The 230686-nt window shown below is 61.9% G+C and carries 201 protein-coding genes, 1 tRNA gene, 1 other RNA gene, 2 pseudogenes and 1 CRISPR repeat array (1 of these 206 running past the window's edge); of the genes and pseudogenes, 138 read left to right on the top strand and 67 right to left on the bottom strand.

Features of this window, described 5'->3' with window-relative positions; translation table 11 throughout:
- The first annotated feature begins 165 nt into the window (after positions 1-165).
- The 5 genes from pdhA (at position 166) to ACYQ8E_RS01555 (ending at position 7279) form a co-directional block, all read left to right on the top strand.
- Positions 166-1149 (top strand): pyruvate dehydrogenase (acetyl-transferring) E1 component subunit alpha, encoded by a 984-nt coding sequence (gene pdhA, locus ACYQ8E_RS01575; RefSeq protein WP_066725780.1) that lies wholly within the window; start codon positions 166-168, stop codon positions 1147-1149.
- A 70-nt stretch (positions 1150-1219) separates the two neighbouring features.
- A complete protein-coding gene (locus ACYQ8E_RS01570) occupies positions 1220-2191 on the top strand; it encodes an alpha-ketoacid dehydrogenase subunit beta (RefSeq protein WP_066725783.1) in 972 nt (323 codons plus the stop codon).
- A 97-nt stretch (positions 2192-2288) separates the two neighbouring features.
- Complete coding sequence (locus ACYQ8E_RS01565) at positions 2289-3614, top strand: dihydrolipoamide acetyltransferase family protein (RefSeq protein WP_066725786.1); 1326 nt, start codon at positions 2289-2291, stop codon at positions 3612-3614.
- 1 nt (position 3615) lies between these two features.
- Positions 3616-6015 (top strand): Lon protease family protein, encoded by a 2400-nt coding sequence (locus ACYQ8E_RS01560; protein ID WP_066725789.1) that lies wholly within the window; start codon positions 3616-3618, stop codon positions 6013-6015.
- Positions 6016-6139: 124 nt separating this feature from the next.
- Positions 6140-7279, top strand: coding sequence for a PAS domain-containing sensor histidine kinase (locus ACYQ8E_RS01555; RefSeq protein ID WP_066725792.1), 1140 nt, complete (start codon positions 6140-6142; stop codon positions 7277-7279).
- A gap of 121 nt (positions 7280-7400) precedes the next feature.
- Here ACYQ8E_RS01555 and ACYQ8E_RS01550 read toward each other — a convergent pair whose 3' ends face one another.
- On the bottom strand, positions 7401-8993 hold the full coding sequence (locus ACYQ8E_RS01550; RefSeq protein ID WP_082820212.1) for a phosphotransferase: 1593 nt from the start codon (positions 8991-8993) through the stop codon (positions 7401-7403).
- Positions 8994-9154: 161 nt separating this feature from the next.
- On the opposite strand from ACYQ8E_RS01550, the gene ACYQ8E_RS01545 reads away from it, so the two are divergent.
- On the top strand, positions 9155-9331 hold the full coding sequence (locus tag ACYQ8E_RS01545) for a hypothetical protein (protein WP_157471799.1): 177 nt from the start codon (positions 9155-9157) through the stop codon (positions 9329-9331).
- 92 nt (positions 9332-9423) lie between these two features.
- On the opposite strand, the gene ACYQ8E_RS01540 is transcribed toward ACYQ8E_RS01545, so the two are convergent.
- The 6 genes from ACYQ8E_RS01540 to ACYQ8E_RS01515 all read right to left on the bottom strand — a co-directional run bounded on the left by ACYQ8E_RS01540 (position 9424) and on the right by ACYQ8E_RS01515 (position 16654).
- Positions 9424-11865: a TRAP transporter fused permease subunit gene (locus ACYQ8E_RS01540; RefSeq protein WP_066725795.1), complete on the bottom strand. Its 2442-nt coding sequence runs from the start codon at positions 11863-11865 to the stop codon at positions 9424-9426.
- Between the two features lie 103 nt (positions 11866-11968).
- Complete coding sequence (locus ACYQ8E_RS01535) at positions 11969-12964, bottom strand: TAXI family TRAP transporter solute-binding subunit (protein WP_066725798.1); 996 nt, start codon at positions 12962-12964, stop codon at positions 11969-11971.
- A gap of 188 nt (positions 12965-13152) precedes the next feature.
- Complete coding sequence (locus tag ACYQ8E_RS01530; protein ID WP_066725801.1) at positions 13153-13638, bottom strand: universal stress protein; 486 nt, start codon at positions 13636-13638, stop codon at positions 13153-13155.
- 128 nt (positions 13639-13766) lie between these two features.
- Positions 13767-14750, bottom strand: a complete 984-nt coding sequence (locus tag ACYQ8E_RS01525) for a TRAP transporter substrate-binding protein (protein ID WP_066725804.1) — start codon at positions 14748-14750, stop codon at positions 13767-13769.
- A 102-nt stretch (positions 14751-14852) separates the two neighbouring features.
- Positions 14853-16136, bottom strand: coding sequence for a TRAP transporter large permease (locus ACYQ8E_RS01520; RefSeq protein ID WP_066725807.1), 1284 nt, complete (start codon positions 16134-16136; stop codon positions 14853-14855).
- Between the two features lie 5 nt (positions 16137-16141).
- Positions 16142-16654: a TRAP transporter small permease gene (locus ACYQ8E_RS01515; protein WP_066725810.1), complete on the bottom strand. Its 513-nt coding sequence runs from the start codon at positions 16652-16654 to the stop codon at positions 16142-16144.
- Positions 16655-17193: 539 nt separating this feature from the next.
- Here ACYQ8E_RS01515 and ispE point away from each other — a divergent pair.
- The 13 genes from ispE to dnaB all read left to right on the top strand — a co-directional run bounded on the left by ispE (position 17194) and on the right by dnaB (position 28569).
- Positions 17194-18054: a 4-(cytidine 5'-diphospho)-2-C-methyl-D-erythritol kinase gene (gene ispE / locus ACYQ8E_RS01510; RefSeq protein WP_066725813.1), complete on the top strand. Its 861-nt coding sequence runs from the start codon at positions 17194-17196 to the stop codon at positions 18052-18054.
- A 14-nt stretch (positions 18055-18068) separates the two neighbouring features.
- Positions 18069-18143, top strand: a tRNA-Gln gene (locus ACYQ8E_RS01505).
- 143 nt (positions 18144-18286) lie between these two features.
- A complete protein-coding gene (locus tag ACYQ8E_RS01500) occupies positions 18287-19228 on the top strand; it encodes a ribose-phosphate pyrophosphokinase (RefSeq protein ID WP_066725817.1) in 942 nt (313 codons plus the stop codon).
- 78 nt (positions 19229-19306) lie between these two features.
- Positions 19307-19915, top strand: coding sequence for a 50S ribosomal protein L25 (locus ACYQ8E_RS01495; RefSeq protein ID WP_066725820.1), 609 nt, complete (start codon positions 19307-19309; stop codon positions 19913-19915).
- 10 nt (positions 19916-19925) lie between these two features.
- On the top strand, positions 19926-20507 hold the full coding sequence (pth, locus tag ACYQ8E_RS01490; protein WP_066725824.1) for an aminoacyl-tRNA hydrolase: 582 nt from the start codon (positions 19926-19928) through the stop codon (positions 20505-20507).
- A gap of 38 nt (positions 20508-20545) precedes the next feature.
- Positions 20546-22588 (top strand): sodium-translocating pyrophosphatase, encoded by a 2043-nt coding sequence (locus tag ACYQ8E_RS01485; protein ID WP_066725827.1) that lies wholly within the window; start codon positions 20546-20548, stop codon positions 22586-22588.
- 126 nt (positions 22589-22714) lie between these two features.
- A complete protein-coding gene (gene ychF / locus ACYQ8E_RS01480) occupies positions 22715-23809 on the top strand; it encodes a redox-regulated ATPase YchF (protein WP_066725830.1) in 1095 nt (364 codons plus the stop codon).
- Between the two features lie 151 nt (positions 23810-23960).
- On the top strand, positions 23961-24917 hold the full coding sequence (locus tag ACYQ8E_RS01475; RefSeq protein ID WP_066723977.1) for an IS1595 family transposase: 957 nt from the start codon (positions 23961-23963) through the stop codon (positions 24915-24917).
- An 88-nt stretch (positions 24918-25005) separates the two neighbouring features.
- On the top strand, positions 25006-25380 hold the full coding sequence (gene rpsF / locus ACYQ8E_RS01470; protein WP_066725833.1) for a 30S ribosomal protein S6: 375 nt from the start codon (positions 25006-25008) through the stop codon (positions 25378-25380).
- A gap of 35 nt (positions 25381-25415) precedes the next feature.
- Positions 25416-25688, top strand: a complete 273-nt coding sequence (rpsR, locus tag ACYQ8E_RS01465; RefSeq protein ID WP_066725836.1) for a 30S ribosomal protein S18 — start codon at positions 25416-25418, stop codon at positions 25686-25688.
- Positions 25689-25711: 23 nt separating this feature from the next.
- Positions 25712-26644, top strand: coding sequence for a YybS family protein (locus ACYQ8E_RS01460; protein ID WP_066725839.1), 933 nt, complete (start codon positions 25712-25714; stop codon positions 26642-26644).
- 21 nt (positions 26645-26665) lie between these two features.
- Complete coding sequence (rplI, locus tag ACYQ8E_RS01455; RefSeq protein ID WP_066725843.1) at positions 26666-27112, top strand: 50S ribosomal protein L9; 447 nt, start codon at positions 26666-26668, stop codon at positions 27110-27112.
- 89 nt (positions 27113-27201) lie between these two features.
- Entirely contained in the window at positions 27202-28569 is a 1368-nt protein-coding gene (gene dnaB, locus ACYQ8E_RS01450; protein ID WP_066725845.1) for a replicative DNA helicase, read from the top strand.
- Between the two features lie 22 nt (positions 28570-28591).
- Here dnaB and ACYQ8E_RS01445 read toward each other — a convergent pair whose 3' ends face one another.
- Positions 28592-29074 (bottom strand): dihydrofolate reductase, encoded by a 483-nt coding sequence (locus tag ACYQ8E_RS01445; RefSeq protein ID WP_066725848.1) that lies wholly within the window; start codon positions 29072-29074, stop codon positions 28592-28594.
- Between the two features lie 27 nt (positions 29075-29101).
- Here ACYQ8E_RS01445 and ACYQ8E_RS01440 point away from each other — a divergent pair, with 27 nt between their 5' ends.
- Positions 29102-29503 carry an NINE protein gene (locus ACYQ8E_RS01440; RefSeq protein WP_066725851.1) on the top strand — a complete coding sequence of 134 codons (402 nt, stop codon included), beginning with the start codon at positions 29102-29104 and terminating at the stop codon, positions 29501-29503.
- Between the two features lie 19 nt (positions 29504-29522).
- On the opposite strand, the gene ACYQ8E_RS01435 is transcribed toward ACYQ8E_RS01440, so the two are convergent.
- Entirely contained in the window at positions 29523-30239 is a 717-nt protein-coding gene (locus tag ACYQ8E_RS01435) for an energy transducer TonB (RefSeq protein WP_197463740.1), read from the bottom strand.
- Between the two features lie 430 nt (positions 30240-30669).
- On the opposite strand from ACYQ8E_RS01435, the gene tnpA (ACYQ8E_RS01430) reads away from it, so the two are divergent.
- The 3 genes from tnpA (ACYQ8E_RS01430) to ACYQ8E_RS01420 all read left to right on the top strand — a co-directional run bounded on the left by tnpA (ACYQ8E_RS01430) (position 30670) and on the right by ACYQ8E_RS01420 (position 34815).
- The gene (tnpA, locus tag ACYQ8E_RS01430) at positions 30670-31104 is read left to right on the top strand and encodes an IS200/IS605 family transposase (RefSeq protein ID WP_066724805.1); all 435 of its coding nucleotides are present in this window, start codon (positions 30670-30672) and stop codon (positions 31102-31104) included.
- A 97-nt stretch (positions 31105-31201) separates the two neighbouring features.
- Complete coding sequence (locus ACYQ8E_RS01425; protein WP_066723977.1) at positions 31202-32158, top strand: IS1595 family transposase; 957 nt, start codon at positions 31202-31204, stop codon at positions 32156-32158.
- 167 nt (positions 32159-32325) lie between these two features.
- Complete coding sequence (locus ACYQ8E_RS01420; RefSeq protein WP_066725857.1) at positions 32326-34815, top strand: TonB-dependent receptor; 2490 nt, start codon at positions 32326-32328, stop codon at positions 34813-34815.
- 32 nt (positions 34816-34847) lie between these two features.
- Here the strand turns inward: ACYQ8E_RS01420 and ACYQ8E_RS01415 are convergent, their stop codons facing one another.
- The 5 genes from ACYQ8E_RS01415 to dusB form a co-directional block, all read right to left on the bottom strand.
- Positions 34848-37064: an LVIVD repeat-containing protein gene (locus ACYQ8E_RS01415; RefSeq protein WP_066725860.1), complete on the bottom strand. Its 2217-nt coding sequence runs from the start codon at positions 37062-37064 to the stop codon at positions 34848-34850.
- The gene (locus ACYQ8E_RS01410) at positions 37049-39445 is read right to left on the bottom strand and encodes a response regulator (protein ID WP_066725863.1); all 2397 of its coding nucleotides are present in this window, start codon (positions 39443-39445) and stop codon (positions 37049-37051) included. Before ACYQ8E_RS01410 ends, ACYQ8E_RS01415 begins: the two co-directional genes overlap by 16 nt.
- A 32-nt stretch (positions 39446-39477) precedes the next feature.
- The gene (ntrC, locus tag ACYQ8E_RS01405; protein WP_066725866.1) at positions 39478-40911 is read right to left on the bottom strand and encodes a nitrogen regulation protein NR(I); all 1434 of its coding nucleotides are present in this window, start codon (positions 40909-40911) and stop codon (positions 39478-39480) included.
- 61 nt (positions 40912-40972) lie between these two features.
- Positions 40973-42073, bottom strand: a complete 1101-nt coding sequence (locus tag ACYQ8E_RS01400; protein ID WP_066725869.1) for a two-component system sensor histidine kinase NtrB — start codon at positions 42071-42073, stop codon at positions 40973-40975.
- Entirely contained in the window at positions 42070-43044 is a 975-nt protein-coding gene (dusB, locus tag ACYQ8E_RS01395) for a tRNA dihydrouridine synthase DusB (RefSeq protein ID WP_066725872.1), read from the bottom strand. Before dusB ends, ACYQ8E_RS01400 begins: the two co-directional genes overlap by 4 nt.
- 362 nt (positions 43045-43406) lie before the next feature.
- On the opposite strand from dusB, the gene ACYQ8E_RS01390 reads away from it, so the two are divergent.
- Positions 43407-44720 (top strand): citrate (Si)-synthase, encoded by a 1314-nt coding sequence (locus ACYQ8E_RS01390; protein WP_066725875.1) that lies wholly within the window; start codon positions 43407-43409, stop codon positions 44718-44720.
- A 137-nt stretch (positions 44721-44857) separates the two neighbouring features.
- On the opposite strand, the gene ACYQ8E_RS01385 is transcribed toward ACYQ8E_RS01390, so the two are convergent.
- On the bottom strand, positions 44858-45649 hold the full coding sequence (locus tag ACYQ8E_RS01385) for a class I SAM-dependent methyltransferase (protein ID WP_066725876.1): 792 nt from the start codon (positions 45647-45649) through the stop codon (positions 44858-44860).
- 258 nt (positions 45650-45907) lie between these two features.
- Between ACYQ8E_RS01385 and ACYQ8E_RS01380 the strand changes: the two genes are divergently transcribed.
- Positions 45908-46903: a permease gene (locus ACYQ8E_RS01380; RefSeq protein WP_066725878.1), complete on the top strand. Its 996-nt coding sequence runs from the start codon at positions 45908-45910 to the stop codon at positions 46901-46903.
- 88 nt (positions 46904-46991) lie between these two features.
- Here ACYQ8E_RS01380 and ACYQ8E_RS01375 read toward each other — a convergent pair whose 3' ends face one another.
- Positions 46992-47630 (bottom strand): hypothetical protein, encoded by a 639-nt coding sequence (locus ACYQ8E_RS01375; RefSeq protein ID WP_066725880.1) that lies wholly within the window; start codon positions 47628-47630, stop codon positions 46992-46994.
- Positions 47631-47749: 119 nt separating this feature from the next.
- Here ACYQ8E_RS01375 and ACYQ8E_RS01370 point away from each other — a divergent pair, with 119 nt between their 5' ends.
- On the top strand, positions 47750-48949 hold the full coding sequence (locus ACYQ8E_RS01370; protein WP_066725882.1) for a class I SAM-dependent rRNA methyltransferase: 1200 nt from the start codon (positions 47750-47752) through the stop codon (positions 48947-48949).
- Here the strand turns inward: ACYQ8E_RS01370 and ACYQ8E_RS01365 are convergent.
- The 3 genes from ACYQ8E_RS01365 to ACYQ8E_RS01355 all read right to left on the bottom strand — a co-directional run bounded on the left by ACYQ8E_RS01365 (position 48939) and on the right by ACYQ8E_RS01355 (position 52282).
- Entirely contained in the window at positions 48939-50642 is a 1704-nt protein-coding gene (locus tag ACYQ8E_RS01365; RefSeq protein WP_066725885.1) for an alkaline phosphatase family protein, read from the bottom strand. The two genes, ACYQ8E_RS01370 and ACYQ8E_RS01365, sit on opposite strands and share 11 nt — an antisense overlap.
- Before the next feature lie 129 nt (positions 50643-50771).
- Positions 50772-51287: a peptidylprolyl isomerase gene (locus ACYQ8E_RS01360; RefSeq protein WP_066725888.1), complete on the bottom strand. Its 516-nt coding sequence runs from the start codon at positions 51285-51287 to the stop codon at positions 50772-50774.
- Positions 51288-51379: 92 nt separating this feature from the next.
- A complete protein-coding gene (locus ACYQ8E_RS01355; RefSeq protein ID WP_066725891.1) occupies positions 51380-52282 on the bottom strand; it encodes an OmpA/MotB family protein in 903 nt (300 codons plus the stop codon).
- Positions 52283-52465: 183 nt separating this feature from the next.
- Between ACYQ8E_RS01355 and nadC the strand changes: the two genes are divergently transcribed.
- The 30 genes from nadC (at position 52466) to ACYQ8E_RS01205 (ending at position 86764) form a co-directional block, all read left to right on the top strand.
- Positions 52466-53290, top strand: a complete 825-nt coding sequence (gene nadC, locus ACYQ8E_RS01350; protein WP_066725893.1) for a carboxylating nicotinate-nucleotide diphosphorylase — start codon at positions 52466-52468, stop codon at positions 53288-53290.
- 14 nt (positions 53291-53304) lie between these two features.
- A complete protein-coding gene (locus tag ACYQ8E_RS01345) occupies positions 53305-54294 on the top strand; it encodes a biotin--[acetyl-CoA-carboxylase] ligase (protein ID WP_157471801.1) in 990 nt (329 codons plus the stop codon).
- Positions 54295-54325: 31 nt separating this feature from the next.
- Positions 54326-55099 (top strand): type III pantothenate kinase, encoded by a 774-nt coding sequence (locus ACYQ8E_RS01340; RefSeq protein WP_066729703.1) that lies wholly within the window; start codon positions 54326-54328, stop codon positions 55097-55099.
- Positions 55100-55283: 184 nt separating this feature from the next.
- Positions 55284-57362: an elongation factor G gene (gene fusA / locus ACYQ8E_RS01335; RefSeq protein ID WP_066725898.1), complete on the top strand. Its 2079-nt coding sequence runs from the start codon at positions 55284-55286 to the stop codon at positions 57360-57362.
- Between the two features lie 32 nt (positions 57363-57394).
- Positions 57395-58330, top strand: a complete 936-nt coding sequence (locus ACYQ8E_RS01330; RefSeq protein ID WP_459859919.1) for a hypothetical protein — start codon at positions 57395-57397, stop codon at positions 58328-58330.
- Positions 58331-58341: 11 nt separating this feature from the next.
- A complete protein-coding gene (locus ACYQ8E_RS01325; RefSeq protein WP_459859917.1) occupies positions 58342-59397 on the top strand; it encodes a hypothetical protein in 1056 nt (351 codons plus the stop codon).
- A complete protein-coding gene (locus ACYQ8E_RS01320; protein WP_459859915.1) occupies positions 59394-59861 on the top strand; it encodes an MOSC domain-containing protein in 468 nt (155 codons plus the stop codon). Before ACYQ8E_RS01325 ends, ACYQ8E_RS01320 begins: the two co-directional genes overlap by 4 nt.
- The gene (locus tag ACYQ8E_RS01315) at positions 59858-60397 is read left to right on the top strand and encodes a MogA/MoaB family molybdenum cofactor biosynthesis protein (RefSeq protein WP_459859914.1); all 540 of its coding nucleotides are present in this window, start codon (positions 59858-59860) and stop codon (positions 60395-60397) included. The genes ACYQ8E_RS01320 and ACYQ8E_RS01315 overlap by 4 nt, the downstream gene beginning before the upstream one ends.
- Positions 60385-61101 (top strand): TIGR02266 family protein, encoded by a 717-nt coding sequence (locus tag ACYQ8E_RS01310; protein ID WP_459859913.1) that lies wholly within the window; start codon positions 60385-60387, stop codon positions 61099-61101. The genes ACYQ8E_RS01315 and ACYQ8E_RS01310 overlap by 13 nt, the downstream gene beginning before the upstream one ends.
- Positions 61102-61338: 237 nt before the next feature.
- Positions 61339-62679, top strand: a complete 1341-nt coding sequence (locus ACYQ8E_RS01305) for a multiheme c-type cytochrome (protein ID WP_066725918.1) — start codon at positions 61339-61341, stop codon at positions 62677-62679.
- Positions 62680-62850: 171 nt separating this feature from the next.
- The gene (locus ACYQ8E_RS01300) at positions 62851-63513 is read left to right on the top strand and encodes a DUF502 domain-containing protein (protein ID WP_231875394.1); all 663 of its coding nucleotides are present in this window, start codon (positions 62851-62853) and stop codon (positions 63511-63513) included.
- 361 nt (positions 63514-63874) lie between these two features.
- Positions 63875-65539, top strand: coding sequence for an AMP-binding protein (locus tag ACYQ8E_RS01295; protein ID WP_459859911.1), 1665 nt, complete (start codon positions 63875-63877; stop codon positions 65537-65539).
- 32 nt (positions 65540-65571) lie between these two features.
- Positions 65572-66762 carry a M24 family metallopeptidase gene (locus ACYQ8E_RS01290; protein WP_066725924.1) on the top strand — a complete coding sequence of 397 codons (1191 nt, stop codon included), beginning with the start codon at positions 65572-65574 and terminating at the stop codon, positions 66760-66762.
- Positions 66763-66787: 25 nt separating this feature from the next.
- Positions 66788-67690, top strand: a complete 903-nt coding sequence (locus ACYQ8E_RS01285) for a sensor domain-containing diguanylate cyclase (RefSeq protein WP_157471803.1) — start codon at positions 66788-66790, stop codon at positions 67688-67690.
- A gap of 176 nt (positions 67691-67866) precedes the next feature.
- Positions 67867-68067 (top strand): hypothetical protein, encoded by a 201-nt coding sequence (locus ACYQ8E_RS01280; protein WP_157471805.1) that lies wholly within the window; start codon positions 67867-67869, stop codon positions 68065-68067.
- Complete coding sequence (locus tag ACYQ8E_RS01275) at positions 68048-69268, top strand: CRISPR-associated endonuclease Cas3'' (RefSeq protein WP_459859909.1); 1221 nt, start codon at positions 68048-68050, stop codon at positions 69266-69268. The genes ACYQ8E_RS01280 and ACYQ8E_RS01275 overlap by 20 nt, the downstream gene beginning before the upstream one ends.
- A gap of 9 nt (positions 69269-69277) precedes the next feature.
- On the top strand, positions 69278-70492 hold the full coding sequence (locus ACYQ8E_RS01270; RefSeq protein ID WP_066722594.1) for an IS256 family transposase: 1215 nt from the start codon (positions 69278-69280) through the stop codon (positions 70490-70492).
- A gap of 59 nt (positions 70493-70551) precedes the next feature.
- Positions 70552-71769, top strand: coding sequence for a CRISPR-associated helicase/endonuclease Cas3 (locus tag ACYQ8E_RS01265; RefSeq protein WP_459859907.1), 1218 nt, complete (start codon positions 70552-70554; stop codon positions 71767-71769).
- Positions 71770-71781: 12 nt separating this feature from the next.
- Positions 71782-72486 carry a type I-C CRISPR-associated protein Cas5c gene (cas5c, locus tag ACYQ8E_RS01260; RefSeq protein ID WP_066725934.1) on the top strand — a complete coding sequence of 235 codons (705 nt, stop codon included), beginning with the start codon at positions 71782-71784 and terminating at the stop codon, positions 72484-72486.
- On the top strand, positions 72483-74480 hold the full coding sequence (gene cas8c / locus ACYQ8E_RS01255; protein WP_066725937.1) for a type I-C CRISPR-associated protein Cas8c/Csd1: 1998 nt from the start codon (positions 72483-72485) through the stop codon (positions 74478-74480). The genes cas5c and cas8c overlap by 4 nt, the downstream gene beginning before the upstream one ends.
- Positions 74481-74483: 3 nt before the next feature.
- Positions 74484-75326 carry a type I-C CRISPR-associated protein Cas7/Csd2 gene (cas7c, locus tag ACYQ8E_RS01250; protein WP_066725940.1) on the top strand — a complete coding sequence of 281 codons (843 nt, stop codon included), beginning with the start codon at positions 74484-74486 and terminating at the stop codon, positions 75324-75326.
- A 182-nt stretch (positions 75327-75508) separates the two neighbouring features.
- Complete coding sequence (locus tag ACYQ8E_RS01245) at positions 75509-76375, top strand: HEAT repeat domain-containing protein (protein WP_157471809.1); 867 nt, start codon at positions 75509-75511, stop codon at positions 76373-76375.
- Between the two features lie 255 nt (positions 76376-76630).
- On the top strand, positions 76631-78157 hold the full coding sequence (gene istA / locus ACYQ8E_RS01240; protein ID WP_066723643.1) for an IS21 family transposase: 1527 nt from the start codon (positions 76631-76633) through the stop codon (positions 78155-78157).
- Between the two features lie 14 nt (positions 78158-78171).
- On the top strand, positions 78172-78927 hold the full coding sequence (istB, locus tag ACYQ8E_RS01235) for an IS21-like element helper ATPase IstB (RefSeq protein ID WP_066723645.1): 756 nt from the start codon (positions 78172-78174) through the stop codon (positions 78925-78927).
- A gap of 156 nt (positions 78928-79083) precedes the next feature.
- Entirely contained in the window at positions 79084-79758 is a 675-nt protein-coding gene (gene cas4 / locus ACYQ8E_RS01230) for a CRISPR-associated protein Cas4 (protein WP_066725945.1), read from the top strand.
- A complete protein-coding gene (cas1c, locus tag ACYQ8E_RS01225; protein WP_066725947.1) occupies positions 79703-80734 on the top strand; it encodes a type I-C CRISPR-associated endonuclease Cas1c in 1032 nt (343 codons plus the stop codon). The genes cas4 and cas1c overlap by 56 nt, the downstream gene beginning before the upstream one ends.
- Positions 80735-80738: 4 nt before the next feature.
- On the top strand, positions 80739-81029 hold the full coding sequence (cas2, locus tag ACYQ8E_RS01220) for a CRISPR-associated endonuclease Cas2 (RefSeq protein WP_066725949.1): 291 nt from the start codon (positions 80739-80741) through the stop codon (positions 81027-81029).
- 173 nt (positions 81030-81202) lie between these two features.
- A CRISPR array of direct repeats spans positions 81203-85081; the repeat unit is 32 nt; unit sequence GTCGCCCCCCATGCGGGGGCGTGGATTGAAAC.
- A 91-nt stretch (positions 85082-85172) separates the two neighbouring features.
- A complete protein-coding gene (tnpA, locus tag ACYQ8E_RS01215; RefSeq protein ID WP_082820217.1) occupies positions 85173-85628 on the top strand; it encodes an IS200/IS605 family transposase in 456 nt (151 codons plus the stop codon).
- 114 nt (positions 85629-85742) lie between these two features.
- Positions 85743-85949: a 2-hydroxymuconate tautomerase family protein gene (locus ACYQ8E_RS01210; protein ID WP_066725952.1), complete on the top strand. Its 207-nt coding sequence runs from the start codon at positions 85743-85745 to the stop codon at positions 85947-85949.
- Positions 85950-86074: 125 nt separating this feature from the next.
- A complete protein-coding gene (locus tag ACYQ8E_RS01205) occupies positions 86075-86764 on the top strand; it encodes a phosphoribosyltransferase (protein ID WP_066725956.1) in 690 nt (229 codons plus the stop codon).
- Between the two features lie 85 nt (positions 86765-86849).
- On the opposite strand, the gene ACYQ8E_RS01200 is transcribed toward ACYQ8E_RS01205, so the two are convergent.
- From ACYQ8E_RS01200 to ACYQ8E_RS01185, 4 genes are read right to left on the bottom strand one after another with little or no spacing between them, the layout of a single operon-like run.
- Positions 86850-88268 carry a nicotinate phosphoribosyltransferase gene (locus ACYQ8E_RS01200; protein WP_066725959.1) on the bottom strand — a complete coding sequence of 473 codons (1419 nt, stop codon included), beginning with the start codon at positions 88266-88268 and terminating at the stop codon, positions 86850-86852.
- Between the two features lie 44 nt (positions 88269-88312).
- Entirely contained in the window at positions 88313-89146 is an 834-nt protein-coding gene (locus ACYQ8E_RS01195; RefSeq protein ID WP_066725962.1) for an SIR2 family NAD-dependent protein deacylase, read from the bottom strand.
- Between the two features lie 42 nt (positions 89147-89188).
- Positions 89189-89671: a Cys-tRNA(Pro) deacylase gene (ybaK, locus tag ACYQ8E_RS01190; protein WP_066725965.1), complete on the bottom strand. Its 483-nt coding sequence runs from the start codon at positions 89669-89671 to the stop codon at positions 89189-89191.
- On the bottom strand, positions 89671-90468 hold the full coding sequence (locus ACYQ8E_RS01185; protein WP_066725968.1) for a rhomboid family intramembrane serine protease: 798 nt from the start codon (positions 90466-90468) through the stop codon (positions 89671-89673). The genes ybaK and ACYQ8E_RS01185 overlap by 1 nt, the downstream gene beginning before the upstream one ends.
- 243 nt (positions 90469-90711) lie before the next feature.
- On the opposite strand from ACYQ8E_RS01185, the gene ACYQ8E_RS01180 reads away from it, so the two are divergent.
- On the top strand, positions 90712-92076 hold the full coding sequence (locus tag ACYQ8E_RS01180; RefSeq protein WP_459859901.1) for an NAD-dependent succinate-semialdehyde dehydrogenase: 1365 nt from the start codon (positions 90712-90714) through the stop codon (positions 92074-92076).
- Positions 92077-92161: 85 nt separating this feature from the next.
- The gene (locus tag ACYQ8E_RS01175) at positions 92162-92929 is read left to right on the top strand and encodes an SDR family NAD(P)-dependent oxidoreductase (protein ID WP_066729707.1); all 768 of its coding nucleotides are present in this window, start codon (positions 92162-92164) and stop codon (positions 92927-92929) included.
- Positions 92930-93007: 78 nt separating this feature from the next.
- Here ACYQ8E_RS01175 and ACYQ8E_RS01170 read toward each other — a convergent pair whose 3' ends face one another.
- Together ACYQ8E_RS01170 and ssrS are read right to left on the bottom strand one after the other, a co-directional pair.
- Entirely contained in the window at positions 93008-94183 is a 1176-nt protein-coding gene (locus ACYQ8E_RS01170) for a TraB/GumN family protein (protein WP_066725974.1), read from the bottom strand.
- A gap of 86 nt (positions 94184-94269) precedes the next feature.
- Positions 94270-94450, bottom strand: a non-coding RNA gene (gene ssrS, locus ACYQ8E_RS01165) — 6S RNA.
- 239 nt (positions 94451-94689) lie between these two features.
- On the opposite strand from ssrS, the gene ACYQ8E_RS01160 reads away from it, so the two are divergent.
- From ACYQ8E_RS01160 to ACYQ8E_RS01125, 8 genes are all read left to right on the top strand, one after another.
- Positions 94690-96258 carry an ATP-binding protein gene (locus ACYQ8E_RS01160; RefSeq protein ID WP_459859899.1) on the top strand — a complete coding sequence of 523 codons (1569 nt, stop codon included), beginning with the start codon at positions 94690-94692 and terminating at the stop codon, positions 96256-96258.
- A 302-nt stretch (positions 96259-96560) separates the two neighbouring features.
- Positions 96561-96899 carry a P-II family nitrogen regulator gene (locus ACYQ8E_RS01155; RefSeq protein WP_066725981.1) on the top strand — a complete coding sequence of 113 codons (339 nt, stop codon included), beginning with the start codon at positions 96561-96563 and terminating at the stop codon, positions 96897-96899.
- Between the two features lie 49 nt (positions 96900-96948).
- Entirely contained in the window at positions 96949-98268 is a 1320-nt protein-coding gene (locus tag ACYQ8E_RS01150) for an ammonium transporter (RefSeq protein ID WP_459859897.1), read from the top strand.
- A gap of 80 nt (positions 98269-98348) precedes the next feature.
- Positions 98349-99080: a TorF family putative porin gene (locus tag ACYQ8E_RS01145; RefSeq protein WP_082820219.1), complete on the top strand. Its 732-nt coding sequence runs from the start codon at positions 98349-98351 to the stop codon at positions 99078-99080.
- 106 nt (positions 99081-99186) lie between these two features.
- Complete coding sequence (locus tag ACYQ8E_RS01140) at positions 99187-100005, top strand: radical SAM protein (protein ID WP_066725989.1); 819 nt, start codon at positions 99187-99189, stop codon at positions 100003-100005.
- A complete protein-coding gene (locus tag ACYQ8E_RS01135; RefSeq protein WP_066725992.1) occupies positions 100005-100787 on the top strand; it encodes an EI24 domain-containing protein in 783 nt (260 codons plus the stop codon). The genes ACYQ8E_RS01140 and ACYQ8E_RS01135 overlap by 1 nt, the downstream gene beginning before the upstream one ends.
- Complete coding sequence (locus ACYQ8E_RS01130) at positions 100787-101563, top strand: inositol monophosphatase family protein (RefSeq protein WP_066725995.1); 777 nt, start codon at positions 100787-100789, stop codon at positions 101561-101563. The genes ACYQ8E_RS01135 and ACYQ8E_RS01130 overlap by 1 nt, the downstream gene beginning before the upstream one ends.
- Positions 101564-101743: 180 nt before the next feature.
- Entirely contained in the window at positions 101744-101962 is a 219-nt protein-coding gene (locus tag ACYQ8E_RS01125) for a hypothetical protein (protein WP_066725997.1), read from the top strand.
- A 63-nt stretch (positions 101963-102025) separates the two neighbouring features.
- Here ACYQ8E_RS01125 and ACYQ8E_RS01120 read toward each other — a convergent pair whose 3' ends face one another.
- A complete protein-coding gene (locus ACYQ8E_RS01120; protein WP_066726000.1) occupies positions 102026-102376 on the bottom strand; it encodes a hypothetical protein in 351 nt (116 codons plus the stop codon).
- A gap of 168 nt (positions 102377-102544) precedes the next feature.
- Between ACYQ8E_RS01120 and ACYQ8E_RS01115 the strand changes: the two genes are divergently transcribed.
- Positions 102545-103483, top strand: a complete 939-nt coding sequence (locus ACYQ8E_RS01115) for a class 1 fructose-bisphosphatase (RefSeq protein WP_066726003.1) — start codon at positions 102545-102547, stop codon at positions 103481-103483.
- Positions 103484-103557: 74 nt separating this feature from the next.
- Here ACYQ8E_RS01115 and ACYQ8E_RS01110 read toward each other — a convergent pair whose 3' ends face one another.
- The 14 genes from ACYQ8E_RS01110 to ACYQ8E_RS01045 form a co-directional block, all read right to left on the bottom strand.
- Complete coding sequence (locus ACYQ8E_RS01110; RefSeq protein WP_459859894.1) at positions 103558-104106, bottom strand: 2-oxoacid:acceptor oxidoreductase family protein; 549 nt, start codon at positions 104104-104106, stop codon at positions 103558-103560.
- A gap of 28 nt (positions 104107-104134) precedes the next feature.
- Positions 104135-104950, bottom strand: a complete 816-nt coding sequence (locus ACYQ8E_RS01105) for a 2-oxoacid:ferredoxin oxidoreductase subunit beta (RefSeq protein WP_066726009.1) — start codon at positions 104948-104950, stop codon at positions 104135-104137.
- 2 nt (positions 104951-104952) lie between these two features.
- Entirely contained in the window at positions 104953-106092 is a 1140-nt protein-coding gene (locus ACYQ8E_RS01100) for a 2-oxoacid:acceptor oxidoreductase subunit alpha (protein ID WP_459859892.1), read from the bottom strand.
- Positions 106093-106118: 26 nt separating this feature from the next.
- Positions 106119-106310 (bottom strand): 4Fe-4S binding protein, encoded by a 192-nt coding sequence (locus ACYQ8E_RS01095; protein ID WP_459859890.1) that lies wholly within the window; start codon positions 106308-106310, stop codon positions 106119-106121.
- A 276-nt stretch (positions 106311-106586) separates the two neighbouring features.
- The gene (mdh, locus tag ACYQ8E_RS01090) at positions 106587-107540 is read right to left on the bottom strand and encodes a malate dehydrogenase (RefSeq protein WP_459859888.1); all 954 of its coding nucleotides are present in this window, start codon (positions 107538-107540) and stop codon (positions 106587-106589) included.
- 76 nt (positions 107541-107616) lie between these two features.
- Complete coding sequence (locus ACYQ8E_RS01085) at positions 107617-109848, bottom strand: NADP-dependent isocitrate dehydrogenase (RefSeq protein ID WP_459859886.1); 2232 nt, start codon at positions 109846-109848, stop codon at positions 107617-107619.
- Positions 109849-110202: 354 nt separating this feature from the next.
- The gene (locus ACYQ8E_RS01080) at positions 110203-110892 is read right to left on the bottom strand and encodes a LysM peptidoglycan-binding domain-containing protein (RefSeq protein WP_459859885.1); all 690 of its coding nucleotides are present in this window, start codon (positions 110890-110892) and stop codon (positions 110203-110205) included.
- Positions 110893-110941: 49 nt separating this feature from the next.
- Positions 110942-112729: an aspartate--tRNA ligase gene (gene aspS, locus ACYQ8E_RS01075; RefSeq protein ID WP_459859883.1), complete on the bottom strand. Its 1788-nt coding sequence runs from the start codon at positions 112727-112729 to the stop codon at positions 110942-110944.
- Positions 112730-112823: 94 nt separating this feature from the next.
- Positions 112824-114062, bottom strand: coding sequence for a histidine--tRNA ligase (gene hisS, locus ACYQ8E_RS01070; RefSeq protein WP_459859881.1), 1239 nt, complete (start codon positions 114060-114062; stop codon positions 112824-112826).
- An 89-nt stretch (positions 114063-114151) separates the two neighbouring features.
- Complete coding sequence (locus ACYQ8E_RS01065) at positions 114152-115549, bottom strand: adenylate/guanylate cyclase domain-containing protein (protein ID WP_459859880.1); 1398 nt, start codon at positions 115547-115549, stop codon at positions 114152-114154.
- Positions 115542-118019 carry a tetratricopeptide repeat protein gene (locus ACYQ8E_RS01060; protein ID WP_066726042.1) on the bottom strand — a complete coding sequence of 826 codons (2478 nt, stop codon included), beginning with the start codon at positions 118017-118019 and terminating at the stop codon, positions 115542-115544. The genes ACYQ8E_RS01065 and ACYQ8E_RS01060 overlap by 8 nt, the downstream gene beginning before the upstream one ends.
- Positions 118016-119380: a GGDEF domain-containing response regulator gene (locus tag ACYQ8E_RS01055; RefSeq protein WP_066726045.1), complete on the bottom strand. Its 1365-nt coding sequence runs from the start codon at positions 119378-119380 to the stop codon at positions 118016-118018. Before ACYQ8E_RS01055 ends, ACYQ8E_RS01060 begins: the two co-directional genes overlap by 4 nt.
- Positions 119381-119433: 53 nt before the next feature.
- Complete coding sequence (locus ACYQ8E_RS01050) at positions 119434-121800, bottom strand: DNA internalization-related competence protein ComEC/Rec2 (protein WP_066726047.1); 2367 nt, start codon at positions 121798-121800, stop codon at positions 119434-119436.
- Positions 121801-122934, bottom strand: a complete 1134-nt coding sequence (locus tag ACYQ8E_RS01045; protein ID WP_157471810.1) for a hypothetical protein — start codon at positions 122932-122934, stop codon at positions 121801-121803. It lies immediately after the preceding gene.
- A 220-nt stretch (positions 122935-123154) separates the two neighbouring features.
- Here ACYQ8E_RS01045 and ACYQ8E_RS01040 point away from each other — a divergent pair, with 220 nt between their 5' ends.
- The 14 genes from ACYQ8E_RS01040 to ACYQ8E_RS00975 all read left to right on the top strand — a co-directional run bounded on the left by ACYQ8E_RS01040 (position 123155) and on the right by ACYQ8E_RS00975 (position 143385).
- Positions 123155-124360, top strand: coding sequence for an ABC transporter substrate-binding protein (locus ACYQ8E_RS01040; protein WP_197463741.1), 1206 nt, complete (start codon positions 123155-123157; stop codon positions 124358-124360).
- Positions 124361-124383: 23 nt separating this feature from the next.
- The gene (locus ACYQ8E_RS01035; RefSeq protein ID WP_066726053.1) at positions 124384-128286 is read left to right on the top strand and encodes a PAS domain S-box protein; all 3903 of its coding nucleotides are present in this window, start codon (positions 124384-124386) and stop codon (positions 128284-128286) included.
- Between the two features lie 12 nt (positions 128287-128298).
- Positions 128299-129993, top strand: a complete 1695-nt coding sequence (locus ACYQ8E_RS01030; RefSeq protein ID WP_066726056.1) for a sigma-54 dependent transcriptional regulator — start codon at positions 128299-128301, stop codon at positions 129991-129993.
- 397 nt (positions 129994-130390) lie between these two features.
- Positions 130391-132103 carry a methyl-accepting chemotaxis protein gene (locus ACYQ8E_RS01025; RefSeq protein ID WP_066726059.1) on the top strand — a complete coding sequence of 571 codons (1713 nt, stop codon included), beginning with the start codon at positions 130391-130393 and terminating at the stop codon, positions 132101-132103.
- Positions 132104-132121: 18 nt separating this feature from the next.
- Positions 132122-132469 carry an STAS domain-containing protein gene (locus ACYQ8E_RS01020; protein ID WP_157471812.1) on the top strand — a complete coding sequence of 116 codons (348 nt, stop codon included), beginning with the start codon at positions 132122-132124 and terminating at the stop codon, positions 132467-132469.
- A gap of 208 nt (positions 132470-132677) precedes the next feature.
- Positions 132678-133049, top strand: a complete 372-nt coding sequence (locus ACYQ8E_RS01015) for a response regulator (protein WP_066726065.1) — start codon at positions 132678-132680, stop codon at positions 133047-133049.
- Entirely contained in the window at positions 133046-135151 is a 2106-nt protein-coding gene (locus ACYQ8E_RS01010; protein WP_066726068.1) for a chemotaxis protein CheA, read from the top strand. Before ACYQ8E_RS01015 ends, ACYQ8E_RS01010 begins: the two co-directional genes overlap by 4 nt.
- Positions 135152-135230: 79 nt before the next feature.
- Positions 135231-137318, top strand: a complete 2088-nt coding sequence (locus ACYQ8E_RS01005; RefSeq protein WP_082820470.1) for a methyl-accepting chemotaxis protein — start codon at positions 135231-135233, stop codon at positions 137316-137318.
- Between the two features lie 38 nt (positions 137319-137356).
- Positions 137357-137857, top strand: coding sequence for a chemotaxis protein CheW (locus ACYQ8E_RS01000; RefSeq protein WP_066726074.1), 501 nt, complete (start codon positions 137357-137359; stop codon positions 137855-137857).
- A gap of 3 nt (positions 137858-137860) precedes the next feature.
- Complete coding sequence (locus ACYQ8E_RS00995; protein ID WP_157471814.1) at positions 137861-138748, top strand: CheR family methyltransferase; 888 nt, start codon at positions 137861-137863, stop codon at positions 138746-138748.
- A 10-nt stretch (positions 138749-138758) separates the two neighbouring features.
- Positions 138759-139868, top strand: coding sequence for a protein-glutamate methylesterase/protein-glutamine glutaminase (locus ACYQ8E_RS00990; protein ID WP_066726077.1), 1110 nt, complete (start codon positions 138759-138761; stop codon positions 139866-139868).
- Between the two features lie 25 nt (positions 139869-139893).
- Positions 139894-140772: a sensor histidine kinase gene (locus ACYQ8E_RS00985; RefSeq protein ID WP_066726080.1), complete on the top strand. Its 879-nt coding sequence runs from the start codon at positions 139894-139896 to the stop codon at positions 140770-140772.
- Between the two features lie 35 nt (positions 140773-140807).
- A complete protein-coding gene (locus tag ACYQ8E_RS00980) occupies positions 140808-141284 on the top strand; it encodes a chemotaxis protein CheD (protein WP_066726083.1) in 477 nt (158 codons plus the stop codon).
- A gap of 46 nt (positions 141285-141330) precedes the next feature.
- The gene (locus ACYQ8E_RS00975; RefSeq protein ID WP_066726091.1) at positions 141331-143385 is read left to right on the top strand and encodes a putative bifunctional diguanylate cyclase/phosphodiesterase; all 2055 of its coding nucleotides are present in this window, start codon (positions 141331-141333) and stop codon (positions 143383-143385) included.
- Positions 143386-143402: 17 nt separating this feature from the next.
- Here the strand turns inward: ACYQ8E_RS00975 and ACYQ8E_RS00970 are convergent, their stop codons facing one another.
- Positions 143403-143543, bottom strand: coding sequence for a hypothetical protein (locus tag ACYQ8E_RS00970; protein WP_157471816.1), 141 nt, complete (start codon positions 143541-143543; stop codon positions 143403-143405).
- Between the two features lie 160 nt (positions 143544-143703).
- Here ACYQ8E_RS00970 and ACYQ8E_RS00965 point away from each other — a divergent pair, with 160 nt between their 5' ends.
- The 3 genes from ACYQ8E_RS00965 to ACYQ8E_RS00955 all read left to right on the top strand — a co-directional run bounded on the left by ACYQ8E_RS00965 (position 143704) and on the right by ACYQ8E_RS00955 (position 149151).
- Positions 143704-145611, top strand: coding sequence for an ABC-F family ATP-binding cassette domain-containing protein (locus tag ACYQ8E_RS00965; RefSeq protein WP_066726094.1), 1908 nt, complete (start codon positions 143704-143706; stop codon positions 145609-145611).
- Positions 145612-145813: 202 nt separating this feature from the next.
- Complete coding sequence (locus ACYQ8E_RS00960; RefSeq protein ID WP_066726097.1) at positions 145814-148354, top strand: bifunctional aconitate hydratase 2/2-methylisocitrate dehydratase; 2541 nt, start codon at positions 145814-145816, stop codon at positions 148352-148354.
- Positions 148355-148629: 275 nt separating this feature from the next.
- Positions 148630-149151 (top strand): RNA methyltransferase, encoded by a 522-nt coding sequence (locus tag ACYQ8E_RS00955; protein WP_066726099.1) that lies wholly within the window; start codon positions 148630-148632, stop codon positions 149149-149151.
- A 14-nt stretch (positions 149152-149165) separates the two neighbouring features.
- Here the strand turns inward: ACYQ8E_RS00955 and ACYQ8E_RS00950 are convergent, their stop codons facing one another.
- Positions 149166-149597, bottom strand: a complete 432-nt coding sequence (locus ACYQ8E_RS00950) for a CBS domain-containing protein (RefSeq protein WP_066726102.1) — start codon at positions 149595-149597, stop codon at positions 149166-149168.
- 338 nt (positions 149598-149935) lie between these two features.
- Between ACYQ8E_RS00950 and ACYQ8E_RS00945 the strand changes: the two genes are divergently transcribed.
- The 15 genes from ACYQ8E_RS00945 (at position 149936) to murB (ending at position 164919) form a co-directional block, all read left to right on the top strand.
- Positions 149936-150403 carry a c-type cytochrome gene (locus ACYQ8E_RS00945; protein WP_197463743.1) on the top strand — a complete coding sequence of 156 codons (468 nt, stop codon included), beginning with the start codon at positions 149936-149938 and terminating at the stop codon, positions 150401-150403.
- 147 nt (positions 150404-150550) lie between these two features.
- Positions 150551-151444 (top strand): ATP-binding protein, encoded by an 894-nt coding sequence (locus ACYQ8E_RS00940; RefSeq protein WP_066726108.1) that lies wholly within the window; start codon positions 150551-150553, stop codon positions 151442-151444.
- A 216-nt stretch (positions 151445-151660) separates the two neighbouring features.
- The gene (locus ACYQ8E_RS00935; RefSeq protein WP_459859872.1) at positions 151661-152680 is read left to right on the top strand and encodes an amino acid ABC transporter substrate-binding protein; all 1020 of its coding nucleotides are present in this window, start codon (positions 151661-151663) and stop codon (positions 152678-152680) included.
- A 122-nt stretch (positions 152681-152802) separates the two neighbouring features.
- Positions 152803-153984 (top strand): amino acid ABC transporter permease, encoded by a 1182-nt coding sequence (locus ACYQ8E_RS00930; protein WP_066729716.1) that lies wholly within the window; start codon positions 152803-152805, stop codon positions 153982-153984.
- A 31-nt stretch (positions 153985-154015) separates the two neighbouring features.
- Positions 154016-155077, top strand: a complete 1062-nt coding sequence (locus tag ACYQ8E_RS00925; RefSeq protein WP_066726114.1) for an amino acid ABC transporter permease — start codon at positions 154016-154018, stop codon at positions 155075-155077.
- 29 nt (positions 155078-155106) lie between these two features.
- Positions 155107-155886: an amino acid ABC transporter ATP-binding protein gene (locus tag ACYQ8E_RS00920; RefSeq protein WP_066726117.1), complete on the top strand. Its 780-nt coding sequence runs from the start codon at positions 155107-155109 to the stop codon at positions 155884-155886.
- A gap of 77 nt (positions 155887-155963) precedes the next feature.
- The gene (locus ACYQ8E_RS00915; RefSeq protein WP_066726120.1) at positions 155964-157403 is read left to right on the top strand and encodes a putative nucleotidyltransferase substrate binding domain-containing protein; all 1440 of its coding nucleotides are present in this window, start codon (positions 155964-155966) and stop codon (positions 157401-157403) included.
- 151 nt (positions 157404-157554) lie between these two features.
- The gene (locus ACYQ8E_RS00910) at positions 157555-158967 is read left to right on the top strand and encodes a radical SAM protein (protein ID WP_066726124.1); all 1413 of its coding nucleotides are present in this window, start codon (positions 157555-157557) and stop codon (positions 158965-158967) included.
- Between the two features lie 104 nt (positions 158968-159071).
- Positions 159072-161162 carry a monovalent cation:proton antiporter family protein gene (locus tag ACYQ8E_RS00905; RefSeq protein WP_459859869.1) on the top strand — a complete coding sequence of 697 codons (2091 nt, stop codon included), beginning with the start codon at positions 159072-159074 and terminating at the stop codon, positions 161160-161162.
- Between the two features lie 24 nt (positions 161163-161186).
- Positions 161187-161894, top strand: a complete 708-nt coding sequence (locus ACYQ8E_RS00900) for a spermidine synthase (RefSeq protein WP_459859867.1) — start codon at positions 161187-161189, stop codon at positions 161892-161894.
- Between the two features lie 8 nt (positions 161895-161902).
- A complete protein-coding gene (locus ACYQ8E_RS00895) occupies positions 161903-162133 on the top strand; it encodes a DUF3820 family protein (protein WP_459859865.1) in 231 nt (76 codons plus the stop codon).
- An 18-nt stretch (positions 162134-162151) separates the two neighbouring features.
- Positions 162152-162364, top strand: a complete 213-nt coding sequence (locus ACYQ8E_RS00890) for an RNA-binding S4 domain-containing protein (protein WP_459859863.1) — start codon at positions 162152-162154, stop codon at positions 162362-162364.
- Entirely contained in the window at positions 162361-162852 is a 492-nt protein-coding gene (locus ACYQ8E_RS00885) for an RNA methyltransferase (protein ID WP_459859861.1), read from the top strand. The genes ACYQ8E_RS00890 and ACYQ8E_RS00885 overlap by 4 nt, the downstream gene beginning before the upstream one ends.
- Positions 162853-162984: 132 nt before the next feature.
- Positions 162985-163932 carry a Gfo/Idh/MocA family protein gene (locus ACYQ8E_RS00880; RefSeq protein WP_459859859.1) on the top strand — a complete coding sequence of 316 codons (948 nt, stop codon included), beginning with the start codon at positions 162985-162987 and terminating at the stop codon, positions 163930-163932.
- Positions 163933-163947: 15 nt separating this feature from the next.
- Positions 163948-164919 (top strand): UDP-N-acetylmuramate dehydrogenase, encoded by a 972-nt coding sequence (murB, locus tag ACYQ8E_RS00875; protein WP_459859857.1) that lies wholly within the window; start codon positions 163948-163950, stop codon positions 164917-164919.
- A 73-nt stretch (positions 164920-164992) separates the two neighbouring features.
- Here the strand turns inward: murB and ACYQ8E_RS00870 are convergent, their stop codons facing one another.
- From ACYQ8E_RS00870 to ACYQ8E_RS00815, 12 genes are all read right to left on the bottom strand, one after another.
- The gene (locus ACYQ8E_RS00870) at positions 164993-165412 is read right to left on the bottom strand and encodes a thioesterase family protein (protein WP_459859855.1); all 420 of its coding nucleotides are present in this window, start codon (positions 165410-165412) and stop codon (positions 164993-164995) included.
- 90 nt (positions 165413-165502) lie between these two features.
- Positions 165503-166309 (bottom strand): NlpC/P60 family protein, encoded by an 807-nt coding sequence (locus ACYQ8E_RS00865; protein ID WP_459859853.1) that lies wholly within the window; start codon positions 166307-166309, stop codon positions 165503-165505.
- 17 nt (positions 166310-166326) lie between these two features.
- Complete coding sequence (locus tag ACYQ8E_RS00860; protein ID WP_066726146.1) at positions 166327-167922, bottom strand: aspartate:alanine exchanger family transporter; 1596 nt, start codon at positions 167920-167922, stop codon at positions 166327-166329.
- 29 nt (positions 167923-167951) lie between these two features.
- The gene (locus ACYQ8E_RS00855; RefSeq protein ID WP_459859851.1) at positions 167952-168617 is read right to left on the bottom strand and encodes a hypothetical protein; all 666 of its coding nucleotides are present in this window, start codon (positions 168615-168617) and stop codon (positions 167952-167954) included.
- Between the two features lie 89 nt (positions 168618-168706).
- Positions 168707-169921, bottom strand: a complete 1215-nt coding sequence (locus ACYQ8E_RS00850; protein WP_066726159.1) for an MFS transporter — start codon at positions 169919-169921, stop codon at positions 168707-168709.
- Positions 169922-169987: 66 nt separating this feature from the next.
- Positions 169988-170251 (bottom strand): hypothetical protein, encoded by a 264-nt coding sequence (locus ACYQ8E_RS00845; RefSeq protein WP_066726161.1) that lies wholly within the window; start codon positions 170249-170251, stop codon positions 169988-169990.
- Between the two features lie 83 nt (positions 170252-170334).
- Positions 170335-170991, bottom strand: a complete 657-nt coding sequence (locus tag ACYQ8E_RS00840; protein WP_459859848.1) for a YceH family protein — start codon at positions 170989-170991, stop codon at positions 170335-170337.
- Positions 170992-171015: 24 nt separating this feature from the next.
- Positions 171016-171612: a lysophospholipid acyltransferase family protein gene (locus ACYQ8E_RS00835; protein ID WP_459859846.1), complete on the bottom strand. Its 597-nt coding sequence runs from the start codon at positions 171610-171612 to the stop codon at positions 171016-171018.
- Positions 171605-172492 carry a carbon-nitrogen hydrolase gene (locus ACYQ8E_RS00830; protein WP_459859844.1) on the bottom strand — a complete coding sequence of 296 codons (888 nt, stop codon included), beginning with the start codon at positions 172490-172492 and terminating at the stop codon, positions 171605-171607. The genes ACYQ8E_RS00835 and ACYQ8E_RS00830 overlap by 8 nt, the downstream gene beginning before the upstream one ends.
- A gap of 62 nt (positions 172493-172554) precedes the next feature.
- The gene (locus ACYQ8E_RS00825) at positions 172555-173586 is read right to left on the bottom strand and encodes an agmatine deiminase family protein (protein WP_066726184.1); all 1032 of its coding nucleotides are present in this window, start codon (positions 173584-173586) and stop codon (positions 172555-172557) included.
- Complete coding sequence (locus tag ACYQ8E_RS00820) at positions 173586-174281, bottom strand: DedA family protein (RefSeq protein WP_066726187.1); 696 nt, start codon at positions 174279-174281, stop codon at positions 173586-173588. Before ACYQ8E_RS00820 ends, ACYQ8E_RS00825 begins: the two co-directional genes overlap by 1 nt.
- A 74-nt stretch (positions 174282-174355) precedes the next feature.
- Entirely contained in the window at positions 174356-174904 is a 549-nt protein-coding gene (locus ACYQ8E_RS00815; protein ID WP_066726189.1) for an HD domain-containing protein, read from the bottom strand.
- 118 nt (positions 174905-175022) lie between these two features.
- Between ACYQ8E_RS00815 and ACYQ8E_RS00810 the strand changes: the two genes are divergently transcribed.
- Genes ACYQ8E_RS00810 through ACYQ8E_RS00800 form a run of 3 tightly spaced genes read left to right on the top strand, consistent with a single transcriptional unit; the run spans position 175023 to position 179848 of the window.
- The gene (locus ACYQ8E_RS00810; protein ID WP_459859840.1) at positions 175023-175664 is read left to right on the top strand and encodes a TetR/AcrR family transcriptional regulator; all 642 of its coding nucleotides are present in this window, start codon (positions 175023-175025) and stop codon (positions 175662-175664) included.
- A complete protein-coding gene (locus tag ACYQ8E_RS00805; protein WP_066726192.1) occupies positions 175661-176728 on the top strand; it encodes an efflux RND transporter periplasmic adaptor subunit in 1068 nt (355 codons plus the stop codon). Before ACYQ8E_RS00810 ends, ACYQ8E_RS00805 begins: the two co-directional genes overlap by 4 nt.
- A 6-nt stretch (positions 176729-176734) precedes the next feature.
- On the top strand, positions 176735-179848 hold the full coding sequence (locus ACYQ8E_RS00800) for an efflux RND transporter permease subunit (protein WP_459859838.1): 3114 nt from the start codon (positions 176735-176737) through the stop codon (positions 179846-179848).
- Here ACYQ8E_RS00800 and ACYQ8E_RS00795 read toward each other — a convergent pair.
- From ACYQ8E_RS00795 to ACYQ8E_RS00785, 3 genes are all read right to left on the bottom strand, one after another.
- Positions 179832-180362: a hypothetical protein gene (locus ACYQ8E_RS00795; RefSeq protein ID WP_459859836.1), complete on the bottom strand. Its 531-nt coding sequence runs from the start codon at positions 180360-180362 to the stop codon at positions 179832-179834. The two genes, ACYQ8E_RS00800 and ACYQ8E_RS00795, sit on opposite strands and share 17 nt — an antisense overlap.
- Before the next feature lie 141 nt (positions 180363-180503).
- A complete protein-coding gene (locus ACYQ8E_RS00790) occupies positions 180504-181685 on the bottom strand; it encodes an MFS transporter (protein WP_459859834.1) in 1182 nt (393 codons plus the stop codon).
- A 39-nt stretch (positions 181686-181724) separates the two neighbouring features.
- Positions 181725-181943, bottom strand: coding sequence for a ferredoxin (locus ACYQ8E_RS00785; protein WP_459859832.1), 219 nt, complete (start codon positions 181941-181943; stop codon positions 181725-181727).
- 208 nt (positions 181944-182151) lie between these two features.
- Between ACYQ8E_RS00785 and ACYQ8E_RS00780 the strand changes: the two genes are divergently transcribed.
- A complete protein-coding gene (locus ACYQ8E_RS00780) occupies positions 182152-183669 on the top strand; it encodes a sensor histidine kinase (protein WP_459859830.1) in 1518 nt (505 codons plus the stop codon).
- Entirely contained in the window at positions 183666-185030 is a 1365-nt protein-coding gene (locus tag ACYQ8E_RS00775; RefSeq protein WP_197463745.1) for a sigma-54-dependent transcriptional regulator, read from the top strand. The genes ACYQ8E_RS00780 and ACYQ8E_RS00775 overlap by 4 nt, the downstream gene beginning before the upstream one ends.
- Before the next feature lie 4 nt (positions 185031-185034).
- Here ACYQ8E_RS00775 and ACYQ8E_RS00770 read toward each other — a convergent pair whose 3' ends face one another.
- Genes ACYQ8E_RS00770 through ACYQ8E_RS00755 form a run of 4 tightly spaced genes read right to left on the bottom strand, consistent with a single transcriptional unit; the run spans position 185035 to position 190392 of the window.
- Positions 185035-186054, bottom strand: coding sequence for a S1C family serine protease (locus tag ACYQ8E_RS00770; RefSeq protein WP_066726209.1), 1020 nt, complete (start codon positions 186052-186054; stop codon positions 185035-185037).
- On the bottom strand, positions 186041-186565 hold the full coding sequence (locus ACYQ8E_RS00765) for a pilus assembly FimT family protein (RefSeq protein WP_066726214.1): 525 nt from the start codon (positions 186563-186565) through the stop codon (positions 186041-186043). The genes ACYQ8E_RS00770 and ACYQ8E_RS00765 overlap by 14 nt, the downstream gene beginning before the upstream one ends.
- 4 nt (positions 186566-186569) lie before the next feature.
- Positions 186570-187520, bottom strand: a complete 951-nt coding sequence (locus ACYQ8E_RS00760; protein ID WP_157471817.1) for a putative Ig domain-containing protein — start codon at positions 187518-187520, stop codon at positions 186570-186572.
- Positions 187521-187524: 4 nt separating this feature from the next.
- Positions 187525-190392 (bottom strand): pilus assembly protein, encoded by a 2868-nt coding sequence (locus tag ACYQ8E_RS00755; RefSeq protein WP_231875399.1) that lies wholly within the window; start codon positions 190390-190392, stop codon positions 187525-187527.
- On the opposite strand from ACYQ8E_RS00755, the gene ACYQ8E_RS00750 reads away from it, so the two are divergent.
- Positions 190391-190783: a hypothetical protein gene (locus ACYQ8E_RS00750; protein WP_231875400.1), complete on the top strand. Its 393-nt coding sequence runs from the start codon at positions 190391-190393 to the stop codon at positions 190781-190783. The genes ACYQ8E_RS00755 and ACYQ8E_RS00750 overlap by 2 nt on opposite strands.
- A gap of 425 nt (positions 190784-191208) precedes the next feature.
- On the opposite strand, the pseudogene ACYQ8E_RS00745 reads toward ACYQ8E_RS00750, so the two are convergent.
- The 5 genes and pseudogenes from ACYQ8E_RS00745 to pilV form a co-directional block, all read right to left on the bottom strand.
- Positions 191209-191511: pseudogene (locus ACYQ8E_RS00745) on the bottom strand (thrombospondin type 3 repeat-containing protein); the annotation flags it as partial.
- A gap of 186 nt (positions 191512-191697) precedes the next feature.
- Positions 191698-192054 carry a hypothetical protein gene (locus ACYQ8E_RS00740; protein ID WP_066726227.1) on the bottom strand — a complete coding sequence of 119 codons (357 nt, stop codon included), beginning with the start codon at positions 192052-192054 and terminating at the stop codon, positions 191698-191700.
- 31 nt (positions 192055-192085) lie between these two features.
- The gene (locus ACYQ8E_RS00735; RefSeq protein ID WP_066726230.1) at positions 192086-192622 is read right to left on the bottom strand and encodes a pilus assembly PilX family protein; all 537 of its coding nucleotides are present in this window, start codon (positions 192620-192622) and stop codon (positions 192086-192088) included.
- A gap of 29 nt (positions 192623-192651) precedes the next feature.
- Positions 192652-193584, bottom strand: a complete 933-nt coding sequence (locus tag ACYQ8E_RS00730) for a PilW family protein (RefSeq protein WP_459859825.1) — start codon at positions 193582-193584, stop codon at positions 192652-192654.
- Entirely contained in the window at positions 193584-193988 is a 405-nt protein-coding gene (gene pilV, locus ACYQ8E_RS00725; RefSeq protein ID WP_066726236.1) for a type IV pilus modification protein PilV, read from the bottom strand. Before pilV ends, ACYQ8E_RS00730 begins: the two co-directional genes overlap by 1 nt.
- Before the next feature lie 298 nt (positions 193989-194286).
- Here pilV and ACYQ8E_RS00720 point away from each other — a divergent pair, with 298 nt between their 5' ends.
- From ACYQ8E_RS00720 to ACYQ8E_RS00645, 16 genes are all read left to right on the top strand, one after another.
- Complete coding sequence (locus ACYQ8E_RS00720) at positions 194287-195633, top strand: DUF1015 domain-containing protein (protein ID WP_459859824.1); 1347 nt, start codon at positions 194287-194289, stop codon at positions 195631-195633.
- 87 nt (positions 195634-195720) lie between these two features.
- Positions 195721-196755 carry a ParM/StbA family protein gene (locus ACYQ8E_RS00715; protein ID WP_459859822.1) on the top strand — a complete coding sequence of 345 codons (1035 nt, stop codon included), beginning with the start codon at positions 195721-195723 and terminating at the stop codon, positions 196753-196755.
- Positions 196756-196847: 92 nt separating this feature from the next.
- A complete protein-coding gene (gene rnr / locus ACYQ8E_RS00710; protein ID WP_459859820.1) occupies positions 196848-199022 on the top strand; it encodes a ribonuclease R in 2175 nt (724 codons plus the stop codon).
- Positions 199023-199025: 3 nt separating this feature from the next.
- Positions 199026-200012 carry a bifunctional riboflavin kinase/FAD synthetase gene (locus ACYQ8E_RS00705; RefSeq protein ID WP_459859818.1) on the top strand — a complete coding sequence of 329 codons (987 nt, stop codon included), beginning with the start codon at positions 199026-199028 and terminating at the stop codon, positions 200010-200012.
- A complete protein-coding gene (aroE, locus tag ACYQ8E_RS00700; RefSeq protein ID WP_459859816.1) occupies positions 200009-200890 on the top strand; it encodes a shikimate dehydrogenase in 882 nt (293 codons plus the stop codon). Before ACYQ8E_RS00705 ends, aroE begins: the two co-directional genes overlap by 4 nt.
- A gap of 75 nt (positions 200891-200965) precedes the next feature.
- On the top strand, positions 200966-202666 hold the full coding sequence (gene pilB, locus ACYQ8E_RS00695) for a type IV-A pilus assembly ATPase PilB (RefSeq protein WP_459859814.1): 1701 nt from the start codon (positions 200966-200968) through the stop codon (positions 202664-202666).
- A gap of 77 nt (positions 202667-202743) precedes the next feature.
- Positions 202744-203853 carry a type IV pilus twitching motility protein PilT gene (locus tag ACYQ8E_RS00690; protein ID WP_459859812.1) on the top strand — a complete coding sequence of 370 codons (1110 nt, stop codon included), beginning with the start codon at positions 202744-202746 and terminating at the stop codon, positions 203851-203853.
- Between the two features lie 50 nt (positions 203854-203903).
- Positions 203904-205121 (top strand): type II secretion system F family protein, encoded by a 1218-nt coding sequence (locus ACYQ8E_RS00685; protein WP_066726268.1) that lies wholly within the window; start codon positions 203904-203906, stop codon positions 205119-205121.
- A 9-nt stretch (positions 205122-205130) separates the two neighbouring features.
- Complete coding sequence (locus ACYQ8E_RS00680) at positions 205131-206834, top strand: two-component system sensor histidine kinase NtrB (RefSeq protein ID WP_066726271.1); 1704 nt, start codon at positions 205131-205133, stop codon at positions 206832-206834.
- On the top strand, positions 206824-208218 hold the full coding sequence (locus tag ACYQ8E_RS00675; RefSeq protein ID WP_066726275.1) for a sigma-54-dependent transcriptional regulator: 1395 nt from the start codon (positions 206824-206826) through the stop codon (positions 208216-208218). The genes ACYQ8E_RS00680 and ACYQ8E_RS00675 overlap by 11 nt, the downstream gene beginning before the upstream one ends.
- A gap of 309 nt (positions 208219-208527) precedes the next feature.
- Positions 208528-208740, top strand: a complete 213-nt coding sequence (locus tag ACYQ8E_RS00670) for a type IV pilin protein (RefSeq protein WP_066726278.1) — start codon at positions 208528-208530, stop codon at positions 208738-208740.
- Between the two features lie 50 nt (positions 208741-208790).
- Positions 208791-209177 (top strand): hypothetical protein, encoded by a 387-nt coding sequence (locus ACYQ8E_RS00665; RefSeq protein WP_157471819.1) that lies wholly within the window; start codon positions 208791-208793, stop codon positions 209175-209177.
- Positions 209178-209289: 112 nt separating this feature from the next.
- Positions 209290-211284, top strand: coding sequence for an O-antigen ligase family protein (locus tag ACYQ8E_RS00660; RefSeq protein WP_082820227.1), 1995 nt, complete (start codon positions 209290-209292; stop codon positions 211282-211284).
- A complete protein-coding gene (locus tag ACYQ8E_RS00655; RefSeq protein WP_066726284.1) occupies positions 211277-212197 on the top strand; it encodes an ABC transporter ATP-binding protein in 921 nt (306 codons plus the stop codon). Before ACYQ8E_RS00660 ends, ACYQ8E_RS00655 begins: the two co-directional genes overlap by 8 nt.
- Positions 212194-213012 (top strand): ABC transporter permease, encoded by an 819-nt coding sequence (locus tag ACYQ8E_RS00650; protein ID WP_066726287.1) that lies wholly within the window; start codon positions 212194-212196, stop codon positions 213010-213012. The genes ACYQ8E_RS00655 and ACYQ8E_RS00650 overlap by 4 nt, the downstream gene beginning before the upstream one ends.
- Positions 213012-213869 (top strand): hypothetical protein, encoded by an 858-nt coding sequence (locus ACYQ8E_RS00645; protein ID WP_066726290.1) that lies wholly within the window; start codon positions 213012-213014, stop codon positions 213867-213869. The genes ACYQ8E_RS00650 and ACYQ8E_RS00645 overlap by 1 nt, the downstream gene beginning before the upstream one ends.
- A 96-nt stretch (positions 213870-213965) precedes the next feature.
- Here ACYQ8E_RS00645 and ACYQ8E_RS00640 read toward each other — a convergent pair.
- Positions 213966-215066 (bottom strand): annotated as a pseudogene (locus tag ACYQ8E_RS00640) (IS4 family transposase); the annotation flags it as partial.
- Between the two features lie 301 nt (positions 215067-215367).
- On the opposite strand from ACYQ8E_RS00640, the gene ACYQ8E_RS00635 reads away from it, so the two are divergent.
- The 17 genes from ACYQ8E_RS00635 to ACYQ8E_RS00555 form a co-directional block, all read left to right on the top strand.
- Positions 215368-216138, top strand: a complete 771-nt coding sequence (locus ACYQ8E_RS00635) for a prepilin peptidase (protein WP_082820228.1) — start codon at positions 215368-215370, stop codon at positions 216136-216138.
- Positions 216139-216532: 394 nt separating this feature from the next.
- On the top strand, positions 216533-216739 hold the full coding sequence (locus ACYQ8E_RS00630) for a helix-turn-helix transcriptional regulator (protein WP_066726293.1): 207 nt from the start codon (positions 216533-216535) through the stop codon (positions 216737-216739).
- 68 nt (positions 216740-216807) lie between these two features.
- Entirely contained in the window at positions 216808-217866 is a 1059-nt protein-coding gene (pilM, locus tag ACYQ8E_RS00625; protein WP_066726297.1) for a type IV pilus biogenesis protein PilM, read from the top strand.
- Positions 217863-218423, top strand: coding sequence for a PilN domain-containing protein (locus ACYQ8E_RS00620; protein WP_066726300.1), 561 nt, complete (start codon positions 217863-217865; stop codon positions 218421-218423). Before pilM ends, ACYQ8E_RS00620 begins: the two co-directional genes overlap by 4 nt.
- An 18-nt stretch (positions 218424-218441) precedes the next feature.
- Positions 218442-219053 (top strand): type IV pilus inner membrane component PilO, encoded by a 612-nt coding sequence (locus tag ACYQ8E_RS00615; protein WP_082820229.1) that lies wholly within the window; start codon positions 218442-218444, stop codon positions 219051-219053.
- Between the two features lie 30 nt (positions 219054-219083).
- On the top strand, positions 219084-219587 hold the full coding sequence (locus tag ACYQ8E_RS00610) for a pilus assembly protein PilP (protein WP_197463747.1): 504 nt from the start codon (positions 219084-219086) through the stop codon (positions 219585-219587).
- A gap of 37 nt (positions 219588-219624) precedes the next feature.
- A complete protein-coding gene (locus ACYQ8E_RS00605; RefSeq protein ID WP_197463748.1) occupies positions 219625-222426 on the top strand; it encodes a type IV pilus secretin PilQ in 2802 nt (933 codons plus the stop codon).
- A gap of 155 nt (positions 222427-222581) precedes the next feature.
- Positions 222582-223076: a shikimate kinase gene (locus ACYQ8E_RS00600; RefSeq protein WP_197463749.1), complete on the top strand. Its 495-nt coding sequence runs from the start codon at positions 222582-222584 to the stop codon at positions 223074-223076.
- A 6-nt stretch (positions 223077-223082) separates the two neighbouring features.
- Positions 223083-224180 (top strand): 3-dehydroquinate synthase, encoded by a 1098-nt coding sequence (aroB, locus tag ACYQ8E_RS00595; protein ID WP_066726314.1) that lies wholly within the window; start codon positions 223083-223085, stop codon positions 224178-224180.
- A 9-nt stretch (positions 224181-224189) separates the two neighbouring features.
- On the top strand, positions 224190-224978 hold the full coding sequence (locus ACYQ8E_RS00590; protein ID WP_066726317.1) for a tetratricopeptide repeat protein: 789 nt from the start codon (positions 224190-224192) through the stop codon (positions 224976-224978).
- Entirely contained in the window at positions 224968-225327 is a 360-nt protein-coding gene (locus tag ACYQ8E_RS00585) for a roadblock/LC7 domain-containing protein (protein ID WP_066726320.1), read from the top strand. The genes ACYQ8E_RS00590 and ACYQ8E_RS00585 overlap by 11 nt, the downstream gene beginning before the upstream one ends.
- Before the next feature lie 11 nt (positions 225328-225338).
- Positions 225339-225776: a type II 3-dehydroquinate dehydratase gene (gene aroQ / locus ACYQ8E_RS00580; protein WP_066726323.1), complete on the top strand. Its 438-nt coding sequence runs from the start codon at positions 225339-225341 to the stop codon at positions 225774-225776.
- Positions 225777-225799: 23 nt separating this feature from the next.
- A complete protein-coding gene (locus ACYQ8E_RS00575) occupies positions 225800-226873 on the top strand; it encodes an aminopeptidase P family protein (RefSeq protein WP_066726326.1) in 1074 nt (357 codons plus the stop codon).
- Between the two features lie 61 nt (positions 226874-226934).
- Complete coding sequence (gene accB, locus ACYQ8E_RS00570; RefSeq protein WP_066726329.1) at positions 226935-227411, top strand: acetyl-CoA carboxylase biotin carboxyl carrier protein; 477 nt, start codon at positions 226935-226937, stop codon at positions 227409-227411.
- Positions 227412-227484: 73 nt separating this feature from the next.
- The gene (accC, locus tag ACYQ8E_RS00565; RefSeq protein WP_066726332.1) at positions 227485-228822 is read left to right on the top strand and encodes an acetyl-CoA carboxylase biotin carboxylase subunit; all 1338 of its coding nucleotides are present in this window, start codon (positions 227485-227487) and stop codon (positions 228820-228822) included.
- Positions 228823-228880: 58 nt separating this feature from the next.
- Positions 228881-229720, top strand: a complete 840-nt coding sequence (locus ACYQ8E_RS00560; RefSeq protein ID WP_082820231.1) for a lipoate--protein ligase family protein — start codon at positions 228881-228883, stop codon at positions 229718-229720.
- 71 nt (positions 229721-229791) lie between these two features.
- Positions 229792-230686, top strand: the 5' portion of a protein-coding gene (locus tag ACYQ8E_RS00555; RefSeq protein ID WP_459859805.1) for a TolC family protein. Its footprint extends 1226 nt past the window's final position; the window shows 895 of its 2121 coding nt (coding positions 1-895); the start codon lies at positions 229792-229794; its stop codon lies beyond the right edge, outside the window.

Below are 230686 nucleotides of genomic sequence, written 5' to 3'. Positions count from 1 at the left end.
CTTTTCCGCCTGAGTTTACCGAAGCCGGCTGCGATTGCCAATAAATAAATGCTAATAAATCCGGGAACTCATTGCCGGAAGGCCGGCAGAGAGTTCCTTGCCAAGCCCGGCGGGGTTGCTAAGCTTTAACCGAAGACGCAGTGAGCGTTCCGGAAGGAGTTGCCGATGAAAGAGAAATCTCCGCGGGAGCTGCTTGAACCCCGTGACCTGCTGGCCATCTATCGCGACATGGTGCGCATTCGCGAGTTCGAGGAGTCCTGTCCGAAACTTTACAGCCAGGGGAAGATGGGCGGTTTTCTCCATCTTTACAGCGGCCAGGAAGCGGTCGGCGTCGGCGTCGCCCATGCCATGCACCGCGAGGATTACATGGTCAGCGCCTACCGGGAACATGGCCTGATCATGGCCAAGGGGGCCGAGCCCAAGTACGTGATGGCCGAGCTCTTCGGCAAGGCGACCGGGGTGAGCAGGGGAAAGGGGGGGTCGATGCACATGTTCGACGCCGACCTGCGCTTCATGGGGGGGTACGGCATCGTCGGCGGTCACCTGCCGCTGGCGGTCGGGGTCGGTTACGCCATCCTCTACCGGGAATCGGACGAGGTGGTGGTCTGCCTCTTCGGCGACGGCGCCACCAACCAGGGGGTTTTTCACGAGGCGATGAACATGGCCGCCCTCTACCGGGTGCCGGTGGTCTTCGTCTGCGAAAACAACGGCTACGGCATCGGTACCAGCGTGGTCCGGGCGAGTTCCCTCGACCAGCTCTACAAGAAGAGCTGCGCCTACGAGACTCCCGGGCTCAAGGTCGACGGCATGGACGTGCTGGCAGTCTACGAGGCGGTGCGCCAGGCGGTGCACAAGGCCCGCTCCGGCGAGGGGCCGACCTATATCGAGGCGATCACCTACCGCTTCCGCGGCCATTCGATCTCCGACCCGGGGACCTACCGCAGCGAGCAGGAGAAGAAGATCTGGCAGGAACGGGACCCGATTCCCAACTTTGCCGCTTTCCTGGTCCAGGCCGGACACTTCACGAAGCAGGAGCTTGCGGCGGTCGACGGGGAGGAGCAGGAGCTGATCAAGGCGGCGATCCGCTTCGCCGAGGAGAGCCCCGATCCCGATCCGGAGGAGTTGTGGACCGATCTCTATGTCGAATAGGTCGCAACCTGCGGATGACAGAGTACCTGAAGACCTGTAACCGGCAAGCCTGACTTGCCTGGAGTTTGCCATGGCTGAAATCACCTGTCGCGAGGCCCTGAACCAGGCCCTGCGGGAAGAGATGGAACGGGACAGCTCGATCTTTATCCTCGGCGAGGATGTCGGCCTTTATGAAGGGTCCTTCAAGGTGACCAAGGGGCTGCTCGCCAAGTTCGGCGAAAAACGGGTCCTTGACACTCCGATCGCCGAGGCCGGCATTGTCGGCCTCGCCTGCGGGGCGGCGATGGCCGGGCTGCGGCCGATTGCCGAGCTGATGACCGTCAACTTCGCCATCGTCGCCATGGACCAGATCTTCAACCACGTGGCGGTGGCGAGCTACATGTTCGGCGGCCAGGTGCGGGTTCCCCTGACCATCCGCGCCCCCGGAGGCGCCGGTCACCAGCTCGGCGCCCAGCACAGCCATTCCCTGGAAGCGCTCTTTGCCCACTGCCCCGGGTTGCGGGTGGTGGTCCCCTCGGTTCCTGCCGATGCCAAGGGGCTGCTGAAGAGCGCCATCCGCAGCGACGACCCGGTCCTCTTTCTCGAACACGAGGGGCTCTACGGCGTCAAGGGCGAGGTGCCGGAAGGAGAACATCTGGTCCCCCTCGGCCGGGCCGATATCAAGCGCTCCGGCCGCGACGTCACCCTGGTGACCCTGTCGCGCATGGTCTATGTCTGCCTCGAGGCGGCCGAACAACTGGCCAAGGAGGGGATCGATGCCGAGGTCGTCGATCTGCGCGGCCTCAATCCCCTCGACATGACCACGGTGCTCGCTTCGCTGCGCAAGACCCGGCGCGCGGTCACCGTCGAGGAATCCTGGCTCTCCTTCGGTTGGGGCGGGGAGATCGTCGCCCGCATCATGGAGCAGGGGTTCGACGATCTCGATGCCCCGGTGCTGCGGGTCGGCGGGGCCGATGTGCCGATGCCCTACAACAAACACCTCGAAAAATCAGCCATCCCCGATGCCGCCCGAGTGGCGGCGCGGGTCATGGAGCTCTTCTGAGCCCCTTAAGCGAAGGAATCACGCCAGTTTTCAAATAACCGTTGGCGCCGGCGGCCGGTCCGCCGGTTCATTGCGACCACAAGGAGAGGGCAAGTTAATGGCAACCGAAATCACCATGCCGAAGTTGAGCGACACCATGGAAGAGGGGACGATCCTTAAATGGCACGTGGCCGAAGGGGATAGAATCGCCCGCGGCGATATCATCGCCGAGGTCGAGACCGACAAGGCGGCGATGGAGATGGAGGCCTTCGAGGATGGCACCGTTGCCGCCATCAAGGTGGCCGAGGGGGAGACGGTACCGGTGGGTACCCTGATCGCCATTCTCGATGTCGCGGCGGCGAAGCAGGAGAAGAAGGATAAGGAGGAAAAGCAGGAGAAGAAAGATAAGGAAGAAAAGCAGGAGACAGAAAAGGAGGAAAAGGAAGAGAAAAAGGGGACAGCGCGGGCGCCGGCGGCGGCCAAAACGCCCGTCAAGCCGGAGGCTGCCGAAGAAGAGCCGCAACCGGCGGCGCAGGGAGTAGCGCCGGCGTCCCGAAAAGAGGAGGCGATGACAGGGGCGCGGCCCGGCGGTCAAACGCCGCCCGCCTCGCCGGCAGCACGGCGTCTCGCCCGGGAGAAGAATGTCGATCTCGCCAGGGTCCGCGGGAGCGGGCCGGGGGGGCGAATCCTGGTGGCCGATATCGAACAGGCGGAAGCCGGCGCAGTGAAGGGGCCGGCAACTGCCTCCTCTGCGGCCGCGCCGACCTCGGGCAAATCGGTCAAGATCCGCCGCATCGTCGCCCGCAAGATGGTCGAGGCCTGGGAGACGATCCCCCATTTCTACGTCACCGTCGCCGTCGACATGACCGACGTCATTCGTTTCCGCAAGGATCTCAAGGTCAGCATCAACGATTTCATCGTTGCTGCCACCATCCGTTCCCTGCAGGAGCATTCCTGGGTCAACAGTCATCACCTTGACGGCGAAGCGGTGGAGCAGGCCCGGATCAATATCGCCATGGCGGTCGCCACCGACCGCGGCCTTTACAACCCGGTGCTGAAGGACTGCGCCGCTTTCTCCCTGCGCGACATCAGCCGGAAAAGCCAGTCGTTGGCCGAGAAGGCGCACCTGGGAAAGCTCACCCCGGAAGAGATGCAGGACGGGACTTTCACCATTTCGAACATGGGAATGCTCGGGGTCGAATCCTTCAGCGCCATCATCACCCCGCCGCAGGTGGCGGCCCTGGCGGTCGGTACCGCCCGCGGTGAGCTGGTGGTCGATGAACATGGCGAATCGACGATCGCGCCGATCCTGCGCCTGACGCTTTCCGCCGACCACCGGGCCCTGGATGGCGCCGACGCCGCGGAGTTCCTTGCCACCCTGAAGAGCTACCTCGAAGCGCCGGTGGTCCTGATTGCCTGCGGCAGCGCGGAGGAAGAGGCCTGAAATGAAAGAAGCCTGCCGTATTCCCGTCGAGGAGCTGACCTGGCGCTGCGATCCCGCGCAGTTCGAGTTCGAGACCACCGCCGAGCTCAAATGCCTGGAAGGGACGATCGGCCAGGACCGGGCGGTAACGGCGATCGAGTTCGGACTCTCCTTCAAGGACGACAATTTCAACATCTTTGTCCTTGGCGATCCTGGTACCGGGCGCTCCTCGACCATTCGCAAGCTGGTGCGGGGGCGGGCCGGCGACGAGCCGGTGCCGAGCGACTGGTGCTACGTCCTCTCCTTTGCCGATGCCAGCCGGCCGCGGGCCCTGCAGCTGCCGGCCGGGCGTGGTCGCGAACTGCAGAAAAAAGTGGAACAGCTGGTCGCGCGACTCGCCGAAGAGATCCCCAAGGTCTTCGAGAGCAAGGAATACGAAGAGCAGAAAGGGCGTATTACCGGCGAATACCAGGAGAAGCATCGGCAGCTCTTTCAGCGCCTCGAGCAGCACGCCAACAGCGAAGGATTCCTGCTGCAGCGCAGCGTCAGCGGCCTGGTCCTGGTGCCGACGCAGAATGGCGAACCCCTGTCGCAACAGGAATTCGAGGCGCTGGCGGAAGCAGAGCGCAAGCGGCTGGACCAGAAGGGGGAGGCGCTGCAGGAGAGGCTCAACGAGGTGCTGCGCAAGGTGCGGGACGGCGAAAAGGAGATGCGCGAAGCGATCGCCACCATGGAGAAGAAGGTCATGCTCTTCGCCATCGGCCATCTCTTTGATGAGCTCGAGGAGGAATTTTCCGGTTTTGCTCCGGTCCTCGACCATTTCGCCGCCTGCAAAAAGGACCTGGTCGAGCGCATCGACGAATTCCGGCCCAGCCAGGGGCCGCAAATTTCCATTCCCGGATTACAGGGGAACCAGGAACCCTCCTTCGAACGCTACCTGGTCAACCTCTTTGTCGATAACAGCGAACTGGACGGCGCTCCGGTGATCTACGAGGCGAACCCGACCTACTTCAACCTCTTCGGTCGCATTGAGCACACCATCCAGATGGGGAACGCTACCACCAACTTCACCATGATCAAACCCGGCGCCCTGCACCGGGCCATCGGCGGCTACCTGATCCTCGATTGCCGCGAGGTCCTGCTCAACCCCTTCTCCTACGAGGCCCTCAAACGCTGCATCCGCAACCACGAGATCAAGATCGAGGATATGGCTGAGCAGTTCCGGCTGCTGGCGACGGTCTCCCTCAAGCCCGAGCCGATCCCCCTCGACTGCAAGATCATCCTGATCGGGACGCCACTCCTCTACTATCTCCTCTACCAGTACGACCAGGATTTCCGCAAGTATTTCAAGGTCAAGGCCGATTTCGACCGGATGATGAAGAATACCTGGGAGAACGTTCAGCAATACGCCCGCTTCATCGCTTCCAAGTGCGAAGAGGAGAAGATTCTCCCTTTCGACCGCGGCGGCGTGGCGCGGGTCGTCGAATACTCGGCGCGCCTGATCGAGGACAAGGGGAAGCTCTCCTCGCGTTTTCTAGATATCGCCGACCTGTTGCGGGAGGCGGCCTTCTATGCCCGGCGCAAGGCGCTCGATCGGGTCGGCGCCGAGCATGTCGACCTCGCGGTCGAAGCCCGGATCTATCGTTCCAACAAGGCCGAGGAACGCATCCAGGAGCTCCTCGAAGAAGGGACGCTGCTGGTCGATACCGACGGCGCCGTGGTCGGCCAGGTTAACGGCCTCTCCGTCTACCTGCTCGGCGATTACTCCTTTGGCAAGCCGTCCCGGGTGACGGTGCGGACCTATCTCGGCAAGGGCGGAGTGGTCAATATCGAGCGGGAGGCCAAACTCTCCGGCCCCATTCACGACAAGGGGGTCCTGATTCTTACCGGCTTTCTCGGCGACCGCTTTGCCCAGGACAAACCGTTGGCGTTGGCGGCTTCCATCTGTTTCGAGCAGTCCTACGGCGGGATCGAAGGGGACAGCGCCTCCTCGGCCGAACTCTACGCCCTCCTGTCGTCCCTTTCCGGGGCGCCGCTGAACCAGGGAATCGCCGTCACCGGTTCGGTCAACCAGCGCGGCCAGGTTCAGCCGATCGGCGGTGTCAACGAAAAGATCGAAGGATTTTTTTCTCTCTGCAAGGTGCGTGGCCTGACCGGCGACCAGGGGGTGATGATTCCGATTCAGAACGTCCGCAACCTCCTCCTCAAGACCGAGGTGCGGGAGGCAGTGGCCGCCGGCCGCTTCCACCTCTGGGCGGTGGGGACAATTGACGAGGGGATCGAAATTCTCACCGGAGTGCCGGCCGGGCGGCGGCAGGAAGATGGTTCCTGGCCCGAGGGGACGATCAACGCCCGGGTGGATAGCCGCTTGCGGCAACTGGCGGATGCTGTCGCCCGCTTTTCCAGTGGCAAAGAGGGCTGAATGTAGATCGCTGCTGCAGAATGGGAAAGATTGGCCCGCCCCCCTCTTGCCTTTCTTCCACAGATTGTGGTCAAATGAATCCGGCGCATCTTCGCGCCGGATTCATTTCGGGGAGGGTCCTGTCATGCCGGGCGTTTTATCTGTCAGCGAGGAGCGGCTCGACGATGTTGAACTGCAACGTCAGGCCGAGTACTTCGCCGATGGCTTTATCACCCGCCACCTGCTCGACGCCGTTCCGACCCTCCTGCTGATTCTCAATCGCCAACGGCAGATCGTCTATGCCAACCGGACCCTGTTTGAACTGACCGGTGGCAGCGACATGGCCGCTCTGCGCGGTCTGCGCCCCGGCGAGGCCCTGCGCTGCCTGCATGCCCAGGTCACGCCGGACGGCTGTGGCAGCGGCCAACATTGCCAGGCCTGCGGGATGCTGGCGACGATCCTCGCCAGCCTCGACGGCAACTCCGCCCGCCAGGAGTGTCGGGTCACCCGCCACCGCGAAGGGAAATGCGAGGCCCTCGACCTGCGGGTCTCGACCACCCCGATCGAATACGGGGGAGAAACCTTCACCATTTTTTCCATTGTCGACATCAGCCACGAGAAGCGCCGCCAGGCGCTGGAACGGATCTTTTTCCACGATATTCTCAACCTCGCCGGGGGGATCCGCGGCTTTGCCGAGGTTCTCCTCGAACCGGAGGAAGAAAACCCCGCCCGCGTTGTGGATCATATTCGCGGCGCGGCCGAGCGGATCATCGATGAAATTCTCGCCCAGCGCACCCTGGCGGCGGCCGAGAGCCAGGACCTTGAGCCCCAGCCGAGTCCGGTCGCCGCCGACAGCCTGCTCGGCCAGGTGCTGAATATCTATCGTTTCCACGAGGTCAGCCAGGGCCGGGACCTGATGCATGCAAAGAATGGCGCGGTCGGGTTGCTGGTCAGCGACCCAACCCTCCTCGGCCGGGTCCTTGGCAATATGGTGAAAAATGCGCTGGAGGCCACCCCCCGTGGCGGGGTGGTCAGCGCCGGCTGTGCTGACGTCGACGGCGAGATCGAATTCTGGGTTCACAATCCCGGGGTCATTCCCGATCCGGTGCGTCTGCAGATTTTCCAGCGTTCCTTTTCGACCCGGGATGCCGGACGCGGTCTCGGAACCTACAGCATGCGCCTGCTCAGCGAGGACTACCTCGGTGGCCGGGTCGGTTTTTCCTCCAGCGTGAAGGAGGGGACCCGTTTTTTTGCCAGGTTCCCGCGTCAGTGGCGCGGGCGCTGACTACTTCTGTCCCTTCTCCTTTCCCGCGGTCTTCTCCTTGATCTTCTTCGGTTTGCAGGCGTGCTTTTTGTCCGCCGTGACCCCGCCGCATTTCTCGCAGCGGTAACTCCCCGGCCTCGCCTCACTCTCCGCTTTTCCTTTGAGACAACTCCCCATTTTTATTCTCCGCTGGCTGAGGTTTATTGGCTCTGGTGAATCCCGCCGCGCTGGCGTGGGTGAGAATCTGCTCGGCTTCGACCAGGACCCGGTAAATATCTTCACTGCCGCCAAGGCCGAGCTTGATCAGGTAGGCCGCGATGCCGAGGTTGGTGCGGGCCCGAAAGAGCTCAACCTGGGTGTCGAAATCCCGGGGCAGGCTGGTCCGTTCTTGTCGGTAGGTGGTCAGGAAAATTTCGTCGGGGTAGCGCTCAAGCAGCTCCGGCCGGGTAAAGAACTGGTTGCGAAACTGGGCGAGGAAACAGCCGACATCAAAGGCCGGAGGGAGGCAGAGGGAACTTTCGAAGTCGACCGCGGCGACAAACAGGGTATTGCGGTCCTCCTGGAGGTCCTGGCCGATAATGATGTTTTTCGGGTGGTAGTCGCCGTGCCCCTGGACCAGGTCATCTTCGCTGCCGCGGAGCAGTCCTTCCTCCCGGTGGAGAAGCAGGTCGTGGAGTCCTTTGGCGCGGGTGCTGAAGGGATGGCCGATGCTTTGAAAGCGGTCGAGATAGCGGGCGAGCCGCTGCGCCTCGCGCTGCAGGAATTCCCCCGGCGGCGTCAGCACCAGGCGGCAGTTGTGCAGGCGTGCCAGCCACTTTGCCGCCATCTGCAGATAATGGCGTCCGTCTTCGGCGGGAGCGGCCTTGAGGCGATCGAAGAGAAGCTTTCCCCGTAACCCTTCCTGGATCAGGGTGTGATCCTCCCGGTCGGCATCGATGGCTGCCGGGACCCGATAGGTTCCGCCGGAAAATCCGTGGCTCGCGAGCGCCTCCATGATGCGATGGGCCCGTTCCGCCGATTGCCACTTGAAGGGGGTGTCGAGATTGCGGATGATGATCCGTTCCCGGATTTCATCCTCTCCTTTGGCGCCGAAGGTGACTTCGGTCACCCGGTTTTTGCTGCCGGCCCGGGGGATTTCCTTGTAGAAGGGGCGACAGCGGCCGGCTCGCAGTTCCCGGGTCAGCTCGGTAATGGTCGTTACCGGATGGTCGAAGAGGGTTGGGTAGAGACCGGCATAGCTGCCGCCATGGGTGTCGGTACCGGCGATGGCGGTAAAGCGCAGGCGGTGCCAGTCGCGCAGGCCGCGGCTGTTGCCGCGCACCGAGTGGTTGGAGTTGAAGATCTCAATACCGTTCCAGGCGGCATGGCACAGATTTTCATCGGTCGGCTGCTCTCCCTTGCGATAGGGATGGGCCCAGACCAGGGCCGCCTGCGCTGCTGCCTGACGTAACCCGGCGAGAGGGAGGTCACGGGGGAGGGTCGACTCGGCGCCGTAGACCAGGACATCGCCGAAATCTGCGGTCCGTGTCTCCTGGGCGGAGAAGATCAGAAAATGGTCCGGAACCCGGGCGGCCCGGCGCAAGTCCCGCAGTTCGGCCTCCGGCCAGAGGTAGTGGTGGTCAGTGAGAACCATCCCCTGCAGGCCCTTGGCAAAACAGCGCCTGACCAACTCGGTGGCACTGACATGACTGCAGGGAGAATGTTCAAGGCTGTGACAATGCATTTCCAGCAGCATCTGAGCGCTCCGGGGGCGAAGAGATTGCACCTATTCTAACGCAGATTGTCAACGGCTGCCTGGCCGAATCCAGGCTATTTGCTGGAGATTAAAAATGAATAATTTTGTGCTATACTGATCACAACGGGGCTTTTGAACTCATGAGGGATAAGGAGGCAGTCATGGCGCAGAGCTATCAGCAGGGGCGGACAGGTGGAAAGTTTTTCGATTTGGCATCCGGGGCCTGGGTGATCATGTTGCTGGTTGCGGCCGGGTTCGTGGCGCTGGTTACGGCGATACTGGTCGCCTGGCCGGCCATTGCCTATATAGCAAGTCATCACTTCGGTCTGGGCGGCTGAGACGCCGCTTGCATCGGAATCTCCATCCCGGGAATGGAAAAGGCAGCCTTTCGAGGCTGCCTTTTCCATTTGTGTTTCCGCCGACCAGCAGATCAGGCCGCAGCGGCCGGCAGCAAGGCATCGCGCTTGTTCTTGGTGCGTTGCAGGAACCAGACGATGGCGACCAGGGCGATGCCGCTCAGGTCGGTGACCAGGCCCGGTGTATAGAGGAGGATGGTGGCGACGGCGAGGATGAGCCACTCCGGGAGCGTGGTCTTGCGGATCCAGTAGAACATGGTCAGGGCCGAGAAGGCGATGGTGCCGAGGATCGCCGAGACAAAGGACGAGATAATCAGGTGAGGGGTGGCCATTTGCTCGCCGGCGACAATCACCTCGCCGGAATTGACCATGCCACCATTGGGAATGGCGATGTGCTTGACGTCCCCTTCCCGTTTGGCGTGGACTTCGATGGGCTGGTCGCCACTCAGAACGGTGACGATCTTGTCGCCGGCAACGAAATGGTCGCCGGGCTTGACATGGATTTTCATGACCGTGGCGAAGGGAATCTCGTCGTCGATGGCGGGCATGGTGATATTGACCGTCTTCGCCTGGAACAGGATGCTCGGGGTGAAGGCCATGAGGATAGGGACGACATAGAGGAGCTTGGCGTACTTGAAGCTGGTCCAGCCGGTCTTCCAAGGGTCGGAGCCGGCGATGGCGGCACCGGCATAGGCCGCGACGCAGACCGGGGGGGTGATGTTGGAATCCTGGCTGAACCAGTAGACGATCATGTGGGCGCAGATAATCGGCACCCCCATGTCTCCCAGCGGTGGTACGGCAAGGACCGCCGTGATCAGGTAGGCCGCGGTGACCGGTACCCCCATGCCGAGAACCAGGGAGGCAAGGCCGACCAGGCCGAGGGCGGCAAGCAGGTTGCCGTGAGCAAGGGAGATGATGATATCGGAGAATTTCAGCCCGACCCCGGTGAGGGAGATGGTGCCGACGATGATGCCGATGACGCCGAGGGTGGCGCCAATCACCAGGGTGTTGCGGGCCCCAGTCTGGATGGCATCCCAGATTTTGGCGATACCCATGCGGGTCTCGGCCTGGAACCAGCTGATCACGATGCAGGAGATGGTCGCCCAGAAGGCGGAAAACCCCGGGGAGCGTCCCAGAATCATGAGGACGGTGATAATGATCAGGGGCAGGGAAAAATACCAGTCTTTTTTCAGAACTTCCTTCCAGTGGGGGAACTCTTCGCCGACAAGCCCCTGGATTTTCAGTTTCTTCGCCTCGAAATGGATCATGCAGAAGACCGAGAAGAAGTAGAGCAGGGCCGGGAAGACCGAGATCATCATGATGTAGCTATAAGGAGTCTCGGTCAGTTCCGCCATCAAAAAGCCGCCGGCGCCCATGACCGGGGGGAGGAACATGCCGCCGATGGAGGCTGCCGGCTCGATCGCCCCGGCGACATGGGGGCGGAAACCGGCCCGCTTCATCAGGGGAATGGTGAAGGCACCGGTGGAGACCGTGTTGGCGATGGCGCTCCCCGATACCGAGCCGAACATGGCCGAGGCAATGACCGCGACCTTGGCCGGTCCGCCGGTGGTGCGGCCGGCGACCGCCAGCGGCAGGTCGATAAAAAATTTGCCGGCGCCCGATTTCTGCAGGAAGGCGCCGAAAAAGATGAAAAGGATGACATAGGTGGCGAGGACGCTTGCCATCACCCCGAAGACGCCGTTGGTCGTCAGGTAGAGGGAGGTGCAGAGGCGTTCGATGCCGAAGCCGCGGTGGGCGATGATCTCGGGGAAGTGCGGACCGAAGTAGCCGTAGCTCAAAAAGGCGAGACCGATGATGGTCATTGACCAGCCGAGAACGCGGCGGGCGACCTCCAGGGAGAGGAAGATGCCGACGACGCTGACCAGAGCATCCATTTCGTTCTCGGCCCCGGCCCGGTAATTAAGCGCTTCGAATTCGTGAATCCAGTAGTAGACCACGAGGGCCGAGGCCACGGCGAAGAGGATGTCAGAAAGTGCCGGCAACTGCGGCCAGCGCCGGGTCATCAGGGTGTCGACCGGCAACAGCGCTGCCGTGATGGCGAGGGTGGCCAGCCCCAGGCCGATCACCGCCCCGCCGTCGCTGAACGCGGCCACCACCCCCTGGCTGCTCCAGCGCTCGCCGAAGCCCATCAGCGTGGCGTGAAAGGTCGCCACGTCGGGAAAAAAGAGGAGGGCGGCGATGCTGCCGGAGATTATGGCGCCGAGGGCGAGTCCGAGCAGGAGGCGGATGCGCACTTTGCCGGCCGGGTAGAGCAGGAAGACCAGCACGTAGGTGACAAAGACGTAAACCCCGCGGTGGTACTGGGTGGCGACGGCCCGAAGGCCGGCCGAGTAGAAATAGAAGAGAACCATGACGGCGCCGAGAATTGCGACCAGCCACTTCCAGAAGCCGGTCGGAACCCGAAAGGACCGGGCCTCCTTTTCCATCAGCTTCTTGAGCTTGGCCTTCTCTGCGGCGGAGAGGTCCTTGATTTCTTCGCTGAGGTCTTCGCTCATCACGTATTTCGGCGCTCCTGGCTGGATAGGCGGGCTGGCGGGATATGTAGAAGCGGGGTCCGGCTGGACCCCGCTTCTACAGTCATTCAAGGCCGGACTCTGCTTACCGCGCTTTCTGGGCGGCGCTGACTGTCAAGCCCTGTTCGGTCCAGAACTTCTCGGCCCCTTCGTGGATCGGGGTGACGATCCCTTTGAGTCCCCCCGCAACGCTCATTTCCTTGGCGGTACTCTTGACTTTTACCATGTAGGCAAGCCCTTCCGGTGAGTAGATATCCGCAAGGGAATCACGGACCAGGGCGGTACCGACATGCTTGCCGGAGACCCAGAGGGCGCTGTCCTGGAAAGTTTTTACCGGATAGTCGACGCCGCTGTAGGTGCCGGCCGGAATGGTAATCTCGGCATAGAAGGGGTATTCGTCGAAGAAGCCACCTTTGACGCCAGCCTCATAGGTGTCGAGAATCTTGATTTTGTTGCTTGCCGCGGCCTGGATGACCGAGGAGTTGGGGAAGCCGGCAAAGACCCAGACCGCGTCGAGCAGTTTGTCGCCCATGGCGGAGACGGCATCGTTGTAGCCGATGAACTGGGGCTGCATCTTGTCCCAGAGCCCGAGGGCGCTGAAATAGCGCTGGGCGCTGGCGGCGGCTCCGGAACCGGCGCCACCGACGCCGACCTTTTTCCCTGCCAGGTCAGCCACCGCGTTGATGCCGCTTCCGTCGAGGACAATGAGGTGGGCCGGAGCGCCGTAAAGATAGGAGATGGCCTGGACGTTCACGTACTTCTTCGCGTCCTGGGGGAGCTTGCCGTTGCGGGCCAGGTAGAGGTCCCCCGAATAGGAGATGCCAAAGTCGGCTTCTCCGGAATCGACGCGGCGCAGATTTTCCACCGATCCGGCCGAGGCCATGTTCGAGACTTCAACTGTCGGCATGTCCTTGGAGAGGCGTGAAGCGATGCCGTTGGAAAAATACTGAAAGGTTCCCCCTTCCGGACCGCCGGAGAATGCCAGGCGGGTCTTGGCCGCCTGGCCTGGAGTTGGGGCCAGAACCAGGGCGAGGGCCAGCATAAGACAGCCAGAAAGTGTTATAAACCGCATACTTTTCATCTTCACTTCTCCTTTTCTTCTTCCTTGGGATGGTTGGCGGACTATAGAAAGAACGACGTTCTATTTATATCAGAAAAAATCCGCCAGGCAAGCAGGCCAACCCCGGGGCGGTTGCGCCCATCCGGTCGGACGACACCCCTGGAAAGGGAAGCGTCCGGGGAGGGGAGGAGCGAAGTGCGATCGGGCGATCAGGGGATCGGAATTATGAAGACCGGACGCCGGGTTTTCCGGAGAACCTTTTCCGCAACGCTGCCGAGAAAGGTGTACTCCATGGCCCCCTTGCCGTGGGTCCCCATGACGATGACGTCGACATTGAGACGGTCGGCCGTCAGCAGGATATTGGTGACCGGGTCGCCGTGGCAGACATCGACCGAGGTCACCCGCTCCAGATCTTCGGGATGATCGGCGAGTTCGTCGGCAGCAAACTGCTTCAGGCGGCGGGCGATCTCCGCGCGCGCTTCGGTTTCGTGTTCGGCATCGAAGCGGTCGAGGCTCCCCTTGACCATCATCGCCGAAATGTAGGCGCGCATCGAGGCGTCGATTTCGGGGACGACGTGGAGGAGGTGAATGCTTGCCTTGTTGCGCCGCGCCATCATCACGGCGTGCTTGAAGGCCTGGAGAGAGTTCGGGCTCAGGTCAGTGGCAACGAGGATGTCCGTATAGTTGGGCAGCATGGCATGGCTCCTTCTGCGGAAGAGCGGCTTTGGCTGAAGTTTAGCACCGGACGGGCGGGAGGGCATCCCCTGCCGCTAAAAGAAAGGGGAGGCGCAAAGGCCTCCCCTTTGTCAACTGCTCGCTAGCCTTATTTGCCGGCCGCGAGGGCGGCGTCGATCAGGTCTTTGCCGATGACGTCGTAGAACTCGGGGTAGATGGCCATCATCGCCTCCTGCCACGCTTTGCGCTGGGCCGGGGTGAGCTCGTGAACGGTGGTCTTGCCCGATTCCTTGACTTTGGCCAGATAATCGAGGTCCATCTTCAGGGCGAGGTCGTTGCCGTACTGGGTCGCTTCCTTCATCGCCTGGGTGATCAGAGTCTTCTGCTGGTCGTTGAGTTTGCTCCAGAAGATCTTGTTGGTCACCACCAGGTAGCCGAGGTAGCCATGGTTCGACATGGTGAGATCGGACTGCACCTCGTAGAACTTCTTGGTGTAGAAGTTGGACAGCGGATTTTCGCAGGCATCGACGACCCCCTGCTGCAGGGCGCTGTAGACCTCGGAGAAGGGGAGGACCTGGGGGTTGGCGTTGACCGCCTTGAACTGGGCTTCGAGGACCTTGGAGGACATGATACGGAATTTCAGCCCGGCCGCGTCGGCTGGCATGAGGAGCGGTTTGTTGGCGGAGAGCTGTTTGAAACCGCTGTCCCAGAAGGAGAGGCCGACCAGCCCTTTTTTGCCGACGGTATCCAGAATTTTCTGGCCGACTTCGCCGGCAAGAACCTTGTGCAGATGGTCGGCGTCGTTGAAGAGGAAGGGCAGGTCGACCAGCTGCAGGTTGGGGGCGAAGGAGGTGAACTTGGAGAAGCTCGGCGCCGCCATCTGCACGGCGTTGGTCATCAGCGGGGTCATGATATCCTTGTCGTCGAAGAGCGACGAGTTGGGATAGACTTCGACCTTGATCTCGCCGTTGGAGCGCTCCTCGACCAACTTCTTGAAGTACTCGGCCGCCTGCCCTTTGGGGGTGTCGACAGCGACTACGTGACTGAACTTGATGGTGATGGGGCCGGCGAAGGCCGGGGCGGCGGCCAGCAGGAGAACCAGCAGGCCGGCAAGGATTCCAAACTTACGCATAGACTTTTTCCTCCTAAGGGTTGGGGGGGCTGGCCAGATCGCGTACCAATGGCGAATCTGGGGCCAGTAGCCCGTTCTTGGTGCGATTGAATAACTTCGCGATCAGCCGCCGTACATCAGGTTCGGCAGCCAGAGGGAGATGGCCGGGATATAGGTCAATATCAGCAGGCCGACCAGCAACACGAAGAACCAGGGGAGCGAAGCCTTGACCACTTCGCCCAGACTCAGGCCCGAAATGCCGCTGGCAACAAAGAGGTTGAGCCCGACCGGCGGCGTGAGCATGCCGATCTCCATGTTGACGGTAACGATGACACCGAGATGGATCGGGTCGATGCCGAGCTGCATCGCCACCGGGAAGATGAGCGGGGCGATGATCATGATCAGGCTCGACGGCTCCATGAAGTTGCCGGCGAGCAGGAGCAGCAGGTTGACGAAGACCAGGAACATGTATTTGCTCAGGTTCATGCCGATGATCCAGGCCGCCAGCTCCTGGGGGATCTGCTGGATGGTGAGCAGGTAGGCAAAGACCATGGCGTTGGCGATGATGAACATGATCATCGCCGCCGTCGAGGCGGAAGCCTTGATCACCTCGGGAATCTGCTTCCAGGAGAGATCCCGGTAGATGAACTTGACGACGAAGAAACCGTAGACGGCCGAGACCGCGGCCGCCTCGGTCGGGGTGAAGAGCCCGCCGTAGATGCCGCCGATGATGATGACCACCACCGCGAGGCCCCAGGAGGCGTCCTTGAAGGAGACCCAGATCTCCTTGCCGGAGGCGCGTTCGGTCTTCTTGAAGCCGGCGCGCCGCGCCGCAAGGTAGGTGACCAGCATCAGGCCGCCGCCGAGAAAAATGCCGGGGACCACTCCGGCCATGAAGAGGCGGCCGATCGACTGGTCGACGGTGACACCGTAGACGATCAGGACGATGGACGGTGGAATGAGGATGCCGAGCGAGCCGGAGCAGACGATGGAGCCGACGGAAAAGGCGCTGCCGTAACCGTCGTCCTTGATGGCGCCCATCATGATCGAACCGATCGCCGCCACGGTGGCCGGCGAGGAGCCGCTGACTGCCGCAAAGATGATGCAGGCAAAGATCGCCGACATCGGCAGGCCGCCGGGGAGATGCCCGACCAGGGAGCGGGCAAAGCGGATGATGCGCTTCGCCGCCCCGCCCTGGGAGAGGAAGTTGCCGGCGAGAACGAAGAGCGGGATCGCCATCAGCGCGAATTTGTCGAGCGAGGTAAACATCTGCTGGGCGATGACCAGCGTCGGCTGGTCAGTGAAGAGGAGAATCACCGCCGTCGTGGACAGGCCGAGGGCGACCGCGATCGGTACGCCGATCAGGAGCAGGCTGAAGAGGAGGACAAAGAGAAGTAAGGTTGCCATAGCGGTTAATGCTCCTTCATGACCATGTCATAGCTGAATTGATCGCCCGGGACCCGCAGGGTCTTGATCAGCTTGAGCAGGACCTGGTAGGAGGCGATCGACATCGCAATCGGTACGCAGATGTAGATAATCCAGTAGGAGATCTCGAGGTCGACCGAGGTCATTCCCATCATGTGGTTGAAGACAACGAAGTCGTAGCCCCAGAAGATCAGGCAGATCAGGTAGCCGAGGACGATGGTCAGGCTGCAGGAGAGGACCCACTTGGCCACGCGTGGCGGCAAGGCCTGGATCAGGATGGTGACGCCGAGATGCATGCCGATCTTGAAGCCGTAGGCGGCGCCGAACAGGGCCGACCAGATAAAGAGGTAGGAGGTCGCCTCTCCGGCCCAGGTCAGGGACATGTTGAAGCAGTAACGCAGCACCACGTTGACGAATGCCACCAGGGTGGCCGCCGACATGGTGACGGTCATCACCAGTGTGCTGAAGATCTCCAGGTAGCGGTCAAGTTTTTCAAACATGATTTGCTTCCCATTCTAGAATTAGGGGGGCGCCGGACTCGATATGATGTTCTGCCGACTTTCGTGGGTTAGTTTCCTTTTTTCAGGCCTTTGGCATCAGGGCCGGATCGGACGCTGCTGTATTCCGCGCAAAATGGAACGCCATTCTAAAGTGCCTGGCGGGGGGTGCTATACGCAAAGAGGATGCCAGGGGTAAAAAACCTTTTCATCCTCTGGGGGTGCATTGAAAAAGTAAACGATGTCGGTCTGTTCCGGTTGCGACCCGGGGTGGTCTCCGGGATGAGGAAGGGTGGAAATCGGCCCAATCTGGCCAAAATTGGCCAGCGGCCGCCTTGTCTCGCCGTTGCCCCCTTTTAATCAAAAGTTGGGTTCAATTCCCCGCAGCTTGCTGGGCGATTTTTACTAAGGGTGTAGGCTGTTGATACCCCGTAGCTTGCTGCGGGGTAGTTCATTCCTGGAGATGTGTTAACTGCTTGACAATCTGGATGGGGTTTTTGAAGATGACCGCTGGTGGCGGTTGTGCACTTCAGGAGAATTCAATGCGGCAAACCTTTCTGGCTCCGGCCAAAGTCAACCTCTGTCTCCATGTTCTCGGCAAGCGTGCGGACGGCTACCACGACCTGTTGATGCTGATGCAGCGCATCACCCTCTTCGACCGCGTGGAGATCGCGGTCGCTCCCGCCCCGGATCTCGCCGTCGACTGCGTCGGGGTTCCCCTGGCTGCGGGGGAGGAGAACCTTGCCGCCCGTGCCGCGCGGCTCTTGCTCAGCCATGTCGGATTAAAGGGGCGAGTGACGATTGCCATCGACAAGCAGATCCCGGTCGCTGCGGGACTTGGCGGCGGTTCTTCCGACGCGGCCGCCGTGCTGCTCGGGCTTAACCGGATGCTCGGTCTTGGCGTTTCGAACGAAGCGCTACGGGTGTTGGGGCGTCAGCTCGGTGCGGACGTGCCGTTCTTTGTACTGGAACGCCAGGCCTGGGCCGAGGGGGTCGGCGACCTCCTGGAGCCGACCCCGGGGTTGCCGCCGGTTTCCTACCTGCTGGTCAACCCCAGAATCGCGGTTTCTACGGCCTGGGTCTACGGAAATTTGGGGTTGACACGTCCTGGCGATGTGGCTAAACTGCGCAAGTTTCCCAAGACGCCGGCAGAACTGGTGCGTCTGCTGCACAACGATCTGGAGCAGGTCACCGTTGGGCGCTATCCGGAGCTGGCCACCATCAAGGCGCAGCTGGTCGGGCTCGGTGCCGATGGCGCCCTGATGAGCGGTAGCGGCCCGACCCTGTTCGGCCTTTTTACCGACCCGACTGCGGCCCGACGGGCCAAGGAAATTCTGCAGGCGACACCGGGGTGGCGGGTCTTCCTGGTGGAGCCGTTGGCGGACGGGCCGGCGCAAGTTTAGCAGGCAGGTTTATTTGGGGCGTCGCCAAGCGGTAAGGCACCGGATTTTGATTCCGGCATTCCCAGGTTCGAATCCTGGCGCCCCAGCCATTCACGCCGGGCGGCCTCTTCGTAACGCTGACTTCCGGCCGTCTGCAATTAAGATTCAGCAAACTCCAGAACCGCCCCCCTTCCGGTTAGGTCATGGGTGTTCCATGGCCTACTGGTTTTTCGTGTGAAACAGACCAGGAGACGTGGTGGAAAAGATCAGGATTTTTTCGGGTAATTCGAACGTCCCGCTGGCCAGCGAGATTTGCGCCTGTCTGGGGGTGCCCCTGGCCAAGGCCAAGGTGCGCAACTTTTCCGATGGCGAAATCATGGTCGAGATCGGCGAAAACGTTCGCGGCCGTGACGTCTATGTGATCCAGTCGACCTGCGAGCCCTCCAACAACAACCTGATGGAGCTGCTGGTCATGGTGGACGCGCTGAAGCGTGCCTCGGCGGCGCGCATCACTGCAGTCATGCCTTATTTCGGTTATGCGCGCCAGGACCGCAAGGTGGCGCCACGAACTCCGATTACCAGTAAACTGGTCGCCGACCTGATCGCTACGGCCGGCACTGACCGTGTGCTGACCATGGATCTCCACGCCGGCCAGATCCAGGGCTTTTTCAATATCCCGGTCGATCACCTCTATGCCGCTCCGGTCATGCTTGCCGACATCAAGGAGAACAACAGCAGCCGCCTGGTTGTTGTCTCCCCCGATGCCGGCGGTACCGAACGGGCGCGGGCTTTTGCCAAGCGCCTCGACGCCGGTCTGGCGATCATCGACAAACGACGCAGCGGGCCCAACGTTTCCGAGGTCATGCATATCATCGGGGATGTCGAAGGGGAGGTCTGCCTGATCGTCGATGATATGATCGACACGGCCGGAACCCTCTGCCAGGCGGCCAAGGCCCTCAAGGAGAAGGGGGCGAAGGAGGTTTTCGCCTGTGCAACCCACGCGGTCCTGTCGGGGCCGGCGCTGGAGCGGATCAACGAGAGCTGTCTGCGGGAGGTGGTGATCACCAACACCATCCCGACCACGGAGAAGATCGCGATCTGCCCCAAGCTGCGCTCTTTGTCGGTTGCCGGCCTGCTGGCCGAGGCGATCAAGCGCATCAATAGCGACGAGTCGGTCAGCTCGCTCTTTGTTTAGCGACCGATAAGGTCACCTGGATTTTCAAACACCGATCGCCGACCGGAACGCCGGTCGCAAGTTGAATGGAGGATAGCTATGGCCCAATCGAATCTCAACGTCACCCTGCGCGCCGATCTCGGCAAGGGCGGGGCGCGCGCTGCCCGCCGCCAGGGGCTGGTCCCGGCCGTTGTTTATGGCAAGGGGCTGGAGCCCTGCGCCGTCAACGTCGAACCGAAAGCCCTGAAGCAGGCGATTGCCACCGAGGCAGGCTGGAACACGCTGATCACCCTGTCCGGGGAGGGCCCCTTCAATGGCCGCGTGGTGATCCTCAAGGATCTCCAGGTCAGCGCCATTCGCCGCGAAGCGCAGCATGCCGACTTCCAGGTCATCGACCTGACCAAGAAGGTTCACGTCATGGTACCGGTCCACCCGATCGGCAAATCCGCCGGGGAAAAAGCCGGTGGCAACCTGCAGGTGATCCGGCATGAGCTCGAGGTGGTCTGTCTGCCGACCGCGATTCCGGCTTCCATCGATGTCGATGTGGCCCATCTCGCCATCGGCGACGTGCTGCATGTCGCCGACCTGGTGGTGCCGGCGGGGGTCGAAATCCCCCACGAAGTCAACTTCACGGTAATCACCGTCACTGGTCACAAGGAAGAGGCCGAAGAAGTGACGGAGGGTGCCGAGGAAGTCGCGGCGGAGTGAGTCGTCACCGATGATGCTGGTCGCCGGCCTCGGTAATCCTGGGGAACGCTACGCGGCGACGCGTCACAATGTCGGTTTCATGGTCGTCCAGCGGCTCGCTGCCGCCCACGGCTTGGCCCTGAAAAAGAAGGGGCACCAGGGAGTGTATGGCACCGGCCGGATCGCCGGGATTGAAGCGACCCTGCTGCTCCCCCTGACCTTCATGAATCTCAGCGGTGCCAGCGTCGGCTCGGCATGCAAATCCCTCGGCGTCGAACCGGGGGATTTGATTGTGGTCCACGACGAGATCGATCTCCCCTTTGGCGCCTTGCGTATCAAGGCCGGTGGCGGGCATGGCGGTCACAACGGGCTGCGCTCGATCTGCGGCAATCTTGGCAGTGGCGAGTTTTTGCGCCTGCGCATCGGCGTCGGCCGGCCGCCGCAGGGCGGGGATGTCGCCGGCTACGTACTCAACCCCTTTTCCGCCCGGGAGCGGGGTGAGCTCGACCAGGTGCTGGCGGCGGGAGTCGCAGCTCTGGAAACGCTGCTGGTCCGCGGAGCGGCGGCGGCCATGAACGAATTCAATAACCGGGCTTTTGCCAGCCCGGACTAATTCAAACCGAGACGGAACAGAGAGGGAAGGAACTGACCATGGAACTGCAGATGTTTGCACCAATCCTGGGGGTGATCGGCTTTGCCATCGCGCTGGTGATCTACACGGTGATCAAGGCCCAGCCGATCGGCAACGACAAGATGAAGGAAATTTCCGAGGCGATTCATGCCGGTGCCATGGCGTTTTTACGCCGCGAGTACACCGTGCTGGCCGGGTTCATCGTCCTGGTCTTCTTCCTCATCCTGCTGGCGATGGGCTTCCAGACCGCGATCGCCTTCGTCGGCGGCGCGCTCTGCTCGATGCTCTGCGGTTTCATCGGCATGAAGGCCGCGACCCGCGCCAATGTCCGCACCGCCGAGGCGGCGCGGACCTCCGGCCAGGGTTCGGCCCTGATGGTTGCTTTCAACGGCGGCGCGGTCATGGGCCTGGCGGTCGCCTCCATGGGCCTGATCGGCGTCGGTATCGCCTATATCGTTTTCGGTGGTGATCCGGCCACTGCCCAGTACATCAACGGCTTCGCCATGGGCGCCTCCTCCATCGCCCTCTTCGCCCGCGTCGGTGGCGGCATCTATACCAAGGCCGCGGACGTCGGCGCCGACCTCGTCGGCAAGGTCGAGGCCGGAATCCCCGAGGACGATCCCCGCAACCCCGGCGTCATCGCCGACAACGTCGGTGACTGCGTCGGCGACACCGCCGGCATGGGCGCCGATATCTTCGAGTCCTACGTCGGTTCGATCATCGCCACTATCGCCATCGGCGCTACCGCCGGCGCCGGCCTGATGAGCACCCTCGCCGGAGCTCCGGTCGAGGTCGGCTCCGACCTGTTCAAGCTGACCCAGGCCAACGCCATGCTGCTGCCGCTGGTGCTGGCCATGGCCGGTCTGATCTTCTCCCTGATCGGCGTCGGTTCGATGAAGTTTCTCAAGGGGATCGATCCGGCGGCCGCCCTGCGCTACACCACCTTCGTTGCCGCCGGCCTCTTCCTGGTCGCGACCTTCTTCATCACCCGCGCCATGCACATCAGCAACGGGGTCTTCTGGGCGGTCCTCGCCGGTACCCTGGCCGGCATCGCCATTGGCCTGGTGACCGAGTATTACACCGCCGCCGCCCCGGTCTCCCGCATTGCCGAGGCGAGCAAGACCGGGCCGGCGACCAACATCATCCACGGTCTCGCGGTCGGTCTTGAAAGCACCGCCGGTCCGATCCTGATTATCTGCGTCGGTATCTTCGTCGCCAACCACTTCGCCGGTCTCTACGGCATCGGTATCGCTGCGGTCGGCATGCTCGCCACCGTTGGCGTCACCATGACCGTCGATGCCTACGGGCCGATCGCCGACAACGCCGGCGGGATCTCGGAGATGGCCGGTCTCGGACCGGAAGTCCGCAAGATCACCGACGGCCTCGACGCCATCGGCAACACCACCGCCGCTGTCGGCAAGGGTTTCGCCATCGGTTCCGCCGCCCTCACCGCCCTGGCGCTCTTTTCGGCCTATGCAACGGCGGTCAAGCTGGAGACCATCAACCTCATCAACCCCCGCGTCGTCATCGGCCTCTTCATCGGCGGCGCCCTGCCGTTCTTCATCGGCGCTTTGACCATGACCAGCGTCGGTCGTGCCGCCGGCAAGATGGTCGATGAAATCCGTCGCCAGTTCCGGGAAATCCCGGGCCTGCTCGAAGGGAAGGAAGGGGTCAAGCCGGAGCCGGAAAAATGTGTCGACATTTCGGCCCGCGCCGCGCTGCGCGAAATGGTCCTGCCTGGCATGGTCGCGGTCATCGCGCCGGTGCTGGTCGGCTTCCTGCTGCAGAAAGAAGCCCTCGGCGGCATGCTCGCCGGTGCGACCCTGGCCGGCGTGCTGCTGGCGCTGATGATGTCCAACGGTGGCGGCGCCTGGGACAACGCCAAGAAATATATCGAGAAGGGCGAACTGGCCGGCGAGAAGAAGGGGGGCGAGGCCCACAAGGCGGCCGTGGTCGGAGATACCGTCGGCGACCCCTTCAAGGACACTTCGGGCCCGGCGATGAACATCCTCATCAAGCTGATGAGCGTCGTCTCCCTGGTTATCGCGCCGCTGCTGGTCTGATCGGCAGCAGCTAATGCTGTGACATCGATAGCCGGGGCTTGCCCCGGCTATCGATGTTCTGGCCTCCAGCCCACTCGGCACAGGGGGGCGGGTTCCCCCTCACTCCAGACGGATCACGGTCTTCCCATGGGATTCAAATGCGGTATCGTCGGCCTGCCCAACGTCGGCAAGTCGACCATCTTCAACGCCATCACCAGCGCCGGTGCGGAATCGGCCAATTACCCCTTTTGCACCATCGAGCCGAACGTCGGCGTCGTGGCGGTGCCCGACCGGCGCCTCGATGCGCTGGCGAAGATCGTCAAGCCGCAGCGGATTCTGCCGACGAGCATGGAGTTTGTCGACATTGCCGGCCTGGTCAAGGGAGCCAGCAAGGGGGAGGGGCTCGGCAACCAGTTCCTCGGCCATATCCGCCAGGTCGAGGCGATTGCCCATATCGTGCGCTGTTTTGACGACGAGAACGTCGTCCACGTCGATGGCAGCGTCGACCCGTTGCGGGATGCCGAGGTGATCCAGACCGAGCTCAACCTCTCCGACCTGGAGACCGTCGAAAAACGGATCGCCCGCACCGAAAAGCAGGCCAAGAGCGGAGACAAGAAGCTGCAGGCCGAGCTGGCGGTGCTGGTCAAGGTGCGGGAAGTCCTCAATGCCGGCCGGCCGGCCCGGACCACCCCTCTCGACAGCGATGAGCGCCTGGTGCTGCGCGATCTGCAGCTGATCACGGCCCGCCCGGTTCTCTATGTCGCCAACGTCGCCGAGGACGACCTCGCCGGCGACCACCCTTACGTGGCGCGGTTGCGTGAGCATGCCGCCCGGGAAGGGGCCGAGCTGGTGGTGATCTGCGGCAAGATCGAGGCCGAGATCGCCGAACTTCCGGAAGAGGAGAAGGCGGAATTCCTTCACGAACTCGGGGTCGCCGAACCGGGGCTCGACCGGATGATCCATGCCGGCTACAAGCTCCTCGGCCTGATTACCTATTTCACCGCCGGGGTCAAGGAGGTCCGCGCCTGGACCATCCCCGATGGCGCCCGGGCGCCGCAGGCGGCAGGCGTGATTCATACCGATTTCGAAAAAGGCTTTATCCGTGCCGAAGTCATCGCCTATGACGATTTTCTCCGCGCCGGCGGGGAGGCGGGCGCCAAGGAGAAGGGCTTGATGCGGCTGGAGGGGAAGGATTACGTGGTCAAGGATGGCGACGTCATGCACTTTCGCTTCAACGTGTGAGAAGGAAAGTCATTGAATAAATGAAAAAAGTGTGGTAACAACAGCATTCCCTTTCCTGATTAGGTCTGATTCTCAGCTATGACACATTCTGTCGCACAGGGAGCATAGAGTTTGGCCATGGAACTCATGAATAACAAGGAGGTTAGCATCCATGGCCATCAATCGTATCCAGTTCCAACCGGGGCTGAGCTTGGCTGATTTTCTCAAAGACTATGGTACGGAGGCCCAATGCGAGGCGATCCTTGAGCACTCGCGCTGGCCCCAAGGATTTGTCTGTCCAGCATGCGGTGCAAGCCGCGCGGTCCAGTTTCGGCGAGGACGGTCGAACATCTTCCAGTGCTGTCGCTGCCGCAAACAGATCTCGCTGATCTCCGGAACGATTTTCCATGGGAGCAATCTGCCGCTGACCCAGTGGTTTCTGGCCCTCTACTTCATGACACAAGGCAAGTCCGGCCTGTCGATGCTGGAGTTGAGACGAATGCTGGGTTTGAGCTACAAAGCGGCTTGGCGGCTCAAGCACAAGCTCATGCAGGCGATGTTCGAGCGCGAAGAGACAACGGTTCTGGCCCAGCGGGTCGAGATCGACGACGCCTACTTGGGCGGGGAACGCTCCGGCGGTAAGGTTGGTCGCGGTTCGGAGAACAAAGTTCCCTTCATTGCGGCAGTGGAGACCAGTCACGAGGGCCATCCGCTGCGAGCTGTTTTTAGCCGGGTGACGACCTTCAGCAGCCATGACGTTGATCAATGGGCCAAGAATCACTTGGCACCGACGGCGCTGGTCGTTTCTGATGGCCTGAATTGCTTCCGCGCCGTCACCAAGACTGGGTGCTACCATCAGCGAGAGGTGGTTGGTGATCAACGCAGAAGTACCGACATGGGCTGCTTCCACTGGATCAACACCATCCTGGGCAATCTTAAGACGGCCATGGCCGGAACGTATCATGCGTTTGACTTCGACAAATATGCGCATCGCTATCTGGCCGAGTTTCAGTACCGGTTCAACCGGCGGTTCGATCTGCGCAGCATGCTGCCAAGACTGCTGTTCGCCTGTGTCTCAATCGGCAAGCGGCCCGAGGCCTGGCTTCGCCGAGCTGAGAATTGGACCTAATCAGGTTCCCTTTTGACCGGGCGATTCTCCGCCCGCTCTCCTTGCTCCGGCCGGTGCCGGGGCTCACAACCCGTGAGGAGGTTTATTGATGCGTACCTACGAAACGATTTTCATTGTCCACCCGGACGTCGCCGGCGAGGCCTACACCGCTGCCGTCGACAAGTTCAAGGGGATTCTCACCGATCAGGGGGCCGAGATTCTCAAGGCCGATGAGTGGGGGACCCGCAAGCTCGCCTATCCGGTGAAAAAGCAGACCCGCGGCAGCTACGTCCTGGTCGCCTACGAAGCCGGTCCCAAGGTGGTCGCCGAGCTCGAGCGCCGCATGCGTATTGATGATGCGATCATCAAGTTCCAGACCGTCTACCTGGAGAACGGTCTGCAGATCGAAGCCGCTCCGGTGGCCGAAGCGCCGGCACCGGCTGCTGAAGACGCCGATGCGACGTCTGACGAGGCCGCTGAGTAACCCTGACCGACAACCAGTTTACGGAGGATTGACATATGGCTGCACCGACTCGTCCCGCCCGTTCCGGCGCTGCCCCGCGGCGGCGTTTCTCCCGCCGCAAGGGCTGCCGCTTCTGTGGTGACAAGACGCTCAAGATCGATTACAAGGAAACCCGTACCCTGCGCTATTTTGTTTCCGAACGGGGCAAGATCGTGCCGCGGCGGATCTCCGGCAACTGCGCCGAGCATCAGCGCAAGGTGACCGAGGCGATCAAGCGGGCCCGCAACATTGCCCTGCTTCCTTTCACCGCCGGTCATTCCATCGACTAGCCGGATTTGTTAACGGCGAAGTCATGAACCCCGGTCAACGCCTGCTATACCTGGTCGCAGCCGCGATTGTCACCTTGCTGCTGATGATTGCTGCCGGTACCGCAGGACCTGCAGGCCTCTTTCTCAACCTGCTCCTCTCCCTGCCGGTCGCCTACCTGGTGATGCGCTGCGGCCCTGCCGCCGGTTGTGTTGCCGTCGTCCTGGTCGGACTCGGGCTCTGGTGGGGAGGCGATCCGACGACGCTTGGCAGTTACCTGCTGCAGTTTGGAATCGGTTCGCTGCTGTTGCCCACCCTGTTGCGGCGCGGAATCGGCTGGGACCGGGCGGTGGCCCTGACCGTGCTGGTGACGGTCGCCGCCAGCGCCCTGGCCCTGGCCGGTTATGCGGCCTGGAGTGGGACGACCCTGCACGGGCTGGTTGAGGGGTACGTCAGTTCCGAACTCGACAAGGCGCTGGCCATTTACCAGGGCGCCGACCTGCCGGCGGACCAACTCGGCGAATTCCGTAAGCTTGCCGAGGGAACCGGGGCCTTCATGCTCCGCGCCTACCCGGCTCTGGCCGCTGTTGTCAGCGGCCTGGTACAGATGCTGACCCTGTTCCTGCTCGCCGCCTTGTCCCGGGGGAACTACCTGGTCCCAGAGCCCCTGTTCGGTCAATGGCGCGCCAGCGAGCTGCTTATCTGGCCCCTGATTGCCGGTGGCTTCGGGGTCGCCTTTGCCAGGGGAATTCCCCAGGATGTGGCTCTCAACCTGCTGACGGTCCTGTTGCCCGTCTATTTCTTGCAGGGCCTGGCCGTCGTCAGTTATTTTTTCGTCCGCAAGGGGATTTCACCCCTCTTTCGGGGGATTGGCTACCTGCTGGTTACGGTCCTCAATCCGCTGCCGTTGATCGTTACCGGCATCGGCGTATTCGACCTGTGGGCAGATTTCAGAAAACCGCGAATTAAAAAGACCTAGCGCTTTTTTCGGAGGAGATCGATGAAAGTAATTCTGACAGAAAATGTAGACGGCCTCGGCAAGATCGGGGACATGGTCAAGGTGAAGCCGGGTTTTGCCCGCAACTACCTGGTGCCGCGCAGCCTCGCCGTTGAGGCGAGCCTGCGTAACGTCAAGGAACTCGAGCACCAGAAGCGGCAGATGGCCCGCAAACTCGAGAAGGTGACCCAGGAATCGGAAGTCCTCAAGCAGCGGATCGAGAAGGTCTCCTGCGTCCTGGCCCACCGCGCCGGTGAAGAAGGGAAGCTCTTCGGTTCCGTCACCAGCATGGAACTGGAGGCAAAACTGGCTGAAGCCGGGATCGAGATCGACCGCAAGAAGATCCAGCTCGATGAACCGATCAAGGCCCTGGGCAGCTACCAGGTTCCGGTCAAGCTCCCGGCCGGGGTGGTTGCCGAGATCAAGGTCACGGTCGTCGCCGCCGAGTAGTTCCGGCACCCTGCAGCGCGCCATCTTCGTTATCCCAGCGACCGGGGTCTCAAGGCCCCGGTCGCTCACCTGTTTGCCAGGATCAGTTCATGGCCGAGAGCGCCCATCGCCTCCCCCCACAGAGCCTGGAAGCCGAGATGTCGGTCCTCGGCGGGGTGTTGCTGGAAAACGAGGCCCTCAACAAGGCCCTCGAGATCCTGCGTCCTGAAGACTTCTACCGCGAAGCCCACCGAAAAATTTTCAACGCCATCATCGATCTCAGTGACAAGGGTGAGCCGGCCGACCTGGTCACCCTGACCGCCCTTTTGCAGCAGCGGGGGGAGATCGATGAGATCGGCGGCAACGCCTACCTCGCCACCCTGGTCGATTACGTGCCGACCGCCGCCAATATCGCCTACTACTGTCGGCTGGTCAAAGAGAAGGCGATCGGGCGCCACCTGATCCATGTCGCCACCGAGATCGCCACTCGCGGCTACGATGGCGGCGAGGTCGAACAGACCCTCGACTGGGCGGAGAAGTCGATCTTCGAGATCACCGGGATGAAGACCCGCCCCTCCTACTTCTCCACCCGCGAAATCATGAAGGACACTTTCAAGGCGATCGAGAAGCTCTACGATCGCAAGGAGGCGGTGACCGGCGTGCCGACCGGCTTCACCGACCTCGACACCATGACCGCCGGTCTGCAGCCCGGAGACCTCGTTATTGTCGCCGGTCGGCCGTCGATGGGGAAGACCGCTTTTGCGCTGAACATGATCGAGCATGCCGCGGTCCATGCCGCCGAGCCGGTGCCGACGATCATCTTCTCGCTGGAGATGAGCAAGGAGCAGCTGGTGCAGCGTCTGCTCTGCTCGGTCTCCAAGGTCGACGCCTCGCGCCTGCGCACCGGGCATCTCGGGGATTCCGACTGGCCCAAGCTGACCAGCGGCGCCGGGTTGCTGACCGAGGCGCCGATCTATATCGACGATACCCCGGCGATCTCGGTCCTCGAACTGCGCGCCAAGGCGCGGCGGCTCAAGGCCGAGCGCAATCTCGGCATGATTGTCGTCGACTACCTGCAGTTGATGACCGGGCACAACGCGGAAAGCCGCCAGCAGGAGATTTCGGAAATCTCCCGCTCGCTCAAGGCCCTCGCCAAAGAGCTGAGCGTTCCGGTCATCGCCCTCTCCCAGCTCAACCGCTCCCTCGAGAACCGTACCGACAAGCGCCCGATCATGGCCGACCTGCGTGAATCGGGCGCCATCGAACAGGACGCCGACGTCATCATGTTCGTCTACCGCGAGGCGGTCTACTGCGAGGCCTGCAAGAGCAAGGAGAAGACCTGTGACAAGGGGCATGAGCGGAATGCGGAGATCGTCATCGGCAAGCAGCGTAACGGGCCGATCGGCACCGTCAATCTGACCTTCCTCGGCGCCTTCACCCGCTTCGAGAACCAGACCCGGCGCGTCGACGGCTTCTGATCCGCGGGGTGAGCTGCCGTGGTCAGGGACGGCGCCGGTAGATGACGTGGCGAAAGTGGCGATGCTCGGTCACCTGGACCACCTGCCAGACGCCGCGCTCAAAGTCGGGAAAATAGGTATCGCCGGGATAGTCGGCGCGGACCCAGGAGATGTGGAGGGTATCGACCCGGGAGAGGGCCTGGCGGTAGAGGTCGGCGCCGCCGATGAAAAAGAGGCGCCGCATTCCCTCTGCGGCAAGCGCCACGGCTTCCTCCATGCGGTGGCAGACCAGGACCCCCGGCGTCGACGTCAGGCTGCGGCTGAGGACGACGTTGCGGCGGCCGGGGAGCGGCCGGCCGATCGCTTCGAAGGTTTTCCGGCCCATGATCAGGCTGTGCCCCCAGGTGAGGGTGCGGAAGAGGTCCAGCTCTTCGGGAAGATGCCAGGGCAGCCGACCGCAGTCGCCGATCACCCGGCGGCGAGTCATTGCCGCGCAGAGAACCTTCTCAACGCCGTCGTCCTTCATCCACCCCCCGTCCGCAGGAGCCGGCCAATGAGCTCTTTTCCCCGCGACACCCACAGCAAGACCATCGGTTATCTCCTCTGGCTGTTCGGCTTTACCGGCGCCCATCGCTTCTATTACGGCAAACCGTTCACTGGCACCCTCTGGTTTTTTACCCTCGGTCTGCTCGGAATCGGCTGGCTGGTCGACCTCTTTCTGATCCCCGCCATGGACCGCCAGGCCGATCTGCGCTTTGTCCCGGGAGTGATCGATTACAGTGTCGCCTGGTTGCTGCTCACCTTCCTCGGCTTCTTCGGCGTGCACCGCATGTATCTGGGGAAATGGCCGACAGCGCTCCTCTATCTGCTGACCTGTGGCCTCTTCGGGATCGGCTGGCTCTACGATTTCTTTACCCTCAACCAGCAGGTCGCCGAACGCAACAGTCTTCGCTGATCGCCAAAAGTGCCCTCCCTCAGTCGTTATCGAGGCGGAAGCGGATCGGCACCCGGACCGTCGTCGCGATCGCCTGTCCAGCCTGGCGCGCCGGTTCGAACTTCCAGTTGCGCACCGCTTCGATGGCGGCTTCGTCGAGAAGCGGGTAGCCCGAGGACTGCTCAAGGTGCACTGTTTCGACTCCACCGCTGCTGCCGATCCGGATCTGGAGCCAGACCGAACCGGCCCAGCCCTGTTCCCGGGCCTGGCGCGGATAGGCCGGTGGCGGGTTGCTGGCGGCCTGCGGTGCGGTGGCGGTGCTGGGGCTGTTAGTTCCCTGCCGCTGCTCCAGGATGGGGGCAGGGCGTACGGCCTTGCTCGCGGTTTTGTACTCTTTTCCCTCCCCGCCATCCAGCGTCGGTGCCTGCGGCCGTTGCGGGGGCGATGGGAGGTTTGGCAGCGGCAAGTCGACCGCTGGTTTGAAATCGGGCGGCACCGGGACCGGGACGGTCGGTTTCTGCGGGGGAGGGGCGTGAGGTCTTGGGGGCTGGGGGGGGAGAGCTGGCGCTGGGGACGCTCCTGCTTCCGCCGCCTGCGGGGTACTGAAGCGGTTATTGGCCGCTGCGGAGATGAGTCCAACCTCGACCCTTTCAGGACGTCTGGGCGCGGCGTCCTGCGGTGGGGAGGAGAGGGTCAGCAGCGCCGCATGGGCGACCAGGGATATCCCGATACAGATTGTCAGTATCCGCAGGTTCAAACCATGTCCCGCCAAGTCTGTTCAACCCCGATTGCAAACCGGCCGATTTCGGCGCCGTGGCTACCGGGTCCGTGAAATGGGGAGATTATCCCACTTTGACCGGTACTTTTGCGATAAGAAAAGTTGCCAATTGCGTCAGCGGCTGTCGTCCCGACTTTAGCGGCCGGGCAGTAACGCCGGTCGTGCATGGGCATGTTAACTAAAATACAAGAGTTTTTAATTGGAAGAATAACTTTTACAGATTTTCTCGGGATTTAAGGCAGTTGGTTTACGAGTTGCATCCAGCCCGTTTACGGTGAAATGTTTTTAGTGTGAAGTAGAAACCCCCGTCCTCTGGACGGGGTCAGAGTCCTTTGGCTTTGCCAAAAGGGCTCATGGCAATCCATATTCAGGCGTTGTTCCCGCAACGACCTGAACAGAAAGGAAAGCCATGAGCCGTTTTCGAAAATTAACACATGCGATCTGGCACTGCCAGTATCACATCGTCTGGGTGCCCAAGTATCGCTTCCGGATATTGGAAGGTGAACTGGCGCAAGAAGTTCGAGCGTGTATCCGGATCTTCAGCGAGCAGAGTCACTGCGAGGTCGTCGAGCTGAATGTCCAGAAAGACCATATTCACCTGATCATCATGGTGCCGCCCAAGGTGTCCATTTCGGAGTTGATGGGGCGCCTGAAGGGCCGATCAGCGATACGTATTTTAAAGAACCATCCCAAGTTGCGGAAGAAACGCTACTGGGGCAATCATTTTTGGGCGCCCGGCTACTGCGTTGACACGGTAGGCCTGGATGCCGAGATGATCAGGCGCTACGTGCGGTATCAAGAGCAGCATGAGAAGAAAGTGGAACAACAGCAACTCAAATTCTAACCTGATTAGGTCTGATTCTCAGCTATGACACATTCTGTCGCACAGAGAGCATAGAGTTTGGCCATGGAACTCATGAATAACAAGGAGGTTAGCATCCATGGCCATCAATCGTATCCAGTTCCAACCGGGGCTGAGCTTGGCTGATTTTCTCAAAGACTATGGTACGGAGGCCCAATGCGAGGCGATCCTTGAGCACTCGCGCTGGCCCCAAGGATTTGTCTGTCCAGCATGCGGTGCAAGCCGCGCGGTCCAGTTTCGGCGAGGACGGTCGAACATCTTCCAGTGCTGTCGCTGCCGCAAACAGATCTCGCTGATCTCCGGAACGATTTTCCATGGGAGCAATCTGCCGCTGACCCAGTGGTTTCTGGCCCTCTACTTCATGACACAAGGCAAGTCCGGCCTGTCGATGCTGGAGTTGAGACGAATGCTGGGTTTGAGCTACAAAGCGGCTTGGCGGCTCAAGCACAAGCTCATGCAGGCGATGTTCGAGCGCGAAGAGACAACGGTTCTGGCCCAGCGGGTCGAGATCGACGACGCCTACTTGGGCGGGGAACGCTCCGGCGGTAAGGTTGGTCGCGGTTCGGAGAACAAAGTTCCCTTCATTGCGGCAGTGGAGACCAGTCACGAGGGCCATCCGCTGCGAGCTGTTTTTAGCCGGGTGACGACCTTCAGCAGCCATGACGTTGATCAATGGGCCAAGAATCACTTGGCACCGACGGCGCTGGTCGTTTCTGATGGCCTGAATTGCTTCCGCGCCGTCACCAAGACTGGGTGCTACCATCAGCGAGAGGTGGTTGGTGATCAACGCAGAAGTACCGACATGGGCTGCTTCCACTGGATCAACACCATCCTGGGCAATCTTAAGACGGCCATGGCCGGAACGTATCATGCGTTTGACTTCGACAAATATGCGCATCGCTATCTGGCCGAGTTTCAGTACCGGTTCAACCGGCGGTTCGATCTGCGCAGCATGCTGCCAAGACTGCTGTTCGCCTGTGTCTCAATCGGCAAGCGGCCCGAGGCCTGGCTTCGCCGAGCTGAGAATTGGACCTAATCAGGAATTCTAATTGTTGTGGACGTGGGAACAACGCTCCGGTGACCCTCTTTGGGGGTCACCGGCAACGCCCCCTCTGGGGGCGCCTTTAAAGCCCCGTCCTCTGGGCGGGGTTTTTTTACACCATTCCCCGCTCTTGGAGTAAATAATTCCAGCCAGGATGTGAGATGCGAAGCAACAGCAGCACAAATGGCAGACTCTTTTTTCCCTTTACCCTGGCGATGCTCGGCCTGGCCCTGTGGTTGGGAGGAGCGTCGACTCAGGTTTTGGCCGCCGATCCTCTGCTGCCAATGGCAGAGCCATCTGTCGGTGAAGACTTGCCGGTGCTGCCGTTGCTGGAGGTGGTGGCGACCCCGGTGGACGCGATCAGCGGCAGCAGCTCCATCAAGGCCGTTGATATCACCGTAATACCTGCCGGCGACAGCAATATTACCGACCTGTTGCCGCTCCTCCCCGGCGTCCAGGCCAGCGACCAGGCCAACTCTTCCAAGACGGCCGGCGAAATCCTCCCCGCTCTCCTCTCGATCTCCGGTGGCAAGGTCTATCAGAACAACTTCCGCATCGACGGGTTTGGCAACAACAGCCTGCTCGATCCGATCGCCGATAATCCCGGCGCGGTGAATGATGTCCCCGGCCATCCCCAGGAAATCTTTCTCAATTCGCGCCTGATCGGCGACATGACGGTTTACGACAACAACATCCCGGCCCGTTTTGGCGGCTTTGCCGGCGGGGTGGTCGATGTCACCATCCGCGATCCGAAACCGGTTTTCAGCCTGACCACTGCCTACCGCACGACCCGCGATGAATGGACCGAGTTCCACGTTGCCGATTCGGAGGCGGACGCTTTTGAGAATTCCACCAGCGAGGCCCGGCAGCCTCACTTTCGCAAGCATCAGGTCGGGGTCGAAATCGATATCCCCCTCGCCCCGGAGACCGGGCTGCTTCTTGCCGTGGAAACCCTCTACTCCCGGATCCCGCTGATGCTTCTGGGACACCAGGAGGACCAGAGCCGGCGCAACGACAACTATCTGCTGAAGCTGGTGCACCGGCCCGCTCCGCAGGCGAAGCTGACCCTCGACCTGATCCACAACCCCTACCGGGGGAATTTTTTCATCAAGGACACCAGGAACAGCGGTTTTCAAATTTACGGTGGCGGTTCGGCCCTGGCTGGTGGTTATGAGCTGAAGCAGGGGGACGGCAGCCTCGAACTGCACGGGGCGCTGCGCCGCAGCGTCAACGCGCGGGAGGCCGCGCCCGAGTTCTTCAACTGGGCGAATACGGCGATCACCGACTGGGGAACCCTGGCCGGGATCTCTTCCAGCCGCGAAGGGGGATTTGGCGATCTTCGCAAAACCCAGCGCAGTGTCGAGTTCAGCGCGGACTGGCTCTCGCGCAGTTTCCGCGTCGGGGCTCTGCGCCAGCAGCTCAATGCCGGCCTCGAGCTGTCACAGACCAGCGCCAAGTTCTCCCGGCAGGAGACCAGCTACAACTACGCGACCCCCAAGGTCGATGCCACCGTCACCTGCACCCCCGGTGACCCGGCCTGTATCGATGGCGATCAATGGCTGAGCCGGCGCAACTATTATGTGGCCGGCACCAGCACCGCCCGCATCAGTCAGCAGGCGCTCTACCTGGAGGACCGCCTGCACTTCAAACGGATCGATCTGCGCCCGGGGCTGCGGCTTTCCCACGATGATTTCATGGAGAACACCGACCTGGCGCCGCGGTTCGGAATCGCCTTCGATCTCTTCGGTCATAACGAGAGTGTGCTGGTCGGTGGCTGGAACCGCTATTACGGCCAGACCCTGCTGACCTACAAGCTGCGTAAGGTGACCCCGGCGGCCGTGACCGAAACCCGCGTGCTGGTCGGGACCACGCCCGGCGACTGGACGCTCAAGCCGAGTACGATCCCCGCCCAGGCGACCAGTTATTCCACCCTCAAGACCCCCTACCAGGACGAGGTGGTCGGCGGCCTCGATCAAGCCGTCGGTGGTGGGGTTGCCAAGTTACGCTATGTGCGGCGCAATGGGTACGATGAGTTCGCCCGCGAGACCGACCCTTTCGACCCGGCCAACCCGGGCGCCCAGCGCTATGCCCGCCTCAATAACAATGGCCGCAGCCGCTACGAGAGCGGCCGCCTTGAATGGGGGCGCCGCTGGACCGGCCAGAAGCTGAATCTGAATGCGACCTGGCAGCGGACGAAGGCGACCCACGAGAATTACGACGAGACCCTGGTCGCCGCCGATTTCAGCGACCTGGTTTACTACGAAGGGGACCTGCTGCATATCGATGAGCTGCCGCGCGAGAACTACAACCGCTCCTGGCTGCTCAACCTGACCTATGCGGTGGCCCTCGGCAAGGGGTTCCAGTTCACCAACGTCACCCGCTACCGGAGCGGCTACCGGGACCTCGCCCCCAGTGGCGAGGTCATCAATGTCGATGGCATCGATTACCCCCGCTACGCTGCGGTAAAGCGGCCGAGCGCCACAGTCTTCGACTGGCAGTGGGCCTGGATGGGCTCCCCCTGGGAAGGGCAGGCGCTCAAATTGACTCTCGACATCCTCAACGTCTTCAATCGCCGTTTCTATCTCGGCAATGCCAGTGACGAATTTGAACTCGGCCGCCAGTTCTGGGCCGGAGTCGAATACACCTTCTGAGCTGGGCCAATACCCGGGGTCCGGTCCTGGATTTATTCTTTTCCGTTCATCAAAGCAATTCCCGCCCGTTTGTCGAATCCCCAGCCGTTGAAAAGCCGCACAGTATATTCACCGGCCTGCACGGGTTTGCGGACTTCGAACACCCGTTCCCCTTGCCTGGTCTTCCCCCACTGCTCACCGAGAATCGGTTCCGGCAGAAGACTGATACCGGAGCCGCTGCCGACGGCAAGGAGCCGGCCCTCGGTAAACGCTACGGTCCGAATGCGGGTCTGGGTTGGCAGCAGAGCAACTTCCAGGGGGCGTGCGGGGTTGGAAATATCAAAGGCATGGACGTCGTTTTCCAGATCGGCGACGTAAAGCAGATCGTCGTGGGCGGTCAAGGCAAAGGCCGCTCCCAGATTCTCAATCTGGCCGATCAGGCGCGGGTTCGCCGGTTCTGAGACATCCACTATCTTGACGCCTGCGCTGCCATGCGCGATATAGGCCATCGAGCCGTGCAGCAAGACCTGGTTGGCATTGCTGTTGGGGAGCTCGCTCTGGGGCCAGGGCGACTGCAACTGCCCGGCAAGTCGGGGCGATCGCGGGTCGGAGAGATCGATCACCACCAGCCCTTCCTTGCCGACGGCGAGGTAGGCATGAGTACCGGTGGAAGTTATGTCGCGGGCCGGGCCGGGCAACAGCAGGTGGCCAAGGAGAAGGGGCTGCTGCGGATTCCTCAGGGAATAGACCTGGAATTCACCGGAAGTCTCCGTTGCCAGCAGCAACCCGCCGGCCAGGGCCAGGGAGGTTACCGGATCGCTGCTCGCGACCTGACCGACCCGTTGCGGATGAATCGGGTCATCGACCGCTATGACCAGGATGCCACCGGAGCCGTCGGCCAGGTAGACGAGATTGCCGCTGATAGCCATGTCCTGGCAAATACCCGGGGTGTCGATGGTTCCGACGATACGCGGGGGGGTGTCGACAACGTTATCCAGAATCACCAGCCCCGCTTCCCCGGCGGCAAGAAAGACAAGCTCTTGTCCCGCGCGGATCCGGCGGATCCGCTCATCGAACTTCAGTAACGGGGTGCGGGTGAGCTCCGGCAGCTGGTCAAGATCGATAACCTCAAGGCCCGAAACCCCGGATGCCAACAAGGCTACCTTGTTGATAAGAGCCACGGCGGTCGCATTGCCGGGGCTGTCGATGGCATGCCGCAGGAAGGGACGGCGGGGGTCGGCGACATCAATGATTTGCAGACCGTTTTCGCCGGCCGCCAGGTAGGCCTGCGTCCCCCGGACCTCGACCTTGAAGGAACGTACCGGGCTGGCGAGGTACGACAGCACCCGGATCCGGCCGGGGGGGGCCAGATCGATGACCTGGAGGCCCCCGCTGCTCGCCGCCACGTAGCCAAGGGTGCCGACCGTGGTCATGCTGGAGGCGCCGCCGGGCAGGGCGAGACGCTGGCCGAGGCGGGGATGCCGCGGGTTCTCGATATCGACCACCACCAGGCCGCTTTTGCCGCAGCTGATCAGGAATCGATGGCCCACCTTGATTCCGTGCCAGGGGATGTTGGGGAGGGCCGTCTGGCTGAGGAGAGCCGGGCTGGACGGGTCACGGATGTCATAAATCCGCAACGTCCTGTCGGTGGTTAGGACATAGACAAGGTTGTTCTCGCCGCAGGCGTGCAGGGCCGGGCTGCTGGTGGTGATCGTTCCCAGCAGCTCTGGATTCGCCGGATCCTGGATGTCGACCAGGTGAATCCCGGCGTTCATGGCGGCGACCAGCAGGGTCGTGCCGGAGGCGCTCAGGCCCCAGGCGCGTCCGGGGAGATTCAGGGAGGCGATGATCCGTGGCCGCTCGGGGTCTTTGAATGAGACGGTTTGCACGCCGCGATAGCTGTTGGCGACCAGGCCGTAGTCGCCGGCGAGGATGAGATCCCGGGCCAGGCCGTAGGTGGGCAGGTTGGCGAGTACCGCCCGCTGCCCGCCGCTGTCGCGGACGAGGGAGAGGCGGGTGTCCGGGGAGAGGTTCTCCCCGGCAACGGCCAGGCGAAGTACCCCTGGGCGCGTGGCATTTAACTGGCGCAGGGTGGTGATTTGTGGTGCGACTCCCGGCTTAGCCGGAAATGCGAGAGACCAGAGGAGCATCGCCACGAGCACCAGATAGAGGCCGCTGCCGAGGCCGAGCAGAAAAATAGGACCGGATCGTCGCCGTGGCCGCAGCGCTGTCGCGATCGGCGCCTCCTCCCGCCTCAGGTCCTTAGCCATTTTTCAACCATGTCGAGTAATTGCTGCTGTTTAAAGGGCTTGCTCAGGTAGTCGTCCATTCCCTCGGCGCGGCAGCGCTCGGCATCTTCGGCCTGGGCGTGGGCGGTCAGGGCGACGATTGGCGTGCTGTCGCCGCGGTCGCGTATCGCTCGGGTTGCAGTAAAACCGTCCATGCCCGGCATCTGGCAATCCATGAGGATCAGGTCGTAGCTCCCTGCTTCGCTGCACGCCACGGCCTCATGGCCACTGGCGACCATTTCAAGGGTGTAGCCGGCGAGAATTAGGCCGATCAGTCGCTGGGTGGTCGGATTGTCCTCGGCGACCAGGATCCTGCCCGGTTTCTGCCGGGCGGTGCCGGCCTCGCCCCGGGTATCCCGGGCAGTCGGTTCTTTGCTCTCCTCCAGCTGGGTGGGGGGAAGCAGCAGCTGGGGCAGGATCGACATCCGCAGTGGTTTGAACAATAAATCATCCCGCCCGGCCAGGTCGGGACCCCGGGTGCCGGCAGGGTAGGCATGGGGGACGAGAAGGATCTCCCGGGTGCCGGTAAAGAGTGGCGACAGGCGCAGCTCGTCGAGCGTCCGCGAATTGGGCTCCAACAGCAGCGCATCGAGGAGGGCGAAACGGAAAGGGGGGCGTCCCGCGGCCTCCGTAAGGAGGCGATCCACTTCATCGGCATGACCTACCGCTACCACGGTGAGCCCGAGCCGGGTGAGCTCCTCGGAGAGAAGCTCGCGAGTCCCGGTATGGTCATCCCAGACCAGAACCGTTCCGAACTCCTCGGAATGACCCGCAGGGAGGGGCGCCGGCTCCGGCAGCCGGAAGGGGATGGAGAAGCTGAAACTGGAGCCCTGGTTAAAGGTGCTGGTCACCTCCGTTTGGCCCCCCATCATGGTCACCAGCTGCCGAACGATGGCCAGACCGAGTCCGGTGCCACCGTAGAGTCTGCTGGTCGAATTGTCCCCCTGGGAAAAGGACTCGAAGAGCCTTTGCAGTGCCGCCGGCTCAATGCCGATGCCGGTATCCTTGACGGTGCAGCGTACCAGAACGCCACCGGCAGCCAGGGGGCTGGTCGCAAACTGGAGGCCGACCTCGCCCCGCTCGGTAAACTTGACCGCATTGCCAACCAGGTTGAGGAGAATCTGGCGAATCCGGCCCGGATCACCGATCAGGGTCGCCGGGCAGGCGGTATCAACCCGGCCAAAGAGTTCCACCCCCTTGCTGTAGGCCTTCTCCCCGAACAGGCCGAGAACATCCTCGACGATCAACTGCAGGTTGAAGGGGACATTCTCCAGTTCCAGCTTGCCCGCTTCGATTTTGGAAAAATCGAGAATATCGTTAAGGACCGCCAGCAATGCCTCCCCCGAGTTGTGGACAGTGCGTGCCATGATGAGCTGGTTCTGGTCCAGGGGAGTGCGCAGCAACTGTTCGGTCATGCCGAGGACGCCGATCATCGGCGTGCGGATTTCGTGGCTCATGTTGGCGAGAAAGCGTGATTTGGCCTGACTTGCCGCCTCGGCAAGATGGCGGGCCTGGTCGAGCTCGGTGACTGTTTGTTGCAGCTGCCGGTTGGTTTTGCTCAGTTCCTCGGTGCGCTGGGCGACCTGGACTTCCAGCCCCTGGCGGTAGGTTGCAAGGGTTTGGTCGCGGCGGGCGATATGGTCGAGCATCTCATTGAAGACGGTGACCAGGGTGCCAACCTCGTCCCGGGTGGTGGCGACGGCCCGCACCGAAAAATCCTCCGTTGCCGAGACTTCCTTCATGGTCGAAGCGAGCTGCAGGATCGGTCGCGAGATGACTTCCTGCAGGCGTGCGGAAAAGAGGTAGGCGATCACCAGCACGACCCCCATCACCAGCAGGGAGCCGAGCAGGAATCGTAGCAACCAGGTGCGCAGAGCGCTAAGGTCGGATTGCAGATAGACCAGTCCCAGTCGCTGGCCATCAAGCAGGACGGGGAGTGCCACCTCCAGGGAGCGGAGGGTGAAGAGCTGGGCAACCTCGCCCTGTTCGGCGCTCTCCATCACCAGCTGCCGGGTGACGGGTAATTCGGGTTTTTTCGCGCCGGGCGGATCGAGGGCCCGGTACTGGGCATAGGGCTTCAGGTTTTTGTCGAATATCAGGGCGAGGCGGATTTCCGGTTCGCTGCTCAGGGAGGCGAGAATCGCTTCGGCGGTCGGGAGGTCGTGGAAAAGCAGGGCTGAGCTGCTGTTGGCACCGATGACCTTGGCCAGCGCGGTCGTCTTGTTGATGAGGCTGTTGCGGAACGAGACAATCTCGGAGAAGACATAGGCTCCCGACGCCAGCAGCAATACCAGCCCGCTGGTGGCGAGCATGATGGTGGTCAGCTTGGTTTTGAGGGACGTCTCTGCGAAGAGTCGTGGCATCGTCTTCGTTCCGCCGACGGCCGGTTCGGGGCCTAGTCCTTTTTCAGGTCGATCCCCAGCACCTGGATCTTTTTGCGCAGGGTATTGCGGTTGATGCCGAGAATCTCCGCGGCCCGGACCTGGTTGCCACGCGTCTTGTCGAGCACGATGCGGATCAGGGGGCGCTCCATCTGCTGCAGAACCATTTCGTAGAGGTTGTCGAGGTCCTGCACGTCCATCTGGGCCAGGGAAGAATGCAGCTTGTTGGCAATCAGTGCTTCGAGGGAACCCTCGTTGTCGCGCCGCTGGGCGCCGCCGAGCAGCCCGGGAAAGTCCTCGGGGGTGAGGATCTGGTCCGGGGAGAGGAGAGCGGCGCGCTGGATGGCGTTTTCCAGTTCGCGGACGTTCCCGGGCCAGCTGTATCCCTTGAACAGGCGCATGGTTTCTTCGGTACAGCCGCGGGCCGGTACGCCGAGATTTTCCGCAGCGCGTTGAATGAAGAACTCCACCAGCAACGGAATGTCCTCGCGGCGTTCGCGCAGGGGCGGTAACTCGATCGGCACCACATTGAGGCGGTAGAAGAGGTCCTCGCGGAATTCGCGGTTGCGCACCTTCTCCTTGAGGTCCTGGTTGGTAGCGGCGACAATCCGGACATCAACCGCGATGGAGGTCGATCCGCCGGTACGGGTTACCTCTTTTTCCTGCAAAACGCGCAGCAGCTTGGCCTGGAGTTCGAGGGGCATGTCGCCGATTTCGTCGAGGAAAATGGTCCCGCCGTTGGCCTGCTCGAACTTGCCGGCTTTGCGCTCCACGGCGCCGGTGAAGGCGCCCTTCTCGAATCCGAAAAGCTCGCTTTCGAGGAGTTCCCGGGGGATGGCCGCACAGTTAAGAGCGAGAAACGGTTTGCCAAGGCGAGGGCTGTTGAAGTGGATGGCGCGGGCCACCAACTCCTTGCCGGTCCCTGATTCCCCGGTAATCAGAACGGTAATGTCGGCCGGCGCGACCTTGCCGAGGACCTTGTAGACCTCCTGCATGGCGCGCCCCTTGCCGATAATATTCCGGTCCAGCTGATAGTGATCGCGAATCTCCTCCTTGAGAAGCTTGACTTCTTCGGTCACCTCCGAGGCCTTGCGGGCCTTGAGGATGATGGCATCGAGAGCATCGAGGTCGAAGGGCTTGGTGATGTAGTCGTACGCGCCCCGCTTCATCGCTTCGACGGCATTTTTCATCGACGATTCGGCCGTCATGATGACGACCAGCACCTCCGGGGATTCGCTCTGGATTTTCGAGAGCAGATCGAGCCCGGACGTCCCCGGCATCTTGATGTCGAGTACCGCCAGATCGTAGCGATTCTGGCGCAACAGGGCCAGCGCCTCCGTTCCGTTCGCCGCAAGGTCGACGGAATATCCCTGTTTGGTCAGGGACTTGGAGAGAACCCAGCGGATACTTTCTTCGTCATCAGCTACCAGAATTCGGCGAATTGACATGGCAGGGCTATCCAGAAATTAGGGGTTTAAGGGATCACCATCAAAAAACGCAGGGTCTGGTTCAACGAATGAAGGGGAGCGAGACACTGACTGTGGTGCCTTCCCCCTCGCGACTGTCGAAGCGGAGCAGGCCCCGGTGACTGTCGACGATCTTCTGGCAGGTGGCCAGGCCAAGACCGCTGCCGCGATTCTTGGTGGTGTAGAAGGGGGTGAAGATCCGATCCAGGTCCTCGGCCGGAATCCCCCGCCCACTGTCGCGGATTTCGATGACGATCAGCGGCACCGGGCGTTGTCCCGGTTTCTGCATATGGAAATCGGAGGCGACCCGGCTGCAGATTTCCACCCGCCCCTTCCCCTCGATCGCTTCGGCGGCATTCTTTATCAGGTTCAGAAAGAGCCGGGTCAGCAGGTTTTCATCGCCGAGCAGCGGCGGAATGCTCGGATCGAGGGTCAGCACGAAATCGATCTGTTTGCCGCGGTGCGCCTCTTTCTGAAACAGGATGATATCGCCGAGCAGGCGGCCGATATTTACTTCCTGGAACTGGGGGAGGCGGGGGCGGGCAAGATCCATCAACTCCTCGATGATGCCGTTGACCCGCTCCACCTCCTTGATCATGATCCCGGTATACTCGTGCAGGGGGTTTTCCGTGCCGAGTTCCATGGCGAGCAACTGGGCCGCCCCCTTGATCCCGCCGAGGGGGTTTTTGATTTCGTGGGCGAGCCCGGCGGCGAGGGTGCCAAGCATCGACAACCGGTCGGCACGGCGTACCGCATCCTCCAGCTCCCGCAGCCGGGAAAGATCACGAATGATCAGCACCACACCCTCCCGGTCGCCGCTGTCGGTATAGATGGGTGAAGCGGAAACGCTCACCGGCAACGGCGGCGCGGAGGGGCGCTGCAGGTGGATGTTCTCGTCGTCGGAAATGGAGCGCCCGACATCGAGTGCGGAACGGATGAGCGCGAGAATCTTGTCCTGTCCCGCGAAGAGTTCCTCGAAGTGGCGGCCGAGACTCTGGCGTTCGGAGAGACCGGTACAGGCCTGGGCCGCCGGGTTGAAGAGGGCGATGCGCCCGGCGCGGTCGATGGCGACGACCGCCCGGTCGATGTTATCGACGACCCTGGCGTAGATCTGGGTGTCTTCCTGCCCGTCCCGGGAGCTCATGGCGCCGGCGTCCCCTCGACTGCTGAAAAAAAATCATAGACTGTGGTGCGCAGGCCCGCCAGCGACTCGGTGCTGTTGACCCGGGCGCGAAATTGAGCCGCGCCGGGCAGCCCCCGTGCATACCAGCAGAGATGCTTGCGCATCTCGAACAGTGCCCGGGCCGGTCCTTTCAGGGCCGCAACCAGGGCGAGGTGGTCGTTGGCGACCTGCAGCCGCTCCCGGGCCGTCGGCGGGGTCGGCTCAATACCGGCCTGCAGGTTCAGGATGTCCCGAATCAGCCAGGGGTTGCCGTAGCCGCCACGGCCGATCATGAGGCCGTCGCAGCCGGTCGTGGTCAGCATCGCAATGGCATCGCCGCCGCAAAAGATGTCGCCGCTGCCAATGACTGGGATTTTCAGCGCTGCCTTCAGTGCTGCGAGGTGCTGCCAGTCAGAGTGCCCGCTGAATCCTTGTGCCCGGGTCCGGGGGTGGAGGGTGACTGCCGCCGCCCCTTCGGCTTCGGCAATGCGCCCAATCTCGAGAAAGTTGATCGACTCAGCGTCCCACCCGGAGCGAATCTTGACCGTCAAGGGACGGTCGCTGGCGCGAACGACCGCCGCCACGATCCTGCCGACCCGGAGCGGATCGCGCAACAGCGCGCTGCCCGCCCCGGAGCGGACCACCTTGGGGACGGGACAGCCGAGGTTGAGGTCGAGCAGCTCTCCAGCATCCCCTACCAGGCGCGCCGCCTCGGCCAGAACCGCCGGGTCTTCACCGAAGAGCTGGACCCCGAGGGGGCGCTCAGCCGGGTCGGATTCGAGCAGTTCCCGGGTGCTGCGACCGGCGCGAATCAGGCCATTGGCGCTCACCATCTCGGTGAAGACCAGCCCGGCCCCGAAACGTTTCATGATGAGGCGATAGGGAAGGTCGGTGATCCCGGCCATCGGCGCGAGGATGATGTTGTTGGTGAGTAGCAGCTGGCCTATCCGCATTGCATCCAATTATTGCACAATTTTTACGCATACTAGCATGGGAGGATGAGAAAGCAAGGGGAAAATCGGGGCCCGTGCCAGCCGCCCTGACGTGGGATACTGTATACAAAATTCAACTTGACAAGCGAGCCTTGAGTTGTTAGAACATTATTTGGAAAATGAGACCAGACAAGGTTTAGAAGGTCCTGTCCACTCTCGGTTTTTCCAACTTATTATTTTTATTTCATGCGTTTCCGGTTGGTAGTTTGATTGGCCCCGGGAGGGGCCGCCGATATCGTTGTCGTTGCGATCGGCATCGTTTGTTTTTGTTGGCCTGATGGATCAAGCAGGATCCATCGATTTTTCCCAAAAGGAGAGAGAGTATGTCGAAACTGAAGGAAGTCCTGCGCAAGAAAATTGACGAGCACCGCCCCCGCACCACCCGCCTGGTTAAGGAGTTTGGCGAAGTCTCGCTGGGTGAGGTGACCATCTCCCAGGCCATCGGCGGCGCCCGTGGCATCAAATGCCTGGTAACCGACATTTCTTATCTTGATCCGATGGAAGGGATCCGTTTCCGCGGCAAGACGATTCCGGAAACCTTTGCTGCCCTGCCCAAGGTCCCCGGTAGCGACTATCCCTATGTCGAGGGCTTCTGGTGGATGCTGCTGACCGGCGACGTGCCGACCATGGAGCAGACCCTGGAAGTGGTCGAAGACTGGAAGAAGCGCTCCGAGGTTCCCCAGTACGTCATCGACGTGCTGCGTGCGCTCCCCCGCGACACCCATCCGATGACCATGTTCTCCACCGCCGTTCTCGCCATGCAGCGCGATTCGGTTTTTGCCAAGACCTATGCTTCCGGCAAATTCAACAAGATGACCTGCTGGGAAGAGATGTACGAGGACGCCAACAACATGATGGCGAAACTCGGCCCCATCGGCGCCTACATCTACCGCATGAAGTACATGGGCGATACCCACATCAAAGCCGATCCCAAGCTGGACATGGGCGGCAACTTTGCCCGCATGATGGGCATCCCGGCTCCGTATGACGATGTTGCCCGCATGTACTTCATCCTCCACTCCGACCACGAGTCCGGCAACGTCTCGGCCCACACCACCCACCTGGTGGCTTCGGCCCTGTCCGACGCCTACTATGCCTACAGTGCCGGCCTTAACGGTCTGGCCGGCCCGCTCCACGGCCTTGCCAACGAAGAAGTGCTGCGTTGGACCCAGAACTTCATGCAGCAGCTCGGCGGCGAGGTCCCGACCGAGGAGAAACTCAAGGAAGCGCTCTGGGCCACCCTCAAAAGCGGCCAGGTCATCCCGGGCTACGGCCACGCCGTGCTGCGCAAGACCGACCCCCGCTACACCTCGCAGCGTGAGTTCTGCATGAAGACCCCGGGTCTCAAGGACTATCCGCTGTTCCAGCTGGTGAAGATGATCTTTGAAGTCGCTCCGGGCGTGTTGACCGAGCATGGCAAGGCCAAGAACCCTTGGCCGAACGTCGATGCCCAGTCCGGTGTCATCCAGTGGTACTATGGCGTCACCCAGTACGAGTTCTACACCGTCCTCTTCGGGATCGGCCGCGCTCTCGGCTGCCTCGCCAACATCACCTGGGACCGCGCTCTCGGTTACGGCATCGAGCGGCCCAAGTCGGTGACCACCGCGATGCTGGAAGCCGCTGCCGGGGTCAAGTAAGCTTCTTCTCGGAAATGTTTCAATGAGGTTGTGATCATCGGGGATGCCAATTCGGCATCCCCGATGTTTTTCAAAAGAAATCGGGGCCATGACAGTCATGGCCCCGATCTGCTTTTGCGCGGCAATCGCCAAAGGATCTATTTCTTTTCCAGGCGCGTTGCGTAAATCAGCAGCTTCTGGTCTGTGTACGACTCGACCTCGCCGGCAAAGGTTTCAACCTGGAAAAAATCCTGAACTTTCGCCGGAGCCTCGATAAAAAGGCGATTCAGGCGTTGAATTCCTTCGCGGTTGAGCCCGGCGCGGCGCGCCCAGCTCTGGAAATCATGAGTCTTGGGAAAGATGCGGGTCGCTTCAACGGCAAAGCCGGCATTTTCCACCATCTGCCGCCATTCCTTTTCCGAATAGGCCCGGACATGGGTCGGATCCCGCAGCTTTTCCATCGTCTGGTAGAAGTCGGCCACCTCCGGGTCCTCGGGGAGGAGGGTATCGATGATGGCCATCCGCCCCCCCTTGCGGCGCAAGACGCGGTGGAACTCTTCGAGGGCGCGCGGAACATCGGGAAAGTGGTGGGGGGCGATGCGGCAGGTGAGCAGGGTGAAGGACCCCGCCGGGAAGGGGAGATCCTCGGCGTCGGCTTCGCGGAAGGTCACATTTTCCACTTTTCCCTGTTCGGCAATATGCTCCTGGGCCCGCTTCAGCATCTGCATCGTCAGGTCCGAAGCGACCACGCTACGGACCAGCGGGGCAAAATAGAGGGCGGTATGCCCGCCGCCGCAGGCGACATCGAGCATGACGTCCTCAGCGCCGGGCTGGAGTAGTTTCACTGCCTCTGCCAGGTCAGCGCCGCCGGCGAAACCACTGTCCCGGACGTAGCCATCGGCCACCCGGCTGAATTGTTCGCGGACTTTATTCTTGAACGCTTCTTTCATCGGTGACTCCTGGTTTGGGCCCAATTATAGCACTCGAACGGCAAAATGCTTGTTCTGACAATTCTCGGAATCATCTTTTCCCGGGGTGGATAACTGCGGTCGAAATGGAACGGGAATTGCTTTAAACCCGGCGATTCTCCTTCCCCGGGCAACCCGGGGAGATTCCCGGAGGCGGGAACCGGGGCTTTTGGGCGGAAAGCTGTCGGGTCGCCCCCGGCAGCCAGACAAAAACCTGACGACACGGCAAGGACAATGGTAATGATGGATGGGATCGGCAAACAACTGATCGAGCTGGGAATCGGCCTCTGGCGGGAATTCCTCTACATTCTGCCGTTTCTGGCGCTTGGTGTGCTGCTGGAGGCGGTGATCCGCACCTTCAAGTGGCATGTCAAGATTCGCAAGGCCCTGACCCGGTTCGGCGTTCTCTCCATCGGCATGGCGACCCTGCTCGGTGTTGCCAGTCCCCTCTGCGCCTGCGCGACCCTCCCCTTGGTGATTTCGCTCCTCCTCGCCGGGCTCCCCCTGGCGCCGGCAATGGCCCTTCTGGTGACCTCTCCGCTGATGAGCCCGGCCGGTTACACCCTTCTCAACTGGGAACTCGGTCCAGCCTGGGCTAACGTGATTCTGGTGAGTGCAATCTTCATGGGGCTCTTTGCCGGGACTGTCACCCACCTGTTGCGCCGGCGCGGTTTCAGCGAGAAACTCCTCTTTCGCGAGGCCCTGCCGGCCGGGGATTTCCACGACCCGGACTACCCGGTCGAGGAACTGCGTTGCGACTGTGGCAAGCAGCTCTCCCATCGCGTCGACCGCTGTACCCACAACCGTTTTCTGGTCTTTCTCGCCAAGTTCTGGGAAGGGTTCCTGAAAATCGGCAAGTTCGCGCTGATCGGCCTGGTGATCGAAGTCGTCGCCCAGCAGTTCATTCCTCACGAATGGCTGGCCGCGCTCCTGGAAGGGGAGGGGGTTCTGCCGATTCTCACCCTGACCTTTGCCACCATCCCCCTGCATCTGCCACAGGTGACCGCGGCCGCCATGCTCTACGGCTTCGTCTCGCCGGAAGTCGGCAATGGCATCGTTCTCGCCAAGGGGGCCGGCATCGCCTTGCTGGTCGGCGGTCCGGTGACGGCCCTGCCGGTCATGGGTGTATTCATCACCATGTTTCGCAAGCGTGTCCTCTTCCTCTACCTGACCCTCTGCGTCACCGGGACCCTGATGGCAGCCTTCCTCTGGCGCTGGCTGCCGGTGCAGTTCTAGCCGCAATTTCCCGCCGCTATCATAAAGCAGGGTGCCCGAAGTCTTGGGCACCCTGTCGGTTTTTCAACCTCGCATGAACGCTCGCCGGTTACGCCTCGTCCCCGGCAGCGAGCCGTTCTTCGAACAGGGAGATCAGGCTCAACACGCTGTCGAGTTGCGCGGCGGGAATCCCTTGCAGGGCCTTGAGGGTGAGCGCCAGGCGACGGGCGGCAGCGAGGGCATTCTGCAGCTGGCGGCGTTCCTCGGCATCGGCGGGACGGCGGGCGGCACTCGCCTCCCGGAAGTGCTTGCGGACCGTCGGGTGGCTCCGTTCGTCCTCCACCACTGCCTTGCGCAGTTCGGCGTACTGCTCCGGGGGGAAGTCGTCCTCCTTCGCCTGGCGCAGCAGGTCGATGGAACGATAATCGGGGAGCGGTTTGAGTTCGCCGTGCCGGGCAAGGAGTTCCGGTTCCTCCTTCTCCAGGTAGCGGTAGGCCAGGGTCAGTTTTTCGGCGGTCGGCTTGCGGATACGGACTTCGCGGCTGCAATATTCGTCGAAGGAGGAATAGCCCCACTGGCGGTAGAGCCCCTCGCGGCTCACCTTGAGCAGTTCCTCGCCGAGTTCCACCCAGGTCGACTTGAAGCGCCTGGCGGTAGCGAGGACCCGGTAGCATTCGGAGCCCGGGTCGAGTTCCGCCAGCAGCTGCTCGATCAGTTGCTCCCCCCTGGTTTTTCGCTCCTGATTCATGGTCCGTCCTTTGTGCATTTTTCCGCCGCGAGTCTAGCACGTGACCCGGTCCCGGAAAAGGACTTTTGCCTTGGAGCGGTGGCGCGCTTCGGCTACAATCCAGCCCGGGAGGATCGACCATGAAGAGACGAAAATGCACTGTCGGCGCCGAGACCGTGCGCATGCTGGAGCTCGGCCATCCCTGGGTTATTGCCGATCGCTTTACCAGAAGCTGGTCGCCCGGCAACGTGGGTGACCTGATCGAACTCTGCGACGAACGGGAGAAGCTGCTGGCGACCGCTCTTTATGATCCCGGCGAGCGGATCGTTGCCCGGGTGCTCGCTCCGGGGCGGGTGGAGCTCGACGCCGCCTGGCTGGAGCGGCGCCTCGCCGCGGCCCTCGCTCTGCGCCGCCAGCATGTCGACCTGGAGGAGACGGATACCTATCGCCTGGTCAATGGGGAGGGGGATGGTCTCCCCGGCCTGACCGTGGACTGCTACCGTGACCGGTTGATGATTCAGCTCTTTACCGGTGCCTGGCAACCCTACCTGCCGCTTCTGGTGCAGGGGCTACAGAAGCTTCTGGCGCCAGCCGGCATCTATGAAAAATGGCGCCCGCAGCAGACCCGTGAACTGGCCAGCGGCGGGGAAAAGCACGTCGCCCGGCTCCTCGCTGGCAGCGCCGCACCAGGGCGCCAGCCGGTGACCGAGAACGGCCTGACCTTCCTGGTGGAGCTGGGGACGGGGCTCAATACCGGGCTCTTCCTCGACCAGCGCGAGAATCGTCGCGATCTCATGGGGCGGGTGGCCGGCCGCACGGTTCTCAACCTCTTTGCCTATACCGGCGCCTTTTCCGTCGCCGCGGCCGCCGCCGGCGCCAGCCGGGTGACCAGTGTCGACGCTTCCGGCAGCTACCTCGACTGGGCGCAGGAGAATTTCGGCGCCAACCGGCTCAATCCGAAGCGCCACGAGTTCATGGTCGGCGACTGTTTTGCCGTGCTTGACCAACTGCTGGCGGAGCGGCGGCGCTTCGACCTGGTGCTGATGGACCCGCCCTCCTTTTCCACTACCGCCAAAAATACCTTTACCACCCGCGGCGGCACCTCGGCCCTGGTCGCCAAGGCGTTACAGCTCCTCCCCGCGGGGGGGCTGCTGGTCACCTCCTCCAACCACCAGAAGGTCGACGTCGCCGACTACCTCAAGGAATTGCGACGCGGCGCCCTTGCCGCTGGCTACGAGCTGCGGGTGATCGGCCTGCGCGGACAGTCGGGCGATTTTCCCTATCCCCTCACCTTTCCCGAGGGGCGCTATCTCAAGTACCTGCTCGGCGTCAAGGGGTAGGCCGCGGGGTCGTCATCGGGCCAAAGAGCGCATCGTGGAGAAAGCGGTAGCCGGCGAGATCCCCTCTCTGACCCAGCGGGTGGCCGGCCGGCAGGATGAGAAAAGGCTGCAACTGCTCGCCGCCGACCGATCCGTGGCCACCGACCTGGTCGTCAAAACAGGCGATGCGTTCGCCGTCATAGGCGCCGAACAGGACCAGGTCGCCGCAGCTGTCGTTGGCGGCGAACTGGCACAGCTCCGGCCAGAGCTGTTCCGGTCTGCCGTAGGGACGCAGAAATTCGAGCGCTGCGGCCGGCGGCGCCTGGTCGCAATGACTGCCGCAGCGGCCACCGCGGTGCAGAATCCAGACCCGGCCATCGGCACTGCGGGCCATGACGAAACCGATGCCGCGATGATGGGTCAAAAAGCGCAACAGTAACGGCTGACTTTCCTCGATCGCTTCCAGGTTCAGCCGGGCCGGGCTGCCGGTAATGTAGAGGTGGGCCAGGGAACTCGAATAGGTCACCACCACACCCCCATCCGGATCGACCTTGATCGTCTCCGGCACCAGTGCCCGGATGCGCCGCTGCAGGGCGTTCTTGGTCCGGCGAAAGAGGCGCTGGCGCCAGCCGGAGGGACTTGCATCCAGTTCCTCCTGCAAATAACCGAGCTGCATGCGCATGAAATCCAACGGACCGCCGGAGACGGTGGCCTGCTGGTTCTCCCGCAGAAAGGCGCTGATCGCCTCGCCCAGGGTGGCGCCGAAGCGGTCGCGGAAGGGGTAGCCGGGGGTCTGGCCGTGGTCGGAGAGGATGACCAGCTGGTAGCGGGCGCCGGGGGCATGGCGCAGCATGCGCATGATCTCGCCGATGCGCTTGTCGGTGTACTTGAGATTTTTCAGGGCCTGGATCGAGGCGGGGCCAAAGTGGTGGGCGAGCTCGTCGTAGCCGCTGTAGGTCGTGTAGATACGAGGGACGCCGCTGTAAATATCGGCGATCACTCCAAAGGTCTGGAGTTCGCGCAGGATGACGTTGCAGAAGATGCGGATAAAGGGGAAGAGCCCCTCGTTGAGGCGCCAGGGACGATGCTTGCGGAAATGCCAGCGATCGTAGAGGTTGGTGAAATATTCGAGGACCGTGGCGGCTCCCATGCGGCAGATGCGCAGCGGGTGCAGCAGGATGACGAGGAGGAACCGCACCCCGCCGAAGCGGCCGAAGAGGGTCTGCGGGTGGGGGGAGGAAACGGTAAAGACGCTGCGCTCGGCATCGCCGTCCAGGATGTTGGAGTAGGAGGAGCCACCGGCGAGGATACCGGGATGGCCGGCCAGGAGGCGCTCGCGGAAGATCTGGACATGGTCCGGGTCGTTGCAGCTGATCAATTGGCCGGACGATTTTTCGAACCAGCGAAAGGCCGGAATCCCCCGCTCGACGCCGTGGAAAATGGCCGCCTGGGCCGCCGGTGTCGTACTCGGCAGTCCGGCCCGGTAGTCGCGCAGAGTATGCCCGCGCCGCAGCAGCCGCTCCAGATTGGGGAGGTAGCCACGGTCGAGCGCCTGTTGCAGGTGCGGCCCGGAGAGGCCGTCGATCTGGATGCCGACAAACCCGTCCTGGACCCCGGCGGCACGGCGCGCCAGCCGTTCCTTGCGGAAGGGGAAGAACTTGAAATAGTAATAGACCCGGAACAGACGCCCCAGAAATTGCCGCCAGATCACCATAACCCCCTGAAATTTTGGCAACTATACCATAGATCGAAAGCGGCGGGACAAGGACCGGCAGCCAACAACAAAAAGGGCCCGGGCCACCTCATGGGGTGGGCCGGGCCCTTGTCCTGTATCTGGTTGCGATCAGTCGGAAATCAGGGTCGCCGCGAGGATGACGACATCCTCCCGGGGGACATCCTGGTGCATCCCTTTGCTGCCGGTCGGGACCTGTTCGATGGCGCGGACCGTCTCCATCCCGGCCACCACCTTGCCGAAGACCGCATAGCCGAAGGCCGCCGGTGAGCTCCCCGAGTGATTGAGAAAGGCGTTGTCGGCGGTGTTGATGAAAAACTGGCTGGTCGCCGAGTCGATCACCTGGGTGCGGGCCATGGCGATGGTCCCGGTCAGGTTTTGCAGTCCGTTGGCCGCTTCGTTCTTGATCGGCTCCCGATTCTTTTTCGGTTTGAGGTCGGCGGTCATGCCGCCCCCCTGGATCATGAAGCCGGGAATGACGCGGTGGAATACCGTGCCGGTGAAAAAGCCATCGGCGACGTAGGCAAGGAAATTGGCGACAGTCACCGGCGCCTTGGTCGCATCGAGTTCGAGGAGAATCTCCCCCTTGCTGGTTTCCAGGCGGACCTGGGGATTGGTCTGGCTCATTCGAAACGTCTCCTTCGTGCGTTCTTGCCCCGAGGGGCGGGGAGGGAGGCGGTGTTGTGCTGCCTCCGGTGGGGGCGGCGGTACGACCCGCCTTATTCGATCGGCTGGGGTGCCGGCTGTTCCAACGGCACGAGGACAATCTGGATGCGGCGGTTTTGCGCACGTCCTGCTGCCGTTGCGTTGTCGGCGAGGGGGCGGAACGGGCCGAAGCCGCAGGCCGAAATGCGGTCGCCGGGGATTCCGACCTGCTCCTGGAGGAAGTGAACGACGTTGGTCGCGCGGGCCGTGGAGAGCTCCCAGTTGCTGGGGAAGGTCTGCTGCAGCCGCGGACTGATCGGTATGTTGTCGGTATAGCCTTCGACCCGGACTTCCTTGTCGACTTCTTTCTTGAGGATATCGCCGACCCGCTTGAGGACTGCCAGGCCGGCCTGCTTGACATCGGCCTTGCCGGAGTCGAAAAGAATGCTCTCGACCAGGTTGACGGTCAGTTTCCCCTGCAGTTCGGAGATCGTCACCTCGCCGCGGGCGATCTCGCTCTCCATCTTGCCGACCAGCTCGTCGTAGGTGTTCTTGATGTGGGCGATGCGGGCATCCCGGGCGATCTGTTCGGTCTCCAGCTGCGCGTTCAGGGTGCGGTTTGCGGTTTCGAGGCGGTCGATGGTCTGGCGCATTTCGGCCATGGCGGCCCCGGTCTGGGCACTGCGGTCGGAGAGGACCGTCTCGAGGCGCATAGTGTCATCCCGGGAACGCTGCAGGTCGGCGTCGAGGGCCGCCAGGCGGTTGTTGCAGGCCGCCAGCTCCTGCTGTTGCTCGGCGTTGGCCTCCCGCAGTCGCGCCGCCTCCTCGCCGAGCTGGCGATGGTCCTCGGTCAGCTGCTGAAGGGAGAGATCGAGCCGGTTTGCCTCGGCCACCTTCTCCTCGAATTTGCTCTTGCCGACGCAGCCGGCACTGGAAAGGGCGAGACAGCAGACGATGGCAAAGATGATCGGGCGCACGCGCGGCCTCCTCGAAAGCGGGAGAGACGGAAACTGCGGAGAGGATGAACCGTCTTTGTAGCACATCCAGCAAAATTGTAAAGGGGTGATGGCCGCTCCGTCCCCGGCCGGCTTTTGTGTTGCGGATCGTGCCGCGAACGTGCTATTAAAGAGGCGTTTTCAATATGTTAGACGGAGAGCCCGATGTTTGAAATCGAACGTATTATCCGCACCGCGCTGCAGGAGGATATCGGCCTGGGTGATGTGACCACCCGTGCCACGGTCGACCCGGGGACCCCGGGGCGTGCGGAACTGGTCGCCAAGGAAGATTTTGTCCTCTCCGGCATCGAGGTTGCTCGCCGGGTCTTTCAGCTCCTTGACGCCAACGTCGCCTGCGAAAATCTCAAGGTTGACGGCGAGCAGATTCGCAGCGGCGAGGTCTTGTGCTGGCTCAAGGGGGAGGCCGCCGTTCTGCTCCAGGGGGAGCGGGTCGCCCTCAACCTGTTGCAGCGGATGAGCGGCGTGGCGACGCAGACCGCAACTTTCGTCGCAGCGGTGGCCGGGACCGGGGCGGTGATTGTCGACACCCGCAAGACGACTCCGGGGTTGCGCGCCCTCGATAAATACTCGGTGCGCATGGGCGGCGGGCAAAACCACCGCACCTCCCTTTACGACGGCGTGCTGATCAAGGAGAATCACATCGCGGCTGCCGGAGGAATCACGATTGCGGTGGAACGGGCCCGGCAACGGGTTCCCCACACGCTGAAAATCGAGGTCGAAACCCGCAATCTCGAAGAAGTTGCCGAGGCGGTGGCGGCCGGGGCGGAGATTATCCTGCTCGACAATATGAGCCTCGAACAATTGCGCGAGGCGGTCGATTTCGTTGCCGGCCGGGCCCTTACCGAAGCCTCCGGCGGGGTCAACCTCGAGACGGTAAGGGCGATCGCCGAAACCGGGGTCAACCTGATCTCGGTCGGCGCCCTGACCCATTCCGCCCGCGCCGTCGATATCTCGATGCTCTTTCGCTGAGAGCTGGAGCCTGCTTGGAACGACCCGCCCCCCGTGAAGCGATCCTTGACCTCTTTCACCACCGCGGCGACAGCTTTGTCTCCGGTGCCGAACTGAGCGCGCTGCTCGGCATTTCCCGCAGCGCCGTCTGGAAGCAGATCGGTGTGCTGCGCGAACTCGGCTATCAGATCGAGGCGGTCCCCTCCCGCGGCTACCGACTGCTCACCACTCCCGATACCCTGATTGCCGCCGAAATCCAGGCCGGCCTCTCCACCCGGCTGATCGGCCGGGAGATCGTGTCGCTGGCACGAACCGACTCGACCAACCAGCGGGCCACGGAACTGGCCGAAGCGGGGGCGGTCGAAGGAACCGTGGTGATCGCCGAGGAACAGAGTCTCGGCAAGGGGCGGCTGGGCCGTCGCTGGGCCTCCCCGCCCGGGGTCAACCTCTACCTGTCGGTGCTGCTGCGGCCGCCGATTCTTCCCTGGGATGCCCCGCAACTGACCTTTCTCTCCGCTGTTGCGGTCGCCCGCGCTATCGCCGCGGAGCCGGGGATGGCGCCGGAGGTCAAGTGGCCCAACGATCTGCTGCTCGGAGGGCGCAAGGTCGCCGGCCTGCTCAACGAGATGCGGGCCGAGACCGAGGGGATTCACCATGTCGTGCTCGGCATCGGCGTCAACCTCAACATGACGGCTGACCAGTTCCCGGCCGACCTGCGTTATCCCGCCACCTCGCTCTGCCTTGAGAGTGGCCGCCCGGTTTGCCGCAGCGCCTTTGCCCGCCGTCTGCTGGAGCACCTTGATCTCCTCTACACCGAATACCTCCAGTCCGGTTTCGAACCGGTGCGCAGCGCCTGGGAAGGCTTCTTCCGGCTGACCGGCTCTGCAGTCGAGGTCGATTGCCAGCAGCGGTTGGTCCGCGGCACGGTGCGGGGGATCGACAGTGATGGCGCCCTGCTGGTGGAGGATGACCGCGGCGGCTGCGAACGGATTCTGGCCGGCGACGTGCGGCCCCTTGCGCTTTAAGGTCTGCAACCCGAACCTGATCGGACTTTCCATGCTGCTTGTCATTGATGTCGGCAATTCCAATATCGTCCTCGGTCTCTACCAGGAAGAATCTCTGGTCCGGGACTGGCGGGTGACCACCGACAAGTCGCGCACCATCGACGAGTACGCGATGCTGATTCACGAGCTCTTTCGCCTCTCCGATCTCCACTTCAGCGACATCGGCGATGTCATCATCTCCTGCGTCGTGCCGCCGCTGCTGACGACCCTGGAGGGGCTCTGCCAGGGCTATTTCAAGCGTAAACCCTATATTGTCGGCCCCGGCATCAAGACCGGCATGCCGATACACTATGACAACCCCCGCGAGGTCGGCGCCGACCGCATCGTCAACGCCGTCGCCGCCTATGAGAAATACAAGTGCGCCCTGATCGTCGTCGATTTCGGCACCGCCACCACCTTCGACTACATCTCGGTGCGCGGTGAGTACCAGGGCGGGGCGATCGCTCCGGGCCTGGCGATCTCCGCCGACGCCCTCTTCCAGCGGGCGAGCAAGCTGCCGCGCGTCGAGCTCGCGCGGCCGCCGCAGGTGATTGCCAAGAATACCGTCAACAGCATGCAGGCCGGGATCTACTACGGCTACGTCGGCCTGGTCGACGGGATTGTCACCCGGATGTGCCAGGAGGCCCGGGAGACGCCGCGGGTGATCGCGACCGGGGGGCTTGCCGGGCTGCTGGCGCCGGCGTCGCAGACCATCGAGGAGGTCGACCCCAACCTCACCCTGGAGGGGCTGCTGATCCTCTACCAGCGCAACCGTCCGGGTCTTTGACAGTCGTGGTGGCGGGTGGTAAGATCATCGCCAATTCATCGAAATAACTGGCATCCTTGCGAGACCACGGGGTGGTCGTAAGTCTGCCTGGAATTATTGATTTGACCGCGGCCCCCTCTTTCAATTTGGCTGCGAGCCGTCCCGTATCACCAGTTCCTCTTCCGATGGAATGAAAGGAGTGACCATGGGCAAGTACGACACCAGTAAAATCCGGAACCTCGGGATCGTCGCGCACGGCGGCGCGGGCAAGACCTCGCTGGTCGAGGCGATGCTCTTCAACACCGGCATGACCGATCGTCTCGGCCGGGTCGATGACGGCACCTCGACCATGGATTTCGAGCCCGAAGAGATCAAGCGCCGCATTACCATCAGCTCCAGCCTGCACCACTGCGAATGGAAGGGGCACAGCCTCCACCTGGTCGATACCCCCGGCTACACCAACTTTCTGCACGATACCCGCAACTGCCTGCGCGTCCTGGGCGGGGCGGTCCTGATCGTCTCCGCCATCTCCGGCGTCAAGGCCCAGACCCAGAAGATCTGGGAATGGTGCCAGGAGTTCGAGGTGCCGCGGATTGCTTTCGTCAACAAGATGGATCGGGAGCGGGCCGATTTCCTCAAGGCCGTCGATGACATGTCGAAAAGCCTCGGGACCCGCGCCGTGCTGGTCAACATGCCGATCGGCAGCGCCGAGGAGTTCCGCGGGATTATCGACCTGGTCTTCATGAAGGCGCGTTTTTTCGAGTTCGACGAGAAAGGAACCTTCCGCGAGGAGGAGATCCCGGCCGACCTCCTCGACGAAGCGCAGCGCTTGCGCAACCTGCTTGTCGAGGCCGCTGCGGAAGCGGATGACGAGCTGATGGAGAAGTACCTCGAAACCGAAACCCTCAGCACGGATGAGGTGCTCCGCGGTCTGCGCGAGGGGACCCTGACCGGCACCTTTACCCCGGTTCTCTGCGGCAGCGCCACCGCCAACATCGGGGTCCGCTCGCTCCTTGAATACATCGTGCACTGTCTCCCTTCCCCCCTCGACAAGGGGGTGCAGCTCGGCACCAATCCCAAGAGCGGTGAGATGGAAGAACGGCTGCCCGATGAGGCCGCCCCCTTCTCGGCGATGGTCTTCAAGACCATCAGCGATCCCTACACCGGCAAGCTCACCCTGTTCCGGGTCTACTCCGGCACCCTCAAGTCCGACAGCTCGGTCTACAACCCCGGCAAGGAGGCGATGGAACGGATCGGGCAGATCTTCGAGCTGGAAGGGAAAAAGCAGAAACCGGTCGCCGAAGCGGTGGCCGGCGACATCGTCGCCGTCCCCAAGCTCAAGGTGACCGCCACCGGCGACACCCTCTGCGACGGCGCCAGGCCGATCCTGTTTGAAAGCCCCCTGCCGCTCAAACCGGTAATCTCCTTTGCCCTGCAGGCCAAGAGCAAGAACGACGAGGACAAGATCCACAATGCCCTGCAGCGCATGACCGAGGAAGACCCGACGATCCAGGTGCAGCGCGACGAGGAGACCAAGGAGCTGATCCTTTCCGGCATGGGGCAGGTCCACCTGGAAGTCGCGGTCGAAAAGATCAAGCGCAAATTCGGCGCCGAAGTCGAGCTGAAGGAACCGAAGGTCCCCTACCGGGAGACGATCAAGAAGACGATCGAACAGTCCTATCGGCACAAGAAACAGTCGGGGGGGCGCGGCCAGTTCGCCGATGTCACCATCAAGATCGAACCCCTGCCGCGCGGGAGCGGCTACGAGTTTGTCGACAAGGTGGTGGGGGGCGTCGTGCCGCGCCAGTACATCCCCGCCGTCGACAAGGGGATCCAGGAGGCGATGCATCATGGTCACCTCGGCGGATTCCCGGTCGTCGATGTGCGGGCGACCCTCTTCGATGGCTCGCACCACTCGGTCGACTCGTCGGAGATGGCCTTCAAGATTGCCGGTTCGATGGGCTTCAAGCGGGCGATGGAGCAGGCGAGTCCGGTTCTTCTCGAACCGCTGATGAACATGGAAATCACCGTGCCGGATGACTGCATCGGCGATGTGATTGGCGACATGAACTCGCGGCGCGGCAAGGTTCTTGGAGTCGAGCCCAAGGCGAACAGCCAGGTCATCGGCGTGCAGGTGCCGATGTCCGAGGTCCTCTCCTACGCGCCGGATCTGCGGTCGATGACCTCGGATCGTGGCCTGTTCACCATGGAGTTCTCCCACTACGAAGAGGTCCCGCCGCACCTGACGGTAAAGATTCTGGCGGAACGCAATAAAGAATCCTGATTTCCCATTTCTTTTCAAGGAGGGTCCGAACGATGGCGGATAAAGACGATTTTACTTTCGAGGAGGAGGAGACATTCCTGGAGCCGGAGGCTCCGCTGCCGGAGGAACCGACTTCAGAGCCCGCGCCAGAGTGGGAGAACGATCCCGAGCCGCCTCCGGCCAAAGCAAACTCGCTGCTGCGCATCCTGTTGCTGCTGCTGTTGCTGATCGTGCTGGCCGGGGCCGCCTTCTACTTCCTCGGCGGCGTTCCCGAACCGGAGCCCAGGCCAGCGGTGGTCGCCAAGAAGCAGACGGTCACGGTGCCGGCCCCGCCGGCTGCCCCCCGGGACCCGGCGCCGGTCGCCGCCCAGCCACCGGTCAAGGCAGAACCGGCCGCCCAGCCGGCCGCCAAGCCGAAACCGGCTGCGATGGCGAAGGTGGAGACGGCGCCGGTCGCCAAACCTGCCGCCCCGGCCCCGGCGAAGGAAGCGCCCCCCGCGGCGCCGGTCGTGGCCCCGGTGGCACAGGCGGCGCCAGCGGGGGAGTACACCCTCCGCTCCGGCGCTTACCTGCTCCAATCGTCGATCGCCAGTGCCGAAAAGGTCGTGCGTAAACTCGGCTACGAACCGGTCTGGACTCCGATCGAACGGGAAGTGGCCATGACCCGCCTCAAGGTCGGCAGTTACGCTCCGGCGGAAGCTGCGGCCAAGGTTGCCGAGCTGGCCAGCGTGGCGCCTGACGCCTTTATCCTGACTCGCGATGGCCAGGCCACCGTCTATGCCGGCTCCTACCTGATCCTCGACAAGGGGCGGCGCTTTGCCGACCAGCTCTACCGCCAGGGGATTCGCGTCGAAGAGGAACCGGCCATGGTGCGCGAGACCCTGCAACAACTCAGCTTCGGTGATTTTGCCGATCGCCAGGCCGCGGATGCGGCCCTGGCCAGGGCGAAGGCTGCGGGCCTTGCCGCGACCGTGAGTAAACGTCCCTAGACAGAGGGTTCATGAGTAACGACAGCAAAACCGTCCGGCTCAAGGTCTCGCCCGATGTGGCCCGGATTGTTGGCAAGGAAGCGCCCCGGGAGGTGCGCCTGATGGCCTCCCGGGGCGCCTTGCCGCTCTCCGGCAAGGACCTGGTGACGGTCCTGTTTTTCCTCTGCCATGGCGGGGATGAAGAGATCCGCTCCCGCGCGCTGACCACCTTCCGTGAATTGCCGGCCTCGGTCCTCGGCCCGACCCTGCGCGACCCCTCCGTGCACCCCCAGCTCCTCGACTTCGTGGCCCGGCAGCGTCTCACCGAGCTTGCGGTGATGGAACCGCTGTTGACCAATCCGGCCATTGCCGATGCGACCCTGGTCTATGTGGCCGGCCACAGTGAGGGGGGCGTGCTGTCCCTGGTCGCCCATAACGACCAGCGCCTGGCGGCGGCGCCGGCTGTCGTTGCCGCGCTGCTCGCCAACCCGAAGTCCGACCGTGCCCTCAAGTTCCGCCTCGGCTGGCAGGAAGAGGCTCCCGCCGCGGTGGCGGGGGAACTCGCAGATGCGAAGACCGACCTCGACGCGGAGGGACCCGATGCGCTCCCGAACGATGGGGAAGAGCCCGGCGAAGGGGACGGCGAGATCGAAGAAGAGGAGATGAATCTCTCCAAGTACCAGCAGGCCATGGAACTGGGGGTCTCGGAGAAGATCAAGATCGCGATGTCCGGGGACAAGGAGTGGCGAAGTATTTTCCTTAAAGATTCCAATAAGCTGGTTTCTGCCGCGGTGATGAAGAATCCGCGGATCACGGACGGTGAAGTCCTCGCCGTCGCCAAGAACAAGAGCGCCAATGAGGAGCTGATCCGCCTGATCACCCTGAACAAGGACTGGGTCAAGCATTACGAAATCAAAAAAGCCCTGGTCCTGCATCCGAAGACTCCCCTCCCGAAGGCATTGCGCTACATGAACGTATTGACCGACAAGGACCTCAAAAATCTCTCCACCAGCCGCGGGGTCTCCCAGGTGTTGACCAACAATGCCCGCCGCATGCTCCTTGCCAAACAGAAGAAGCAGGGCGGATGAGCGCGTCGGAAACCCTCGGCCAGGGTTTGGTGGTGGCGGTCTGTACCAGCCCCGGCAAGGGGGAACGGAAACAGGATGTCGGCCAGGGTGAGCTGGTGGCCGGGTTCGGCCTGGCCGGCGACGGGCACGGCGGCGACTGGCATCGCCAGGTGAGTCTCCTCGCCCTGGAGAGTATTGCCAAGATGCAGGCCGCCGGTCTCGACGTTGGTCCGGGCGATTTCGCCGAGAACCTCACCACCCAGGGGCTCGACCTCTGTCACCTGCCGATCGGTTCCCGCCTCCGGGTCGGCAAGAGCGCCCTGCTCGAAATCACCCAGATCGGCAAGATCTGTCACGAACGCTGTGCCATCTTCTACCAGGCCGGAGATTGTGTCATGCCCAAGGAGGGGATTTTTGCCGTCGTCATCCATGGCGGCCCGGTCGCCAGCGGCGACCCGATCGAAGTGGTGGCGGTCCCCGCATGAACTCGGCAAAGTTCCGCATCGGTATTCTCACCCTGTCGGACAAGGGGGCACGCGGTGAGCGCACCGATGCAAGTGGTGCGCTGCTCCGGGAGCTGGTTGCCGACCTTGGCGCGGTCGTCCGTTATCAGGTCCTTCCCGACGAGAGCGCCGCAATCCGCGAGACCCTGGCGGCCTGGGCCGATGCGGAGCAGCTGGCGCTGATCCTGACCACCGGCGGCACCGGGCTCTCCCCCCGGGACGTGACCCCGGAAGCGACCCTGCAGGTGGTCGATCGCCTCGTCCCCGGACTCGCCGAGGCGATGCGCGCGGCGAGCCTGGCCAAAACACCCCATGCCATGCTCGCGCGCGGGGTGGCCGGAATACGCGGCCGCACCCTGATCGTCAACCTGCCGGGAAGTCCCAAGGCGGTGCGCGAGAATTTAACGGTTATTCTGCCGGCGCTTCCCCATGCGCTGGCCAAATTGCAGGGGGACCCCTCCGATTGCGCACAAGGGGAGGTCCCCCCGGCCCAGGAGTCCCCGCCATGCCCCCAATGAAGATTCTGCTGGCCGACGATGTCGAACTCTTCCTCGAACTGGAAAAGACCTTTTTCCGCCGCGAGGGGTTCACGCTGTTGATCGCCCGTAACGGCCAGGAGGCGGTTGACCTGGTGCGTGCCGAGCGCCCAACCCTGGTTTTCATGGATCTCTACATGCCGCAGCTGGATGGTGACGAGGCCTGTCGCCAGATCAAGGCCGACCCCGAACTGCGCACCACCCCGGTGGTGATGGTGACCCACGGCGGGCGCGAGGAGGACCTGGAGCGCTGCCGCCAGGCGGGATGCGACGAAATCGTGCTGAAGCCGATCAACCGCCACCAGTTCATGGAAACCGCCCGCCGTTTTCTGGCGATTGCCGCGCGCATGGCACCGCGGGTCGATGCCCGGCTCCGGGTCCGGTTCGGCACCTCCCCGGACGACCTGCTCGAACATTTCACAATCAATATCAGTAGCGGCGGCCTCTTCCTGGAGACGACCCGCCCCTTTGCGGAAAATGCCCCCCTGTACCTGGAATTCGGCCTCCCCGGCCTGGATGAACCATTCCGCTGCAGGGCCCGGGTCGCCTGGGTGAATGCGGCAGCGGAGCCCTGCAAGCCGCAGCTCCCCGCTGGCGTCGGTGTGCAGTTTCTCGATTTGCCCCTCGAAAAGATGCAGCAGATCCGCGAATTCATCCAGACCCGGGAGCTGACCCCCTCCTGGTAGTTTAGTCCTCCTGCCCAGATTTCCTTCCCCCGGCCCACGCCCTGCGTGGGCTTTTTGTATTTTGTCGGCCACTCCTTTCTTCGCGATAATTGACCTGCATCAAATCTCTGCTAAAGAAGTGTTGGTAAGGTCCGATGAAAAAAATGTCATGATCTTCGTCGGCCTGCCATCCCTCCGACGAAGTTTCCCTTCCACCGGCTGCTACGGTGCGGCCGAAACCCTGTCGAGGAGGCAAAGATGAGAAGGTTCTGGTTGTTGCCGGTGCTTACCGGTATCCTCTGTCTGCTGCTGGCGCAAGCGGCGCTGGCGCAGACCCCGCGTATTTCCAAGGAGACCCAGGACTGCCTGGACTGTCACAGTGCCATGCCCGGCATCGTCAGCCAATGGCAGGACAGCGAACACTGGAATGCCGGCGTTGGCTGCTACGAGTGTCACAAGGCGGACAAGAAGGATCCCGACGCCATGGAGCACAACGGCTATACCGTGGCGATTATCGTATCCCCCCGGGACTGTGGCCAGTGCCATCCGAAAGAGACGGCGGAGCAGGAGGGGAGCCACCATGCCGCGGCCGGTGACATCCTCAACACCAAGGACGGCATCCTCGGTCAGACCATCGGCGGCGAGCCGGCAGTGGCGGTCGGTTGCCGGCAATGCCACGGCTCCATCGTCAAGGTCAAGGCCGACGGCACCCTCGACACCAACACCTGGCCCAACACCGGCATCGGCCGGGTCAACCCGGACGGTTCCAAGGGGACCTGCAGCGCCTGCCACACCCGTCACCGTTTCAGCAAGGCCCAGGCGCGCCAGCCCGAAACCTGCGGCAAGTGCCACCTCGGCCCCGATCACCCGCAGAAAGAGGTCTACGAGGAGTCGAAACACGGCATTCTCTTCGCGTCCTTCAAGGGTGACCTCAACATGGACAAGCCGAAATGGGTGGCTGGGGAGGATTACTACGACGCCCCGACCTGCGCCACCTGCCACATGAGCGCGACCCGCACCCAGGGGGTCACTCACGACGTCGGCACCCGCCTCTCCTGGGACCTGCGCAGCCCGGTCTCGGGACGGACCACGGACTGGCAGAAGAAGCTGCACGACATGCAGGATGTCTGTTCCGCCTGCCACGGGGCGCCCTTCGTCGAGGGCTTCTACAAGCAGCTCGACGAGTTCGTGGTCTTCTACAACGACAAGTTCGCCATCCCCGCCAAGGAGATCCGCGGCATCCTGATGGACGAGGGGGTCTTGAGCAAGTCCGATTTCGACGACAAGATCGACTGGATCTACTGGGAGCTCTGGCACCACGAAGGGCGGCGTGCCCGCCATGGCGCGGCCATGAGCGGTCCCGACTACGCCTGGTGGCACGGCATCTACGACGTCGCCAAGAACTTCTACACCGAGCTCCTCCCCGAGGCGAAGGAGGCCTGCGAGAAGGCCGGCAAGCCCGAGGTCTACGAAAAGATCGTCGCCAAGTATATCGACGGGCGCAAGGAGCACGAGTGGTACACCAAGGGATTCGACAAGCAGCGCATCGAGGAGATGAAGAAATACTACCTGGAGCGCTATAACCAGAAAGTCCAGTAAGCGCTCCTGCACAGACAAAAAGGAACGGCCGGGACCCTCCCGGCCGTTCCTTTTTGTGGCGTGGCCGGACGGCTGCGTCTACCGTTTTTTCCCGCAGGAAGCGGAAATTATGGTAGAAATTGTCCTGTACGGCTTCCTCTTTCATCCCGTATCTCTCAAGGAGCACTTCCCGTGACGACAGAACCGAGTGAACCCGAAATCCGGCCGCGGCGCTGGTGGCTGGTGAACCATTTCCGCAAAATGCTGGCGGCCGGGCTGCTGGTGGTGATTCCGATCGGCATCACCGTCTTTATCCTGCGCTTCCTCTTCAGCCTCGCCGACGGTGTCCTCGCGCCCTATATCCGCAATACCTTCGCCTTTTTCTTCGGCGAGGGGCGCTATGTACCGGGGATGGGAATGATCGCCGGCTTTGTTGTCATCTACCTCGCCGGGCTCGTCGCCAGCAATGTCTTCGGCTCGCGCCTGTTTGGTCTGTGGGACCGGCTGCTGTCGCGGATTCCGCTGGTGAAGTCGATCTACACCTCGACCAAGCAGGTCATGCAGGTCTTCTCCGCCGGCGGCAAGGGGGCCTTCCGCAAGGCGGTCTATGTCGAGTTTCCCAAGGAGGGGTGCTTCTCCATCGCCTTTATCACCAACAGCGTCCAGGCCGAATCGGGAAAACGCTACCACACCCTCTTTATCCCGACCTCTCCCAACCCGACCTCCGGCTATGTCCTGATTCTCGAAGAAGACAAGGTCTTTCCCGCCGCTTTCGGGGTCGAGGAGGCGATGAAGATCATCGTTTCCGGCGGCATGGTCACCCCCGACGTCATCCGTTCGGAACGGCTGCAATGAGCCTCCGTGGTTTTGCGTAGCACGGGGTGTGGGCATCCACAGCCGGATGTGGATAGCCTTGTGGAAAACCCCTGGCCGGAGAGGAAAGGCCGTGTACCCTCCGGCCCTTTAGCTCTTTGCCTAGAAAAAAATCAGGAGCGCCCCGGTTGGCTATTTTTTAGCTCAATTCAAATATGCGAAATCATGAATGTATTGCCGGCAGGATGGTGGCGCCGGGTTTCCTGGGCGCATTACTGATTGACGCCGGAGGGTTGCGCGTGTTATGGAAAACGACCATTAAATACAATGGTTTGCCCTGGAAGAGAGCCGTCTTTGCAGCGGGCTGCGGCGACCATTGAAATCATTAAAGGAGTATGCTGTCATGAGCGAAACCCTGCATTTCACCATGGGTGGCCTGATCGAGGAGATCGCCCGTCGTTTCCCGGACAATGACTGCCTGGTCTATGCCGACCGCAACCTGCGCTACAGTTACCGGGAGTTCGACCAGCGCTGTGACCGGATCGCCAAGGGGCTGTTGAAACTCGGGGTGAAAAAGGGGGACCACCTCGCCATCTGGGCCACCAACGTCCCCGAATGGGTAGTGCTGCAGTTCGCCTCGGCCAGGATCGGCGCGGTCCTGGTCACCGTCAATACCAGCTACAAGACGGCGGAGCTGGAATACATCCTGCGCCAGTCCGATGCTACTGCGCTCTTTCTGGTCGCGGGTTTCAAGGATACCGACTATGTCGAGACCCTTTACCAGATCGTCCCGGAGTTGAAGGGAGCGACGGCGGGCCGGGTGCAGAGCGCCACCCTGCCGCGCCTCGAAAGAGTGATCTTTCTCGGTGCGGAGGCGCCGCCGGGGCTCCTCCCCTACGGCGAACTGGAAGCCCTCGGCCGCGCCATCAGCGATGCCGAACTCGCCGCGGTCAAGGCAACCCTGGACGAACACGATGTCATCAACATGCAGTACACCTCGGGGACGACCGGTTTCCCCAAGGGGGTGATGCTCACCCACCACAACATCGTCAACAACGGCTTCAACATCGGCGAATGCATGAAATTCACCGAGAAGGACCGTCTCTGCATCCCGGTCCCCTTCTTCCACTGTTTCGGTTGTGTCCTCGCGGTGATGGCCTGCGTCACCCACGGTTCGACCATGGTCCCGGTGGAGACCTTCAACCCCGAGCAGGTATTGCAGACGGTGGAGGCGGAACGCTGCACCGCCCTGCACGGGGTGCCGACCATGTTCATCGCCGAGCTCGAACACCCGGCGTTCCATCGCTACGACCTCTCCAGCCTGCGCACCGGGATCATGGCCGGCTCCCCCTGCCCGACGGAGGTGATGAAGCGGGTCATCCGCGACATGCATGCCAGCGAGATCACCATCGCTTACGGCCAGACCGAATCGTCGCCGGTAATCACCCAGACCCGCACCGACGACCCCATCGAGTTGCGGGTTGCCACCGTCGGCCGCGCCCTGCCCAATGTCGAGGTCAAGATCGTCGATATCGAGACCGGCGCCAGCCTGCCGCCCGGCAAACAGGGGGAACTCTGCACCCGCGGCTACCTGGTGATGAAAGGGTACTACCAGATGCCGGAAGAGACCGCCCGGGCGATCGACCCTGATGGGTGGCTGCACACCGGCGACCTGGCGGTGATGGACGAGAACGGCTATTGCAAGATCACCGGCCGGATCAAGAACATGATCATCCGCGGCGGGGAGAATATCTACCCCCGGGAGATCGAAGAGTTCCTCTACACCCACCCCAAGGTCGCCGATGTCCAGGTTTACGGCGTTCCCGACCGCAAGTACGGCGAGCAGGTCATGGCGGCGGTCAAGCTCAAGGAGGGGGTCGCCTGTAGCGAGGAGGAGATCCGCGACTTTTGCAAGGGGCGGATCGCCAATTACAAGATCCCCTATTACGTCAAGTTCGTCGATGAATATCCGATGACCGCCAGCGGCAAGATCCAGAAATTCAAGCTGCGCGACATGGCGATCCGCGACCTCAGTCTGGAGGATGCCGCCGGCGCCGAGACCGCCTGAAATTTCACCCCTGTTCTCCCGGAGGAAGCCTGATGCGTATCACCCCCGCCAGTGAATTGCAGAGCCGCTTTCAAAAACTCCAGCTGCGCATGGCCGCTGCCGGGCTCGATGCGGTCCTGATCACCCAGAATGCCGACCTCTTCTATTTCACCGGGTCGATCCAGCAGGGTCTGCTCTATCTTCCCGTCGCCGGCGAGCCGCTCTACCTGGTGCGCAAGGACTTCGGCCGCGCGCGCATGGAGAGCGGCCTTAAGCAGATCGTCCCCTTCAAGAGCCCGCGCGACATCCCCGGGCTGCTCGGCGATTTCGGCCTGCCGCTGCCAACGCGGGCCGGGATGGAACTCGATGTCCTGCCGGTGGCCGCCTACAACCGGTTTCGCGCCCCCTTTGGCGATTGCGAGATGCTCGATGCCTCCCCGTTGATCCGGGCAGTGCGGGCGGTGAAGTCGCAGTACGAGATTGAGATCATGAAGGATGCCGCCCTGCAGGTCGACAAGGTCTGCCAGCGGGCCCGGCAGGTGATCCGGGCCGGCATGACCGACTTCGAACTCGCCGCCGAACTCGAGTTCTGCGCCCGCCAGGCCGGCCACCAGGGGCTGACGCGGATGCGCGGCTTCAATTCCGAACTCTTTTACGGCCACGTCTTTTCCGGCGCTGACAGCGCCGCCCCGGCCTTCAACGACACCCCCCTCGGCGGTATCGGCGTCAACCCGTCGATCGGCCAGGGGGCCAGCTACAAGCGGATTCGGGAGAAGGAGCCGATCGTGGTCGACTTCACCGGTGCCTTTGACGGCTACCTCGTCGACCAGACCCGCATCTTCTGTATCGGCGGCCTCCCCGAGCCGTTGCCGCAGGCCTATGCCGATATGCTCAGCATCCAGCAGCACCTCAAGGAGATTGCCCGTCCCGGCGTCGCCTGGGGGGAAGTCTACGACCAGTGCTACCAGCTCGCCATGGAACTCGGTTACCAGGATCATTTCATGGGGAGCAAGGGCGCCCAGGTCTCCTTCATCGGCCACGGCATCGGCATCGAGATTGACGAATATCCCTTCATCGCCCGCGGTTTCAAGGAGCAGCTGCTCGAAGAGTACATGACCTTTGCCTTCGAACCGAAAGCGGTCTACCCCGGTCTCGGTGCGGTGGGGGTTGAAAATACTTTCTGGGTGGCGCAGGATGGATTAAAACACCTGACCTTCACCCCGGAGGAGCTGGTCGTCCTCTGAAACGTCACCGGGCACCGGGATCGAAATGGACCGGATAATCAACTGGCAGATCCTGTTAGAACAGCTGCACGACGGCGTCTATTTTACCGACACCGAGCGGCGCATAACCTACTGGAACCGGTCGGCCGAAGAGATCACCGGCTACCGCGCCGCCGATGTGATCGGCTCGCGCTGCTCGGACAATATCCTGATTCATGTCGATCAGGAGGGGAATTCCCTCTGCCTGGGCGGCTGCCCCCTGGCGGCGGCCATGGCGGATGGTCAATCCCGCGCCGCCGAAATCTATCTGCATCATGCCGACGGCCACCGGGTGCCGGTGGCGGTTCGGGTCACGCCGCTGCGGGACGAAGAGGGGAAGATCTTCGGCGGCGCCGAGTTCTTTACCGACATCAGTTCCCAGCATGCGCTGCGCCAGCGAATGGCTGAACTCGAGACCCTGGCGATGGTCGATGCCCTGACCGGAATCTCCAACCGCTGCCACCTGGAGGCGGAACTGAGCGCCCGCATCGAGGAGACCCACCGCTACGGCATTCCCTTCGGCGTTCTGTTTCTCGATGTCGATCATTTCAAGAACTTCAACGACCGCTACGGCCACGAGATCGGCGACCGCGCGCTGCAGGTGGTTGCCGCAACCCTCAAGGCCTGTGCACGCCCCTTCGACCTCTTCGGGCGCTGGGGCGGGGAGGAGTTTGTCGGCCTTATCCGCCACGTCGATGCCGAGGCGCTCTGCGTCATCGCCGAGCGGGTGCGGCGCCTGGTCGCCAGTTCGACCGTCGCCGTCCCCACTGGCCAGGAGCGGGTGACGATCTCCGTCGGCGCTACGTTGTTCCGCCCCGAGGACGATCTGGCCGGGGTGGTGCGGCGCGCCGATCAGCTCATGTACCACAGCAAAGAGGCTGGCCGCGACTGCGTCAGCTGTGATTCCTAGTTCCTCCCCCAGTTTTCCCGCTCCTATACCCGCCGCCCCCTTCCTGAAGGAACCATTCAGATTTCCTATTGTGACGCATTCTGTCACGCTGCCCGGCGATAATTCCGGTCAACTATGGTACTTTCTCCTGCCAGGCGGCATTCCCGATGAAGTCCCGGGGGAGAAAGAGTTTCGTCATGAGCGGATGGTCTGGTATAAATGAGGCGTTGTTTATGGGAGGGGGAGATGAGCAGAGAGAAAAAACGGGGTTTTTAGGAAGCGCTTTTCAGCCGGAGGCCGGGGGGCGCTTTTTTGCGTTGATAAAGTCGCCTGGCTTAAATGTGGATTTAAAGGTGAAAGATTTGGTCTGGAGGGATGATGGTTTATTTCGCACATAATGGTCAATCAGTTGAAAGCCATCTTGAAGCAGTTGCCGGGATTTGTAGATTATTGGCCCAAAAGATCGGAGTACCAGAATCCGGCGAGTTGCTCGGTTTACTCCACGATTTAGGTAAATACAGTGGAGAATTCCAGGCCTACATAAAATCTGCAACGGGAATGCTCAATCCCGATATCGATGAAGACTTTGTCGATTCAAAAGAGCAGAAGGGGAAAATCGACCATTCGACCGCTGGTGCTCAATGGATTTGGCAATATTGCCGTAATTACGGAGACAGAGGGAAACTTGTTGGCCAGATTTTCGCTACCTGTTTGGCATCACATCACGGCGGCCTGGTGGATTGTTTGAACCCGGAGGGGGAAAATGTTTTTCTCTCCCGGATGAAAAAAACCGATGATAAAACCAATCTCGGCGAATGCCTGAAAAATGCCGATTCACAGATTCTGCAAAGGTTGAATGGACTTGCCTCCCCGGATTTATTGCACGCTTGTTTGAAGCAGGTTTCGGCGCTGCTATCCAATTCCGAATCAAAACTTGTCGGGTGGTTCAAGGTCGGTCTTTGGACGCGCCTTCTCTTCAGTTGCCTGATTGATGCCGACCGCATTGACAGTGCCGATCATGAAAAGCCAGAAAATAAATCAGTGAGGCGAAGCAAGCCGGTCGAATGGCAGGCAGCGATCCAGCGGATGGAAGAAAAACTGGCCGCCATCCCGATCAAACATGATATTGACCATCTGCGCCGCCATATTTCCGATCGTTGCAGAGGACGGGCGGAAGGCGATCAAGGTATCTACTCGCTGACCGTGCCGACTGGCGGTGGCAAGACCTTCGCCGGGATGCGTTTCGCTCTCCACCATGCCCAGCAGCATAAACTGGACCGAATTATCTGCATCATTCCGTACACCTCCATCATCGAGCAGAACGCCGAAGAAATTCGCAAGCTTGTCGAACGGGAAGGCGATGAACAGCCGTGGGTGCTGGAGCACCACTCGAATCTGGAACCAGAAGTTCAAACTTGGCAAAGCAAGCTGGTAGCCGAAAACTGGGACGCGCCGATTGTCTTTACGACGATGGTGCAATTCCTCGAAACACTTTTCGGCGGAGGCACCCGTGGGCCGAGGCGAATGCACCAACTGGGAGGGTGTAAAAAAGATTGTGTAAATGGCCATTCAGGGGTACACCGGGACCCCACCCTCTAAGGAGCCCCCATGGCCATCGAAAAAGATCTGCTGGACCGTCTGCTTGCCGACTACAAGAAGCCCGAAGACCTGATCGGCGAAACCGGCTTGCTTAAACAGCTCACCAAGGCCCTTCTGGAACGAGCTTTGGAAGCGGAATTGACCCAACACCTGGGGCACGAGAAGCATGCTCCCGTGGCCACGAAAGGCGGCAATGCCCGCAATGGCAAGTCGGCCAAAACCATCAAGGGCGAATTCGGCAAACTGCCGATCGAGGTTCCGCGTGACCGGGACAGCAGCTTCGAGCCGCTCATCATTCCCAAGGGCCAGACCCGCTTCGCCGGCTTCGACGGCAAGATCATCTCCCTCTACGCCCGGGGGATGACGACCCGGGAGATCCAGGGGCATCTGGAAGAGATTTATGGCGTCGAGGTCTCTCCCGCCCTCATTTCCAGCGTGACCGATGCCGTCGCGGACGAGGTCAAGATCTGGCAGAACCGACCGCTCGACGCCCTCTATCCCATCGTCTATATGGACGCGGTCCGGGTCAAGGTGCGAGACAACGGCCACGTCAGCAATAAAGCGGTCTACCTGGCCCTGGGCGTCACCCTGGACGGCATCAAGGAGGTCCTGGGCATGTGGGTGGCCGAGAACGAGGGCGCCAAGTTCTGGCTACAGGTGGTGACCGAGTTGAAAAACCGGGGTGTCGAAGACATCTTCATCGCCTGCGTGGACGGGCTCAAAGGTTTCCCCGAGGCCATCGAAGCAGTCTTTCCTCGCACCCAGGTCCAGCTCTGCCTCGTTCACATGGTGCGCCATTCTCTCCGCTACGTCTCCTGGAAACAGCGCAAGGAAGTGGCGGCCGATCTGAAGTCCATTTACCAGGCCGCGACGGCCGAGCAGGCCGAAATGAACCTGACGGAGTTCGAAGCGAAGTGGGATAAAACCCACCCCTCCATCGGCCAGTCCTGGCGGCGCAACTGGGAGAGAATCACCCCTTTTTTCGCCTACCCGGCGGAGATTCGCAAGGTGATCTACACCACCAATGCGATCGAATCGCTGAACATGTCGCTGCGCAAGGTCACCAAGAACCGGGGCTCATTCCCCAACGACGCAGCCATGTTCAAACTGCTCTACCTGGCGCTGAACAATATCGCCAAGAAATGGACCCTGCCGATTCGGGACTGGAAGGCCGCCCTCAACCAGTTCTCTATCTTGTTCGAAGGCAGGTTGCCGGTTTACTGACGACAAAAACCCAAGCCATTTACACAAACTGATTTACACCGCCCCAACTGGCAAAGTCGGTGCTGGTTTTCGATGAAATCCAGACTTTGCCGATCAATTGCGTTCACATTTTCTGCAATGCACTCAATTTTCTCAGCAAGCACGCGGGAACTACTGCCCTTCTGTGTACTGCCACTCAACCGCTTTTGCATCAGCTCAAGAATCCGGAGAAAGGGCAACTGACGATTCCGCCGGGAAATGAACTGGTCGAAGATGTTGGCAATCTGTTTGAAAAGTTAAAGCGGGTCGATATTCGTAATCGGGTTAAGCCGGAAGGCTGGTCGGAAGAGGAACTTGGCGAATTGGCACTGAGCGAATGTCGCAGCAAGGGCAGTTGTTTGGTGGTCGTAAACACGAAGGACTGGGCGCAGCGACTATATTCCCATTGCTCGAAAGAACTGGAAACAGATAGTGTTTTCCACCTCAGTACCAGCATGTGTCCGGCGCATCGAAAAGAAAAACTCGCAGCGATTAAAGATCGGCTTAAGAAGAAATTGCCGGTTCTCTGTCTCAGCACTCAGTTGATCGAAGCGGGAGTCGATGTTGACTTCGCATCGGTCATCCGTTTCCTTGCCGGCCTCGATTCCATCGCCCAGGCGGCAGGGCGGTGCAACCGAAACGGCGAAGCGGAGACCGCCGAGGTTCATGTCGTCAACTCCGTTGAGGAGAAAATCGAGCAGCTGGTCGATATCCGCGAAGGGCGCGATATCGCCCAGCGGGTTCTTCATGAACAGGCAGACGGCAAGCTGCTTTCGCCAGAAGCAATGCAACTTTATTTCTCCTATTACTTTTATCGCCGCGCGGAAGAGATGGTCTATAAGGTGAGTGCGCGGGAGGCCGGTCGCGCCGACAGCTTACTGAGTCTGCTCGGCGACAATCACAACAATGTTGGCGTGACTCAGGGGCTGGCGCTGCGGCAATCGTTCAAGACTGCCGGAAGGATTTTCAAGGCCATCGATGCGCCGACTGAGGCTGTCATTGTTCCCTACGGCAAAGGGGAGGAACTTATCGCCGATTTGTGTGCCGAGCGCGATCCCTGTCAAGTGCGGAGGCTGCTGCATGAGGCGCAGCAGTATAGTGTCAATGTTTTTCCGAACGTTTGGAGAAAATTGATGGAAAAGGGCGCCGTTGTGCCGGTGCACGGCGGAATTTTCCACTATGTCGATGAGCGCTATTACAGCAAGGAATTTGGGTTGTCGACGGAACCCGTCACAGAGTTTAAGCCGCAGATTGGCTAGAAAGGGGGATTCATGAAGAACAGCATCAGTTTCAAAGTGTGGGGGCGGTATGCGCTTTTTACCGACCCGGTGACCAAGGTCGGGGGAGAGAAGTGCTCCTATCATGTGCCGACCTACGAAGCGATCAAGGGGGTGCTTAAATCAATCTACTGGAAACCGACGCTGATATGGCATGTCGACAAGGTGAGGGTGATGAAGCCGATTCGGACTCAAACCAAGGGGACGAAGCCGCTGGTCTGGAGTGGGGGGAACAGCCTGGCGATTTACACCTTTCTGCACGATGTCGAGTATCAGGTGGCGGCGCATTTCGAGTGGAACGAGCACCAGCCAGCTTTGGAGAAAGATCGTATCGAGGGCAAACATTTCAACATTGCCAAGCGCGTGCTGGAGAAAGGTGGGCGGCAGGACATCTTTCTCGGCACACGTGATTGTCAGGGATATGTTGAACCTTGCGAGTTTGGTGCGGGGGAAGGGGCTTACGACAAAATCGATGAACTCGGCTTCGGGTTGATGTTCCATGGCTTCGATTACCCCGATGAGACTGGGGAAAACGAACTACGCAGCCGTTTCTGGCGGGCGACGATGCGCAAGGGGGTTCTCGATTTTCCGCGCCCGGGAAAATGTGATGCCAACCGGTTCATCCGTAAGATGCTTCCGAAGCAATTTGGGCTGGGTGAAAATGTTCTGGACGTGGAGCAGGAGGAGGCGTTGCTATGAGCTGGCTTGCGAAGCTATACGAGACCTATGAAGCCGGGGTTGCTCTTGATCTTCCCGAAGATCAAAGGCTGATGCCGGTCAGCCACACTCTCCAGAATGCGCACATTAAAATCGTCATTGACGGTGCCGGAAATTTTCTAAGAGCAGAGGTGCTGGAAAAGACCCAGGTAGTTCTACCGGCTACAGAAAAATCAGCTGGTCGTAGCAGTGGTGAAGCACCGCACCCTCTGGCAGATAAGCTGCAATATGTGGCCAAGGATTACCCTGATTATGGGGGGCGAAAGAAGACATATTTTGTTTCTTATGCAGAGCAGCTTAAACAGTGGTGTGAGTCTCCCTACGCCCATGCGAAAGCCGTTGCAGTTTACCGCTATATTCAAAAAGGACGAGTGGTAGCCGACCTGATCCGATCGCATGTATTGCATATAGGAAATGAGGGAAATCTCATGGCTTATTGGCCAAGTTCGAATGATCCCGCTCCGCCGATATTCAAAGTTCTACCGACTTTGCCCAAAGAAAAGCGTGTAGAAAAGGATAGACCAGAAGTTGAGCAGGGCGATGCTTTGGTCTGTTGGCAAGTTGAGCAGCCAGGTGAATTGCGGGCTGAAGCCTGGCTTGACACCTCGTTGTACGAAAGCTGGATTCAATTCGAAAGTTCAGGAGAGGGCAAGTCGGGGCTCTGCTTCGTCACGGGAGAAGAACATGTATTGGCGACCAATCACCCGGCAAAGCTGCGTCATACAGGAGACAAAGCCAAGCTGCTCTCCGCTAACGATTCGTCCGGCTTCACGTTCAGGGGGAGATTTACCGAAGTCGATGGCAGTCAGGCTGCCGGTGTGAGCTATGAGGTAACCCAAAAGGCCCACAATGCTTTGCGCTGGTTGTTTAACAGGCAGGGGTTCCGCAACGGTGATCAGGGCTATGTTACATGGGCTGTTTCTGGAAAACCAATTCCCGATCCGTTGAAGAGTACGCTTGATCTGCTGGATGAACCACTGGTAATTGAAGAGGCCGTTGAAGATGAGCCGTCAGAAAGAATCGACCATGCTGTCGATCTTGGCGCATCCTTCGCTTTGAAATTCAATAATTACCTCAGAGGCTATCGTGCCAAATTGGATCCGAATGAGCAGATCATTGTCATGGGAATCGATTCGGCGACTCCTGGGCGGATGAGTGTCATCTACTACCGCGAACTTCTTGCCAGTGAGTTTTTAGAGCGTCTGAAAAGCTGGCACCTGCAATTTGCCTGGCCGCAGCGACATTCCATTGAAGTCGAGACCGGCGGAAAAGGAAAAACGAAGAAAAAAACTACTTGGCCGGTCAGTTCACCTTTTCCGAGGGCCATTGCCGAGGCCGCTTATGGCGATGCCTTGAAAAGCAACGATACCCTGAAAAAAAACCTGATCGAACGGATCATGCCCGCCATCGTCGACGGCCAACCCTTTCCGCGAGATATCATGGAATCGGCAAGGCGCAGAGCGAGTAACCGGAATAATTGTGAACCTTGGGAATGGGAGCGGAATCTAGGTGTTGCCTGTGCTCTTTATCGTGGGTTCTATCAACGACAACCCGTAAAGCAAAGGAGGGAGTATCCCATGGCACTCGAAGAGGACAGAACAACGAGAGACTATCTTTATGGGCGTCTGCTGGCGATTGCCGAGCGGATAGAAAGCGTGGCCTTGTCCTTGGCCGGTGAAAGTCGGCCGACGACGGCAGCGAGATTGATGCAACGCTTCGCTGATCGACCGTTCTCTACCTGGCGAAATATCGAACTAGCGCTGCTACCTTACATGCAGAGGCTCCAGAGCAATCGCGCCGGCTTTCTCACCAACATAAAAAAAGAACTCGATGCCGTCACCGCTTTGTTTAAAACCGGTGAGTTTGAACAGGATAAAGCATTATCCGGGGAATTTTTGCTCGGCTACCATTGCCAGAGAATGTGCTATCGCCAACAGAATAATGACGAAACCATTGCCATCGATAAGGGAGAGTAAGCCATGAGCCTCGAAAACAAGATCGACTTTGCCATCATCTTCAGTGTGAAAAACGCCAACCCCAACGGCGATCCGCTCAACGGCAACCGCCCCCGTACCGATTACGACGGTTTTGGCGAAGTGTCTGACGTTTGTCTGAAGCGTAAGATTCGTGACCGCATGCAGGATACCGGCCAGTCGGTATTTGTCCAGTCGGACGAGAAGAAGACTGACGGCATGCCGAGCCTGAAAGCGCGGGCCGAGGATGCAACGCACGGCCTTGGCAAAGATGCTTTCAACAGCAAGAAAACCCCACCGGAAAAGGCCGGGAAACTGGCCTGCGAAAAATGGCTCGATGTTCGGAGTTTTGGGCAACTATTCGCGTTTAAGGGCGAGGAAAAAGATGGCGTCTCGATCCCCATTCGTGGACCGGTTTCCATTCAGCCTGCTTTCAGTGTCGAGCCGGTCAGCATCACCAGCACTCAAATCACCAAGAGCGTCAGTGGCGAAGGCGACGGCAGTAAAAGAAGTTCCGATACCATGGGGATGAAACACCGCGTCGATAAAGCCGTCTATGTGACCTATGGCAGCATGAACCCCCAGCTGGCCGCGCGGACCGGCTTCAGCAACGCAGATGCTGAAATCATCAAGGGCGTGCTTCCAAGGCTGTTCGAGGGAGATTGCTCTTCCGCGCGCCCCGAGGGCAGCATGGCGGTCGAAAAGGTCATCTGGTGGCAGCACAACTGCAAGGCCGGCCAGTATTCTTCTGCGAAAGTACATAAGGCCTTGAAGAGGGTAAATCCGGATGGCTCGTACGTTCTTGAAAATCTTGACGGGCTGAAGCCAGAAGAAATCCCCGGCTTCTGATTCATACTCGACAACTCTCCGGCGCAGTCGTTCAAGGATTACGACGTGACGGTCGGCCAGGCGCCGGCCGGGGTGGAAATTATTGAGAAGTTGTAGTCGGGCATCCGGGGAGGGGATTACTCGTCCCCTCCCTCTGAAGTCAGTCGTGACAATTCGTCACGACCTGCGGAAGGCAGAGGGGGATGGACCAAAAACTGGAGAAACAATGTCGTGAACGGGCGGTCGAGCTAGGGAATTCCGGCGATCCGTCTGTCTTGCCCGAGCTGCTTGAGCTGACCCGATCGCCGGCGGCGAACGTGCGACGACTGGCGGCCTCGGCTATCGGTAAGCTGGCGGGGTTGGTGGATGCGAGCTCGGCTGTCTCCGCTCTCGTGCCGATGCTGCGGGACGCAAAACCGCAGGTGCGGCAGTACGCGGCACGAGCATTAAGCGCATTCGGATCATCTGCAAAAATCGCCTTGTCAGATTTGCGTGACATGGCCATCAGCCCCGTCGAAATGGAATATAACAACACCGGGGCAAAACGGGCTATCGGGGTGATCGAGGAAGCGTGTCGAATCGCAGAGAGGCAAGCGGTGCACTGTTGCCAGCGCTGCGGCGTCAGGCTGGAACACGATGAATACGTGCGCAGTCACAAGGCGTTCCAACGGCCATTCTGCAACTACTGTTTCGATGAGGTGTTCATCGAGCGGCGCAATTTTGAAACCAAGGTCGAGCTGCAGAAGAACATCCGCGCCAACGACGGCACCTGGGTGCAGTCGGAAGGCGAGCGGCTGATCTGCGAGGCGCTGGATAAGGAGCAGATCAGCTACCGCTACGACGAACGCTTCCGCATTCTCGACGGCTACGCCATTCGACCCGACTTCTATTTGCCGGAGTTCGATGTTTACATCGAATACTGGGGGATGGAGACCGCCGACTACAAGATCGGCATGCTCAAGAAACAGCAACTCTACCAGCAGCAGGGGAAACGGCTGATCTCGCTCTACCCGGCCGACAAGTCGCAGATGCGGGCGACGGTGTTGGGCAAACTGCAGAAATACCGCTGACTGGCTCTGCCTGCGTATTCCGAGCCAAACTTTCCACCGATTCCGATGCAAACTTGCCACTGATTCCGATCCAAACTTGCCAGTCATTCCGACGCAAGGTTTCCACCCGTTCCGATCCAAACTTTCCAGTTTGAGCGGAAGAGGTCGGTGAATCTGTCAGACTGATCAAAGTTCTCGCGACGCTGGGTAACCGCGGGGTACAACCTTCTGGACTTTTTCCAGGAGGTGGTCCCATTGGCACACACGAGGTTATCCATGCGCAAGATCAAGGACGTTCTGCGTCTGCATTACGAAGCCGGCCTGACACAGCGGGCCATCGCCCGCTCCGTCGGCACGTCACACACCACGGTGGGCGAATTTCTGAGACGCGCCGCTCACGCCGGGTTGTCTTGGCCGCTGCCAGAGAATCTGGACGAAACCCGACTTGAACAGTTGCTCTTTCCGCCAGCGCCAGTCATTCCCGCCGACCAGCGCCCCATGCCCGACTGGGCGACCATCCATCAGGAACTCAAGCGCAAGGGCGTCACCCTGGGGCTGCTCTGGGAGGAATACCAGAACAGCCATCCCGAGGGGTATCGCTACAGCCGTTTCTGCGATCTGTACCGTGAGTGGTCCGGCAAACTGCGTCTGTCGATGCGTCAGGTGCACAAAGCCGGCGAGAAGCTGTTTGTCGACTACACCGGCCAGACCCTGCCGATCGTCGACCGCCGCACCGGCGAGATCCGCGAAGCGCAACTGTTCGTCGCGGCCCTGGGGGCGAGTTCCCAGACGTTTGCCGAAGCCACCTGGACCCAAGGGCTGCCGGACTGGATCGGCTCGCATGTCCGGGCCTTCTCCTTCTACGGCGGAGTGCCCGAGATCGTTGTTCCGGACAACCTGAAAAGCGCCGTCTCCAAACCCTGCCGCTACGAACCGGACATCAACCCCACCTATGCGGAGCTGGCCGCTCACTATGGCTGCGCGGTGATTCCGGCGCGGGTGCGCAAACCCAAAGACAAGGCCAAGGTCGAGGCGGCGGTTCTGGTCGCCGAGCGCTTCATCCTGGCGCGGCTGCGCAACCGTACCTTCTTCAGTCTGGCCGAGGCCAACGCCGCCATTCGGGAGCTGGTGGAGCACCTCAACCGGCGCCCCTTCAAGAAGCTTCCCGGCTGCCGCCAGCAGCTCTTCGACACCCTGGAACGTCCGGCTCTGAATCCTCTGCCGGCGACCCCCTATACGTTCGCCGAATGGCGCCATGCGCGGGTCAACATCGATTACCATGCCGAAGTCGACCACCACTACTACTCGGTCCCGTATGTGCTGGTGAAGCAGCAGCTCGACGTGCGCCTGACGGCGACCACCGTCGAATTTCTGCACAAAGGGCAACGGGTGGCCTCCCATGTCCGCTCCTCTGAGCGCGGTCGCCACACCACTCTCGGCGAGCACATGCCCAAAAGCCACAGGGAGTATGCCGAATGGACGCCGCAGCGCCTGGTTTCCTGGGCGGCCAAAACCGGACCGCACACCGCCGCCTTGGCAGAGAAGATCCTGGCCTCACGGGCCCATCCCCAGCAGGGCTACCGCAGCGTCCTGGGGCTGATCCGGCTGGCCAAGACCTACACGCCCGAGCGCCTGGAAGCGGCCTGCCAGCGGGCCCTGGCAACAAACGCCTGTCGCCTCAAGAGCGTCGCCTCGATCCTCAAAACCGGACTGGACCGCCAGTCGCTCCCCGAGTCCACCGAATCCCAACTCTCATTGCTGCCGAGTCACGACAACATCCGCGGCGCCGGCTACTACCACTGACCAAGGAGACCACCATGCTCAGCCACCCCACCGACGACAAACTGCGCGCCCTCAAGCTGACCGGCATGCTCAAGGCCCTTCAGGAACAGCGCCTTAGCGAGACCGCCGATGCCTTGAGCTTCGAGGAGCGCCTCGGCCTGCTGGTCGACCGCGAGCAGACCGAGCGCGACAGCCGCCGGCTCACCACTCGCCTGCGCACGGCCCGGCTGCGTCAGAGCGCCTGCATCGAGGACCTCGACTGGAGGGCACCCCGGGGACTCGACCGCGACCTCGTGCTGGCGCTGGCCGGCGGTCGCTACCTCGCCAAGGGCCACAACATTCTCATCACCGGCCCCACCGGCGTCGGCAAGAGCTACCTCGCCTGCGCCTTGGCTCACAAGGCCTGCCGCCTCGGCTGCAAGACCCTCTACCTGCGCCTGCCCCGCTTCCTGGAGGAACTGGCCCTCGCGCGGGCCGACGGCCGCTACCCCAAGATGATGGATAGAGTCGCCAAGACTCAACTGCTCGTCCTCGACGATTGGGGGCTCGCCCCCATGACCGCCGCCGGTTGCCGCGATCTGCTCGAAATCCTCGAGGACCGCCACAATCTGCGTTCGACCCTGATCACCAGCCAGCTTCCGGTCGAAGCCTGGCACGACTACCTCGGGGATCCGACGGTCGCCGACGCCATCCTCGACCGCCTCATCCACAACGCCTACCGGCTCACCTTGAAAGGAGAATCGATGCGCAAACGGCGATCCCAGCTTGACCCGATCGGCAACTTGGCGTAAGACAAAAACTCCAGCGTCGCTACGCTCCGATCACTGGCAACTTTGCCTTGGAACGAGTGGCAACTTTGCGCTGGAACGGCTGGCAACTTTCATCGGAATCCGCACTCTGCCTGCGCGTCGCGACGTCAGCCATGGTCGCGACAAATGGGGGGTGTTATGTACGACGAAGCCGATTACATCATGCTTTCGGCCCTGCAGCACTACCTCTACTGCCCGCGGCAGTGCGCCCTGATCCACCTGGAACAGGTCTGGGTCGAAAATCGCTATACCGCTGAGGGGCGGGTGCTGCATGAGCGTTCCGATAGCCGGGAGGTCGGTCGTCAAAGGGGGATCCGTGCGATTCGGACGCTCCCCCTTGCCTCTGCCCGGCTGGGGCTCTCCGGCCAGGCCGACGTCGTCGAGTTCCACGATGATGGCAGCGTCTTCCCGGTCGAATACAAGCGCGGCCGGCCGAAGAAGAACCGTTGCGACGAAGTGCAGCTTTGCGCCCAGGCGCTCTGCCTGGAGGAGATGTTGGCACTGTCGATTCCCTCCGGGGCGCTTTATTACGGCGAAAAGCGCCGCCGGCAGCCCGTCATTTTTAATGCTGAGCTGCGAAAGCTGACCGAATCGACCATCGCCCGGGTGCATGCCCTCCTGCAAGGCGGGACGACTCCTCCGGCCGACTATTGCAGGAAGTGCGATCAGTGTTCGTTGTTCTCCGCCTGTCTGCCGAAAAGCTGCACAACCGGCCGTTCGGTCCGCAAATACCTGGCGGCCATGTTAAGGGGGACCGATGAGAAAGATGCTGAACACCCTCTATGTAACAACGCAGGGAGCGTACCTCAATAAAGAAGGGGAGACGGTCGTCGTCAATGTTGAGCGAGAAACCCGGTTGCGGCTGCCGATCCATACTCTCTCCTCCATCGTTTGTTTCGGTCAGGTGAGTTGTAGCCCTTTCCTGCTCGGACATTGCGCCGAACATGATGTGTCGATCAGCTTCATGACCGGATACGGCAAGTTTATGGCTCGGGTCACCGGACCGGCGGCGGGGAATGTCCTGCTACGTCGCGAACAATACCGGAGGGCGGACGACCTAGCCGCTTCGGCACGGTTGGCACGGCTCTTCGTTCTTGGCAAAGTTGCCAATTGCCGAACGGTAATGAGCCGGGCGTTACGGGATCATGGACCCAAAATTGATGCCGAGGGGATCGAGAGAACAGTTGGGAAATTCGGGACCCTTGCCCAGAGGCTTTTGCGCGAAGAGGGTCTTGATGATATCCGTGGTTTGGAAGGGCGAGCGGCAAACGACTATTTTGGTCTTTTCGATCATCTGATCGTTGCCCAGAAAGAGGACTTTGTTTTCGCTGGCCGCAATCGGCGTCCCCCTCTCGATCGGGTGAATTGCCTCCTCTCATTCCTCTATTCACTCCTCTATCATGATGTTCGCTCAGCGCTTGAAAGTGTCGGGCTCGATCCGGCCGTTGGTTTTCTGCACCGGGACCGTCCTGGCAGGATGAGTCTCGCTCTCGACCTCATGGAGGAATTCCGCCCGGTTTTGGCGGATCGTCTGGCCCTCTCCCTGGTCAATCTCGGCCAGGTGAAAAAGAATGGCTTTCGCATCAGCGAATCGGGCGCCGTCATCATGGATGATGAAAGCCGCAAGACGTTGTTGGTTGAATACCAGAAGCGCAAGCAGGTCGAAATCGAACACCCTTTTCTCAAGGAAAAGATACCGATCGGCATGTTGCCTTTTGCCCAGGCACAACTCCTCAGCCGTCATTTACGTGGTGATCTCGACGAATACCCGCCGTTTATCTGGAGATAAGCAGATGATGGTACTGGTAAGTTATGACGTGGCCACAAGTGACAAGGGGGGTGCCAGAAGGCTGCGCCGGGTCGCCAAAATCTGCACCAACCACGGCCAGCGGGTGCAGTTCTCGGTTTTCGAGTGCATTGTTGATCCCGCGCAATGGGTGGTCTTCCGGGACGCACTGATCAACGCCATCGACGAAGACCGGGATAGCCTGCGTTTCTATTTTCTGGGGTCTAACTGGAAGGGGAGGATAGAGCATGTTGGTGCCAAGGCAGGGTTCGACCAGGAAGGCCCCCTGATTGTTTAGCGAACCCCAAGATGTTGGGCAGACTCCGTGAGCTTCGCGGACGAGGATCTAGTTGTATTTGTTTATCTTTTTGAAGGGCCAATAATTGTTTTATAAACTTTTCGGGTTTGTTTCAGCAGGTTCGCGCAACTCGAAGAAAATGGTATTTGTTAACAAGTGGTTACAGCTCAACAGTCGCCCCCCATGCGGGGGCGTGGATTGAAACGCATGTCCTTCCCACGACGCGATCACCGCTTCGAGTCGCCCCCCATGCGGGGGCGTGGATTGAAACACCACCACCCTGGAGGCGGTGCTCGATTGCCTGGGTCGCCCCCCATGCGGGGGCGTGGATTGAAACATGCCCATCTCCTTGTCTTGGGGGGTAAATCGTGCGTCGCCCCCCATGCGGGGGCGTGGATTGAAACTTCTTGGCGGCCGGGGTCGCCGGTTTGGTTTTGTGTCGCCCCCCATGCGGGGGCGTGGATTGAAACTTCTTGAGGACCACCGTCCCCTGCGCCAGCGCCCGTCGCCCCCCATGCGGGGGCGTGGATTGAAACAATTCGGCCAGCTCGGCCCGCATCTTGTAATAGGTCGCCCCCCATGCGGGGGCGTGGATTGAAACAAGGAGAGCCACCGGCTTACCCGTCTGGTGTACCTTGTCGCCCCCCATGCGGGGGCGTGGATTGAAACTTTTGCTTAAAACAAGCTCTGCTGGCGCGGATCGACGTCGCCCCCCATGCGGGGGCGTGGATTGAAACGGCAAAGCTGATACGGCGGCGGGCGATAATCTGCGTCGCCCCCCATGCGGGGGCGTGGATTGAAACTTTTGACGCCAAGGGGCGTATCACCGAGCTGCATGTCGCCCCCCATGCGGGGGCGTGGATTGAAACACCAACTGGACGGCCGCCCGGCATTTATGGTGCGTCGCCCCCCATGCGGGGGCGTGGATTGAAACGATCTGCGCCAGCACGCTTTCGGCCAGCTCCAACGTCGCCCCCCATGCGGGGGCGTGGATTGAAACATCAAGACAGCCGCAAAATCTGGACCGCCCTGTTTGTCGCCCCCCATGCGGGGGCGTGGATTGAAACGCCCTCGCCCTGGTCATCCATGCGGGGGTATTTTGTCGCCCCCCATGCGGGGGCGTGGATTGAAACGCAACAAACGTCCCGAGCTGACCGCAGCCTGGACGTCGCCCCCCATGCGGGGGCGTGGATTGAAACGCAACAAACGTCCCGAGCTGACCGCAGCCTGGACGTCGCCCCCCATGCGGGGGCGTGGATTGAAACGGCAAAGCAGGTCGGCAAGCTGCGCATATGGATGGTCGCCCCCCATGCGGGGGCGTGGATTGAAACAAACTGAGGTCAAAGGCCATTGAGCGCAGCATCTCGTCGCCCCCCATGCGGGGGCGTGGATTGAAACAGCGCTTGGCCAACGGCGCGACCAACGTTAACCGCGTCGCCCCCCATGCGGGGGCGTGGATTGAAACCACTGCCTTGCAAAAACGCATGATGCTGCGGTAGCGTCGCCCCCCATGCGGGGGCGTGGATTGAAACACCCCGTCCACCCGTGCCGCGCCGGTCGCCACATGGTCGCCCCCCATGCGGGGGCGTGGATTGAAACGCTGGAGAGTTTCGGCGCTTGCGTCGAAGGGGCTCGTCGCCCCCCATGCGGGGGCGTGGATTGAAACTCCAGATTGCTTAAATCTTGCGCTGCTGGCGCTGTTGTCGCCCCCCATGCGGGGGCGTGGATTGAAACGGTTTCAAAAGGCGTCACCACAAAATCTTCCCCCGTCGCCCCCCATGCGGGGGCGTGGATTGAAACGCCGCGCCGACCTGCGCCAGATTGCCGTCACCTTGGTCGCCCCCCATGCGGGGGCGTGGATTGAAACATGTCTTGCTCCTTGGTTGGGGTTGAAAACTTTGGTCGCCCCCCATGCGGGGGCGTGGATTGAAACAGCGTAAGATAGCGTGCGGCGGCCAGATGCTTCAGGTCGCCCCCCATGCGGGGGCGTGGATTGAAACTGATCTTCAAAGGCTTCTTTACCCAGCGTTGCCGTCGCCCCCCATGCGGGGGCGTGGATTGAAACACCCCGTCCACCCGTGCCGCGCCGGTCGCCACAGTCGCCCCCCATGCGGGGGCGTGGATTGAAACACCCCGTCCACCCGTGCCGCGCCGGTCGCCACATGTCGCCCCCCATGCGGGGGCGTGGATTGAAACAATCGGTTTTGCCTGACCGTGGCCGGGTGTGGTCCGTCGCCCCCCATGCGGGGGCGTGGATTGAAACAAGGTCAAAGACGATGAGCCGCTGGGGATGATCCCGTCGCCCCCCATGCGGGGGCGTGGATTGAAACTTGATTTCTCCCTGCTGCATTTCCCCTTCTTTTAGTCGCCCCCCATGCGGGGGCGTGGATTGAAACGGCCACACAGCTGTTGACCGCGCAGACGCGGGCGTGTCGCCCCCCATGCGGGGGCGTGGATTGAAACTTTTCCCCGCTGTGCTGCCACGGCGTCCTTGACGTCGCCCCCCATGCGGGGGCGTGGATTGAAACTTGTGCGGTCATTTGCTATCCTCCTTGGGTGTGAGTCGCCCCCCATGCGGGGGCGTGGATTGAAACATCGGCACGCTCCAAACGGTAGTACCACTTATCACGTCGCCCCCCATGCGGGGGCGTGGATTGAAACATTTCACCCCCCGGTCTGCCTCTTTGGCGATAAAGGTCGCCCCCCATGCGGGGGCGTGGATTGAAACATCTCCACCACCCACACGTTGGGGTTGTTGTCGGCGTCGCCCCCCATGCGGGGGCGTGGATTGAAACTTTTCCCCGCTGTGCTGCCACGGCGTCCTTGACGTCGCCCCCCATGCGGGGGCGTGGATTGAAACTTCGTGAAGTTGTACGGGGCTGGGCTGGTATCAAGTCGCCCCCCATGCGGGGGCGTGGATTGAAACATTTTTCCCTCCTGGGTTTGGGTTGGTTTCTCCGTCGCCCCCCATGCGGGGGCGTGGATTGAAACGATAGCGGCCCTGGTACCGAACAACGAGATTGACGTCGCCCCCCATGCGGGGGCGTGGATTGAAACAGGTCCATGATAGAGGGGTGCACCTACTTCAGGAGGGTCGCCCCCCATGCGGGGGCGTGGATTGAAACTACCTTGGCGGGCTTCACACGGCTGGCTCAGACGTCGCCCCCCATGCGGGGGCGTGGATTGAAACCTTTTTCAGCCCGTCATCGTCAGGTGTAAAGTATGTCGCCCCCCATGCGGGGGCGTGGATTGAAACTTACTTATTTGGCGGTGACGAGAAAGGTTTCGGCCGTCGCCCCCCATGCGGGGGCGTGGATTGAAACATGAAGCGTGACTCTCGCCGCCGAGCGATGGAAGTCGCCCCCCATGCGGGGGCGTGGATTGAAACATGTCGGCCTGCAAACGCTGGCGGGTGCGCTGCTTGTCGCCCCCCATGCGGGGGCGTGGATTGAAACAGGAAGCACTTCATGTTTGACAAGGACTTGGGCAGGTCGCCCCCCATGCGGGGGCGTGGATTGAAACGCCCAGCCTCGCGTGACCTGAGCCACCAGCGGGCGTCGCCCCCCATGCGGGGGCGTGGATTGAAACGCTGCTGCATGGACCAGACCGGCATGGGGGAAAAGTCGCCCCCCATGCGGGGGCGTGGATTGAAACATCCAGAAAACCACCCCGCGTCGCCCCCGGTCGAGTCGCCCCCCATGCGGGGGCGTGGATTGAAACTTTTATCTCGTCGTGGATCAATCGAATTAGCTCGGTCGCCCCCCATGCGGGGGCGTGGATTGAAACAAGTTTTCGGGCTCTTCAGCGTCAAACACCAGCTGTCGCCCCCCATGCGGGGGCGTGGATTGAAACAAAGGTGGTGCCGAAGGTTTTTCCCGTCTGACGCGTCGCCCCCCATGCGGGGGCGTGGATTGAAACGGGTTGTGCGCGGCACTGATCGCCAGAAAACATGAGTCGCCCCCCATGCGGGGGCGTGGATTGAAACCATTTGCGGCAAGCCCTGGTCGGGGAACAGGTGCCGTCGCCCCCCATGCGGGGGCGTGGATTGAAACAGGGTGTCAGTCGTCTCGACTGCAATTAATCTCAGGGGGGTCCAATTCCCCGAAGCTTGCTTCGCTATCGCCAATATGAAATATTGGCGACATGAGCGAATATGTACACAAAAGTCATAATGTTTCTGTGCTGTTATACCATCTTGTTTGCCCAGCAAAATACCGCCGGGTTGTTTTCACCCCAGAGGTTGATGGCTGTCTCAAAGAGGTCTGCCTTGAGATCGCCAAAAGATACGAGATTCAGTTCGTAGAAATTGGGACCGACAAAGACCATGTTCACTTTTTGGTGCAGTCGGTTCCAATGTACAGCCCAACGCAGATTGCACGAGTCATCAAAAGCATTACGGCCAGAGAAATATTCAAACGAGTCCCATCGGTTAAAAAGCAACTATGGGGTGGCGAATTTTGGACAAAGGGCTATTTTGTGAACACTGTAGGCCAAAAGGGTAATGAGAAAACCATTGCGACCTATGTTAGAAATCAAGGCCGAGAAAAAGAGTATCAGCAATTGCACCGCGAGCAGTTAACGCTTTTTGATACCCCGTAGCTTGCTGCGGGGTAGTTCATTTATTCAAGGACGTCCCTAAGGGGGGGCTGCACCGGGGGCGCAGACCCCGGGCCGCACGTGGCAAACCCCCTGAAGCCGGAAAGGAGTTGAATCATGCCCTTTGTCAACATCAAGATTACCCGTGAAGGTGAACCCGTCACCGCCGAACAGAAGGCTGCCCTGATCCGAGGGGTGACCGACCTTTTGGTCGACGTTATCCAGCGCGGGCCGGCAACCACGGTGGTGGTAATCGATGAAGTCGATATGGACAATTACGGGGTCGGTGGCGAATCGATCACGGTGCGCAGAAGGAAGAAATAGGTGAAAGGAATTCCGGAGACGGGAAGGTGCCGGGCCACTCTCGCCGGGGAGGGAGTTAATTGCGGGCCTTGTCTTGGCGCCTGCCGTCTCGGAGCCCTGAACTATCCCCGCCAGGGAAAAGCGCGATGAAGCTCCCGGGCAACCTCCGCGACCTTCCTGAGTTGCGCCAGCGGACCGGCGTCTTCACCGACCGCCGCCAGGCCGGAGAACGTCTCGGTGAGCTTCTGGCGGCCCAGGGGCTGGTGGAGCCGCTGCTGCTGGCGATTCCCGCCGGCGGCGTGCCGGTGGCGGCAGCGATTGCGGGAAGGCAGGGTTGGCCGCTGCGGGCGGCGGTGGTGAGCAAGGTGCTGCTGCCGTGGGACAGCGAGGCGGGTTACGGGGCGGTGGCCTGGGATGGAGAGGTGCTGCTCAACCAGGAGTTGCTCCCCCGGCTTGGACTCGCCGAAGCCGAGATCGCGGCGGGGGTTGCCGCGACCCGGGAGAAGGTGGCGCGGCGGCTGCGGGAGCTGGGTGGGGCGCGGGAGTGGCCCGAACTGGCCGGGCGGGCGGCGGTACTGGTCGACGACGGCCTCGCCTCGGGCTTTACCCTCCTCGCCGCTGTGGCCGCCCTGCGTCGGGCCGGGGCCGGCCAGCTGGTGGTGGCGGTTCCGACCGCTCACTTCGATGCGGTGCAGCGGGTGGCGCAGGAGGTCGACCTGCTCTGCTGCGCCAACCTGCGCGGCGGCTTTTTTTTTGCCGTCGCCGCGGCCTACCGGGCCTGGTCCGACGTGAGCGAAGCGGAGGCGCAGCGGCTCCTGCTGGGGGCGATCCCCTGAGCGGAACCCCGCCTCGGCCGATAAGGCATGGGTATGGGCGGGGAGGCGGCTCCTGCTGGGGGCGATCCCCTGAGCGGAACCCTGTTCAGCTTTCGTAGCGTTCCATCAGTTCCTCGCGCAGGGTCTTGAGGCCGATACTCATCGACACCTTGTAGCGGTGGGGGTTGACCAGGCGCAACGACCCTTCCGGCAGCCGCTGCAGCTCTCCGGCGCAGCGCTTTGCCAGCACCTCCAGTGGCGGCAACTCGGTGCAGCAGCGCCCCTTCTCCATCACCGTCTTCCGCAGCGGCAGGATCCGGACGTCCATCGGGATCGCCTTGTAGCGGGCCGGGTTGGTCGGGTCAAAAACCCGGTCGCCGGCCGCGACATTTTCCCCTTTCAGGGTCATCACATCCATGACGAAACGATCGTTGCCGTTGACCACCCGCCACAGCTCTTTGTGATCGGGGAGGGTCGCCTTGGCGATATCCGAGGTCACCTTGAGCCGCGGCTGGTCGGCGAGGCGCACCAGCTTGTAAACCCCGCCGAGGGCGCCACCCCCTTCCCCATGGCAGGTGGCGAGGCGGGTGCCGACTCCGTAGATATCGATCTTCCCCCCTTCGCTGCGAATCGAATGAATTACCCCCTCGTCGAGCTCGTTGGAGGCGACGATCTTCACCTGCGGAAAGCCGGCTTCATCGAAGATCCGCCGCGCCTCCCGGCTGAGGTAGGCGAGATCCCCCGAGTCGAGGCGCACACCGAGCAGCTCGTGGCCGCGCTGGCGCAGCTCCCGGGCGACGCTGATGGCGTTGGGGATGCCGCTGCCCAGGGTGTCGTAGGTATCGACCAGCAGCACCGAAGCGTCCGGGAAACATTCGGCGTAGGCGCGAAAGGCGGTGAGCTCGTCGGGGAAGGCCATCACCCAGCTGTGGGCGTGGGTCCCCTTGACCGGCAGCCCGAAGCGCTGGCCGGCGAGGACGTTGCTGGTGCTGCGCACGCCGCCGATGCAGGCGGCCCGCGCCACGCTCAGGCCGCCGTCGGGGCCCTGGGCCCGCCGCAGGCCGAACTCGATCACTTCGCCGTCGCCGGCCGCCAGGGCCAGGCGCGCTGCCTTGGTGGCGACCAGGGTCTGGAAGTTGACCAGGTTGAGCAGGGCGGTCTCGACGAACTGGGCCTCGGCCAGGGTCCCTTCCACCGTCAGCAGCGGCTCGTTGGGGAAGACCACGGTCCCCTCCGGCGGTGCGATCACCCGGCCGCGGAAGCGGAAATCCTTCAGAAAAGCGAGAAATCCCGGTTTGAAGAGGTTGAGGCTCTCGAGGTAGGCGAGCTCCTCCGCTTCGAAGCGCAATGCCTCAAGGTAGTGCAGCGCCGGCTCCAGGCCGGCGAAGACGGCGTAGCCCCCCGCAAAGGGAAGGTCACGAAAGAAGAGGTCAAAGGTGGCCGGTGTTTCGTGCATCCCCTCGTCGAGGTAGCCGGCGAGCATGGTCAGCTCGTAGAGATCGGTCAGGAGGGCAGGGACGGTCATGAAGCCTCCGCAGGAAGTTGTATCAGGGTTGAACGAAGTCGCGCTCAGCCGTGGTCGAGGTGCTGTTCGATCCCTTCCAGCCCCTCCAGGGCGCCGCAGGGGAGGGCGAGGTGATTGCCGCGGATCGACGGTTCGCGCGGGTTGATCCGCACTACTGTCGCCCCGCGCTGGGCGCCAAGATTTTCGCTGAGGTGGCGGATGGTCGGAATCGCCGTGCCGGCGCCGAGCTCGACGACCAGCAGCGGGTCGTTCCGGTGCTGGTCGCAGAAGAGGTCGAAACGCATGCGCTGGCCGTGACTGCGGGAGGGGAGCCAGGAGTAGTCGCCGAACATGAGGATGTTCGGGCGTGCGGTGCCGCCACAGTGGGGGCAGCGGGGGACGTGCCGGGCGCGCATGGTGGCAAAGTCGACGGCAATCTCCTCCTCGTTGTCCCAGATCGCCTGGCTGCAGGGGGTCAGGCACTGCAGGTGGTGGATCGAGCCATGGACTTCGAGGAGCTGGTCGGCGCGAAAGCCGGCCTTCTGGAACTGGCCGTCGACGTTGGAGGTGACGACAAAGGTGTCGAGGTGGAAACGCGCCCCCCAGTCCTTAAGCAAATGGAAGCCGCGGTGGGGGACGGTCTGGCGGTAGAGGTTGGTGCGATGACCGTAAAAGCCCCAGCCGAAAGCCGGGTCACGCTCGAAATGGGCGGGATTGGCGGCGCCGACGAAGTCGATGCCGAGCTGGCGGTACATCGGGTAGGCGTTCCAGAAGCCGTGGTCGCCACGGAAATCGGGGAGTCCCGAATCGACCCCCATGCCGGCGCCGGCGGTGATGACCAGGGCGCGCGCCTGGCGCAGGGCGGCGGCAGCCTGACGGCAGATTTCGTCGAATTCCATGGTCATCTCCGGCTATGGTCTCATTGGACCTATGGGTCCTTTTTAGATTCCGACGCGTACCGGCGTTGGGTTGAGCACCCGCTCCAGGTCGGCCGGGGTCATTTCGACCAGGAACCCGCGTTTGCCGCCATTGACAAAGAGGGTGGAGAGCTCGCGGATCGTCTCCTCCATGTAGACCGGCATCGGCTTGCGGGTGGCGAAGGGGGAGGTCCCCCCGACCTGGTAGCCGCTGTGACGATCGGCGACCTGCGGGGCGCAGGGGACGACGCTGCGGGCGCCGATGCTTCGGGCCAGCTCCCTGGCCGAGACCTGCCGGTCGCCGTGCATCAGGATGATCAGCGGTTGGCCGCTATCGTCTTCCATCACCAGGGTCTTGATCACCCGGTGCTCGTCGACGCCGAGTTCCCGGGCCGAAACCGCGGTCCCGCCCCGCTCCTCGTAGGGATAAAGATGGGGCGTGAAGGGAACCTGGTGCTGACGCAGCAGGCGAATCGCGGGGGTGACCGGAATCTTGTCACGGGCCATCAGGCACCTCCGGTGGCGCGGAACCAGGAAGCGACCAGCAGGGCGAGGCTGCCGACGGTGGCCGCCAGGCAGACAAGAGCAAGGGCGTTGAAGAGGGGCGCCAGGGTGCGGCGGCCGCGCACCCCGATCGGCAGCACCAGTCCGAGCAGGGCGCCGCCGAGGGCGCCGCCGAGATGGCCGGCGTTGTCGGCGCCGACCACCAGGCCGAAGACGAAGGCAAAAACGGCCCAGCGCAGCATGATGTTGCGGATGTGGTGCCCCGGGCTCCCCATGCGGTGATACCAGGTGACGGCGAAACCGATCAGGCCGAAGAGGGAGCCGGAGGCGCCGACCACCGGCACCATCGGGTGCCAGAGGTAGCCGAGGCCGGTGGCGGTCAACGCGGTCAGGGTGTAGAGGACGATAAAGCGCGGCGCGCCGAGTTCCGATTCGAGCAGCGGCCCGATCTGGTAGAGGACGACCATGTTGAAGCCGATATGGATCAGGCCGCCATGGGTATAGGCATAGGTCAGGCAGCGCCACCATTCCCCCTGGTAGAGGACCAGCGGCCAGTACTGGGCTCCCCCATGAACCAGCAGGTAGGGGTCCGGGTTGAGCAGCGGGGCAAAACCCTGGCCCGCCGCCATCCCCTGGACGACCATGGCGAGGAAAAAGAGGATATTGGTGGCGATGAGCAGATGCGTGACGCTCAGGCTGCTGGAGCCGGTGCGGCCGTGGAGCAGGTCGTCGAACTGGCGTTGCCAGCGCAGCCAGCGCCAGCGCCACTGGGTGGAATTAAAGAGTGAAAAGGTGGCCAAAGTGGTCCTCCCGAGGTTTGGGTGACCTGAACTATCGCAGAAAATCATGGTTACGGCAACCCTGCAGCGGTTGTGACGAAGGCCTCTTTGAGTATACTTGGGACCGGTAATTTCTTTCCTCCGGAACATGGCAGGGAAGGGGTGCCCGCTTGGAAGATTCCGGAATTCTTGAAATTCGATTTAAAATTGGGCAAACTGGCCAGCGCAGACTGAACGCTGGCCACGCAACAGGGAGGAGCATCTATGGCGATTGAATCGATTAACCCGACGACCGGGGAATTGCTCGAAGAGTTCCAGGAATGGAGCCGGGAGGAGACCGCAGCGGTGATCGACCGGGTCGACCAGGCCTGGCAGGGCTGGCGGGAGACGAGCTTTGCCCAGCGGGCGCAGTTGATGCACCGGGCCGCGGCCGAACTGCGCCGCAACAAGGAAGAGTACGCCCGCACCATGACGCTGGAGATGGGCAAGCCGATCGTTGAGGGGCGCGGCGAAGTCGAGAAGTGCGCCTGGGTCTGCGAGTTCTACGCCGAGCATGCCGAGACTTTTCTGCAGAACGAGCCGGCCCAGAGTGACGGCAGCCGTTCCTATGTCGGTTTCCGGCCGATCGGCACCGTCCTCGCGGTGATGCCCTGGAATTTCCCCTTCTGGCAGGTCTTCCGCTTTGCCGCACCGGCGCTGATGGCCGGGAACGCCGGGCTGCTCAAGCACTCCTCCAACGTGCCGCGTTGCGCCCTGGCGATCGAGGAGGTCTTCGTCAAGGCCGGTTTCCCGGCCGATCTCTTCCGTACCCTGATGATCGGTTCCGGCCAGGTCGACGCGGTCATCGAAAACGACCACGTCAAGGCGGTGACCCTTACCGGCAGTGATATCGCCGGGCGCAAGGTCGCGGCCAAGGCCGGGCAGATGCTGAAAAAAAGTGTCCTCGAACTCGGCGGCAGCGATCCCTTCATCGTTCTCGCGGACGCCGACCTCGACGCAGCGGCGACGGTGGCAGCCAAAGCGCGCTGCATCAACTCGGGACAGAGCTGCATCGCCGCCAAGCGCTTCATTGTCGAGGCGCCGGTCTACCGGGAATTCCTGGAGAAATTTACCGCCAGCATGAAAAACCTCGTCGTTGGCGACCCCCTCGACGAGGCGACCCAGGTCGGCCCCCAGGCCCGGGTGGATCTGATGATGGAACTGCACGGCCAGGTCGAGGCTTCGGTTGAAAAGGGGGCCGAGGTTGTCCTCGGCGGTGCGCCGCTCGATTGCAAGGGGTACTTCTACCCGCCGACGATCCTGGCGCGGGTCAAGCCGGGAATGCCGGCCTATCACGAGGAGTTTTTCGGGCCGGTCGCCTCGGTGATCGAGGTCCGGGACGCCGAAGAGGCGTTGCGGGTGGCCAACGACTCCCCCTTCGGCCTCGGCGGCTCGGTCTGGACCCGCGATGTCGCCAAAGGCGAGGCGCTGGCGGCGCGGGTCGAAGCGGGGGCGGTCTTCGTCAACGGCATGGTCAAGAGCGATCCGCGCCTCCCCTTCGGCGGGGTCAAGATTTCCGGTTATGGCCGCGAGCTCTCGCACTACGGCATCAAGGAATTCGTCAATATCCAGACCGTCTGGGTGAAGTGATAGAGGGCTTTGGGAGCGCTGGGGGCGGCAGGTTGCCGGCTGCACCCTGGCAGCCGGGATCGACAGCAGCAGGAAAGGGGGCATGATGGCGAGAACGATTTTCATCACCGGGGCGTCGGCGGGGTTTGGCGCGGCCTGTGCCCGGGCCTTTGCCGCTCGCGGTGACCGGCTGGTGCTGGCGGCGCGCCGTGAAGAACCGCTCGAAGCTCTTGGGGCGCAGTTGGCGACGAGCGCTGCCGGGGTTCTCCCGCTGCAGCTTGACGTCCGCGACCGGGATCGGGTGGCGGCGACCCTGGCCGGGCTGCCTGCCCCCTTTGCCGAGGTCGATGTCCTGGTCAACAACGCTGGCCTCGCCCTCGGGCTGGAACCGGCCCACCAGGTCGACCTCGACGACTGGGAGACGATGGTCGATACCAACATCAAGGGGCTGATGTACTGTACCCGCCTGCTGCTGCCGGGGATGGTGGAGCGCAACCGCGGGCATATCGTCAATGTCGGCTCGACCGCCGGCGCCTGGCCTTACCCGGGGGGGAATGTCTACGGCGGGACCAAGGCCTTCGTTGCCCAGTTCACCCGGAACCTGCGGGCCGACCTCCTCGGCACCCGGGTGCGGGCGAGCTGTATCGCCCCGGGGATGGCTGAAACCGAATTCTCCAACGTCCGCTTCAAGGGGAATCGCACCCTGGCGGAGAAGGTCTACGCCGACACCGAACCGCTGACGGCGGAGGATATCGCCGGGATCATCGCCTGGGTCACCGACCTGCCGCCGCACGTCAACATCAATCACCTCGAGGTGATGTCGATCTTCCAGTCCTGGGGGCCGCTGGCGGTCCATCGCGACCGCGCGGATTGAGACCGTTCCCACCGTTTACGCAAGAGAGGCCACCCGCGACGCGGGTGGCCTCTCTTGTCTGGTGAACTCGCCGCCAGGTCAGATCAAATCTTTCAGCCACCTGAAGGCAACCAGGGTACCGAGGGCCGAACCGAGGTTGGAAAAGAAGAAGACCAGCAGCACCCGGGTCATGCGATTGCCCCACCAGCCACGGAGATTGGCGAGGTCGTCGCCGACCCGTTCGAAGTCGCCGACCGTCGGGGCGGCGATAAAAGCCTGCACCAGCCCGGTCACCATGCCGGCACCGACCGTCGGGTTGAGAGAGGTGATCGGCGCGGCGACGAAGGCGGTGGCGATGGTCAGCGGATGACCGAAGGCGATCAGGGCGCCCAGGGCCGAGAGGAGGCCGTTGGCCAGGACCCAGCCAATGGCGGCGCCAGCGAGGCGGTCGCGGTCGCCGAAAAAGAAGCCGGCGGCAAAGAGAGCGACGACCAGGACCGGAATCAGCCAGGGGATGATCCTGGAGAGGGGCGACTTCTCCGGGACGCTGCTGATCTCGCGGATCGTTTCCGGATCAGCCTCCTGCTGAATGCGGCGCAGGATGCCGGGAAGGTGGGCGGCGCCGACCACGGCAACGATTTTGGCCCCGGGAGCGTTGCGGATGTAATGCGCCATGTAGATATCGCGCTCGTCGACCAGGGTCGTTTTCGCCGTGGGGAGGAGTTCGGCCATCTCTTCGAGCATCGCCGAGAGGGTGTCGGTCTGGCGCAGGCGGGCCAGCTCCGCTTCATCCAGTTTCTGGTTTTCGAAGAGTCCGGCCACCAGCGCCGAAACCAGGTTCAGCTTCTTCCAGAGCCCGGTTTTGCGCCAGGCGCGCAGCAGGGTGGTGCGGATGTTGCGGTCGATCAGTTCCAGGTGCCGCCCTTCGGCCTCGGCGAGCTCCGCCGCCGCCGCAAGCTCGGCCCCCGGTTTGACGCCGGTCTGCAGTCCCATCCGTTTCTGGAAGGAGGCGAGGGCGAGATTGGCGAGCAGGAAGGAGGTCTGCCCGCTCTTAATCACCTGGATGAGGTTGAGGGATTCCCAGCGATTGCGATCCCTGAGCGCCTGGTAGCGCTGACTGTCAAGCTCGACGCAGACGGTATCGGGAGCTTCCGCGCTGATCGTTGCGCGTACCGTGGCGACCGACTCCTGGGAAATGTGGGCGGTGCCGACGAAGACGATCTCCCGGTCACCAAGAAAGAGGCGCTGGACATCTGCAGATTCGGGGCTGGTCATGCAAGCAGGGCCTTTCAGGGGGCTCTTTTCGTAGAACTACCGGAATAACAAAGGCGTCGGGAATCTTCCCGCCGCCTTTTTCCATGCTGCTCTCCACACCTGCCGTGGATCCGTTGGCCTCCTAGCGAGTACCAACAGGTGGGATCGCTTGTAGGCGCATCAGGCGTCCCACTCGCTGGTGGGCTGGCACACCGCGCCCCTGTAAGCTTTCCCATTGAATTATCATTCCGCCTGGGCGTCTGGACCTCACCTGCAGGGCAGAGAGCATGTTCGTGATCAGTATAGGAAAAAGCACCCGGTGAAACAAGGAGAATCTTTTCGCTGGTGGCATGGCGGCCAGGCGTTGCCGGCTGCATATTTGTTGGGCAGTGCTGCCGGAAAAGGGGCAGCTGACCGGAAGTCCGGCGGAGTCCTCTGGAAAAGTATCGGAATTCTGTATGGTTGAAAGGTCGGCACCGCTGGCACGGCTTGTGCCTTGAAGAAGGGGAACCAGCCAAGGGAGAGCTATGCCTGCCACCATGGGAAAACCGGAAATTCTCCTCAAGGCCCTGCTTGATATTGGCCAGGAGTTGATTGCCACTACCGACCTCGACGAGTTGCTGGCCCGCATCCTGCGCATCTCCAGGGATGTCTTCCGCTTTGAAAACGCCATCATCCGGCTGGTGGATGACAAGGGGGAGATGCTGGTGACCGCCGCCGCCTATGGTTACTCCGAGGCCGCGAGCAGTACCACCATCCCCCTCGGCCGCGGGGTGATGGGGCGGGTGGCGCTGAGCGGCAAGCCGATCCTGGTCGAGGATGTCTGCGCCCAGCCCGACTACCTGGCCGGCATTCTCGGTGCGCGCAGTGAACTGGCGGTGCCGCTCATCGCCCGGGAGAAGGTGATTGGCGTCTTCAACGTCGAGAGTCCGCTTCCGGGAGCGTTTGCCGCCGAGGATATCCCGCCGTTGATGGCGATGGCCGCCCAGGCCGCCATCGCCATCGAGAACGCCCGGCTCTACCAGAACCTGCGGCGGATGTCGGGGCGCTACCAGGAGCTGCATCAGCTCAACGAACGGATCCTGAAGAGCGTCAACCTCGGCATCTACACGGTAGACGATCAGCTCAAGATCACCTCCTGGAACCGCAGCATCGCCGAAATGAGTGGCGTCAGTGAAGAGGAGGCGCTGGGCCGGGACCTTTTCGCCCTCTTCCCCGGGCTGGAGGAGGAAGGGTTCGGCACCCGGGTGCGGCGGGTGCTGGAGCAGGGGCGGGCCGAAAACCTGCGTCTGGCCCATCGCAACTTCAAGGGGGAAATGCGCATCCAGAAGCGGCGCCTGGCGCCGCTCAAGGACGGTGAGCGGACCACCGGCGCGGTGGTTATCGTTGAGGATGTGACGGAATTCAAGCGCCTTCTGGAGCAGACCATCCAGTCGGAAAAGCTGGCCGAGGTCGGGCGGCTTTCCGCCGGAATCGCTCACGAGGTCAATAACCCGCTGGCGGTAATTTCCTATGCGGCGCAGCTGCTGCTGCGGGAGGAGAGCCTCCCCCCTTATCAGCAGGAGCTGGTGGAGCGGGTCGAAAGCGAGGTGGAGCGCCTCAAGGCCCTGACCGGCAGCCTCCTCTCCTTTTCCCGGGCCCAGGAGATGGTGCGTCGTTCCACCGATGTCAACGAAGTACTGCGGGATGTGCTGCGCCTGGTGCGCTACGAGTTGAGTCGCAATCATATCGACCTGGTCGAGGATTATGGCGATCTCCCCTGGATCAAGGCCGATCCCAACAAGATCAAGCAGGTCCTGATAAACCTGATCATGAATGCCACCCAGGCGATGGGGGCCACAGGGCGGTTGCTGGTCGCGACGCGGCCGGTTGCCGGCGCCGAGGTCGAGGTCGAAATAACCGACAGCGGGCCGGGCATCCCGGAAGAGATCCAAAAGCAGATTTTCGACCCCTTCTTCACCACCAAGCGGGAAGGGGAGGGGACGGGGCTCGGCCTTTACATCTGCCGCAACATCGTGATCGAGCACGAAGGCCGGCTCCTCGTCGAGAGTGGCGCCGGGGGAACAACCTTCCGGATGGTATTGCCGGTCGGCTGATTGCCCGGAAAATTCCCACCCCCGTCAATGGCTGTATAAAAGTTAGGCACAAGAACCCGATGCTATTGTTCAAGGTGCCGGAAATACAAAGAAATTCAATTTGGCACAACTCCTGCTCAAATCACGGTGAACAGGGTGTGCTATTTACGCACCGCGCAACAGACAGGCAATAACGAATAATCGACCAGCGGGAACAATGGCGTTCACCAGCGGTCGCACTGGGCAACGGCGCCCCTCCCCTGGATCTTTCCGGGGGCTGGGTGCCGTTTTATTTTGCGAACTCTGGAAAGGAGCAGTCAGGAATGAAAAAAATTGAATGCATTATCAAGCCGTTCAAGCTGGACGATGTCAAGAGTGCGCTGACCGATCTCGGGATCACCGGGATGACGGTAAGCGAAGTTCGCGGGTTCGGACGGCAAAAGGGACACACCGAGCTTTACCGCGGTGCCGAGTACCAGATCGATTTCATCCCCAAGGTGAAAATCGAGCTGGTGGTTTCCGAAGAGCGGGTCAACGAGGTTGTGACCACGGTTCAGAAGGAGGCCTGTACCGGCCGCATCGGCGACGGCAAGATCTTTGTCCTGCCGGTGGAGCAGTCAGTACGGATCCGGACCGGCGAGGCCGGTGACGACTCCCTCTGATAAAACGACACATTTCCCGATCCGAAAATTTTCCATAGGAGGTAACGAAATGAAGAAAGCACTCTCTCTCATCGCCGTGGTCGTCGGGCTGCTCGCCCTTCCGGTCCTGGCTCTCGCCGAAGATGCTCCGACCAGTGAAGTCGCCTATGTTCTCAATACTTTTTCCTTCCTGGTCAACGGCGTCCTCGTCATGTGGATGGCCGCCGGCTTCGGCATGCTCGAATCGGGCCTGGTCCGGACCAAGAACGTGGCGACCATCTGCCTGAAGAACATCTCGCTCTTTGCCGTCGCCGGTATCCTCTTCTACCTGGTCGGTTACAACCTGATGTACAACGGGGTTGACGGCGGATTCATGGGCTCCTTCGGCCTCTGGGGCCCGGACGATGCTGCCGCTGCCGGTGGTGATTTCTCCGGTGGTTATGCCGCGGCCTCCGACTGGTTCTTCCAGATGGTCTTCTGCGGCGCCGCCTGTTCGGTGGTCTCCGGCTGCGTCGCCGAGCGCATCAAGCTCTGGGGTTTCCTCGCCTTTTGCGTGGTGATGACTGGCATCATCTACCCGATCCAGGGCTCCTGGGGCTGGGGCGGCGGCTGGCTGTCGGAGATGGGTTTCCTTGACTTCGCCGGATCGACTCTGGTTCACTCTGCCGGTGGCTGGGCGGCCCTGACCGGTGCCATCATCCTCGGTGCCCGCAAAGGGAAATATACCAAGGACGGCCGGGTCAACCCGATCCCCGGTTCCAACCTGACCCTCGCGACCCTCGGTACCTTCATCCTCTGGATGGGATGGTTCGGTTTCAACGGTGGTTCGGTCCTCGCTCTCGGCACCGCCGGCGATGCGATCAGCATGTCGAATGTCATGGCGAACACCAACCTCGCCGCTTGCGGCGGGATGATTGCGGCGATGATCCTGTTGCAGATTCTTTACAAGAAGGTCGACCTGACGATGGCCCTCAACGGCGCCCTGGCCGGTCTGGTGGCGATCACCGCCGGGCCCGACACCCCCTCTCCCGGGGCTGCCACCCTGATCGGCGCCGTCGGTGGCATCCTGGTGGTTCTCGCCGTCCCCTTCTTCGACAAACTCAAGATTGACGATGTGGTCGGTGCGCTCTCGGTCCATCTGGTCTGCGGGATCTGGGGCACCATGGCCGTCCCCTTCACCAACAGCGAGGCGAGTTTTGTGACCCAGTTCATCGGTGTTGCCTCCATCGGCGCCTTCGTCATCATCTCTTCGGCCATCGTCTGGCTGGTCATCAAGTACACCATCGGGCTGCGGGTTTCCGAAGAGGAAGAGCATGCCGGATGTGATACTTCCGAACTCGGTCTCGAAGCCTACCCGGAATTCGGCCGCGGTTCGCAGGGACTCAAGTAATATTTCACCTGGTGTCTCATCCCGGGCGGGGGGGGAACCCCCCCGCCCGGAATCAACCCCCATTTAAAGGAGAAAGTAAGATGAAAAAGTTTGCAGTTGCTCTGGTGGCCCTGGTGGCCCTTTCCGTGGCCGGCCCGGCCTCGGCCCTGGAAGTCTCCGGCGATGCCTACGCCGGTATCTACAGCCAGTACCTCTGGCGCGGTCTTGATTTCAGCGGTAATCTTCCGGTTCTGCAGGGCGGTATCGATCTCAGCGCCAACGGCTTCACCCTCAGCTACTGGAGCAATTTCCAGCTCGTTTCCGACGCTGGCGGCGCACCTGCTCTCGATTCGGGGGAGATGACCGAAACCGACCTGGTCATCGACTATACCGCCAACCTGACCGACAAACTCGCGCTCAGCGTCGGCAACATCTACTACACCTTCAACGTCCCCGGCGCCACCAATGAGGCCTATGTCGGCCTCAGCCTCGACACCCTGCTCGCCCCGGCCGTCACCCTTTACTGGGATTGGGACAAGGCACGCAGCGCCGATCGCGATGGTCTCTTCGCCACTCTTTCCATCGGCCACACCATCGAGCTGATGGACAAGGCGGGTCTCAATCTCGGCGCCCTGATCAGCTACAACGATGAAAGCGTCGGCGCCTACAACGGTATCCACAACTACGAGCTGTCGGCCAGCGTCGACTTTGCCGTGACGGATAGCCTGACGGTCTCCCCTTCGCTCCTCTTCTCCGACGCCGTTGCCGACGACGCCCGTGACTACCTTGAGCCGAAGCTGGTCTCCGGCCTGAACGTGGCCCTGGCTTTCTAGGCACACCAACAAGTCCTGTCGATAGAGATTTGCCTCCTGTCGACATTTGGCCCGCCATCCCCTACTATGGGTGGCGGGCCAATTTTTATTTGCATGGCAATGATCCATGACCGACGACTTCAAAAATATTCGACTTGCCGTCCCTCTCGCGGATGGCCTCAGCGTCGAAGCTGTCTATTACGGCAGTGGCACCCTCTGTCTTTCCACTCAGGCCGGATGTGCCCTGGCCTGTCCCTTTTGTGCCTCGGGACGGAACGGGCTGCACCGCAATCTGAGGGTGGATGAACTGATCAGCCAGGTCGAGCTGTTCCGGGCGGGAGGCATGCCGCCGCGGCGGCTGACCCTTTCCGGCATCGGCGAGCCACTGCACAACTTTGCCGTCGTCCGCGAATTTATCGAAGCATCTGACCTGCCGGTATCGCTGACGACCACCGGGGGCCCACTGGTGCACCTGGCAGCGGCTCTTCCCCTTCCGCATAACGGCCTGATGCTTTCCCTGCACGCGGGGAGCGCGGCGGTGCATCGGCAGCTGCTGCCCCGGGCGCCCCAGCTCGAAGAACTGGTCGCCTGCGTTGACCACGGCCTTGCTTCCCTCTCCCGGCGGGCGCGGCGTCGGATCGGAATCAATTACCTGCTGCTGGAAGGGGTCAATGATTGTCGGCGGGAGCTCGACGCTCTGCTCCAACTGCTGGGCCGCTGGCCCGAAACGACCCTCCATCTGCTCGCCTGCAACCCGGTCCCCGGCAGTCCCTTCTCCAGCCCCGGGGCAGAGGGCTTCAATGCGGTCTATTCCTACCTGGCCGAGCGCCATTCCCGGGTGCGCCGCCCCAACCGCTGGCGGCGCCAGGCCGAAGGGGGGTGCGGTACCCTTGTCCTGCAGGAAGTTGGCGCACCGCTCTTTTCCCTGGCTCCGGAGGTGTCCTGATGCCGAATCCAGTCTCCCCGAACCCCGCCGGGCGCTTTGCCGCCGGTTTTTTCAGTCCTTTCCAGTCCGGCCGGTTTTTATTGCAGCACCCGAGGCTGATCCGGTTCATCCTCTTTCCCCTCTCGATCAACATCCTCGTCTTTACCGCGGCGGTCTGGGCGGGCCTGAAGTTTTTTGCCGGCACCGTCACCCAGTATCTCCCCCAGGGGGATGCCTGGTATTGGGCGCTGGTTACCTACCTGGTCTGGTTTCTTGCCGTGCTGCTGACGATGGTCCTGGTTTTCTTCAGTTTCAGCCTGGTCGGGGCCTTGCTCGCGTCCCCTTTCAATGATCTCCTCTCGGAGCGAACCGAGGAACTGATTACCGGATTTCGCCCGGAGCAACCCTTCCAGTTGCGCGGCTTTCTGATCGGAGCGCTGCAGACCCTGGCCGACGAAAGCAGGAAAATCTTTCTTTTCCTCACCGGCATGGCGCTTCTGCTCCTGCTTAACCTCCTGCCCGGGATCGGCACCGTACTTTTCGGCGTGCTGTCGGTGCTGTGGACTCTGGTTTTCCTCGTCATTGAATACACCGGCTATATCGCCAGCCGCAAAGGAATGCGCCTCGCCGCGCAGCGGCACTACCTGCTGCAGCGCAAGCTGGCAATGCTCGGCTTTGGCTGCGGACTCCTCTGTCTGCTGGCAGTCCCGCTGCTGCAATTTCTCACCATTCCCCTCGGGGTGATCGCCGCCACCCGGTTGTGGTGCGCAGATCCGCCGCAGGCCGAAACGGAGGTAGAATAATGATGAGCCTTGCCCTGGAAGCGGTTATGGCGGGAGGGGACCAACTGCGCCGGAAGTTCGGCGGCCGGCTGGAAATATTGCACAAGGGCGAAGTCGATCTGGTCACCGACGCGGACCGCGCCGCAGAGGCGGCCATTGTCGCCGTCATCCGCGAACGCTATCGGGAGCATGCCATCCTGGCGGAAGAAGCGGACTATGGCAACGACGGCGAGAGCGACTGGCGCTGGATCATCGATCCACTGGACGGCACCACCAATTTCGCCCACGGGTTCCCCTGGTTTGCCGTCTCTCTCGCCCTCGAAAAGGCCGGGCAGGTCCTGCTCGGGATCGTTTACAACCCGATCTTCGAGGAACTCTATGTCGCCGAGCGGGGGCGGGGTGCCACCCTCAACGGCAAGCCGCTGCAGGTTTCGCCGACGCGGGAGCTCGACCAGGCGCTCCTCGCCACCGGTTTCCCCTATGACCGCAAACAGAGCCCGGCCAATAATTACGACCATTTTGTGAACTTCCAGCAGGTTGCCCAGGCCTGCCGTCGCCCCGGGGCGGCCAGCCTCGATCTCGCCTGCACGGCGGCAGGGCGTTTTGACGGCTACTGGGAGATGAAACTCAAACCCTGGGACATGGCCGCCGGTCTTTTGCTGGTCACCGAGGCCGGAGGGATGGTCAGTGATTTTGCCGGGCGGCGTCTCGACCTGGCCGGGGCCGAATGCCTGGCCAGTAACGGCCATCTACATGCCGCGATGATTTCGGTGCTGCAGCAGGGGCGACGGCCCTGAGCGGGAGCCTGGTGGCCGCCGGCTGCATCCTCGGCCCGGTTTGATATCTACTGGTTTGACATCTACTTGCCAGCCAGTCGGCGACGGCTACAATGGAAGTGAGCCGTCTGGTCATCCGGTAGCCCGAACAGGAGTGCCGGAGCCTGACCGTTGGTACCACCCCTGCCGTAAGGAGGTTACATGGCCAATCTGAAGAACACCCCGGAAAAACTGCCCGGCGAAGGGAACCTTGAGCAAAGCCTGCAGCACATCGATGTCGCGCTGGAGATCATGGAACGGCATCCGGGTGAACTGGCTACCGCCGAAGACGGGGTGAAGGACGATCTGCGGCGCCGCGATCGTGAGTACAAGGATGCCCACCTGCACAGCATCCCCAAACCGCGCAAACATCTGCGCTGAACCGGAGACGACAACGGCCCTCGCATGGAGGGCCGTTGTCGTTCGTCATTTCCCTTTTATGGCTCAGGCGGGTTCTTCTGCCGCCGGTTGTTCCTCCCTGATGGCACCGATCTCTTCCTCCAGGGTTGCTGCCGCATGTTTCAGGCCATCGAGCTGTTGCAGTAGCTCATGGACCCGGGAATCTGCGGCGCCGGTTCCCGGGAGGAGTTCGCGGTTCTCATCGACCAGGCGACCGAGGTCGCTATGCAGGACGGCGATCTTTTTGTGCAGGGCGTTGAGATCGATTTTCTTCTGGACGATGCGCTTGTACTGGTTGGCGCGGAAGGAAGCGCTGTGAAAGGTTTTGACGGTGGCATCCCATATCTTCTCACCGGGATTCCGCGCGGGTTCAGGTTGCTGCTGCCGGTCTTCCATGAGCTCCTCCTGGAAAATATTTCCCTGTATTTCTAACATTATTCATCCCGAGGTCAAGGCCAAGGCGGAAGATCCTGGGCAAATTCCTGGGCAAATTCCTTGCTGCACTGCCGGAGTTGGTCTAAACTGGCCGCATCTTATTTTTAATAACTTCTCAGGAGGCCAGCCTTGAATACTGAACCCGGGCGTACCAAATTTCAGATTGACCTGCGTCGTCACCTGCGGGAGCGGGAAGAAGATCGCGACCTTACCAGAGTGATCTGCGAGATTGCCACGGCATCGCGTTATGTCATCAACGCCATTCGTACCGGCGACCTCGGCGTAGCGGGTACCTCGAATCTCTATGGCGAGGAGCAACTTGCCCTCGATGTCCTCTCCGATCGCATTTTGCGGAAACGGCTGATCCACTCGGGGGTAGTCGCGACCATCGCCTCCGAAGAAACCCCGGAAATTATCAATGTCAACCTCAATGGCAAGTACTCAATCGCCTATGATCCCCTCGACGGCTCTTCCCTGGTCGATGTCAACCTCGCGGTTGGTACCATCGTCGGCATTTACCGCGGCGACAATGTCCTCCAGCGCGGCCGGACCCTGGTGGCCGCCATGTATATCCTCTACGGACCCCGGGCGACGCTGGTCTATTCGACCGGCAACGGTGTTCATGAATTCGCGATGAACGCCCTGATGGAATATACCCTGATCCAGGAAAATGTGACGATGAAGCCATCGGGGTCGATCTACTCCCCGGGTGGGCAGCGCAACAAGTACACTCCGGGCGTTGAGAAGTTTGTCACCTCCCTGGAAGAGAAGGGGGCCAAGCTCCGCTACAGCGGCGGCTTCGTCCCGGATATCAACCAGGTGCTGATCAAGGGGCAGGGCCTCTTTATGTATCCGCACCTGAAGGATGCCCCCAAGGGGAAGCTGCGGCTGCTTTATGAACTCAACCCGATGGCCTTTCTGATCGAACAGGCCGGCGGCAAGGCTTCCAATGGCCGGGAGCGGATTCTGGACATTCTCCCGGAAGGGATCGATCATCGGGAGCCGGTCTTTATCGGCAGCAGTGAAGATGTCGAGCGGGCCGAGAAGTTCGTCGCCGAATTCGGCTGAGATATTCCTTGCGAAAAGAAAAAAGCCCGGAGCATTTGCTCCGGGCTTTTTTCGTCCAGTTCCCGGTGAAGGGATTACTTCAACAGTTCTTTCACCTTGTCAAAGCCGAGGCTGTAGGCCTTCTTGTTCAGATCCTTGAAGGCTTCCGGAACCTTGCGCAGGACCGCCTGCTCGCCCGATTCCCGGGAAACGACATCGGTCAGGGCGATCATGGCGCCCAGCGCCACCACGTTGGCGACGATCTCGCGCCCGAGGTCTTCCTTGGCGGTGCGCATGATCGGCATCTTGATGACCTTGAAGTCCCCCTTCGGCTCATTCTTGACGAAGTCCGAATCGAGGAGGAGCAGGCCGCCGGGCTTGATGCCGTTGGCGTACTTGTCGGCCGCTTCCTGGGTCATCGCCAGGCAGGCGTCGACGATGGTCGCCTTGGGATAATCGATGGGACCGTCGGCGATGATGACTTCCGACTTGGAGGCGCCGCCTCTAGCTTCAGGGCCATAGCTCTGCGACTGGACGGCGTGTTTCCCCTCGATGATCGAGGCCGCCTCGGCGAGGATGATGCCGGCAGTGATCAGACCCTGGCCGCCGGCACCGGAAAAGCGAATTTCATATCTTTTTGCCATTTCACTCTCTCCTTATGCGCTGCGGAAATCAGGCGCCCTGCGCCTTGGCAATGACCTGGGCATACTGCTCACAATATTCCGGTTTGTCTTCCTTGTAGAGGACCCCGGTGAGGACCTTGCCTTCGAGTTGCTCGGCGGTCATCTTGGCGGCAGCGGCGACCGGCACGGCGATCTCCTTGAGGCGCTTCATCATGTCAACGACGCTGCGGAACTTGTTGCGCCGGCCATAGGTGGTCGGGCAGTCGTCGAGGACTTCAATGACCGCCATCCCCTTGTGCCTGATCCCTTCGGCCACCAGCTTGTCGATCTGGGTTGCGTGGAAAGCGGTGGTGCGGGCGACGAAGGTGGCGCCGGCGCCGATCGCCAGCTTGCTGATGTCAAAGGTCGGGTCGGGATTGCCGTAGGGGGTGGTAGAGGCCTTGGCACCGGTCGGGGTGCAGGGGGAGAACTGGCCGCCGGTCATGCCGTAGATGCTGTTGTTCATGATGACGTAGGTCATGTCGATGTTGCGGCGGCAGGCGTGGATGAAGTGGTTGCCGCCGATGGCGGTGCCGTCGCCGTCACCGCCGACGACAATGACGTTCATCTCCGGCTTGGCCATCTTGACGCCGGTGGCGAAAGCCGCAGCCCGCCCGTGAGCGGTATGCAGGGTGTTGAAGTCAACATAGCCGGGCATGCGGCTGGCGCAGCCGATACCGGAAACGATGGCGGTGTTGTCTTTTTCCAGACCGCAAGCATCGATGGCCCGCAGCATCCCCTTCATGACGATGCCGTGGCCGCAGCCGGGGCACCAGATGTGGGGCAATTTTCCGGGGCGCAGGAATTTATCGTAATCGTAAGCCATGGTTACTTGACCTCCTTGACTTTGTCCATGATCTGGCCGGGATTGAGCGGGTCACCGTCGACGCGGCCGAGGTGCAGTACCGGGCAGGAACCCTTGACGACGCGTTCCACCTCGAGGTTCATCTGGCCGAGGTTGAGCTCGGGGACGACGATCCCCTTGACCTTCTTGCCGATTTCGGCAACGCGTTTTTCCGGGAAGGGCCAGAGGGTAATGGGGCGGAAGAGGCCGGCCTTGACCCCTTCCTTGCGCAGCTCGTTGACGGCATAGCGGGCGCTGCGGGAAGTCGAACCGTAGGCGAAGATCACCACCTCGGCGTCGTCGACCAGGTATTCCTCGTACTTCTCGATCTCAGCACGGGCTGCTTCACCTTCGACCTTGCGAATCTGGCGGCGCTCTTCGGCGTCGACATATTCGGCCTTGGTGGTCGGGAAGCCGTCTTGGGCCTTGTTGAGGCCGGTGACATGGAAGCGGTAGCCGGAGCCGAAGGCCGCCAGCGGCGGAACGTCGCCGAAGGAGGTATCGTAGGGCTTGTACTTGTCGGGGGTGACGGTCGGTTTGGCGCGGTCGATCACCTCAAGCTCGCCCGGTTCGGGGAACTCGATACGCTCGCGCATGTGGCCGACGATCTCGTCGTAGAGGACCTGGACCGGCATGCGGTACTTCTCGGCGAGGTTGAAGGCACGCACCGTCTCGGTGAAGATCTCCTGGCAGGAGGCCGGGACCAGGGCGATGGTTGCGTGGTCGCCGTGGGTGCCCCACTTGGCCTGCTGGACATCGGACTGGCCGGGGCCGGTCGGCATGCCGGTGGAGGGGCCACCGCGCATGACGTTGATGATGACGCAGGGAACCTCGGCGATGCAGGCGTAGCCGATCAGTTCCTGCTTGAGGGAGACGCCGGGACCTGAGGTTGCGGTCAGGGCCTTGGCACCGGTCAGTGAAGCGCCGATGACCGAGGCGATGGCGCCGATCTCGTCTTCCATCTGGATGAATTTGCCACCAGTCTTGGGGAGTTCATTGGAGAGAACTTCCGCAACCTCGGTGGAGGGGGTAATGGGGTAACCGCCGAAGAAATTACATCCGGCATAAACGGCACCCTGGGCGCACGCTTCGTTCCCCTGCAACAGAGCAACTTTTTTAGCCACGTTAACCGACCTCCTCTGGATATGAATTAATCTTTGGTAACTTTGATGGCAAAGTCGGGGCACCGCAACTCGCACTGCATGCAGGCGATGCAAGCCTCAGGGCGGGCGACCTTGACCAGAAACGCATCCATCTCCAGGACCTTGGTGGGGCAGAATTCGACACAAATGCTGCACCCCTTGCAGTACCTTTCGATAACCTCGATTTTCGGACTGCTCATTCCCCTAGTTCTCCTTTTTCGTGGTGACCGTTGCGAAACGGCATTGATAGGTCAAACAGCGCGCATACTATCGCAATATAGCGTTGGTTTCCAGAAAATTATGTATACGATATCGTCCCTTTTCCGGGGACTGAACTCCGGCGCTGTGACCGCCATCCCGAATTGGGGTTTCCAGATATCATCCGCAACTTGCGAGAATTACATTCGAAAATCGCAATATAGCAAAGAAGGGCAATGTTACCATTGCCCTTCCTGCGGTCTGTCCGTAGGTGCTGCTTATTTCATGCTGTCGACGAGACCCTTGACGGCCGCCACCGACTTGTCCATCATCGCCTGCTCTTCGGCATCGAGTTTGAACTGGAGGATCTGCTCGACGCCGTTGGCGCCGAGGACCGTCGGGACGCCGACGAAGTAGCCCTTGACTCCGAACTCGCCGTTGAGGTAGACGCAGGTCGGCAGGACGCGCTTGGAATCCTTGAGGATCGACTCGGCCATGGCGATCGCCGAGGAGGCCGGGCTGTAGAAGGCGCTGCCGTTTTTGAGCAGGGCGACAACCTCACCGCCGGCACCGCGGGTACGCTTGACCATGGCTTCCATCACTTCCTTGGCCTTGGCCGCGCTCTTGTATTTCTGCTCCAGCAGTTCCATCACCGGAATCCCCTGGACGCTGGCATAGCGAACCAGCGGTACCATGTCGTCGCCATGGCCGCCGAGGGTCATCGCCACGACATCCTTGACCGAGACGCCGAGTTCCCAGGCGATGAAAGCCTTGAAACGGGCGGAGTCGAGGACGCCGGCCTGGCCGATGACGCGATTGTAGGGGAAGCCGGTGACCTTCTGGCAGAGGGTCACCATGGCGTCGAGGGGGTTGGAGATGATGATGACGAAGGAGTTAGGGGCGTGCTTTTTGATCCCTTCGGCCACCGAGGTCATGATCTTGCTGTTGACCTCGATCAGGTCATCGCGGCTCATACCCGGTTTGCGCGGCAGGCCGGCGGTGACAATGACGACGTTGGCGCCGGCGATGTCGGCGTAGTCGTTGGTCCCTTTCAGGTTGACGTCAAAACCGTCGACCGGGGCGGCTTCGGCGATGTCAAGGCATTTGCCCTGGGGAAGGCCTTCGACGATGTCGAACAGCACCACGTCACCCAGTTCACGCAGGGCGCAAAGCTGAGCAAGAACGCCACCAATCTGACCACCACCGATAAGAGCGATTTTTGGTCTTGCCATGGTCTTCTCTCCTTATGTTGGGTAATGAAAATAGGGTAGCGGGGCCATCTGGTTGCCCCGCTACCGCCAGGTCTGGTTAAAGAGCGTCGATGATCGCGTTCAGGGTCGCGCTCGGTCGCATGGCCGCCGTGGTCTTGGCGACATCGGGGCGGTAGTAGCCGCCAATGTCGACCGGCTTGCCCTGCGCCGCCAGCAGCTCGGCGTTGATCTTCGCTTCGTTGCTGGCGAGATCGGCAGCGACCTTGGTGAAGCGTGCCTTCAGTTCCGCATTCTTGTTCTGGGCAGCCAGGGCCTGGGACCAGTACAGCGCCAGGTAGAAGCTGCTGCCGCGGTTGTCGATCTCGTTCACCTTGCGGGACGGCGCCTTGGCATTTTCGAGGTACTTGGTGATCCCTTCGTCGAGGGTGTCGGCAAAGAGCTGCACGGTGGCGTCGTTGTTGCGGTTGGCGATGTGCTCCAGCGACGGCACCAGGGCGCAGTATTCGCCGAGGGAATCCCAGCGCAGATGGCCTTCCTTGAGGAACTGCTCGACATGTTTGGGCGCGGAGCCACCGGCCCCGGTTTCGAAAAGGCCGCCGCCGGCCAGCAGCGGAACGATGGAGAGCATGCGGGCGCTGGTGCCAAGTTCGAGAATCGGGAAGAGGTCGGTCAAATAGTCGCGCAGCGCGTTGCCGGTAACGGTGATGGTGTCGAGGCCTTTGCGGGCGCGCTCACAGGCGAACTTCATGGCGTCGTCCGGCTTCATGATGCGGATGTCGAGGCCGCTGGTGTCATGGTCCTTCAGGTAGGTGTTGACCTTCTTGATGATCTGGGCGTCGTGGCCGCGCTGCTCGTCGAGCCAGAAGATGGCCGGAGCGCCGGAAGCCTTGGCGCGGGTCACGGCGAGCTTGACCCAGTCGCGGATCGGGGCATCCTTGGTCTGGCAAGAGCGGAAGACATCGCCCTTTTCGACGGTCTGTTCGAGCAGGACGGCGCCGGAGGCATCGACGACGCGGATCTTGCCGTCGCCGGGGGCGAAGAAGGTCTTGTCGTGGGAACCGTACTCCTCGGCTTTCTGCGCCATCAGCCCGACGTTGGAGGTGTGCCCCATGGTCGCCGGGTTGAACTGGCCGTGTTTCTGGCAATCTTCAATGATGGTCTGGTAGATGGTGGCGTAGCAGCGGTCAGGAACCATGGCGACAGTGTCCTGCAACTCGTCTTTCAGATTCCACATCTGGCCGCCGTCGCGAACCACGACCGGCATCGAGGCATCGATGATGACGTCGTTGGGGACGTGCAGGTTGGTGATCCCTCTGCGGGAATCGACCATCGCCAGGGCCGGCCGGGTCTTGTAGACATCCATGATGGCTGCTTCGATTTCGGCCCGCTTGGCCTCGGGGAGGCGCTTGATCTTGGCATAGACATCGCCCAGGCCGTTGCTGACATTCACGCCCAGTTCCTTGAAGAGATCGCCGTACTTGTCAAAGACATCCTTGTAGAAGACGGTGACGCACTGACCGAAGATGTAGGGATCGGAGATCTTCATCATGGTCGCCTTGAGGTGCAGGGAGAGGAGAACCCCGTCCTTCTTGGCGGCCTCGATCTGCTCGGCGTAGAACTTGCGCAGGGCAGCCATGTTCATGGAGGAGGAGTCGAGCACCTCACCCGCCTGCAGCGCCAGTTTCTCTTTCAGCACGGTGACGCTGCCATCCTTGGCGACGAACTCGTACTTCACCGTGGTGGCGTCCTTGACGGTGACGGAGGTCTCGCTGCCGTAGAAGTCGTTGCCGGTCATGTGGGCGACGCGGGTTTTGGAGCCGGCCGGCCAGGGTTTCATCATGCGGTGGGGGTTCTTCTGGGCGAACTTCTTGACCGAGGCCGCGGCCCGGCGGTCGGAGTTCCCTTCGCGCAGTACCGGGTTGACAGCACTGCCCAGGCACTTGGCAAAACGGGCCTGCAGGGCTTTTTCGGCGTCGTTTTTCGGCTCTTCCGGGTAGTCGGGGGTCTTGTAGCCCTTCTCCTGCAGCTCCTTGATGGCGGCCTGCAGCTGGGGAATGGAGGCGCTGACGTTCGGCAGCTTGATGATATTGGCAGTCGGGTCCTGGGTCAGTTCACCCAGCTGGGTGAGGTAGTCGGGAATTTTCTGGGCTTCGGTCAGGTGGTCGGGAAAGTTGGCGATGATTCGGCCGGAAAGGGATATGTCCCGCGTTTCGACATTAACGCCGGATCCCTTGAGGAATTTCTGTACGATCGGGAGGAGGGCGTAGGTAGCCAGGGCAGGTGCTTCGTCGATCTCCGACCAGATAATCGTTGCGTTCTTCGTTGTCATGTTCTCTCCTTGTTCGGTGCCAGTTTTGCCAGAGGCAGAATGAAAGACGAACGAAAGTTCGTCCTTAGAAGTTTTTGCTCAGGTGGTGTGCCGGGCCATAAATAAAATAACGGTTTTTCACTGAATCGATTGCATCCCGCGCCAGGTCAATGATCAGGCTATGCGGCGCGAAATTGGCCTGACCACTAAAAGGTCAATGCAGAAAACCTGCTTCAAAACCAGATGCTTAGAGAAAAAGTGATAAAAATAAACGAGTTAGGAACGTTGTATACAGTATACAAAGGGCCAGGGGCTGTCAAGGGAAAATATGAATCTTCCAACCCGCGATAAACCGCCGGGGGAAACACCATTCCGTCACCGGCTACTCTTCGATTCCGGCGCGGAAATTGGCCCGCCGGGGGGAAAAACGTCGGACTGTTTCGCCTTCTGCCGGGCGTCATCCAGTTCTGCGCTGGAGAGCTCCCGGGGAATTGTCAGGACCTGGCCGGAGTAGATCTGGCGGGGGTCCCTGATCTGGTCCCGGTTCGCCTTGTACAAAAGCGGCCAGAGCAGCGGATCGTCGTAGACCTGGGGCTGGGCGGCGATGCTGTAGAGCGACTCCCCCTCGCCCACGGTGTAGGAAAGCTGTGGCGGGGGTACCGGTTTGCGAGGTGCCGTCCGATCCGGTTTTGATGGGGGGGGCGGGGGGGGCTGCTGCTGCAGCTGGCGCTGGCGCGCCGCCGCAATGGCCCGCTCGCGCCTTTCGAGCTCAGCGCGGCGGAGCTGTTCGTCGGCACTGTGGGCGAGGACCAGCGCCCGCCGGGCGCGCAGGGTGGCAAAGGGGAGGAGCTCCCGGGCCGCGCGGTAGTCACCGTCGTGAACCAGCGCTTCGCTATCCTGCAGGGCGCGTTTGGCAATCAGGTAATCGTCGCTTGCCAGGCGGCTGGCACCGGCAGCGTAGGCCCGGGCGAGGGCATCGCGGGCGGCCGCAAGTTCGGCCTGCGGCGGCCGGGAGCAGCCGCCGCTGACGAAAAGCAGCAGAATGAGACAACAAAGACGTTTCACAAAAAGACTGCAGGGGGCAACGGCCCCGGTCGGCAACCGGGGCGCAGGATCATTTCGCCCGGGTCACGGTGCGGATGGCCAACTCGCGCAGCTGTTTTTCGTCGACTTCACCCGGGGCTTCGGACATCAGGCAGGTCGCTTTCTGGGTCTTGGGGAAGGCGATGACGTCGCGGATCGAATCGGAGCCGGTCAGGATCATGGTCAAACGATCGAGACCGAAGGCGATGCCGCCATGGGGCGGGGCCCCGAATTCGAGGGCGTCGAGGAGGAAGCCGAATTTCATCCGCGCCTCCTCCTCGCCGATCCCCATCAGGTCGAACATGCGGCTCTGGATCGCCTGGTCGTGGATACGGATCGAGCCGCCGCCGATCTCCGAACCGTTGAGGACGAGGTCATAGGCCTTGGCCCGCGCCTTGCCGGGATCGGAGTCGAGCAGGGCAAGGTCTTCATCCATCGGCGCGGTGAAAGGATGATGGACGGCGACGTGGCGGCGGGCCTCGGCATCCCACTCCAGGAGCGGGAAGTCGGTCACCCAGACGAAACGGTAGTCGTCCTTTTTGGCGAGACCGAGCTTGTGGCCGAGGTGGCCGCGCAGGCGGCCGAGGGATTCGTTGACCACCTTGTAGGAGTCGGCGCCAAAGAGGAGCAGGTCTCCCAACTCGGCGCCGAGGCGCTGGTTGATCGCCGCAAGCTCGTCCGCGCTAAAGAATTTGGCGATGGGGGACTGCCACCCCTCCTCGGTCATTTTTACCCAGGCCATCCCCTTGGCGCCGTAGATCTTGACGAACTCGGTGAGGTCGTCGAGCTCCTTGCGCGAGAGGCTGGCGCCCCCCTTGACGTTGATCGCCTTGACCTGGCCACCGCCGGCGACGGCATCGGCGAAGACCTTGAAGCCGCACCCCTTCACCAGATCGGAGAGTCCGACCAGTTCGAGATCGAACCGCAGATCGGGGTTGTCGACCCCGAAGCGGTCGAGGGCTTCGGCGTAGGTCATGCGGGGCATCGGCAGCGGGACCGCAACGCCGATCGTTTCCTTGAAGATGGCGGCGATCATCCCCTCCATGACCGCGATGACGTCGTCGCGGCCGACAAAGCTCATCTCGCAGTCGATCTGGGTGAACTCGGGCTGGCGATCGGCGCGCAGATCCTCATCGCGGAAGCATTTGACGATCTGGAAGTAGCGGTCAAAACCGGAGACCATCAGCAGCTGCTTGAAGAGCTGGGGGGACTGGGGAAGAGCATAAAAAGTTCCAGGATTGACCCGGCTCGGCACCAGGTAATCGCGCGCCCCCTCCGGGGTGCTCTTGGTCAGTACCGGGGTTTCGATATCGAGGAAGCCCTCGGCGTCGAGGTAGCGACGGACGGTGCGCGTGACCTGGTAGCGCAGCATCAGGTTCTGCTGGATGGCCGGCCGGCGCAGGTCGAGATAGCGGTACTTGAGGCGGATATTTTCGGCGACCTCGGTGAACTCGTCGAGCATGAACGGGGGGGTCTTGGCCGTATTGAGGATTCGCATCTCGCGCACCTCGACCTCGACCTCGCCGGTCTTCATCTTCGGATTGACGGTTCCGGCGGGCCGTGGCGAGACGATCCCCTTGATGGCGACGACATACTCGTTGCGAACCCGGTCGGCCTTGGTGTGGGCTTCGGGGTCACGGTCCGGGTCAAGGGCGAGTTGCACGATCCCTTCGCGGTCGCGCAGGTCGATGAAGATCAGGCCACCGTGGTCGCGACGGCGCTGCACCCAGCCGGTCAGGCAGACTTCCTGGCCAATCTGGGCGGCGGTGACCATGCCGCAGTAGTGGCTTCGTTTCCAATCGCCGAAAATGTCGTTCAAGGGAAGTCCCTCCAGAGTTGTTTGATGGATCGGGCCGCGCCCGGAAAGGCAGGATTATACAAACCCCCTCCGGCCAGCGTCAAGGAGAATGCAATCAGGCCTCTCCCCCGGCGAGCAACTCCTGCAGACGGGCACGAAGGGCGTCGAGGGGGACCTCCTCCTGGTTGCCGGCGTCCATGTTGCGCAACTGGGCCCGACCGGCGGCCAGTTCATCGCCGCCGAGGATGACGGCAAACCGCGCGCCGAGCTTCCCGGCCCGACGCATCTGCGCTTTGAGGCTCTTCCCTTCGAGGTCGGTATCGACCTGCAAGCCGGCGCGCTGCAGCTGGTGCATCAGCAGAAAGGCATGACGCGCGGCCTCGCTGCCAAGGGTGGCGAGAAAGCAGTCAAGGCGCGGCACCGCCTGCGGACTCCCTTTCAGCAGCACCAGGCGCTCGACGCCCATGGCGAAACCGATTCCGGGGAGGGGGGGGCCGCCCAGGTCGCGAATCAGTCCGTCGTAACGCCCCCCTGCGGCTACCGCGTTCTGTGCCCCGAGATTGCCGGTGACCATCTCGAAGGTGGTCTTGGTGTAATAGTCGAGGCCACGCACCATGCGCGGGTTGATGACGAAAACCGTGCCGAGATCGGTGAGGTAGCTCTGCACCGCGGCGAAGTGGTCGGCGCAGCCGCCGCAGAGATGGTCGAGAACCGAGGGGGCGCCGGCAGTCGCTTCCTTGCAGCCCGGCACCTTGCAGTCGAGAACCCGCAGCGGATTCTGCTGCCAGCGCCGGCGGCAGTCGTCGCAGAGATGATCGAGGCGGGTTTCGAGAAAGGCGACCAGCGCCTGGCGGTAGGCCGGGCGGCACTCGGGGCAACCGAGGGAGTTGATCTGCAGCTGGACGTCGGGTATGCCGACCTCGGCAAAATAGTGGTCGAGCATGGCGAGAACCTGGGCATCGCAGCGCGGGTCGTCGAGGCCGATGACTTCGGCCCCGATCTGGTGAAACTGGCGGTAGCGTCCCTTTTGCGGCCGTTCGTAGCGGAACATCGGCCCCATGTAGTAGAGCTTGGCGACCGAATCCTGGGCATGCAGCTTGTGCTCGATGAAGGCGCGCATCACCGGCGCCGTCCCCTCCGGGCGCAGCGTCAGCGAGGTGCCCCCCTTGTCGGTAAAGGTATACATCTCCTTTTCGACGATATCGGTCGTTTCGCCGATGGAACGGCAGAAAAGATCGGTCTTCTCGACCACCGGGACGCGGATCTCGCTGAAGCCGTAGCTGCGGAAGACGCGCCGTGCGGCCGCCTCCAGTTCCTGCCAGGTCGCCACCTCCCCCGGCAGAATATCGTTCATCCCTTTAATGCCTGTAATGCTCACGTTGTCAGTGCCTTTCAAAAAAATAATTCAAATTAAGTGGGACGTGACGGCGGTGAACGCAGTGCTCAGCCGGGGCGGAGGCTCTCCACCCGGTAGACGCCGACCGGAATCCGTTTTCCCTTCAGCTCGATGGGTGGCAACGCCTCCGCCACCAGCTGCTCGCGGATCGTCCGGTAGGTCCCTTCCGAGACGAGAATCTCTCCCGGTCTGGCGAGACCCTGGAGCCGCGCGGCAATATTGACGCTGTCGCCGATGACCGTATATTCCATGCGCGTCGCCGACCCGATGTTGCCGGCGATGACCGGTCCGGTGTTGATGCCGATCCCCATTTCGAGGGGCGGGAGATCCTGGGCTGCGCGCTCCTGGTTGAAGTTCCTGACCGCCCGCTGCATTTCAATGGCGCAGTGAACGGCGCGCAACGGATCGTTGCCGAGGGAGAGGGGGGCGCCGAAAAGCGCCATGACCGAGTCGCCCATCAGCTTGTCGACCATCCCTTCGTGGTCGATGACGAGCTGGATCATCAGGGTGAAGTAGTCGTTGAGCAGCTCCACGACCTGGGCCGGCGGCAGCCGTTCGGCCAGCGAGGTAAAGCGGCGGATGTCACAGAAGAGGATGGTGACCTCCTTCTCTTCACCGCCGAGCTTGAGATCGTCGCGATGGCGCAGAATGGTCTCCGCCAGCGGCTTGCTGACATAGCGCTCAAAGGTGTTCTTGATGAATTCCTTTTCGCGCAGGCTGCTCGCCATTTCGTTAAAAGCGTCGGTGAGGACGCCGAGTTCATCGTTGCGCTTCAGGTCGAGGTGCTGTTCCAGGTTGCCGCCGCCGATGGCCCGGACCCCGCGCACCAGGGCGTGGACCGGGCGCAGGCTGACACCGGCGAGGAGGTAGGCGGCGAGGCTGCCGAGGACCAGGGCAACGCCGGCAAGCACGCCGAGGCGCTGGCGCATCGCCTCGATTTCGGCAGCGACCAGGGCTTCGGAGAGCCCGAGGTGGATATCGCCGAGTCGGACCGGCCGGTCCGCGACCGAGTAGATCGGTACTTCGAGATCGAGGAGGCCGGCGCCGTTGCCGACGCGCCGGACGACGTAGCTCCCCTCCACTGGCAGCAGCCGGGCCTCGCCGGGGAGGGTAAAGTCGGTGCCGACCCGTGCCATGTCGGCGGCGGCACGAATCCGCCCCTTGCGGTCGACGATCAAGGCGTATTCGATGCCGGAGCCGCGCACCGCATTTTTGACGGCGGAGAAGAGATAGAGGTCATCGCCGGTGAGGAGCGGGTCCTCGGCGTTGAAGGCGACGCCGCGGGCGATCCCCAGCCCCTTCTCGATATTCTCCCGCACCAGGGACGAGCGGATGTTCTGCTCCATGAGGAGCATCACCGCCAGCATCAGGGCCCCGCTGAAGAGGGCCAGCAGCAGCGCGAACTTGAAGCGCAGGCTGGCAAAAACGGCAATCCGTTCAGCCACCCCGGAACTCCTCGATGCGCTGCAGCTTGCGCTGCGCCTTTTCAATGTTCATCCGCGACTTCTCATGTCCCGGATCGAGGGCGAGAACCTTCTGCCAGGCATCGATCGCCTCCCGGTATCTGCCGCGGGTGTAGAACTCGATTCCCTGCAGGTAAAGGGCCTGCTCGTCGCCGGGATTGACCCCGGAGAGGCGCAGCTGGTCGATTCGCTTCAGGGCGCCACGGGCCTCCGCCTGGTAGGGGTCGATGGCGAGAGCCTGGCGGAAGGTCGCAGCCGCTTCGCTGAAGTGCCCGTCGCCGAGGGCGCGGTTTCCGTCGCGCACCAGGTCGGCGAGGCGGCCGGCCAGCTGCTTGCGACCGGCTTCCAGACCGGTCAGGGCCTGGGGGTTGGCCGGATCGATGTCCAGCACCTTGCGGTAACTGGCGAGCGCTCCCTCCAGATTCCCGGCAGCGAGAGCCTCCTTGGCCTTGACCAGATTCGCGACGACGAAGCGGTCGACGGCGTTTTCCAGTTCCCCCTGCTCGCGGCGCGCCTCGGCATGGTCGGGAACCAGGGCGAGCAACCGGTCGTAGAGGATGCGGGCACGCTTGAAATTGTGCGCCGCCGTCGCCTGCCGGGCGGAGTCGAGCAGGCTGGCGGCCTTGTCGGCGCTGGCGGCCGCGAGGCTGGACAGCTCCTGCCGAACTTCCGGTGAATCCTTTAGAGCGAGGGCGTTGTTGAAATGTTCCCGGGCCTCGGCCAGTTGCCCGGCGCTGTGGGCGCGACGCCCCCAGAGGAGTTCTTCGGCAACCAGGGTGTTGACCATGCTTTCGAGGCGTTTTTCGGCAACCTCCACCTCGGCCAGATTGGGGGCGAAAGATTTCGCCAGAGCGAGTGCCGCGGCGGCGTCGTCGAGACGTCCCTCGTCAAGGGCCTGACCCTGGCGCGCGATCGCTTCAAGGGCAGCTTCCCGGGATTGGGCGGCCACCGCGTCAAGGCCGGCCTGCGCCCGGGGCTCCCCCGGGGCGAGTTCCAGGACCCGGCGATAGGCCGCAGTCGCTGCCGCCAGATCTCCGGCCGCGGCCAGCCGTTGCCCCTCTTCCAGGCCGCCGCTGATTTCCTGCGACAGGCGATCGAGGGCCTGTTGCTTCAGGTCGTTGCCGGCTGCGGCCGCCGGATCGGCGGCGAGCCCTCTGGTCGCCTCTTCCAGCGCCAGGCGCGGATTGCCGGCCGCCAGAGCGGAACGTGCCGCGGCGAAATGCTCCTCGGCCTGCCGGGCGAGGGCTGCGCGCGCCTTGGCTGCGAAGGCGAGCGCACGCGGGTCGCCGGAGACCATGGCCAGCGCCTGCTCGAAGTAGTCGAGGGCGCCACGGTAATCCTGGTCACCATAGAGCCGCCGCCCCTCCGCAAAGGCCGCATCGGCCGCTCCGTTCTGCGCAGCGACCAGGTTGACAGTCGCTCCGCGGTGGGTCGGCTCGAGAGCGAGTACCCGGCGGTAGTTGGTCGCAGCCGGGGCGAACTCCTTCAGGGCCAGATCGATGTTGCCGGCGAGGTAATAATCCTTGGCGGTGGCATCGGGGGTGGCGACCAGCGCCTTGGCCGCCTGCCTCGCCGCAGCGTAGGACTTTCTTTCGAGGAGGGTCAGCGCACTGTTGTAGAGCATCGAGTGGGTACTGGAGCGTAATTCGGCTGGGGCCTCGGCGTAGATCGGGCCGAGAATCTCGATCGCCCCGGCGTAATCGCCGCTGCGGTAGGCGATGGTTCCGAGGTAATAGAGCGCCACCGGACTATCGGGCGCCGCCGCCAGCGCGTTGCTGAAAGCGCTGCGGGCGGCAGCGAGGTCGTTCAGTTCGAGGGCTTTCAGGCCACGGTTGAAGTGGAGCGCGTAGACATATTCGCGGGCGCTGGTGTCGGAGGGGTAGTGGTCGAGATAGCGGGAAAACTCTTCCAGAGCTGCATCGATCTGGCCGCTGCGTGCCAGAGAGTCGCCGATCAGCCGATGGATTTCGAGGCGATCGGGGGCCAGCGCCAGGACCTTGGACAAAAGGCGGCGGGCCTCGTCGAGGTTCTCCTTTTCGAGGTAGGCCAGGGCCAGATTGTAATAGGCATTGGCGAGGGGATAGACTTCCGGTTCATCGAGGGCGCCGAGACTCTCGGCCTGATCGAAATAGAGCTGGGCGCTGTCGAGATCGCCGAGTCGGGCATAGGCGAGCCCGAGGTTGTAATGCATTTCGACGGAGTCGGTAAAGGCAGGATAAGCCAGGCGGAATTCGGCGACGGCCCCCTGATTGTCGCCGGCCAAGAGGAGCGCCATGCCAAGAAAATAGTGGAGTGGCAGGTTGTCCGGATCGACGCGCAACGCTTCCCGGTAGCGCTCGACGAGGCCATCCCCGCCACTCTCAAGAGCCAGCGCCACATTCGGGAAGAGGGAGAGAATAACCAGCATGGCGAGGCCGGCCAGGGCCGTCTGCCAGGAACTGCCGCGGCTCATGGGCCCTCAAACTCCCCCGCGCAGCGAGAGACGTTGCGAACCTTTTTGCCGGCGTACATCGCCCGGTCGGCCCGGTCGATGATCTCCTTTTTCCGTTCGGCATGTTCCGGAAAACAGGCAAAGCCGACGGTGGCGGTCAGGCGGGTGTTGATCCCCTCCTCAACCAGGAAGGTGTGCTGCTCGATCTGGCGCCGCATGCGCTCGGCCACCACCGCCGCGCCCCGGGAATCGGTCTCGACCAGCAGGGCCGTGAACTCGTCCCCGCCATAGCGGAAGAGGCTGTCGACCTCGCGAACAGCCTTGCGCAGCAGCATGGCGACTTCCTTGAGAGTCTTGGAGCCGGCAAGGTGTCCGTGGCTGTCATTGATGTTCTTGAAATAATCGAGATCGATAAAGACCAGGGCAAACTCCAGCCCGTAGCGACCGGCCCGGCGGATCTCCTGGTCAATGGCCATGTGCAGGTAGCGATGGTTGTAGAGCCCGGTCAGGTCATCGGTGTACATCAACTCCCGGGCGCCCTGGTAGCGAAAGGCATTCTCGAAGCCGAGGGCGGTCTGCTCGGCGAGAAAGAGGAGGCTGTCGCGGGGGATGTCGAGGAAGTCGTGTTCGGGGGGATTGCACAGCACCAGGGCGCCCTTGGTGCTGTTCTGGCAGCGCAGCGGCAGCAGCAGGACACTCTTCAGCCCGGGGAGAACCTCTCCGCCGAGAGACTCGGCCGCAAGGGTAACCAGGCCGGTGGCTTCCTTGAGCGGCTTCAGCAGGGCACTGGCAAGGGCCTGGGCGGATTCCGGGTCGATGGTTTCCGCACCGATCAGGCGGGAGACACTCTCCTTGCCGGTCAAAAAACCGAAGCCGCGGCCGCTGCCGATTTCCTGCAGCATGGTCGAAACCGCCTGGGGAATAAGGCGGTTGATTTCAAGCATGGAGGCCAGGTTCTGCCCCTTCTGGAAGAGGCGGATTTGGCTTTTGAGCAGGGAATTTTCATCGAGCAGGCGGCGCTGCTCAAGGCAGGTCCGGACCAGGTGGCGCAACTCTTCGGGGTTGAAGGGTTTGACCAGGTAATCCCGGGCCCCGCTTTTGAGCGCCTGGATCGCGGTTTCGAGGGTCGCGTGACCGGTCGCGAGGATGACCTCGGGCGGGTTGTCGACGCTGCGCGAGAGGCGCAGCAGTTCGAGGCCGTCCAGCCCGGGCATGACCATGTCGGTCAGTACGATGGCGACACCGCCGCTCCGAATCCGGTTGAGTGCTTCATCGCCGGAAGCGACGGTCTCCACACGGTACCCTTCGTCCCCGAGAATTTCGGCAAAAAGGCGGCGGAAAAAAAGTTCGTCATCGACAACCAGGATGGTCGATTCGCTCATCTGGGCACGCTCCCGGGAAAGAAGTCCATAGCTAGCAAAATCCCCTAGTTCTGTCAACGGAAAAGCCCTCTTTGCCAACGTTGCGGCTGCCAGCCGTCCTCCAGGGCGAGGAAACGAACCGTCCCATCGCGATCGGTTCGCCAGAGCGTCGTCCCGTTCCGCTCAAGGGCAGCGAGGACGACCGGATCGGGGAACCGGTAGCTGTTGCCGGCGCCAACCGAAACCAGGGCCTGGGCGGGATGCAGGGTCTGCATCAACAGCTCCGGGGCCGAGTGGCGACTGCCATGGTGGGGAATTTTCAGCAGATCGACTGGGCCTGGCAGCGGCTCGGATAGGAGGCGCCGGATTCCTGCCGCCCCGAGATCCCCCGTCAGCAGCAGGCCGCGCTTCCCCTGCCGGGCATAGAGGACCAGTGAGCGGTCATTGGCCGAGGCAACCTCGGCGGGAGGGCAATAAAGGTCGAGTTCCAGACCCGGGGCGGTTGCGAGCTGCTGCCAGCCCGGAGCAAACCGCCGGCGCGGAATCTGTCGCTCGGCGGCAAGGCGGGCCAAGGGGGCCGGCAGGTCTTCCGGCCCGGGGCCGGCCCACAGTTCGGCGACGGGAAAGGTGGCGAGGACCTCCTGCAGTCCGCCACTGTGATCGGGGTGGGGATGGGTGAGGAGGACTGCATCCAGGTGCTGAACCCCGAGCCGGGCAAGGGCCGGGGCAACCAGGCGTTTGCCGATATCGATGTGCGGATCGCGGCTGCCGCCCCCATCAATCAGGAGGTTCTCCCCGCCGGGGAGAGTGAGGAGCAAGGCTTCGCTCTGACCGACACTTAGGGCGGTGAGGCGCATTCCGCCGGGTGCGGAGACCGGCCAGGACCAGACCAGAATTCCTGCTGCCGCCACCAGAAAGGCGCTCCGGCGCCAGCGGCGGGAGTGACCGGCGAGTCCCACGGCAATCACGAGGAGGCTGATGCCGACGAGGGTGGCCGGGGTCGGGTACCAGACCCGCCCCGAGAGCCATGGCAGGCCGGCCAGGGCTTCACCGGCGCTGAGTGCCAGGCTCGTCGCCAGCCCACTCAGTTTAAGAAGCCCGACGGCGGGGGGCAGGGCCAGGGGGGCAAGCAGCAATGCGGCGAGCCCGCAGGGGAGGGCGACCAGGGCGATCAAGGGTACCGCCAGCAGGTTGGAGATCGGGGCGACCGGAGCGAAGCGATAGAAGTGGGCGACCGCCAGCGGCAAGGTGGCGAGGGTCGCCGCCAGGCTCGCCAAAAAGAGCGTGGCCCCCCAGCGCCAGGGACGAGACCAGCTGCGAAGCCGCTCTTGCCAGGGGGGGAGCAGAACCAGGAGGCCGGCGGCGCCGGCAAAGGAGAGCTGAAAGCCTGGTTCGAAGATGGCGAGTGGATCGAGGAGCAGCAGGATCATGGCTGCTGCGGCGAGGGTCCGCAGCGGGGCGAGGGTGCGGGAGAGTGCCAGGTAGAGGGCTGCGCCAACGGCGATCAGAAAAGCCCGGCTGGTGGCAAGCGCGCCACCGCTCATTACCAGGTAGAAGCCGAGCAGCGGCAACAGGGCAAGGGGGAGTACGCGGCGCGGCGGGGCCCAGAGCAGCAGGCGACTGCTGCGCCGGTAGAAGGCGCGTGCAGCGAGGTAGAGAAAACCGGCGAGAAAGCCGAGGTGCATCCCGGAAATGGCAAAGAGGTGAGAGAGGCCGCAGGCGGCGAGGCGCTCGCGGAGTTCGGCGGAGAATCCCCCCTGGTCGCCAATCAGCAGCGCCCGTGCCAGAATCCCCTCTTCAGGGGGGAGGTAACTGTCCATAAATGCTGCTGCGGCCAGCCGCCAGCGCGCGATGGTGGCGCTGAGGTCGGGCCGGTCGCCCGCCAGGACGGCGAGTCCTTCACTTCCCGGCAGATAGGCGGTAACAAAAATCCCTTCGCGGGCGAGGTGGCGACGATAGGCGAATTCGCCGGGAGTGCCGAAGTCGCGTGGCTTCCGTAACCGGGTCCAGAGGCTGACTTCGCGACCGGGGGCCGCCGCTTCGGGCGGCGAGTCGAGAAAAATCCGCACTATCCCCCGGACCGTACGGCTCTGTCCGGCCACGGTCAGGGTGTGCGCCTCAAGGTCGATAACGCTGCGCTGCTCCGGGCGCGACATGACCCGCTCGACCCGACCGGTAACCCGCAGTGGCTTCTCGCCGACCCAGGCAGCGACATGTCCGCTGCCGGTTGGTGACTGGAGCTGAAGCTGGTAGCGAACCAGCCCCAGGCAGGAAAAACAGAGAAGGAGGAGCAGAGGCGCCAGGCGGCGCTGCGGCCACGCCAGCCAAAGGCCGCCGGCGAGCAGCGGCAGGAAAGGGAACCAGGGGGCAGGAAAGAGGTAGGGAGCGGCGAGCAGGCCGCTGGCGTAGGCTGCCAGCAGGACGGGCAGGCCCAGCGCCATCTAGCGGTCGCTGCCGATGGCGGCAAGCAGGCGCAGCAGGCGGTCGATCTGCCCCGACGTCGGCTCGTTACCGGCCCCGGCAAGCCCGGCGAGGCGGCGGTAGGCGGCCCCGTCCGTAACCGCAGCGCGCAGCTTCACGGCGTCAATGCCGCCGCGCGGCGGGAGGAGGAGCTCCAGGTGATGGCTGCCGGCGGCAAGGTAAAAGCTGCCGACGGGCTGGTCGCTCAGGAAGGGGTCGGCGCTGCAGGCGAGTTCCTCGCGCTGGTCGAGGATCCCGGTCAGTCGGCCCGGGCCGACGGCACGCAGGGAGAGGTGATAGACGGCAGAGCGGGGGAGGTCGAAGTCGATGCTGACCCTGGCGGGTTCGGCGCCGGCCCGCACCCAGCTTCCCGCGCTGGGTGGCCCGAGAAAGCGCTGGTCGGTTGGGCGGGCGCCATCCAGACTCGACGCCTGCTCGGCCTCGACGGTCAGGTCGAGATTCCCCGGCGGGAGGAAGGGCTCCATGCCGAGGAGCCGGATCGCCGTTACGGCCAGGTCGTCCATGGTCAGGGCGGCCTGGGGGTCCCAGCCGGCAAGGGGGCGAATTGGCGTCAGCGGTGGGGCCGTCAGGATAAGGTCGTCGATCCCCCCGTTGGGCGGCATCAGATCTTCCAGCAGTTGCGGGCCGGCCGGGAGGGCGTATTCCCCAAGTTCGACCAGTTCGAGCCGCCGGGTGCCATCCCCGGTGAAGTGGTAGTCGTCGAGGATGAACTGGTGGCCGGCGTTGATGAGACCGGCCTGGAGACGATAGTTCCCGGCGAGGGGGAGGAGAAATTGCAGGTGGACCGTAGTCGGTGTCGAAATGCCGGCGAGCCAGCCCCGCCCGCTGAAGGGACCGAAGTTTTGCAGATTGCTGACCGCGACGACATCCTCGGTGTTGAAGATATCCTCGGCCTCGAAGTGGAACGAGCGGTCACCCTGCAGGATGGTACGATAATCTTCATCCGTCGGTTCGTCGGGGAGCCCGTAGGACCAGCCGAGGGCTTCGACCAGGCTCTGCATCCACTGGCGCTGGCTGGTGGCGGCCGCGGCCGGCAGTGCCTGGCCGACGATCAGCACAGCCATGAAAATAAAGACATGAATTCGCAACATCAAAGCGCACCCTCCTCGCAAAATACGCTGAAAAGCTACCATAACCCGCGCCAGATGGAAAGCCTCTCCCTCACCTTCGCGCTCACCTTCGCGCTTGGCAATTGCCGGCGGTCGGGTTAGATTGTTGCGGAATGATCGTACCGGGCCCGGCGTTCCGTGCCGGGTGGACGCCCTGCCATTGCGTTATGCCGGGCCGGTAGGAGCAGGAGAGGAGGCATAATCCTTGAAACAAGTCGTCTGCCATCTTTTTTTCTGGTCGTCGCTGCTCTGGTCGGGGCCTGCCGCTTTGGCCGCCGAGCCGTCCGCTCTCCCCTCGGCGCAACCGGTCTACATCGGGATAGACGCAGAATTCGGCTACCGTGACAGTACTTCCGCCGAAGCGATCAGCTACGGCGTACAGATCGCCATCGCAGAAATCAACCATCAAGGCGGTGTACTCGGCGGCCGGCCTCTGAAGCTGGTCGAACGGGCCAACAATTCGGTCCCGGCCCGCAGCCTGGTCAATATGGAAGAACTGGCCGCCATGCCCGACCTCGTTGCGGTCTTCTGCGGCCGTTTCAGTCCGCCGATTGTCGCTGCGCTCCCCCTGATACACCAACAGCACCTGATCCTCCTCGATCCCTGGGCGGCGGCCGATGGGGTGGTTGAAAATGGTTACCATCCCAATTACGTCTTTCGCCTTTCTCTCAAGGACAACGACGCCATGCCGGTCATGCTTGAGCATGCCCGAGCCCGCGGTCTTCGTCGGGTCGGCCTGTTGCTGCTCAATACCAGTTGGGGGAGAAGCAGTCTGGCGGCTGCCGAGCGCCATTTGCAGGGCGAGTCGCAGGGGCTCCGGATCGTCGGCCAGACATGGTTCAACTGGCAGGATACCTCGTTGATCGACCGTTACCTGGAGTTGTGCCGGGCCGGGGCCGAGGCAGTCATCATGGTCACCAACGTCGAGACCGCAGCGGTACTGGTCAGGGAAATGGCGGCACTCCCCGCCCCGAAACGGATCCCCCTGCTCTGTCATTGGGGCATCACCGGCGGCACCTTCCCAAAACTGGCGGGTACCAGCCTGGCCGAGGTGGATCTGGCGGTGGTGCAAACCTATTCCTTTGTCGGGGCCACTGACCCGGTAGCACGGCGGGTACTGCGCGCCGCCGAAGGTCTCATGGGGGTTGGCGCGAGGCAGATTCCTTCCCCGGTCGGATTGGCTCATGCCTACGATCTGACCCATCTTCTGGCTAGGGCGATCGACCGGGCCGGTACCACCGACCGGCCCGCGGTGCGGGCGGCGCTGGAACAGGTCCGTAACTACCAGGGGTTGGTCCGTCACTTTTCCCGCCCCTTTGCTCCCGACCGCCACGATGCCCTGGACCGGTCCGACGTCTTCATGGCCGCTTACGATCGGAATGATCAGGCCATTGTCCCGATCGGTCGCTGAAACCTTTCCCGGGAATATGCGTTATGTTCTACCGTTTCAGGGCACTATTGACCAAGCTGAGCCGATGGTTCTCGGCCAGTCTCGCCAATCGGCTGACCCTGTCGATCCTGCTAGGCGCCACCTTCATGCTGGCGGTGGTGGGCGGTTCCAGCTATACCGCCTTGTCCGGCCTGCTGGAGCGAAGTCTGGCCGCCGACCTGGAAAGCCAGGTGAAAACCCTGGTGGAACGTCTCGAAAGCTCCCTGGATCAGGTGATCCGGGACATTGAGGGCCTTTCACGGAGTTCCTTCGTGGCCAACGGCCTGGTCGATGCCAGCGGGCGGGATGTCTACCTGGTCCCCTTCCTGGGGGATTTCGAGGCGCACCTGACGGTGCCGGCAACCCTGCTGCTGGTCGATTTTCGTGGTGAATTGGTGGCCAGCCGGCAGCGCCACCCGGAGACTCTCTCCCTGGAAAATTCAGCCCACGTGCAAGCGGCCCTGGCCGGCAAGGGGATGCAGGCCGCTCTGGTGAGGGAGCGGGGCCGGTTCCTGGTGGAACTGATTCATCCCGTCCTCCTTGCCCCCACCGGGACGGTAGAGGGGGCGCTGGTCGTACAGATCGATATCGGCCGGCTATTCGCCGGTTTCGTGGAAGTCCTTCCGCCCAAGCTTTTCCACCAACTGACATTGGAAGAGAAGACCTCTCTCGGCAGCCACGGTGAATTGCCGGGAAACGACCTTTTCTCTCTTTCCGGCTACCTGCACCTTCATCCGCCCCTCAACCAGCTCCCGATGCGCATCGATCTGGGTGAGAGCCGGAAGGAACTTTTCGCCCCGTTGCGCCAGGTGGTCATGCTTTACCTGATCTGCGGCGGCATGCTCCTCTGTCTGGCTTTTCTGTTGGCCCGATTCTTCGGTACGATAATGGCATGGCCGATTGTTGAACTGAGCCATGCTGCGGCCCTGGTTGCCGACGGGGGGAAGCTGCAGATGCCATCCACCCACAGGCGACAGGACGAGATCGGGCTTCTCACCGAGGCCTTTGCGAGGATGGTGGAGAGGCTGCACCGCGCCAACGAGACTCTTGAAATCCGCGTCCGTGAACGGACGGCGGAACTGCGCTCCTCCGAGCTTCTGCTGGCAAATATTGTCGACAATATTCCCCTCGCTGTCGGTGTCCGGGCGTTGCATCCGTCCGACGGCAAGAATCCCTGGGTGCTTTGGAACCGCGCGGCGGAGACGATCTTCGGCCTGGATCGGGAGTCCCTCGCCCGGCACGATTTCGATGGAAATCTGCTGCCGGTATCGATCCAGACGGAGGAGACCCTGCCGCGGCCCGGGAACTACTGGTCGGTCGAAACTCCCTACCACCATCCCGGCGATGGTCGCCAGCTGACCATCGATTCACGCATCCTCGGTCTCTTTGACGCCGCCGGCCAGATCAGTCATCTGCTTGCGATCAGTGACGATATCACCGATCGCAAGCGCAGTGACGAACTGGTGCTGGAAATCGCTCGCGGGGTGGCGTCCCAGACCGGCGAGACCTTTTTCCCTTCGATCACCGCCCATCTGGCGGCCACCCTGGGGGCCGATTTCGCCCTGGTGGGAGAGGTGGCCGGTTCCCCGCCGGTGGTCCGTACCATCGCCGTCTTCGCTCAGGGGCAGGAGTCCGACAATTTCGTCTACGAACTGGCTGGAACTCCTTGCGAAACCGTCCTTTCAGGGGGCGTCTGCAGTTACCCGTCCCGGGTCTGGGCGCATTTTCCCCGGGACATGATGCTGAAGGAGATGGGGATCGAAGGCTATCTCGGTGCTCCCCTGCACGACCAGGAAGGGATTCCGATGGGAGTACTGGTGGTGCTCTTCCAGCGGCCCCTGACGGAAATTCCCCTGGCAGAGAACCTGCTGTCGATCTTTGCTGCCCGGGCGGCGGCCGAACTGGAGCGGCGCCAGGCCGAGCAGGCCCTGGAAAAAACCAAGGTTCGCTTTCGGGCGATCGTCCAGAACGCCCCGTCGGGCATCTGTACCGTCTCCCCTGAGGGGCATCTGCTCAGCGCCAATCCACCCTTCTGCGCGCTCCTCGGCCGAGAGGAGGCGGAGCTCTGCCACTTCAGCCTGTGCGACGTGGTACATCCGGACGACTGGCTCTCCCTTTACCAGGACTATTTCCGCCAGAGCAACGGCCGGCTCGACTCCCTGCGGCGGGATTGCCGCCTGCAGGGAAAGGACGGCAAAACGGTCTGGGTTGACCTGGCTCTGACCGGCGGTGGTGATTTTTCGATCGTTATGATTCGCGACATTACCCGTCGTCGCCAGGTGGAACGCACCCTGCAACTTGACAAGTTGCGATCGGAAGCCCTTTATCGGTTGGCACAGATGGAGGATGTGCCCAAGGACGTCCTGCATCGGTTCATCCTCTCCCAGGGGGTGCGTTTGACCGGCAGCGCCTTCGGCCACCTCTTCTCTCTCGATCCTGGCGGGACCCGCCTGGTGCTTCACGCCCGGTCCGGAGCGGGCGGCGGCGAAGAGGGAGCGGCAACCCAGCCAACTGAGTTTCCTCTCGATGCCGTCGGCCGCTGGCGTGAGGTGGTGCAGGAGTGCCGTCCGGTCATCGAAAACGATTATTCCGGTCCTCTCCCCTGGGCCCGGTCGGTGGGCCAGGAAGGGGAGACGTTGCTGCGGGTCATGAACGTCCCCCTGCTTGACAACGGCCAGTTGCAGATGGTCTTCGAAGTCGCCAACAAGGCCGAGGATTACGACGAGACCGATCTGCACCAGCTGACCCTGCTGCTCGACGGTATGGGGCGGATCCTCAAACAGAAGCAAGCTGAAGAGCTGCTGCGCAACAGTGAGCGCAGATACCGCAGCCTCTATCAGGAATTCCAGGCGCTATTGACAGGGATTCCCGATCGCATCACGCTGCTCGATCCCCATTTGCGGGTGGTCTGGTCCAATCACCTCGATCGCAGCGATGTGACCGACTCCCCGGTCCCCGAAGAGGCCCGGCGCCCCTGTTACGAAATCTGTTTCCAGCGCGCCGAGATCTGCGAGGACTGCCCCCCCAACCGTGCTTTCCGCAGCAAATCGATGGAGCAGGGGGAGGTCGAGACCGCCGATGGGCGGATCTGGGATATCCGGGGGATCCCCATTCGCGGCGAATTGGGGCAGGTAGTCAACGTCATCGAGCTTGCCCAGGATATTACCGCTCGCGTCCGGGCCCAGGAGCTGAGTATCCGCACCGCCCACCTCGCTTCCCTCGGAGAGCTGGCGGCCGGGGTGGCCCACGAGATCAACAACCCCATCAACGGTATCATCAACTATGCCCAGATCCTCGCCGACCGCCTCCAGGACGCCGCGGGGGAAGTCGACCTTCCCGGGCGGATCATCCATGAAGGAGAACGGATCAGCGCCATCGTGCGCAGCCTGCTCGACTTTGCCCGTCCCCAGGGGGAGGCAAAACAGCTCGTTGACGTGGCTGGTGAACTCCAGGAAGCCCTCGCCCTCTGCGTGGCCAAAATGACCCGGGAGCAGATCAATGTGCGCATGGAGATCGCCCCGAATCTACCCCGGGTGATGAGTCGCTCCGGACAGCTGCGCCAGGTCTTTCTCAATATATTGAATAACTCCCACTATGCGCTCAACGTGAAATTCCCTGGCGCTGACCCTGATAAAATCCTCGACATCCAGGTCAAGCTGATCGAATCTGACCAGGAGCGGGTCCGCATCACCGTCACCGATTTTGGCTGCGGTATTGCCAGTGATGTTATTGACCGGGTCATGAATCCCTTTGTCACCACCAAGCCGGTGGGGCAGGGGACCGGGCTCGGTCTGAGCATCAGCCATGGCATTATCAACGATCATGGCGGCACAGTGAAACTGGAGAGTGTCGAAGGGCAATTCACCAGGGTCCGCATCGATCTTCCCGTGGTCATTCCCCAGCAATAGACAGGTAAGGGTATGAAAAAAGCTGCCATCCTGGTCGTCGACGACGAAGAGAGTCTTCGCTTCACCTTCAGCTCCTTCCTCAAGGATGCCGGCCACCTGGTCAACACCGCCGAAAGCTTCCGCGAAGCCCTGGCGATCCTGAAGGAACACCGTTTCGACCTGATTTTTGCCGACATCCTGCTGGGAGAAAAGACCGGCCTCGATCTTCTTGCCGAGTTGCGCAGACAGGGGCAGGAGTGTCCGGTCATTCTGGTCACCGGCGCACCATCCCTGGCTACCGCCGCCGAGGCGGTCCGGCTCGGCGCCTATGACTATATCGCCAAGCCGGTGACCCGGGACATCCTGCTGCGGGTGACCCGGATGGCCCTGGAGATGCAAGAGCTGCGAGAGGAGAAGGAGCGCTACCGGATCAACCTGGAAGCAATCTTCGACAGCGTCCGGGATGGCCTCGTCACCGTCGATTTCCAGCTCAAGGTTCTTGCTGCCAATCGCGTCTCCCAGTCCCTCTGCTGTTTCACCGGCCTGGCGGTGGGAGCCTCCCTCGCGGGGCTCGAAAACCGGGAGTGCCACATCTGTCTGGAGGTTCTGCGCAAGTGCCTGAAAGAACGGCGCATGACCAAACGGGATCGCGTCACCTGCTTGGTGTCCGGGCGGCCGGTGCGGGTTCTGTCCCTGGTCGCTACGCCGCTGATGGGGCCGGGCGGACATTTCGCCGGCGCCGTTTTGACCATGTGCGATGAAACCCGCCTCGACAGCCTGGAGAAGAATCTCGGCGAGCGCACCCAACTGCGGCGCCTGACCGGCAGGAGCCCGGTCATGCAGAAGGTCTTTGCCCTGGTCGATATACTGGCTGATGTCGATTCGACCGTATTGATCAGCGGCGAGAGCGGCACCGGCAAGGAACTGGTTGCCGAGGCCCTGCACTTTTGCGGGGGGCGGCGGGATGCTCCCCTGGTCCGGGTGAACTGCTCCGCCTTGACCGAGAGCCTGCTCGAGAGTGAACTCTTCGGTCATGTCAAAGGAGCTTTCACCGGCGCCATCCGGGACAAGGTCGGGCGGTTCCAACTGGCCGATGGCGGCACAATCTTTCTTGATGAAATCGGGGATATTTCTCCGGGGATGCAGGTTCGCCTGCTGCGGGTTCTTCAGGAAAAGGAATTCGAACGGGTCGGCGATGCCCGGCCGATCAAGGTCGATGTGCGCATTGTGGCAGCAACCAACCGGGACCTGGCGGCCCAGGTGCGTGCTGGTGTATTTCGCGAAGATCTCTATTACCGGCTCAAGGTGGTGGTGGTCGACCTTCCTCCCCTGCGAGACCGGCGGGACGACCTGCCGCTGCTGGTCGACCAGTTCCTTGCCCGCTTCAATCGCAAGTTGAACCGCACCGTCACCGGGGTCGAGGAGGAAGTCATGCGCCTCTTCTTCAGTTACCCCTGGCCTGGCAACATCCGGGAACTCGAACATGCCCTGGAACATGCCTTCATCCTCAGCCGGGGGGCCGTCCTGCAACGCAACCACCTGCCCGATGAAATCCGCTCTTTTAGTCGGCCTGAACCTGACTCTCCACCCTCGAACGGGGATGCCGGTGCCCTGCGGGACGCCTTGCAGCGGGCCGGGGGAAACAAGGCCAAGGCTGCAAGGCTCCTGGGTATCAGCCGTCGCACCCTCTACCGCAAGCTCGCCGAAGCTGAACTTCCCGACCTCTGAATCCTGTCTGCCCTGACACACTTATGTGCCGTCACACAAGTGTGTCAGGATACACCTGTGCCACTACCTCCGCCGTTTGATGTCGGTCGGCAAGGGCCCGTTCCCGGCGATCAACCGGTTCCAAGACCTTCCCCGTACTCTTGGAAATAGATTTATAACACGGTGGCCTTTCTCAGAGAAAACCGGTTTGCTGTGGTTAGGGTGAGTCGAGGATCCCAGCCCAGCCCGTGTGAATCCCGGGAGGTGGGAGATTGGCATGGTTAATGATATGAGGGGTGACTAATTAGCACAACGCTAACGACAAAACTCCAATCGGACAGATCTTGATCTGTCGCAGCTCGAAACCTCCTGATGAAGAATGTGATGGTCGGGGGCATGCAATGATAGGAGATCAATTATGAAGGACCTGAAGCTGGCCCATAAGATCTATCTTTTGAGCGTGGCTATCATTCTGATTTTCACCTTGACCATCGGCTGGGTCTATACCCAGTTGCGGGACAATCTCTTCCACAGCAAACAGGAAGAAATTCGCCACACTGTCGAGGCCGCCTGGAATGGGGCGGAGTACTTCGTCAACCAGGCCAAGGCCGGAAATCTGAGTCAGGCGGAGGCGCAGCAGGCGGTGCGTGCGTCGCTGAAGGCGGCCCGTTTCGACGGTGACAACTACTTCTGGATCAACGATCTTGAACCGCGGATGATCATGCATCCCATGCGACCCGAACTGGACGGAACCGATCTTTCCGGATATTGCGATCCGTTAGGGAATGCTCTTTTTGTCCAGATGGTCGAGGTCGCCAACCGGCAGGGCGAGGGGTTTGTAGAATACTCCTGGCCCAAGCCCGGAGTAGGTCGGCCGGTGCCGAAATTTTCCTATGTCAAAGTTCTCCCCGAATGGGGTTGGATCATCGGTGCTGGTCTCTACGTCGATGATGTGGAAGCCGTTCTGGGACAAGTCTTCCGCATCACCTGTGCCGTTACCGCAGGGGTAATTCTCTCGGTTCTGGTCCTGGTCTTCCTGGTGGCGCGCAGCATTTCCAGCCCTTTGCAGCAGGTGATCGATATGCTCGGTGAATTGAATCACGGCAACCTCGATGTGCGGCTCGGCTTTTCCCGGCGGGACGAGGTGGGTCGCATGGCCGAGGCAGTCGATGGTTTTGCCGAAAACCTCAAAAACGAAATCGTTGCCGCATTCCAGTGCCTGGCCAAGGGGGACTTTACCTTTGCCGTTCGCGGGGTGGCCCGCAAGCCCCTGGCACTGACCAACGCACGCCTCGGTGATCTGGTTGACGAGATTCGCTTGGTCGCGGAGCAGGTCGCCAGGGGGAGTCAGGTCTTGTCCTCCTCCTCTTCCGATCTTTCTTCCGGGGCCACCGAGCAGGCCGCCGCCGCCGAGGAAGCTTCCTCTTCCATTGAGCAGATGGCCGCCAATATTCGCCAGAACGCCGAACACGCCCGAGAGACCGAAATCCTCGCCATCCAGGCCTCCCGGAATGCTGGCGAGGGGGGGGTGGCAGTTGCCGAAACGACGACTGCAATGAAGGAAATCGCCGGCAAGATCATGATTATCGAGGAGATTGCCCGGCAGACCAATCTGTTGGCCCTCAATGCCGCCATTGAAGCAGCGCGGGCCGGCGAGTACGGCCAAGGGTTTGCCGTGGTCGCCGCCGAGGTGCGTAAGCTGGCCGAACGGAGCCAGTTGGCGGCCCGCGATATCGGCACCTTGTCCGCTTCCAGCATCGATGTAGCCGAGAAAGCTGGGAACCTGCTGAAATCGGTGGTCCCCGCGATTCAGAAGACTGCCGAACTGGTGCAGGAGATCAGCACTGCCAGCCGGGAACAGGAACTGGGGGCCGACCAGGTCAGCCGGGCGATCCAGCAACTCGATCAGGTCATCCAGCAGAATGCCGGTGCTTCCGAGGAGATGGCGACCACCGCCGAAGAATTGGCCAGTCAGGCGGACACCCTGCAGCAGGCGGTGGCGATGTTGCGCACCAAAACGTCGGTGCAGACCGCTTCCGGCCTGTCTCCGACCTGCACCCAGCAGCGCCTTCAACCGGGAGTGCTGCCGATACCCGAAATGGAGCCCCAGAGTTTGGCCGGGGCGGTTTAGAGAATGAACGGGGAGACCATGCCGGAGTCGATAAGCAACCTGGAAGACAATAGGGTGCAACTGAGTGTCGCAGGGAAGATCGATCTGGAGGGTCTGACGGGCCTTTTTGAAGCATTGCGTGGTGCCCTCGCCGGCTCGGCTCCGGTGGTCCTTTCCATTGGCAGCGGAGATCCGGGCATTCCCTTGCTGCAACTTCTCTGCGCCGCCCATCGTACCGCCGTGGCTGCAAAGCGGACTCTGGCGGTGGAATGGCAGCAGCCGGGGGAAGCCTGCAAATTTTTGCACGAATCGGGTTTTCTCCGCCATGTGCCCTGCTCCTGTAGTACCGATGGGGAGTGCCTCTGGCGGGAGGACCGTTGGACGTGAGCCAATCGAGACGACATCCTTCTGCTGAGGTTCAAGGCCATCGCCGATTGCAGGAGCAGAATGACAATCTGTCCCACGCCATCCTGGACCTCCAGGATAAAATCGACCAGGCCATCGGCAATGTCGAGAGGATTTTCGAAACCTTGCAGCGAGACCAGGACCCATCCTGAACCCCTTCCCGTAATGGGAGGAGAAACAAGAGGAGACCATGAGCAAGAAAATCATGATCGTAGAAGATTCGGCAAGCATTCGGGCATTGATAGCCGCGACCCTGAACAATGAAGGGTATGACGTCCTCGAAGCCGAGGATGGGGAAGACGCCCTGACCAAGCTGGGCGGGCAGCAGGATGGGGTCGACATGATGATTACCGACCTCAACATGCCCCGCATGGACGGCATCAATCTGATCGAGAGGTTCCGCAAGATTCCGGGCTGTCGTTTTATCCCGGTGGTGATGCTGACCACCGAATCGCAGGAAGAAAAGCGTCGCCAGGGGAAGGCCGCCGGGGCATCGGCCTGGCTGACCAAACCCTTCAAACCGGAACAGCTCCTCGGTCTGGTGCGCATGGTCCTGGTATGAAAGGGGCACAGAGCGGGGTCTTTATCGACGAGGCCCGCGAGCTGCTGGAGGAGGTGGAACGCGGACTCCTCGCTCTCGAAGAGGCGCCGGACGATCCCGAGCAGGTCGCCACCCTCTTCCGGGCGCTGCATACCCTCAAGGGGTCGGGGGCGATGTTCGGTTTCGAGGCGATCGCCGCCGTTGCCCACGAGATGGAAGCCCTCTTCGAGCTGGTGCGCGCCGCCCGCTGCAGTGTCAGCACCGAACTGATCGACCTCGCCCTGCTCGCCCTCGATCATCTCAAGGTCCTGGTCGCCATTGCCGCCGGCGAGGAGCAGGAGCAACCGGAGCTGGCACCCCTGCTCGGCCGTATCCGCAGCTTCTGCAGCCGCCTCGGCGAGGCGACCACCGCCGCGCGCCCGGTTTCCGCCGGGAGGGTGGACGGCACTACCCGAACCTACCGGATTCGCTTTTATCCCCCGGCCGACATCTTCCAGCGCGGCCTCAACCCCCTCGGTTTCCTGCGCGAACTTTACGCTCTCGGCGACTGCCTCGCCGTGGTGCAGACCGGGGAGGTTCCCAACCTCGATGCCCTCGATCCCCAGCGCTGCTATCTCTTCTGGGACCTGATTCTCACCACCGATGCCAGCGTCGATTCCATCCGCGACATCTTCATCTTCATCGAAGATGGCTGTCGCCTTTCGATCACCCTGATCGACGAAGACGGCTGGCCGGAGAATGCTTCCGAGTACAAGCGCCTGGGTGAAATCCTCGTCGAGCGCGGTGATCTGCAGCCCGCCGAACTCGAGCAGATCCTGCAGGAACGCAAGCGGCTCGGCGAAAGCCTGGTGGCAGCCGGCATGGTCGACAGTGGCCGTGTCGATTCGGCCCTCGCCGAACAGCAGCGGGTCCAGGAGCTGCGTCGCAAACGGCATGGCAGTAGCTCCCAGAGCAGCCTGCGGGTCAACTCGGAAAAGCTCGACCAGCTGGTCAACCTGGTCGGTGAGCTGGTGACGGTTCAGGCCCGGCTCAGCCAGTTCGTGGCACACAACGATGATCCGGCGCTGGTCAGCATCGGCGAAGAGGTGGAGCGCCTGACCTGGGATCTGCGCGACCAGATTCTCAATATCCGCATGCTTCCCATCGGCAGCACCTTCGGCAAGTTCCAGCGCCTGGCGCGGGATCTGGCGCGGGAGCTCGGCAAGGATGTGGCTCTGGTCACCGCGGGCGCCGAGACCGAGCTCGACAAAACGGTGATCGAGCGCCTCGACGATCCCCTGGTTCACCTGCTGCGCAACGCCATCGACCATGGTATCGAAAGTCCGGAGCGCCGGCTGGCGGCCGGCAAGCCGGCCCAGGGGACGGTTACCCTGAGCGCCACCCATGCCGGGGCCTACGTACTGATCGAGGTCCGCGACGACGGCGCCGGTCTCGATCGTGAGGCGATCCGGCGGCGGGCGGTGGAGCAGGGGCTCTGGAGCGAGAGCGGTGAATACGGCGACCGGGAGTTCTTTACGCTCATCGCCACCCCCGGTTTCTCCACCGCCGGGAAGGTGACCAGTGTTTCCGGGCGCGGCGTCGGCATGGATGCGGTGCGCCAGGCGATCGAAGGGCTGCGCGGCAGCGTCGAACTGAGCAGCCGGCCGGGTCTCGGCACCACCTTCACCATCCGCCTGCCGCTCACCCTGGCGATCATCGACGGCCTGCTGGTCAACATCAGCGGCGAGTCCTACGTCTTCCCGATGGCGATGGTCGAGGAATGCGTCGAACTGCACCGCGCCGCCGCCGGCAAGGAGCGGCGCCGCAACATGGCGACGGTGCGGGGTGAGCTCGTCCCCTACGTCGATCTGCGCGAACACTTCAATATTCATGGCGAGGTGCCGGCGATCCAGCAGATCGTCATTGCCGACCTCGACGGGCAACGCATCGGCTTCGTCGTCGATTACGTGGTCGGCGAACACCAGACCGTGATCAAGAACCTCGGTCGACTCTACAAGGAGGTGCGCGGCATCTCCGGCGCGACGATCCTCGGTGACGGGCGGGTGGCATTGATCGCCGATCTGCCGGCGCTGAGCGAGTTTGCCGAGGCGCGGGAGAAGGAACAGCTGGAACGGGTTGGTTGAATCGACCGGCCGATATCCATGGGTGGCCAAAAACCTTGCGGAAGAATTTGCCAATGTCAGTACCTACAGGGAGGGAAAGATGAAAATTGCTGCGAAATTGGGACTAGGATTCGGACTGGTCGTGGCGCTGCTGGTGGTCGTGTCGGCAACGGCGATCCTGCAGCTGCGTTCTGTGAATCGGGGTTACCAGGACGATGTTGGCACGGCCTATCACGCGGTCGATGCCGCCATGCAGACCCAGGTCGACCTGTTGCGCGCCCTGCGCAACCAGAAAAACTTTCATGAGACCAACGAGCTCGCCTATGCCGAGAAGGCCAAGGAGTGGTTAAAAACCACCGAAAAGGATCTGGTCGACCTCAAACAGGTGGTAAGGGGGATGGGAACCGAGGCGCAGAACCAGGTCGACGAGTCGGCCAAGGTTCTTTCCCGCTACGAAGAGAACCTGGACAAGTTCATCAAGACCACCCAGTTCCGGGGACTCACTGAAAATGACGGCGTCCAGGGGGAGTTCCGCAACGCCGCCCACGCCCTGGAGGCGGCGTTCAAGAAGGCCGACAAGACCGAACTGACGGTGCTCTACCTGCAGATGCGGCGCCACGAGAAGGACTTCATGCTGCGGGGGGACAGCAAGTACGTGGATGGGGTTCACAATGTCGGGAGCGCCTTGAACCAGCGGCTCGCCGCCTCGACCCTCGGCGCCGGACAGAAGGGCGAACTCGAAGGACTGCTCAATACCTACCTGATGGGGTTCGACAAGCTGGTAGCCAGCGATGTCGAGCTCGATAACCAGCTCGCGTCAATGGAGATCCTGGCCAACCAGATCCTGGAATTGTCCGAAGCCAACGATGTCGCTGCCGGTGACTACGCCGACAAGACCTCGGAGGCGATCTCCCTCTCCGCCAGCAACTCGATCCTGCTGGTCTGGGCTGTGAGCATCCTCAGCGCTCTGACAGCCTTTATCTTCGCCTTCTTCTTCGCCCGCTCCATCTCCAAGCCGATCGCCAAAGGGGTCGCCCTCGCCGAGGAGATCGCCAAGGGGGATTTCAGTACCCGCCTCAATCTGCAGCGAGCCGACGAGATCGGTCAGCTCTCGGTCTCCCTCGACAACATGGCCGACAGTCTGGCACGCCAGGCCGATGTCGCCGAGGAGATCGCCAAGGGGAATCTGACCGTCGAGGTCGAACTCGCCTCAGAGAAGGACCAGCTCGGAACCGCCCTGAAGAACATGGTGCAGATTCTCAACGATGTCCTTGGCCAGGTCAGCGCCTCCACCGACAACGTCTCATCGGGGAGCCAGGCGATGAGCGCCGCCTCCGAAGAGATGTCCCAAGGGGCGTCGGAGCAGGCCGCGGCCGCCGAAGAGGCCTCCAGCTCCATCGAACAGATGACCGCCAATATCCGCCAGAACGCCGACAACGCCTTGCAGACCGAGAAGATCGCCATCAAGGCCGCCCAGGATGCCCGTGATGGCGGCGCCGCGGTGGCCGAGACGACCATGGCGATGAAGGAGATCGCCAACAAGATCATGATCATCGAGGAGATCGCCCGCCAGACCAACCTGCTTGCCCTCAATGCGGCGATCGAGGCCGCCCGCGCCGGCGAGCACGGCAAGGGGTTCGCGGTGGTCGCCGCCGAGGTCCGCAAGCTGGCCGAACGCAGCCAGGTCGCGGCCGGCGAAATCAGCACCCTCTCGGTCTCCAGCGTCGAGGTGGCGGAGAAGGCGGCCAGCCTCCTTGACGTCATTGTTCCCAATATCCAGAAGACCGCCGAGTTGGTGCAGGAGATCAGCGCCGCCAGCAAGGAACAGGACTCGGGTGCCGAGCAGATCAACAAAGCGATCCAGCAGCTCGACCTCGTCATCCAGCAGAACGCCTCGGCCTCCGAGGAGATGGCCTCCACCGCCGAAGAGCTCTCGAGCCAGGCCGAGCAGTTGCAGGAGATGATCGCCTTCTTCCAGGTCGCCGGCGGTGGCAAGATGCGAGTCCACAAGGATGCGTCGGCCGGCGGCAAGGGGAAGGTCAAGGCCCAGATCGCCCACCTCGCCGGCAAGGCGGGCGCGGGGAAGGCCCAGTACCTGCGCCCGGAGGAGAAGAAACGGGTCAAAGGGATCGCCCTTGATCTCGGCAGCGACGGGGACGCCCTTGACGACGAATTCGAGCGGTTCTGAGAGTCCCGATCCGGCAACCCCTTGCCAAAGGAGCGACTATGTCTGGTGCAGCGACGACCAGTTTGCAATATCTGACCTTTTCCCTCGGTGACGAAGTCTTTGCCGTCGACGTCACCAAGGCCCGAGAGGTCCTCGATTTCACCACCGTAACCCGGGTGCCGCAGACCCCGCGCTTCATGATCGGGGTCATCAACCTGCGCAGCAGCGTGGTGCCGGTGATCGACCTGCGCCTCAAGTTCGGCATGGCGGCCACCGAACGCACCGTCAACACCTGCATCATCGTCATGGATATCGTCGTCGATGGCGATTTGCTCACCGTCGGCGCCCTGGTCGATTCGGTGCGGGAGGTGCTCGAAATCGGCAGCGACCACATCGAGCCGCCACCCCGGATCGGCACCCGGCTGAAGACCGAATTTCTCAAGGGGATGGCCGGCATCGACGATCATTTCGTGATGCTGCTCGATATCGACCGGGTCTTCTCTGCCGACGAACTGGCGCTGGTCCAGGCGGCGAGCGAAGAGGCGGAAACGGTGGAGTAGGGGATGGAGCGAGCGGGGGGAGAGGCCATCGCCGAATGGATCGCGGAACGCAAGCGGATGAAGACCTTTTCCGATCGTGACTTCGAACGCTTCAGCCGCATGATCTACACCAAGTGCGGCATCAACCTGCAGCCCCACAAGAAGAACATGCTCGAGGCGCGGCTGCGCAAGCGGCTGCGCCAGCTCGGTATCGACACCTTTGCCGATTACGCGGACTATGTCTTCAGTGCCGAGGGGCACCTCGAAGAGCTGGTGCCGCTGATCGACGAGGTGACCACCAACAAGACGGACTTCTTTCGCGAGCAGAACCACTTCGAATTCCTGCTGGCGCAGGGGCTGGATGATCTCTCGCGGCAGTTCGGCGCCGGCAGCGAAAGGCCGCTGCGGGTCTGGAGTGCCGGGTGTTCCACCGGTGAGGAACCCTACACCCTCGCCATGGTCCTCAGCGAGTACCAGCAGCGCGTCGGCACCTATGAATTTTCGATCCTTGCCACCGATATCTCGACCCGGGTGCTGGAGCGGGCCCAGCTCGGGATCTACGCGGAAGAAAAGATAGTCCCGGTCCCCGTCGAGCTGCGGCGCAGGTATCTGCTGCGCAGCAAGGAACGCGAGCGCCGGCAGGTGCGGATTGCGCCGGCGTTGCGCAGGCGGGTCAGCTTCCGGCGCCTGAACTTCATGGATGATGATTGGGGGATCCGTGACCCTCTCGACATGATTTTCTGCCGCAATGTCATGATCTATTTCGACCGCCCGACCCAACTGGCCCTGTTGCAGCGTTTCTGCCGCCTGTTGCCCGCCGGGCGGCTCCTCTTCCTCGGCCACAGCGAGAGCCTGCACGGTCTGGGACTCCCCCTGGTGCAGCTGGCACCGTCGATCTACCGGCGCAATTAAGGTCTGGATTATGCCGATTTTGCCGTCCCCAGCAAGGACCAAACCTGCCAGCGACCCGATCCGGGTCCTGATCGTCGACGATTCGTCGGTGGTGCGGCAGACGCTGACCGCGATTCTCTCGGCCGATCCGCAATTGCAGGTGATCGGTACCGCCGCCGACCCCTACCTGGCGGCGGAGAAGATTCGCAAGGAGATCCCGGACGTCATCACCCTCGACATCGAGATGCCACGGATGGACGGCCTGACCTTCCTGCAGAAGCTGATGAATCAGCACCCGATCCCGGTGGTGATCTGTTCCAGCCTCACCGAAAAGGGGGCGGACGCCACCCTGCGGGCCCTGCAGTACGGGGCGGTGGAGATTATCAACAAGCCGCGGCTCGGGGCGCGCCAATTTCTCGAAGAGTCGGGGGTGCTGATCCGGGATGCGGTGAAGGCGGCGGCGGTCGCCCGGCTCCGCCCCTTGAGTGCCCTGCAGCGGCTGGTTCAGCCCAAGCTGACCGCCGATGCGGTTCTGCCGGCGCGCGCGCCGGGGGGCGTGCTCAAGACCACCGAAAAGGTGGTGGTGATAGGCGCCTCCACCGGTGGCACTGAAGCCTTGCGGGTGATCCTCGAGACCCTCCCCCATGATGCGCCGGGGATGGTTGTGGTCCAGCACATGCCCCAGGAATTCACCGCGGCCTTTGCCCGGCGCCTCGATGGCATCTGCCGGGTCGAGGTCAAGGAGGCTGCCGATGGGGACAGCGTCATTCCCGGTCGGGCGCTGATCGCCCCTGGCAACCGCCACGTCCTGCTCAAGCGCAGCGGCGCCCGCTACTATGTCGAGGTCAAGGACGGGCCGCTGGTCTGTCGCCATCGCCCCTCCGTCGATGTCCTGTTTCGGGCCGCGGCCCGCTATGCCGGCGCCAACGCCATCGGCATCCTGTTGACCGGCATGGGCGATGACGGCGCCCGCAGTCTGCTCGAACTGCGGCAGGCCGGGGCGCGGACCCTGGTCCAGGACGAAGCGACCAGTATCGTCTTCGGGATGCCCGGGGAAGCGATCCGGCTCGGCGCCGCTGAGCGGGTCCTTCCCCTGCCGGAGATTGCCGGGGCCCTGATGAAGCTTTATCACGAAGGGTGAGAAGTCACCCCAACGGGAGTTGCCAATGAAGAAGTGGAGCGACGAGGAACTGCTCAGCGCCCTGCGCCAGCGCCTGGATGCCGACCGCCAGGCCTTCAACGACCTGACGGTTATGACCCGCAAGCTCGAAGAGGTCAACCACCGGTTGCAGCAATCGGAGTCGCTGAAGAGTCAATTCCTCTCCAATATCCGTAACGAAATCAACAATCCCCTGACGTCGATCATCGGCCTGGCGGGACAGCTTGCGGCGGGCAAGGCGGGGGACAGGGCGACCGATTTTGCCGAAATGATCTATGCCGAAGCCCACGGCCTCGACGCCCAGCTGCAAAATATTTTCATGGCGGCAGAGCTTGAATCGGGCGAAGCGCTCCCGGAGTGGGCGCAGGTCGATGTCAGCGGGGTCTTGAAGAGCCTGTGCGACCGCATCGAATTCCGCTGCCGGGAAAAGGGAGTGGCCATCAACCTCCAGGTGGCGGACGACCTCCAGTTTGTCAGTGATCAGCAGAAACTTTCCCTGATCGTCGGCAATCTGCTCGCCAACGCGGTCGATTTCAGCCCTCCCAACAGTGCCGTCGGTCTCTTCGCCGAGGTCAGCGGTGAGGCGTTGCAGGTTGTCGTTGCCGATGCCGGTCCCGGGATCGCACCTGAAGATCAGGATCGCGTTTTCGACCGGTTCTGCCAGCTCGACACCGGCACCACCAAGCAGCACCGGGGCCATGGCCTCGGTTTGAGCATCGCCCGCAGCCTGGCCCAGGTCCTGAGCGGCAGCCTGACCCTGGAAAGCACCCCTGGTGAAGGTTGCCTGCTGACCCTGGTCCTGCCGGCGCCGGCGGTCGGCGCCGAGGTGACCGATCATGCCACCGCCGGCAACCTCTTCATGTTCGACGAACCCGAAATCTTCTGAGCTGGCAGGTTGCCTGCCGGCGTCGAGGGGCGTCTGTGGAATTGAAATCCCACTATCTTTATCCCGGGGCACTCTTTGTTCACCCCGAACCGCACCTGGTGACCACGGTGCTCGGTTCCTGCGTGGCGGTCTGCCTCTGGGACCCCCAGCAGGCGATGGGCGGCATCAACCACTACCTGCTGCCGCTCTGGAACGGGGAAGGGTTGCCGACCCCCCGCTACGGCAGCGTGGCGATCCCGCGCCTGGTCGAGCGTCTGATCGAGTTCGGGGCGCGACGGGAACGGTTGCAGGCAAAGATTTTCGGTGGAGCCTCAATGTGGAAGTCGAATGAAGGTCTGCTGGCGGTCGGGGAGCGCAACATCTCCCTGGCCCTCCATCTTCTGGAGGAGTTGCGGATTCCGATTCTCGGCAAGGATGTCGGTGGCATGCAGGGGCGTAAAATTGTCTTCAACAACGGTACCGGGGAGGTCCTGTTGCGCCGCCATCGCGGCCAGTTGCAACCGGCGGCCTGACCAACGCCGGGATTTTGTTTCATGCGTGGGGGAGCATCCGAAGCAAATGCGCAGTCCTTTTCTGAACCTCAAATACTATCTGGCGGGCCTGGCTCTGTTCTGGACCCTGGCGATGGTCGGCGGGACCGTCCTCCACCTGAACGAGGAGGATAGCCAGGTCGTCGCCAACGCAAGGATCGAGGCCGACGCCCTCATGCGGCGCGAGGTTCTTGCTCTGCAATGGAGTGCCCGCCAGGGGGGGGTCTACGTCCCGGTCAGCGCCGAGATCCAGCCCGATCTACGGCTTGCCCGGCTGCCGGAACGGGATGTAACCACCCCCAGCGGCAAGATCTTGACGCTGCTTAATCCTGTCTGCAAAACCTTGCCGGACGACGAACTCGACGCCCGGCGCTATGGTGGCGGGCATTTGGTCAGCACTCGGTCGCCGGATTCCGGTCAGGCGCCCGATGCCTGGGACGTTCAGGCCCTGGAAAAACTCCGCGCCGGAGAAGCGGAAGTGAGCAGCCTCGAACGGCAACAAACGGAGGAGTTCCTGCGGGTGATGCGCCCATTACAGTTTGCGGGGCACTGCCAGGAGTGTCATCCCAGACAGGATTCCGCCGGGAAACCGGTGCAGGCCGGCATCAGCCTGCTGGTCCCCTTAACGCCGCTGCGGCTCGCCGTTGCCGCCCACCAGCAGGCGTTGGTCTCGCGCTATCTGCTGCTCTGGCTCGAAGGTATAGGGGCCCTGCTGCTCGGGTTCTGGATTCTGCGCCGGCAACGGAAGCTCGCCGAACAGAGCGAGGAACGACGCAGCCAGGCCGAACGCTCCATCAACTATCTGACCTACCACGACCCCCTCACGGGCCTCCCCAACCGGCAACTCTTCGACGACCGCCTGCGGCTGGCCCTGGTCCATGCCGGACGTCTCGACCAGCAAGTGGCGGTGGTTCAGTTCGGTCTCGACAAATTCAAGCACGTCAATGGCAGCCTCGGGCATGCTGCTGGCGATTCGCTGTTGCAGGAGGTCGCCCGCCGCCTGTCCCTCTGTCTGCGTCCCGACGATTCCATAGCGCGTTTCGGGGCCGACCGTTTCTTGCTCCTCTTCCCCGGGTTGCGCAAAGCCGAGGACGCCGCCAAGGTCATCGAAAAGGTTCTGCTCAGTTTCGACCAGCCGTTGTTGGTGGAGGAGCGGGAAGTCTTCCTCTCCGCCAGCAGCGGCATCGCCCTCTTCCCCGCCGACGGCCGGGACAGCAATACCCTGCTGCGTAATGCCGAATCGGCCCTCAATCGGGCCAAAGATCTGGGCCGCGGCACTTTTCAGTTTTACGCTCCGGCGATGAACTTTCGAGCCGTCGAACAGATTGCCCTCGACGCCGGTTTGCGCCGGGCGCTGGAGTTGGGCCAACTGGAGGTCCATTACCAGCCCCAGGTCGATGGTGTCACCGGGGAGATCCTCGGTGCCGAGGCTCTGCTGCGTTGGAATCACCCGGAGTTCGGGCTGGTCTCTCCCGACCAGTTCATTCCCATGGCCGAGGAGAGCGGGCAGATTCTGGCCATTGGCCGCTGGGTGCTGGAAACCGCCTGCCGCCAGACGGCCTGCTGGCGGACCGATTTCGGCAAACCCCTGCATATCGGAGTCAACCTTTCCCCACGGCAATTTCAGCAGCCGGATCTGGTGGAGATGATCGAAAGTATCCTGGATGCGACCGGACTGCCGGCCGAAGCCCTGGAGATCGAAATCACCGAAGGGATCCTGATCCGTGATTTCGATCAGGCTTTGGAGAACCTGACCGACCTGAAAGTACGCGGGGTCAAGATCGCCATCGACGATTTCGGCACCGGTTATTCGTCCCTCTCCTACCTGGTAAAGTTTCCTATCGATCGGCTGAAGATCGATCGCTCCTTTGTCGCCGGGCTCGAAAGTGACGCGGGGAACCAGGTCGTCGTCAACTCGATCATCGACCTCGCTGCCCGCATGCACATCGAACTGATTGCCGAAGGGGTCGAGACCGAGAGCCAGCGTGAAATCCTGCTGCAGAACCGCTGCCGCTATATGCAGGGCTTTCTCTTCGGCCGGGCGGTCAATGTCGGAACCTTCATCGGCCTGCTCTCCGCCTGAGAGTGATATGCCGGCCGCTAAAACGCTCTTCCGCGGTCGGCGCGAACAGGGAGGCTCTTCCCTGCCCTTCGTGGCCGCGAATCCTCCTCTTCCCCGTCCGGCAACAACTGGCTCAACCCCGCCGCCAGCAACCCGATCAACATCACGAATTCGAACATGGTCTCCTCCTCGCCTGGTTGGTTACAGGGTGAACCGGGCCTGTGACAGAATGTGTCGCAACCCTGTGCAGCCCTGCCTTGGCTTTCGGCGCGGGGAGGTGTATAAGAGTCGGGCGATCGCAAAGTATTCCAACCTGAATCCTGAAATCTGGCCGTCTTCATGAATGTCGTTGATCTGCAGAACCTGCACAAAAGTTATGGCGCCCGCACCATTCTGGATCAGTGCAACCTGGCCGTGGCCGAGGGCGAAAAGCTCGGCCTGATCGGGCGTAACGGCTGTGGCAAATCGACGCTGCTGCGCATCCTTGCCGGTCTCGAGGAGGCCGACGGCGGCCAGCTGCTGCGCAAGCGCGGCCTGGTGGCCGGTTATCTCAGCCAGGAGCCGGAGCTTGATCCGGAGCAATCGATCCGAACGACCCTCGAAGCCGGTCTCGGCGATGCCCGGCGGCACCTGGACCGACTCGCAGTCCTTGCCGATCGGCTCGGCGGCGCCACCGCGAGCGAAGCGCCGGCCCTTCTTGACGAACAGCAGCAGATCCAGGCCTGGCTCGACCTGCACCAGGCCTGGAACCTCGACCACAAGGTCGAACGGGTCTGTGCCAGCCTCGGTCTCGACCAGTTGGAGCGCCTCGTCGGCACCCTTTCCGGCGGCAACCGCAAACGGGTGGCGCTGGCCGGTCTGCTCCTCGCCGAACCGGAACTCCTCCTTCTCGACGAACCGACCAACCACCTCGATGCCGATACCGTCGCTGCCCTCGAAGAATTATTGCTCGCCTATCCCGGCGCGGTGATTCTGGTCACCCATGACCGCTATTTCCTCGACCGGGTCGTGACCCGCATCGCCGAAGTCGAGGCCGGCCAATTGCAGCTCTTCAGTGGCGGCTACGGTGCCTACCTGGAACAGAAGCAGGCCCAGCTCGAATCGGCCGGTCACCGCCAGGAGCGTCTCCTCAACCTGCTGCGGCGGGAGGAAGCCTGGCTGCGGCGGGGCGCCAAGGCCCGCACCACCAAGCAGAAAGCACGCAAGGACCGGGTCGCCGAACTACAGGCCCAGAAAGCCGCCCCGACCCGCGGTGATCTCGGTCTCGCCTTCGCCAGCGAACAGGGCCTCGGCAACACGGTTCTCGACTTCGACCACCTCGGGGTGGCGATCGGCGGACGTCCGCTGGTCGACGACCTCTCCTTTATCCTGCGCCGCGGCGAGCGGGTCGGCATTCTCGGTCCCAACGGCTGCGGCAAGACCACCCTGCTGCGGGTCGCTCTTGGCGAACTGGCGCCCAGCACCGGGCGGGTGGTGCTCGGCCAGAAGAGTCGCATCGGCTACCTCGATCAGGCGCGCAGCGGCCTCGACGACGGCGAGTATGTCCACGAGGCGCTCGGCGAGGGGGAGTGGGTGACGCTTCCGGGTGGGCAGAAACGGCACAAGATTGGCTACCTGGAGGACTTTCTCTTCACTCCCGCCGAGCAGAAAAAGCGCATCGTCACCCTCTCCGGGGGGGAACGGGCGCGCCTGCTGCTGGCAAAACTGATACTTGAAGGGGCCAACCTTCTGGTCCTCGATGAACCGACCAACGATCTCGATATCCCGACCCTGCAGGTGCTGGAAGGGGCGCTGGTCGAATTCCCCGGTTCCCTGCTGCTGGTCACCCATGACCGCTGGTTCCTCGATCGCGTCGCCACCGCCATTCTCCATTTCGAGGGGGGGCGGCAGGTCGTCGCCTATCCTGGGAACTATCAGGATTTTCTTAACTTTCAACGGTTGCAGGCAGAAGCCGAAGGTCCCGCTGCCGCACCGCCGCCGGTTGCGGTCGTCGAAAAGGTGCGGGAAGGGCGACCGCGGCGGGCCGGGCTCTCCTTTCGGGAGAAGCAGGAACTCGAGCAGGTCGAGGGCGCGATTGCCAACGCCGAACAGCGGCAGCGGGAGTTGGAACTCCTCCTCGCCGATCCGGGGCAGCTCGGTAACCATCAGGCGCTGGCGGCGGTGGCTGCGGAACTCGCCGGGATCGAGGCCGAACTCGAAGGCCTGATGCGGCGCTGGGAAGAGTTGGAGGCGCGCAGGAGCGGCTAGCCCGGAACCGAATTTTCCCCGACTTGGCCGTTGACAAGGGTTCGGGAAATCGTATACAGTATGCAGTATTTCGCATTCGGGAAAACCCCTGCAGGCCGCCTGGAGACGGCGCTTGAAGGGTTCTGACCCGCCCGTAAAAGGTTCATTCCTGCGCCGCCTTGGAGATACCTCCGGCGGTGGCAAACTTATGAGGAGGAGAGAGATGATCGAAACGTATTTGAAACACCAGGAAGAGCGCAATGCCCAGGGCATTCCGGCGCTCCCCTTGAACCCGGAGCAGACCAGGGAGCTCTGCGCCCTGCTGCAGAATCCCCCGGTCGGCAAGGAGGAGTTCCTCAAGGATCTCTTCAAGAACCGCATCTCCCCCGGTGTCGATCCGGCCGCCGAGGTGAAGGCCGGTTTTCTCGCCGAGATCCTTGCCGGCAAGGCGACCTCAAAGCTGATCGACAAGAAGGAAGCGGTGCAGATCCTCGGCACCATGATGGGGGGCTACAACGTCAAGCCCTTGATCGACGCCCTCAAGGATGCCGCCCTCGCCGACGAGGCCGCCTGCGCCCTCTCCGGCATGACCCTGGTTTATGATGGTTTCGACGAGGTCGTCGCCCTCGCCAAGACCAATGCCGCCGCCAAGAAGGTGCTGACCTCCTGGGCCAACGCCGAGTGGTTCACCCACAAGCCGGCGATGCCCGAGACGATCAAGGTCAAGGTCTACAAGGTCGACGGCGAGATCAACACCGATGACTTCTCCCCGGCCGGCGACGCCTGGAGCCGCCCCGACATCCCGCTCCACGCCCTCGCCATGGGCAAGACCCGCTTCCCCGACGGCAACGCCACTATCGCCAAGTTCCGCGCCGAGGGTCACCAGGTCGCCTTTGTCGGCGACGTTGTCGGCACCGGTTCCTCGCGCAAGAGTGCCTGCAACTCGGTCCTCTGGCACATCGGCAACGAGATCCCCTGCGTGCCGAACAAGAAGACCGGCGGCGTCATCATCGGTGGCGTCATCGCTCCGATCTTTTTCAACACCGCCCAGGACTCCGGCGCCCTGCCGCTGAAAATGGACGTCACCAAGTTCAACACCGGCGACGTCATCGTCATCAATACCAAAAAGGGCGAAGTGACCAATGAGGCGGGGGATATCCTCACCACCTTCGAGATCAAGCCGAACACCGTCCCCGACGAGTTCCGCGCCGGCGGCCGTATTCCGCTGATCATTGGCCGGGCGCTGACCGACAAGGCACGCACCGCCCTCGGCATGGGCGCCACTGATCTCTTCACCCTGCCGATCAACCCGACTCCCAAACCGGGCCAGGGCTACACCCTGGCGCAGAAGATGGTCGGCAAGGCCTGCGGCGTCGAAGGTGTCCTCGCCGGGACTGCCTGCGAGCCGAAGATGACCACCGTCGGCTCCCAGGACACCACCGGGCCGATGACCGCCGACGAGCTCAAGGAACTCGCCTGCCTCAAGTTCCTTTCGCCGATGTTCATGCAGTCCTTTTGCCACACCGCCGCCTACCCGAAGCCGGCTGACGTCAAGATGCACAAGACCCTCCCCGGCTTCATCGCCGAGCGCGGCGGAGTCGCCCTGCGCCCCGGTGACGGCGTCATCCACTCCTGGCTGAACCGGCTGCTGCTGCCCGACACCGTCGGCACCGGCGGCGACTCCCACACCCGCTTCCCAATCGGCATCTCCTTCCCGGCCGGCTCCGGCCTGGTCGCCTTCGCCGGCGCCATGGGCTTCATGCCGCTCGACATGCCCGAGTCGGTGCTGGTGCGCTTCAAGGGTAAATTCAACCCCGGCATCACCCTGCGCGACGCCGTCAACGCCATCCCCTACTGGGCGATCCAGCAGGGCCTGCTGACGGTGCCGAAGAAGAACAAGAAGAACATCTTCAACGGCCGCATCCTTGAGATGGAAGGTCTGCCGGAGCTCTCCGTCGAGCAGGCTTTTGAGCTGACCGACGCTGCCGCCGAGCGCTCTGCCGCCGCCGGCTGCATCCAGCTCTCCGAGGAGTCGGTCTGCACCTATCTGCGCTCCAACGTCGCCCTGATGGAGAAGATGATCGCCGAGGGCTACCAGGACCCGCAGACCCTGCAGAACCGCATCGACGCCGTCAACGCGTGGCTGAAAGCGCCGAAACTGCTCAAGGCCGACAAGAACGCCGAGTACGCCGCGGTGATCGAGATCGACCTCGCCGATATCACCGAGCCGATTCTCGCCTGCCCCAACGACCCGGACGACGTCAAGCTCCTCTCCCAGGTCGCCGGCACGCCGATCCAGGACGTCTTCCTCGGCTCCTGCATGACCAATATCGGCCACTTCCGTGCCGCCGCCGAGATCTGGCGCGGCCAGAAGTTCAACCCCGCCGTCCGGACCTGGATCTGCCCGCCGACCCGCATGGATCAGCAGCAGCTCAAGGACGAGGCGCTCTACGCGATCTACAGCGCCATGGGCGCCCGCATCGAGATCGCCGGCTGCTCCCTCTGCATGGGGAACCAGGCGCGGGTGCCGGACGGGGTCAACATGTTCTCCACCAGTACCCGGAACTTCGACGACCGTATCGGCAATGGCGCCCAGGTCTACCTAGGCTCCGCCGAACTCGGCGCGGTGACCACCAACCTCGGCAAGCTGCCCACCCCCGAGGAGTACCTGGCGGTCTACCAGGAGAAGATCGCGCCGAAGGCCGATACCATCTACAAGTACCTGCAGTTCGACGAAATGCCGGAGTTCAAGCAGACGGCTTAACTCAGCGGTGTGCCGGTTGTCGTACCGCTGGCGGCAAGACGACAAAACCCCCGCCCGGGCTATGCTTCGGGCGGGGGTTTTGTCATTGGCAGGGAGAGACGCGACCGATGGTTGCGGCCATTACGGGTTGATGGCCGGTAGCCATGCGCCCCCGGCTCCTTTCGCCGTAACGAGAGTGAATGGGGGTATGATGGTAAAATTGGAGGATTCGCAGGGATGGCAACCGGGTAGCGCGTGAGTTCCGGCTGACCATCGGCGTTTTCACAGCCCGAAGGATGTCGCGATTGGACGAATCGAGAGTTTACCTGGGGCTCATCAACCCCAAGAGCCCGGCTAACGTCGGGGCCGTGATGCGGGCCGCCGGCTGTTTTGGCGTTGCCGGGGTCTACTATACCGGTCAGCGCTACGCCCGGGCGGTCCGGTTCCAGACCGACACCAAAAATGCCGGGGAGAAGATTCCCTTGACCGGGGTGGCGAACATGGTCGATATCCTGCCGCCGGGAACCCGGCTGGTCTGTGTCGAACTGGTCGTCGGGGCGATCCCGTTACCGCAGTTCCGCCACCCGGAGCAGGCTTTCTACCTCTTCGGCCCGGAGGACGGCAGCCTCCAGCAGGAGCTGATCGACCGGGCCGATGCGGTTGTCTATGTGCCGACCGCCGGCTGTCTGAACCTGGCGGCAACGGTCAACATTCTTCTTTATGACCGGGCCGCCAAGGCGGGCCGGGTCCTGGCCGGGGACGCACTGATCCTGGAAAGCCGGGACCGCAATAACCGTCTGAAGGTAAGAGCTGAGTAGAGGATGGCCCCACCTCACCCGGAGAGGATGTAGTTCTCCAGCTGGCTGATCAGGTGCTCCTTGGCGGCGATAATCTCCTTGACCGCATCGCCGATGGAGATCAGCCCGACCAGTTTTTTATCCTTCATCACCGGAAGGTGCCGACAGCGTTTCTGGGTCATCAGTCCCAGGCACTCCTCCACGGTCTGCTCCGGTCGCACGAAAACGACCCGTTTACTCATGATTTCAGCAACCTTCGTCTCGCGGGAGGTCACCCCCCTGAGGACTACCTTGCGGGCGTAATCCCGTTCCGACAGGATGCCGATGACCTGCTCCCGCTCGACGACCACCAGGGCGCCGATCTCCTTTTCCGCCATCAGTTCGAGGGCGGCGTAGACTGTTTGGTCGGGCCGCACGGTCCACACCTCCTGACCTTTCGCCTTAACCAACTCCCGTACCGTTTTCATCCCGACCTCCTTTCCTCGTCTGATCACGTCCCGGCTCCACCAGGTTGTAGTAGAACCTTAATGGCCAGTGGCCAATTGTCAATTTGCCCTGAACTGTGCGCTGCAATCGGAAAACGCAGGGTATTCTCCCAATAAAGGTCGAAACGCTTGAGGGGGCCGTACCTGAGGGGTAGGATATAGCGCTGGCAACAACCTGCGCAGAAATGGTTATCCCTCGAGGTGCAGCTGATTTTGTAGTCTGGTTCTCCATTGCCCGGATAGAAGCATGTCGTCCTGGTTCTAGGTCTACCGCCCAGTCCGAATTCCGTCCACGCGAACCCATCAGATTGGAGGATGTCATGAAACAGTTCGAAAAAAGAGAATGGGGCTTAGCTCTCATGCTCACGGTTCTATTCCTGGCTGGTGCCGTTTTGACCACCAGTACAGTTGCTGAAGAAGTGGCTCGTCCCTCGACCGGTGGCCCCCCGGGAGAGGCCGTTCAGCTTTCCGGGGATGCCGTATCCGGGGCAAAGCTTTTTGTTGATAACTGCCTCCCCTGTCATGGCGCCGAAGGGAAGGGGGGAGTCGCGAACCCGGGGTCTGCCGATGGGACCGTTCCTCCGCTCAACCCTATTGATCAAACGATGGTGAGTCCGGATGCCAAGGTTTTTGCCACCAATATTGATCTCTTCCTGGAGCATGGATCGATTCCGGAAGGGAGCAAACCGGCCATGACCATGCCAGCCTGGGGAGCCGGCAATTTGTTGACCCAGCAGCAAATTGCCGATCTGATTGCCTATCTGATTAAACTTAATCCGGCACCTTAATAGGAGGGCGGCCAAAACCGGGGGGATTGCCGCGCCCGCCGGCGGCCATTGAGCCGCTTTTGGTTTGACACCGGCTCGCCAGACAGGCTATACAGGAAATCTTTTTTTCACCCCATCTACTTTTCCTGTTGTTGAAAGCGAGTCGTCATGATCAACCTGAAACCCGAAGTCGTCGCCCGCCTCGAGCGGGTCCTCAGTTCCGTCGAAATGCTGCTCCCCAAAGCGGTCGCTGCCGTCGACTGGGCAACCTGCACCGCTGCCAACTGGCGGCGCCACTCCTTCTCCGGCTACCTCGAGCCGGTCAAGGTGACCGACACCACCACCCTCGACGAACTCCTCGGCGTCGAGAAGCAGAAAGAGACGATGATCAGCAACACCCGCCAGTTCCTCTTCGGCCTGCCGGCCAACAACGCGCTCCTCTGGGGGTCCCGCGGGACCGGCAAGTCGTCCCTGGTCAAGGCGCTGCTCAACCAGTTCGCCGCCGAGGGGCTGCGCGTGATCCAGGTGGAGAAAGAGGACCTGATCTATCTCTCCGAAATCTTCGCCGCGGTGGAGAACGAACCGTTCCGTTTCATCCTCCTGTGTGACGATCTGACCTTCGAGGTCGGCGAACTGAGTTACAAGATGCTCAAGAGCGCCCTCGACGGATCGGTCTATTCGGCGCCGGAGAACGTCCTGATCTACGTCACCTCCAACCGCCGCCACCTGCTTCCCGAATACGAGAGCGACAAGATCGGCGGCAAGTACGTCAACGGTGAACTGCAGCAGAGTGAGGCGACCGAGGAAAAGGTCTCCCTCTCCGACCGCTTCGGCCTCTGGGTTCCCTTCCACGTCTTCAACCAGGATCGTTATGTCGAGGCGGTCCGTCTCTCGATCGACCGCGAGGCCCGCAAGCGCCAGCTCGAAATCCCCTGGACGCGGGAACTGGAACAGGAGGCGATCAAGTGGTCCCACGACAAGAGCAAGCGTTGTGGCCGCACCGCCTTCCAGTTCGCCAAGAACTATGTCGGACGCTACCTGTTACGCTTGCGGGCGGCCTGATCGGCAACGAGAGGGCAGATAGCCAGGTAAGGAGAAAGGGGGCGGTCCATCATCGGGCCGCCCCCTTTCTCTGTGGCCCCTCGATCAACAGGGCCAATTCATTGCGGTTCACGATTTGACGCGGCGTGATGTGTACCTTATATTTCTATAGAACACCGTTAGCCAGGTTTCCCAGGAAGATCTTTCCGGTTCCACCCCACCAAAAGGAGAAAACGGATGAAACTGTCAAGAATCATGGTAGCAGTAGCGGTCCTTCTGCTCATGTCCGCCGGGTTGGCCTGTGCCGGCCAGGACCTGGATGCGGTCAAGAAGAAAGGCTACGTCCAGGTTGGTGTCAATGGCGGTGTCTTCGGCTTCGGCATGCCGGATGAAAAAGGGGTCTGGCGCGGGCTCGATGTCGATACCGGTCGCGCCATCGCCGCGGCGGTCTTTGGCGATGCCAGCAAGATCAAGTACACGCCGCTCACCGCCCAGCAGCGCTTCACCGCCCTGCAGTCGGGCGAAATCGACGTTCTCTGCCGCAACGCGACCCGTACCCTGACCCGGGAGACCCAGCTCGGTCTCAACTTCGTCACCGTTAACTACTATGATGGCCAGGGTTTCATGGTTCCCAAGAAACTCGGCGTGAAGAGTGCAAAAGAGCTCAGCGGGGCGACGGTCTGCGTTCTCCCCGGCACCACCACCGAACAGAACGCCGCGGACTACTTCCGCAGCAACAAGATGGACTGGAAACCGGTAGTGATCGAGGCGACCGCCGAGCTTGCCAAGACCTTCTTTGCCGGACGTTGCGACGTGCTGACCTCCGATGCCTCGCAGCTGGCCGGGGCCCGCGCCACCGCGCCCAATCCGAAGGATTATGTCATTCTTCCCGAAATCATCTCCAAGGAGCCGCTGGCTCCTGCGGTTCGGCATGGCGACGACCAGTGGCGGGATATCGTCGACTTTACCGTGCTCGCCATGATCCAGGCGGAAGAGTACGGGATCACCTCCAAGAACGTTGACGAAATGCTCAAGAGCAGCGACCCCGGCGTCCAGCGCTTTCTCGGCGTGATCGAAGGGAACGGCAAGGCCCTCGGCCTCGACGAAAAATGGGCCTACAACATCATCAAGCAGGTCGGCAATTACGGGGAAGTCTTTGAACGCAATGTCGGCAAGGATACTTCCCTCGGGATCGAGCGCGGGCTCAATGCGCTCTGGACCAACGGTGGGTTGATGTATTCGCCCCCCTTCAAGTAAGCTCGTGAGGATGGCCGGGGACACGGCAGAGCGGTGCCCCCGGCCATCCGCTGCATCGACCATGTGGCGTTCTTTCCGCGGCAAAACCTTTTCGATCGGTTTCGGACTTGACAACTCCTGCGATTGCCCCCACCGACACCTCTGCTCCACCCCGGGTTCCCTTCTGGCGTGACCCGGCGAAACGGGCGCTGGTCTTTCAGGCTGCGGCCCTGATCCTGGTCTTTGGTATCGGCTACTTTCTCTTCGTCAACACCCAGGCGAACCTTGCGCGCCAGAATATAGCCACCGGCTTCTCCTTCCTGGGAAATGAGGCGTCCTTCGAGATCGGCGAGTCGGTGATCCCCTATTCGGCCGCCGACACCTATTTCCGTGCCCTTCTGGTCGGGGCGCTCAATACGATCAAGGTCGCCTTCATCGGCATCGTCCTGACCACGATTCTCGGTACCCTGGTCGGGGTCGCCCGACTTTCGAAAAACTGGCTCCTTTCAAAGCTGGCGGGGGGCTTCATCGAAACGATGCAGAATATCCCGGTATTGCTGCAGCTCTTTTTCTGGTATGCGATCTTTTACGAGTCGTTTCCTGCGCCGCGCCAGGCCCTCCACCCGCTCCCCGGGGTTTTTCTCTGCAACCGCGGGTTGATCTTCGGGATTCCGCTCAAGGACCCGGCTCATGGGGCAATGTTCTGGGCGTTGGTGGCGGCCCTGATCCTCAGCTGGTTTTTGCACCGCTGGGCGCGGTTGCGCCAGGCCCGCACCGGGCAGATCTTTCCGGCTATCCGTTGCGGTCTTCTCCTCTGTGTCACCCTGCCGCTGCTGGTCTGGTGGGGGTACGGGGCACCGACGACGATGGATATGCCGGTGCTGCGCGGCTTCAACTTCACCGGCGGTATGACCGTCAGCCCCGAGTTCTCTGCGCTGCTGATCGGTCTGGTCCTTTACACTTCGGCCTTTGTGGCGGAGATCGTCCGTGCCGGCATCCAGTCGGTGGGTACCGGACAGGTCGAGGCGGCGATGGCGGTCGGTCTGAAATCCGGGCAGGTTCTCCATCTGGTCATCCTGCCCCAGGCGCTGCGGGTCATCATTCCGCCGCTGACCAGCCAGATGCTTAACCTGACCAAGAACAGTTCGCTGGCGATCGCTATCGGGTTCCCCGATTTCGTCGCCGTTGCCAACACCACCATCAACCAGACCGGACAGGCAATCGAAGGGGTAGCGCTGATCATGGTGGTCTACCTCTTCTTCAGCCTGTCGACTTCGTTCTTCATGAACTGGTACAACAAAAAAATGGCTCTGGTGGAGAGGTGATGCCGTGAGTGAATCCACCCCTGCTCCCGAAATGATGAAACCACCGCGGACCCGCATCGGCGCCCTCGGCTGGGTGCGCGCCAATCTCTTCAACAACTGGTACAACTCGTTGTTGAGCCTGGTGACCCTGGCTCTGCTTGGCAAGCTGGTACCGCCCCTGTTCAAATGGGCATTTGTCGACAGTCTCTGGTTCAGCAGTGCCGAAGCCTGTCATGACGTCGACGGCGCCTGCTGGTCGATCATTCCCGCCAATGTCCGCTTTATCTTCTTCGGGTTCTTCCCCCAGGACCAGCAATGGCGACCGCTGCTCGCCATGATCCTGCTCTTGGCGCTGGTCTTCTATTCCAAGGATCGGCGCCACTGGACCCGGTTTTTGCTCTGGCTCTGGCCCATCGGCCTGGCGGTGATGGGAACCCTGATGCACGGCGGGATTTTCGGCCTGCCAGTGGTGGAGACCAGCCAGTGGAGCGGCCTCCCCCTGACCCTGATGCTGGCGCTGTTCGGCATGTTTGCGGCCTACCCGCTCGGTGTGCTGCTCGCCCTCGGCCGCCGCTCGCGGATGCCGGCGATCAAGTCGCTGTGCGTCGTCTACATCGAAATGATCCGCGGCGTGCCGCTGATCAGCCTCCTCTTCATGTCTTCGGTCATGTTCCCGCTCTTTCTTCCCGAGGGAGTCACCCTCGACAAGGTGCTGCGGGCACAGGTGGCGATTATCATGTTCACCGCGGCCTACATCGCCGAGGTGGTGCGTGGCGGGCTGCAGGCGATGCCCCGCGGCCAGTACGAGGCTGCCGAATCGCTCGGGCTCGCCTATAACCAGACCATGCGCCTGATTATTCTGCCGCAGGCCCTGAAGATCGTCATCCCGCCCAGTGTCGGGATCCTGATCTCGGCCTTCAAGGACACCTCGCTGGTCGTCATCATTGCCCTCTACGATGTTCTCAAGACCACCAAGGTGACCCTCTCCAATCCAAAATGGGCCGGGTTTTCCACCGAGGCCTATATCTTTCTGGCCGTTCTCTACTTCGTCTGCTGCTATGCCATGTCGAGCTACAGCCGCAAGCTGGAGAAGGCCCTGCATACCGGACGCTGATTGGTCCGGTTCCAACCTGCGAGAGGTTTATGAACGACGCGCAACGCTCTGAAACGAAGGCAGGCTCCCCGGGGGAGGGGGCGATCATCGAAATCACCGACCTGCACAAGTGGTACGGTGAATTCCATGTCCTCAACGGCATCAACCTCACCGTGCAGACCGGGGAGCGGATCGTTATCTGCGGTCCGTCCGGCTCGGGCAAGTCGACCCTGATTCGCTGCATCAACCGGCTCGAGGAGCACCAGGTGGGACGGATTGTCGTCAACGGCACCGAGCTGACCAAGGACATCAAGAATGTCGAAAAGGTCCGCGCCGAGGTCGGGATGGTCTTTCAGCACTTCAACCTCTTTCCCCACCTGACGGTGCTCGACAATCTCACCCTCGGACCGATCTGGGTGCGCAAAACGCCGAAAAAAGAGGCCGAGGAGGCGGCGATGATGTACCTGGAGAAGGTCCATATTGCCGAGCAGGCCAAGAAATTTCCCGGTCAGCTCTCCGGTGGGCAGCAGCAGCGCGTAGCCATTGCGCGCAGCCTCTGCATGAAGCCGAGGGTCATGCTCTTTGATGAGCCGACCTCGGCCCTCGATCCGGAGATGGTCAAGGAGGTTCTCGACGTCATGATCAGCCTCGCCGAAGAAGGGATGACGATGCTGGTGGTGACCCATGAGATGGGATTTGCCAAGAGCGTAGCCCATCGGGTGATGTTCATGGATTTCGGGCAGATTGTCGAGCAGAATACCCCCGCGGAATTCTTCGACAACCCTCAGCACGACCGTACCAAGCTCTTCTTGAGCCAGATTCTGGAGTGACTCCGGCATCCCGGCGTCGACCGATGGTCCGGCTTCTTCCGGTCGGCGCCCCCCTCTCACGCTGAAGGCCCCCGGCGATGGCCGATCCCAATATCTTTTTTCTCCCGGTGGGCGATTTCTGCCGGCGCGAAGTGGTGACCTGCAGCCCCGACGACGGGTTGGTGGCGGTCGCCGGGCGGATGCGGGAGCGGAACATTTCGAGCGTCGTGGTCTGTGTCGATGGAATCCCAACCGGCATCGTCACTGACCGTGACCTGCGCAACAAGGTTATCGCCAGCGGCAGTGACCCCAATCCCCTGCACGTGCGCTCGGTCATGAATTCCCCGTTGATTACCATTTGTGAAGAGGACTACCTCTTTGAAGCCCTCTATCGCATGTCCCGGGAGGAGATTCACCGGGTCGCGGTAGTCGACCGCGAGGGGCGCCTGGTCGGGATTGTCACCGATTCCGATATCCTGCGCCTGCAGACCCGTTCGCCCCAGCAGTTGATTCGTGATATCGAGGAGGCCGGTAGCGTCGCCGAGCTCAAGGAGCTGCACCGGCGGATTCAGGAACTGGTCCTCCATCTGGTTGGAACCGGGGTGGCGACCCGCGACCTGGTGCGGATGATTGCCCATCTCAACGACCGTCTCCTGCTGCGGTTGATCGACCTGCTGCGCAGCGGCGCCTACGCCGATTTGTCCGAGGATTTTGCCTTTGTCGTTCTCGGCAGCGAGGGGCGCCAGGAACAGACCCTGACCACCGATCAGGACAATGGCATTATTTACGCCGATCATCTCTCGAAAGACGAGGTGGCGCGCATTGAAGCCTTCAGCGAGGAGCTGATTGGCCAGTTGATCGCCATCGGCGTGCCGCCCTGTCCGGGGGGGATCATGGCCAAGAATCCGGCCTGGCGTCGCAGCTTCAGCGCCTGGACCGAGATTGTCGATCACTGGCTCGCCAATGCGGTGCCGGAAAATATCCTCAAGGGAAGCATGCTCTTCGATTTGCGTACCCTCGCCGGGGATCCAACCCTGGAACGTCGTCTCAAGGACCATGTCACGAAACGATTGCGCCAGGATGCGGTCTTCCTGGTGCGGACCGCGGCGAACGTGGTCCGTTTTGTCCCGCCCCTCGGCTGGTTCGGCCGCATCAAGGTTGAAAAGGAGGGGGAACACCGCGGCCAGCTCGATATCAAGAAGGCCGGAATCTTCGCGGTGACCGAGGGGGTCAAGGTGCTCGCCTTCGAGGCCGGTATCTTTGACGGCGGCACCCGCGAGCGGCTGCAGGAGCTGGTAGCGGCCAGGGTTTTGGAAAAACAGCAAGCCGAGGACCTGGAAGCCAGTTTCAACTACCTGGTATTCCTGCGCCTTCGTTCCCAGGTGGCGGCCATTCGCGCCGGATCGGCACCGAGTAACTTCCTCTCCCTCGACCACCTCAATCGCATGGAGCAGGGGCGTTTGCGGCTCGCCCTGGAAGAGGTCGACGCCTTCCTCGATTTTCTCCGGCGGCACTATCAACTAGACCTGATACGCTAGGTCTGCCGCAGAAAATCGGCAGCGCGACGTGTTTGCGCCGCAGCAAAAAATTCCCCTAGGCGGGCACCCAAAAATCGCCTATAGTGCGCCATCCCCGCCCCCTTGCCGGCCGTGCCGGAAGGGGGTGGTCTGCGTCACGGTGGAGGCGTTCATGGGCAATATCCTGGTTCCAGCAGCACGGGAGCGGCGACGGGCCGCCAATCGTGAAGAATTCTCGGCGGACTATAATCGTCTGCACTTTCCAGATGCAGCCATGGCGGCCGCAATGATGGATCGCCGCGGTGAACTCCTGGCCCAGCTGGCGGGGCAGGTGGAGCTCGGTTGCGGCGGCACCAAGCTCGATTGCAGCAACCTCGCCCCGGGGTGCCGCATCTGTGTCGCCGGTGGCTGGTCCTGTCTCTTCATCAACGGGCGCTGCAACTGCCGCTGTTTTTACTGCCCGACCGGGCAGGAGGCAACCGGCCTGCCAACCACCAATACGGTGGAGTTTCGCACCCCCGCCGACTACGTCCGCTATCTGGAACTCTTCGGTTTCAGCGGCGCCAGCATCAGCGGCGGCGAACCCCTTTTGACCCCCGGCCGCAGTCTTGCCTTTATCACCGCCATCAAGCGCCGCTTCGGCGCTGCCATGCCGGTCTGGCTTTACACCAACGGCACCCTGCTGACCGCCGATCTTGCTGCGCGGCTGGCCGATGCGGGGCTCGACGAAATCCGCTTCGATATCGGTGCGACCGGCTACCACCTCGATGCCCTGCGCCGTGCCGTCGGGGTGATCCCGACCGTGACCGTCGAAATCCCGGCGATTCCGGAAGAGGCGGGACGACTCAAGGAAGGGTTGTTGACGCTGCGGGAAGCGGGGGTGGACCATCTCAACCTGCATCAGCTGCGGCTGACCCCCTACAACCTGCCGCAGCTGGTGGAACGTGGCTACACCTTCCTGCATGGCGAGAAGGTGACTGTCCTCGAATCGGAACTGGCTGCCCTCGAACTGCTCCGCCACAGTGTCGAATGGGGAATCGGGCTGCCGGTCAACTACTGCTCCTTCGTCTACAAGAACCGCCACCAGGCCCAGGCGGCACGGTTGCGCAACGGCCGCTTTCTCCTCAAGAGCTGGGAGGAGTCGACCGCCGCCGGTTATCTGCGCACCCTCGCTCTGGTCGGTACACCGGCAGCGCTGGCGCGCCAGGAGGAAGAGTTCCGCGCGGCAGGTGTCGCGTCGACGCTGTGGAACCGAGGCAGCGGGCGCCTCGCCTTCCACCCGCAGCTTCTCCCCCTGGTCGATTTCAGCGATCTCCAGCTGGTGGTCGGTTACGCCACGGCCCGCCAGCGGCAGGCGGTGAGCTACCATAACCCCTTCACCACGGTGCGGCTTTCGCCGTCGAGCCAGGTCATCATCGAACGCGCCCGGGTCGGGCGTGATTTTGAGCTCAGCGGCGATCTGACGAAGTCATTCACCCAAACGTTTCTTGGCAAGGGTGGCGAATCCCTGGCTGAAATAGCGGCTCCCCTGTTAGAGCTGCTCCCCTTCGAGCGGTTGCCAACCGGTTTGGCCGATTACTATTGATCTGGCACCCGGCCGCGAAAAGGGTGGTCATGCCCTTCGATTGTCGATAGAATCTGCGCGATGCGGGTTACTCGCTGCCAGCCCAGTTCCTTCGCAGGGAAACCATGTCCGATCCCCATGAATTTCTGCGTGCCCTGACCGTCGTCCTGTGCGTGGCTGCACTGACCACGGTCCTGTTTCAGCGCCTGCGCCAGCCGGTTATCCTCGGTTATATCCTCGCCGGACTGATTGTCGGTCCCCATGTGCCGGTGCCACTGGTGGCCGACAGCGTCACCGTGCGAACCCTGGCCGAGATCGGCGTGATCCTGCTGATGTTTTCCCTCGGCCTGGAGTTCAGTCTGCGCAAGCTCGGCGAAGTCGGTCCGACCGCCGCCATGACCGCTGTCGTCGAAACCAGCCTGATGCTCTGGTTCGGGTTCAACATCGCCCAGCTGTTCGGCTGGACCCTCCTTGAATCACTCTTCCTCGGCGCCGTCATCGCCATCTCCAGTACCACCATCGTCGCCAAGGCATTTCAGGAACAGGGTGTTGCCGGGCGGCTGCGGGAGCGGGTGGTCGGTATCCTGATCGTCGAGGATCTGATCGCCATTCTGCTGCTGGCGGCGCTGACTGCCATCGCCAGCGGCAGTGGCCTGGCTTTCGGCCCCCTCCTGGTCACCGTCGGCAAACTCGGCGCCTTCCTGGCCGGGCTGATCGGTTTTGGCCTCCTCCTCATCCCCCGGGCGGTGCGATTGGTCAATCGCCTGAACCGCCCGGAAACGACCATCGTCGCCGCCGTCGGCTCCTGTTTCGCCCTCGCGCTGCTGGCCCAGGGGTTCGGCTATTCGGCGGCCCTCGGTGCTTTCCTGGCCGGGTCGTTGATCGCCGAATCGGGGGAGGCCGGCCGGATTGAACGCCTGGTCGAGCCGGTGCGCGACATCTTTGCGGCGGTCTTTTTCGTCTCGGTGGGCATGCTTATCGACCCGGGCTTGATCCTCCGCCACTGGGGCGCGATCCTGGTCCTGACCGGGGTGGTGATCGGCGGCAAAATCGGCGGTGTCGCCCTCGGCTCCTTCCTTACCGGGAGCCGGCTACGCATTGCCATCCAGTCGGGGATGAGCCTGGCGCAGATCGGCGAGTTCTCCTTCATCATCGCCGGGCTCGGCTTGACCCTCGGTGCTACGGGAGACTTTCTCTACCCGGTGGCGATTGCGGTCTCGGCGCTGACTACCCTCACCACGCCGTGGCTGATCCGTGCTTCCGGGCCGGTGGCGGACTGGGTCGACCGCCATCTTCCTGGCCCCTTGCAGACCTTTACCGTCCTTTACGGCAGTTGGGTCGAAGGATTGCTCAAGGCGCCCCGTTCCGAGGGAAACATGGCGCAATTGCGGCGACTGTTGCGGCGACTGTTGCTCGACGCCGCGGTCTGCTCCGCCATCCTGGTCGGTTTCTACTCCTCTGCCGACGCGCTCCTCGCCCTGGCCCGGGATCGGGCTGCCCTCCCTGACGCCATCGCCTCGCCGCTGCTGCTCGGCATCGCCCTGCTCCTCGCCGCCCCTTTCTTTTTCGGCACGATCCGGGTCGGACGCAAACTCGGCCAGGCCCTCGCCGAAATGGTCCTGCCGGCCGGCAGGGAAGGACGGGTCGACCTCGCCGCAGCGCCGCGGCGCCTGTTGGTGGTCAGTTTTGAACTCCTCATCGTTTTTCTGGTCGGTGCCCCGTTGCTGGTTTTGACCCGCCCCTTTGTTCCGGGGATTCCCGGAATTCTGTTGCTGGCGCTCTTCGTCACCGGCCTCGGCGTCCTTTTCTGGCGCAGTGCCACCAACCTCCAGGGGCACGTGCAGGCGGGGACCGAGGTCATCATCGAAGCCCTCGCCCGCCAGGCCAAGGGGGGCGGCGGCAGTGCCGACCGCAGCGCTGTTGCCCTGCAGCAGGTCGAACAGCTCCTGCCGGGGTTGGGCGCCTTGACGGCGGTGCGGTTGAAGTCTGGCTCGCCCGCCGTCGGACGGAGCCTGGCCGAGCTCAACCTGCGGGCCCTGAGCGGCGCCTCCGTTCTCGGCATTACCCGCAAGAGCGGGGCGATCATTGCCCCGACCGCGAGCGAGGTTCTCAACGCCGGCGATCTGCTCGCCCTTACCGGGACCAGCGACGCCGTCGCTCTGGCGCGGACACTGCTGGAGGAATCCGTCCCTGCCGAACCTCCCGCTGAAAACTGACTCTCCCGCTCGAAAGATGATCGCATGGCGCAACCCTGGAAAACCCTGGCCAGCTTTCCGACCGCAGAAGGTCTGCTCGAATTACGGCAGCGCGGGCCCAAGGACTTTCTGATCCTGGTCGGGGGGCTGGTTTTGATGAACAGTCTCGCCAACCGCTCCGAGATCGCCCTTGGCCAACTCGGCTGCCGTCACCTCGGGCAACACTCAGCGCCCCGGGTCCTGGTCGGTGGGCTCGGCATGGGCTTCACGCTGCGGGCGGTCCTCGATGAGCTGCCGGCTTCGGCGCAGGTAACGGTCGCCGAGCTCAACCCGGTGGTCGTCGACTGGTGTCGCGACCCCCTGGCCCCCCTCACCGCCGCCGCGGTGGACGATCCGCGGGTGACCGTGGTGATCGGTGATGTCGCCGAGGCGGTCCGCAAGGTGGCCAGGGCACCGTCATTGCCGCGCTACGATGCCATCGTCTTCGATCTCTACAAGGGGCCCCATCATCGCAGCGATGCCGAGCGCGATCCGCTCTACGGCCGTCGTGCCATTGCCGCCGTCCACGCCTCGCTGGCGCCGGAGGGTCGCTTCACGGTCTGGGGGGAGAATTTCGATGCCGGATTCGACCAGCGGCTGCGCGCCGCAGGATTCGTCACCAGCCACCAACGACCGGGGCGGGGGGGGTACCGGCATGTCGTCTTCGTGGCGCGCAAGGCGCCCCAAGGTTGTTCAAAACGGGGGCGCCGTTGAACCGGGAGGTGTCGAGGGACGCATCCCGCAATGCCCTGCAGGAGCTGGCAGCGGCCCGCATGCCCTATGGCCGCTACGCCGGCTGGCTCCTGGTCGACCTGCCGGAACCTTACGTCGTCTGGATGGCCGGCCAGGGGTTCCCCGCTGGCAAGCTCGGGCGCCAGTTGCAGGAAATCTACGAGATCAAGCGCAACGGTCTCGAATACCTCTTCGAACCGCTGCGGTCCCCGGTCCGCTGATCGCCCAAGGAATAGCCGATGGACGAATTCTCCCTGCAGGATCATCCCTGGATCGAACTCCACAATCTCCTCAAGGTGACCGGGCTCTGCGCCAGCGGCGGTGAAGCCAAGGCGCGGATCGCGGCCGGTGAAGCCCGGGTCGACGGCGCGGTGGAGCTGCGCAAACGCTGCAAGATCCTGGCGGGTCAGGTGGTTGAGTTCGCCGGCACCAGGGTGTTGGTGACCCTTTGAGCTCCCCGCTGACGACTCTGGCCGTCATCCTCTGCGAGCCGCAGCAGCCGGGGAATATCGGCGCCGTGGCCCGGGCGATGGCCAACTTCGGCGTCACCGACCTGCGGCTGGTCCGCCCCTGCGCCCATCTTCACCCCGAGGCCCGCAAGTTTGCGGCGCATGGCCACCCGCTGCTCGGCCAGGCGCGGCTTTTTGCCGACCTCGACAGCGCCCTCAACGGCATCGACCTGAGCATTGCCGCGACCTGTCGCAGCGGCCGCCTGCGCGGTGAACTCCTCGATTCGACCCGCCTGCCGGAACTGGTCGCAGCGCTCCCCGCCGGCGCGCGCACCGCTCTCGTCTTCGGCCGCGAGGACCGGGGTCTCGCCACCGCCGAGGTGGCACTTTGCACCCGCGCCGTCGCCATTGCCACCTTTGGGCCAGCCTCCTCCTTCAACCTGGCCCAGGCGGTCCTTGTTTTTCTCTATGAGCTGGCGCGGCGCCCCTGACCGGTTCCCCGGAAAGGTGCCGCGCGAAGCTTGACAGGGGGGTGGCCGGGCCGATAATAATATCCTGGCTGTTGCAGCGGTGAGCCTGTCTTTCGGGCTTCCGGCCCTTTTCCCCAGCGCGCAGGAGGGACCATGCGTATCGCCCTGATCGGCATCGGCAAGATCGCCAATTACCAGATGCAGGCCATCTCCCACACCAGGGGGATCACCCTGGTCGATGCCCACGACCTCGACCCGGTTCGGGCCGAAGAGCTCCCCGGCAGCGTACAGTTCCACGACGACCTCGACAAGCTGCTGCAGCGCTCCAAGGCCGATGCCTTCCTCGTCTCGACGCCGACGCCGAGTCACTTCGAGGTGGCGATGAAGATCATCGAGGCCGACCGCGTCGCCATCGTCGAAAAACCGCTCTGCACCAACCAGCAACAGGTCGATGCCCTGATGACGGCGGCACGCACCCGCAAGCTCCCGCTCTATACCGCTTTTCATCCAAGCTACGGGCGGGAGGTCGAATGGTGGCTGGAACAGACCAGCGCCCAGAATTTCGAGGTCGGGCGCCTGATCGGTTTCGAGTCCTGCTTTGCCGATCCCTATTTCCTCGATGGCAAGCTCACGCTGGGCGCCGTCGGCAAGGCCGGGGCCTGGCTTGACAGTGGCATCAGCAGCCTGAGTATCCTGGCGCGCCTGCTCGACCCGCAGCAGATGGCGGTGATCGAAGGACGGATGACCGTCATCCCCTCCATCTCCTGCGCCCAGGTCCAGGGACTCGGGCTCTACCGGTTTCACAGCGGCGGCAGTGTCGGTTACGGCATGATCGACACCAACTGGACGCTGGGCAAGAACTACAAGACCACCCGGCTCTGGTATGAGAACGGCGTCATCGAACTGGACCACGCCCGCGAGTACGGGCGGTTGCGGCTCACCGGACAGGACGAGCTGGTCTTCAATCTGGCGACCGACAAGCCACGGCTGGTCAATCATTACTGCGGAGTCTTCGACAACCTCGCCATGCTCTTCGCTGGTGGGGAAGACAACAAGGAACTCTCCGAGGTCCTGCATCGCCTCCTCTTTTCCGCCCTATAAGAGAACCCGTTTTTCATGGCGACCTTTTCAAGTGAACGCATGCAGGTCGACCTGGCCGGCCTCGGCCTGACGACGCTCAGCGCCGATGCGCCCCTTGCCGCCCATAGCAGCTGGCAGATCGGCGGCCCGGCCGACCTGCTGGTCGAACCGGCGAGTATCAGCGAAGTTTGTACGGTCGTCCAGTATGCGCGGGCCCACGGGTTGCCGCTGCTGGTCATCGGCCAGGGGAGCAATCTCCTCTTCGACGACGCCGGCCTGCGCGGCATTGTCCTCAAGGTGGGGCGACACCTCGCCGAGCTGACGATTGCCGGGCGGCGGATTTCGGCGGGCGCCGGGCTCTGGGTGCCGGGGCTGGCCCGCGCCGCCCAGCGCGCCGGAATCGCCGGGCTCGAACATATCGTCGGGATTCCGGGGACGCTGGGCGGGCTGGTGGTGATGAACGGGGGGAGCCGGCGCCAGGGGATCGGCGACCTGGTGCGGCGGGTCTGGGTGGTCGACCGGGAGGGAAATCCGGCGTCCTTGACCCGGGAGGAGTGCGGCTTCGGTTATCGCAGCAGCAACCTGCAGGGGAGCGGCGCGCTGGTGGTGCGCGTCGAACTGGAGGGGCGGGCCGGGGAGGCGCGGCAGATCCGCCGGGAGATGCTTGCCGACCTGCGGGAGCGGCGCGGTAAATTCCCGCGCAAGGAGCCGAACTGCGGCTCGGTCTTTTTAAGTACGGCGGCGATGCATGCCAGCGTCGGACCGCCGGGGCGGATTATCGAAGCGGCCGGTCTGAAGGGGGCGTCCATCGGCGCGGCGGAGGTTTCCCGACGTCATGCCAACTTCATCGTCAACCGGGGCGGCGCGACCTCCCGCGATGTGCTGGCCCTGATTGCCCACATCCGCCAGGTGGTTATGGAGCGCATCGGTTTTGAGCTGCAATGCGAAGTGCGCTACGTCGATCCCCGCGGCGGGGTGATGCCCGCCGACCGCGCCCTGACTCCATAACGGGTCTGTTCGCAGTGAGGATACCGGTAACGGCCGGGGGTGCAGGGTGCTGCATTCCCCGGCCGTTGGCGTTTCAGCCGTTAGCGGCGGCCTTTTGGGCGAGGCGGGCGACAAACTTGTCGTGGTCGATGGTAAAGCGTTCATGCTTGCCGCGGGCGATGACGTCGACCGCATCCCGGGCCTCGACGCTCCAACGGGTACGGCGGCCGTCCACATCCACGAGGCGCACCTCGGCCGTGACCGTCATCCCCGGCGGTGTCGCCGCCTCGTGGGTGATATCGACCAGAGTGCCGACGCTTTGTTCTCCCTCCTCAAGAAACGGCGCCAGCGCCTCCATGCAGGCCCACTCCAGAAATCCGACCAGAAAGCCGGTGGCGAAGACTTCGGGCATGCTCCGGAACGGTTCCGCCTCGGGATAGAGATAGGGGACGGTCTTGGTCACCGGGACGCAAAAGTGGAGGGTGTGGGAATGGCCAACGGCGATTTCGCGCATGATGTTTCCTCCCTGTGCGGATTGAAAGAACTGCTGTCAGTTTAACACAGCCTGACGGTTGGCCGGCCGGCCAGGTCCCTTCCGGCAGGGTCAGAGGTAGCTGCGGCCGCCAACGTAGGTGCGGGCGAAAAAGGGGGTGGCAAGATCGGCGATCCGCACCGTCTTGCCGGTGCGCGGGGCATGGATGAACCTGCCGTCGCCGATGTAGAGCCCAACGTGGGTAACCGTACTTCCGCCCCTGGTGGCGAAGAAGACCAGGTCGCCCGGGCGCAGCTCCGTTTTCGCCACCCGGCGTCCGGCCTGGAACTGGCTGCGTGAGACCCGCGGCAGGTCGAGTCCGTTGAGGCGGTAGCAGACCAGGGTCAGGCCGCTGCAGTCGAATCCCTCCTCGGCATCGGTCCCGCCCCAGCGATAGGGGACGCCGAGAAAGCGGCGCGCGGTCCTTACCAGTTCGGTGCGCAGGTCCCCCGGCGCCCCGCGGGCAATGCGGGCGGCGGTGTAGTCCTCCGGGATGACAATGAAGAAGGAGCCGATCAGCCCCTGGTCCCGCAATTCAACCGCTTCGTTTTTCGCCGCCCGGTAGCTGTCATGATTGCCGAAGCGGACCTTGTAGAGCCCTGACTCATGCAGGAAGTAGTAGGCGTCGATGCCGCGCGACTCAAGCAGACGTTCGAGCCGCACCGCGTTGTCGATACTGGAAAAAGCCCCCACCTGGACGCAGTAGCCCATCCGGGCCAGGGGGGGCGCATCTGCCTCCGCCGCCGGCAGCAGCGCGGCGATGGGATCGCTGCCGGAGGTGCTGACCGGGAGGGTGGATGGCGCGGGCGGAGCTTGCGGTAGCGCACCCTGGCAGGCGGGCAGGAGCAGGAAGAGAATCAGCAGAAGCGGCAGCCGCATCAGAATGACACCGGTGGCTACAGGAGCAGCAGCAGGACCTTGACGGCGAGAATCTTGCCGATCAGGGCGACGGGGTAGACGGTGGCATAGGCCGCCGGGGCGTAGCTGCTGGTCGACAGGGTGCCGGCCGCGGCCAGGCCCGAGGCACTGGTCATGCCGCCGACCAGGACCCCGAGCAGGCGCAGAAAGCGGATGCGCAACAGCCACAACCCGAGGAGCAGGCCGGCAGCCAGGGGGAGCAGGGTCACCAGGACGCCGGAAAAGAGGAGCGCCTCCCCTTGCTCGTGAAGCGTGGCGACAAAGGAACCGCCGGCCGAGGTGCCGATCGCCGCCATGAAGAGGGCCAGGCCGAGGTCACGGATCAGGCGATTGCCGGCCGTCGGCAGATCCCAGATCAGCGGGCCGGTCTGGTAGCGGGCGCCGAGCAGCAGGCCGGCGATCAGGGTGCCGCCGGTAGTGCCGAGGGTCAAGGGGCCGACCAGCGGCAGCGGCAGGGTCAGCCCCCCGAGCAGGAACCCGAAGAGGAGTCCGATGAGGATCGGCAGCAGGTTGATGTCGTAGGTGGCCTTGAGGTCGTTGCCGAGCATCCGCGAGATGTTGCGCAGGGCGCGCTCGTCCCCCACGGCGTGGAGGACGTCGCCGAGATGGAGCCGGGTGTGGGGATCGGCGATCAGGTCGATGCCGTTGCGGGTGATCCGTGCCACCTGCACGTTGAAGGTTTCCCGGAAATTGAAATAGCCGAGGGTGGTCCCCACGAAACGGCGCTTGGAGACGACGATGCTCTTTTTGGTCAGCATCCGTTCGAAGGCAATCTCCCCCGCTACCTCCTGGCCGATGAAGAGGACCATCTTTTCGAGGTCGCCGGGGCGACCGACGACCCGCAGCCGGTCGCCTTCCTGCAGCACCGTATCCGCCCCGACCAGGACCGGTTCGAGGGCCCCCTGGCGCAGCAGGCGGGTGATCGTCACCGGGGCAATCTCCTTGAGCAGGAGCTGGTCGATGCGCTTGCCGAAGAGGTTGGGATTGCTGACCTCGATATGACGAAAGGTGATCGGTGGGTTGATCAGCGCCAGCTCCTCGGCCAGGCGCTCTTCTTCCTGCTTCAGGTTGACCCGCAGCAGGCGCGGTACCAGCCGGATGGCGAGGGCGACGCCGATCACGCCGAAACCGTAGGTCACCCCGTAAGCGGCCGGCGCCCGGGCATGACCGACGATCTCGACGGCGGCCGCCAGGGACGGGGTGCTGGTCATCGCCCCGGCGAGGAGGCCGGCGCCGGTCCCCGGATCGAAACCGAAGAGCCGACAGCAGGCGAAGGCTGCCAGGGTGCCGGTCAGGGCCATGACCAGCACCACCAGGGCCATCGCCAGGCCATGACTGCGGAAGGAACTGGCAAAGCCCGGCCCGGCCTGTAAACCGATGGCGTAAATGAACATCGCCAGGCCGATGGTGTGGATGCCGGCAGGGAGGGTGACGCCGAAATGGCCGAAGGCGAGGGCCACGAAGATGATCGCCGATGGACCGAGGGAGAGGTTCCACAGCCGCACCCTGCCGAGCAGTTCGCCCAGGATGATGATCAGCAGCAGCAGAAAGATCTGGTTATGCAGCAGGGTCATGGTCCCACCGGGAATTGTCGCAGGGTCGGTCAGAACCGGACCCGGCCGAGATTCTTCTGGTAGTCGCCAAAGAGCTCTTCGAACATCTTGACCCAGTGGCCGGCGGTCATCAGGGTGAAGCGGTGCAGGGCGGTCCCGGAAACCTCAAACCGCCCCTTGCCTCCCGGCCCCCGGGTGATCAGGGTGGTCTTGATTTCACCGGCCATTTTCGGAATGTCTCCCGACCAACCGCCCCCCTTGACCTGGATATAGCCCCAGAGCTGGTCGATGGCGACCTCCATGACAATGGCTTCGGGCCCGGCCGCCGCGGCGTCGCCGACCACCCGGTAACCGTAGCTGGCAAGGGCATCGGTCAGCAGCTCGCGGACCACCTTTTCGACCGGCTGGTCCGGTTTGAGGAAGATATTGTTGCGCGCCTTGCCATAGCCGTCCCGGACCCGGGCGATAAAAAAGCGGCGCTCCTTGGCGGGCGTGGTGGCAACGCTGCCGACGGCGATGGACGGGGTATTTGCTTCCCGGGGGTTGTCGGCGAAGGTGCGGTTGTCGCTGACGCTTTTCAGGTAGATCACCCCTTTTGCGTCGCCCCTGGCGCCCTTGAACGCCGGGATTGTCAGGGCGATTTCACTCCGCCTGGCGGCGTCGGAGGCGGTTGGCAGCAGCATGAGCAGCAGCAGGCAGAGTACGGACAGGCGCATTGGCGATCCTCCTTTAAAATGGACAGAAAAATCCAAGGTTCAGCCGGTTGCCGGAGAATATAGCGGATTGAAGCGGAAGCGGCAACCTTTCAGCGCCGGCCCAGGAGACGGACAGCGACAGCGGAGCAGAACCCGCCGACACCGAGACTGGCGAAGGCAAGGCCCCAGGCGAAGACCTGGCTGTTGCCGCCGGCGAGGTCGAGAACGGCGCCGAAGACCAGGGGGGCGGTGAAGCCGGCGCCGAAGCCGAGCAGCGAATGGAGCGCCATCGCCGCCCCGCGGCGTTGCGGGTCGGCCGCCGCGACCATGCCGGCGGTGAGCGCGGCCGAATCGCCCATCACCAGCAGGAAGTAGCCGGCGACCAGGATGAAGACGAGCAGGGGGGGGAGGGGGGCGCTGAAGCCGACCAGGCAGGAGGCGACCCCGGATGCTGTCATCACCATCAGGACCACCTGGCGGCGGTCGCGGCGCACCGCCAGTTCATTGCCGAAAATACTCGCCAGCGGGCCGAGAAGATTGACCCAGGCGGCGAGGGTGGCGGCGCGGGCGAGGGAGCCTCCTGTCGCGGAGAGGCCGAGGCTGAAGGCGAAAAAGGCCGGCAGCCAGGAGCGCAATCCAAAGAGTTCCCAGCAATGGAACATGTAGCCGAGGATATAGCCGAAGGCCGGCCGGTTGCGCACCACCGAACCGAATTCGAAAAGGCCGGCGGGCCGGGCAGCAGAGGTTTGCCCACCCCTGGGCGGGAAGCTGAAGAGCACCAGCGGCCCGGCCATCAGGGGACCGAGGCTGGCGAGGGCAAAGGTCCACTGCCAGCCGGCCTGGGAGAGGGCGCCGGCCAGCAGCAGGGAACCGCTGGTGCCGAGACCGAAGCTGGCGGTGTAGAAGGCGATGCTGCGGCTCTGGGTGGTCCCCTGCAGATGCTCGGTCAGAAGGCGCAACCCGGGCATGTAGGTGCCGGCAAGCCCGGCCCCGACCAGCGCCTGGCAGAGGAGCGCGCTGATCAGCCCCTGGGCGAAAAGGGCAAAGCCGAGGCAGCCGCAGGCGGAAAGGAGGGTGGCGAGCAGGTAGATGCGGCGGGCGTCGATGCGGTCGGTCAGCCCGACCAGGATCGGGGTTGCCGCCATGTAGCCGGCAAAAAAGGTGCCGCTGATCAGCCCCGCCTCCGAGTTGGTCAGGCTCCAGCCCTGCTGCAGGGTCCGCAGCAGGGCCGGATAGGTGGCGAACCCGGTCATGCTGAGAATCTCCGCCGTGCAGAGCAGGAGCACGGCGCGCAGGGGCGAAGGCGGGGACTTGGTGCCGATCATCGGCAATTCCTTGCGGCAGGGGGCGGCTGGCATCCGCCGACACAGGGAGCAGTCAGGATGAGTGGTTCAGAGCAGGTACGCCTTGACCAGCGCCTGCAGCTCGTCCCTCTGCGCCGCAACCGCCGCCCGGCGCTCTTCGAGGGAGAGGAGGCTCATCAGGTGCTTGCGGGCCTTCTTGCGACTGCCGGCGATCGACTCGCACATGCCGCAGAGGATGTCGGCGGGAAGGCCGTTGCGGTACCCGGCGACCAGTTTCTTGATCTCGTCACGGCGTTGCTCGTCACTCCAGGCCTGGAACTGGGCCTCGCCCAATTTGGAAAAATCGAACATGTCACTCCCTGTCGGTGTTGGCAATGGGCCGCCGGTGGCGGCCGGAATCTGTGGAACAAGCGGACAGCGATCGTCGCTGCCGGTCATTCGAACTGGCGACGAAAAGCGGCGAAGGCGTCGCGCAGGGTGGTAAGTTCGGCCGCGAGCCGCGCCACCTCTGCTTCGAGGGCGGCAATCCGCTCGTCCTCCCCGCGAACCTGTCGGGTCGCCGGCTCCTCCGGGACGACCGGCTCCGTCGTCGGCTCCGGCGGGGCCCCGAGCAGCTGGGCGTAGCGGGATTCCTTGCGTCCCGGTTGGCGCGGCAGCTTGACGGCGAGGGGCTCCTCCCGCCCGGCGAGTTCGCCCAGCACCTCCTCGACCGCGGCGAGGTCGGCGAAGGGGTGCATGCGCTCGCAGCGGGTGCGCAGTTCGCCGAGGGTTTGCGGCCCGCGCAGCAGCAGCTCGCAGAGGACGGCGAGCTCGGCCGGATCGAGGTGCAGTTTGGCGCTGGCGGAGTGGGCGTATTTCGGCACCCGGCCACCGTCCCCCGACTGCAGCGCCAGGCCCTTGAAACGGAGGCCGTCGAGGGCGCGGACGACATCGGTCTCCGCCAGCGCCAGAACCGGGTCGCGGTTCGATTTCTGGTTGCAGGCGTTGGTCAGGCTGTTCAGCGACAAGGGATAGTATTCGGGGGTGGTCAGTTCCTTTTCGATCAGGGCGCCGAGCACCCGCTCTTCGCTGGCATTGAGGGTGGTGGTCATCGGGCTCTCCTTGTTGCTGGCGGGTCAGAAGTTCTCGGGGTGGCGCGGAGCGACGTCGGCGTAGAAGGCCTGGATGCGGGCGAGGTCGGCCTCGTAATTCTCACCCGGCAGCAGCAGCGGCCCGAAGCCGATCTCCCGTTTCCGGTAGTCGAAATAACAAAGGGCAATCGGCACGCCGGCGGCCTTGGCGATGTGCCAGAAGCCGCTCTTCCAGCGTTCGACCTTCTTGCGGGTCCCCTCGGGGGTGATGCCGAGCCAGATCCGCTCGCGCTGGCGAAAGATCGCGGTGGTCTGCTCGACGAGGTCGTTGCGCTTGCTGCGATCGACCGCAATGCCGCCCAGCCAGCGGGCGAGGAGGCCGAGGGGGGGGCGAAAAAAGACATGCTTGGCGAGCCAGTTGGCATGGAGCCCGGTCGCGAAGACGAGAGCAATCCCGACAATGAAGTCCCAGTTGGAGGTGTGGGGGGCGACAACCACCACCAGCTTCGACTGCTCGGGAAAGGGGCCGGCCAGGCGCCAGCCGAGCCGGCGCATGGCGAACCGTCCGAGAGCGCGGCTCAGCCGGTTTCCCCGTTGCGGCACCGTGGCGGGGAGGGGTGGCAGGTTCGCTGGATCAGTCACGGTAGCGCCGGAGCAGGTCGCCATAGGCATCGATGCGACGATCCCGGAGGAAGGGCCAGATGCGGCGCACGGTTTCACTCCGTCCGAGATCGACGCTGACGGTTAGAACGGCCTCTTCGTCCTCGGTGGCGCGGGCGAGGAACTCTCCCTGCGGGCCGGCGACGAAGCTGTTCCCCCAGAAGCGGGCGCCGGCCCCGCCGCCCGGGTCGGGTTCGAAGCCGACGCGGTTGACGGCCACCAGCGGCAGGCCGTTGGCGACGGCATGGCCGCGCTGGACGATGATCCAGGCCTCGCGCTGGCGCAGCTTTTCATCGTCGCTATCGTCGGGGTCATAGCCGATGGCGGTGGGATAGATGAGAAGCTCGGCGCCGGCCAGGGCCATCAGGCGGGCCGCTTCCGGGTACCACTGGTCCCAACAGACCAGCACCCCGAGACGGCCGATGGAAGTGTCGACCGGGGTGAAACCGAGATCGCCGGGGGTGAAGTAGAACTTTTCGTAGTAGCCCGGGTCGTCGGGGATGTGCATCTTGCGGTAGCGGCCGGCGATGGAGCCGTCCGCCTCCAGCACCACCGCGGTGTTGTGGCAGAGCCCGGGGGCGCGGCGCTCGAAGAGAGAGGTGACGATCACCACCCCGAGTTCCCGGGCGACAGCGCCGAAGGCTTCCGTCGATGGACCGGGGATCGGTTCGGCCTGATCGAAGAGTTCGGTCGCTTCGCTCTGGCAGAAATAGCGGCCGGTATGCAACTCCTGCAGCACCACCAGCCGGGCGCCCCGCTCGGCAGCGGCGCGGATGCCGCTGATGCTGCGCGCGATATTGGCGGCGCGGTCATCGCCGCAGGCGTGCTGAACCAGGCCAATGGTGAGTTCGCGGTTGGTCATCGGGTTCACCTCGTGAAATAGGACTATCGGACCGATAGGACCAAGAGGTCCAATCCTGGTCTTTATCCCTTCGCCAGTACCCCTGCCGGGAGCTGCATCGTCACGCAATGGAGCGAGCCGTGCTGCAGCAGCAGCGGCCGGCAGTCGATGCCGATGACATCCCGCCCGGGAAAGGCCTGGCCGATGATGGCGAGGGCAACCGCGTCGGCCGGGTCGGCGTAGGTCGGCACCAGCACCGCGCCGTTGAGCACCAGGAAGTTGGCATAGGTCGCCGGCAGCCGGTTTCCGGCCGCATCGTAGATCGGTTGCGGCCAGGGGAGGGCGAGGAGGCGGAACGGTTCGCCGGCGGCGTTGCGCAGGTGCTGGAGCTCCATCGCCATGCGGCCGAGGGCGGCATGGTGTTCGTCCTCGGGGTCGGGGCAGCTGACATAGACGATGGTGTTGTCCGGACAGAGCCGGGCCAGGGTGTCGATATGGGAATCGGTGTCGTCGCCGGCCAGGTAGCCGTTCTCGAGCCAGAGGATGTGACTGGCGCCGAGCCAGCGTTGCAACTCCCCTTCCAGCCCCTGCCGGTCGAGGTGCGGGTTGCGGTTGGGACCGAGCAGACATTCGGCAGTGGTCAGAAACAGACCATTGCCGTCGCTTTCGATGCTCCCCCCCTCGAGGACCAGCCCCGGTACCCGGCGCTCCAGTTGGCCGAAATAGCCGGCTTCGGCAAGGCGGCGGGTGACCTGGTTGTCGCGGTCGGCCGGGAACTTTAGCCCCCAGCCATTGAAACCGAAATCGAGAAGGAGCGGTTTCCCCTCCGCCAGGACGGTGATCGGACCGAAATCCCGGGCCCAGGTGTCGTTGGTCGGCAGGGTGGCGAGGCGCAGCCGCTCCATGCGCGCCCCGGCATCCTCGAGGCGGGCAGGAATCAGCCCGGGTTGCGGCGCCACGATCAGGACCTGGCAGTAACGGCTGGCGGCGGCGGCGATGGCGATAAAGACCGGCTCCACATCAAAGAGCCAGGGGGCCCAGTCACTGTCAGGATGGGGCCAGGCGAGGAGGATACCATCCTGCTCCTCCCATTCGGCCGGCAGGCGTAGATTCATCAGCGGTCGTCCTTGGCTGGTGGTTCGGCAGCTGGCATCTTAGGTGAATTTTTGCCGCCGTGCAACGCTTTCCTCCCGCCCCGCTCCCGTCTTTTCGCCAGCTTCCGGCGCCCCCATACGGCCAGTACCGTCACCGCCAGCAACAGGCCAATGAGCAGGCTGAACCGGCCGCTCCAGAGCTCAACCCGCTGCCAGCTCGCCCCGGCGAGATAGCCGAGGCCGGGATAGGCCAGGCCCCAGAGGACGCCGCTGATGAGAACGTAGCCGGTCATCAGGCCGGGACGCATCTGGGTGCAGCCAGCGATGAAGGGGACGAGGCCGCGTACCGGCCCGACAAAGCGGGCAAAGAAGACGCTTTTGCCGCCATGGGCGGAGAAGAAGAGTTCGGCCTGGCGGACCAGCTCCAGGCGGCGCCGCAGCAGCGGCGACTGCAGCAGGGCGACGCCGGAGCGGGCGCCGAGCCAGTAGCTGCAAAGATCGCCGAGGATGGCGCCGATGGCGGAACAGACGATGACCGCGGCAATCGCCCCCTTGCCGTGCAGGGCGAGAAAGCCGGCAAAGAGGATCAGGGTGCTCCCCGGGACCAGCAGGCCGACGGCCGGCAGCGACTCGAAAAAGGCGACCAGCCCCAGCAGCAGGCAGTAGCGCCAGCCATCGGGGAGCCAGTCGAAGAGGTTGATCAGCCAGTTTTCCATGTCCCAATTCTAGCAGATGCAATGCCCGGCGGGCCCCCCGCTGCCAGGAAACCTTCCCTTCTCCCGGTGCCGGATCAGGCGGTGAAGCGGGCGTGCCAGCGATCGAAGACGGTGACCTTTTCGGCCCCGTACCCGGCCAGCTTGGCGCGGACCTCGGCGACCGGCCGCGGGCGGTCCTGCTCGACGGGGTTCTTGGAATAGAAGAGATCGGCGTAGGCGACGATCTCTTCTTCGAGGGTCAGCGGCAGCATCTCCCGGGGCGGCAGCGGAAGCCTGAGGGCGATGATTTCCGCCGCGGTCAGGCCGACCCCGACGTGGCGCTCGCAGACCAGGGCATGGCGTGGCAGCCCTTCGGCTTCGAGCATTTCCCGCCCCATGCTGGCGTGGGCGAGATAGGGGAGGGAGCCGAAGCAGCCGATCTCCGGGGCATCGGTGTGGAGGATGCCGATATCATGGAGGAGCGCCGCCTCCTCGACGAATTGGACATCGACCGCAACGGTCGCGGCCAGGTGGCGCGCTACGGTAACGGCATGGGCGGCGACCCGCTGACTGTGCCTCAACAGCGCGCGGTGGGCCAGGGTTCCCGGCGGGTAGAATTTCTCCAGCAGTTTTATCGGATCCAATGTAGCTCCAAGTAGTTGAAATAAAACAGTGTCCAAAAAGTCGACCGCGGTCGGAAATTTATTGACGGCGTTTCATGGCAACTATATCATGCGGCCCTGTTGAACCGAAAGGAGTCCCATGAGCGGGTTGCGGGAGACCAAGAAGCGATCGACACGGCAAGCGATCCTGGCGGCGGCAGTGGAACTCTTTGCCGCCCGCGGCTTCGAGCGCACCAGCATCGGCGACCTCGCCCGGACCGCCGGCATCGGCAAGGGGACGATTTACGGCTACTTCCGCACCAAGGAGGAGATCTTCCTCGCTTTTTGCGAAGACGAGCTCGAATTCATCTTTCGCTCCCTGGCCGAGGAGGGGGACCCAGCTGCGCCCCTGGTCGACCGGCTGCTGAACCTCTTTTTGGCCCAGTTTCGCTATGTCACCAGAAATCGCGAATTCGGCCGCATCCTGGTCCGGGAGATGGCCTTCCCGGCGGCGACCGCATCCGGGCGAGCCCGGGATCTCGATGCCCGCTACCTGGCCGCCCTCGGTGAACTCCTCGCTGCGGCGTGTGCCCGCGGCGAAATCGCCCCGGGTTACGATCCGTTTCTGACCGCTGCCCACCTCTACGCCCTCTATCTGGTCGCCCTGTCGGGCTGGTATACCGGTTACCTGACCAGTGAAGACGAGGTCGAGAATTCCCTGCGAACCGTCCTGCTCCAGACCCTCAACGGCCTCGGGCTGCGGCCGGCTGACCGTTTTGCAACAGCAAAGGACCTGTCATGAAATCTCACCTGTTGATCGGGAGCTGTCTCCTTGTCCTGCTCACCCTGGCCGGCTGCAGCCGCGACGATGGCGCCGCACCCGTCGCCGCCAGCGCCAGGGCACCGGAAAAGGTCGTCAACGTCAAGGTCGCAACGGTCAAGAGGAGTGACCTGGCCGAGACCTTCACCCTGCCGGGGAGTCTCGAAGCCTGGCAGGACCTGACTCTGGCCGCCGAGCTGGCCGGCGCGGTGCGCTGGACCGGTCCGGAGGAGGGAGCACGGCTCGCCGCCGGCGCCGAAATCCTGCGCATCGACCCGGAGACGGCCAAGGCCAATCTCGACCAGGCCCGGGCCGATTGCGATCTGCTCGGCAAGCAGCTCGACCGGGTGCGGCAGCTGCACGGCGACGGCTTCGCCAGCCAGCAGGAGCTCGACTCCGCGGCAAGCTCCTATGCCGTCGCCGCTGCGGCCCTGCAGCGCAGCCAGGTCGCCCTGGCGAAGAGTTCGATCAGCTGCCCGGTGCCGGGAATTCTTGACCGGCGCCTGGTGGAGCGGGGCGAGTACGTGGCCGAGGGGACACCGGTGGCGCGGGTGGTCCAGGTTGACCGGCTCAAGGTTCAGATCGACCTGCCGGAAAAGGATGTCCCTTTTGTCCGCGTCGGCCAGACGGTGACGGTCCAGCCCGCGGTGTTGAACGGCACGGCGCCGGGGGCGCGTTCCGGCACGATTCGCCATATCGCCTACAACCCCGATCCGGCGACCCGCACCTATCGCACCACCGTGGAAGTCGCCAACCCGGCCGGCGACTGGCGTCCGGGCATGATTGTTCGTGCCACCTTTTTGCGCCGGACCCTCGACCAGGTCCTGGCGGTTCCGCTCTACGCGCTGCTGGAACGGGAGGCGACGCGCCTGGTCTTCGTCGAAGAGGGGGGCATCGCCCGGCGCCGCGAGGTGACCATCCTGGCGGTGGTCGGCCAGCAGGCGGTCATCGACACCGGTTTGGAAGGTGGCGAGCGGGTGATCGTCAGCGGCCAGCAGCTCCTTGCCGACGGCGCCGTGGTCGCCGTCGTCGCTGTCGAGGAGTAGACCAGCATGCTCCTCTCCAACGCCGCCATCGGCCATCGCAGTACCGTCTTCACCCTGATGTTCTTCGCGATCGTCGCCGGACTTTACAGCTACCTGACCCTCCCCCGGGAGTCGACGCCGGACATCACCATCCCCTACGTGCTGGTCGTCACCTCCTATGAAGGGGTCGCGCCCGCCGATATCGAAACCCTCATCACCCGCCCCATCGAACGCAAGCTCAAGGGGCTCAAGGATGTCGAAAAGATCCGCTCGGTCTCCGCCGAGGGGTCGTCGATGATCACCATCGAGTTCAACCCGAAGGTCGACATCGACAACGCCCTGCAGTGGGTGCGGGACAAGGTCGACCAGGCGAAGGGGGATCTCCCCGACGACCTGGAGAACGATCCCTCGATCCTCGAGATCAACTTCAGCGAGTTCCCGATCCTGATGGTGGCGGTCTCCGGCGACGTCAACGAGGCGGTCCTCAAGGGGGTCGGCGAAGAGTTGCAGGACCGCATCGAGGAGATCCCCGGGGTCCTCGACGTCGTCCTGACCGGCGGGCGGGAACGGCAGATCCGGGTCGAATTCGATCCGGAACGGATGGCCGCCTACCAGCTCTCCTTTACCGAGATCCTTGCCGCCATCAGCCAGGAGAACGTCAACATCCCCGGCGGCAGCATCGACATCGGCCGCGGCAAGTACCTGCTGCGCGTCCCCGGCGAATTCACCGATCCCGCCATCATCGACAACCTGGTGCTGGTGGCCCGTGACGGCAGGCCGATCTACTTCAAGGATGTGGCGACGGTCCGGGACACCTTCGAGGACCGGCAGAGCTACGCCCGTCTCAACGGCAACCAGAGCGTCACCCTGGCGGTGAAGAAGCGCACCGGGGAGAATATCATCGCCGTCGCCGACCAGGTCTTCGCCCTCCTCTCGGCCGCCCGCGACCAGCTCCCCCCCGGGATCGAGCTGGCGGTGACCATGAACCAGTCGAAGGACATCCGGCGCATGGTCTCGGAGCTGGAGAACAATATCCTCACCGGGCTGATCCTGGTAGTGGCGGTGATTTTCCTCTTCCTCGGCGTGATGAACTCGATCTTCGTCGCCCTGGCGATCCCCTTCTCGATGCTACTCTCCTTTGTCGTTCTGCAGGCCTTTGGCATCACCCTCAACATGGTGGTCCTCTTCAGCCTGATCCTGGCGCTGGGGATGCTGGTCGACAACGCCATCGTCATCGTCGAGAACATCTACCGCCACGTGCAGGAGGGGGCCGACCGCACCGCCGCCGCGCGCATGGCGGTGAGCGAGGTCGGCTGGCCGGTGATCAGCTCGACCCTGACCACCCTCTGCGCCTTCCTGCCGATGATCTTCTGGCCGGGGATCATGGGTGAGTTCATGAAGTTTCTGCCGATCACCCTGATCATCACCCTGACCGCCTCGCTCTTCGTCGCCCTGGTGATCAACCCGGTGATCTGCGCCAACTTCATGACCCTGCGCCCGGGCAGCAAGGGGGGACCGACTGTGGATCCCTGGCTGTTGCGCGCCTACCAACGCACCCTCGAAGTTGCCCTCGCGCACCGCGCCCTGACTGTTTTCGTCGCCCTCTTCTTCCTGGTGACGATCAGCGGCGTCTATGGCCTGATGGGGCATGGCGTCGAACTCTTTCCCGATACCGAGCCGAACAACGCCTACGTCGAGATCCAGGCGCCGGAAGGGGCCAATCTCGAAACCTCCGACGCTCTGGCCCGGGCGGTCGAAGCCGTTACTCGCAACGAGCCGGATATCGAATTCTCCATCGCCGAGGTCGGGGTCTCGGCGAGCGCCGAGGCCGGCGGCGACGGCAGCAGCCCGGCCAACCAGAGCAAGATTTCACTCAACTTCGTCGAGCGGGCTTCCCGCCGCGAGGACTCCAACCGGGTGTTGGGGCGCATTCGCGCCCAGGTGGCGAAACTCTCCGGTGCCGAACTCAAGGTGGAAAAACAGAAGGAAGGCCCCCCGACCGGCGCGCCGGTCAGCATTGAGCTCAGCGGCGAGGATATCGTCACCCTCGGCCTGCTGGCCGACCAGGCCAAGGGGCTGATTGAGGAGGTGCCGGGACTGGTCGATCTCAAGGATGACCTGACCAAGGCCAAGCCCGAGATCCGGGTGCTGGTCGATCGCGAGAAGGCGACCCTCCTCGGCCTGTCGACCGCCGCCATTTCCAATACGGTCAAGGCGGCGATCAGCGGCAGCAAGCTCGGGGTCTACCGCGAGGGGAAGGATGAGTACGACATCGTCGCCCGTCTCCCCGCCGCGCGCCGCCAGGGGACGGCGGATATCGAAAACCTGCTGGTCCCCTCCCGCAGCGGCGGTCCGGTCCCCCTCTCCAGCGTCGCCCGCATCGAACTCGCCACCGGCTTCGGTTCGATCCGCCACCTCGACCAGAAGCGGGTGGTGACCCTCACCGCCAACACCTTCGGCCGCAACAGCAACGAGGTGCTGCAGGAGGTCCAGGCCCGTCTCGCCGGCTTGGCCCTCCCCGCCGGTTACAAGATCAACTTCTCCGGCGAGCAGGAAGAGCAGCAGAAGGCCTCGGCCTTTCTCGCCAAGGCATTTATTGCCGCCCTCTTCCTCATTGTTCTGGTCCTGGTGACCCAGTTCAATTCCCTCGGCCAGACCTTCATCGTCATGACCTCGGTCGTCCTCTCCCTCTCCGGAGTCTTCCTCGGCCTGCTCCTCACCGCGACCCCTTTCGGCATCATCATGACCGGGATCGGGGTGATCTCCCTCGCCGGGGTGGTCGTCAACAACGCCATCGTCCTGATCGACTACATCAACCAGCTGCGCGGCCAGGGGCTGGAGTTGCAGGACGCCCTGGTGCGGGCCGGCCTGGTACGCTTCCGGCCGGTGATGCTGACGGCGGTGACGACGATCCTCGGCCTGTTGCCGATGGCCGTCGGAGTGAGCTTCGATTTCAAGAGTTTCAGCTGGGAGATTGGCGGGGAGTCGGCCCAGTGGTGGGGACCGATGGCGGTGGCTGTTATCTTCGGCCTGGCGGTGGCGACGCTGCTGACCCTGGTGGTGGTGCCGGTCCTCTATGCGCTGCTGGAAGGAGCCCGGGCCCGGCGGGCGGCGCGCCGCCTGGTCAGGGGAGAATCCTGAAGGAATCGAGCATCCCCTGGAAAATCTTGCGCTGTTCGGCAAACTCCTCTTGCGGTGCCGAAAAGGCGAGGATGAAGGCGCGGCTGCGGCCGGTGATCAAAGCGACCTCAAAGGAGCGCTCCGGGGTCGCGCCGGAGATCTTCTCCGCCGGCGCCTCCAGCTCAACCGGTTCGCGTGCCGTCAGGGTAAAGTCGGGGTGAGCGGCCCGGAAGAGGGCGAAAAGACGGTCGAAGCCACCGATCGCTTCACCGGTTGCCAGGGAGGTCACGTCCAGGCGGGCTGTCGGACTGGCGCCGGGTGCGCTCCAGCTGACCGTCGGCAATTGCCGGTTGCGGTCGGGCTGGACGCTGCGTATCCAGCTCTGCGGGTGTTCAATGGCAAAACCGAGGGTCGCGTCGATCTCGTAGCCGATGCGGCCTTTCGTTTCCGGAGTCTTGGCCGGTCGGCCGCAGCCGGTTGCGGCCAGCAGTAACGAGGTGAGCAGGAACAGAAAAAGGCCGCGCAGGGGTTTCATGCAGAGCTCCTCGCCGGGGATGAGAACAGGGTAATAATAGCACAAGCCGGCCTGCTTCGCCGGCGGTGCCCGGTGGCCAACTTCTACCGCTTTTGACTCAGCCCCGGGGGGCGGCGCAAGCCACCCCCGGGGCTGTTTGTTTCAGGGGGCGGCCGGACGGGTGGTTAAAAAGGTGGCCCCGAGCGGAATCAGCGCCAGGACCAGCAGCAGGCCGACCAACAGGAAGGTGGAGCTGAGCCCATAACGATCGGCGAGCCAGCCGATCGGCGGCCCGGTGACGACAAAGAGGAGGCGAAAGCCGAGGGACTTGAGGGAGAGGATACTCGCCCGGTTCTCCCGGGTGCTGTCCCGTTGCAGGTGGTGGCGCAACAGGGGACCCTGGAGCCCGCGCATGGCAGTGAGGAGGAAGTAGCAGGCAAAGGACCAGAGGGCGTGGGTCAGCCCGAGGCCGAGGTAGCCGGCGAGAATCAGTCCGAGGTAGAGCAGGAAGAGTCCGCGCTCACCGAGCTGGAAATGAAAGCGCTGGCCGGCGAAGGAGAAGAGAGCAACCGTCAGGTTGGCCGCCGCCCAGATCGGACCGAACCAGGCGAGGGGGACGTTGCACTCCTGCATGAAGGGCTGGATCAGCCAGACCGGGTAGAAGGAAGCGACGCCGAGGACCATGGAAAAGAGGAGGGTGGCGCGCAAACGGCGGTTTTCCAGGAGCGCATAGCGGCAGGTGCGCAGCGCCGCCCCCAGATGGGACGACCCTGGGGCAGCAGCCTGGAAGGGCGGCTCCCGCAGTGACCGGGTCACCAGCCACGCAATCCCCCAGACAGCGATTTGCAGCAGGAACGGGCTGAGGGGCTGCCAGGCGTAGAGAAGCCCGGCAAAGAGAGCCGCGAACGCCTCGCCCCCCTGGCCCCAGCCGGTCATACGGCCATCAAAACGGGCATACTCCTCCTCCCGCTGCTGCGTCCGCAGGGTTTCGAAGAGGAGCGCGCTGTCGGAGCCGCTGATGAAGGCATAGGAGCAGCCGAGGAGCAGCTCCGCCGCCAGCACCGCGGCAAAGGAGGCGGCCACGGTATAGAGACTCCAGCCGGCGATGCCGATGGCGGCGGCGAGGCTCAGGGTGTAGCGGTAGCCGAGACGGTCGGCGAGGTAACCGGAGGGGTATTCGAGCAGCAGGGTGGCGAGGGAGAAACAGCCCTGCAGCAGCAGGATTTCGGCCAGGGAGAGGCCGATCCGGTCTTTCCAGAAGAGGGTGATGATGGCCATCGGAAAGAGGGCCATCTTCAACGCCGAGAAGAGGTAGAGGAGGCGGATGTTGCGGGAAAAGTTCACGCGGTCAGGCAGCAGATGGCAGCACGCGGATTTCCGCTGTCAGTCCTGCCAGTAGATGCAGGCGGCGGGGCAGGCATCCATCGCCTGTTCGATGATCGCCTCGGGGGCGCCGGTCGGATTGTAAACCTCCGACTTGTGTTCACCGTGGGTATGCTCGTGCCCCTCTCCCCCGGTCATGCGAAAGACCTCGGGGCAGATGTGGGTGCAGACTTCGCAGCTGATGCAGCTGTCCTGGTCGACGACGGGGATTCGGGCCATGGGACCACCTCCGGGGAAGAAAATTGACCGCGCCATGCTAGCACTTCCCGACGCGAATTGCCACCGTTTGCCAAGGTTTTGCCACGTGCGTGCTAAGTCGTGGACTTCTCTTGATTATCACGACTTCACAGGGAGGTCGGGCTGTGCTATCTTTGCCGCAACCCGCTAGGCCGAATACAATTCGCACCATGGGGACGTTCAAACGCCGATGAGCCGGAAAACCGGGCTGCGCCTCGAAATAATCCTCAATATCATTCTGCTGGTCGGTGCAGCGCTGCTGCTGGGCAGTTTTCTGCTGCTGAAGATGACCGAGAAGGAACTCCTCGCCGAACGGGTCTCCCGCGCGCGATCGGTGGTGAGCCTGGCAACCGGTGTCGCTTCTGTCCCCGATTACGCGGGCCCGGGGACATCCCGGCTCGTCAGCGCCGAGGCTTTGTTGCGGCGGCTTGGTGTCGACCCGGCCCTGGTGAGCTGGCAGATTGTCGACAGCCGTCTGCAGGAGGTCGCGGCCTTCAGTGCTGGCGGCAGCCCGCTTGGCACGAGCGCCGATCTCCAGCTGAGTCGCCTGGAGGGGGAGCCGCTGGTCCGGGTGCGCTACCAGGGGCTGCTGCTCCCCTTTTACTCCCGGGAGCCGGTCGATGTGACCGTGACCGGGGGGGGCTTTGCGGCGGGGAAGTTTATCGGGGCGCTGCAGGTTCAGTTCACCCTGGAGGATATCCGGCAGCGGCTGGTAAAGACCCATCAGCTGGTGCTGCTTTACGTCCTCTGTTACGGCACGGTCCTGGTTCTTTTCGGCTTTTCCCTGCTCGAGCGCAACGTCGTGCGACCGGTCCGCAGCCTGATGGAATCGACCCGACAGGCCGCCGCCGGCAACCTTGATCAGCGTCTGGAGGCGACCGGACCCGAAGAGATTGCCGCCCTGGCCGACTCCTTCAATGAAATGCTGGCAGCGCTGCAGGAGAGTCGCAACGACCTGGAACAGCGCAACCGCCTGCTGCAGGAGAGCAACGCCGCCCTGTCGCAGACGCGCCATGACCTGATCCGCTCGGAAAAGATGGCCTCGGTGGGGCACCTTGCCGCCGGCATGGCCCACGAGATCGGCAATCCCCTCGGCGCCGTCGTCGGTTACCTGGAGATTCTCAAAGGGGAGGAGCGCTCCGGCCGGTCGCGGGAGATCCTCGGACATGCCCTCGGCGAAGTCGGCCGCATCGATCGCCTGGTCAGGGACCTGCTCGATTACGCGGCGCCGCCCGGTGGCATTCTGGAAGCGGTCGATCTCGCCGATCTGGCAAGGGGAGGGCTGGAGCGGCTTACCCTGCAGCACGCCCTGCGTGATGTCACCCTCGACACCAGCGCTCTGCCGCAACAGCTGCCCCCCGTGCACGCGGCCCCCCATAAACTGTTGCAGGTGGTGATCAACCTGGTCCTCAACGCCGTCGATGCGTCAACCCCCGGCGGGGTGATTCAGCTCAGCGGCGGCACCAGCGACGGCTGGGTCTGGCTGGCGGTGGCCGACCAGGGGTGTGGTATGACAGCGGAAGAGGTCTCGAAGATTTTTGATCCTTTTTTCACCACCAAGGCGCCGGACAAGGGGCGGGGCCTGGGACTGGCGGTTTGCCACCGGATTCTCGAAGAGGCCGGTGGGACCATCGATGTCGAGTCGACCCCGGGGCAGGGGAGCCGTTTTGTCCTGAAATTGCGAGCGATGGAGCCGGAGGCGTCATGACAGGCCCGATGAAGAAGCTGTTGATCATTGACGATGAGCCCGCGATGCGCCACATGTTGCGGCTGGTGCTGGAGAAGGAGGATTTCCAGATCAGCGAAGCGGCGAGCGGAAGTCAGGCGCTGGAACTTCTTGAACAGGAGCCCTTCGAGCTCGCCCTGTGCGACATCCGCATGCCCGAGATGGATGGGCGTGCCTTCCTGCGCGAGGTGGCGCAACGGCGGATCGCCCTCTGCATTATCATGATGAGCGCCTACGGCACGGTCGATACGGCGATCGAATGCATGAAACTCGGGGCCTACGACTATATTTCCAAGCCCTTCAAGCCCGACGAGGTGACCCTCACCCTGCGCAAGGCAGAAGAGCGCCTGCGCCTGAAGCGGGAGAACCTCCAGCTCAAGGAAGTCCTGGCCAAACGCGAGGGGCAGTTTTCCATCGAGGATATCGTCTGCACCAGCCCGCAGATGCGCAAGGTCCTCGATACGGTGCGCCGGGTCGCCGCCAGCGACTCGCCGGTACTGATCAGCGGTGAGACCGGGACCGGCAAGGAATTGATTGCACGCGCCCTGCACAGTGAGAGCCCCCGGCGGCAAGGGCCGTTCCTTGCCATCAATTGCAGCGCCATCGGCGCCGGCATTCTCGAGAGCGAACTCTTCGGTCACGTCAAGGGCGCCTTTACCGGCGCCGACCGCACCAAGGAGGGGATTTTCGCCGCCGCCAGCGGCGGTACTCTCTTCCTCGACGAGATCGCCGAACTTCCCCTCGACCTGCAGCCGAAACTGCTGCGGGTGCTGCAGGAGGGGGAAGTCCGGCCGGTCGGTTCCACCAAGTCACGACCGGTGGATACCCGGGTGGTCGCGGCCAGTGCCGTTGACCTGCGCGACGCCATAGACGAAAACAGGTTTCGCAGCGACCTCTATTACCGGCTGGCGGTGGTCGAACTGGGGTTGCCGCCCCTGCGCGAGCGCCCGGCCGACATCCCGCTGCTGGCCCGTCATTTCCTCGAAGAGATCGCGCTGCGGGAGGGTCGGCAGGCGCCACTCCTCGATGCGGAATCGAGCGCCAGGCTATCGGCCTATGCCTGGCCGGGGAATGTCCGTGAGCTGCGCAATGTGCTGGAAAAGGCGATGATCTTCAGTCCGCGCGGGGAGCTGGTGGTGGCGGCGTTGCCGGAGGAGGCACGGCGTCATCCGCGCGCCCTGGAGGGGGACTTTTCCCTGAAGAAGGCGGCGCGGCGCCTGGAGATCGAGTACATCACCAAGGCCCTGCAAGAGACCGGTGGCAATCGTACCCAGGCTGCCCGGCTGCTTGAAATCAGCCTGCGTGCCCTGCTTTACAAGATCAAGGAATACGGTCTCGACTGAATTCTTAACGGCGATTACAGTCGGCCAGGGTCACCACAACCTGCCGGCGTTCGCCATGTGAATTGACGACGCCCAGGGTCACCGGCTCTCCCGGAGCCTTGCCGCGCACCCGGCCGAGAAGCTCATCCCGCAATTCAAGCGGTCTCCCGTCCAGAGTGACGATCAATTCACCCGGCTCGACTCCGGCCTCGGCCAGGGGCCCAGCGCCCAACACTTCCAGGACCCTGATTCCGGTACTCCCTGCCGCACCGCTTTCCGCGGACCGGCGGGACGGTTCCCAGCTCTCGGCATAAATGCCACCGAGGGTGGCCGCCGTTGCCTGCCCATCCAGCAGCTCCTGGACCGCCGTCACCGGGCTCATGAAGGCAATCCCGCTCATTCCCCCCGTTCCCGACATGACAGAACTCTGTACCCCGACGACCTCTCCTGCGAGGTTGGTCCAGGGGCCGCCGGAGAGTCCCCTGGGCGCCTGGGCGGCGACGGGCTGGGCTTCGGTGTAACAGCGGTTCTGTACGTTCCACTCGAAAGTCAGCCGGTCACCGGCAACACTCCCCGGGAAGAGTAGCCCGTGGCGGTAAAGGGCGGTGCCGAAGAGGACCAGCGGCGTGCCACTGGTGGGAGGGGCCAAGGCCAGTTCGAGAGTCGGGAAGAGGCCACCGCGCCGTTCGACCCGCAACAGGGCGAGATCATGACCAGTATCGACACGAATGCGCTTCGCCCTGAGGCGACCGCCGCCGGGGGAGCGAACCTCGATCAGGCGTCCTCCCCTGACGACGTGGGCGGCGGTGATCGCCAGCCCCTGGGAAGCGACAAACCAGCCGCTGCCGGCGAGGTGACCATCGACCAGAATTTCCAGGGAGGCGGCTTCGAGGCGGCTGGCGAGAGAGACCTTGGCCGGATTGGCACCAGCCGTTGCGGAGGGGAGAAGCAGGTAAAGAAGGAGCGCCCACCTGCAAGCAGCCGCAAAAAGACCGCCTTGCCCGATTCGGTGGTGGACGGAGCTGAGCGGGCTAATCCCTGACAAAAGCCCGTCCTGTCATGGGGGAATCGACCGCCACCTGGAAACGTGGGGTGACCAGATCATCCGGTGCAAAGAAACAGAGATTGATTCGTCCTTCGTCGGCCGTTCCTTCATAAAAGCCGTCTTTGGTGGTGCCATTAGGAAAGTAATTGACATCGTATATGGTTTCAGCGGTCAGGTCGCAGGCAGCCCCTCCCCGCACCACGACGGCACGGGTGAAATCGGTCCACTCGGCATCGCCAGGAGCGGGCCAGGTCGGTCCGGGGTAACTCCCGCTCTGGAGGGAAAAACGCTGCCCGGGAAGGTCGATGACCACCCGGTAAGGGGTGTTCTCGTTGATCGCCCGATCGCGCGCCCGGTGCATGGCGCCGAGGGCCGCCTGAGCGGCTTCGCGGTAGTCGGATTTGCGCAGCCAGCTGTTGAGGTTGGGCATGGCGATGATCGCGACCACACCAAGTACTGCGACCACGACCATCAGCTCAATGAGAGTAAAACCTTTATCCGTTCTTACCACGCGCTTACTCCTGTTTCGCCAGGGTCAGGGAGAATTCCTGCCGGGCCTGCATGCCGTCGGGGTCTGTGGCGACAACCCGGATGGTCCAGGAACCGGCGGTCCCTGGCGGGAAGGCCCAGGCGATCAGGCCGGTCTTTTCATCGACCTGCATCCCCGGAGGGGCCTCTTCGAGACGGTAGGTCAGCGGGTCGTTGTCAGGGTCCGTGGCCTCGGCCTGGTAGCGGAATCCGGTGTCCGGCACCACGGCGGGAGGGGTTGAGGTAAAGTGGGGCGGGCCGTTGGGGACGACGAGGTTGCCACCAACAAAGGGTTCCCCCTGGTCCCTGCCGTCGCTCGGGATGGCGGTAACGGTGATGCGGGCATCCCGCTTGAGATACTCGGCCGGCAGGACCGGGCCGGTCACCCACGGCAACTCCTCGCCATCGACCCGCCACTGGTACTCGACCTCGACGGGGTCACCATCGACATCGCTGGTCTCAGGGACGATGACCAGTTCCTTGCCGGCGATGATGACCGGGTCCTGGAACCCGAGCCGGGAAATAACCGGGGCGGCGTTGACGACCCGGGTGGAAACGCTGGCCCTGGCCGGACCGCAATCGACCCGGACCGCGACTTCATCATCCCGCTGGTAGTAGTCGCGCTCCAGGCGTGGTCCCGTCGCTGCCGGAACCTCCTGGCCATTGACCTCCCAGGCAAAGCGTCTCTCCTGGCGGCAATTGCTGACCATCACCTCCGCCCCGTCGGCCGAGGTCAATGGCTCCGGGATCAGCCGGATGGAGAGCTCCCCGCCCCCCTGATTGTTCGCGGTAGCGGCGGGGATCGGTTCGAGCATACGGTTGTTGACCGGGGCGGATTTCTCCGCCCCGGTCCCGGGTGCAGGCTTCTGTTCGCCCCGGTCGCAGGCCGCGGCCAGCAACAGGGCGGACAGAAGCGCAAGGGTCAATGAGAGTCGCAACGGGTTACTCCATCATCCAGTAAATCTGCCAGGAAGTCATGCTTGGTGGCGGCTCTTCGGTACAGATACCACCGCCGCAACCGATGAGGACCGCCGAGGTGCCGTCTTCCTTGATGGCGATAACCGCGCCCGAGGCAATCCCCGAGCCGAGAATCCGCGAGCGATCCTCCCGCCGGAAAATTGCGCCCGTGCCGGAGGCAGACAGAACCCCTTTGTCGTCCACGTTGACGATACCGGCGCGCTTGTTGAGGTTGGAGGTGTTTTCGCTGTCGTTGGCCTCGTAGAAGTTGAGGACTGCTTCGCCGGTGAGGTAGTCGACGACGTAGAGGCGGCTGACGCCGAGATTCCCCGACAGACAGGGGTCAACGTCGGCGGAGACAGCGTTGGGGGTAAAGGTGGTGTAATAGGCCTTGCCGTAAACCACAAGCGCCGGGGCCAGGACTTTTTCGCCCTTGTTCTGGTCGAGCTTGATGAACCAGCCGCTGTATTTCGGGCTGTTGAGACGTTCGAGAACGCACTCGATCGAGGTGTCGGTCGGATCGCTGCAGTTGGGAGCGGTCATGGTGGCGCTTTGCAGGCTGTCCTCGGTGACGTTGACCAGGTTGGCCTCAGTCTTCACCGTGGTGTCGTAACTGCTGTCGTAGAAACCGCGGTCATAGAAGGCATAGAGCCGGTCGGTGACGCCGGTGTTGAGAGCATGGGCACGGTCGCCGGTGCCGAAATAGACACCGTTGTACTTCTGTTCCAGGACCACGGACGGTGGGTAGAGGATGCGCCGGCCGTTGGTGGGCGGGTCATCGCCGCTGATCAGCTTGTCGCTCGGATTGGCGCTGAATACCTTGGTCCCGGTCCACTTGCCGGTGGTAACCTTGTCGGCGACGCGGAAGCGCCACATGTTGCCGCCGGTGTCGCCAGCGTAGATGACGTCGATGTAGCTGTCGAAGTTGCTGTCGATGGCCGCTACCGAAGAGGGGAAGGAGTAGGTCGGGATGTTGGCCTTGTCCGTTCCGCTGGCAGTGGCATAGGCTTCGGTATAACCCCAGAGCTTGACCGGTGTGTCGTTGAATTTCACCTTGCCGCTGCTCAAGTCCCTTTGGCCGATCTCGACGATGTAGATTCCCCGTCCCTTGGGGGTGAACTGTTTGCTGCTTCCGACACTGAAGACATCACCGAAGTCGTTCGCCTTGAGAGTAGTTTCGGTAGTTGCACCCATGCCGTCCGGGAAGGTCTGGGTGCTGCCGTAGCGCAGGTCTTCGTTGGTGTCGTAACCGGCGCCGATAATCGCCACGAAGCGGTCGCTGCCGCCGAGGCGCATCTTGCCGACAACCGGGTCGGACCAGCTCTCCCCCAGCTCTTCAAAACCGCTGGTCTTGCCGGTCAGCTCCCAAAGGAGGGCAGGGTTGGCCGGATCGGAGACATCGAGCGCATAGTAGGCGCCGCGATTCAGAGTCGGATCGAGGGTGTCGACGCCGGCGCCGCGGCGCAGGCCGAAGAGGATGATCACCTTATCCCCGGCAACCGCATCAATGGTGCCATCGTTATTGGCGTCGTAGACGAAGGGGATCGGGCTCGCATCGATGAAATAGTTGTGGATATTGTTCCCGAGCTGCTGGAGGTTGGGGAGAAAAATCGGCGGGATGAAGGACCAGAGCTCCTCGCCGGTGGCGTCGCTGAAGGCATGGAGCTGGCCGTCGTTGCTGCCGACGTAGATGACGGTCTTGTTGGCCGAAGTCCCTTCGTCTGCAAGGCTGTAGCTGTTGTAGGACTGGATCAGCGGCTTGGAATGGAGGATGTCGCCGAGAATCCAGGGGCGCTTCTCGGAAGTATTGCCGTCAAGATCCTGGTCATAGGCGTCCCAGCCGGTGATGTAGCGGATGATCTTTTCGCGGTCAGTGGTGGCGGAGACTCCCAGCAGGGTGGTTGTCAGCTTGGTGTTATCCAGCTTAACGGCATTTTCAGCCGAGGTCAGGTCTTTTTTGATCGGGTTGAGGACCGTGCCGTTGCCGGTAATGGTGTAGATCTTGCGCGGATTACTGACCAGGTCGCGTTTGGCGAGGAGTTCGCCGACCCCCCCCTCGTCCACGTTGCCGCCGTCAGGGTTGACACTCCAGAAGGAGATGGCATCGGGGTCGAACTTGCCGTTGGCGTCCGTCGCCACGGCACCGGTCTTGTCGACCACCTCCCCCTTGACGAGACCGAACTTCTTCAGGTTGCCGCGCCAGTCGCCGTTGGCGACCGGCTTGAAGAAGCCGAGGTAGACCCGCTCACCGCTGTAGGTCTTGTTTTCCGGGCTGGTCGGCACCACCGGCGCCACGAAGGCCGAGTTGACCTCGAGGATCTTGCCAATGATTGTCGACAAGGCACTGGCGAGGTTTTGGTAGTTGGAGGCGAGGTAGGGCACACCCCCACCGTTGGCAGCAGTATCTTCAAGGAGTTTGACCGCCGCCTTGTCAGCGGCAATGGCGCCGAAGCCGATGGTGTAGGTATAGGCGTTCTGAGTCCCGGCGTACTTTTCTGAAAGATCGATGTCATGGATGTACTTTGCAACATCGTCGAGGTAGTCGCTGCTGTCGGTTGATACGTCCTTGCTATCCTTGTCGCAATCACCGTTGCCACAAATACTTCTCAGAACATCATTGTTATCTTTCGTCGGCATACCGTCGGTGATGAGAATGACGTAGGTTTGCTGACAGCTCGCCGTAATCGGCGAGGTGTAGGTGTTGCTGCGAAACGCGCTCTTCTCGCCCTTGAAGTAGCGCATGGCCTCAAAGAGGGTCTCGGCCAGAGGCGTATAGCTTTCTGCCTTGAGGCCGTCAATAACTTGCAGTAACGCATCCCTGTTGGTTATGCTCCCGACGTGGATTGCGGCCATGTCTTTGATTTCGCTGGTAAATGATTTCCCTCCGATGGTTTGGGTGACCAGTGCTCCTCCCTCGTTGCTGGTATCGAAAATCATCAGGCCGAAATTGACACCAGTGGTGCCCTTGATGAGGTCGGTGACAACCGTCCGGGCAACCGTGTTTTTAGAGGGTTGGTTTGCTGGTGTCGTGCAGACAAAGCCAGGAGTCGTGGCGTCGGTAGGAGTACTGGTGAAGGCAGCCGACAAGTCGGGAGTTGCAGCCACCACGGGTGTGACAACGGTTTGGGTTGGTGACAATGCGATTGTACCATTGGCAGTCGTGTTGTACCAGATGATCCAATTACCAGTTACAAACCTTCTTACTGAATCAGAAGCTATACATTTTCCGGAGTCGAATTTGTAATTCCCGACAAAATATCCCGTTGGAGACTTGAGTGCATTTTCAATTGTGCCGTTGGCTATTGGGTTGGCACTAGTGCTCGGGCATTGATCATTCAAGTTATCTACATCACCATTAATATCTGAGACGTATTTCCATTCTGAGCAGATCCCGTTGTTCCAGTCGGATTGTTTGCAATAATAAACTGCATCATTTATACAGTTTTCATCCCAAAAATTATTTTTCTTTTCTCCGCAATACTTATGTTGTGTAGTGTATGTCTTGGCCGGGTTATAGCCACCAATCGGTGCCGGGTCGCCACCGCCGGTAGTTTCACAGGCGTTGCCGATATTGTTGCTGTCCGTGTCTTCCTGTCCTGGATTGTACACGTCCTTGCAGTTGTCGCAGGCATCACCGATGCCATCATTGTCCGTATCTTCCTGCCCGGGATTGGAATTACGCCGGCAATTGTCACAGCTATCGCCGATGCCATCACTGTCCCTGTCCTCCTGCCCTGGATTGGCAGAATGGACGCAGTTGTCCTTCGGATTAAGACAGCCGCTGACATCGGGATAACCATCCCCATCTGAATCAGGACATGCGCCAATTGGCTCGCAGGCATCTCCAATGCGATTGCTGTTACTGTCCTTCTGGTCTGGATTCTTCACATTGGGGCAGTTGTCCTGGCTGTCGATTACCCCGTCATCGTCGTAGTCCGGTTCGCAGACCTGGATATTAGCCGGCTCCTTCATGCTCCCCGAGGTGTCGAAGATAATGAGGACGTTGGGTTTCACTGTGGCGGTCTCACCGCCGTAGATAGCAGTGTCACCAATGAAGTCGTCGGGACCGGCCCAGGCGGTCGCTGCCAGGGCCAGAAAGGCGATCAGTGTCAGAATATTCGTTCTTCTCATAGGAATTTCCTCCTGTTCGCCCGCAGGTTAAGGGGTGTTCTTGGGTTGTTTTTTTGCTGGTGCAACCGTCTGAAGATAGTTGAGGTAGTTGCCGGTGGCCCGACTGGGGGCCTCAAAATTGTCAGCACAGTTGTAGTCGCTTAGGACAACGCCGGTCCAGATCCCCTTCTGTCGGAGATTATTGCGCGCCAGGGAGCACTTGAAAGCATCGACCGTTTTGTAATCTCGGTCGGGGTCCCACATATCGTAGACTCTGTTGTGCTCGTAGATTCGATTATTGACGAACATCCCCTCGTAAATATGGTCGGGTTTGTATTCCGCAGCCAAAGCGACCAAGGGCAGCCCGAGGAGAATGAGCAGGGCCAAAGAGAGAAGTTTTTTCATCGTTGCCTCCTTCAAAAGGGCGTAGAGCGCCTTACTTGGGTACGATCCTGACCACCTGGGCGCGAATCCCCTGGCGGGACGGGTTGCTGGCATTGAACGGGGCGACGCCGACGGCATGGACGGCGTAGTTGCGGGCCTCGAGCACCGTGGCGTCGCTGCCGGAACCGACCGGGGTAGTGCCGCTGTAGAGAAATTCCACGGTATTTTGTGGGGGGTCACCAGGCTTATCGATAGCGAGGCCGGAGCGGGCGGTGGCAACCTGCTCGCTGAAATGGGTCACGCCGTCGGCGGTGAAATCCTTGTTGAGGTCGACAGAGCCGGAGCCGGTCGCCACTACCTCGGTTGAATACTCGACCGCCCGGTCGGCGGCGTAGAAGGCCTCCTGGTAATTGCGGTAGTTCCCGGAGAGCTGGATTTCGGAGGTCGAGGTGTTGAGGAGCATCGCGCCGAGGATGCTCATGATGGCCAGCAGGGAGATCGCCACGATCAGGGCGATGCCGCGCTGGTTGCCGAGCGGACCGACAAATGTTGCCAGGGACAATTCGTTACGGGTCGGATCATGGATCATGGTGGCTGACTCCTGTTTCGGGCCGGATATCAATTCCGCAACCGGATGACGCTGACGACGCTGCGCGGCCGGACCGTGCCGTCGAGCTGGCTGACCGTATTGGCGGTGATGGTCACCCGCACCGCCACGACCCGGGCGAGCTGGGCCGCCGTCAGGACGTTGGGGGCAAGGGGCGCGACCTCGCTGCCGTCATCGAGCTGGTAGGTGAAGAGGGGGACAGCGTTCGGGTCGAGGGGGTCGGGTACAACGATATTCTCGGCGATCAGGTCGTTCCCCTGGCCGTCGGCATTGCGCACCAGATCGGTGCCGGCGAGGGTCCAGGAGATGGTTGACGGATCGGGTGGTGGAGGATTAGGGGGATCGGAACGGGTCACGCGGGCGATGATGTCGCCGGGCAGGAATAAAGATTCTGTGGCGGGCCATCCCTTGATGGTTATTGTAGGTGGCGCAGCGAGAGGGTTTACGGGATAGTCTGCATCGCCGCGAAAAACGCTGTCTACCTCCAAGTCCACATTGGCCGGTTGGTCGCCGTTTTGTGGTCGGATCACTCTCACCCAGTTGCCTTTGGTGAACAGGTCGGTCATGGCCGCCGTAGTCACAGCCAATGCCGCCGTTGCCGTTCCACCCGTAACTTCGACCCCGTCTCGGACCTGGGCAAAGTTGTAGTAGGCCGAAGCGGTCTCGATATTCAGGGTGGTGGCGTTGGAGTTGGCGGCGATGCCGGTGGTGCCGGTGGGGACGAGCAGGCCGGCCATCTTGATGTCGCGGCCGATGATATCGAGGGCGACCCGCAGCGACTGCTGGATATCGACCACCTCTTCCTGGTTGTAGGTGGTGCGCTGCATCCCCATGTAGAGGGAGTACATTCCAACCAGGGCAATGCCGAGGATGGCGACGGCGACCAGCAGTTCGAGGAGGGTGAAACCCCTTTGGCGGGTGACTTTAACTACGGCAGATTTCATCAATAGAACCTCTTGAACCCTTCGAGGGTAACTACCCGTTGCTTCGGCCCGGTGACGGTCACAGTGATCTTGGCGATGCGGGCCGCCGGCTCGTTGGTCTCGACCTCCCAGCTGGCGGCAAAATCCCCGGCCCCGTCAATCCGGGCATTGGCGCCGAGGTCAAAGGCGATCGGAGCCACAGTGTCAGCTTTGAAGACCGCATCCGTGTCACTGCGGGTCAGCACATCTTCGAGCACCCCCTGGGCGATGGCGGTGGCGACGGTACGCGTGTTGGAGCCGGCGTTGTATTCCATGGCGCGGATCTGCACGCCGGCGATCCCGAGCAGGCCGATGGCGAAGATGGTGAGGGCCACCAGAACCTCCAGCAGGGTGAAGCCGCGTTGGTTGGTTGTTGCTGCTGTCATCGATCAATTCTCCTTGCTACCCGCCCCGCATGTGGCGCCAGGGGGCGGAGGGGACGTGTTGGTATCCGGATAAAAAGCAAAAACCGAACCAACTTCGGACGCTGGAATTCGCCTGATACTTCGGCCTCTTGCAGCGAGCGGACTGGGGCGGGACCCTGTGGGAACGCAACAATTTCAGCACCAGTAGTGCAAACTTTGCATGGTCGGGGCCGGATGGGAGCTTTTCCCTTGAACCAGCGCCGCCCTTTCCCGTATAGTCGGCACTTGTTCTCACTGACCATTCGCGGAGGTTTTCCCTATGGCCAAGATTGTCCCGTTTCGTGCCCTGCGTTATGACCTGAAGCGCCTTTCCCAGCCGGGCAGCGTCATGGCGCCTCCTTACGACGTCATCTCTCCGGCCCTGCAGGAGGAGCTCTACGCCCGCGACCCGCACAACGTGGTGCGTCTGATCCTCGGCCGGACCGGGACCGGGGACCACGAGGGGGACAATCGCTATACCCGCGCTGCCGCCGATTTCAGGGCCTGGCAGGAGTCGGGTGTCCTGTTGCGGGACGCCGCGCCGTCCCTCTACCTCTACGACCAGGAGTATCTTCTCGAGAGTGGGGAGCAGGTCGTGCGCAAGGGGTTCATGGCCCTGACCCGGCTGGAGGATTTTTCCTCCGGCGTGGTCAAGCCCCACGAAAAGACCCTGGCGGGGCCGAAGACCGACCGGCTGCATCTGACCAAGGCCTGCAGCGCCAATTTCAGCCCGATCTTCAGCCTTTACGCCGACAGCTGCTGCGTCCTCGAAGCCCTGACCCGGGAGTTGCGGGGGGGGGCGCCCGATATCGAAGTCAGGGACGATGACGGGGTGATCCATCGCCTCTGGCAGGTCACCGACCCGGCCATCATCTCGCGAGCGCAAAACCTCCTCGACGCCAAGCCGCTCTTTATCGCCGACGGCCATCACCGCTATGAGACCGCCCTTAACTACCGCGACTACATGCGTGGCCAGCATCCCGGCTATACCGGCCGGGAGCTTTTCAACTATGTCCTGATGTACTTTGCCAACATGGAAGACCAGGGGATGCAGATCTTCCCTACCCACCGGCTGATCTTCAATTTGAACGACTTCCGCCTCGAACCTTTCGTCGAGTCCCTGGCCGACAGCTTCGATATCGAAACCGTCCCCTGCGACCCGGCATCGGCGGAGGAGCGGCAGCGGATTCGCCAGCTCCTTGCGGCCAAGGGGGCGGGTGGTCACGCCCTCGGCCTCTTTGCCGGCGGCGAGCGCTGTTTCCTTCTCACCCTCAAGGATGAAAAGGTGATGGACCGCTTCTTCCCGGAAAAGGCACCCAAGGCGCTGAAAACCCTCGACGTGTCCATCCTTCACCGGCTGATTCTCGAAGGGCTGCTTGGGATCACGGTCGAGGCCCAGGAGCAGCAGCTCAACCTCAAGTACGTGAAGAACTTCGACGAGCCTTTCGAGCGGGTGCTAAGCGGCGAATTCCCTCTCGCCTTTTTGATGAATCCGACCCGCATGACCGAGGTCCGGGATGTCGCCAATGCCGGGGAGAAGATGCCGCAGAAGTCGACCTACTTCTACCCCAAGCTCCTCTCCGGCCTGGTGATCAACCCGATCGTGCCGGGCGAGTCGGCGGAATAACCGAATCTTCGCCAAGGTCCGGGCGATCCGGGCCGCAGTTTGCGGTGGAACATCCTTTTCAGACCTTTTTGATTCCCGGAGGGGCGTGTGGACATTCTCGGTATCGACATCGGTTTCGGTTTTACCAAGGCCAGCAACGGCAAGGAGAACCTGATCTTCAAATCGGTCCTCGGTGAGGCGACCGATATCCAGTTCCGCGAACCGGTTCTCGGTGAAGGGGCGGCCGAGGAGCACCTGCAGGTGGAAGTCGACGGCAAATCCTATTTCGTCGGCGAACTCGCCGAGCGCCAGAGCAACGTCCGTTTTTTCACCCTCGATCAGACCCAGTTCATCAGCCAGTTCGCCAAGACCCTCGCCCTCGCCGCCGCCGCCCGGCTGGTCGGCAATTTCCTGCCGATCAACCTGGTGACCGGGCTCCCCATCGGCTACTACCGGGACCACAAGGATTCGCTGGCCCAGGTGCTGCAGGGAGAGCACAAGGTTGCCTTCACCGATGCCGCCGGCAAACGCCAGGAGAAGAGTATCAACATCAACAAGGTGCGGGTCATCCCGCAGCCTTTCGGTTCGATGTTCAACCTGATGCTCAACGACCTCGGCGAGATTGCCGACCGGCGCCTGGTCAAGGAGAAGATCGGCATCATCGATGTCGGCTTCCGCACCTGCGACTACACCATCGCCGACCAGATGCGCTACTCGGAACGGGGGAGCCGCACCACCGATTCGGGGATTGCCCGCGCCTTCAACGTGATCGCCGGCAAGCTGCGCGAAAAGAGCAATGTCAATGTCGAGCTCTACCGGCTCTATGGAGCCGTCGAAAAGGGGACGATCAAGATTCGTGGCAAGGAGTACGACCTGCGCGAGCTGACCGAACAGGTCTTCGCCCAGCTCGCCACGACCGTCGCCAACGAAGTCGACCGCCTCTGGGTTGATGACTGGGATATCGACGCCATGGTCATTACCGGCGGCGGCGGCGCGGTCCTCGCCAAGCATCTCCAGCCCCTGCTCAACGGCAAGGTCCTCACCCTCGACCCGGCTCAGGATGCCCGGCTGCTTAACGTCCTTGGTTACTTCAAGTTCGGCCGCCACCTCTGGGCCCGTGGCGCCGGGGTGGCGCCGGGCTGAATCTTCGGACTCTGGTATAATTGCCCTCTGGCCGGGCAGGGCCCGGCCAGGCGAAATCCATTGACCCATCCATCCCGGGGGTATCCCGCGTCATGGCCGTCACCCCGCTCGCGATCATCGCCTTCCTCGAAAGCCGCGCCCGCCGGCCCCTGACCCTGCGTGACATCCTCTCCGGCCTCGAACTTTCCGCCAGCGATCGTCGCGCGGCCAAGCAACTGATCGAATCGATGGTCCATGACGGTTCCCTGATCCAGCTCAAGGGGGACCGTTTTTCCTTGCCGCGCCAGCTCAACCTGGTCACTGGCAAAGTTTCGGCCCACCGCGACGGCTACGGCTTCGTCGCCCCGGCCGATGGCGGCGCCGATGTCTTCGTCCCGGCCCGTTTCATGCGCGAGGTGATGCACGGGGACCGGGTGGTGGTGCGGGTCGAACGGCAGGGGCGCGGCGGCAGCCGCGAAGGGCGGGTGGTCGAAGTTCTGGAGCGGGCGCACACCACCCTGGTTGGGCGCTTCGAGGGGGGAGAGCGGCTCGGTTTTGTCGTCCCCGTCGCCCCCCGCCTCGGCGCCGACCTGCTGATCCCCGCCGACGCCGCCGGCGGCGCCCGCCCCGGGGAGATGGTGGTCGCCCGCATCGAGGCCTATCCGGGCAAGAACCGCAACCCCGCGGGGCGGATCATCGAGGTGCTGGGGCCGGTCGGGGATCCCGAGGTCGAAGTGCTCACCGTGATCCACCAGCATGGACTCCCCCATCGCTTTGCCGCCGCGACGCTGGCAGCGGCGGAGGCGGTGCCGGAAACGGTTACCGCCGAGGAACTGGCCGGACGCGAGGATTTACGCGGGCTGCCGCTGGTGACCATCGACGGCGTCAATGCCCGCGATTTTGACGACGCCGTCGCGGTACGTGCCGAGAGTGGCGGCAGGACCCGGCTATGGGTGGCGATTGCCGATGTCGGCCACTATGTCCCGGCCGGGAGCGACCTCGATCGCGAGGCGCTGGAGCGGGGGACCAGTGTCTACTTTCCCGACCGCTGCATCCCGATGCTGCCGGAGCGCCTTTCCAATGGCATCTGTTCCCTTAACCCCGGTGTCGACCGGCTGGTCCTGGTCGCCGAGCTTCTTTTCGATGGCCAGGGGGTACGGCTCGACAGCCGCTTTTACCCGGCAGTGATGCGCAGCGCGGCGCGGCTGACCTACGGTGAGGTGCGCGACATGCTGTTGCACCGGGAGGAGGCAGTCATCGCCCGCCACCCCGAACTCTACCCCCGCCTGCAGGAAATGGCCGCTCTCGCGGAACGCCTGACCGCCATGCGCCGCCAGCGCGGCAGCCTCGATTTCGACCTTCCCGAGGCGGAGATCATCCTCAACCTCAAGGGGGAGCCGGAGGATGTCGTTCGGGCCGAGCGGACCCTCGCCCACCGGCTCATCGAAGAATTCATGCTCGCCGCCAACGAGGCGGTCGCCGAATTCCTCAGCCGGCGCGAAGTGCCGCTCCTCTATCGCATCCACGAAGCCCCGACCCTCGACAAGCTGATCGCATTCCAGCAGTTCGTCGCCCACTTCAACCACGGCATCCTCCTCGATGGCGGCCCCGGCGGCGCACGCCGGCTGCAGCAGCTCCTTGCCAGCCTCGAAGGGGCGCCGGAAGAGCGGATGATCAACCAGCTGCTGCTGCGGAGCATGAAGCAGGCCCGCTACGCCGAAGAGAATGCCGGGCACTTTGGCCTGGCGGCCGAGTATTACTGCCACTTCACCTCGCCGATCCGGCGCTACCCGGATCTGGTCGTCCACCGGATTCTGCGCCAGGCGTTGACCGGAAAAGGGATGACCGGGCGCCAGCGGCAGCGCTGGCAGCGCGAACTGCCGAACCTGGCGGAAGTCACCTCGCAGCGGGAGCGCCGGGCGATGGAGGCCGAGCGGGAAATCGTCGCTCTGAAAAAGGCGCAGTTCATGGAGGGGAAGGTCGGCGAAGAGTTTGCCGGCCTGGTTTCGGGGGTGCAGCCCTTCGGTTTCTTCGTCGAACTGCGTGACTACTTTGTCGAGGGATTGGTCCATATCTCCAGTCTCGGCGATGATTTTTACCACTATGAAGAAGAGCGCCAGCGCCTCGTCGGCAGCCACCGGCGCCGGATTTTCCAGGTCGGCGAGGAGGTGCGGGTGCGGGTGGCCAAGGTCAGTCTGGAGCGCCGCGAAATCGACTTCGAGCTGGCCGGAATCGGGACGGCGGCCCGGCCACCGCGGCGGCCGCGCCGCCGTCCCGGGAGAAAGTAGCCGATGCGTATCGTCCGCGATCTTTCCGAGCTGACGGTGCCGGTCGACGGTGCCGTGGTCACCATCGGCAACTTCGACGGGGTCCACCTCGGCCACCGGGAGATCTTCCGCCGGGTCGTCGAGCGTGCCCGGGAGCTGCAGGGAACCGCCGTAGTGCTCACCTTCGTCCCCCACCCGCTCAAGGTGCTCGATCCAGAGCGGGCGCCCCGCCTGCTCAACACCTACGCCGAAAAGGAGCGATTGATCGCCGCCTCCTGCATCGATCTGATGGTCGCTCTCCCCTTTGACGCGGAGCTGGCGGCCCTGCCGGCGGCCCTCTTCGTCGAGGAGATCCTGATGCGGAAAATCGGGGTGGCCCACCTGATCGTCGGCTACGATTATGCTTTCGGGCGGCACCGGGAGGGGGACGTCGCCTTTTTGCAGCGCAAGGGGGCTGAGCTCGGCTTCGCCGTCGAGGTGCTGTCACCCGTCGTTTCCGGCGGCGAGAGCTACAGCTCGACGCGGATCCGGCGCCTTTTGGCGGCGGGTGATGTGGCCGGGGTGGTCCCCCTGCTCGGGCGCCACTTTACCCTCGAAGGACGGGTGATCCATGGCGCCAACCGCGGCCAAAAGCTTGGCTTCCCGACCGCCAACCTGTTGACGGAAAAAGAGATCCTGCCGCGCCCCGGAGTTTATGCGGTGCGGGTGCGCCAGGATGAGAAGTTCTTCGACGGCGTCATGAATATCGGCTTCAATCCGACCTTCGGGGTCGAACGCATCTCTCTCGAAGTGCACCTGCTCGATTTCAGCGGCGATCTTTACGGGCAGGACCTGCGCGTCTATTTCGTGGAACGGCTGCGGGGGGAGAAGGTCTTTGCGTCGGGAGAGGAACTGAGCCTGGCGATTCGGCGCGATATTGAACGCGCCCGAACGCTTCTGGCCGACACCCGGATTGTCGAGTACCGCGAATACCTTGACTGCGGCTTTTCCCCGCCCGGGAGGGATGCATGAAATCGCCTCTTCCCCAGACGGTAAGCGGCAAGACCCGGGTCTACGGCATCTTCGGGGACCCGGTGGCCCATTCTCTGTCGCCCCTGATGCAGAATGCGGCCTTTGCGGCCGCCGGCATCGACGCCATCTATCTACCCTTCCAGGTTGCGGTGCCTGCCCTGCCGGCTGCGGTGGCAGCGCTACGGGCGTTGGGGATCGGCGGTGTCAACGTCACCATCCCGCACAAGGAACAGGTTCTCGCCTTTCTCGACGAGGTTGATCCCCTGGCGCAACGGATCGGCGCCGTCAATACCATCGTCAATCGCACCGGAACCCTGGTCGGGTATAATACCGACGGCATCGGCCTGCTCCGCTCCCTGGAGGCAGATCTCCAATTCCGGGCGGCGGGGAAGCGCATCCTCCTGCTCGGCGCCGGTGGCGCCTGCCGGGCGGCCCTGGCTGCCCTGCTTGGCGAGGGTGCCGCCTGGATCGGCGTCGCCAACCGCAACCCCGAGCGTGCCCTGCAATTGGCACGGGAGTTTGCGCCCTTCGCGCCGGGCACACCCATTGCAGCATTTGCCCTGGCGGCGGCGGACCTGACCGCTGTGTGGGGGGAGGTCGACCTGGTGGTCAATACTTCTTCCCTCGGTTTGCATGGCGAAGACTTTCCGATGCCGATCGCCAGCTTGCTGCAGCCAGCGGGCCGCATTTACGACATGGTTTACGGTCCGCGCCCAACGCCGCTGCTGGCGGCGGCCCGTGCCGAGGGGCGGCCTTGCGCCGACGGGCGCGGGATGCTGGTCGGCCAGGGCGAAGAGGCGTTTCGCCTCTGGACCGGGCAGGCCCCGCCTTCTGGCGTGATGCGGTCCCGGCTTTTGACAGAATCCTCTGAAATATAGGGTCCTTAGCTTGACAGTTTCGCGGCCTTTCTATAGTATGGCTTCACTTTTGTTTTCGGGAGGACAGGGCGCGGCATGACGACGAACCGACTTGGTGAACTGCTGGTTCGCAACAAGCTGATCAGCGAGGGGCAACTGGTCAAGGCCCTCGAGGACCAGAAGGTCCAGGGAGGGCGGCTTGGCGCCAGCCTGATCAAGCTCGGCTACCTCAAAGAAGAGGAATTGTCGGCTTTTCTCTCCCGCCAGTACGGCGTCCCGTCGATCAACCTCCAGGAATTCGAAATCGACCCTGCGGTGATCCGCCTGGTCCCGGCCGAGGTCGCCCAGAAGTACCAGATCATTCCGATCAATCGGGCCGGTTCTACCCTGATTGTCGCGATGAGCGATCCGTCGAACATCTTCGCCATCGACGACATCAAGTTCATGACCGGTTACAACGTCGAAGTGGTGGTCGCCCCCGACGCCTCGATCAAGCAGGCCATCGACAAGTACTACGACCAGAGCGCCTCCTTCGACGAAGTCATGGGGGATTTGGAGGATATCGACCTCGAGATCGTCGACGAAGAGGACAATGTCGATGTCAATGCCCTGGCGCAGGCGAGTGAGGATGCGCCGGTCGTCAAGCTGGTCAACCTGATCCTGACCGACGCCATCAAGCGCAAGGCGTCGGATATCCACATCGAACCCTACGAAAAATCGTTCCGCGTCCGCTATCGCATCGACGGTGTCCTCTATGAGGTCATGAAGCCGCCGATGAAGCTCAAGAACGCCATCACCTCCCGCATCAAGATCATGTCCGAAATGGACATCGCCGAACGCCGCCTGCCGCAGGACGGGCGCATCAAGATCAAGCTCCCCGGTGGCAAGGACATGGATTACCGTGTCAACTGCCTACCGACCCTTTTTGGCGAAAAGGTCTGCCTGCGCCTCCTCGACAAGAGCAACCTGCAACTCGACATGACCAAGCTCGGTTACGAGGAGGCGGCCCTCAAGCACTTCAAGGAGGCAATCCACAAGCCCTTCGGCATGGTCCTGGTCACCGGACCGACCGGCTCGGGCAAGACCGTTTCTCTCTATTCGGCGCTGTCGGAGCTGAACAAAGTTACTGAAAATATCTCTACCGCCGAGGACCCGGTCGAATTCAACTTTGCCGGCATCAACCAGGTGCAGATGCACGAGGAGATCGGTCTCAACTTCGCCTCGGCGCTGCGAGCTTTCCTGCGTCAGGACCCCGATATCATCATGATCGGCGAGATCCGCGATTTCGAGACTGCCGAGATCGGGGTCAAGGCGGCGCTGACTGGCCACCTCGTCCTTTCCACCCTGCATACCAACGATGCACCTTCGACGATCAATCGCCTACTCAACATGGGGATCGAGCCCTTCCTGGTCTCCTCGGCGGTCAATCTGATTACTGCCCAGCGCCTCGGCCGGCGCGTCTGCCAGGAGTGCAAGGAGGTTGAGGAAATTCCCAAGCAGGCGTTGATCGATGCCGGGGTGCCACCGGAAGAAGTGGATGGATATGTCTGCCAGCGCGGCAAGGGATGTTCCAACTGCAACGACACCGGCTACCGCGGCCGCGTCGGTATCTACCAGGTCATGCCGATGTTCGAGGAGATCCGGGAGATGGTCCTGGCCGGCGCCAATACTGCCGAGATCAAGCGGGAATCGATGCGTCTCGGGGTCAAGACCATGCGCCAGTCCGCCCTGACCAAGCTCAAGGAAGGGATGACCAGCATGGAAGAGGTGTTGCGCAGCACCATGGCGGACGATTAATGCTGCTCAGTAGCCTTTTGTCGCAATTGCGGGTCAGGCCGCGGTTGTGTTTGTACCGGTAAGCGGGGAGGTGGCACGTGTCCAACATCAGTATTCACCAGCTGCTCAAGACGATGGTCGACCAGGGGGCGTCAGACCTCCACATTACCACCGGTTCCCCGCCGCAAATCCGGGTCGACGGGCATATGACCCCCCTCAAGCTGCCGCCGATGCAACCGGCCGATACCAAGCAGCTCTGCTACAGTATTCTTACCGACGCCCAGAAGCGCAAGTTCGAGGAAGAGAACGAATTGGACCTCTCCTTTGGGGTCAAGGGGTTGGCGCGGTTTCGCGGTAATATTTTCATCCAGCGTGGCGCCCTCGCCGGCGTTTTCCGGCTGATCCCTTACAAGGTGCTGACCTTCGAGGAACTCGGTCTGCCCCAGGTGGTGAAGGACATTGCCCGCAAGCCACGAGGGCTGGTGCTGGTTACCGGCCCCACCGGGAGCGGCAAGTCGACGACGCTCGCCTCGATCATCGACATGATCAACACCGATCGCCATGAGCACATCATCACCATCGAAGATCCGGTGGAGTTCCTCCACCCGCACAAGAACTGCCTGGTCAACCAGCGCGAGGTCGGCGCCGACACCCAGTCTTTCAAAAAGGCCCTCAAGTACATCCTGCGCCAGGACCCCGACGTGGTGCTGGTCGGCGAGCTGCGCGATCTCGAGACGATTGAAGCGGCACTCACCATTGCCGAGACCGGCCACCTCTGTTTCGCGACCCTGCACACCAACGGCTGCGTGCAGACGATCAACCGCGTGGTCGATGTCTTCCCGACCCATCAGCAGCAGCAGGTCCGCACCCAGCTCGCCTTCGTCCTCGAGGGGGTCCTCTCCCAGACCCTGGTCCCCCTCAGCTCCGGCAAGGGACGCTCCCTCGCCCTGGAAATCATGGTGCCGAATACCGCGATCCGGGCCCTGATCCGTGATGACAAGGTCCACCAGATCTATTCGCAGATGCAGATGGGGCAGGACAAGTTCGGCATGCAGACCATGAACCAGTCGCTCTTCATGCTCTATCACACCAAGAAGATCACAATGGAGATTGCGATCTCCCGCTCTTCTGATCCTGAGGAACTGAAGCAGATGATCGCCAACCCCAATGCGGTGCTCAAGCGCGGAATACAGACCGCCAGGTCCTGACCGGCTCCCGGCACGTCTGACGGCTGTTCAATTTACTGCGAGAGGACGATATGCCTAAGTTTACATGGGAAGGAAAGGCGCGCACCGGAGCGCAGCAAAAGGGCGAAATGGAGGCTCCCAATGAAGCCGCCGTCATGGCCCAGCTGCGGCGCCAGGGGATCATGCCGAGCAAGATCCGCGAGCGGGGTCGCGGCATGGAAATTAATCTGAAAATTCCCGGTTTCGAACCGAAGATTACCACCAAGGACCTGGTCGTCTTCACCCGCCAGTTCGCGACCATGATCGACGCCGGTCTCCCCCTGGTGCAGTGCCTCGACATCCTCTCCCGCCAGCAACCGAATCGGACTTTCAAAAAGATTCTGACCCAGGTCAAGGAGAGCGTCGAGTCTGGCTCCACCTTTGCCGACGCCCTGAAAAAGCATCCGAAGGCCTTCGACGAGCTTTATGTCAACCTGGTGGCGGCCGGCGAGGTCGGCGGTATCCTCGATACCATCCTCAACCGCCTGGCCGCCTATATTGAAAAAGCCCTGAAGCTGAAGAAGCAGGTCAAGAGCGCCATGACCTATCCGACCACCATCATCGGCATCGCCGTCGTCGTCATTGCCGTCATCCTGATCTTTGTCATCCCTGCTTTCGAGAAGATGTTCGCCGACTTCGGTGGCAGCCTGCCGGCACCAACTCAGATCGTCATCAATCTGAGCAATTTCATTCAGGACTATATCCTGGTGATCATCGGGAGCATTGTCGCCACCATTTGGCTTGTCAAGCGCATCTACCGGACCCCCAAGGGAAGGGAGAAGATCGACGACTGGGCGCTAAAAGCGCCGATTTTCGGCATCCTGATTCGCAAGGTGGCGGTCGCCAAGTTCACCCGGACTTTGGGGACGATGATTTCCAGCGGCGTGCCGATTCTCGACGGGCTTGAAATCGTCGCCAAGACCGCCGGCAACAAGACGGTCGAAAAGGCGATCTACCGGGTGCGACAGAGCATCAGCGAAGGAAAGACAATTGCCGAGCCGTTGGAAAAATCGGGAGTCTTCCCGCCAATGGTCTGCCAGATGATTGCCGTCGGTGAACAGTCCGGGGCCATCGACACCATGCTCAACAAGATCGCCGACTTCTATGACGACGAGGTCGACGATGCCGTAGGTAATCTAACGGCGATGATGGAACCGCTTTTGATGCTCTTTCTCGGGACGACGGTCGGTGGCCTGGTTATCGCCATGTACCTGCCGATCTTCAAACTCGCCGGGACGGTGGGAGGCTAGCCCCTATTCATGGCCGGCTATCGTGGCGCGGGAGGCCATGGCGAACGGGCCGAACACCAGCGGCTGATTCTGTTTCTGGTCTCGCGGATCCTGGTGATCTCCCTCTTCCTCGGGGGGACGATTGTCTATCAGTTCCGCAGTTCCCTCGGGCAACCCCCGGTTGTCATCACCTATCTCTACCTGCTGGTCGGCATCTCCTACCTGCATGCAGTGGTCAGCGGCTTCCTGTTGTTACGTCTTCCGGGGCGCGCCGTCACCCAGTTCATGGCCTCCTGGGACCTGTTGCTGGCTACCGCGCTGATCTATCTGAGCGGCGGGATCGATAGCCTCTTCTCGTTTCTTTACCTGCTGATCATCGTTACCGTCAGTCTGCTTCTCCCGCGGCGGGATGTGGTTTTCGTCGCCTGTGCTTCGGCCATCCTCTACGGCAGCCTGCTCGACTTGCAGTATTTCGGTCTGTTGCATGGGTTGCCCGGGCTCGATTTTGCCCACCGTACCGATGGCCGGGACGTCTTCTATGCGGTATTTATCAATGTTACCGGGTTTTTGCTCACCGCCCTTCTCGCCGGCGCGCTTTCCGAACGGCTGCAGCGCAGTCAGCAGGCCCTGGAGCAGAAAGAGATCGACTACGAGGAGCTGGAGAATCTGAATCGCTCTATTCAGGCCACCATCCACACTGGCCTGATGGTCGTTAACCGATCCGGTCGCATTCGCCTTTTCAACCAGGCGGCCGAACGGATGACCGGCTATACTCTGCACGAGGTCTACAACCTGGATATTCGCCAGCTGATTCCGGAAATGGCGGTCATTGGCGAGTCTGGGCTGCAGGAGATCAGCCGCGGCCAGACCTCCTTCAGCAGCCGCGATGGGCAACGGAAAATATTCGGGTTTGCCTCGTCGCGGGTTGAGAACGGCCGTGAAGGGGAGGGTGGGCTACTCGTCGTTTTCCAGGACCTCACCCAGGTTCTCGAAATGGAAGAGCGGCTGAAGCGGGCCGACCGCCTCGCTGCGGTGGGGCGGCTGGCGGCCGGCATGGCCCATGAGATCCGCAACCCCCTCGCCTCCATCAGCGGTTCCGTGCAACTTATGCTGGAGGGGACGGATCTCCCGGAGGACGACCGCCGGCTGATGGGGATCGTCGTCCGCGAGGCGGATCGTTTGAGCGCGCTGCTGACTGATTTTCTGGTCTATGCACGGCCGCGCAAGCCGGCGCCGGAACACTTCGATCCGGCCCTGCTGCTCGACGAAATTATTGACATGGTAATGGGCGATGTCCGCTCTAGCGCAATCAGCGTTGAGCGGCATTACCAGGCCAGGGTTTTGGTCGAACTCGACCGGACCATGCTGTGGCAAATCTTCTGGGATCTGTTGATCAACGCCGTCGAGGCGATGCCGGAGGGGGGCCGCCTGCGGGTGACGATGACCGTCGAACAAGCTGGCCTGCGCCTGGCGATCGAAGATTCCGGGCCAGGCATACCGGCCAGGGAATGGGGACGCATCTTCGAGCCCTTTTTTACCACCAAGGCTCAGGGGACTGGCCTTGGCCTAGCCACGGTTTTTTCCCTCGTCGAGGTCAATGGTGGCACGATCCACCTGGAAGCCGGAAGTCTGGGCGGGGCCTGTTTTGTCCTGCACTTTCCCCTGGGACCGGATCAGCATCCGAACGGCAGCGAGCCGCTGCGATTGCAAGGGCAGGTCGATCATGAAGAGTAAATCCTCCGCACCCCGGGTCCTTATCGTTGATGATGAAACCAGCATGCGCGAATTTCTCGGCATCATGCTGGGCCGGGAGGGGTATCGTGTCGATACGGCGGCGGACGGCGTCCAGGCCCTCGCCTATCTGCAGCACACCCCCTGCGACCTGGTCATCAGCGACATCAATATGCCGCGCTTGGGAGGGATTGAACTGCTCGCCCGGATCAAGGAGAAATGGCCGGAGACGGTGGTGATCATGATCACCGCCTTTTCCTCGACCGACGAAGCGGTCGAGGCGATGAAGCAGGGGGCTTACGATTACATCACCAAGCCCTTCAAAAACGAGGAAATCCGCCTCATCATCAAAAACGCTCTGGAGCGGCGCAGTCTGCGGCAGGAGAACCAGCAGCTCAAAAAGGAGCTAGGCCAGCGCTATTCCTTTGCCGGGCTGATCGGCAAGAGCCGCGAAATGCAGCTCATTTACGACCTGATCGAAAAGGTCGCCGCCAGCCGCGCCAACGTTTTGATCTCCGGGGAGAGCGGAACCGGAAAAGAGCTGGTGGCGCGGGCGATTCATCATCAAAGCGAACGGCGCGAGCGTCCTTTCGTCCCCATCAACTGCGGCGCCATTCCGGAAAACCTCCTCGAAAGTGAGCTTTTCGGCCATGAAAAGGGTGCTTTTACCGGCGCCACCCAGCAAAAACTGGGCCTCTTCGAGGTCGCCGATGGCGGGACCCTCTTCCTCGACGAAATCGGCGAATTGCCCCAGATGATGCAGGTCAAGCTGCTGCGGGTGCTCCAGGAGCGGGAACTGCGGCGGGTCGGCGGGACCCGGAATATTCCGGTCGACGTTCGCCTGGTCGCTGCCTCCAACAAGGACCTTGCCAGTGAGGTCGCCCGGGGCGCCTTTCGCGAGGATCTCTTTTACCGGATCAATGTCATCCCCCTGCATCTGCCACCACTACGCGAGCGGCGGGGGGATATCCCTCTGCTGCTAGAACATTTCTATCGCCAACTGACCGGCAGAGAAACCCTGCGGGTCACCGAGGGGGCGATGCGCCGGCTCCTCGACTATCCCTGGCCGGGCAATATCCGGGAACTGGAGAACGTGGTGGAGCGTTGCATGGTGCTCGACCAGGGGGATGAACTGCGGGAAGAATCGCTGCCGCCCCAACTTTTGGGGTGTGTTTCAGGGGGGATGTCTGCCATTGATCAGTTTCCGGCGGAGGGGCTCGATCTCGACGCTTACCTCGGCGAGATCGAAAAGGGCCTGTTGCTCAAGGCCCTGGAGCGGAGCGGCGGTGTCCGCAAACAGGCGGCGACCCTGCTTGGTATCACCTTTCGTTCTATCCGTTATCGCCTCGCCAAGTTCGAACTTGCGACGGACGACGAAGACGAGTAGACTTCTGGGGTGGCAAGGACTGGAGTGACAAAGTTTGTCATTGGGTACTGCCGCATTTTGGCGGCTGCGAGCCACTTTCCTGCCCCGGTTAATACCAGATCATCCCGCAGGACCCCCGCATTTTTAAAGGGTTGCAGGGAAAGTTCACAAAAATAAACTATTGGCACAATGATTGCTAGGTAAGCAAGGAAAGTTTGGATGGACGAACGGTCCGATTGGGTTGCTTCCGATCGGGTTGTCCCGTCCACGATGTCAAGGTTGCCGGTTTGCCGGCATTAATCTGTCCACCCAGGAAAGGAGAACAAAACCATGCTGAAAATGTTCAGAAAATCTGAGAAGGGTTTTACCCTGATCGAGCTGTTGATCGTCGTCGCGATCATCGGTATCCTGGCGGCCATCGCCATTCCCCAGTTCGCTTCCTACCGCCAGAAAGCTTTCAACTCAGCGGCTCAGAGCGACCTGAAAACAATGCGGACTTCGTTAGAAAGTTTTTACACGGATAACTACTACTATCCTTATTAAATTATCTCAATCGGAATTTGTTTTGGTTACCTCTTCAGAATAGGAGAAATATGATGAAAACACTCGGTGGAATTCTTGCTGTCTTGATGTTATTGGTTTCTGCGAACAGCGTTTTTGCGGCACATACTGGTACTCTACAAAGTGGCGAGGTTAGCCTTTCCACCTCCGGTGGCACGCCTGATCCATTGATTATCGGCCTCTCGCCCAAAGTGACGGCCCGCTATATTAATCCAGGAACGACCCAAGCTACAGCACAATGGTTTGCCATTGCAACCGCTCATCCTGGTGGCAATACTGTTTATGGGACAGCGCAAAATCTGAATAATATCTGGCAAAAAGGCTTTAAAACTGGAACTGCTCTTACGACTGACCTTATGAATATTCCCGTGTCCGTTAACTCTGCCGACGATTGGTCAAATAACGGTTGGAAATATTGATTTTTCATTTTTACATTATGCAAAAAGCCCCTCATGTGAGGGGCTTTTTGCATAATGTCGCTGAAGGGAGTAGTCGTCAAGCTGTTCGGAATGATAGGAATGACAGTAGTGTATGGCCAAGTTGATAGTGCCGCTTAGCGAAGATGAAAAATCGAACGGAACAAGAAACGCAAAGAGGTTTGAAGAATCAGACCGAGATGTCAAGGGAAATGTCCGGGATGGATGCCTTGCCGATCTAGTGATGCGGTCCTGTCGGTTTTTTGGGGGCGCGTGCGGGGGATCGAAGCTTCTCACCGTCTTTATCCTCCTTCTGCAATTTACTATCCTGCCGGGACTCGGAGACATGGATAAGGCCGGGAAGCTTTTCCCGTTGGTAGTGGTCACCCTTCTCTGTGCCCTGATTTTTTTATGGTCCGGGTCTTCTTTGCGGCTTTCACCGGTCATGGGGCTGTTTGCCCTTTTCTGGCTGGTTCTGCAAGTTTCCGCGACTCAGGCTTTTCAACCCCACTGGGCCCTGATTCAGAACGGCATCCTCGCAATTTTACTCATTTTTTCTATGATGGTCGCCCAGTGGAGTTCTGATCATAACGAATTTAAGGGAATTTTTATTGTTGGGTTGCTGATTTTTGGTCTGTTTGCGGCTTTGCTCGGCCTATATGACTTTTCCCGGTTTTTGGTCCTGGGCCCGTCCTCCTCCATGGTGATTCCCTATCTCCTGCCACCGAATCAAAGCCTGCGCATCGGTGGTCCCTACGGGCAGCCCAATCTGTTTGCCGTCTTTCTGACTGTCGTTCTGCTTGCCTATTTTTATCGCCATCTTCATGCCTCGGCGATGTATCCCCAGGGGATATTTGTCTATTTTCGACACTTCCCATTCTTTGTTGTTGGTTTGGTATTTTTTCTGACTGGCTCCAGAGGAGGGTTGCTCTCCCTGTCCCTAATCCTCGGTGTGCTGGCTTGGCTGGTTGCCAGAGGGAAATACCTTTCAGATAATCGCCCCGGGCGGATGGAGTTTTCCCGTTTGCTACTTGTATTGCTGGGCGCCATGCTCTTGGCCAAGGGCCTAACCGCAGTACTGGCCCCTCACTTGGCACTGGGGAGCGAACTGATGGATACGGGGATCAGTACTGACGCACGGTTCGTATTCTGGACCAGCGCATTTTTGATTTTCAAGTCGCATCCCTGGCTGGGGGTTGGACTGGACGGGTTTCAGTATTTTCAGGACGCTTATGGACCAAGGGCGCACGATCTGCTGGGGTTCGTTAACTACGAAGCGATGGGGAGTACTTCCTGGGCCCATAACGAGTTGTTGCAGATCCTTTCCGAGGGGGGAATCGGCGCTTTCCTTTTTGCACTAATACTCATTGGCCTACTTATCTTTGCCATTTGGCGCTGCTTTCTGCGAAACCGGGAGCCGTTTGGTCCCTTTTTCCTTTATAGCCACCTTCTTTTACTCCCCTTTATCTTCCAGTCGATGTTCAGCTGGCCGTTCCGTCATCCCGCTCTTCTGACCCTTTTTTTCGCTTGTTTGGGGATTCTCCTTGCCCAATATCCTCTCAAAGTCCTGAGGTTTTCCGCCCTTTGCAGGGGAATTCAGGTGATCCTCGTGCTCTGCGGATTGGCATTGACGGGCCTTTTATTTCAGCAGGAACTGGCCTTGGGAGCACTTAAACATGAAATGAGGATTCCCGGCCGGCTAGAATCCAGCTTTTCCAATTTTACCATCCTGGCCGAAAACCCCTACAGTGCCAATCGCGCGCTTGTATCGGCTTTGCCGCGTTATCTGCATACGGCCCTTTCCCCTGGCCAACATAATCTGGCCCGACGAATTGTTCCCTACTACGAGCGTTTGTGCCATGTGAAGGGTTCGCGGGCCAACTGGTTTAATTTGGGCCTGCTATATTACACCCTTGGACGAGAAGGTGAGGCCAAAATGGCCGTTCGGAAGGCGATTCACCTTATGCCGTCATCGGATCTGTTCTGGCAATTCGATCATTATCTCAACATGCGCCAGGCCGCACGGGAAACAGGTCGTCCCCTGGAGGAGTTTTTCCCACGACACAAACCCTATAACCCTTCACTGCTGGGTATGCCGATCTATGATTGAGATCTCCCTCGAAAAAGTCACCAAAATTTACGATCCCGGACTATTTAGGAAAAAGGTCCATGCTGTTCAGGACTTGTCTATTGAGGTTCGCACTGGGGAAGTGTTCGGGCTGGTAGGTCCCAATGGAGCGGGAAAGAGTACCAGTATCCGGCTCCTTCTCGGGTTGAGTCGTCCCACCTTCGGGATCATCCGGTTCCGTTCACGTCTCTTGAGAAAATCTTGCTACCGCAAAGAATTCGGATACCTGCCTGAAAATCCTTATCTGTACGATCACTTGAACCTGGAAGAACTCCTCGCCTTCAGCGGTCGTGCCTCAGAGATGGACAGGGGAGTGGCGGAAAGACGGGGACAGGAGTTGATGGAAAGACTGGATATGCTCGAGTCCCGAAGACGGCCGATGCGCACCTTTTCCAAGGGAATGCTGCAGCGTGCCGGAATCTGTTTTGCTCTGATGCACGATCCCTCCGTGCTGATTTTGGACGAGCCTATGTCTGGTCTCGATCCTGTCGGTCGCCGCATGGTTTTTGAGCTAATTGGTGAATTGAAGGACCAGGGGAAAACCATATTCTTCTGTTCACATATTCTTACGGACGTAGAGCGCCTGTGTGACCGCATTGGGGTGATGGTGGGTGGGCGACTGGTCCGTGTTCTCGGGCGGGAAGCTTTTGCTGACAACGTTGGTCCCTCGTTGCACCTTGTCGTGGCGCCCCTCACAGAGGATCAGCGGAATGCTCTCGATACGCTGATCGGCGGGGTATTCAAGGAGCAGGGTCAGTACATTATTTCGTTCCCGGTTGCTGCGCTGCCGGTGGTCTCCTCACAGTTGAGCGCCATGGGAGTGGAGGTTCTTGGGAGCAGAAGCGGTCGCTTTTCCCTCGAGGAAATCTTTATGCAGGAAGTGGAGGCCAAATGATAACAAGATTATTTGCTCTGGCTTTAATCACTTTCCGCGAGGGTATCCGCAACCGTTCCGTTTTTGGCATTGTAATATTCTCCCTCTTCTTCTTCGGACTCAACATCGCTGTTGCCGGTTTCTTCATGCGGGATATCGACAAGGTTACGGTCGATATGAACCTGAGCGCTCTGTCGCTGGCTGGTCTGCTACTCGTCTTTTTCATCGGTGTCAACCTCATGGCCAAGGACATCGACCGCAAGACAATCCACCTGGTCCTCTCCAAGCCCATCTCGCGAGTAGAATATATCTGGGGAAAGTATTTAGGTCTTCTACTTTTCATCCTGGTGTCCATGGCCGTACTCATGGCCTTCTCCTGTTTTACCGTGTGGTTGCTCAAGGTTTTGTATGCCGACTATTTCCTCCAATTCTCCTGGACTATTTTTTTCATTGCCGCATTCTTTGTCTTTTTGAAAATTGCCGTTCTTGGAGCCGTCGTCGTATTTTTCAGTTCCATCACCACCAACTCCTTCATCACTCTTATCTTCTCTCTTTGTGTTTTCATTGTCGGTGCCACCATAGAGGAGGTCGTTTTTTATCTTCGCTCAGCATTTGCGGCCAAAGAAATGGCTTTTTCCGTACCCCTTAGTAATTTTATTGAGGTGGTATCCTATCTTGTCCCCAACCTCGCGACCTTCGATTTCAAGACTGAGGCCGCCCACGGTCTTTCCCTCGGCTGGGAACGGCTCGGCGTTTCCTTCGGTTATGGGACGATTTACATCGTCGTCCTGCTTCTCTTCGCTTCTGCCATTTTCCGGCGGCGGGAGTTTAATTAATGCGACGGAGTTGGAGCTTACTTGCTGGTCTGGTTATCGCTGTCGCTATGTATTTTTTTTTCAATATGGAAATGTGGCGATGCCGAAACGACGTAAGGAGTGAATCCTCTGCAGAGTATGTCCTTCCCTCAAAATTTAGTCGGATATTATCCCTCGGGTATCGGGGATTGCTCTCGGATTATCTTTTTCTTAAAACCGCCGCCTTTTATGGCGAACGGCTGATGACGCAGAAACCGCTCAGTGGAGCTGATTGGGATTATTTTGCCACCAGCCTTGACGTCATCACTGACCTCGACCCCTATTTTTTTGATCCATACCTGTTGGCCGAGGGGAATATGGCTTGGGAAGGTAAAATCCAAGAGGCCAACAAGCTGTTAAAGAAAGGAATGAAATATCGGAGCTGGGATTGGCGCATCCCTTATTTTATCGGCTTCAATTATTTTTATTTTTTGAAGGATTATGAGAAGGGAGCCGAGTACGTCATGGCCGCAGCCAGGCTCCCTGGCGGTCCCCCTTATCTTAAAACACTCGGTTCCCGCTTGGCTTATTACGGCGGAAAGACCAAAACGGGAATTCTGTTTTTGAAAGGAATGATAGCGGAGACCGAAGATCCACGGTTCCGTGCACCATTGGAAAAGCGCCTGCTCGCTCTTGAGCGAGCCGAGAAATTGGAGCTTTTGGTTAACCGCTTTAAAGAAGAAACCGGAAGATCCCCGGCGGCGGTCAACGAATTGGTAGAAAGGGGCTACATTGATTCCTTGCCCGAAGACCCCTATGGTGGAAAGTGGGTTATTTTACCAACTGGCCGTATTTTCAGTACCAGTAAATTCGCTTCTACGCCTGAAAAGCAAAGATAGATAAATGTATCTGTAATCAGTAGTGTCCGGTTAAGAAGTTGCATAGGCTCCGAAGTCCAAGTCAATGATATCGGGAGGCCCTAAGCCTGCGGCCGCATCCTCGGCGGCCTCGTTGCGAATATTGTTGCGAAGCTCACGCACCCTGTTGATGCTGACACGTTCGCCATGCTCTTCGTGGCAGTAGATGGCCAGCAGCAAATAAGTAATCAACCCTGCGAGGATCTGCACCAGCAGGCCGTAGGGACTGCGGGCAATCAGGTGATACACCTTGAGGTGGCGCTTCCACCAGGCGAAGAAGGACTCGATCGTCCAGCGTAGCTTGTAGATCAAGGCAATCTGCTCGGCGGTCAGATCGAAGCGGTCGGTGGCGACCCAATAGGATTTTTGGTCAACCTTGTAGCCGACCACACGCACTTCTCGTTCGGTCTGGTTGACATCTTTGGTGCCGAGCAACACCCTGGCGTCATAGAAAACATGACTGCCGGGGACAACAGGATTGGCGCTCAACTCCGTCTTACGAGAACTGGCTTTGATGCGGCAGACAAAGTGGCGTCCCTGATCCTGCCAGTCGTCAAAGTTTTTGTAACACTGGTAATAGCGGTCATAGACACCTGTCTGACCGGGAGCCACGAGCCGTTCCGCCTGAGGACGCTCGTCGCCCTTGCCGTCGGTTAATGTGACTTTCTGGGGGACACCACGACCGATATCGAACCCCAGGTGAACCTTGGCCTTTTTGGCTCCGTCTCGATAGTCCGCCCAGAGCATGGACAGCGTAGCGTCAATCAGCGAACCATCGACGGCGATCAGATCGCCGAGATCGGAGATGTCTTTGGCGACAGGAATCTTTTGTGAGACCTGTTTCTGCAGGTCTTCGTAAACATGAATCATCTGCTCCAGCCCTCGGGTATTGATCGCCTCAAAGAAGGCGCTTTTCCGGATACCGCCGGGCGGTGCAATATGAGTCGCGGCAAAATCTTCCTGCGTCAGAACCTGAAGCAGATGACGCCCCGAAGAATGCTCTTCGAGGTGATAGTAGGTCAGGATTTTCAACTGATCTTCAAACGTCATCTGCAGTGGCCTGTTGCCTCGGGCCTCAAGAACCGGGGCATGTTCGAGAGCGCCCTTGAACGGGGTAAAAAGTCGGACAATGGAGCGCCTGCTAAGCCGGGTACGGTGGCAGCGAACAAGTAATGACATTTTCGTAAATCCTCATATAAAATAGGTATTTACGAAAATCACCGCGCCGACTTCACGACGATTTGTCAAGCAAAAAATACGCTAACTTGTGAAAATATTTACAATTATCTGCAACTTTGGGTGAATGCAATTTGCTAACCGGACACTACTGATCTGTAATGAGGTAAACAAGCTAAATAGTTTTTTGACCTGTAGATTTTCCCTTCTGGTGGTAGTTCCTAAAACATCACCTCAGTCTTCTTCGAACTCTGAGTTTCTGCTATTTTCTACAAAATTCTCTACATTCCTGGACATCAATCCTATGAACTTCTCGATTTTCCTGGGTGCCGCTTTCGTCGTCGGCGCCGTCATCGGCTCCTTTCTAAATGTCTGCATCTACCGCATCCCGGCTGGCGAATCGATCGTTCGGCCCCGGTCCCGCTGCGGTTCCTGTGGCAATTCCATCAAATGGTATCAAAATCTCCCCATTCTCAGCTATTTGGTCCTCCGCGGGCACTGTGCAATGTGCAACGCAAAAATTTCCTGGCGTTACCCCTTGGTGGAGTGGCTGACTGGAGGGCTTTTCTCCTGTCTTGTCTTTCGTTTCGGCCCCCAGCCCTTCGTCGTCGCTTTGATGATCCTCGTGGCCATTCTGGTCACGATTACCTTTATCGACATCGATCATCAGATTATTCCCGACGTCATCAGCCTTCCCGGGATTCTCGTTGGCTTTTTCGCGTCTTTTTTCCTGCCGTGGGTGACCTGGGGGGATTCGCTGCTGGGTATTCTCGCGGGCGGGGGGAGCCTCTATCTGGTGGCGGCCGGCTATGCTTTGTTGACCGGCAAGGAGGGGATGGGGGGGGGAGACATAAAGCTGCTGGCGCTCATCGGTGCTTTTCTTGGGTGGAAAGCCATTCTCCCCATCATCTTTTTCTCCTCTGTCCTCGGTACCCTGGTTGGCGTGCCGCTGATGTGGATAAAGAGGTCCGACGGCCAGCTCGCCATTCCCTTTGGTCCGTTTCTCGCTGCAGGATCCCTCACCTATCTCTTCTGGGGCCCCATGATTGTCCGCTGGTACCTGGCGCTTTTTTGAAGAATTTCGATCCTGGGGTTGTGCGAACTGCATTTACAAGATGCTGGGGGCGATGGTTGAACCTGCCTCACTATGTGGTATGACGGGCCGGGTGTTGGCTATTCAAATCAATGATATGTATGCATCACAAAACTATAATTACTTGACAATTACTATCATTGACCTATAATTCCCACAATTTTCTAGCCTAGTGTCCATTGGGAAACCCCAGATGGGCACGGCGTGTTTTCCGAATCGGAAACGAGGAGTTTTTCGTTGTGGCAAGGAAATCGAGGGATTGCGCGGAGGCGTACACCGGTACGTCGCACAAGCAAGGCCGAAGATTGACGCCACCACGGCGGAAAATAACCGTTTTCCGGACGGAAACTAGCCTAATTTTCACGGGACGCTGCCGATGGGAAAAAACCACGTAAAGGAAATTCGTGAAGCCCTGCTGATGAGCAAGGCAGAGTTGGCCAGAAAAGCCGGGGTTTCTCCTCTGACCGTGGATCGTATCGAGCGTGGTGCTGCTTGTCGCATGGTCACGATGCGGAAAATAATCTTGGCTCTCGGTCTTGATGTCGCTGACCGGGGGAAGGTATTCCCGGAGCAGGATAATTAGTGGAACATATTTTGCTTTATAGTGCTGCTGTTATGCGGGCCTTACTCTAACCTCAACAGGGTGAAGCAATGCTTTCTCGAGGCAAAAAAGAGATCATCGGGATTGATATCGGCTCGAGTTCGGTCAAGCTGGTACAGTTGCGGGAAATGAAGGGGGGGTATGCCCTGCAGAATCTTGGCATCGCCCCGTTGCCGGCGGAAGCAATCGTCGACAATGCGATCATGGATTCCAGTTCCGTGGTCGATATTTTGCGCAACCTGGTGGAAAGCCACAAGGTTAAGACAAAAAATGTCGCCACCTCCGTTTCCGGTCACTCGGTTATCATCCGCAAGATTCAGTTGCCGATCATGACCGAGGAGGAGATGGAAGCTTCCATCCAGTGGGAGGCGGAGCAATACATCCCCTTCGATATCTCCGAGGTCAACCTCGATTTCCAGATTCTCGGTCCCGACGCCAAGGATCCGGCGCAGATGAATGTCGTGCTGGTCGCGGCCAAAAAAGATTTCGTCAACGACTACCTGGCGGTCTTCAAAGAGTGTGGCTTCGATCCCAAGGTGATGGATGTCGATTGCTTCGCCATGGAAAATGCTTTCGAGGCCAATTACCCGGAAGAGACGGCACCGGTACTGGCCCTCGTCAATATTGGCGCCAGTGCCATGAACGTCAATATCCTCAAGGATGGCGTTTCGGTATTCACCCGCGATATCCAGGTGGGTGGAAACATGTTCAACGAGGAATTGCAGAAGCGCTTGGGGGTGAGCGGAGAGGATGCGGAGACCGCCAAACTCGGCGGCGCTCTCAACGATGTCGATGCCGCCGATGTCGAAGAGGTCCTGCATGATGCCTCCGAAAACCTCGCCCAGGAAGTCCAGCGGTCCCTCGACTTTTTTGCGGCGACCTCGGCCGATGAAAAAGTTCAGAAGCTCTTTATCTGCGGGGGGTGTTCGCGTCACCCGGCGGTCAAGGAGTCCTTGCTGCGGCGGCTTGATATGCCGGTGGAGGTTCTCGATCCGTTCCGGGGGATTGCTATCGACGAGAAGAGCTTCGACCCTGAGTACGTGCATGCCGTTGGGCCGTTGATGACCGTAGCGGTGGGTCTTGCCATGAGGAGGTTGGGCGACAAATGATCCGAATCAATCTATTGCCCGTTCGGGCCGCCCAGAAGAAGGAAAAGCTCCGGGGCCAGATAGCGGTACTCATCCTTTCGCTGATTCTCGTTGTTGCGGCCTGCGGTGGTATCTATGCCAATCAGTTGATGCGCATCGAGGCGGTCCGGGATGAGATCAGGGCCAACCAGCAGGAGAGCGACCGCCTCAAGAAGACCATCGGCGAGGTTGCCCAGTTCAAGAAGATGCAGCAGGAGCTGCGGGGCAAGCTGGATGTCCTCGACAAGATCAAGCAAGGGAAGAAAGGCCCGGTTCATCTCCTGGAAGAGTTGAGCACGGCCATCCCCGACAAGGTCTGGATCGATTCCTTCAAGGAAGCGGATGGGGTTATCTTCATTAACGGTGGTGGCTTGAATGAAGAGGTGGTCGCCGAATTTCTCAGGAACCTTGAGACCTCCCCGTACTACCAGGGGGTTGAACTGCAGGTGATCGAGCAGGAGTCCCGCGGTGTTATCAAGAGCCAGAAATTTTCCCTGACCTGCCGGGTTGAAGTACCCCCGGCCGGGCCAGCGAAATAAGCGGAGGACGGTGCCGGTATGAATCCAAGAGTTGAATGGTTTTTGCGGCGTCCTGCCTACCAGCGGGCCCTGATGATTTTGGCTGTTATGCTCCTGGTGGTCGCTGCTTTCGTTTTTCTCCTTTACCTGCCCAAGGATGAGGAATACTCCAGTCTGCAGCAGGAGAGCGAAAAGGTGCTGGCCAAGCTCCAGGAAGATCGGAGGATTGCCGCCAACCTGCCCCGGTTCAAGGCCGAATATGAAAAGATGAAGCTGCAGCTTGACCAAGCCCTGACTGAATTGCCGAATGAAAAGGAGATCCCCAGCCTGCTGACGACCATCGCGACCCTGGCGAAGGAAAATGGTCTCAATGTACTGCGGTTCAAGCCGGGGGGGGAGCGCCCCCAGGGCTTTTACGCCGAAGTCCCGGTCGATCTCAAGCTGGTTGGCACTTTTCACCAGATTGCCAAATTTTTCTACGATGTCGGGGATCTTCCGCGAATCGTCAATATCGGCAAGGTCGCCATGACCCTCGGCAGGGGGGGGGCGTCAGCCGGAGCGGAACTTTCCGTCGACTGTCTGGCGGTGACCTTCCGCTTCCTCGAAGGCTCTGCCCCTGCCGCACCTGCGAAAAAGGGAGGGAATAAGTAAATGCCCTTCACCAATCTAAGACGCGTTGGCTTGATCTTGATCGCCTGTCTGCTGAGTTGGGGGTGCAGCGAGGAGGCCCCCGCCCCGTCATCGCCACCACAGGCCAAAAAAGCTCAACCCGCCAAGGCGGCTCCTGTCGATGCCGCTGCCCAGGTCGAGGAGGCCCCGGAAGTTGCCAAGTATGTCTATAATCCGATGGGGCGCCGGGATCCTTTTGTCAACCCCCTGAAGGATCTCACCTCTCCCGCGGGCCAGGATGGGGATCTGCTTACCCCGCTGCAAAAAGTCGACCTCGGTCAGTTGCGGGTGGTCGGCATCATCGTGGGGCGTGGGGAGCCGGCGGCGATGGTTGTCGGCCCCGGAAGCCGGTCATTCATTCTTAAAAAGGGTGTCAAGGTCGGCAAGAATGATGGCGTGGTGATCGGGATTGATGCAGACACAATAAAGGTACGTGAAAAATACATTGATTTTTCCGGTGAGGTCAGAACCAGTATCCAGGAGCTGCAGCTTCCGAAGCGGGGAGGAGTGAATTAATATGTGTTGCCCATACTTCAAGAAGGTCGGTGTGGTCGTGAGGTCGCTCGTTCTGCTCCTGCTGCCAATGGTGGCGGTATGCCTGACCTTGTCGGTTGCCGAGGTCTATGCAGCCCAGAAGAAAGAGAACGCCATTGCCAGTATCGACGTGGCAAATCAGGCGGCGGATACCGCGGTGAAGATTGTGACCAAGGATCCGGTCGGCTATCGCTACACGGTCTACGATTCCTTTGACCCGGTTCGTGTGGTGGTCGACTTTCCCGGCATGGATGTCTCGGAAATCGGCAAAACGATTCCCGTCAAGGATGGCGCCATTCAGGAAGTTCGCGTCTCCTCCTTCGACCTGACCTCGGGAAAACTCGGTCGGGTTGAGATGTTGCTCACCACTGCGGCCAAATACGAAGTCAGCCTGGAGGGGAACACCTTCCAGATTCGGTTTGACAAGCCTGCTTCTGCCGTAGCGACCGCCCCGGCGCCTGCCGTAACCGCCATGCCGGAAGCTCCGGCCGCCTCGAGCGGGACCTTGGCCGCCGCCGCAAGTCGCGCGGCCACAGCGCCGGTTGAAAAGCCGGCCGATCCAGAACCGGGCAAGGCAACGGTCGCGACCGTAGAACCTACCTCGGCGGCTACTGCGGTTGCCGCACCTTCCGCCGCCACGGATGAGCCCAAGGTTGATTCCAAGGCCGCTCCTGTTGCTGTCAAAGCCGCACCCGCTGCGGCCCAATGGCTCCAGTCGATCAAGGTAGAAAACGGGCAGATTCTGCTTCGCAACGACGGTACAGTTGGCAAGTACCAGTACTTCAAACTGGGCTCGCCGCCGCGGCTGGTCGTCGATCTCTTCGACGTCAAGCCACAGTTCAAGGAGCGTACGCTGCCTGTCACTGAGGGCTTTAAGCAGGTACGTGTCGGCACTTACCCGGACAAGACCCGCCTCGTTTTCGACGCTGCAGGCAGCGTCTTGCCGCAATACAGCGTCATGCCAGAGGCCAGCGACCTGATCGTTTCCTGGAATGCCGTCAAGGATGCTCCCCAGGTTGCTGCGATTGTGGAATCGCCTGCCCCTGCCGCCAATCAGCAGGAAGTCACCGTCGAGGCCGTCGATTTTGACGTCCGCGACGGGCAATCCTACCTGACCGTTTCTCTGTCCGCCCCCGGGAAGGTGATCCCGGCCTCGGCATCGGGGAACACCGTCGGTTTCGGCGTCAAGCATGCCAATATCAGTCGCGCCCTGCGCCGGACTCTCGATGCTTCGGCCTTCCCCAGTGCCGTGAAACGGGTAACGCCCTATACCGTTCTCGTCGATGACAGCCAGGATGTACGTTTTGCCGTGGAACTGAAAGGGGCGGCCCGTTATTCCCTCAAGGAGAACGGGACCTCTCTGGTCCTGGCGGTGGACAACGATGGTTTCGCCCAGCAGCCTCCGGTGGCAGGGGAGGTGGTTGCCATTCCGGTCCCGGCAGCCGAGCCGGCCGCCGTCGCCGCACCGATGCCGGAATCCGCCCCGGTGAAGGCATCCCCTGCGGCTGCCCAGTCGACTCCGGCCGTTGCCGACCAGGCGGTTCGAACTGCCCCGGCGATCGTCGAATTGGCCGGTACTGGTTCGGAAGCGACCTATTCGGGGCAGAAGATCACCCTGGTCTTTGATGATGCCGATATTCTCAATATCCTCCAGCTCATTGCCGAAGTCAGCAACCTCAATATTGTTGCCAGTGACGATGTCAAGGGGACCATTACCCTGCGCCTGGTCGATGTCCCCTGGGATCAGGCCCTCGACCTGATCATGGAGATCAAGGACCTCGGCATGGTCAAGCAGGGGAATATCGCTCGCATCATGCCGCGGGAAAAGTTGCGTGCCATGGAAGAGGCGCGCATGAATGCCTCCCGGACCCGCGAAAAGCTTGAGGATCTCAAGACCGAGCTCATCACCGTCAACTATGCGGACCTTGGGAGTGTCTCCAAACATGTCAAAGGGGTGTTGACCAAAGACCGCGAGGGAGTCTCTGTTTCGGAGGATACCCGCAACAAACAGCTGATTGTTACCTCGATTCCATCCAACCTGGCAGACATCAGGAACCTCATCAGCAAGCTCGACACCCCGGAGCGGCAGGTGATGATCGAGGCGAGAATTGTTGAAGCCAGCTCCACCTTCAGCCGGGACCTCGGCGTCAAGTGGGGATTCTCCTCAGAAGGGGAGAACCGCGACATGCAACTGGGGAACAACCAGTTCAATCTTGGATTGGGCGGCAGCTTCCTGATTTCTCCGCCTGCCGCCGGCAGCGTTATCGGTGGCGCTGGGATGGGGGCCGGGTTTACCTTCGGCAGCCTGACCGGCACCTCCCTCGATCTGCGCATTTCGGCTCTCGAAGCGGCCGGTCAGGGGAAAGTCATCTCCACCCCGCGAATTTCAACCCTCAATGGCGGCCAGGCCAAGATCAGTCAGGGGACCAAGATCCCTTACCAGTCTTCCGGTCCTGACGGACCCAAGACCGAATTCGTCGACGCCAACCTCGAGTTGACGGTCACTCCGGTGATCAACCCGGACAACAGTATGATTCTTGACATCTCGGCGACCAACAGTTCTATTGGCAACACGGTCAGCACCGGAACCGGCGGTAATGCCCCGGCTATTGATACCCGGGAGGCGAAGACCAAACTGCTGGTCCGGGATGGGGAAACGACCGTTATCGGTGGGATTTTTGTCGAAACCGACAATAACAGTAATGCCGGGGTCCCGTTGTTGATGCATCTTCCACTGGTCGGACATCTGTTCAAATCGTCCAATAGATCGAATACGCGGGCCGAGTTGCTTATTTTCATCACGCCGCGAATCGTCAACTGATCGATCCCGGAGTCTCATGAACAGAAAGGGACAGGTCCGAAGGCCTGTCCCTTTCTGTCTCGGTTAGGGAGTCGGTGGGTATGGATGCATCTGACCTGGCCCCTGGAAAGAACACTGCTGCGGCTTTGAATCGCCAACGATCACTCCGAAATATTGTGCTCATTGGTTTCATGGGGGCGGGAAAGACGACGGTCGGAGCTGTTCTGGCCGAAGCCCTCGGATACCGATTGGTCGACCTCGACCAACTGATTGTCCTGCGCTGCGGAAAATCGATCCCGGAGATTTTTTCCGAGGAGGGGGAGGCGGTCTTCCGGGATTACGAATCGGCCGCTCTCTGCTCGTTGCGCTCCACGGAAGGGACAGTCCTGGCCACCGGCGGCGGAGTGGTGGGGCGGCAGGAAAACTGGGAGACTCTGCGTGGTATCGGGCCCGTGGTCTACCTGAGACTCCCCTGGGAGATCATCTGTCAACGGCTATCCGGGGATACCCAGCGCCCCCTGGCCGACCAGAGGGACGGCGGTGAGCGATTACGCCGACTATGGACCGAACGAGCGCCACTCTATGAGCAGGCCGATTTGATCATCGATGGCGATTTGCTGACACCCGAAGAAATCGCCGGCAAAATTATCCAGGCGCTGGCAAAGGAATAGGCGGGCATGGCCAACGAACAACTGATTGTCGGTCTCGGCGAACGCAGTTATCCGATCGTGATCGGCAGCGACATTATGGCCGGCCTCGGCGCCGAGCTCAGCCGGATCAATTTCCCCAGCAAGATTGCCGTCGTCAGTAATTCCACGGTGGCCGATCTTTACTTTGCGGCAGTCCGAAGCAGCCTGGAGGCCGCGGGATTCAGTGTCACGCTGTTGTTGATCGGGGATGGGGAGGAATTTAAAACGCTCCATACCCTGGAAGCGGTCGTCGGCCAGTTGATTTCAGGAAATTTCGATCGTGGGTGCGGTTTACTGGCCCTCGGCGGCGGCGTAGTTGGCGACCTGGCCGGATTTGCCGCCGCCATTTACCTGCGCGGCGTCCCCTTTGTCCAGGTGCCGACCACTCTGCTCGCCCAGGTCGACAGCTCGGTGGGAGGCAAGACGGCGGTCAATCACCCCCTCGGGAAGAATCTTATCGGCGCATTCTACCAGCCGCGCCTCGTCTATATCGATGTGGCGACCCTCCTGACCCTTCCCCCGCGTGAATTTGCCGCCGGTCTTGCCGAAGTCGTAAAATATGGCGTTATTCGGGACCTCGATTATCTGCAGTGGCTCTCTGCTGAGCGCAAAAGGATCATGGAGCAGGACCCTGAAGTGATGATCCCCCTGGTAAAGAGGTCTTGCCAAATCAAGGCTGATGTTGTAGAAATTGACGAAAAAGAGAGCTCTTTACGCGCCATTTTGAACTTCGGCCATACTTTTGGACACGCTGTGGAAACCCTTTCCGGCTACGGGGTGGTTCGCCATGGCGAGGCGGTGGCCATCGGCATGCTGGTTGCCGCCGCGGCCGCCACGGAATTGGAGCTGTGCCGGGAAGATGAACTCGCCACCTTGCGCAGCCTGTTGGCTTCTTTTCAATTACCGATCACCCTGCCGCCCTTGGGGCTCAGCGAGATTCTGGAAGTGATGGCCCGGGACAAGAAAGTCAAGGCCGGCGTCCTGCGTCTCATTCTCAATCGCGGTCTTGGCGACTGCGAGATTCGGGATATCGCCCACCCGGAACCGCTTCTGCAAGCAGCCCTGGCCCGTCTTCAGGCCCTATAGGATTACCTCATGGCCGCCTTGGAACATACTGCCTCTATGCTTGGAAAAATTGCCGGCTATATCGAGATTCTCAGCCGGGATCCGCACTCGACGGCGTTTGTGCCGTTAGCCGATGCCTACCGTCAGTTGGGGTTGCTGGATGATGCCATCGAAGTCGCCCAAAAGGGGGTCGCCGCGCTTCCCAAGTTCAGCCCGGGCTTTATTACCCTCGGCCGCCTTCACGCCCAACGTGGTGATCTGCCGGCCGCTGAGGTAGCCTTTTCGCAGGCGATTGCTATCGAACCGGACAGCCTTCCCGCGCTGAAAGGGCTCGCTCGCGTCAGTGGCATGCAAGGGAATCGGGAGCGCGCTCGCCAGCTCCTCGAGAAAGCCAATGCGCTTCAGCCGGACGATGCCACGGTGCTGAAAATGCTCGCTGCGCTGGGACCGGCACCGCAGGGCGAAGGCAAGCCAGCGCGAACACCTGCTCCGAAGAGTGATTTGGAAGAGCGGGACGCACCGATCGCTACCGCGACCATCGCGGAGATCTATGTAAAGCAGGGTTTGCTCGGCAAGGCCCTGCATGTCTACCGCGATCTCCTCAAGGCCGACCCGGGGAACAGTGGTCTTGCCGGCCGTTATCGGGAGCTTGAACGGGAGATCAGCGGGGAAGGGGCGCCTGCTCCGATTGCAGGCGAGGCGCCCGCCGTGGAAGAAGAGGCGTCCGTTGGTTCCCCCGCCCGGGAGGAGTCCCAGATCCTTGCCACCCTGACCAGCTGGCTTGATGCAATTCGCGACAGGAGGGAAGATGTTCGCTGAAATTCTGCAGGAGATCGTTGAAGGGACCGCCGGTGGAGTTGGTGCGGTTCTTATGGGGTATGACGGCATCGCCATTGAGCAGTATTTCAAACCCTGCGAGGGAGTCGACCTGCAGATGATGGCGGTGGAATACGCCAACGTGCTCAAGGAGATCAAGCGGACGGTGGAGATTCTCAATACCGGCGACATGGAAGAGGTCGCGATCAAAACCGAGCGCTTCTATGTGGTGATCCGGGCGCTGACCGATGAATACTTCACCGCCTTGACCCTGCAACGGGATGGTAATTTCGGCAAGGGACGCTATCTGCTGTTGCGTGACGCCCAAAAACTTATCGAGGCACTGAGTTGAGTGCCGCATCCATGAAGATACTCGTCCTCCACGGACCGAATCTGAATCTGCTTGGCTCCAGGGAACCTGCTGTTTACGGAACCCGGACCCTCGCCGATATCGATGCCGAGCTGGTTTCCCTGGGACGGGAACTGGGCGCCGTGGTGGAAACCGTGCAGTCCAACCACGAGGGGGTCTTGATTGACCGGATTCATCAGGCCCGAAACGAGGGAGTCTCCGGTCTGCTCATTAATCCCGGTGGTTTTACCCATACCAGCGTCGCCCTGCGAGATGCCTTGACCGCAGTCAACCTTCCTACCGTTGAAGTCCATCTTTCCAACATTCATGCCCGGGAGTCGTTTCGTCAGCACTCCTACATTGCCCCGGTCGCTCTCGCCCAGATTGGCGGGTTCGGTGCCGACAGCTATCTGCTGGCCCTGCGGGGAATTTTAGGCATATTAAAAAAGTAAATAATTGTGAATAAAAGCGGAATATGCTAAAAGACAGGTCCGGACGGATTCGCCCTTTGCTGGAGCATTGCGCCCTCGATGGCCTGGTTTTTCTGGACCCCGCCAATCTGGCTTACCTCAGCGGGTTTTCCGGAACGGACGGAGTCCTGATTGTTACCCGCAGTGCGAGTTGTTTTCTCACCGACTCGCGTTATACGACCCAGGCCAGAGAGGAGGTCACCGCGAGTGAAGTTGGGGAATATGCCGACAAGGTGACCGGGGTTCTCGACTGGCTGCGAAAGTCCGGAATTTCCCGGGTCGGGTTTGAAGCTGCCACGCTGCCGTATGCGACGGCAATGCGCTTCAGGGAAGGGGCGCCGGGCCTCGAGTGGGTCCCCCTCGATAAGGAACTGAAGCCGTTGCGGGGGAGCAAGGACGCCGGGGAGGTTAATGCCCTGGGCCGTGCGGCAGCCCTGAACTCGGCGGCTCTCGCGGAGGTTCTGCCGCGCTTGACCCCTGGCGTCAGCGAGCGTAACTTCGCGCTTGAACTTGAGTTCGCCCTGAAGCGCCGCGGTGGCGAAGAGAAGGCGTTTGACTTTATCGTCGCCTCCGGCCGCCGGGGAGCGATGCCGCACGGGGTCGCTTCGGATAAGCTGCTGGCTGCAGGGGAACTGGTCACGATCGACTTCGGTACCCGGGTCGATGGCTATCATTCGGATGAGACGGTTACCCTGGCCCTGGGCGCGATTGAAGAGGACCAGCGGCGTGTTTTCGATACGGTTCTGGCCGCCCACGATCGGGCAATCGCGGGAATCCGTCCCGGAGTTCCCCTGCGTAGCATCGACGCCCTGGCTCGTGGATACATCGACGACCAGGGATTCGGCGAATTTTTTGGCCATGGCCTCGGCCACGGTGTTGGCCGGGAAGTTCACGAGTTTCCCGTGGTCTCGCCCCGCAGCGAAACCATCGCGGAGGAGGGGATGGTCTTTACCGTCGAGCCGGGAGTCTACCTCCCCGGGGTCTGCGGCGTCCGGATCGAGGACATGGTGGTGGTCACCGCCGACGGGTGCCGCGTGTTGACGCAGATTCCCAAGCATTTTCGTTCCCTGCCGGTTTGAGCCGGCACCAGGAGTGGCGCCCGAGGCGCCCCAAAAAGCAACGTCAAGGAGGTTCTGTTCTATGGATATCAAGGATCTGAAAACCCTCATCAAGCTGGTCACCGAAACGGATATTACCGAATTCGAGGTGGAAAACGCGGAAGAAAAGGTTCTGATCAAGCGCGGCCACGCCCAGGAAATCGTCCACGTCTCCGCTCCTGCCTACCAGGCCCCTGCTCCCATGCCGGTGGCGGCGCCTGCTGCCGGTGCGGCCCCGGCGCCGGCCACGGCGGCTCCGGTTGCGGTCACCAATGACAAATACGAAACCATTACCTCGCCGATCGTCGGTACCTTCTACCGGGCGCCGTCACCGGAATCGGACGCGTATTGCGAGGTTGGTTCCATCGTCGACAAGGGCCAGACTTTCTGCATTGTCGAGGCAATGAAATTGATGAACGAGATTGAAGCCGAATTCAAGTGCAAGGTGATCGAGATCGTCAAGGAAAATGCCCAGCCGGTCGAGTTTGGCGATCCCCTGTTCATCGTGGAGCGGATCTAGCGGGTCGCAGGATCCAGGGTCCAGGCCCCGGAATATCTGACACCTGACACCTGTTTTTCGGAGAAAAAAACTCATGTTCCATAAGATATTGATCGCAAACCGCGGAGAAATCGCCCTGCGCATCATCCGCGCCTGCAAGGAACTCGGCATCAAGACGGTGGCGGTCCACTCGGATGTGGACAGCGAGTCGCTGCATGTCAAGCTGGCTGACGAAAGTATCTGCATCGGGCCGGCCCCCAGTGCCAAGAGTTACCTGAATATGAAGTCGATCATCAGCGCCGCCGAGGTCACCGATGCCGACGCAATCCACCCCGGTTACGGCTTTCTCTCCGAGAACGCCGAGTTCGCGGAAATCTGCAACAACTGCGGCCTTACCTTCATTGGCCCGACCGCTGAAAACATGCGCCTGATGGGCGATAAAATCAGCGCCCGGCAAACAGTCACCAAGGCTGGCGTCCCCATTCTTCCCGGCACCAAGGACGGGGTTCACACCGCCGAGGAGGCCATGCGCATTGCCGGCGAGATTGGTTACCCGATCATCATCAAGGCGACGGCCGGCGGTGGGGGGCGTGGAATGAAGGTGGTTCATTCTCCGGCTTCTCTGGCCAACGCTTTTGCGGCCGCCCGCTCCGAGGCCCAGGCCGGATTCGGGAATCCCGAGGTCTACATCGAGAAATTCTGTGAGCGTCCCCGGCATGTCGAAATCCAGATCATGGCGGACAAACATGGCAACGTCATTCATCTCGGCGAGCGCGACTGTTCCATTCAGCGCCGCCACCAGAAACTGATCGAAGAGGCGCCCTGCCCGGTGCTGAGCCCCGCCCTGCGCAAGAAGATGGGGGAATGTGCGGTGGCTGCCGCCAAGGCGGTCGGCTATACCAGCGTCGGGACCATGGAATTTCTGCTCGACAAGGACCACAATTTCTATTTCATGGAAATGAACACCCGGGTTCAGGTTGAACATCCGGTGACCGAGATGATTACTGGCGTTGATATTATCAAGGAACAGATTCGCAGTGCCGCTGGCCTGCCGCTGCGCTTCAAACAGTCGGATATCAAGATTCACGGCCACGCCATCGAGTGCCGTATCAACGCAGAGCACCCCTTCAAGTTCACCCCGTCCCCCGGCAAGATCGACGGCTACCATACCCCCGGAGGCCTCGGTGTGCGCGTCGACAGTTTCGTTTATGATCAGTATACGGTCCTGCCCCACTACGACTCGATGATCGCCAAGCTCATCGTGCATGCCGATACCCGTGAAGAAGCCATCAAACGCATGGCTCGGGCTCTCGATGAATACATCATCGAAGGGATCAAGACCACGATCCCCTTCCATCAGAAAATCATGGACAACAGGGAATTCATCGAAGGAAACGTCGATACCGGATTTCTTGAACGAATGGTAATCTGACATTGCAGCAGACGGCAAAGGCCGGGGCAACCCGGCCTTTGCCGTTCCGGGGAATGCGATGACCCTTATCCCTTGGCGCCTGTTGCGCAGTGGACCCGCCACCGGGAGCTTCAACATGGCCCTCGATCAGGCGCTCCTCGAAGCCGTGGCCGCCGGTCGCAGCGGGTCGGTGCTGCGCCTCTACCACTGGTTCCCGGCTACGGTCAGCCTTGGCTATGCCCAGCGCGGTCGCCGGGTGGTGAATCTTGCCAGCTGTCGCGACCTCGGCCTCGATGTGGTGCGCCGCTTCAGCGGCGGCAGGGCGGTGTTGCATGACCAGGAAATGACCTACGCCGTGATCGCTCCCGAGCCGAGTCCCTGGTTTCCGGCCGGCGTAGCCGGCAGCTACCGCATTATTGGCGAAGCGCTGCAGGCGGCCCTGGACGGTCTCGGCCTGGAGACGACCCTGGCCATCGGTCGACATGCCGGGGCGGGGAGCGCGGATGCCCAGGCCAGCGCCTGTTTCACCGCGCCGGCGACGGCGGAACTGGTTCATGCCGGCTGCAAGGTAACGGGGAGTGCCCAGAAACGCCAGAAGGGGGGCTTTCTCCAGCACGGCTCGGTGCCGGTCGATCTCGACCCGGTCCTGTTGTTCAGAGCCCTCGACACCGCCGGACAGCTCAGCCCGCAGGCAGGGGGGGCTCTGCTGGCGCGCCGGGTTGGCTGGCTGAATCGTTGGCTGCCCGTGCCGCGGTCGGTCGAGGAGGTCGAAACCGCCTTCATCGCCGCCTTCAGCCACCGTCTCGGCGTCGTCCTGGAACCATCCACACTCCGACCCGACGAGCTGGCCCGGGCTCGTTCCCTGGAGCGCCTGCACTATGCCAACCCCGCCTGGAATCTGGCGGGAATTGCCGGTTGACAGGGGGACCGCTCACGACTATGTTATGACAGTCTCGGACAACCCTTATTCCTTCCAGTTACGGTCCTATCATGAACTTTAAACATCACTTGCTGTTGCTGATTCTCCTGCTCCTTCCCACTCCCGGACTTGCTTTGACCATCGGTACGGCGCCGGTACCGGGGAGCAGCCTGCCGAAGGGGGCGCAACTTGAACAGTTTGCTGACTACCTCTCCCGGCAACTCGGAGAAAAGACCACTATCCATGAATTTGCCGACCAGGCAACCCTCGACGCCTGGATGAATCGCTTCGGCGAGGTCGATCTCGGTTTTGTCGAACCGGCCCTGGTCAAGTCCCGTCCCTGGGCCTACCCGGTCGTGGTCGAGGCGTTGCCGGCGGGACAGGCCGGCAGCTGGCCACTGGTTGCGCGCCAGGACCTGGACCCGGCACGGGCTGAACGCCTGCGGCAGATCCTGACCGGGATGACCGTTGAGAAGTCGGGGCGTGAGCTACTGGCCAAACTGGGGATCGCTGCGTTTGTCACCCACGGACGGGCTCCCGCCGCACCTGCGGCTGTTGCTGCTGTCGAGCCGGCTGCACCGGAAACCCTTCCGGCCGCGCCGCAGGGTGCCCTCGAGGGCGGCGAAGATGTAACCAGCAGCGATCCCATCGCCGCAATTCTGAATGCGGAAAGCAGCGACCAGGAGATGGCTGCAGCTGCCGCGGCAGATGTAGCGCCGGGGGACGCTGAACCCTTCCCCGCTGTCGCTCCATCCGCGCAACAGGTGACCCTGCGCCAGGCCGAACGTCTCGCCCTGGAACAGAACCTCAGCCTCAAGGCTCAGGGCTATGATCTGCTGGCTGGGGTTGCCGCCGAACGCAAAGGGTATGGCATCTACGATCCGCTCTTCAGCCTGACCCTGGCCCGAGGGAAAAACCAGCAACGGTTGAACCAGTTGAGCACCGTTTCCCAGAGCAATACCGACT

The organism is Desulfuromonas carbonis, from assembly GCF_054658035.1.
The sequence above is the reverse complement of the archived record's forward strand: the minus strand, read 5'-3'. Positions and strand labels throughout refer to the sequence as shown.

Bases quoted from the DNA above. Each gene is read 5' to 3' on its own strand.
- ACYQ8E_RS01000 (WP_066726074.1), top strand. From the start codon at position 137,357: ATGTCTGGTGCAGCGACGACCAGTTTGCAATATCTGACCTTTTCCCTC.
- ACYQ8E_RS01420 (WP_066725857.1), top strand. From the start codon at position 32,326: ATGCGAAGCAACAGCAGCACAAATGGCAGACTCTTTTTTCCCTTTACC.
- cas1c (WP_066725947.1), top strand. From the start codon at position 79,703: ATGAGAAAGATGCTGAACACCCTCTATGTAACAACGCAGGGAGCGTAC.
- ACYQ8E_RS01445 (WP_066725848.1), bottom strand. From the start codon at position 29,074: ATGAAGGACGACGGCGTTGAGAAGGTTCTCTGCGCGGCAATGACTCGC.
- ACYQ8E_RS01180 (WP_459859901.1), top strand. From the start codon at position 90,712: ATGGCGATTGAATCGATTAACCCGACGACCGGGGAATTGCTCGAAGAG.
- ACYQ8E_RS01485 (WP_066725827.1), top strand. From the start codon at position 20,546: ATGGAACTGCAGATGTTTGCACCAATCCTGGGGGTGATCGGCTTTGCC.
- ACYQ8E_RS00925 (WP_066726114.1), top strand. From the start codon at position 154,016: ATGATGAAACCACCGCGGACCCGCATCGGCGCCCTCGGCTGGGTGCGC.
- cas2 (WP_066725949.1), top strand. From the start codon at position 80,739: ATGATGGTACTGGTAAGTTATGACGTGGCCACAAGTGACAAGGGGGGT.
- ACYQ8E_RS01425 (WP_066723977.1), top strand. From the start codon at position 31,202: ATGGCCATCAATCGTATCCAGTTCCAACCGGGGCTGAGCTTGGCTGAT.
- ACYQ8E_RS01305 (WP_066725918.1), top strand. From the start codon at position 61,339: ATGAGAAGGTTCTGGTTGTTGCCGGTGCTTACCGGTATCCTCTGTCTG.
- ACYQ8E_RS00910 (WP_066726124.1), top strand. From the start codon at position 157,555: ATGGGCAATATCCTGGTTCCAGCAGCACGGGAGCGGCGACGGGCCGCC.
- ACYQ8E_RS00785 (WP_459859832.1), bottom strand. From the start codon at position 181,943: ATGGCCCGAATCCCCGTCGTCGACCAGGACAGCTGCATCAGCTGCGAA.
- ntrC (WP_066725866.1), bottom strand. From the start codon at position 40,911: ATGTCAATTCGCCGAATTCTGGTAGCTGATGACGAAGAAAGTATCCGC.
- pilB (WP_459859814.1), top strand. From the start codon at position 200,966: ATGACGACGAACCGACTTGGTGAACTGCTGGTTCGCAACAAGCTGATC.
- ACYQ8E_RS01015 (WP_066726065.1), top strand. From the start codon at position 132,678: ATGAGCAAGAAAATCATGATCGTAGAAGATTCGGCAAGCATTCGGGCA.
- ACYQ8E_RS00860 (WP_066726146.1), bottom strand. From the start codon at position 167,922: ATGACCCTGCTGCATAACCAGATCTTTCTGCTGCTGCTGATCATCATC.
- ACYQ8E_RS00960 (WP_066726097.1), top strand. From the start codon at position 145,814: ATGATCGAAACGTATTTGAAACACCAGGAAGAGCGCAATGCCCAGGGC.
- ACYQ8E_RS01125 (WP_066725997.1), top strand. From the start codon at position 101,744: ATGGCCAATCTGAAGAACACCCCGGAAAAACTGCCCGGCGAAGGGAAC.
- dnaB (WP_066725845.1), top strand. From the start codon at position 27,202: ATGGCCGAGAGCGCCCATCGCCTCCCCCCACAGAGCCTGGAAGCCGAG.
- ACYQ8E_RS00650 (WP_066726287.1), top strand. From the start codon at position 212,194: ATGATAACAAGATTATTTGCTCTGGCTTTAATCACTTTCCGCGAGGGT.
- ACYQ8E_RS00850 (WP_066726159.1), bottom strand. From the start codon at position 169,921: ATGATCGGCACCAAGTCCCCGCCTTCGCCCCTGCGCGCCGTGCTCCTG.
- ACYQ8E_RS01120 (WP_066726000.1), bottom strand. From the start codon at position 102,376: ATGGAAGACCGGCAGCAGCAACCTGAACCCGCGCGGAATCCCGGTGAG.
- ACYQ8E_RS01340 (WP_066729703.1), top strand. From the start codon at position 54,326: ATGCTGCTTGTCATTGATGTCGGCAATTCCAATATCGTCCTCGGTCTC.
- ACYQ8E_RS00680 (WP_066726271.1), top strand. From the start codon at position 205,131: ATGGCCGGCTATCGTGGCGCGGGAGGCCATGGCGAACGGGCCGAACAC.
- ACYQ8E_RS00645 (WP_066726290.1), top strand. From the start codon at position 213,012: ATGCGACGGAGTTGGAGCTTACTTGCTGGTCTGGTTATCGCTGTCGCT.
- ACYQ8E_RS01565 (WP_066725786.1), top strand. From the start codon at position 2,289: ATGGCAACCGAAATCACCATGCCGAAGTTGAGCGACACCATGGAAGAG.
- cas7c (WP_066725940.1), top strand. From the start codon at position 74,484: ATGAGCCTCGAAAACAAGATCGACTTTGCCATCATCTTCAGTGTGAAA.
- ACYQ8E_RS01385 (WP_066725876.1), bottom strand. From the start codon at position 45,649: ATGAAAGAAGCGTTCAAGAATAAAGTCCGCGAACAATTCAGCCGGGTG.
- ACYQ8E_RS00865 (WP_459859853.1), bottom strand. From the start codon at position 166,309: ATGCGGCTGCCGCTTCTGCTGATTCTCTTCCTGCTCCTGCCCGCCTGC.
- ACYQ8E_RS01320 (WP_459859915.1), top strand. From the start codon at position 59,394: ATGAGCGCGTCGGAAACCCTCGGCCAGGGTTTGGTGGTGGCGGTCTGT.
- ACYQ8E_RS01545 (WP_157471799.1), top strand. From the start codon at position 9,155: ATGGCGCAGAGCTATCAGCAGGGGCGGACAGGTGGAAAGTTTTTCGAT.
- ACYQ8E_RS01105 (WP_066726009.1), bottom strand. From the start codon at position 104,950: ATGGCTTACGATTACGATAAATTCCTGCGCCCCGGAAAATTGCCCCAC.
- ACYQ8E_RS01540 (WP_066725795.1), bottom strand. From the start codon at position 11,865: ATGAGCGAAGACCTCAGCGAAGAAATCAAGGACCTCTCCGCCGCAGAG.
- ACYQ8E_RS00665 (WP_157471819.1), top strand. From the start codon at position 208,791: ATGATGAAAACACTCGGTGGAATTCTTGCTGTCTTGATGTTATTGGTT.
- ACYQ8E_RS00935 (WP_459859872.1), top strand. From the start codon at position 151,661: ATGAAACTGTCAAGAATCATGGTAGCAGTAGCGGTCCTTCTGCTCATG.
- ACYQ8E_RS00820 (WP_066726187.1), bottom strand. From the start codon at position 174,281: ATGGAAAACTGGCTGATCAACCTCTTCGACTGGCTCCCCGATGGCTGG.
- ACYQ8E_RS01570 (WP_066725783.1), top strand. From the start codon at position 1,220: ATGGCTGAAATCACCTGTCGCGAGGCCCTGAACCAGGCCCTGCGGGAA.
- ACYQ8E_RS00675 (WP_066726275.1), top strand. From the start codon at position 206,824: ATGAAGAGTAAATCCTCCGCACCCCGGGTCCTTATCGTTGATGATGAA.
- ACYQ8E_RS01380 (WP_066725878.1), top strand. From the start codon at position 45,908: ATGATGGATGGGATCGGCAAACAACTGATCGAGCTGGGAATCGGCCTC.
- pdhA (WP_066725780.1), top strand. From the start codon at position 166: ATGAAAGAGAAATCTCCGCGGGAGCTGCTTGAACCCCGTGACCTGCTG.
- ACYQ8E_RS01520 (WP_066725807.1), bottom strand. From the start codon at position 16,136: ATGGCAACCTTACTTCTCTTTGTCCTCCTCTTCAGCCTGCTCCTGATC.
- ACYQ8E_RS00995 (WP_157471814.1), top strand. From the start codon at position 137,861: ATGGAGCGAGCGGGGGGAGAGGCCATCGCCGAATGGATCGCGGAACGC.
- ACYQ8E_RS01160 (WP_459859899.1), top strand. From the start codon at position 94,690: ATGCCTGCCACCATGGGAAAACCGGAAATTCTCCTCAAGGCCCTGCTT.
- ACYQ8E_RS01110 (WP_459859894.1), bottom strand. From the start codon at position 104,106: ATGGCAAAAAGATATGAAATTCGCTTTTCCGGTGCCGGCGGCCAGGGT.
- ACYQ8E_RS01365 (WP_066725885.1), bottom strand. From the start codon at position 50,642: ATGGTGATCTGGCGGCAATTTCTGGGGCGTCTGTTCCGGGTCTATTAC.
- ACYQ8E_RS00810 (WP_459859840.1), top strand. From the start codon at position 175,023: ATGAGCGGGTTGCGGGAGACCAAGAAGCGATCGACACGGCAAGCGATC.
- rpsF (WP_066725833.1), top strand. From the start codon at position 25,006: ATGCGTACCTACGAAACGATTTTCATTGTCCACCCGGACGTCGCCGGC.
- ACYQ8E_RS00575 (WP_066726326.1), top strand. From the start codon at position 225,800: ATGCTAAAAGACAGGTCCGGACGGATTCGCCCTTTGCTGGAGCATTGC.
- ACYQ8E_RS00900 (WP_459859867.1), top strand. From the start codon at position 161,187: ATGGCGCAACCCTGGAAAACCCTGGCCAGCTTTCCGACCGCAGAAGGT.
- ACYQ8E_RS00780 (WP_459859830.1), top strand. From the start codon at position 182,152: ATGAGCCGGAAAACCGGGCTGCGCCTCGAAATAATCCTCAATATCATT.
- ACYQ8E_RS00670 (WP_066726278.1), top strand. From the start codon at position 208,528: ATGCTGAAAATGTTCAGAAAATCTGAGAAGGGTTTTACCCTGATCGAG.
- ACYQ8E_RS01285 (WP_157471803.1), top strand. From the start codon at position 66,788: ATGGACCGGATAATCAACTGGCAGATCCTGTTAGAACAGCTGCACGAC.
- ACYQ8E_RS01535 (WP_066725798.1), bottom strand. From the start codon at position 12,964: ATGAAAAGTATGCGGTTTATAACACTTTCTGGCTGTCTTATGCTGGCC.
- ACYQ8E_RS01270 (WP_066722594.1), top strand. From the start codon at position 69,278: ATGGCCATCGAAAAAGATCTGCTGGACCGTCTGCTTGCCGACTACAAG.
- ACYQ8E_RS01295 (WP_459859911.1), top strand. From the start codon at position 63,875: ATGAGCGAAACCCTGCATTTCACCATGGGTGGCCTGATCGAGGAGATC.
- cas5c (WP_066725934.1), top strand. From the start codon at position 71,782: ATGAAGAACAGCATCAGTTTCAAAGTGTGGGGGCGGTATGCGCTTTTT.
- ACYQ8E_RS00705 (WP_459859818.1), top strand. From the start codon at position 199,026: ATGCGTATCGTCCGCGATCTTTCCGAGCTGACGGTGCCGGTCGACGGT.
- ACYQ8E_RS01460 (WP_066725839.1), top strand. From the start codon at position 25,712: ATGAACCCCGGTCAACGCCTGCTATACCTGGTCGCAGCCGCGATTGTC.
- ACYQ8E_RS01205 (WP_066725956.1), top strand. From the start codon at position 86,075: ATGAAGCTCCCGGGCAACCTCCGCGACCTTCCTGAGTTGCGCCAGCGG.
- ACYQ8E_RS00975 (WP_066726091.1), top strand. From the start codon at position 141,331: ATGCGCAGTCCTTTTCTGAACCTCAAATACTATCTGGCGGGCCTGGCT.
- ACYQ8E_RS01310 (WP_459859913.1), top strand. From the start codon at position 60,385: ATGCCCCCAATGAAGATTCTGCTGGCCGACGATGTCGAACTCTTCCTC.
- pth (WP_066725824.1), top strand. From the start codon at position 19,926: ATGATGCTGGTCGCCGGCCTCGGTAATCCTGGGGAACGCTACGCGGCG.
- pilV (WP_066726236.1), bottom strand. From the start codon at position 193,988: ATGACAGCAGCAACAACCAACCAACGCGGCTTCACCCTGCTGGAGGTT.
- ACYQ8E_RS01440 (WP_066725851.1), top strand. From the start codon at position 29,102: ATGAGCTCTTTTCCCCGCGACACCCACAGCAAGACCATCGGTTATCTC.
- ACYQ8E_RS01275 (WP_459859909.1), top strand. From the start codon at position 68,048: ATGGTTTATTTCGCACATAATGGTCAATCAGTTGAAAGCCATCTTGAA.
- rplI (WP_066725843.1), top strand. From the start codon at position 26,666: ATGAAAGTAATTCTGACAGAAAATGTAGACGGCCTCGGCAAGATCGGG.
- rnr (WP_459859820.1), top strand. From the start codon at position 196,848: ATGGCCGTCACCCCGCTCGCGATCATCGCCTTCCTCGAAAGCCGCGCC.
- ACYQ8E_RS01330 (WP_459859919.1), top strand. From the start codon at position 57,395: ATGGCGGATAAAGACGATTTTACTTTCGAGGAGGAGGAGACATTCCTG.
- istB (WP_066723645.1), top strand. From the start codon at position 78,172: ATGCTCAGCCACCCCACCGACGACAAACTGCGCGCCCTCAAGCTGACC.
- accB (WP_066726329.1), top strand. From the start codon at position 226,935: ATGGATATCAAGGATCTGAAAACCCTCATCAAGCTGGTCACCGAAACG.
- ybaK (WP_066725965.1), bottom strand. From the start codon at position 89,671: ATGGCCCGTGACAAGATTCCGGTCACCCCCGCGATTCGCCTGCTGCGT.
- ACYQ8E_RS00890 (WP_459859863.1), top strand. From the start codon at position 162,152: ATGGACGAATTCTCCCTGCAGGATCATCCCTGGATCGAACTCCACAAT.
- ACYQ8E_RS00965 (WP_066726094.1), top strand. From the start codon at position 143,704: ATGAATGTCGTTGATCTGCAGAACCTGCACAAAAGTTATGGCGCCCGC.
- ACYQ8E_RS00800 (WP_459859838.1), top strand. From the start codon at position 176,735: ATGCTCCTCTCCAACGCCGCCATCGGCCATCGCAGTACCGTCTTCACC.
- ACYQ8E_RS00830 (WP_459859844.1), bottom strand. From the start codon at position 172,492: ATGACCAACCGCGAACTCACCATTGGCCTGGTTCAGCACGCCTGCGGC.
- ACYQ8E_RS01150 (WP_459859897.1), top strand. From the start codon at position 96,949: ATGAAGAAAGCACTCTCTCTCATCGCCGTGGTCGTCGGGCTGCTCGCC.
- ACYQ8E_RS00620 (WP_066726300.1), top strand. From the start codon at position 217,863: ATGATCCGAATCAATCTATTGCCCGTTCGGGCCGCCCAGAAGAAGGAA.
- ACYQ8E_RS01140 (WP_066725989.1), top strand. From the start codon at position 99,187: ATGACCGACGACTTCAAAAATATTCGACTTGCCGTCCCTCTCGCGGAT.
- ACYQ8E_RS01135 (WP_066725992.1), top strand. From the start codon at position 100,005: ATGCCGAATCCAGTCTCCCCGAACCCCGCCGGGCGCTTTGCCGCCGGT.
- ACYQ8E_RS01390 (WP_066725875.1), top strand. From the start codon at position 43,407: ATGTCGAAACTGAAGGAAGTCCTGCGCAAGAAAATTGACGAGCACCGC.
- ACYQ8E_RS01370 (WP_066725882.1), top strand. From the start codon at position 47,750: ATGAAGAGACGAAAATGCACTGTCGGCGCCGAGACCGTGCGCATGCTG.
- ACYQ8E_RS00905 (WP_459859869.1), top strand. From the start codon at position 159,072: ATGTCCGATCCCCATGAATTTCTGCGTGCCCTGACCGTCGTCCTGTGC.
- ACYQ8E_RS01325 (WP_459859917.1), top strand. From the start codon at position 58,342: ATGAGTAACGACAGCAAAACCGTCCGGCTCAAGGTCTCGCCCGATGTG.
- ACYQ8E_RS00955 (WP_066726099.1), top strand. From the start codon at position 148,630: ATGTCGCGATTGGACGAATCGAGAGTTTACCTGGGGCTCATCAACCCC.
- nadC (WP_066725893.1), top strand. From the start codon at position 52,466: ATGTTTGAAATCGAACGTATTATCCGCACCGCGCTGCAGGAGGATATC.
- ACYQ8E_RS00970 (WP_157471816.1), bottom strand. From the start codon at position 143,543: ATGTTCGAATTCGTGATGTTGATCGGGTTGCTGGCGGCGGGGTTGAGC.
- ACYQ8E_RS00720 (WP_459859824.1), top strand. From the start codon at position 194,287: ATGGCCAAGATTGTCCCGTTTCGTGCCCTGCGTTATGACCTGAAGCGC.
- cas8c (WP_066725937.1), top strand. From the start codon at position 72,483: ATGAGCTGGCTTGCGAAGCTATACGAGACCTATGAAGCCGGGGTTGCT.
- ACYQ8E_RS01200 (WP_066725959.1), bottom strand. From the start codon at position 88,268: ATGACCGTCCCTGCCCTCCTGACCGATCTCTACGAGCTGACCATGCTC.
- ACYQ8E_RS01095 (WP_459859890.1), bottom strand. From the start codon at position 106,310: ATGAGCAGTCCGAAAATCGAGGTTATCGAAAGGTACTGCAAGGGGTGC.
- ACYQ8E_RS00915 (WP_066726120.1), top strand. From the start codon at position 155,964: ATGGCCGATCCCAATATCTTTTTTCTCCCGGTGGGCGATTTCTGCCGG.
- istA (WP_066723643.1), top strand. From the start codon at position 76,631: ATGCGCAAGATCAAGGACGTTCTGCGTCTGCATTACGAAGCCGGCCTG.
- ACYQ8E_RS00920 (WP_066726117.1), top strand. From the start codon at position 155,107: ATGAACGACGCGCAACGCTCTGAAACGAAGGCAGGCTCCCCGGGGGAG.
- ACYQ8E_RS00990 (WP_066726077.1), top strand. From the start codon at position 138,759: ATGCCGATTTTGCCGTCCCCAGCAAGGACCAAACCTGCCAGCGACCCG.
- ACYQ8E_RS01415 (WP_066725860.1), bottom strand. From the start codon at position 37,064: ATGGCTAAGGACCTGAGGCGGGAGGAGGCGCCGATCGCGACAGCGCTG.
- ACYQ8E_RS01475 (WP_066723977.1), top strand. From the start codon at position 23,961: ATGGCCATCAATCGTATCCAGTTCCAACCGGGGCTGAGCTTGGCTGAT.
- ACYQ8E_RS01055 (WP_066726045.1), bottom strand. From the start codon at position 119,380: ATGAGCGAATCGACCATCCTGGTTGTCGATGACGAACTTTTTTTCCGC.
- ACYQ8E_RS01525 (WP_066725804.1), bottom strand. From the start codon at position 14,750: ATGCGTAAGTTTGGAATCCTTGCCGGCCTGCTGGTTCTCCTGCTGGCC.
- ACYQ8E_RS00740 (WP_066726227.1), bottom strand. From the start codon at position 192,054: ATGAAAAAACTTCTCTCTTTGGCCCTGCTCATTCTCCTCGGGCTGCCC.
- ACYQ8E_RS01170 (WP_066725974.1), bottom strand. From the start codon at position 94,183: ATGACCAGCCCCGAATCTGCAGATGTCCAGCGCCTCTTTCTTGGTGAC.
- ACYQ8E_RS01280 (WP_157471805.1), top strand. From the start codon at position 67,867: ATGAGCGGATGGTCTGGTATAAATGAGGCGTTGTTTATGGGAGGGGGA.
- ACYQ8E_RS00755 (WP_231875399.1), bottom strand. From the start codon at position 190,392: ATGGCCGCAATCCACGTCGGGAGCATAACCAACAGGGATGCGTTACTG.
- ACYQ8E_RS00805 (WP_066726192.1), top strand. From the start codon at position 175,661: ATGAAATCTCACCTGTTGATCGGGAGCTGTCTCCTTGTCCTGCTCACC.
- ACYQ8E_RS01210 (WP_066725952.1), top strand. From the start codon at position 85,743: ATGCCCTTTGTCAACATCAAGATTACCCGTGAAGGTGAACCCGTCACC.
- fusA (WP_066725898.1), top strand. From the start codon at position 55,284: ATGGGCAAGTACGACACCAGTAAAATCCGGAACCTCGGGATCGTCGCG.
- dusB (WP_066725872.1), bottom strand. From the start codon at position 43,044: ATGCGGATAGGCCAGCTGCTACTCACCAACAACATCATCCTCGCGCCG.
- ACYQ8E_RS00630 (WP_066726293.1), top strand. From the start codon at position 216,533: ATGGGAAAAAACCACGTAAAGGAAATTCGTGAAGCCCTGCTGATGAGC.
- ACYQ8E_RS01060 (WP_066726042.1), bottom strand. From the start codon at position 118,019: ATGAGCCGCGGCAGTTCCTGGCAGACGGCCCTGGCCGGCCTCGCCATG.
- ACYQ8E_RS00845 (WP_066726161.1), bottom strand. From the start codon at position 170,251: ATGTTCGATTTTTCCAAATTGGGCGAGGCCCAGTTCCAGGCCTGGAGT.
- ACYQ8E_RS00730 (WP_459859825.1), bottom strand. From the start codon at position 193,584: ATGAAATCTGCCGTAGTTAAAGTCACCCGCCAAAGGGGTTTCACCCTC.
- ACYQ8E_RS00825 (WP_066726184.1), bottom strand. From the start codon at position 173,586: ATGAATCTACGCCTGCCGGCCGAATGGGAGGAGCAGGATGGTATCCTC.
- ACYQ8E_RS01530 (WP_066725801.1), bottom strand. From the start codon at position 13,638: ATGCTGCCCAACTATACGGACATCCTCGTTGCCACTGACCTGAGCCCG.
- ACYQ8E_RS01035 (WP_066726053.1), top strand. From the start codon at position 124,384: ATGTTCTACCGTTTCAGGGCACTATTGACCAAGCTGAGCCGATGGTTC.
- ACYQ8E_RS01050 (WP_066726047.1), bottom strand. From the start codon at position 121,800: ATGGCGCTGGGCCTGCCCGTCCTGCTGGCAGCCTACGCCAGCGGCCTG.
- aroB (WP_066726314.1), top strand. From the start codon at position 223,083: ATGGCCAACGAACAACTGATTGTCGGTCTCGGCGAACGCAGTTATCCG.
- ACYQ8E_RS01155 (WP_066725981.1), top strand. From the start codon at position 96,561: ATGAAAAAAATTGAATGCATTATCAAGCCGTTCAAGCTGGACGATGTC.
- ACYQ8E_RS00945 (WP_197463743.1), top strand. From the start codon at position 149,936: ATGAAACAGTTCGAAAAAAGAGAATGGGGCTTAGCTCTCATGCTCACG.
- ACYQ8E_RS00750 (WP_231875400.1), top strand. From the start codon at position 190,391: ATGTCTTTGATTTCGCTGGTAAATGATTTCCCTCCGATGGTTTGGGTG.
- ACYQ8E_RS01400 (WP_066725869.1), bottom strand. From the start codon at position 42,073: ATGAGCTCCCGGGACGGGCAGGAAGACACCCAGATCTACGCCAGGGTC.
- accC (WP_066726332.1), top strand. From the start codon at position 227,485: ATGTTCCATAAGATATTGATCGCAAACCGCGGAGAAATCGCCCTGCGC.
- ACYQ8E_RS00590 (WP_066726317.1), top strand. From the start codon at position 224,190: ATGGCCGCCTTGGAACATACTGCCTCTATGCTTGGAAAAATTGCCGGC.
- ACYQ8E_RS00585 (WP_066726320.1), top strand. From the start codon at position 224,968: ATGTTCGCTGAAATTCTGCAGGAGATCGTTGAAGGGACCGCCGGTGGA.
- ACYQ8E_RS01245 (WP_157471809.1), top strand. From the start codon at position 75,509: ATGGACCAAAAACTGGAGAAACAATGTCGTGAACGGGCGGTCGAGCTA.
- hisS (WP_459859881.1), bottom strand. From the start codon at position 114,062: ATGAACGATATTCTGCCGGGGGAGGTGGCGACCTGGCAGGAACTGGAG.
- ACYQ8E_RS00855 (WP_459859851.1), bottom strand. From the start codon at position 168,617: ATGCGCCTGTCCGTACTCTGCCTGCTGCTGCTCATGCTGCTGCCAACC.
- tnpA (WP_066724805.1), top strand. From the start codon at position 30,670: ATGAGCCGTTTTCGAAAATTAACACATGCGATCTGGCACTGCCAGTAT.
- ACYQ8E_RS01195 (WP_066725962.1), bottom strand. From the start codon at position 89,146: ATGGAATTCGACGAAATCTGCCGTCAGGCTGCCGCCGCCCTGCGCCAG.
- ACYQ8E_RS00615 (WP_082820229.1), top strand. From the start codon at position 218,442: ATGAATCCAAGAGTTGAATGGTTTTTGCGGCGTCCTGCCTACCAGCGG.
- ACYQ8E_RS00880 (WP_459859859.1), top strand. From the start codon at position 162,985: ATGCGTATCGCCCTGATCGGCATCGGCAAGATCGCCAATTACCAGATG.
- ACYQ8E_RS00735 (WP_066726230.1), bottom strand. From the start codon at position 192,622: ATGATCCATGATCCGACCCGTAACGAATTGTCCCTGGCAACATTTGTC.
- ACYQ8E_RS01375 (WP_066725880.1), bottom strand. From the start codon at position 47,630: ATGAATCAGGAGCGAAAAACCAGGGGGGAGCAACTGATCGAGCAGCTG.
- mdh (WP_459859888.1), bottom strand. From the start codon at position 107,540: ATGGCAAGACCAAAAATCGCTCTTATCGGTGGTGGTCAGATTGGTGGC.
- ACYQ8E_RS01030 (WP_066726056.1), top strand. From the start codon at position 128,299: ATGAAAAAAGCTGCCATCCTGGTCGTCGACGACGAAGAGAGTCTTCGC.
- aroE (WP_459859816.1), top strand. From the start codon at position 200,009: ATGAAATCGCCTCTTCCCCAGACGGTAAGCGGCAAGACCCGGGTCTAC.
- ACYQ8E_RS01020 (WP_157471812.1), top strand. From the start codon at position 132,122: ATGCCGGAGTCGATAAGCAACCTGGAAGACAATAGGGTGCAACTGAGT.
- ACYQ8E_RS01175 (WP_066729707.1), top strand. From the start codon at position 92,162: ATGGCGAGAACGATTTTCATCACCGGGGCGTCGGCGGGGTTTGGCGCG.
- ACYQ8E_RS00950 (WP_066726102.1), bottom strand. From the start codon at position 149,597: ATGAAAACGGTACGGGAGTTGGTTAAGGCGAAAGGTCAGGAGGTGTGG.
- ACYQ8E_RS00795 (WP_459859836.1), bottom strand. From the start codon at position 180,362: ATGAAACCCCTGCGCGGCCTTTTTCTGTTCCTGCTCACCTCGTTACTG.
- ACYQ8E_RS01025 (WP_066726059.1), top strand. From the start codon at position 130,391: ATGAAGGACCTGAAGCTGGCCCATAAGATCTATCTTTTGAGCGTGGCT.
- ACYQ8E_RS01085 (WP_459859886.1), bottom strand. From the start codon at position 109,848: ATGACAACGAAGAACGCAACGATTATCTGGTCGGAGATCGACGAAGCA.
- ACYQ8E_RS01010 (WP_066726068.1), top strand. From the start codon at position 133,046: ATGAAAGGGGCACAGAGCGGGGTCTTTATCGACGAGGCCCGCGAGCTG.
- ACYQ8E_RS01145 (WP_082820219.1), top strand. From the start codon at position 98,349: ATGAAAAAGTTTGCAGTTGCTCTGGTGGCCCTGGTGGCCCTTTCCGTG.
- ACYQ8E_RS01130 (WP_066725995.1), top strand. From the start codon at position 100,787: ATGATGAGCCTTGCCCTGGAAGCGGTTATGGCGGGAGGGGACCAACTG.
- ACYQ8E_RS00660 (WP_082820227.1), top strand. From the start codon at position 209,290: ATGGCCAAGTTGATAGTGCCGCTTAGCGAAGATGAAAAATCGAACGGA.
- ACYQ8E_RS00685 (WP_066726268.1), top strand. From the start codon at position 203,904: ATGCCTAAGTTTACATGGGAAGGAAAGGCGCGCACCGGAGCGCAGCAA.
- ACYQ8E_RS00985 (WP_066726080.1), top strand. From the start codon at position 139,894: ATGAAGAAGTGGAGCGACGAGGAACTGCTCAGCGCCCTGCGCCAGCGC.
- pilM (WP_066726297.1), top strand. From the start codon at position 216,808: ATGCTTTCTCGAGGCAAAAAAGAGATCATCGGGATTGATATCGGCTCG.
- murB (WP_459859857.1), top strand. From the start codon at position 163,948: ATGGCGACCTTTTCAAGTGAACGCATGCAGGTCGACCTGGCCGGCCTC.
- ACYQ8E_RS01410 (WP_066725863.1), bottom strand. From the start codon at position 39,445: ATGCCACGACTCTTCGCAGAGACGTCCCTCAAAACCAAGCTGACCACC.
- aroQ (WP_066726323.1), top strand. From the start codon at position 225,339: ATGAAGATACTCGTCCTCCACGGACCGAATCTGAATCTGCTTGGCTCC.
- ACYQ8E_RS01550 (WP_082820212.1), bottom strand. From the start codon at position 8,993: ATGCTGCTGGAAATGCATTGTCACAGCCTTGAACATTCTCCCTGCAGT.
- ACYQ8E_RS00870 (WP_459859855.1), bottom strand. From the start codon at position 165,412: ATGCGCGAAATCGCCGTTGGCCATTCCCACACCCTCCACTTTTGCGTC.
- ACYQ8E_RS00560 (WP_082820231.1), top strand. From the start codon at position 228,881: ATGACCCTTATCCCTTGGCGCCTGTTGCGCAGTGGACCCGCCACCGGG.
- tnpA (WP_082820217.1), top strand. From the start codon at position 85,173: ATGAGCGAATATGTACACAAAAGTCATAATGTTTCTGTGCTGTTATAC.
- ACYQ8E_RS00840 (WP_459859848.1), bottom strand. From the start codon at position 170,991: ATGACCACCACCCTCAATGCCAGCGAAGAGCGGGTGCTCGGCGCCCTG.
- ACYQ8E_RS01560 (WP_066725789.1), top strand. From the start codon at position 3,616: ATGAAAGAAGCCTGCCGTATTCCCGTCGAGGAGCTGACCTGGCGCTGC.
- ACYQ8E_RS00775 (WP_197463745.1), top strand. From the start codon at position 183,666: ATGACAGGCCCGATGAAGAAGCTGTTGATCATTGACGATGAGCCCGCG.
- ACYQ8E_RS01005 (WP_082820470.1), top strand. From the start codon at position 135,231: ATGAAAATTGCTGCGAAATTGGGACTAGGATTCGGACTGGTCGTGGCG.
- ychF (WP_066725830.1), top strand. From the start codon at position 22,715: ATGGGATTCAAATGCGGTATCGTCGGCCTGCCCAACGTCGGCAAGTCG.
- rpsR (WP_066725836.1), top strand. From the start codon at position 25,416: ATGGCTGCACCGACTCGTCCCGCCCGTTCCGGCGCTGCCCCGCGGCGG.
- ispE (WP_066725813.1), top strand. From the start codon at position 17,194: ATGCGGCAAACCTTTCTGGCTCCGGCCAAAGTCAACCTCTGTCTCCAT.
- ACYQ8E_RS01315 (WP_459859914.1), top strand. From the start codon at position 59,858: ATGAACTCGGCAAAGTTCCGCATCGGTATTCTCACCCTGTCGGACAAG.
- ACYQ8E_RS01290 (WP_066725924.1), top strand. From the start codon at position 65,572: ATGCGTATCACCCCCGCCAGTGAATTGCAGAGCCGCTTTCAAAAACTC.
- ACYQ8E_RS01495 (WP_066725820.1), top strand. From the start codon at position 19,307: ATGGCCCAATCGAATCTCAACGTCACCCTGCGCGCCGATCTCGGCAAG.
- cas4 (WP_066725945.1), top strand. From the start codon at position 79,084: ATGTACGACGAAGCCGATTACATCATGCTTTCGGCCCTGCAGCACTAC.
- ACYQ8E_RS00635 (WP_082820228.1), top strand. From the start codon at position 215,368: ATGAACTTCTCGATTTTCCTGGGTGCCGCTTTCGTCGTCGGCGCCGTC.
- ACYQ8E_RS00655 (WP_066726284.1), top strand. From the start codon at position 211,277: ATGATTGAGATCTCCCTCGAAAAAGTCACCAAAATTTACGATCCCGGA.
- ACYQ8E_RS01555 (WP_066725792.1), top strand. From the start codon at position 6,140: ATGCCGGGCGTTTTATCTGTCAGCGAGGAGCGGCTCGACGATGTTGAA.
- ACYQ8E_RS01360 (WP_066725888.1), bottom strand. From the start codon at position 51,287: ATGAGCCAGACCAATCCCCAGGTCCGCCTGGAAACCAGCAAGGGGGAG.
- ACYQ8E_RS00940 (WP_066726108.1), top strand. From the start codon at position 150,551: ATGATCAACCTGAAACCCGAAGTCGTCGCCCGCCTCGAGCGGGTCCTC.
- ACYQ8E_RS01515 (WP_066725810.1), bottom strand. From the start codon at position 16,654: ATGTTTGAAAAACTTGACCGCTACCTGGAGATCTTCAGCACACTGGTG.